Annotated in this window: 196 protein-coding genes, 5 tRNA genes and 1 pseudogene; 85 read left to right on the top strand and 117 right to left on the bottom strand. The window is 33.1% G+C overall.

Going from position 1 to position 230,686, the window contains the following annotated elements:
• Both H526_RS0108970 and H526_RS31725 read right to left on the bottom strand, forming a co-directional pair.
• On the bottom strand, positions 1-357 hold a 357-nt coding region (locus H526_RS0108970; protein ID WP_027392696.1), incomplete at its 3' end, for a hypothetical protein.
• A 344-nt stretch (positions 358-701) separates the two neighbouring features.
• Positions 702-860 carry a hypothetical protein gene (locus tag H526_RS31725; RefSeq protein WP_155839646.1) on the bottom strand — a complete coding sequence of 53 codons (159 nt, stop codon included), beginning with the start codon at positions 858-860 and terminating at the stop codon, positions 702-704.
• Positions 861-1,088: 228 nt separating this feature from the next.
• Between H526_RS31725 and H526_RS0108980 the strand changes: the two genes are divergently transcribed.
• From H526_RS0108980 to H526_RS0109015, 8 genes are all read left to right on the top strand, one after another.
• On the top strand, positions 1,089-1,703 hold the full coding sequence (locus H526_RS0108980) for a hypothetical protein (RefSeq protein ID WP_027392697.1): 615 nt from the start codon (positions 1,089-1,091) through the stop codon (positions 1,701-1,703).
• Positions 1,704-2,070: 367 nt separating this feature from the next.
• On the top strand, positions 2,071-2,805 hold the full coding sequence (locus H526_RS0108985) for a hypothetical protein (RefSeq protein WP_211237834.1): 735 nt from the start codon (positions 2,071-2,073) through the stop codon (positions 2,803-2,805).
• A 74-nt stretch (positions 2,806-2,879) separates the two neighbouring features.
• Entirely contained in the window at positions 2,880-3,809 is a 930-nt protein-coding gene (locus H526_RS0108990) for a fibronectin type III domain-containing protein (RefSeq protein WP_027392699.1), read from the top strand.
• Between the two features lie 4 nt (positions 3,810-3,813).
• A complete protein-coding gene (locus tag H526_RS0108995; protein WP_027392700.1) occupies positions 3,814-4,284 on the top strand; it encodes a hypothetical protein in 471 nt (156 codons plus the stop codon).
• Positions 4,281-5,552 (top strand): hypothetical protein, encoded by a 1,272-nt coding sequence (locus H526_RS0109000; protein ID WP_027392701.1) that lies wholly within the window; start codon positions 4,281-4,283, stop codon positions 5,550-5,552. The genes H526_RS0108995 and H526_RS0109000 overlap by 4 nt, the downstream gene beginning before the upstream one ends.
• Positions 5,540-5,857, top strand: coding sequence for a hypothetical protein (locus tag H526_RS0109005; RefSeq protein ID WP_027392702.1), 318 nt, complete (start codon positions 5,540-5,542; stop codon positions 5,855-5,857). The genes H526_RS0109000 and H526_RS0109005 overlap by 13 nt, the downstream gene beginning before the upstream one ends.
• Entirely contained in the window at positions 5,850-6,314 is a 465-nt protein-coding gene (locus H526_RS0109010; protein WP_027392703.1) for a prepilin-type N-terminal cleavage/methylation domain-containing protein, read from the top strand. The genes H526_RS0109005 and H526_RS0109010 overlap by 8 nt, the downstream gene beginning before the upstream one ends.
• Positions 6,315-6,316: 2 nt before the next feature.
• The gene (locus tag H526_RS0109015; RefSeq protein WP_027392704.1) at positions 6,317-7,447 is read left to right on the top strand and encodes a type II secretion system F family protein; all 1,131 of its coding nucleotides are present in this window, start codon (positions 6,317-6,319) and stop codon (positions 7,445-7,447) included.
• A gap of 15 nt (positions 7,448-7,462) precedes the next feature.
• Here H526_RS0109015 and H526_RS0109020 read toward each other — a convergent pair whose 3' ends face one another.
• The 9 genes from H526_RS0109020 to H526_RS0109065 form a co-directional block, all read right to left on the bottom strand.
• Positions 7,463-7,915, bottom strand: coding sequence for a hypothetical protein (locus tag H526_RS0109020; RefSeq protein WP_027392705.1), 453 nt, complete (start codon positions 7,913-7,915; stop codon positions 7,463-7,465).
• Between the two features lie 675 nt (positions 7,916-8,590).
• Positions 8,591-9,493: an aldo/keto reductase gene (locus H526_RS0109025; protein ID WP_035085067.1), complete on the bottom strand. Its 903-nt coding sequence runs from the start codon at positions 9,491-9,493 to the stop codon at positions 8,591-8,593.
• Between the two features lie 24 nt (positions 9,494-9,517).
• Complete coding sequence (locus H526_RS28725; RefSeq protein ID WP_245591201.1) at positions 9,518-12,421, bottom strand: serine hydrolase domain-containing protein; 2,904 nt, start codon at positions 12,419-12,421, stop codon at positions 9,518-9,520.
• A gap of 113 nt (positions 12,422-12,534) precedes the next feature.
• Positions 12,535-13,020, bottom strand: coding sequence for an ABC transporter ATPase (locus H526_RS0109035; RefSeq protein WP_027392707.1), 486 nt, complete (start codon positions 13,018-13,020; stop codon positions 12,535-12,537).
• A gap of 121 nt (positions 13,021-13,141) precedes the next feature.
• Positions 13,142-13,933 (bottom strand): (Fe-S)-binding protein, encoded by a 792-nt coding sequence (locus H526_RS0109045; protein WP_027392708.1) that lies wholly within the window; start codon positions 13,931-13,933, stop codon positions 13,142-13,144.
• Between the two features lie 59 nt (positions 13,934-13,992).
• Entirely contained in the window at positions 13,993-14,439 is a 447-nt protein-coding gene (locus H526_RS0109050; protein ID WP_027392709.1) for an LNS2 domain-containing protein, read from the bottom strand.
• A gap of 65 nt (positions 14,440-14,504) precedes the next feature.
• Positions 14,505-15,824 carry a 4Fe-4S dicluster domain-containing protein gene (locus H526_RS0109055; RefSeq protein ID WP_027392710.1) on the bottom strand — a complete coding sequence of 440 codons (1,320 nt, stop codon included), beginning with the start codon at positions 15,822-15,824 and terminating at the stop codon, positions 14,505-14,507.
• A gap of 12 nt (positions 15,825-15,836) precedes the next feature.
• The gene (locus H526_RS0109060; protein ID WP_027392711.1) at positions 15,837-16,787 is read right to left on the bottom strand and encodes an MlaD family protein; all 951 of its coding nucleotides are present in this window, start codon (positions 16,785-16,787) and stop codon (positions 15,837-15,839) included.
• Between the two features lie 86 nt (positions 16,788-16,873).
• Positions 16,874-18,016: an N-acetylmuramoyl-L-alanine amidase family protein gene (locus H526_RS0109065; RefSeq protein ID WP_027392712.1), complete on the bottom strand. Its 1,143-nt coding sequence runs from the start codon at positions 18,014-18,016 to the stop codon at positions 16,874-16,876.
• 199 nt (positions 18,017-18,215) lie between these two features.
• On the opposite strand from H526_RS0109065, the gene H526_RS0109070 reads away from it, so the two are divergent.
• From H526_RS0109070 to H526_RS0109080, 3 genes are all read left to right on the top strand, one after another.
• Positions 18,216-20,996: a putative LPS assembly protein LptD gene (locus tag H526_RS0109070; protein WP_027392713.1), complete on the top strand. Its 2,781-nt coding sequence runs from the start codon at positions 18,216-18,218 to the stop codon at positions 20,994-20,996.
• 76 nt (positions 20,997-21,072) lie between these two features.
• Entirely contained in the window at positions 21,073-21,453 is a 381-nt protein-coding gene (locus tag H526_RS0109075) for a RidA family protein (protein WP_027392714.1), read from the top strand.
• 65 nt (positions 21,454-21,518) lie between these two features.
• Positions 21,519-22,079 carry a hypothetical protein gene (locus tag H526_RS0109080; protein ID WP_027392715.1) on the top strand — a complete coding sequence of 187 codons (561 nt, stop codon included), beginning with the start codon at positions 21,519-21,521 and terminating at the stop codon, positions 22,077-22,079.
• A gap of 1 nt (position 22,080) precedes the next feature.
• Here the strand turns inward: H526_RS0109080 and H526_RS0109085 are convergent, their stop codons facing one another.
• The 3 genes from H526_RS0109085 to H526_RS0109095 are packed head-to-tail and all read right to left on the bottom strand — an operon-like array spanning position 22,081 to position 27,890.
• Positions 22,081-22,443: a methylglyoxal synthase gene (locus H526_RS0109085; RefSeq protein ID WP_027392716.1), complete on the bottom strand. Its 363-nt coding sequence runs from the start codon at positions 22,441-22,443 to the stop codon at positions 22,081-22,083.
• An 8-nt stretch (positions 22,444-22,451) separates the two neighbouring features.
• Positions 22,452-23,438: a 6-phosphofructokinase gene (pfkA, locus tag H526_RS0109090; RefSeq protein WP_027392717.1), complete on the bottom strand. Its 987-nt coding sequence runs from the start codon at positions 23,436-23,438 to the stop codon at positions 22,452-22,454.
• Between the two features lie 24 nt (positions 23,439-23,462).
• A complete protein-coding gene (locus H526_RS0109095; protein ID WP_245591197.1) occupies positions 23,463-27,890 on the bottom strand; it encodes a translocation/assembly module TamB domain-containing protein in 4,428 nt (1,475 codons plus the stop codon).
• An 81-nt stretch (positions 27,891-27,971) separates the two neighbouring features.
• On the opposite strand from H526_RS0109095, the gene tsaD reads away from it, so the two are divergent.
• From tsaD to H526_RS30745, 4 genes are all read left to right on the top strand, one after another.
• Positions 27,972-28,994 carry a tRNA (adenosine(37)-N6)-threonylcarbamoyltransferase complex transferase subunit TsaD gene (gene tsaD / locus H526_RS0109100; protein ID WP_027392719.1) on the top strand — a complete coding sequence of 341 codons (1,023 nt, stop codon included), beginning with the start codon at positions 27,972-27,974 and terminating at the stop codon, positions 28,992-28,994.
• 10 nt (positions 28,995-29,004) lie between these two features.
• The gene (locus H526_RS0109105) at positions 29,005-29,709 is read left to right on the top strand and encodes a 16S rRNA (uracil(1498)-N(3))-methyltransferase (RefSeq protein ID WP_027392720.1); all 705 of its coding nucleotides are present in this window, start codon (positions 29,005-29,007) and stop codon (positions 29,707-29,709) included.
• A gap of 42 nt (positions 29,710-29,751) precedes the next feature.
• Positions 29,752-30,894: an esterase-like activity of phytase family protein gene (locus H526_RS28730; protein WP_051336072.1), complete on the top strand. Its 1,143-nt coding sequence runs from the start codon at positions 29,752-29,754 to the stop codon at positions 30,892-30,894.
• Between the two features lie 157 nt (positions 30,895-31,051).
• Entirely contained in the window at positions 31,052-33,163 is a 2,112-nt protein-coding gene (locus tag H526_RS30745) for a T9SS type A sorting domain-containing protein (RefSeq protein ID WP_051336073.1), read from the top strand.
• 89 nt (positions 33,164-33,252) lie between these two features.
• Here the strand turns inward: H526_RS30745 and H526_RS28740 are convergent, their stop codons facing one another.
• The 5 genes from H526_RS28740 to H526_RS0109140 form a co-directional block, all read right to left on the bottom strand.
• Positions 33,253-33,990, bottom strand: coding sequence for a hypothetical protein (locus H526_RS28740; protein WP_051336074.1), 738 nt, complete (start codon positions 33,988-33,990; stop codon positions 33,253-33,255).
• 26 nt (positions 33,991-34,016) lie between these two features.
• Positions 34,017-34,394: a nuclear transport factor 2 family protein gene (locus tag H526_RS0109125; RefSeq protein ID WP_027392721.1), complete on the bottom strand. Its 378-nt coding sequence runs from the start codon at positions 34,392-34,394 to the stop codon at positions 34,017-34,019.
• 49 nt (positions 34,395-34,443) lie between these two features.
• Entirely contained in the window at positions 34,444-36,285 is a 1,842-nt protein-coding gene (locus H526_RS0109130) for a DUF885 domain-containing protein (RefSeq protein WP_027392722.1), read from the bottom strand.
• Positions 36,286-36,443: 158 nt separating this feature from the next.
• On the bottom strand, positions 36,444-37,673 hold the full coding sequence (locus H526_RS30750) for a DUF1028 domain-containing protein (protein WP_051336075.1): 1,230 nt from the start codon (positions 37,671-37,673) through the stop codon (positions 36,444-36,446).
• Between the two features lie 104 nt (positions 37,674-37,777).
• Positions 37,778-38,497, bottom strand: coding sequence for a DUF1223 domain-containing protein (locus H526_RS0109140; protein ID WP_027392723.1), 720 nt, complete (start codon positions 38,495-38,497; stop codon positions 37,778-37,780).
• Positions 38,498-38,540: 43 nt separating this feature from the next.
• Here H526_RS0109140 and H526_RS0109145 point away from each other — a divergent pair, with 43 nt between their 5' ends.
• From H526_RS0109145 to H526_RS0109160, 4 genes are read left to right on the top strand one after another with little or no spacing between them, the layout of a single operon-like run.
• A complete protein-coding gene (locus tag H526_RS0109145) occupies positions 38,541-39,188 on the top strand; it encodes a DUF4159 domain-containing protein (RefSeq protein ID WP_027392724.1) in 648 nt (215 codons plus the stop codon).
• A gap of 4 nt (positions 39,189-39,192) precedes the next feature.
• Entirely contained in the window at positions 39,193-39,714 is a 522-nt protein-coding gene (locus H526_RS0109150; protein ID WP_027392725.1) for a TrmH family RNA methyltransferase, read from the top strand.
• 54 nt (positions 39,715-39,768) lie between these two features.
• Positions 39,769-40,857, top strand: a complete 1,089-nt coding sequence (locus H526_RS0109155; protein ID WP_027392726.1) for an AI-2E family transporter — start codon at positions 39,769-39,771, stop codon at positions 40,855-40,857.
• Between the two features lie 3 nt (positions 40,858-40,860).
• Entirely contained in the window at positions 40,861-42,042 is a 1,182-nt protein-coding gene (locus tag H526_RS0109160) for a THUMP-like domain-containing protein (protein ID WP_027392727.1), read from the top strand.
• Positions 42,043-42,114: 72 nt separating this feature from the next.
• Here H526_RS0109160 and H526_RS0109165 read toward each other — a convergent pair whose 3' ends face one another.
• From H526_RS0109165 to flxA, 35 genes are all read right to left on the bottom strand, one after another.
• Complete coding sequence (locus H526_RS0109165; protein WP_027392728.1) at positions 42,115-42,588, bottom strand: hypothetical protein; 474 nt, start codon at positions 42,586-42,588, stop codon at positions 42,115-42,117.
• Positions 42,589-42,665: 77 nt separating this feature from the next.
• Positions 42,666-42,995: a YtxH domain-containing protein gene (locus tag H526_RS0109170; protein ID WP_027392729.1), complete on the bottom strand. Its 330-nt coding sequence runs from the start codon at positions 42,993-42,995 to the stop codon at positions 42,666-42,668.
• A 442-nt stretch (positions 42,996-43,437) separates the two neighbouring features.
• On the bottom strand, positions 43,438-44,106 hold the full coding sequence (locus H526_RS0109175; protein WP_027392730.1) for a response regulator transcription factor: 669 nt from the start codon (positions 44,104-44,106) through the stop codon (positions 43,438-43,440).
• Positions 44,103-44,909: a sensor histidine kinase gene (locus tag H526_RS0109180; protein WP_027392731.1), complete on the bottom strand. Its 807-nt coding sequence runs from the start codon at positions 44,907-44,909 to the stop codon at positions 44,103-44,105. Before H526_RS0109180 ends, H526_RS0109175 begins: the two co-directional genes overlap by 4 nt.
• A gap of 611 nt (positions 44,910-45,520) precedes the next feature.
• The gene (locus H526_RS0109190) at positions 45,521-45,943 is read right to left on the bottom strand and encodes a hypothetical protein (RefSeq protein ID WP_027392733.1); all 423 of its coding nucleotides are present in this window, start codon (positions 45,941-45,943) and stop codon (positions 45,521-45,523) included.
• Between the two features lie 30 nt (positions 45,944-45,973).
• On the bottom strand, positions 45,974-46,435 hold the full coding sequence (locus H526_RS0109195; RefSeq protein WP_027392734.1) for a hypothetical protein: 462 nt from the start codon (positions 46,433-46,435) through the stop codon (positions 45,974-45,976).
• A gap of 244 nt (positions 46,436-46,679) precedes the next feature.
• Positions 46,680-47,981: a flexirubin biosynthesis putative acyl-CoA ligase FlxY gene (gene flxY, locus H526_RS0109200; RefSeq protein ID WP_027392735.1), complete on the bottom strand. Its 1,302-nt coding sequence runs from the start codon at positions 47,979-47,981 to the stop codon at positions 46,680-46,682.
• A 4-nt stretch (positions 47,982-47,985) separates the two neighbouring features.
• The gene (locus H526_RS0109205; RefSeq protein WP_027392736.1) at positions 47,986-49,653 is read right to left on the bottom strand and encodes an acyl-CoA--6-aminopenicillanic acid acyl-transferase; all 1,668 of its coding nucleotides are present in this window, start codon (positions 49,651-49,653) and stop codon (positions 47,986-47,988) included.
• On the bottom strand, positions 49,653-51,194 hold the full coding sequence (locus H526_RS0109210) for a phytoene desaturase family protein (RefSeq protein ID WP_027392737.1): 1,542 nt from the start codon (positions 51,192-51,194) through the stop codon (positions 49,653-49,655). Before H526_RS0109210 ends, H526_RS0109205 begins: the two co-directional genes overlap by 1 nt.
• 3 nt (positions 51,195-51,197) lie before the next feature.
• Positions 51,198-54,875: an MMPL family transporter gene (locus H526_RS0109215; RefSeq protein WP_027392738.1), complete on the bottom strand. Its 3,678-nt coding sequence runs from the start codon at positions 54,873-54,875 to the stop codon at positions 51,198-51,200.
• A complete protein-coding gene (locus H526_RS28750; RefSeq protein WP_035085068.1) occupies positions 54,868-56,076 on the bottom strand; it encodes a DUF2062 domain-containing protein in 1,209 nt (402 codons plus the stop codon). The genes H526_RS0109215 and H526_RS28750 overlap by 8 nt, the downstream gene beginning before the upstream one ends.
• Positions 56,077-56,159: 83 nt before the next feature.
• Positions 56,160-56,630 carry a hypothetical protein gene (locus H526_RS0109225; protein WP_027392739.1) on the bottom strand — a complete coding sequence of 157 codons (471 nt, stop codon included), beginning with the start codon at positions 56,628-56,630 and terminating at the stop codon, positions 56,160-56,162.
• Positions 56,631-56,640: 10 nt separating this feature from the next.
• Positions 56,641-57,006: an ApeI family dehydratase gene (locus H526_RS0109230; protein WP_027392740.1), complete on the bottom strand. Its 366-nt coding sequence runs from the start codon at positions 57,004-57,006 to the stop codon at positions 56,641-56,643.
• 1 nt (position 57,007) lies between these two features.
• Entirely contained in the window at positions 57,008-57,631 is a 624-nt protein-coding gene (gene lolB2 / locus H526_RS0109235; RefSeq protein ID WP_035085071.1) for a flexirubin biosynthesis protein LolB2, read from the bottom strand.
• A complete protein-coding gene (gene lolA2 / locus H526_RS0109240) occupies positions 57,612-58,241 on the bottom strand; it encodes a flexirubin biosynthesis/transport protein LolA2 (RefSeq protein ID WP_027392742.1) in 630 nt (209 codons plus the stop codon). Before lolA2 ends, lolB2 begins: the two co-directional genes overlap by 20 nt.
• Complete coding sequence (locus H526_RS0109245; protein WP_027392743.1) at positions 58,234-59,007, bottom strand: polysaccharide deacetylase family protein; 774 nt, start codon at positions 59,005-59,007, stop codon at positions 58,234-58,236. The genes lolA2 and H526_RS0109245 overlap by 8 nt, the downstream gene beginning before the upstream one ends.
• A complete protein-coding gene (locus H526_RS0109250; protein ID WP_027392744.1) occupies positions 59,001-60,065 on the bottom strand; it encodes a beta-ketoacyl synthase N-terminal-like domain-containing protein in 1,065 nt (354 codons plus the stop codon). Before H526_RS0109250 ends, H526_RS0109245 begins: the two co-directional genes overlap by 7 nt.
• Positions 60,065-61,261 carry a beta-ketoacyl-[acyl-carrier-protein] synthase family protein gene (locus H526_RS0109255; protein WP_027392745.1) on the bottom strand — a complete coding sequence of 399 codons (1,197 nt, stop codon included), beginning with the start codon at positions 61,259-61,261 and terminating at the stop codon, positions 60,065-60,067. Before H526_RS0109255 ends, H526_RS0109250 begins: the two co-directional genes overlap by 1 nt.
• Before the next feature lies 1 nt (position 61,262).
• Positions 61,263-61,520 (bottom strand): phosphopantetheine-binding protein, encoded by a 258-nt coding sequence (locus tag H526_RS0109260; protein WP_027392746.1) that lies wholly within the window; start codon positions 61,518-61,520, stop codon positions 61,263-61,265.
• Positions 61,521-61,522: 2 nt separating this feature from the next.
• Positions 61,523-62,137 carry a hypothetical protein gene (locus H526_RS0109265; RefSeq protein WP_027392747.1) on the bottom strand — a complete coding sequence of 205 codons (615 nt, stop codon included), beginning with the start codon at positions 62,135-62,137 and terminating at the stop codon, positions 61,523-61,525.
• Entirely contained in the window at positions 62,134-63,273 is a 1,140-nt protein-coding gene (locus tag H526_RS0109270) for a beta-ketoacyl-[acyl-carrier-protein] synthase family protein (RefSeq protein ID WP_027392748.1), read from the bottom strand. Before H526_RS0109270 ends, H526_RS0109265 begins: the two co-directional genes overlap by 4 nt.
• The gene (locus tag H526_RS0109275; protein WP_027392749.1) at positions 63,270-63,716 is read right to left on the bottom strand and encodes an acyl-CoA thioesterase; all 447 of its coding nucleotides are present in this window, start codon (positions 63,714-63,716) and stop codon (positions 63,270-63,272) included. The genes H526_RS0109270 and H526_RS0109275 overlap by 4 nt, the downstream gene beginning before the upstream one ends.
• Positions 63,694-64,986, bottom strand: a complete 1,293-nt coding sequence (locus H526_RS0109280; protein WP_027392750.1) for an ABC transporter permease — start codon at positions 64,984-64,986, stop codon at positions 63,694-63,696. Before H526_RS0109280 ends, H526_RS0109275 begins: the two co-directional genes overlap by 23 nt.
• Positions 64,979-65,737, bottom strand: a complete 759-nt coding sequence (locus H526_RS0109285; RefSeq protein ID WP_027392751.1) for an ABC transporter ATP-binding protein — start codon at positions 65,735-65,737, stop codon at positions 64,979-64,981. Before H526_RS0109285 ends, H526_RS0109280 begins: the two co-directional genes overlap by 8 nt.
• Before the next feature lie 6 nt (positions 65,738-65,743).
• The gene (gene darH / locus H526_RS0109290) at positions 65,744-66,742 is read right to left on the bottom strand and encodes a BtrH-related acyltransferase DarH (RefSeq protein WP_027392752.1); all 999 of its coding nucleotides are present in this window, start codon (positions 66,740-66,742) and stop codon (positions 65,744-65,746) included.
• Positions 66,739-67,140, bottom strand: coding sequence for a flexirubin biosynthesis protein DarG (DarG, locus tag H526_RS0109295; protein WP_027392753.1), 402 nt, complete (start codon positions 67,138-67,140; stop codon positions 66,739-66,741). Before DarG ends, darH begins: the two co-directional genes overlap by 4 nt.
• A 35-nt stretch (positions 67,141-67,175) precedes the next feature.
• Entirely contained in the window at positions 67,176-67,631 is a 456-nt protein-coding gene (locus tag H526_RS0109300) for a hotdog family protein (protein ID WP_035085073.1), read from the bottom strand.
• Complete coding sequence (darB, locus tag H526_RS0109305; RefSeq protein WP_027392755.1) at positions 67,631-68,767, bottom strand: dialkylresorcinol biosynthesis protein DarB; 1,137 nt, start codon at positions 68,765-68,767, stop codon at positions 67,631-67,633. Before darB ends, H526_RS0109300 begins: the two co-directional genes overlap by 1 nt.
• A 13-nt stretch (positions 68,768-68,780) precedes the next feature.
• On the bottom strand, positions 68,781-69,704 hold the full coding sequence (locus H526_RS0109310) for a flavodoxin (protein WP_027392756.1): 924 nt from the start codon (positions 69,702-69,704) through the stop codon (positions 68,781-68,783).
• Positions 69,705-69,707: 3 nt separating this feature from the next.
• Positions 69,708-70,598 (bottom strand): lysophospholipid acyltransferase family protein, encoded by an 891-nt coding sequence (locus H526_RS0109315; protein ID WP_027392757.1) that lies wholly within the window; start codon positions 70,596-70,598, stop codon positions 69,708-69,710.
• Between the two features lie 8 nt (positions 70,599-70,606).
• Entirely contained in the window at positions 70,607-70,852 is a 246-nt protein-coding gene (locus H526_RS0109320; RefSeq protein ID WP_027392758.1) for a phosphopantetheine-binding protein, read from the bottom strand.
• Between the two features lie 26 nt (positions 70,853-70,878).
• Positions 70,879-72,096: a beta-ketoacyl-[acyl-carrier-protein] synthase family protein gene (locus H526_RS0109325; protein ID WP_027392759.1), complete on the bottom strand. Its 1,218-nt coding sequence runs from the start codon at positions 72,094-72,096 to the stop codon at positions 70,879-70,881.
• Positions 72,097-72,105: 9 nt separating this feature from the next.
• A complete protein-coding gene (gene flxB / locus H526_RS0109330) occupies positions 72,106-72,837 on the bottom strand; it encodes a flexirubin biosynthesis SDR family reductase FlxB (RefSeq protein WP_027392760.1) in 732 nt (243 codons plus the stop codon).
• Between the two features lie 140 nt (positions 72,838-72,977).
• Positions 72,978-74,117: a WG repeat-containing protein gene (locus H526_RS0109335; protein WP_027392761.1), complete on the bottom strand. Its 1,140-nt coding sequence runs from the start codon at positions 74,115-74,117 to the stop codon at positions 72,978-72,980.
• Between the two features lie 98 nt (positions 74,118-74,215).
• Positions 74,216-75,745: a flexirubin biosynthesis tyrosine ammonia-lyase FlxA gene (flxA, locus tag H526_RS0109340; RefSeq protein ID WP_027392762.1), complete on the bottom strand. Its 1,530-nt coding sequence runs from the start codon at positions 75,743-75,745 to the stop codon at positions 74,216-74,218.
• A gap of 103 nt (positions 75,746-75,848) precedes the next feature.
• Between flxA and H526_RS0109345 the strand changes: the two genes are divergently transcribed.
• Positions 75,849-77,090 (top strand): NAD(P)/FAD-dependent oxidoreductase, encoded by a 1,242-nt coding sequence (locus tag H526_RS0109345; protein ID WP_027392763.1) that lies wholly within the window; start codon positions 75,849-75,851, stop codon positions 77,088-77,090.
• 81 nt (positions 77,091-77,171) lie between these two features.
• Here H526_RS0109345 and H526_RS0109350 read toward each other — a convergent pair whose 3' ends face one another.
• The gene (locus tag H526_RS0109350; RefSeq protein ID WP_155839647.1) at positions 77,172-78,794 is read right to left on the bottom strand and encodes a hypothetical protein; all 1,623 of its coding nucleotides are present in this window, start codon (positions 78,792-78,794) and stop codon (positions 77,172-77,174) included.
• Positions 78,795-79,050: 256 nt separating this feature from the next.
• Here H526_RS0109350 and H526_RS0109355 point away from each other — a divergent pair.
• From H526_RS0109355 to H526_RS0109505, 33 genes and pseudogenes are all read left to right on the top strand, one after another.
• Positions 79,051-79,134 (top strand) — tRNA-Ser (locus tag H526_RS0109355).
• Between the two features lie 31 nt (positions 79,135-79,165).
• Positions 79,166-79,240 (top strand) — tRNA-Pro (locus H526_RS0109360).
• A 125-nt stretch (positions 79,241-79,365) separates the two neighbouring features.
• A complete protein-coding gene (locus tag H526_RS31450) occupies positions 79,366-80,532 on the top strand; it encodes a tyrosine-type recombinase/integrase (protein ID WP_027392765.1) in 1,167 nt (388 codons plus the stop codon).
• 245 nt (positions 80,533-80,777) lie between these two features.
• The gene (locus tag H526_RS0109370) at positions 80,778-81,197 is read left to right on the top strand and encodes an HYC_CC_PP family protein (RefSeq protein WP_027392766.1); all 420 of its coding nucleotides are present in this window, start codon (positions 80,778-80,780) and stop codon (positions 81,195-81,197) included.
• Between the two features lie 142 nt (positions 81,198-81,339).
• Positions 81,340-85,125 carry an efflux RND transporter permease subunit gene (locus H526_RS0109375; RefSeq protein ID WP_027392767.1) on the top strand — a complete coding sequence of 1,262 codons (3,786 nt, stop codon included), beginning with the start codon at positions 81,340-81,342 and terminating at the stop codon, positions 85,123-85,125.
• Positions 85,122-86,339 carry a TolC family protein gene (locus H526_RS0109380; protein WP_027392768.1) on the top strand — a complete coding sequence of 406 codons (1,218 nt, stop codon included), beginning with the start codon at positions 85,122-85,124 and terminating at the stop codon, positions 86,337-86,339. Before H526_RS0109375 ends, H526_RS0109380 begins: the two co-directional genes overlap by 4 nt.
• Positions 86,340-86,341: 2 nt before the next feature.
• Positions 86,342-86,908, top strand: a complete 567-nt coding sequence (locus H526_RS0109385) for a helix-turn-helix domain-containing protein (RefSeq protein ID WP_027392769.1) — start codon at positions 86,342-86,344, stop codon at positions 86,906-86,908.
• A gap of 74 nt (positions 86,909-86,982) precedes the next feature.
• The gene (locus H526_RS0109390; RefSeq protein ID WP_027392770.1) at positions 86,983-89,412 is read left to right on the top strand and encodes a multicopper oxidase domain-containing protein; all 2,430 of its coding nucleotides are present in this window, start codon (positions 86,983-86,985) and stop codon (positions 89,410-89,412) included.
• A 24-nt stretch (positions 89,413-89,436) separates the two neighbouring features.
• Positions 89,437-90,027, top strand: coding sequence for a DUF3347 domain-containing protein (locus H526_RS0109395; protein WP_027392771.1), 591 nt, complete (start codon positions 89,437-89,439; stop codon positions 90,025-90,027).
• Positions 90,028-90,483 carry a heme-binding domain-containing protein gene (locus H526_RS0109400; protein ID WP_027392772.1) on the top strand — a complete coding sequence of 152 codons (456 nt, stop codon included), beginning with the start codon at positions 90,028-90,030 and terminating at the stop codon, positions 90,481-90,483.
• Positions 90,484-90,764: 281 nt separating this feature from the next.
• Positions 90,765-93,275: a heavy metal translocating P-type ATPase gene (locus H526_RS0109405; protein ID WP_027392773.1), complete on the top strand. Its 2,511-nt coding sequence runs from the start codon at positions 90,765-90,767 to the stop codon at positions 93,273-93,275.
• Positions 93,276-93,298: 23 nt separating this feature from the next.
• A complete protein-coding gene (locus H526_RS0109410; protein ID WP_027392774.1) occupies positions 93,299-93,787 on the top strand; it encodes a DUF305 domain-containing protein in 489 nt (162 codons plus the stop codon).
• Between the two features lie 4 nt (positions 93,788-93,791).
• Complete coding sequence (locus H526_RS0109415; protein WP_027392775.1) at positions 93,792-95,534, top strand: efflux RND transporter periplasmic adaptor subunit; 1,743 nt, start codon at positions 93,792-93,794, stop codon at positions 95,532-95,534.
• Positions 95,534-97,138 carry an OLD family protein gene (locus H526_RS31730; protein WP_051336077.1) on the top strand — a complete coding sequence of 535 codons (1,605 nt, stop codon included), beginning with the start codon at positions 95,534-95,536 and terminating at the stop codon, positions 97,136-97,138. Before H526_RS0109415 ends, H526_RS31730 begins: the two co-directional genes overlap by 1 nt.
• Positions 97,139-97,193: 55 nt before the next feature.
• Positions 97,194-97,511 (top strand): DUF6660 family protein, encoded by a 318-nt coding sequence (locus tag H526_RS32625; protein ID WP_425387470.1) that lies wholly within the window; start codon positions 97,194-97,196, stop codon positions 97,509-97,511.
• Between the two features lie 117 nt (positions 97,512-97,628).
• Positions 97,629-102,032: a CusA/CzcA family heavy metal efflux RND transporter gene (locus H526_RS0109425; protein WP_027392776.1), complete on the top strand. Its 4,404-nt coding sequence runs from the start codon at positions 97,629-97,631 to the stop codon at positions 102,030-102,032.
• Positions 102,033-102,052: 20 nt separating this feature from the next.
• Positions 102,053-103,312, top strand: coding sequence for an efflux RND transporter periplasmic adaptor subunit (locus H526_RS0109430; RefSeq protein ID WP_027392777.1), 1,260 nt, complete (start codon positions 102,053-102,055; stop codon positions 103,310-103,312).
• Between the two features lie 115 nt (positions 103,313-103,427).
• Complete coding sequence (locus tag H526_RS0109435) at positions 103,428-103,766, top strand: P-II family nitrogen regulator (protein ID WP_027392778.1); 339 nt, start codon at positions 103,428-103,430, stop codon at positions 103,764-103,766.
• 15 nt (positions 103,767-103,781) lie between these two features.
• Positions 103,782-104,204 (top strand): annotated as a pseudogene (locus H526_RS28760) (Fur family transcriptional regulator).
• A 37-nt stretch (positions 104,205-104,241) separates the two neighbouring features.
• Positions 104,242-104,592, top strand: a complete 351-nt coding sequence (locus H526_RS0109445; RefSeq protein ID WP_027392779.1) for a SpoIIAA family protein — start codon at positions 104,242-104,244, stop codon at positions 104,590-104,592.
• Positions 104,593-104,700: 108 nt separating this feature from the next.
• Entirely contained in the window at positions 104,701-105,474 is a 774-nt protein-coding gene (locus H526_RS0109450; protein WP_027392780.1) for an AlbA family DNA-binding domain-containing protein, read from the top strand.
• Positions 105,475-105,543: 69 nt separating this feature from the next.
• Complete coding sequence (locus H526_RS0109455) at positions 105,544-105,903, top strand: SpoIIAA family protein (RefSeq protein WP_027392781.1); 360 nt, start codon at positions 105,544-105,546, stop codon at positions 105,901-105,903.
• Between the two features lie 164 nt (positions 105,904-106,067).
• Entirely contained in the window at positions 106,068-106,226 is a 159-nt protein-coding gene (locus H526_RS32630; RefSeq protein WP_425387471.1) for a zinc-ribbon domain-containing protein, read from the top strand.
• A gap of 151 nt (positions 106,227-106,377) precedes the next feature.
• A complete protein-coding gene (locus tag H526_RS0109460; protein WP_027392782.1) occupies positions 106,378-106,926 on the top strand; it encodes a hypothetical protein in 549 nt (182 codons plus the stop codon).
• A 14-nt stretch (positions 106,927-106,940) separates the two neighbouring features.
• Entirely contained in the window at positions 106,941-107,267 is a 327-nt protein-coding gene (locus H526_RS0109465; RefSeq protein ID WP_027392783.1) for a hypothetical protein, read from the top strand.
• 58 nt (positions 107,268-107,325) lie between these two features.
• The gene (locus H526_RS0109470) at positions 107,326-108,216 is read left to right on the top strand and encodes a bestrophin family protein (protein ID WP_027392784.1); all 891 of its coding nucleotides are present in this window, start codon (positions 107,326-107,328) and stop codon (positions 108,214-108,216) included.
• Position 108,217: 1 nt separating this feature from the next.
• Positions 108,218-108,664, top strand: coding sequence for an MgtC/SapB family protein (locus H526_RS0109475; RefSeq protein WP_027392785.1), 447 nt, complete (start codon positions 108,218-108,220; stop codon positions 108,662-108,664).
• A 105-nt stretch (positions 108,665-108,769) separates the two neighbouring features.
• Positions 108,770-109,126: a SpoIIAA family protein gene (locus H526_RS0109480; protein ID WP_027392786.1), complete on the top strand. Its 357-nt coding sequence runs from the start codon at positions 108,770-108,772 to the stop codon at positions 109,124-109,126.
• Positions 109,127-109,152: 26 nt separating this feature from the next.
• Positions 109,153-111,141, top strand: a complete 1,989-nt coding sequence (locus H526_RS0109485; RefSeq protein ID WP_027392787.1) for a heavy metal translocating P-type ATPase — start codon at positions 109,153-109,155, stop codon at positions 111,139-111,141.
• A gap of 39 nt (positions 111,142-111,180) precedes the next feature.
• A complete protein-coding gene (locus tag H526_RS0109490) occupies positions 111,181-111,618 on the top strand; it encodes a Fur family transcriptional regulator (RefSeq protein WP_027392788.1) in 438 nt (145 codons plus the stop codon).
• A gap of 57 nt (positions 111,619-111,675) precedes the next feature.
• Positions 111,676-112,032 (top strand): SpoIIAA family protein, encoded by a 357-nt coding sequence (locus H526_RS0109495; RefSeq protein ID WP_027392789.1) that lies wholly within the window; start codon positions 111,676-111,678, stop codon positions 112,030-112,032.
• 11 nt (positions 112,033-112,043) lie between these two features.
• A complete protein-coding gene (locus H526_RS0109500; protein WP_027392790.1) occupies positions 112,044-112,418 on the top strand; it encodes a DUF3703 domain-containing protein in 375 nt (124 codons plus the stop codon).
• Positions 112,415-114,382, top strand: a complete 1,968-nt coding sequence (locus tag H526_RS0109505) for a heavy metal translocating P-type ATPase (protein ID WP_027392791.1) — start codon at positions 112,415-112,417, stop codon at positions 114,380-114,382. Before H526_RS0109500 ends, H526_RS0109505 begins: the two co-directional genes overlap by 4 nt.
• Positions 114,383-114,897: 515 nt before the next feature.
• Here the strand turns inward: H526_RS0109505 and H526_RS0109510 are convergent.
• The 5 genes from H526_RS0109510 to H526_RS28770 are packed head-to-tail and all read right to left on the bottom strand — an operon-like array spanning position 114,898 to position 119,192.
• Positions 114,898-115,785 carry a cation diffusion facilitator family transporter gene (locus tag H526_RS0109510; RefSeq protein ID WP_027392792.1) on the bottom strand — a complete coding sequence of 296 codons (888 nt, stop codon included), beginning with the start codon at positions 115,783-115,785 and terminating at the stop codon, positions 114,898-114,900.
• Entirely contained in the window at positions 115,785-116,156 is a 372-nt protein-coding gene (locus H526_RS0109515) for a DUF3703 domain-containing protein (RefSeq protein WP_027392793.1), read from the bottom strand. The genes H526_RS0109510 and H526_RS0109515 overlap by 1 nt, the downstream gene beginning before the upstream one ends.
• Positions 116,157-116,212: 56 nt before the next feature.
• Positions 116,213-116,629: a Fur family transcriptional regulator gene (locus tag H526_RS0109520; protein ID WP_027392794.1), complete on the bottom strand. Its 417-nt coding sequence runs from the start codon at positions 116,627-116,629 to the stop codon at positions 116,213-116,215.
• A 10-nt stretch (positions 116,630-116,639) separates the two neighbouring features.
• Positions 116,640-118,820, bottom strand: a complete 2,181-nt coding sequence (locus tag H526_RS0109525; protein WP_035085094.1) for a TonB-dependent receptor — start codon at positions 118,818-118,820, stop codon at positions 116,640-116,642.
• Between the two features lie 57 nt (positions 118,821-118,877).
• Entirely contained in the window at positions 118,878-119,192 is a 315-nt protein-coding gene (locus H526_RS28770; protein WP_155839648.1) for a DUF6660 family protein, read from the bottom strand.
• Positions 119,193-119,315: 123 nt separating this feature from the next.
• Between H526_RS28770 and H526_RS0109535 the strand changes: the two genes are divergently transcribed.
• Together H526_RS0109535 and H526_RS0109540 are read left to right on the top strand one after the other, a co-directional pair.
• On the top strand, positions 119,316-119,990 hold the full coding sequence (locus tag H526_RS0109535) for a response regulator transcription factor (RefSeq protein ID WP_027392796.1): 675 nt from the start codon (positions 119,316-119,318) through the stop codon (positions 119,988-119,990).
• Positions 119,991-119,992: 2 nt separating this feature from the next.
• The gene (locus H526_RS0109540) at positions 119,993-121,255 is read left to right on the top strand and encodes a sensor histidine kinase (protein WP_027392797.1); all 1,263 of its coding nucleotides are present in this window, start codon (positions 119,993-119,995) and stop codon (positions 121,253-121,255) included.
• Here the strand turns inward: H526_RS0109540 and H526_RS0109545 are convergent.
• Together H526_RS0109545 and H526_RS0109550 are read right to left on the bottom strand one after the other, a co-directional pair.
• Positions 121,230-122,189: an NAD-dependent epimerase/dehydratase family protein gene (locus H526_RS0109545; RefSeq protein WP_027392798.1), complete on the bottom strand. Its 960-nt coding sequence runs from the start codon at positions 122,187-122,189 to the stop codon at positions 121,230-121,232. The genes H526_RS0109540 and H526_RS0109545 overlap by 26 nt on opposite strands.
• A 130-nt stretch (positions 122,190-122,319) precedes the next feature.
• Positions 122,320-123,351 carry a glycosyltransferase family 9 protein gene (locus tag H526_RS0109550; protein WP_162144484.1) on the bottom strand — a complete coding sequence of 344 codons (1,032 nt, stop codon included), beginning with the start codon at positions 123,349-123,351 and terminating at the stop codon, positions 122,320-122,322.
• A 234-nt stretch (positions 123,352-123,585) separates the two neighbouring features.
• On the opposite strand from H526_RS0109550, the gene H526_RS0109555 reads away from it, so the two are divergent.
• Positions 123,586-124,029 (top strand): PepSY-like domain-containing protein, encoded by a 444-nt coding sequence (locus H526_RS0109555; RefSeq protein ID WP_027392800.1) that lies wholly within the window; start codon positions 123,586-123,588, stop codon positions 124,027-124,029.
• A gap of 4 nt (positions 124,030-124,033) precedes the next feature.
• Here H526_RS0109555 and H526_RS0109560 read toward each other — a convergent pair whose 3' ends face one another.
• Together H526_RS0109560 and H526_RS0109565 are read right to left on the bottom strand one after the other, a co-directional pair.
• Positions 124,034-124,696 carry a hypothetical protein gene (locus H526_RS0109560; protein ID WP_027392801.1) on the bottom strand — a complete coding sequence of 221 codons (663 nt, stop codon included), beginning with the start codon at positions 124,694-124,696 and terminating at the stop codon, positions 124,034-124,036.
• Between the two features lie 15 nt (positions 124,697-124,711).
• Entirely contained in the window at positions 124,712-125,455 is a 744-nt protein-coding gene (locus tag H526_RS0109565) for a phosphatase PAP2 family protein (RefSeq protein WP_027392802.1), read from the bottom strand.
• 222 nt (positions 125,456-125,677) lie between these two features.
• Here H526_RS0109565 and H526_RS0109570 point away from each other — a divergent pair, with 222 nt between their 5' ends.
• The 6 genes from H526_RS0109570 to H526_RS28780 all read left to right on the top strand — a co-directional run bounded on the left by H526_RS0109570 (position 125,678) and on the right by H526_RS28780 (position 131,470).
• The gene (locus H526_RS0109570; protein ID WP_027392803.1) at positions 125,678-126,754 is read left to right on the top strand and encodes an LptF/LptG family permease; all 1,077 of its coding nucleotides are present in this window, start codon (positions 125,678-125,680) and stop codon (positions 126,752-126,754) included.
• Between the two features lie 174 nt (positions 126,755-126,928).
• A complete protein-coding gene (locus H526_RS0109575; RefSeq protein ID WP_027392804.1) occupies positions 126,929-127,807 on the top strand; it encodes a phosphatase PAP2 family protein in 879 nt (292 codons plus the stop codon).
• Entirely contained in the window at positions 127,764-129,284 is a 1,521-nt protein-coding gene (eptA, locus tag H526_RS0109580) for a phosphoethanolamine--lipid A transferase EptA (RefSeq protein ID WP_035085096.1), read from the top strand. Before H526_RS0109575 ends, eptA begins: the two co-directional genes overlap by 44 nt.
• Before the next feature lie 127 nt (positions 129,285-129,411).
• The gene (locus H526_RS0109585) at positions 129,412-129,993 is read left to right on the top strand and encodes an HD domain-containing protein (protein WP_051336079.1); all 582 of its coding nucleotides are present in this window, start codon (positions 129,412-129,414) and stop codon (positions 129,991-129,993) included.
• Positions 129,994-130,045: 52 nt separating this feature from the next.
• Complete coding sequence (locus tag H526_RS28775; RefSeq protein WP_051336080.1) at positions 130,046-130,639, top strand: phosphatase PAP2 family protein; 594 nt, start codon at positions 130,046-130,048, stop codon at positions 130,637-130,639.
• A 57-nt stretch (positions 130,640-130,696) separates the two neighbouring features.
• Entirely contained in the window at positions 130,697-131,470 is a 774-nt protein-coding gene (locus H526_RS28780) for a phosphatase PAP2 family protein (RefSeq protein WP_051336081.1), read from the top strand.
• A 20-nt stretch (positions 131,471-131,490) separates the two neighbouring features.
• On the opposite strand, the gene H526_RS0109600 is transcribed toward H526_RS28780, so the two are convergent.
• Both H526_RS0109600 and H526_RS0109605 read right to left on the bottom strand, forming a co-directional pair.
• Positions 131,491-134,304 carry a TonB-dependent receptor gene (locus tag H526_RS0109600; protein WP_035085098.1) on the bottom strand — a complete coding sequence of 938 codons (2,814 nt, stop codon included), beginning with the start codon at positions 134,302-134,304 and terminating at the stop codon, positions 131,491-131,493.
• 335 nt (positions 134,305-134,639) lie between these two features.
• Positions 134,640-135,515, bottom strand: a complete 876-nt coding sequence (locus H526_RS0109605) for a hypothetical protein (RefSeq protein WP_027392808.1) — start codon at positions 135,513-135,515, stop codon at positions 134,640-134,642.
• A 2,530-nt stretch (positions 135,516-138,045) separates the two neighbouring features.
• Here H526_RS0109605 and H526_RS0109610 point away from each other — a divergent pair.
• Positions 138,046-138,339, top strand: a complete 294-nt coding sequence (locus tag H526_RS0109610; protein WP_027392809.1) for a hypothetical protein — start codon at positions 138,046-138,048, stop codon at positions 138,337-138,339.
• 34 nt (positions 138,340-138,373) lie between these two features.
• Positions 138,374-138,541: a hypothetical protein gene (locus tag H526_RS31735; protein ID WP_155839649.1), complete on the top strand. Its 168-nt coding sequence runs from the start codon at positions 138,374-138,376 to the stop codon at positions 138,539-138,541.
• Between the two features lie 270 nt (positions 138,542-138,811).
• Here the strand turns inward: H526_RS31735 and H526_RS0109625 are convergent, their stop codons facing one another.
• From H526_RS0109625 to H526_RS0109665, 8 genes are all read right to left on the bottom strand, one after another.
• Positions 138,812-139,693, bottom strand: coding sequence for a hypothetical protein (locus tag H526_RS0109625; protein WP_155839650.1), 882 nt, complete (start codon positions 139,691-139,693; stop codon positions 138,812-138,814).
• Between the two features lie 213 nt (positions 139,694-139,906).
• Positions 139,907-140,398 carry a hypothetical protein gene (locus H526_RS0109630; protein WP_027392811.1) on the bottom strand — a complete coding sequence of 164 codons (492 nt, stop codon included), beginning with the start codon at positions 140,396-140,398 and terminating at the stop codon, positions 139,907-139,909.
• Positions 140,391-140,984, bottom strand: coding sequence for a hypothetical protein (locus H526_RS0109635; RefSeq protein ID WP_027392812.1), 594 nt, complete (start codon positions 140,982-140,984; stop codon positions 140,391-140,393). Before H526_RS0109635 ends, H526_RS0109630 begins: the two co-directional genes overlap by 8 nt.
• 7 nt (positions 140,985-140,991) lie before the next feature.
• Positions 140,992-142,911: a type VI secretion system tube protein TssD gene (tssD, locus tag H526_RS0109640; RefSeq protein WP_027392813.1), complete on the bottom strand. Its 1,920-nt coding sequence runs from the start codon at positions 142,909-142,911 to the stop codon at positions 140,992-140,994.
• Between the two features lie 573 nt (positions 142,912-143,484).
• Positions 143,485-143,961, bottom strand: coding sequence for a hypothetical protein (locus tag H526_RS0109650; RefSeq protein WP_027392814.1), 477 nt, complete (start codon positions 143,959-143,961; stop codon positions 143,485-143,487).
• A gap of 146 nt (positions 143,962-144,107) precedes the next feature.
• Positions 144,108-144,395, bottom strand: a complete 288-nt coding sequence (locus H526_RS0109655; protein WP_027392815.1) for a hypothetical protein — start codon at positions 144,393-144,395, stop codon at positions 144,108-144,110.
• Positions 144,396-144,604: 209 nt separating this feature from the next.
• Entirely contained in the window at positions 144,605-145,177 is a 573-nt protein-coding gene (locus tag H526_RS0109660) for a hypothetical protein (protein WP_027392816.1), read from the bottom strand.
• A gap of 22 nt (positions 145,178-145,199) precedes the next feature.
• Positions 145,200-145,433, bottom strand: a complete 234-nt coding sequence (locus H526_RS0109665) for a hypothetical protein (RefSeq protein WP_027392817.1) — start codon at positions 145,431-145,433, stop codon at positions 145,200-145,202.
• A 251-nt stretch (positions 145,434-145,684) separates the two neighbouring features.
• Between H526_RS0109665 and H526_RS28785 the strand changes: the two genes are divergently transcribed.
• The gene (locus H526_RS28785; protein WP_035085104.1) at positions 145,685-146,086 is read left to right on the top strand and encodes a helix-turn-helix domain-containing protein; all 402 of its coding nucleotides are present in this window, start codon (positions 145,685-145,687) and stop codon (positions 146,084-146,086) included.
• A gap of 6 nt (positions 146,087-146,092) precedes the next feature.
• Here H526_RS28785 and H526_RS0109675 read toward each other — a convergent pair whose 3' ends face one another.
• The 7 genes from H526_RS0109675 to H526_RS0109705 form a co-directional block, all read right to left on the bottom strand.
• The gene (locus tag H526_RS0109675) at positions 146,093-146,389 is read right to left on the bottom strand and encodes a hypothetical protein (protein ID WP_027392818.1); all 297 of its coding nucleotides are present in this window, start codon (positions 146,387-146,389) and stop codon (positions 146,093-146,095) included.
• Between the two features lie 2 nt (positions 146,390-146,391).
• Positions 146,392-146,913 (bottom strand): hypothetical protein, encoded by a 522-nt coding sequence (locus H526_RS0109680; protein ID WP_162144485.1) that lies wholly within the window; start codon positions 146,911-146,913, stop codon positions 146,392-146,394.
• The gene (locus H526_RS31740; protein WP_155839651.1) at positions 146,870-147,031 is read right to left on the bottom strand and encodes a hypothetical protein; all 162 of its coding nucleotides are present in this window, start codon (positions 147,029-147,031) and stop codon (positions 146,870-146,872) included. The genes H526_RS0109680 and H526_RS31740 overlap by 44 nt, the downstream gene beginning before the upstream one ends.
• 730 nt (positions 147,032-147,761) lie before the next feature.
• Positions 147,762-149,051: a VapE domain-containing protein gene (locus tag H526_RS0109690; RefSeq protein WP_027392820.1), complete on the bottom strand. Its 1,290-nt coding sequence runs from the start codon at positions 149,049-149,051 to the stop codon at positions 147,762-147,764.
• On the bottom strand, positions 148,987-149,541 hold the full coding sequence (locus H526_RS0109695) for a hypothetical protein (protein WP_027392821.1): 555 nt from the start codon (positions 149,539-149,541) through the stop codon (positions 148,987-148,989). The genes H526_RS0109690 and H526_RS0109695 overlap by 65 nt, the downstream gene beginning before the upstream one ends.
• Positions 149,528-149,764 carry a hypothetical protein gene (locus H526_RS0109700; RefSeq protein ID WP_027392822.1) on the bottom strand — a complete coding sequence of 79 codons (237 nt, stop codon included), beginning with the start codon at positions 149,762-149,764 and terminating at the stop codon, positions 149,528-149,530. The genes H526_RS0109695 and H526_RS0109700 overlap by 14 nt, the downstream gene beginning before the upstream one ends.
• Positions 149,761-150,081 (bottom strand): hypothetical protein, encoded by a 321-nt coding sequence (locus tag H526_RS0109705; RefSeq protein ID WP_027392823.1) that lies wholly within the window; start codon positions 150,079-150,081, stop codon positions 149,761-149,763. The genes H526_RS0109700 and H526_RS0109705 overlap by 4 nt, the downstream gene beginning before the upstream one ends.
• Before the next feature lie 375 nt (positions 150,082-150,456).
• Here H526_RS0109705 and H526_RS0109710 point away from each other — a divergent pair, with 375 nt between their 5' ends.
• The 4 genes from H526_RS0109710 to H526_RS0109725 all read left to right on the top strand — a co-directional run bounded on the left by H526_RS0109710 (position 150,457) and on the right by H526_RS0109725 (position 158,144).
• A complete protein-coding gene (locus tag H526_RS0109710; RefSeq protein ID WP_035085109.1) occupies positions 150,457-151,158 on the top strand; it encodes a LexA family transcriptional regulator in 702 nt (233 codons plus the stop codon).
• A 241-nt stretch (positions 151,159-151,399) separates the two neighbouring features.
• Positions 151,400-151,473 (top strand) — tRNA-Arg (locus H526_RS0109715).
• A 307-nt stretch (positions 151,474-151,780) separates the two neighbouring features.
• The gene (locus H526_RS0109720) at positions 151,781-154,702 is read left to right on the top strand and encodes a triple tyrosine motif-containing protein (RefSeq protein WP_027392825.1); all 2,922 of its coding nucleotides are present in this window, start codon (positions 151,781-151,783) and stop codon (positions 154,700-154,702) included.
• A gap of 184 nt (positions 154,703-154,886) precedes the next feature.
• The gene (locus H526_RS0109725) at positions 154,887-158,144 is read left to right on the top strand and encodes a glycosyl hydrolase (RefSeq protein WP_081415586.1); all 3,258 of its coding nucleotides are present in this window, start codon (positions 154,887-154,889) and stop codon (positions 158,142-158,144) included.
• 20 nt (positions 158,145-158,164) lie between these two features.
• On the opposite strand, the gene H526_RS28790 is transcribed toward H526_RS0109725, so the two are convergent.
• A complete protein-coding gene (locus H526_RS28790) occupies positions 158,165-159,619 on the bottom strand; it encodes a hypothetical protein (RefSeq protein ID WP_051336082.1) in 1,455 nt (484 codons plus the stop codon).
• Between the two features lie 224 nt (positions 159,620-159,843).
• On the opposite strand from H526_RS28790, the gene H526_RS28795 reads away from it, so the two are divergent.
• Together H526_RS28795 and H526_RS0109740 are read left to right on the top strand one after the other, a co-directional pair.
• The gene (locus tag H526_RS28795; RefSeq protein ID WP_051336083.1) at positions 159,844-160,881 is read left to right on the top strand and encodes a hypothetical protein; all 1,038 of its coding nucleotides are present in this window, start codon (positions 159,844-159,846) and stop codon (positions 160,879-160,881) included.
• A 135-nt stretch (positions 160,882-161,016) separates the two neighbouring features.
• Positions 161,017-162,051 (top strand): LacI family DNA-binding transcriptional regulator, encoded by a 1,035-nt coding sequence (locus H526_RS0109740; RefSeq protein WP_035085110.1) that lies wholly within the window; start codon positions 161,017-161,019, stop codon positions 162,049-162,051.
• A gap of 29 nt (positions 162,052-162,080) precedes the next feature.
• Here H526_RS0109740 and H526_RS28800 read toward each other — a convergent pair whose 3' ends face one another.
• The 10 genes from H526_RS28800 to H526_RS0109790 all read right to left on the bottom strand — a co-directional run bounded on the left by H526_RS28800 (position 162,081) and on the right by H526_RS0109790 (position 176,267).
• Positions 162,081-163,118: an aldose epimerase family protein gene (locus H526_RS28800; protein WP_051336084.1), complete on the bottom strand. Its 1,038-nt coding sequence runs from the start codon at positions 163,116-163,118 to the stop codon at positions 162,081-162,083.
• 9 nt (positions 163,119-163,127) lie between these two features.
• The gene (locus H526_RS28805) at positions 163,128-164,288 is read right to left on the bottom strand and encodes a glycoside hydrolase family 26 protein (protein ID WP_035085117.1); all 1,161 of its coding nucleotides are present in this window, start codon (positions 164,286-164,288) and stop codon (positions 163,128-163,130) included.
• Between the two features lie 12 nt (positions 164,289-164,300).
• A complete protein-coding gene (locus tag H526_RS0109755) occupies positions 164,301-165,896 on the bottom strand; it encodes a glycoside hydrolase family 43 protein (RefSeq protein WP_027392828.1) in 1,596 nt (531 codons plus the stop codon).
• Between the two features lie 10 nt (positions 165,897-165,906).
• On the bottom strand, positions 165,907-167,454 hold the full coding sequence (locus H526_RS0109760) for a sugar porter family MFS transporter (protein WP_027392829.1): 1,548 nt from the start codon (positions 167,452-167,454) through the stop codon (positions 165,907-165,909).
• Positions 167,455-167,466: 12 nt separating this feature from the next.
• Positions 167,467-168,447, bottom strand: coding sequence for a Gfo/Idh/MocA family protein (locus H526_RS0109765; RefSeq protein ID WP_027392830.1), 981 nt, complete (start codon positions 168,445-168,447; stop codon positions 167,467-167,469).
• 8 nt (positions 168,448-168,455) lie between these two features.
• A complete protein-coding gene (locus H526_RS0109770) occupies positions 168,456-169,787 on the bottom strand; it encodes a glycoside hydrolase family 2 TIM barrel-domain containing protein (protein WP_155839652.1) in 1,332 nt (443 codons plus the stop codon).
• Positions 169,788-170,489: a phytanoyl-CoA dioxygenase family protein gene (locus H526_RS0109775; RefSeq protein WP_027392832.1), complete on the bottom strand. Its 702-nt coding sequence runs from the start codon at positions 170,487-170,489 to the stop codon at positions 169,788-169,790.
• A gap of 18 nt (positions 170,490-170,507) precedes the next feature.
• Positions 170,508-171,164 (bottom strand): fructose-6-phosphate aldolase, encoded by a 657-nt coding sequence (fsa, locus tag H526_RS0109780; RefSeq protein WP_027392833.1) that lies wholly within the window; start codon positions 171,162-171,164, stop codon positions 170,508-170,510.
• 394 nt (positions 171,165-171,558) lie between these two features.
• Entirely contained in the window at positions 171,559-173,250 is a 1,692-nt protein-coding gene (locus tag H526_RS0109785) for a RagB/SusD family nutrient uptake outer membrane protein (RefSeq protein WP_027392834.1), read from the bottom strand.
• Between the two features lie 11 nt (positions 173,251-173,261).
• Positions 173,262-176,267 (bottom strand): SusC/RagA family TonB-linked outer membrane protein, encoded by a 3,006-nt coding sequence (locus tag H526_RS0109790; protein ID WP_035085121.1) that lies wholly within the window; start codon positions 176,265-176,267, stop codon positions 173,262-173,264.
• 560 nt (positions 176,268-176,827) lie between these two features.
• Here H526_RS0109790 and H526_RS0109795 point away from each other — a divergent pair.
• A complete protein-coding gene (locus H526_RS0109795) occupies positions 176,828-177,436 on the top strand; it encodes a hypothetical protein (protein WP_027392836.1) in 609 nt (202 codons plus the stop codon).
• Positions 177,437-177,533: 97 nt separating this feature from the next.
• Here H526_RS0109795 and H526_RS0109800 read toward each other — a convergent pair whose 3' ends face one another.
• The 11 genes from H526_RS0109800 to H526_RS0109855 all read right to left on the bottom strand — a co-directional run bounded on the left by H526_RS0109800 (position 177,534) and on the right by H526_RS0109855 (position 204,923).
• Positions 177,534-181,001 (bottom strand): glycosyl hydrolase, encoded by a 3,468-nt coding sequence (locus H526_RS0109800; protein ID WP_027392837.1) that lies wholly within the window; start codon positions 180,999-181,001, stop codon positions 177,534-177,536.
• 205 nt (positions 181,002-181,206) lie between these two features.
• Complete coding sequence (locus H526_RS30760) at positions 181,207-185,121, bottom strand: family 16 glycosylhydrolase (RefSeq protein ID WP_051336085.1); 3,915 nt, start codon at positions 185,119-185,121, stop codon at positions 181,207-181,209.
• Between the two features lie 319 nt (positions 185,122-185,440).
• On the bottom strand, positions 185,441-186,199 hold the full coding sequence (locus H526_RS0109815) for a glycoside hydrolase family 16 protein (RefSeq protein ID WP_027392838.1): 759 nt from the start codon (positions 186,197-186,199) through the stop codon (positions 185,441-185,443).
• 1 nt (position 186,200) lies between these two features.
• Positions 186,201-188,525 (bottom strand): beta-glucosidase BglX, encoded by a 2,325-nt coding sequence (bglX, locus tag H526_RS0109820; RefSeq protein WP_027392839.1) that lies wholly within the window; start codon positions 188,523-188,525, stop codon positions 186,201-186,203.
• Between the two features lie 106 nt (positions 188,526-188,631).
• Positions 188,632-190,248 (bottom strand): glycoside hydrolase family 16 protein, encoded by a 1,617-nt coding sequence (locus H526_RS0109825; protein ID WP_035085127.1) that lies wholly within the window; start codon positions 190,246-190,248, stop codon positions 188,632-188,634.
• Between the two features lie 46 nt (positions 190,249-190,294).
• Entirely contained in the window at positions 190,295-192,352 is a 2,058-nt protein-coding gene (locus tag H526_RS30765) for a hypothetical protein (RefSeq protein ID WP_027392841.1), read from the bottom strand.
• A 20-nt stretch (positions 192,353-192,372) separates the two neighbouring features.
• On the bottom strand, positions 192,373-193,833 hold the full coding sequence (locus H526_RS0109835; RefSeq protein WP_027392842.1) for a RagB/SusD family nutrient uptake outer membrane protein: 1,461 nt from the start codon (positions 193,831-193,833) through the stop codon (positions 192,373-192,375).
• Positions 193,834-193,847: 14 nt separating this feature from the next.
• On the bottom strand, positions 193,848-196,886 hold the full coding sequence (locus tag H526_RS0109840) for a SusC/RagA family TonB-linked outer membrane protein (RefSeq protein ID WP_027392843.1): 3,039 nt from the start codon (positions 196,884-196,886) through the stop codon (positions 193,848-193,850).
• A gap of 254 nt (positions 196,887-197,140) precedes the next feature.
• Positions 197,141-199,948: a helix-turn-helix and ligand-binding sensor domain-containing protein gene (locus tag H526_RS0109845; protein WP_027392844.1), complete on the bottom strand. Its 2,808-nt coding sequence runs from the start codon at positions 199,946-199,948 to the stop codon at positions 197,141-197,143.
• Positions 199,949-201,595, bottom strand: coding sequence for a solute:sodium symporter family transporter (locus H526_RS0109850; RefSeq protein ID WP_027392845.1), 1,647 nt, complete (start codon positions 201,593-201,595; stop codon positions 199,949-199,951). It lies immediately after the preceding gene.
• Between the two features lie 148 nt (positions 201,596-201,743).
• The gene (locus H526_RS0109855; RefSeq protein ID WP_027392846.1) at positions 201,744-204,923 is read right to left on the bottom strand and encodes a cytochrome c biogenesis protein CcsA; all 3,180 of its coding nucleotides are present in this window, start codon (positions 204,921-204,923) and stop codon (positions 201,744-201,746) included.
• A 132-nt stretch (positions 204,924-205,055) separates the two neighbouring features.
• Here H526_RS0109855 and H526_RS0109860 point away from each other — a divergent pair, with 132 nt between their 5' ends.
• From H526_RS0109860 to H526_RS0109870, 3 genes are read left to right on the top strand one after another with little or no spacing between them, the layout of a single operon-like run.
• Positions 205,056-205,820, top strand: a complete 765-nt coding sequence (locus H526_RS0109860) for a Rossmann-like and DUF2520 domain-containing protein (RefSeq protein WP_027392847.1) — start codon at positions 205,056-205,058, stop codon at positions 205,818-205,820.
• Entirely contained in the window at positions 205,804-206,328 is a 525-nt protein-coding gene (locus H526_RS0109865) for a KdsC family phosphatase (protein ID WP_027392848.1), read from the top strand. Before H526_RS0109860 ends, H526_RS0109865 begins: the two co-directional genes overlap by 17 nt.
• A 29-nt stretch (positions 206,329-206,357) precedes the next feature.
• Complete coding sequence (locus H526_RS0109870) at positions 206,358-206,930, top strand: non-canonical purine NTP diphosphatase (RefSeq protein WP_027392849.1); 573 nt, start codon at positions 206,358-206,360, stop codon at positions 206,928-206,930.
• On the opposite strand, the gene H526_RS0109875 is transcribed toward H526_RS0109870, so the two are convergent.
• A complete protein-coding gene (locus tag H526_RS0109875) occupies positions 206,927-207,607 on the bottom strand; it encodes a CPBP family glutamic-type intramembrane protease (protein WP_233557438.1) in 681 nt (226 codons plus the stop codon). The two genes, H526_RS0109870 and H526_RS0109875, sit on opposite strands and share 4 nt — an antisense overlap.
• A 964-nt stretch (positions 207,608-208,571) precedes the next feature.
• On the opposite strand from H526_RS0109875, the gene nhaC reads away from it, so the two are divergent.
• Complete coding sequence (nhaC, locus tag H526_RS0109880; protein ID WP_027392851.1) at positions 208,572-210,056, top strand: Na+/H+ antiporter NhaC; 1,485 nt, start codon at positions 208,572-208,574, stop codon at positions 210,054-210,056.
• A gap of 56 nt (positions 210,057-210,112) precedes the next feature.
• Here nhaC and H526_RS0109885 read toward each other — a convergent pair whose 3' ends face one another.
• Positions 210,113-210,508: an acyl-CoA thioesterase gene (locus H526_RS0109885; protein WP_027392852.1), complete on the bottom strand. Its 396-nt coding sequence runs from the start codon at positions 210,506-210,508 to the stop codon at positions 210,113-210,115.
• Positions 210,509-210,599: 91 nt separating this feature from the next.
• Between H526_RS0109885 and H526_RS0109890 the strand changes: the two genes are divergently transcribed.
• From H526_RS0109890 to H526_RS0109900, 3 genes are all read left to right on the top strand, one after another.
• Entirely contained in the window at positions 210,600-211,229 is a 630-nt protein-coding gene (locus tag H526_RS0109890) for an NAD(P)H-dependent oxidoreductase (protein ID WP_027392853.1), read from the top strand.
• A 71-nt stretch (positions 211,230-211,300) separates the two neighbouring features.
• Positions 211,301-211,756 (top strand): thioredoxin family protein, encoded by a 456-nt coding sequence (locus tag H526_RS0109895; RefSeq protein WP_027392854.1) that lies wholly within the window; start codon positions 211,301-211,303, stop codon positions 211,754-211,756.
• 84 nt (positions 211,757-211,840) lie between these two features.
• The gene (locus H526_RS0109900; RefSeq protein WP_027392855.1) at positions 211,841-213,031 is read left to right on the top strand and encodes a DegT/DnrJ/EryC1/StrS family aminotransferase; all 1,191 of its coding nucleotides are present in this window, start codon (positions 211,841-211,843) and stop codon (positions 213,029-213,031) included.
• Between the two features lie 14 nt (positions 213,032-213,045).
• On the opposite strand, the gene ribB is transcribed toward H526_RS0109900, so the two are convergent.
• The 6 genes from ribB to tpx all read right to left on the bottom strand — a co-directional run bounded on the left by ribB (position 213,046) and on the right by tpx (position 220,284).
• Positions 213,046-214,197, bottom strand: a complete 1,152-nt coding sequence (gene ribB / locus H526_RS0109905; RefSeq protein ID WP_027392856.1) for a 3,4-dihydroxy-2-butanone-4-phosphate synthase — start codon at positions 214,195-214,197, stop codon at positions 213,046-213,048.
• 69 nt (positions 214,198-214,266) lie between these two features.
• On the bottom strand, positions 214,267-216,039 hold the full coding sequence (locus H526_RS0109910; RefSeq protein ID WP_027392857.1) for an LptF/LptG family permease: 1,773 nt from the start codon (positions 216,037-216,039) through the stop codon (positions 214,267-214,269).
• Positions 216,040-216,182: 143 nt separating this feature from the next.
• On the bottom strand, positions 216,183-216,818 hold the full coding sequence (lolA1, locus tag H526_RS0109915) for an outer membrane lipoprotein periplasmic chaperone LolA1 (RefSeq protein ID WP_035085131.1): 636 nt from the start codon (positions 216,816-216,818) through the stop codon (positions 216,183-216,185).
• A 45-nt stretch (positions 216,819-216,863) separates the two neighbouring features.
• A complete protein-coding gene (locus H526_RS0109920; RefSeq protein WP_027392859.1) occupies positions 216,864-219,338 on the bottom strand; it encodes an FtsK/SpoIIIE family DNA translocase in 2,475 nt (824 codons plus the stop codon).
• Positions 219,339-219,405: 67 nt separating this feature from the next.
• Positions 219,406-219,774, bottom strand: coding sequence for a diacylglycerol kinase (locus H526_RS0109925; protein WP_027392860.1), 369 nt, complete (start codon positions 219,772-219,774; stop codon positions 219,406-219,408).
• 9 nt (positions 219,775-219,783) lie between these two features.
• A complete protein-coding gene (tpx, locus tag H526_RS0109930; protein ID WP_027392861.1) occupies positions 219,784-220,284 on the bottom strand; it encodes a thiol peroxidase in 501 nt (166 codons plus the stop codon).
• A gap of 135 nt (positions 220,285-220,419) precedes the next feature.
• Between tpx and H526_RS28820 the strand changes: the two genes are divergently transcribed.
• Positions 220,420-222,519, top strand: a complete 2,100-nt coding sequence (locus tag H526_RS28820; protein WP_051336086.1) for a T9SS type A sorting domain-containing protein — start codon at positions 220,420-220,422, stop codon at positions 222,517-222,519.
• 69 nt (positions 222,520-222,588) lie between these two features.
• Here the strand turns inward: H526_RS28820 and H526_RS0109940 are convergent, their stop codons facing one another.
• The 3 genes from H526_RS0109940 to H526_RS0109950 form a co-directional block, all read right to left on the bottom strand.
• On the bottom strand, positions 222,589-222,846 hold the full coding sequence (locus H526_RS0109940) for a DUF6952 family protein (protein WP_027392862.1): 258 nt from the start codon (positions 222,844-222,846) through the stop codon (positions 222,589-222,591).
• A complete protein-coding gene (locus H526_RS0109945; protein WP_027392863.1) occupies positions 222,827-223,141 on the bottom strand; it encodes a thioredoxin family protein in 315 nt (104 codons plus the stop codon). The genes H526_RS0109940 and H526_RS0109945 overlap by 20 nt, the downstream gene beginning before the upstream one ends.
• A gap of 69 nt (positions 223,142-223,210) precedes the next feature.
• The gene (locus H526_RS0109950; protein WP_027392864.1) at positions 223,211-223,849 is read right to left on the bottom strand and encodes a peroxiredoxin; all 639 of its coding nucleotides are present in this window, start codon (positions 223,847-223,849) and stop codon (positions 223,211-223,213) included.
• A 275-nt stretch (positions 223,850-224,124) separates the two neighbouring features.
• Between H526_RS0109950 and H526_RS0109955 the strand changes: the two genes are divergently transcribed.
• The 4 genes from H526_RS0109955 (at position 224,125) to H526_RS0109970 (ending at position 228,494) form a co-directional block, all read left to right on the top strand.
• Positions 224,125-226,374, top strand: coding sequence for a response regulator (locus H526_RS0109955; RefSeq protein WP_027392865.1), 2,250 nt, complete (start codon positions 224,125-224,127; stop codon positions 226,372-226,374).
• 97 nt (positions 226,375-226,471) lie between these two features.
• Positions 226,472-227,641: a trans-sulfuration enzyme family protein gene (locus H526_RS0109960; RefSeq protein WP_027392866.1), complete on the top strand. Its 1,170-nt coding sequence runs from the start codon at positions 226,472-226,474 to the stop codon at positions 227,639-227,641.
• A 1-nt stretch (position 227,642) separates the two neighbouring features.
• Complete coding sequence (gene bshB1 / locus H526_RS0109965; protein ID WP_027392867.1) at positions 227,643-228,359, top strand: bacillithiol biosynthesis deacetylase BshB1; 717 nt, start codon at positions 227,643-227,645, stop codon at positions 228,357-228,359.
• A 59-nt stretch (positions 228,360-228,418) separates the two neighbouring features.
• Positions 228,419-228,494, top strand: a tRNA-His gene (locus H526_RS0109970).
• A gap of 69 nt (positions 228,495-228,563) precedes the next feature.
• Here the strand turns inward: H526_RS0109970 and H526_RS0109975 are convergent.
• Positions 228,564-229,610, bottom strand: a complete 1,047-nt coding sequence (locus H526_RS0109975) for a M28 family metallopeptidase (RefSeq protein ID WP_027392868.1) — start codon at positions 229,608-229,610, stop codon at positions 228,564-228,566.
• 170 nt (positions 229,611-229,780) lie between these two features.
• Between H526_RS0109975 and H526_RS0109980 the strand changes: the two genes are divergently transcribed.
• A tRNA-Ser gene (locus tag H526_RS0109980) sits at positions 229,781-229,865 on the top strand.
• Between the two features lie 138 nt (positions 229,866-230,003).
• On the opposite strand, the gene H526_RS0109985 is transcribed toward H526_RS0109980, so the two are convergent.
• Together H526_RS0109985 and H526_RS0109990 are read right to left on the bottom strand one after the other, a co-directional pair.
• The gene (locus tag H526_RS0109985; protein ID WP_027392869.1) at positions 230,004-230,405 is read right to left on the bottom strand and encodes a DUF2452 domain-containing protein; all 402 of its coding nucleotides are present in this window, start codon (positions 230,403-230,405) and stop codon (positions 230,004-230,006) included.
• Positions 230,405-230,686, bottom strand: coding sequence for a TIGR03643 family protein (locus H526_RS0109990; RefSeq protein ID WP_027392870.1), 282 nt, complete (start codon positions 230,684-230,686; stop codon positions 230,405-230,407). Before H526_RS0109990 ends, H526_RS0109985 begins: the two co-directional genes overlap by 1 nt.

Raw genomic sequence — 230,686 nt, forward strand, 5'->3', positions numbered from 1 at the left:
TACAATTCTTATTTTAAATTCTTGTTCTGCAACCTCAATCATTTTTCTGTAAGTTTCGGCCAATAATCGAGCTTCTTGTAGTTCCCTCTTTAATTGAGATACAGATTCGTTTTTGTTGTCTGAAGTTTTATTTGATTGATTTGCCATTACTGGTAAAGATACTATACTTGGGTTTGTATAATCATATCCTTTGTCTTTTAACCAGCTTGTTAATGTTCCGTGACCCAGATTATATTTATCTTCAATTGTTTTTCGCTTTAAAGTTCCTGTTAAAAATTCGTTGCAAACGAAATCTTTAAACTCTTCACTATACCTATTTTGCCATTTTGTTGTTGATGTTTTTGAATATCTTTCCATATTTTCACACTTTTTGTGTAAACCTATTTCAGGACAAGACAATGGCAGCGTATAAGTAAGCGATAAGAATAAGGAAATATAGTAACAAAAGCCACAATCTATTTTTGTAATAGGTTGTGGCTGTCTATTTTTGCGGAGTATGCTTTTTTGGTTTTAGTACTCCCTCGTCGCTTCAACACCCCCGCTCACGCTAGTTTGTAACTAGTGGCGGTAAAGATTGGCAGCGTATGAGTAAGCGATAACACAACAGCTATAAGCTTGATGATTTATAGCTGTTGTGTTCCATATCGTAAAGCAACTTTTTATTTCGAACTAATAACAGTAGAAAGAAAGAATAAATAAATCTAACCACCTATAGCCGATCTGCGATCGATCATACCATCTTCGATATTTTTTCTCCATTTGGCTAGATCATCAGTAGCAGTTCCTCCTTTTATTTTTCGTGTAGCGCCAATTTCCATTTGATACTTCTTATATACAGTAATACTATTTATTTTTCCCATAATTATTATTTATATATTGAATTCTTCTAAATTTACTAAAAATAATTAGCCCAATCAGCTTTATACATCATCTAATCAGTAAGCTATTCCTAGTTATATCTTTACATTCATTAAAACAATTGCTTTCCATCAATAAGTATCGCCTGTTTAAAAAAAAACCAAAAGTATACAGTAACATTCCATCTCATTATGACACTTATATCTATAACAAAAAACGAAAATATAAAAATGAAATATACGACTCACCTACTCTTACTACTATTTGCTTTTTCTACGGTACAGTTGCAAGCACAAAAAACTAAAGCAATTCTTACTTTTAAGGACGGAACAGTTTTAGAGGGATTAGGAAAAATAAAAAGTTTTGGCAAAGTAAAATTCAGAAAAGCTAGAAAAGAAAAGGCTATAAAATACAGTTTTGAAGAACTAGAAAAAGTAAAAATCTATGAAGGTGGTGAAATAAATACATATGTATATCGACCAGTAAAAGAAAGTGAATTCTCAAAAGTTTTACAACTTATAGAAAAGGGGAAAGTTACGCTCTACAGAATACATAGCGAAGGGTACGTTGCAAATGCAAATATGGGTACAGGTGGTTTTGGCGGTGCGGGTGTAGGTTTTGGCGCGGGTAATTATTATTCTATTAATAACTATTATGTACAAAGAGGTAATGAAGAAGAAGTTACCCATTTAGGATCTAATCAACTATTCAGTAAGAACTTTAAAAAAGCGGCATCTGCCTATTTTGAAGATTGTGCTTCGTTAGTAGAAAAAATACAAAATAAAGAGTTTAAAAAAAGACATATCAGAGAAGTGGTTGAGTATTATAATAATGATTGTAATTGAAACGAAGCTAAAGGTTAGAAAAAGGCATACTTCGGGCCTAGAGTACCCGACAACGAAAACCCGACCTCAGTCATCAAACATCAAACACCCGACATCAAACACCCGACATCAAACATCCGACATCCGACACCTGACATCAAACATCCGACATCAAACACCCGACATCAAACATCCGACACCTGACTCTTGACACCCAACCAAAAAAAATACCAAAATCGTGGTAACAAATCTCTTCTAACCGACACTATACTATAAGAAACCATAAGTAGGTGCATAACAGTCATAATAATCAGCAGCTCATTAGTTTAATTTGCTGGCTTCTATTATCTTTGGCGGCTCATTTTGTGGTAGATACAAAACATAATTTATGCAGTTTAAAAAATATTTTTTAGTAGTATGTAGCTTTACATGTTTCCTTGGCTGTCGTAGTATATCGGTCAACAAATCAGCAATGCATACAGCAACTACAACACCAGTAGCTTTAGGGGTTATTGGTATACACGAAAATCATATGCTCAATACCGATTTTCAGGTAACTACCATACCAACCTATAAAAAAGGAATTCGTATGGGGATTACTCCTACCACTTTTGATAAAACTACATTTAAAGCATATATAAATTCATCACCTAATAATCCGCAACAAATTACCTATATAGATTCTCTAGATACCAAACCACAATTTCTAAAAATAGAATTGATTGATTGGGTATCGATTATTTCGGAACTAGAACAAGGATACAATCAGCAAACCATTGAATACCTAAAACGACAACAAGATGCAGAAATGATATCTTCTGTTTCGATGTCGGTATCTCCACAAATCATTAAAGAAATTCAATCCGCAGAGGCTGTATTTTTAGTAAATAAAAATTACAAGCAATATGAATTATCATTAGTAACAGACGGAAAAAACTATAAAACCATAGATTTTTCAGATACCACCATATTCGGCTATCGATTGTCTTATTTCTGTTGGGGAGAAAATGATAAAAGAAGAGTTTCTCTTTTTGACATCGTCGATGAAAATGACAGTTGCCCAAAAAACACTTATAAAAATGCTGAAAAAGCAAAAGAAAAAATAAATTATTTAAAATTATAAAAGCAACTACAGAATACTAGTTGGAGTTGCATTTTCTTATCACGACTTAAGAAAATAAGCAAGAAATGATTCCTATGAAAAAACAATTCTTATATATAACCATCTTCCTACTTACCTTATTTAGTTGCGAAGAAATTCTGTTTGAAGAAGATATTACAGATGACCTAGTCTCTATCATTGCTCCTTCTGATGGATCGCAAGTAGAAAACACGTCCGTTTCTTTTAGTTGGAATGCTGTCGATCAAGCTACATCCTATAGACTTCAGATAGCACGGCCCACCTTCGAAAATGCCTCACAAATTGTAGAAGACACTACCGTTACACTTACGAACTTTAGTACGACATTAGTAAAAAATGATTATCAATGGAGGGTACGTGCTCAGAACTCTGGATCAGAAACTATATATACTACAGCTAGTTTTAGTATTATCGAAAGTGAGGATTTTTCTGCTAGAGAAGTACTGTTATCATCCCCAGAAGACAATGCGATTGTTAATAATACAGCTGTTACATTACAATGGCAATCTGTTACTGACGCTACTGCTTATAGAATTCAATTATTAGACGAAAGTGATCAAGTTATTGATGAAAATACCAGCACAAATAATTCTATCCAACTCACATTTCCTGAAGGCGTAACTACTTGGCAAGTTCGTGCGGAGAATGATACGCAAAATACCTTGTATTTTAGTAGGACTCTTACTGTAGATAGTATGAATCCGCTAAAACCAATTGCCACTACACCTGCAAATCAAGCAATACTAACAGATGCCATGGTTTCTTTTTCTTGGACTAGAGAAGCTGTAGAAGGAAGTACCGAATTTGACAGTATATATGTTTATCATAATGATCAATTAACAGATCTAGTTACAAAAGACCGTGTAACTTCTCCTGCAGATATTACTTTAGATACTGGAGAAACTTATTATTGGTTTATAAAAGCTTTTGATGAAGCTGGTAATCAAAGTGAAGCTAGCGACACCTTTAGTTTTACCATAAATTAATACGATGTTAAAAGGAAAAAAAGGATTATATATATTATTACCATTAGTAGTCTTTATCTGGGGTGCTATTATTTTTCAGGTGGTAGATGCCTTTTCTGATGAAGATCCTGTAATGTCTACTATTACTAATGTTTCTTTTGCTACAATAAAAACTAAGGAACGAGAAAAATTCTCTATTAGTGATGTGGATAGAGATCCGTTTTTAGGAACTATATATCGTCCTAAAAAAACGACTCCTAAAAGCATCAAACCAAAAAGTAAAAAACAAGAAACGATTTGGCCTTCGATTCGTTATAAAGGCTTGGTTTCTGCTCAAAATAATTCTTCTGCAATATTTTTAGTAGAAATTAACGGAACTGATCAATTAATGAAAATCAAAGATTCTTTTTCCGAGGTGCAACTTGTAAAAGGTTCTTCTAGCGCAATAAAGCTAAAATATAAAGGCAGCACTAAGCAATTTCAGATTTTGAATTGAAGATAGTATATAAAATAAAAGCACAAGCCATGCAGTTTGCATTGCTAATCTCAGTTATTATTGCGATACTACTCAGCACTTTCTTATTACTTACTCATGTTCAGTCGTTTTTTAGAATTAAATCTAAAGAAATAATAGAGGCTTCTGATATAGCAAATAATCAAATATTCGGATCCTTACTAGCTACTACAGCATCAAAAGATACTACTAATAGTTCGATAGACACAAAAACCATAAAACTAGCTACCAATTATCATGGTGCCTGGACAAAAACATTTTCTGAAGTTGCTGTAAAGGAAAGTAAGATCCGTAAAATCGCTTTTACTGGAGCTGCTTTAGCTCTAAAAACACCAAATTTATATCTTGCTAATAAAAATGCTCCTTTGGTGGTTGTAGGTAATACAAGACTAGAAGGCAACAGCTATCTTCCGGAGCAAGGCATTAAAGCTGGTAATATATCAGGTAATTATTATCAAGGTAGCAGTCTATACTATGGTAGTGTTATAGAAAGTAAGGCAACAATTCCTGAATTAGATAATCAATGGATTTCCTATATAGAATCTATTATTAAAGGAGGTTATATTGATGAAGCACTTACAATTCCTATTGCTAAAGAGGTAAAAAACTCATTTTATGATACCGCAAAAATTATTTATACAAATGAATCAATAGTTCTTGGGAACGAAAAAATATCTGGGAACGTTGTTATACAATCATCATCAAAAATTACAATTACTTCTGCTTCTCAATTAACCGATGTGGTGGTTATTGCACCAATAATAATTGTTGAAGATTATGTAAAGGGTAGATTTCAGCTTATTGCTAGCAAAAAAATTGAAATTGGAAAAAGTTGTCATCTATTTTACCCTTCGTCTGCTACACTTTTAGATAAAAAAAATATCTCTAAATCAAATACAGGAAATACATCACAAAACAGAAATCCAGATTTTAGCATAGATAAAAATACTGTTATCCAAGGTTCTGTAGTGTATTTAAAAAACAAGTCAGCTACTAAAAACCGTATAAAAACGAACTTAAACATAGCAATTGGAACAGAGATCATTGGAGAAATATATTGCCAAGGGAATATTGAATTTATGGGAACTATAAAAGGTTCATTATATACACAACAATTCATTGCTAATCAATCAGGGTCCGTATATATGAATCATTTGTATAATGGTAAAATCCTTGTGAACCCTATTCCTAAATATGCTGGATTACCTTTTAAGAATGTAAAAAAAAATATAGCGACATGGTTATATTAAAAAAAATACGTGCTGCTACATTAATCGAAACGCTAACAGCTTCGGTACTGATCATAATCGTATTTATGATCGCCAGCTTAAGTTTTAATAACATTTTTACAAATCATATCAAAAGAGATCAAGGTGCAATAGAAAACAGAGTAAAAGAACTAGAATATCTTGTAATTCATGCTAAGCTGAAGACACCATATGCTGAAGATTTTGATTCTTGGGAAATTGAAATCATTACTAAAAACGACCGCAATATCATTATGTATAATAATGGTAATATCAGTCATGAAAAACAACTAAGTATACATGAATAATGTTTCTCATAGAATAAAAGCGTTTACGCTGACCGAGATGATGGTGGTAATAGTAATTTCTGCTATAGTTGTTGGTTTAGCATTTACAATTCTTGGTATTGTCCAAAAAAACATGAGAGGTATCGAGGCTAATTATAATCACCAATCTCAAATACAATCTTTAGAGGTTGCTTTGACGATAGATTTTAATAGATATCCAAAACTACAGTGGAACCCAAAAGACAATACTTTACTGTGCTCTTCTCCGAATGAAGAAAAAATCTATAATTTCAATTCTGATAGTATCTCTACTAGTATTAATTCATTTATATTAAAAACCAAAGCTATAAAATATTATTTCGAAGGTAAAGAAGTAACCTCCGGAACTATTGATGCTATCAAACTCACCTTTGATAACACTACCGATTTACATCGTATTTTTGTTTATAAACATAATGATCCGACAATCTATTTCTGAATATGGGAATCAAAATTGAAAATACTAAAAAAACTAAGCAAGAGAATACTTCTTTTGATATTTCAGAAATCCTAACAAAAGAAATCACCTTGTTCGGAAATGCTTTTAATAGCAAAAAAAAGGAACAGTGGTATGCGGAACTTAGTGTTTTATTAAAATCTGGAATTGATTTAAAAAGCGGTTTAGAACTTTTATCTGAAACACAGAAAAAAGAAAAAGATCAAAAGTTAATGAACAGCATGTTATTAAAATTAATCGATGGTAATGCTTTTTCTGAAATTCTAAAAGCAGATAAAAATTTTACTGATTACGAGTATTATGCAGTTAGAATTGGTGAACAAACGGGTCAATTAGCCCAGATCACACTAGAACTCAGTGAATTTTATAAAAGAAAAAATGATCTAAAGAGAGAAATCGTTTCTGCACTTACATATCCTATTATAGTATTACTCACTGCTCTAATTGTTATCTTTTTTATGCTACGGTACGTAGTGCCCATGTTTGTGGATATATTTAAGCAAAATAAAGTAGATCTTCCAGATATTACGGAAGCTATTATTAGCTTTTCTAATTTCACAGGAGAACATGGCTTTCTTATTTTAGGATGCATCATTTTAACAATAATAGGTGTTTCTTTAGTGTCCAAAAAGAAATGGTACCGAAAATTTTTAGGGAAGCTACAACTTAAGATTCCTATACTTGGTAATTACTTTAGAAGAATTTACATGGCGCAGTTTACGCAGGCACTTTCTTTATTAACGTATGCTAAAGTTCCTATGGTAGATAGTATCGACTTGGTAAAAAATATGATTAATTTTTATCCACTTCAACAAGGTCTACAAAAAACTAACGAAGCCGTTATTGCTGGAGATAAATTAAGTACTTCATTTGCAAAAAGCTCTATTTTTGATAAAAAATTAATAGCAATGATTCGAGTAGCAGAAGAGACCAATCAAACAGAATTTATATTCCAAAAGCTTAATGAGCAATACAATCAACAGGTAAAACATCAATCACAAGTTATATCCAATGTGCTTAACCCTTTACTTACAATTCTTGTTGGTATTATTGTTGGAGTTATACTTATAGCAATGTATTTACCAATGTTTAGATTAAGTAGTGTTATTGGGTAAATAACATATCATAAATCATCCAGTCATTACCGAAGTTCTGATAGAATACTCATCAATACTAGAGAGATTACTAAGTGAATGAATCTGACTAGAGGTATTACTTATAATATCTTCATAATAAGCCAATGTTCTTGCATCAAAACCAGGTGTATCCTCTGCCGTAATTTTAAAGATATCCATCTGATAAATAAAATTATTTAGGATATGATGACTAGAAGACAACATAGCTTTGTAAATCTTTAATTTTGCATTTTCTAATTTAATTTTCTTAACACGCCTACGCATATCAAAAATTAAAAAGATTGAAAATATGATGAGTGGTAGAATAAATTCGCCAAAATTAAATTTCTCAATACTCGCTAAAAAAGCTAATACCAGTTCGAAAAGATCAAGTTCTAAAAAAATCGATGAAAAATACAGGAATGCGGATATTGCAAATCCGATAATAGTGAGTTTGTAGTTGTTCATTATAGGGGGTAATGAGTTTTAATATTCGCGTGATTTGATATGTTTTCTTTATACATTATGACCAATTTCTAATTATTATGTGAAATAAATCATATTAGGGTCCAATCGTTAAGCCTGCTAAATGTACATAAAAATTTAATACAAAAACAGTTTAGCAATAATTTATTAACAATGCACGCATAGTTATTCACAATTTATAAAGAACCAAAGAATATAAAAAGATTAGAAAACAATAACTTTACTAACATTATTAAACTTTAGCTATGCACTAAAATCTAATTGCGAAGTTTTTAAATACAATAAAGCATTTGGAGCATAGTTGGAAGATAGAATAGATTCTAATATATATATATATAAAGCCACCTCTTATGAAGTAGCTTTTATGTTTTTAAATGTACAAAATCTGACTACGGTACACATACCCCTATGAAACCGTAGCCATTGATTTCTCAGTAATTGTTTGTTTAATTAAGTGCCTACCTTATTTAATAAACCAAACTTTCACTATACATAAGTGTCATTAGAAGGAAATATGTTACCCCACTTTCTTGTATTTTTTTATTTTTTTTGAAAGAAAACTTAACTAGAATCGAAAAACAAATACTATAACTAAGACTAATCTTTTGTTTATTTGACACTTAGAAATATATACTATTAGAATATTTAAATAAAAAATTATGCAACTTCCGTTCCCGTAGAAGCCTCCCATACTCTAAACCACTCTTCATCTGTAATTTCGATGGATAAAGAATTTACTGCAGATTGAATACGAGTAATTTTTGTAGAACCCATTATCGGTAATATTCCAGAAGGATGTTTTAGTAACCAAGCGGTTAATATTTGATCAGCAGGAACTTCATATTTTTGGATTAAAGGATTTATTACTTCGTTAATTCTAACAACTTTTTCATTTGGTTGCTTTGAAAAAAACTTTCCTCCAGCAAGAGTAGAATAAGCCATAGGTTTGATAGCACGTTTTATGCACTGATCTAAAGAACCATCAATAAATGGTGTTAATCGTAATGGTGAAATTTCTATTTGATTGGTTTGTAGAGGAAAAACATCATTCAACATATCAAATTGAGAAGGAGTAAAATTAGAAACTCCGAAATGCAACACTTTACCACTAGATTTTAAGGTTTCAAAAGCTTCTGCAATCTCCAAAGGATTCATTAACGGACTAGGTCTATGAATTAATAGCATATCGATAAAATCTGTTTGTAAATTCACTAGTGATTGCTCTACAGATTCTATAATATACTTTTTGGTAGTTTTATAAGATTTAATTTGATTATCCGGTCGATTAGGAGTTATTAATCGAATGCCACACTTGGTAACCAATTGCATTTGTTCTCTTAATGAACTCTTACCTTTTATAGCATTACCAAACAATGATTCTGTTGTATAATGTCCATAAATATCAGCATGATCAAACGTCGTTACTCCAATCTCTAAACAGTCTTCAATTAATTTCTGTGACTCATCAGTTGTTAGATTTGCACCCCATTCGCCCCAATTCATACATCCAGCAACTATTCTAGAAAACAAAGGTCCCTTTTCTGATATTTTGATGTTCATTTAATTTAAATTTTTAAACCAATATTAATAATTTATTGCTTCATATATTAATCTCTGAATCTCTGATCGAATATCATTAGAAATCAATTTTCGATTCGCAGAATCGGGAAACGTCCGATTACTTAAGAAAACATAAATAATCTCTTCATCAGGATCTGCCCAAGTAAATGTTCCCGTAAAACCACTATGCCCATAGCTGTTCATAGATATACAACCACAGGTAGGTCCAACATCTCCAAGTTGAGGTTTATCAAAACCTACTCCTCTTCTAACCCTCTTATTGCAATATGTACACGTATTAAATTCATCAATTGTTTGACTACTTATAAATTGTTTACCTCCATAATATCCTCCATTAAGATACATCTGCATCATCTTAGCAACATCATTTGCATTAGCAAATAAACCTGCATGCCCGCCAATACCTCCAAACATAGCTGCACCTTGATCATGAACATATCCATGAATTATCTCTTTTCTATAAGCCTGGTCATTTTCTGTAGGTACAATACGTTTCTTATCAAATTTATTTAAAGGCAAATACCCCATATTGCTCGCTCCCATGGCTTTGTAAATATGCTGCTGGGTCAATGCATCTAAATCATTCCCATAATGCCCTTCGATAAAAGATTTCATCAAATAATAAGGTAAATCACTGTATTTATAACTAAGTCTACTTCTTAATTCACTATCCTTAATTCGTAACATCAACGAATCTTTCATATCACTTCGCAGATATAAATTGCCCGTTACCCTAATATTGAAATCATCAGTACGTTTAGTTCTATAATATTTTTTATCTGGCCTAGATGTTACAGTATCTAAAGTCTTTAAATAAAATGGAATCCAAGCTCTTAATCGAGCATAATGAGAGAGCATAGATCTAATTGTAATATCTTTCTTGTTAGATTCCTTAAATGATGGTAACATCTCTCCTACTCGAGTATCTAATGATAAAATCCCTTTATCTTTTAGCTCCATAGTTAAAGGCAAAGTTGAAAGAATTTTTGTCAACGATGCTAGATCATAAATATCAGAACCTTTTACTTTCCTTGATTTAGCATAGGTGTGATATCCATAATTCTTATTGTAGACTACTTTCCCTTTTCTTGCTACAATTAATTGTAGGCCAGGAGTCATATTTTCTCTTATTGCTATATTAACAATAGAATCAATCCTTTCTAGTTTATGAGAATTCATACCAACTGTTTCTGGTATTCCATAAGCTAATCGTTTTAAAGATCTTGTTTCTTGACCTGTTCCTAAAGGAAAATCAACTCCTAGGCTTACCGGAAGTTTTCCTTTTGCCTCAATAGCACCAAATAATAATTGAGCAGCTTTTTGCTGCGCAACAGGACTGTTTTGATAAGCCATTAAGATTCCCTCGAAATTGGTAGTCGTTTGAAGATCCAGCATAGCATAAGGTCTAGAAAAAACACTTAAAACTGTATTATTAAGTCTAGCTATCTCATATAACCAAACTAATTCTTTATCCTTAAACTTATAATCTTTCCAAGGATTGTCATTTGATTTATGCAATCCTACGATTACATAATTATAGTTCCTTAATTGATCTAATATTTCAGGAAGTTGGTTTCCTTTTACCCAATCCACCTTCGTATATTTATTTAGTTCTTCTAAAAACACTTCTCCAGAATCATCTCCCAATGACACATAAGCTACTTTTTTAAGATCTAAGTTTTTAACAGGTAGAATTGCTCTATCATTTTTAACTAACGTAAGTGAATTTTCTACTAGTTTATGATGTAACACTTCATTAGCAGTACTATTAAGCTCTTCAAAAAGATATTCTGTCTTTACAGGTTCATATTTATGAAGACCTGCTTTATATTTAGCGAATAATATTTTTTTAACCGAATGTGCTAAACGTTGTTCTGTGATCTCACCGGAGTAATAAGCAGAAACAATTTTCTGGGATGCTAAGGGAACATCTTCTGAAATTAAAAGAATATCATTACCCGCTTTTAATGCTGCAAGATCAATGTCTCCAGGAGCTTTAAAATCTGATGCACCTTTCATGTTTAAAGCATCAGTAATAACCAACCCTTCAAAACCTAAACTATCTTGTAATATATTCGTGACAACATTTTTTGATATTGAAGAAGGGTATCCGGATCTCGGTTCTAAACTAGGGATATTAAGATGAGCCACCATAACACTAGATAATCCATCAGCTATTAACCTACGATAAGGATATAACTCTATACTATCAATTCTCTTTTGATCAAAATTAATGGTAGGCAAGGTTTTATGAGAATCACTATCTGTATCACCATGTCCTGGAAAATGTTTCGCACTTGCTAAAACACCTTCTTTCTGCATTCCTTTCATAAAAGCTAATGCCTTTTCCGTAACATTATCTTTATCTTCTCCAAAAGAACGATTTCCTATAATTGGATTTTTGGGATTGGTATTCATATCCACAACTGGAGCGAAATTAATATGTACACCTAGTCGTTTACAATGTTTTGCTATTTGTCGTCCCGTTTCTTCTATTAGGTCATTATTCTGAATAGCTCCTAGCGTCATATTCCAAGGAAATGCTTTCGTAGAATCTAATCGCATAGCTAATCCCCATTCTGCATCCATACCGATTAATAACGGTATTTTAGAAATTTCTTGATATTCGTTATTAAGCTTTGCCTGACGTTGCGGTCCTCCCTTAGAAAAAATAATTCCTCCTATATGATATTCTTCTATAAGTTTTTTTATTTTATCCGTTTCTTTCTTTGGTTTAGAAGAGAAAACATCTACCATAAATAACTGTCCGACTTTTTCTTTTAAAGTCATTTTGTTATAAATACTATCTACCCATAACCTTTGAACATCATACTCATCTTTAACAATCAGTGGACGTAATGGTACTTTATTTTCGGCTAACTGCCCTACAAGAGAATCAACCTGAATTCCAACAATAGAATCTTTAATATTTAAAGTACCAGACTCTTGAGAAAGACCTGATAGCGTAAAAACAAAAATTATATAAGAAAAGTATTTAGAAAAAATATATCGCACAAAAACTAATTTAAAAAACGGTTATGCCAACTATCCTTAGCAGGAACTTCCCAATCAGTTTTATACTCAGCAATATTAGTAACCAAATTATTAAACACTATCGTGTTTGGAGAAACAGATCTATTCTTGGCCATTTTTCTAAAATCCGTAAGTGTTTTATACGCAACAAATTCCCCTTGTTTATAGGAAACATTCATTTTATCCATTAAATCAACCTTATAATCTGTTTCTAACTGCTGTATAAAATGGACAGAAGCATCTATAGAACAGCCAGTTGCTTGATTCATATCTTGATCTAATGCAATTGTTATAAATCTTTTATACTTTATATCATACCCTGCCTTTAGATCCGATCCATGTGCAGTCCATTGTGTTATAAAAGTTTCTAATTTATTTTTTATCTCATCTAACTCCTCTAAAGTAAATGATCTATTGGCTTGATAGATCCAAATTCTTGACGTATCCGGGAGTTCTTTAAAATCTACTAACATCCTCTTTCTTTTTATTTTCTAAAATAACAAAAAGTATTCCTAATTGTTGCAACAAAAAAGAGTTAATATGAACAAACATATCAACTCTTTTATTAGTCTGCTTAATCTTTAAAATCTTTTTTTACAAATCTTGAGCATTTGCAATCAGTTCTGCTACATCCATCACATCAATACTATCTTCTTTTTCCTTATTTTTCACGCCATCAGTCATCATTGTATTACAAAATGGACAACCCGCAGCAATAATATCTGGTTTTGTTTCTAAAGCATCTTCCGTTCGCTCAATATTTACATCTTTATTACCTGGTTCTGGTTCCTTAAACATCTGTGCTCCACCAGCTCCACAACATAACCCATTACGTTTACTACGTTTCATTTCTGTAAGTTCTACTTCTAATTTTCTAAGAAGATCTCTTGGGGCTTCATATACATTATTAGCTCTACCTAGATAACAAGGATCGTGAAAAGTAATTCTCTTACCTTTAAACTTACCACCTTCTACTGTTAATCTTCCTTCATCTAAAAGTGATTTAAGGAATTGTGTATGATGCATTACTTCATAATTCCCTCCCAAAGCAGGATATTCATTTTTTAATGTATTGAAACAATGAGGACAGGCGGTAACAACTTTTTTAATCTCGTATGCATTCATTACCTCAATATTGGTAACTGCTTGCATCTGAAACAAAAATTCATTCCCAGATCTTTTAGCTGGATCTCCTGTACAACTTTCTTCGGTTCCCAATACAGCAAAGTCTACTTTAGAACTATGAAGAAGCTTCACAAAGGCTTTTGTGATTTTCTTAGCTCTATCATCAAAACTTCCAGCACATCCTACCCAAAATAATATTTCTGGCATCTTACCTTCAGCCATATACTCTGCCATTGTAGGCACCTTTATTGCTTCACTCATATGTTTATACTATTTATATCCTTGGTTTTTGTTAGAAAAAATCTCGAACAAAAACTTATTTAATCGTGTTTACCGTCATCAAAAACTTCGATAGTTACAACTCTCTCTACTAATTCTGTAAATTTACCAGTATAACGAGTTGCTTTTACTAAGTGATTATCTATCCAATGATAATTTCCTCCTCTTGGTTTTCCCATTAAAAGACTATGATAATTGAATCCATGGGTTTTTAACCAAGTTTCAGTAACTTCTCTATGTTCCTCTGTTCTTGATGTAAAGAAGCATATAATATGTCCTTCATCGTACCATTTATTTAATGTAACTAAAGCATCTGGAAATGGTTCACATGTAACCATTCTTTCTGGCTCTTCATTAGGAACATCTTCTGTAATCGTACCATCAATATCAATAAGGTAATTCTTAATACCTTCTGGTAATACTGGACTAATGTGTTCCCCTTCTTCTACCTTATCATGCAATAATTTCTCTACTTCTTCCTTCTTCATAATTTCTAAATTCTCTTAATTTTTAAAAGTTTATGGTTAATAGTTATGGTTAATATTATCAAATTTTATTCTTTATTCCAGTTTAGTCTGTCCATCTGGTTAAATGGCCAAGGAGCTCCGTTATTCTCTATGTTAGACATCATATTATTTAGATCTGTTGGTGCAGCACTTTGCTCCATTACTAAATATCTTCTCATATCTAAAATAATAGACAACGGACTTATACTAACTGGACAAGCTTCTACACAGGCATTACAACTTGTACAAGCCCATAATTCTTCTTGTGTTATATAATCATTTAACAATTGCTTTCCATCATCTACGAAACTACCATTCTTATCTATATTATCTCCCACTTCCTGAAGACGATCTCTGGTATCCATCATTATCTTTCGAGGGGATAACTTCTTGCCTGTCTGGTTTGCAGGACATTCACTGGTACAACGCCCACATTCTGTACAAGTATAAGAATTAAGCAATTGCACCCAATTTAAATCAGTAACGTCAGAAGCCCCAAACTTTTCTGGTTCTCCTTCGGTTTCGTCTTCTGCTGGTGCAGCAAATGGATCAGCATTAGGATCCATCATCAACATTACTTCCTTAGTAACAGATTCTAGGTTATCCATCTGTCCTTTAGGCCTTAAATCTCCGTAATAAGTGTTTGGAAAAGCTAATAGGATATGTAAATGTTTTGAAAAATATAAGTAATTCAAGAATATTAAAATCCCAATAATGTGCATCCACCAAGCGCTACGCTCAAGAATAATTAGTGTTCCTTCCGACATCCCATTAAACAAAGGAGTTATAAACTGACTAACAGGATAAGATCCCGCTTTTATATAGTGTTCAGCTCCTAAATTTTGTAATTGTAAATCGGCAGCATTCATAGTAAGGAATAGTGTCATCAACACAACCTCAAAATAAAGAATAATATTACCATCATTTTTAGGCCAACCTTTTAAGGTTTTAAAACGTCTAATATTAACAATATTTCTTCTTATCCAGAAGATAAACACACTTACCAAAACTAAAAGTGCAAGAATCTCAAAAGAACCAATTAAGAAATCATATAACCCTCCTAAGAATGCAAAAATTCTATGCGTTCCGAAAATACCATCAATAATAATCTCTAGCACTTCGATATTAATAATAACAAAACCTATATATACGACCACGTGTAATATCCCTGCAATAGGTCTTCTTACCATTTTTGATTGCCCAAAAGCAATCATCATCATATTATTAAAACGTTCTTTTTTGTTATCCGTTCGATCTACATCTTTACCCAATCGAATATTTCGAATGACTTTACGAATGTTTTTTGTGAAATATCCAATTCCTGCTATTAAAGCAATTATAAATATGATATTAGGAATATATTGCATCATTTGAAGTAGTTAGTTTATTGAATCTGTAGGCTTTATGTATGGCTTGTTCTTTTTTCCAAAAACCGAAATATTTACATATCTCGTAGGATTTAATCTAAGATCCTGAAGTAGTAATTCTAATTCTTTACTAGCATCCTCTAGATTATTATAAAGCTTATCATCTTTTAATAATTTACCTGCCGTTCCTTTTCCTACTTCTAAATCTTTAGAGATTTTCTCAAAATTAGCCAAAACCCCATCTAGGTCTTTTACTAGTTTACCTATATTAACCTTTGATAATGAATCCAAAAACTGATTAAGATTCGTAGACATTTCATCAAGGTTAGAAAGCGTAGTATTTAATTTTTTTTCATTACCCGATAAAATATTATTTAAAGACCCTGATGCACCTTTAAAGTTTCGAACAGTAACACTAAGATCTGCAAAAATGGAATTTAAATTATTTTTGTTATCAACTGACAAAATTCCATTTACAGAAGTCAATAAAGTATCAGCATCTTTAATAGCAGATTCTAATTTTAACTGCAGCGGAGTTAATTGTTCATTTACTAATTCTAATAAACCAGCTTTAACTCTCCCCGGCAATGTATCTTTGTCCTTTGCTTCTAAACCAGCTTCATATATTGGATTAATTGCCAATGACTTTCCTCCAATTAAATCTCCACCATATACCATGGCTTCGCTGTTTTTAGAAAAAGTAAAATCACTACTAACATTAAATTCCACTACAAGATTTCCTTTAGAGTCAGCAAACTTGATCGAAACTACCTTTCCTACTACCAAACCATTTATAGTAACTGGTGATGAAGGTATCAAACCTTCTACGTTATCATACACAGCATAAAAAGTTCGGTCACTTTCTAAAAGATTTTTACCTTTTAGAAAACTATATCCAAAAATTAAAAGTGCTATAGCAGACAGTGCTAAAATTCCTGTTTTAACTTCGCGAGTAAATTTCAAAATAGCATATGTTTAGGACACAAATTTAGAATAAAAAATATACTTCCAAAGATTATTAACGAACGATTTATTAGTATTTATTTAGATTAGTTCGATGTAGCATCAGTTTTTAAAGCCTCTGTAAGAGGAATTAATTCATTATCCTTAAATGCTACAACGAAACATGAAGCATATCCTTTATCAACAGCTACACCTCTCAACTCCTTGATTAAATTATAATTAGAAGTACTTCCAAAATAATACTTATACAATCCTTCAAACTGAATCTTTGATAATTGATCTAATCCATTAAAGTTTTTCGGCTCAAGTTCTATGTCATTAGATCCTGCTGCTATTTGTACCTTGAACGTTATTCCATCATACATTTTTTGTCCTACAACCTTTGTTATAGAATCGCTATCTACCACTTCCGGAACTTCTGGTTCAGGAGCATCAGGAACATAATATATCGCATCTAGACTCTCTTTATAATCTATAATAGAAGAAATAATAGATTTTGCCATCTCATCCTGACCCTTTCTAGAATTGAGGTATTTACCTTCTTTATTATTGGTAAGAAATCCTAGTTCTATTAACACACTAGGCATATAGGTTTGATGTAAAACAACAAAACCGGCTTGTTTTACTCCTCTACTTTTTCGTTTTAAGCTTTTATTAAATCCATTCTGAACGAAACTAGCCAAAGTAAGACTTTGATCTAGATATTCTTCTTGCATTAAAGTTAATCCTATTATTGATTCTGGAGAATTTGGATCAAACCCATCATAGTTCGCTTCATAATTATCTTCTAATAAAATAACTGAGTTTTCATTTTTAGCAACATTAAAATTCTCATTATTCGCATGTAATCCCAACACAAAAGTCTCAGTTCCATATGCTTGTGAACGGTGAGAATTACAGTGTACGGACACAAATAAATCCGCTTTAGCTTTATTTGCTATTTTCCCTCTTTCATGTAATTCTATAAACTTATCCGTACTTCTGGTATAAACCACTTTAAAACGATCATCTTTCTCTAAGGCCGTACCAACTGCTAAAACTACTTTAAGAGCAATATCTTTTTCCTTGTAACCATTTCCCCTATTTCCAGGATCATGCCCGCCATGCCCGGCATCTAAAACCACCACAAACTTCTCTTTATTACTCTCACTCACAACAGATAATGTAAATGCTGATAGGATAAAAACCGATGCAATTAAAAGTGAACTGTATATTATTTTCTTTTTCATAATTATGCAAAATTATCACTTAGCTTGAAACATTACCAAATTGTTTCCGTATTTAGTATAATAATTCTAAAATCATATGGTTATGACCTTAGAAATTAGAATACAGGTTTCATTTAAAAATAACGTTAGAGCAAAGTATTTGATATAAATATTTATTTTTTTACCAATTACAATCTCTACATAAAAAATATATGTAATTTTGGCACTTCAAAAACTAAGCCATAGTTTTACAAAAATAGGATATAAACCATTGCAAACAACGGTACGTAACATACTTTATTCACTAAGTTTTTCACTATTTTGTATTTGTTATACAACTGCACAAGAGTTCGATAAAACGACCAAAAAACCTATTCCAGCGCAAAAGGATTCTATTTCTTTACCAAAAAAAGGTTCCGAATCTAAAACTGAGTTACTGGAAAACGAAAAAGATCAAGACACAACAAAGAAGGATACCACAGTTGCTCCGCCACAATTATTAACTGATAAGGTCAAATATAAGTCTAAAGACTATATGAGACTAAGCCGTAGAGAAAATAAAATGTATCTCTATAATGAAGCTGAAATTATATATGGCGAAATGCAAATAAACGCAGGACTTATCATAGTAGACAATGCTAAAAATGAAGTGTATGCCTACGGTATTAAAGATTCTGTGGGAGATTATACTCAAACACCTGTTTTTAAACAAGCTCAAAATGTAGTGGAGCCAGATTCTATTAGATTTAATTTTGATACAGAAAAAGCTTTAATATATAATTCCCGAACGAAACAAGGGGAAATGAATGTTAAAGGAGAAGTCTCTAAAAGGGTAAATGACTCTGTAATCTATATGAGTAATGTAAAATTTACAACTGCAGAAGATGTAGATAACGCTGATTACTATTTTTACGCTCGTAGAATAAAACTAGTACCTAAGAAAAAAATTGTCACTGGTTTGGTAAATATGTTTATCGCAGATGTACCAACTCCTCTTGGATTACCATTTGGTTATTTCCCTTTGCAAGATAAAAGAACTTCTGGTTTTATTATCCCTAGTTATGGAGAAGAAAATAACAGAGGATACTTTTTACAAAATGGTGGTTATTACTTTGCAGTAAGTGATTATGCCGATTTAACAATTACAGGGGATTACTATACCAATGGTAGTTATACCCTTCTTACTGAATCCGCATATGCCGTAAGATATCGATATAGAGGAAATCTCCGTTTTAGATTCGAAAATAATTTAACTAGTGAAAGAGGATTCCCTGATTTTGCTCAGAGAACTACTTACAACATACAATGGACTCATTCTCAGGATGCAAAAGCAAATCCTAATTCAAGATTTTCTGCTTCTGTGAATTTTGGTAGTAGTGATTTTTTCCAGCAGTCAACAAATCAACTTAATACTGGTAACTTCTTAAATAATCAACTTAGTTCTTCAATTTCTTATTCGAAAACTTTTCAAGGAGATCCACAAGTAAACCTAAATGTAGCTGCCAATCACAACTCCAATACCAATACGCAAGAAGTGAATTTATCGCTTCCTAATGTAAATGCTAGTGTTTCTAGAATATTTCCTTTTGCTCCAAAAGTAGGTGTTAAGAAAGGAATCATACAAAATATTAATACGCAGTACAACTTTAGAGGAGAAAACAGAATTACTACTACCGATGATGATCTTTTTACAGGAGATATGTTCAACGATGCAAGAATCGGTATGCAGCATTCCATACCTATTAGCACGAACTTTAAAATCTTTAAATACTTAAGTGCCACTATGGGTACAAGTTTTCAGGAAAATTGGGTATTTGAAACTATTGATCAGAGTTATGACCCAGATGCTAACGACGGTGCGGGAGAAGTTGTTAGAGATACCATTGCTGGTTTTGATGCTTATAGAACTTATAATTTTTCAACAAGTTTAGGAACTACTATATATGGAACTTTTAACTTTAAGAAAGATAAGAAAATCCAGGCAATACGTCATACGATGAGACCATCGATTAGTTATAGTATCAATCCGGCTTTTGATCAATTCTATGATGAATATACAATAACCGATGACCCGAATACATTAGATATTGATGAAACAGAAGTAGTTGAATACTCTAGATTCGAAGGTGGGTTCTTCGGTGCCCCAAGTAATACTTTTTCTAGTAGCATTGGCTTTTCTTTAAGCAATAACCTTGAAGCTAAGGTAAAGAGTAAGGATACCACTGATTTAGAACCCCGAAAGGTGGTTTTATTAAATAACTTAAATTTTAGAACCGCATATAATATTGCTGGTGATTCTCTGCAATTGAGCCCACTATCTATTACCGGAAATATTCCTATAATAGAGAACAAACTAGACATTAACTTTAGTGCAGAGTTAGATCCTTATGCATTAGATAACAACAATCGCAAAATAGATGTTTGGAACATTGATAACGGAGGTAGTCTATTTAGATTAACTAGAGCCAGTGCTAATTTTGGGTATTCCTTTTCTAGTAAAGATTTTGAAAAAGGCCAGTCTAATGAAGATCCTTTATCCAATCAAACTTTACAAAATGGTGGACGACCCGATAATTTATTTGGTGGTGGAACAGATTTTAGAGATGACCAGTCAAATCGTCCAACTAATGACAATAAAGAAAAAAGGGATATCAAGAACTATAATTACAAAATCCCTTGGTCCTTACGCCTATCATATACCGTCAATTACAGTAATAACGCTAGGCAAAACGAAATTTCATCACACTCAATTATGTTCTCTGGAGATGTAGAACTAGCTCCTAAATGGTCCGTTGGAGTATCCTCTGGGTATGATCTTAAAAACCCTGGATTCACATATACCAATTTAAGGTTCCAAAGAGACTTAGACAGTTGGAATTTGAGTTTTAATTGGATTCCTTTTAGTGAAAGAACATCATGGAACTTCTTTATAGGTATCAAATCCTCTGTTCTTAGTGATATTAAGTATGATAAAAGACGTGAACCGGACAGACAATTATAAGTTAGTATCTTAAATATGTATACTTAAGTTATACTAGGTTTATAAAATCAAAACAAACAATAACACAACACACATTATGAAAAAAATAATAACTACTACTAATGCTCCTGCTCCGATAGGCCCTTACAGCCAAGCTATTCTTAATGGTAATACACTTTACACTTCCGGTCAAATAGCTATCAATCCTGAAACTGGAGAACTGGTTATGGATGATATTAAAACTGAGGCAAAAATGGTAATGAAAAACCTTAAAGGAATTCTAGATGAAGTAGGTATGACATTTGAACACGTTATAAAAACTACTATTTTCTTAAGTGATATGAATAATTTTTCTCAGGTAAACGAAGTTTATGGAAGCTATTTTAATGAAGATACTGCTCCAGCCAGAGAAACTGTAGCTGTTGCTGCGTTACCAAAATTTGTAAATGTAGAAATTTCGGTAATTGCGGTGAAATAATATCCATTTCAAAAAATATATTAAAAGCTCAAGCAAAATTTGTTTGAGTTTTTTTATTTTTAAATATGACCGATTTCGAAATTACCTCTAATGATGAATTATCTAATCTTATTATAAGAAAAGGTATTAGCTCTTGGGTTCAACTAATCCAATTTATCAAAGATCTCCCCTATGGTCGAAATGCCAATAGAATAGACTCTAAATTGGTTATCTTAGAACAAAAGGGTACTTGTAGTTCTAAACACGCATTATTGAAACGAGTAGCTAATTTAAATGGAAGAAATGATATAGATCTTATTATTGGCATTTATAGAATGAATAGTATAAATACTCCCAATATTGGAAACATCCTTTTAGAAAATAACTTAAACTACATTCCAGAAGCTCACACCTATTTACGGTACAAAAATCAAACTATAGATGCGACATCTAGTATATCGGATTTTTACAAAATCGAAAATGACGTAATAGTTGAAAAAAACATAAAACCTCTTCAAGTAGGAGATTTTAAAATCCATTATCACCAAGAGTATATCAAATCTTGGATTATTGAAGAAGAATTAAATTTTTCATTTGATAAAATCTGGGGAATTAGAGAGCAATGTATCCGAAATTTATCCCAATAATTTATAGCCCCTTTAGTAATAACTGTGCAGTAGCAGGATTTGTAGCCAACGGAACGTCATACACATCGCATAACCTCATCAACATAAAAATATCAGGCTCATGAGGATGTTTTGCCAAAGGGTCTCTAAAGAAAATAACCATATCCACTCTTTTTTCTGCAACACCAGCGGCAATTTGTGCATCACCTCCAAGAGGACCGGATAATAATGCTTCTACATCAAAACCTGCGCGCTTTGCTTTCTCTCCAGTGGTACCCGTAGATATAAGCGATACATTTTTAGATTGTAAGATTTCTTGATGTTCATTCAGAAATTGAACCATTTCTGCTTTTTTACCATCGTGTGCTATAATTGCTATTGTAATCATTGTAATTATACTGAAAGGATATCCGAAATACGAAGGAGTTCTTTATTAATACTATGATCTTCTTTTAATCCTTCATCAAAATTAGTTGCCACTATCTTATTATTAAGCACCCCAACCATTACGTTTTGTTCTCCATCCAACAACAACTCCACTGCTTTAACACAAAGTCTACTAGCTAAAGTTCTATCGAAACAAGAGGGAGAACCTCCTCGCTGCATATGCCCCAAAACCGTAACCCTTACATCGTAATCTGGCATGTTTTCCGTTACATAATCTGCAAGTTCATACACATTTTTTCCGATCTTATCACCTTCACAAACTACTACAATACTTGAAGATTTTCCGGATCTTTTACTTCTTTTTAATGATTCTAGCATTCTATCCAACCCTAAATTTTCTTCAGGGATTAGGATTTCTTCTGCTCCAGCTCCTACTCCACTATTTAACGCTATAAAACCTGCATCCCGTCCCATTACTTCAATAAAAAATAATCGATCATGCGAACTTGCTGTATCTCTAATTTTATCGATCGCATCAACTACAGTATTTAATGCCGTATCATATCCTATTGTAAAGTTAGTTCCTGCAATATCATTATCAATAGTTCCTGGAACTCCGATAACAGGTATATCGTGTTCTTCGCTAAAAATCTTTCCTCCTTTAAAAGTTCCATCTCCTCCTATCAATATCATTGCATCCACACCCGCTTTTTTAAGATTATCAGCTGCTTTTTTTCTTCCTTCGGGTGTTTTAAATTCTGCGGAGCGAGCAGATTTAAGAATGGTTCCTCCCGTACTGATAATATTACGAACACTTCGAGCATTCATCTCACAATAATCATTTTCTATCATTCCTTGATAGCCTCTATAAAAACCAATACATTTTACATTATAATAGGAGCAAGCACGAGCTACTGCTCTAATAGCAGCATTCATTCCAGGAGAATCTCCTCCTGATGTCATTACCCCAATAGTTTTAATTTGTTTAGCCATTTATTGTGTATAAATTAGATCCGATTACTTGTTCTTATCTGTAAAATTAATAAATTCTGGTTTCTCTATATCAATAGTATCTTTTGTTTTTTGAGACAAAGAATCCTTTACTTTTTTAGACTTAAACACCTTATCCCATAGTTCTCCAAAATTATTAAAATCTACTGAATAAGAAAGTCCCAATCCTTGTTTATAACCTTGGGATTCTCCTATGTACTGAATTTCATTTTGTCGATTGAATATCTTTCCTTTTAAAGTTCCATCTTCATTAAAAAGGTATTCTACTTCTACATCACCCGTTACTACTGATTCACTTACACCACCAATTGGAACCCCTACTCTTCCATTGATTAATATTCTATTATTAATCTGAGTAGAAACTGTAACTCCGAATTGATCAGCAGCCTCTTGATCGACATTTCTATTTCCTTGAACATAATTTACACCCACTGTAAATTTATCATCATCTCCAGAAAAGATACCATTTACCAGTCCAGCTGCACGTTCTACCAAATTCCCTGTAATAAAGGTTGGATCTAAGTTTCCACTATAAAATTGTCCTTGTGTTACTAAGGACAGTGCTTGTAATTCTTTTGTCGCTTGATCTTCTAATTGATATTCTAACTCACTTTTTGCAACGGAACTTAAATTAGGCAATTCTATATTAAAATTAAGATCAGGTTGTATTAATTCTCCATTAAGATCTACTACTACCTCTACTGGTATTTTACGATTAATGGTTGCATTCTCTAATAGCACCGCTGGATTTGCTTCCGTTTTATATACTGCACTAAGATTAAGTTTAGCTCGTGTTGGGCTACCATCCCAGTTTATACTACCTCCAGATCTTACAGTAAAATCTTTACCAACTAAAGCTCCATATCTAAAATTATAACTTCCTTCATAAGCCACAAAATCCCCCCACATATTAAACTTTCCATTTGTATTAATTTCTATAAGTAAGGTTCCGGCTCCTCTCCCCTTTAAAGAACTTCCTGTTTTTTTATCGACAACAACTTCTACTAATGCATTATTATTAACATCAAGATCAAAATTAAGTTCTAAACCTTTTATCTCTTCTAATATAATTTCTTTCCCGGCTAAACGTGCTTGTTTTTCTTCTGGGCTCAAGAAATGAATATATGAGTTATCCCCGATCGATTCGGATTCATTTAAGGGTATTTTAAATATCGTTCCCTCTTCTGTAGTTGCATTCACATTAATGACCAAACCATCCGTAGGACCTTCAATGGTTGCGTCTCCACTGATAAAACCAGTTCCGTAATACAAAGATTCTTCATCCTCTTCGGTATCCAAAACCAACAATCGCTCACTTGCATTTAACGTAAGACCCAAATCCCATTTAGAAAAACGTTGATGACCAATATACCCTCCTAAGACACCTTTGGTTTTATATTTAGTATCTGTAATAGAGACATCATCAAAATTAAAACGTTGCTTACTGAGTACAATTCTAGAATCATCATCAAAATCAAGATCAACATTTAAATACGGTACTTTTAAACCTGCTTCGTTAAGCCTTAGTAAACCATCAATCGATGGATTCACATAATCCCCAGTAACCTTAGCACTACCACTTACGAAACCTCTAAGATCAGATATTACAATTCCTCCTAATTGACTAAACCCAGACATATTGAATCGCTCTAAATCTACATCTATATTCATATCCGGATCCTTACCAGAAACATCAATTGATCCTATTGCAGAAAGTATTTTTACATTTTCTTCATTTACCAACCTCGTATTTACAGTAAACTCGGTCAACGATTCGTTTCCAGAAGCATTCATTCGGAGTTCCCCTAATTTTGAATCATTTACTGCTAACTTATCAATTATTACAGTAGAACTTGGAAAATACACTCCTTTGTCTTGAAACACCTTAAGATCGCCATCTACTACTCCTGATAGCTTTAAATTTTCTATATAAGGCGTAATTTTATTAAGATCTACATCTTTAAAAGTAGCTTTAATATCCTTATTATCCTTACCGGTAACAGTTCCAGAAACATTTATCTCCTCCCCTTCGTGACTTAACCGAATAGCTCTAATGTCTATATTCTGAAAATTATTATCAAAAATTATTTTATTACTACTTTTACTCTTATTTCGATTAGCATACCAAGTATATCCCTTAAAGGTAAAATCAGATTTCTTAAATCCTAAAACCGAATTATTATCTTCATTTATAGTATGATAAAATTCTAAGTTATAATCATCTACATTATTTTCACCTCCTTTAAATTCTGAGCGCATAAACAATGTATCATTAAGTGTTACATTAATCAAACTAAACTTAGATACATCATAATACTTCGTATCTATACTATCGATAGCTACATAAGTGTTAAATAATGGGTTTTTATTATCTACCTGAATATCCACTTCTTTCATTAAATTATCAAACGCCTTAATAGATGGTGACTTAAATGTTAATTTAAATTCGGAATCATTACTTTCTACTTTTCCTTTTATCGAGGTATTTGGAGCAAATTCAATTTCCGGAAAAAAGACATCTACAATTTTATTATAAATTTTAAAATTGAATTCCATAAATTCATTGTCCGTAATCTCTGTAGGTTCAAAATTAGCATATAGACTTCCTATAGAATTTCTAAATAAGTCATATACATTTTCAAATCTAAATATCCCTTTTACATTACCTTCTATAATATCAGGACTATTTACGGTAATTGTTCGTACATTCTTATCATCAAAACTTGAAGTAATATCAAAATCATCAAAGTAATAACTAGCATTTTGATTTTTATATAATGTCTTCTCAAATGAAATGGTACCAAAAGCATCGTTAATACCCGTTCCTTTCATTTTCATTTTTACATCTCCGTTGAAAACAGAAATACTATCTCTGGTAAAAAAGTTCAAGCGATGTAAATCTATATGATCCACATTGGCAGTAAAATCATAATTATTAATTTCCTTAGATATATCCGCTACACCATTAAAACTAAACTTCATATTTGGATCGTCGGAAACTAATTTTCCGTCGAAAACAGGATCTTTTAGGTTCCCAAATACATTCAAATCGGTATATGTATACCCGTTAAATTCGAATTTCCTGATATCTCCTTCTAATTTAGTATCAAGATTATCTAATGTAAAACCTCTTCCGTCTACATGTATATCAAATGCTGCATTTCCAAGATTTTTCTTACTTAATAATTGACCTACATTAAAATTATTAGAAATTACATTTCCATTATAAGTGGCGTTTTTTACATTATCTAGATCACCTAATAAAACAAAAACATTAATTTTTCCTAACTGAGAAAAGAAGTCCATATCGACATCAACATCTTTAATCGTTACTATTGTTTGACCCACACCTTTTACACTTCCTAATTGATAAAGTTGCTTTGGTAATGATTCTCCCAAGATGTTAGGCAATAAATTGACCAAGTCATAATAGTTCGTAGTCAAATTCTTTAGATCACCATCTAATCTAAACTTAGAAACATTTGTTACCGCATTTCTAATTCTAATATCTCCTTGAATGATCGACCGATCTAATCCTGAAATATCTGAATCTAGTATTTCGAAATCGTTTAGCGTACCCTTTAGTTTGGTGTTTTTTAAAATCAAATCTTCGTCATTACCAAACTCCTTATAAAAAGGTATTAAATCATTCGTAGAAACAGTAGCCTTATCAAAATTAGCAGTAATATTAACGCTGTTTTCAAAATCAACCAATCCACCACGTTCATATGAGAATACTATCTCTCCCTCTACTTTAGAATCAATAGTTTCCAATAATAACTCTCGAAAACGCATTTCTGTAGGAGTAATGGAAAAACCCGTTTTTAAATTAGAAACATTTAATCCTCTATGATCTTTAAATGACAACAAATCTGTGGTTATATAAAAATCTTCTCCGTCAACTTTCAAACTTTCTGCATCTAATAAAATATCCCTTATCACAACTATTCTTGGAGAACTAAGATTTTCATCAATGTAACTATATTTACTATTCTCCATAGTCACATTTCCTGTAGTGAGTAAAAACTTAGTATTAGATGTGGAAGTCTTACCTGTATTAAATTTTCTAATAAAAGTCATAAGGTTGTCGCTACGCTCACCTTTATACATTTTCATTCTAAAGGTTAAATCATCAATAGAAACACTTCCTAATTCCGGTTGTCCTTTGGAAATCTCTCTTATATTCAGAATTGAAGTGGCGATATTTTTAGCATATATTAATGTATCCTTATGATGATCTTTTACAAAAACTTCTTTTAAATTTACATCTCCTGAATAAGTCAAACCTACTCTACCCACATTGATATCTACATCATACTCATCATTAAGATAATTAGTGATTTTTTTACCTAAAAAAGTTTGAACTGCAGGAATGGAAAATAGTATCACTAATAGCACAAATAGCGAAATAAGGATAAGGAATATCCTTTTCAATATTTTCCCGAATTTTTTGATACGTTTTATTGTTTTAACTTTGCTGACAATATTAACAATTTCTATGCCCTTTTCCTCATAATGAGCTCACAAAATGTATACATCCTAGGTATTGAGTCTTCTTGCGATGACACCTCTGCTTCTATATTATGCAACGGTCGCGTGCTATCAAATGTTGTAGCATCACAAAAAATTCACGAACAATATGGTGGTGTTGTCCCAGAATTAGCTTCTAGGGCGCACCAGCAAAATATTGTTCCTGTTGTTGATCAAGCCATAAAACAGGCGAACATTAATAAATCCGATCTTAGTGCAATTGCTTTTACCAGAGGTCCTGGTCTAATGGGATCATTATTGGTAGGCACTTCTTTTGCTAAGTCATTAGCACTTTCGCTAGAAATTCCACTTATTGATGTTAATCATATGCAAGCTCATATACTAGCACATTTTATTGATGAAGAGGATTTTGATAAACCAGAGTTTCCATTTCTTGCTTTAACTATTAGTGGAGGGCACACACAGATTGTAAAAGTTACTGATCATTTTGATATGAAAATTATTGGTGAAACAATCGATGATGCAGTTGGAGAAGCTTTTGATAAAAGTGCAAAAATATTAGGACTTCCTTATCCAGGAGGCCCTTTAATTGATAAAAAAGCGCAGTCTGGAAATCCAAAAGCGTTTCCTTTTACAAAACCTAGAGTCGATGGTTTAAACTTTAGTTTTAGCGGTCTCAAAACTGCTGTATTATACTTTGTTCAAAAAAAAGTTAAAGAGAACCCTGATTTCATAAAAGAGAATCTTGAAGATGTTTGTGCTTCAATTCAATATACAATTATTAATATTCTTATTGACAAATTAAAGAAAGCTTCTAAGGAAACAGGAATAAAGGCCATTGCCATTGGTGGAGGAGTTTCTGCGAACTCTGGAATACGAAAAGCATTAAAAGAAGGGGAACATAAATACGGATGGAAAACTTTTGTCCCAAAATTTGAATACACTACAGATAATGCAGCCATGATCGGTATTGTTGGTTATCTAAAATATTTAAAAAAGGATTTTACTGATATGAGTATTGTTGCTAAAGCCCGAATTAAGTTTTAATTTTTCACTTATGCAGTTATTCTATAATAAGGATATTACAGAAACCACTCAAGAATTTCAATTTTCAAGAGAAGAAAGCAAACACATCACTAAAGTTTTACGAAAAAAAGAAGGTGATTTAGTACAAATCACCAATGGGTTAGGTCTATTATGTAAAGGGGTTATTACATTTTCAAGCCCTAATAAATGTATTATTCAATTAGAAGAAAGACATCATCAACCGTCTAAGGATTATAGATTACATCTTGCAGTTGCTCCTACTAAAATGAATGATCGCTATGAATGGTTTTTAGAAAAAGCTACAGAAATTGGCGTTGATGAAATTACTCCAATTATTTGTGATCACAGTGAACGAAAAATAATCAAACCAGAACGATTTGAACGTATATTACAAAGTGCTATGAAACAATCACTTCAATTGTATTTGCCTATATTAAACAAAGCTATTTCTTTTAAGGAATTTTTAAAAAAAGATACTTCGGACCAGTTACTTATTGCACATTGTGAAGAAACTAAGAAACAATCTTTAAAGGATATTCTTAAATTACATAGTGCCACTACATTATTAATAGGTCCCGAAGGAGATTTTTCTACCAAAGAAATTGAGAGCGCTTTAAAAAAAGGAGTTATCCCTGTTACTTTAGGAGAAACAAGATTAAGAACAGAAACCGCTGCTATTGTTGCAACGCATAGTGTCGCTTTTTTAAATTCGTAGTTTAAATAATTAATATCTTTACAAAATCTAATAACCAAGATTATGATTGTAAAAATTAGAATATCCATCTGTGTTATTGTTTTTTTTGCAAGTTGTTCATCGAATGACAATTCCAGTACAAGTTCTGATTCTCCGGATCCCTCACTCAATACAATTAGTAGTTTAGAATATATCGATGAAATAATAATTACTAATGACCCTATTGATCATGTTCCTACAGGAGGCTTTTCTGGTATTGATTATAAAAACGATACTTGGTACATAATAAGTGACGGATCAAACCCTATCAGATATTACATAGCCCACATTGCCTTTAACCAAGAAGGTTTCTCAAATGCCTCCATCGGTTCGCTAATAGAAATTAAGGATGAAATAGGAACTTCCATTCCAGAAAATGAAATAAACCCTGAGGCTATTAGATTCGATATTGACACAGGTAATATCATTTATACCAGTGAAGGTTCTATTAGCAACAACGTTGATCCAGCCCTATTAGAGATAGAACCTAATGGCACTCAATTACGCAGTTTCGTACTACCAGAAAATTTAAATGCCAATACAACAAATGATCAATCCGGACCAAGACATAATGGTACATTAGAATCATTGTGTATTAGTTTTGATTCCAATGCATATTGGATTGGCATGGAACTTCCATTAATTGAGGATGGACCAGAACCAACAACTACAGAAACAGAATCTCCAGTTCGTATTACTCGAATTAATAAAACAAATGGCACACCAGAAAGACAGTTTGTATATGAGCTGGATGCTGTTGATCGCGAACCTGCTTTAGGAACAACATTTAGCATTAACGGACTGGTTGAAATTTTAGAATATGATGAAAATCAATTTCTTTTTCTAGAAAGATCTTTTTCTTCAGGATATTTGGATGGAGGTAACACTATAAAAATTTATAATGTTGATGCTACCAATGCAAGCAATACACTAAACACTAGCTCTATTTCATCAGAAACAGTAATCAAAGCTGCTAAAACACTTTTGTTTGAATTTAACAGTATCCGTAGTGAATTGACTAATAATACTGTGGATAATATTGAAGGAATAACTTTTGGCCCTCTATTTTCTGATGGAAGTAAATCTCTGATTGTTATTTCTGATAACAATTTCAATGCCTTTTTACCGCAACTAAATCAGGTAATCCTTTTTAAAATAATTCCTTAATAACATAAACTTAAAATATTTTTACTTTTAACTATCAGTATTCAATAGTAGTGTTAAGTTATAATTAAGAATGCATAGTTTGTTCCAAACGATGGTTTTACGATACTCATTTCTTTGTATATTGCTAAACTATTTTCACTCAATTATAATTACTATTATGAAAAAACTTTATTTTTTATTTTTTACTATTTCATTATCAATAAGCTCTTTTGCGCAATCTACAGGGGATATAGCATTTGTCGCTTATAATGCAGATGGAGATGACGATTTTGCAATTGTTGCGTTGGCCGATATAGCTGCAAACACTACTATTTATTTTTCAGATGATGAACTTGATGGAATGGCAGCGTTTGTTGATTCTAATGAAGGAAACATCCAATGGGACACTCCTAACTCTGTAATAGCTGCTGGTACTATTGTTGTTTTTACTGACACTGATAGTGATGGGAATGCTTCTTATGGAGCTTCTTTAGGAACTCTTACTCAAGTAGGAAGTGGAACCATAAATCTCGCAGGTGGTGGAGATTCTTTATTAGCGTACCTTGGTACTGACGAAAACACTCCTACTACATTTTTAGCAGGTATTCAGTATGCAAATAGTGTTGGGGATTTAACAGGTTCTGGATTAACTGATGGATCTACATTCATTACAATTGCTACTTCAGGAAGCCCTGATGGAGGTCAATATAGTGGATCTAGAAATTCTGAAACTTCATTTGCCAACTACATTCCTTTAATAGCTAACCCAGCGAATTGGACAACCGAATCATCGGATGGGGAATTGATATTACCAATAAACACTAATAACTTTGTCGAATCAGCTACAGGTACTTCAACAATTTCTATAAGCGGAGCTATATCAGGTCTTGATTATTTTGAAAACAATGGTCCTTCTTCTGAAGATACATTTACAGTTTCAGGAACTAATCTAACTTCTGACATTACCGTAACAGCTCCGATGAACTTTGAAATTTCTACAACTACAGGTACAGGATTTGGATCTTCTGCTACATTAACGCCCACAACAGGAACTGTTTCTACAACTACAATTTATGTTCGTTTAGCTGCTAACTTGGTATCTAACTCTTATATGGGAGACGCTACAGCTTCTTCAGCAGGTGCTACTGACCAAACAGTAATGTTAAGCGGTACAGTATCACCCGACGATCCTCAATTTACTATATCAGGTTTTATCGGAGACTTTTCGTATTTTGAAGGTGAGGGTCCTTCTACAGAAGATAGCTTTAATGTAGAAGGTTTATTTCTTACTGGAAATATAACAATAACCGCTCCTGCCAATTTTGAAGTATCTCTTACTACAGGAACAGGCTTTGGTTCTTCTGTTAGTATTACTCCTACTATGGGAACTATTAACAATACGGAAGTTTTTGTAAGATTGATAACAGGTTTAGCCCCTAATTCATTTACTGGAGATATTACCGTATCTACTACTGGCACTACAGACCAAACTATTTCTTTAACTGGAATTGTATATCAAACACCGGTTTGCGCAAATGTTGGCGATATCATCATTACTGAAATTATGCAAAACCCTGTTTCTGATGGGGATGATCCTAATGGAGAATATTTTGAATTATACAATACTACTTCAAGTCCAATAGATATTGCTAGTTGGACTATCAAAGATGATGATGGCGTTAATGATTTTCATGTAATAGCAAATTCGTTAGTCATACCGGCAAATGGATATATAGTTATTGGAGACCCTAACGGTAGCATTGTATTAGATTATGCTTATGAAGCACGTGATGTATTTTTAGGAAATAGTACGGATGGTATTATTATAGAATGTGGTTCTACAGTTATTGATCAGGTAATCTGGGATAATGGAGCTACCTTCCCTGATCCTACTGGAGCTAGTATGGAATTATCAATCAATGACCTAAATAGCGTTGCTAATGATGATGGAGCTAACTGGGCAGAGGCGGTTACAGCTTTTGGTAGTGGTGACCTCGGTACACCAGGTGATGCTAATGATAATGCTAGTACTTTATCTGTTGATGATTTTGATGAAAAATTAGAAAACTTTAATATGTTTCCTAATCCAACAAATACAGGTTTTGTTAATATCACAACTACATCAAATTCAGCTACTACTGTTAGCGTATTTGATATGTTAGGTAAGCAAGTTATTTCTGAAACTTTAAATAACAATCTTCTTAACGTATCTAATCTCAATGCTGGCATTTATCTAATTAGATTGGATCAAACCAGTGGTTCTGTTACGAAAAAGCTTGTGATAGAATAGTATAATACATATAACTGATATAATATAAAGGGCATTATCTATCCGGATAATGCCCTTTATATTTTTAAATTTTATTAATAAAACCAATACTAATCATAATATATCCAAATATTTTCCTCTCTATATTCTCCATAGTTCTCTTCTAGATCTACCGCTACCAAATTTAGAGCTCCATCTATTTTATAACTACCTGATTCAGTAATTTTTTTACCTAATAATTCTTCCCAGAAACTTATATTACCTCTAACATTCATAGAGTTTTCACAAACCTTAATAAGAGTTGCTCCACTTTCTAAATGAGTTCTTATCCAAGGATCATAGACTTTATTGTTCTTCTTTAAGTCGATATAATCTTTCATCAATAATTGTGGATGATTATGCTTTAAAATTGGTCGTATCGGAATTATGAGTTTATCTAACCCAAGACTCTTTCTAATTTCTTTTCCTTTAGATATTAATAACTTACTATATCCTTGACCTTGGTATTTTTTTGTTACAATAATCTGCAGACCTCCTAAAATATTGGGTAGTACATTATCCTCAAAATCTGAAATCCCTTTTCTAAGAAGCCAATCCCATCCTTCCTGAGGTAAATCTTCCAACATTTGGTCCCAAAATATGGGGATTGCATTCATAAAACCCAAAAGATCATTATTAGAATCAACCATGAAAACCTGAGTGTGAGGAAAATAATTTTCCAGCCTACTCCAATACTCTTCTGTAACCCTAGATCTTAAAATAATTTCTGGAAAGGCTTCGGTGATAGCAGATTTATACTGTTTTATAAGAGAGCTATCTAAATCAGAATACTTAAGGTATGTTATCAAATTAATTCTATTGTTATTGAAAATTCTTAATACATTGTATTTGGATTCGCTGACTTTTTTGGAATTTGCTGTATTGAGTCCCAATGTTCACATATTTTTCCATTTTTGTCAAAACGAAAAAAGTCCATCGTTACATATTCATCATTTCCCGGCCAAGTTTGGTGTGTATGAAGCGATACTAGATCTCCTTCAGCAATACATCTTACAAACTCTATGGATTTATTCGGATATTCTTGTTGCATTCTTTCAAAATAAGATATAAACCCTTCTGTTCCATCTGCCACATCAGGATTATGCTGAATATATTCATTACCAAGATATTTCTCCACGGCTTCTTTAGGTTTACCTTCATAAGCCATTTTATAAAAAGCAATAGCATTTTTTTTATTTTCCTCTAGATTCATACTCTATAATTATACTTGTCTTTTTAAACAAAATCAATTACGATTTCTTTTATTTAGCATCCTTTATATAGCTATCTATTATCTCTTCTAAAACATCTAAAGGAACTGCTCCATTTTTTAAAACTGCATTATGAAAATCTCTTAAATCAAATTTGTCTCCTAATTGTTGTTTAGCTTTTTCTCTTAGCTCAAGAATTTTAAGCATTCCTATTTTATATGCACAAGCTTGTCCTGGCCAAACAATGTAACGTTCTATTTCTGTTGTTACCTCTGTAGTAGTCATTCCTGTGTTTTGTACCATGTAATCAATAGCTTGTTCTCTAGTCCATTTTTTATGATGAATACCAGTATCTACTACCAAACGAACGGCTCTAAACATTTCTGCTTGTAATCTACCTAAATTTCCAAAAGGATCATTTTCATAAAAACCTAACTCCCAAGCTAATTGTTCTGAGTATAATGCCCAACCTTCAATATATGATGTAAAAAGACCAATAGTCCTAAAAATTGGAACTCCTTCTAACTCTGATTGAATAGCGATCTGAAAATGATGTCCAGGCACCCCTTCATGATAGGCTAACGTTTTCATTCCGAACTTAACAGATTCATGGACATTTCTAAGGTTTGCATAAAAAACACCTCCACGTGAGCCATCCATAGCTGGTCTTGTATAATAAGCTCCTGCTGATCCTTCTTCCTTAAATTCTGGAACTCTCTTAACCTCTAAACCTGCTTTTGGTCTCACATCAAAAGCATCATCTAAACCTGCACTGATCTCAGATAATATGCGATCATACTCATCTATTACCATTTTTCTTCCTTCATCATTATTTGGAAAAAGAAAACGCTCTTCCTTATTTAATTCTTGAATAATCGCTCCTAATGTTTTTGTAGAATCTACATATCCTTCTGCAGAAAGAATTTGATGCATTTCATCTTTTATTCTAGCGACCTCTGACAATCCAATTTTATGTACCTCTTCTGGATCTAAATCTGTGGTGGTTCTTTGCTTTAACTGATATCTATAAAAAGCTTCTCCATTTGGTAGTTTCCAAACCCCATCATCTGTAGTTGCTTTATTTTTTAATTGTTTAAAATATTCTATTAATTTTTTATATGCTCCAAAAACACTAGTTTGTACTTTATCTTCAACTTGTTTCTTTAAATCATCTTTTTCTTCATCAGATAAATCTTCTAACTCATCTATTTTAGTTTGAAAATTAGTGTAAAGAATATTTGATTTTACTGCAGAGTCTTCATTCGAATTTGCTCCTACAAAACCATTCATTTCATCGATAACACGATCCATTACGAATTTAGGAGGTATAATTCCCTTATCTTCCCTTATTTTGAGATTTTCAATTAACTGATCAAACTTAGTTTCAAATTTAGTTAAACGAGTAATGTAAGCTTCTGCATCGCTCTTATCCCTAAGTTTATGAGAGTTTTCCATTAGACTTGGCAAAGAACTTTGTATTCCTCCCATTTGATTTACTGGATAGTCATGATAGAAAAACTGTTCCCCTTCCATTAAACTTTCCAAATAAAAACCTAATATCTTGGTATTTAGTTTGTTTGCGTCGGATTGATTCTCAAAATTATAACTCTGTAAAGTTTCATAATCTTCTTTCATTTTATTAAAAGATTCCCACTGTTTTTTATCAGAGATATCGTCTAACTCATCTTTTGACCAGTCATAGATTACAGGAATTCCCATCGAAGTTGTTAATTCAGGGCTTTCTAAAGCTAATTCTACAAATACTTTGTCATAAAAATGATTAATGTTAAATGGTTTAAACCAGATAAGATTAACTAACCAGAGTACCCCTAAAACTAAAATGATTAATAAGGTTCTAGAAGTCCAAAATTTCCAAGTGCGTTTCTTTGCCATGATGAGTGATTTATGTGAATTTGATTGATTGATATTCTATTATTGATGCTAAGGTAGTAAATGTTAGAGTAAGAAATTACCTGTTAATACAAACATTCAATATTTACTATACATCCTTTTCCGCGAGTGATTGGTAATGGTAATTAATTTATAAAATTTTACTTGATTTTACTAAGTAAAATTCTTGCTTCGATATTTTCTTTATCTAAGATTAACGCCTTTTCTAAAAACTCAATTGCTCTATCCTCTTCTTTCTCATAGAAATAACTTCTTCCTAACAAAAAGTTTAAATATGAGGATTCTATTTTTTTATCCAACAGTTCCTGAGCCAAGGTAATAACTTCTAGTTCTCTCCCTAAACTACTAAGCATCTGTATCGCATTCTCCCAATCATTTATATTAAATGAATCTGGTTTAATAATTGATTTCATTTCTGGTTTATTACGTAGAAAATAAAATACAGGAATATTTACTGACCATTTTGGATTTTCTGACAGCCCCTTTTTGATCCATTTGATCGTTTTGTCTTCATCGCCTAAAATAAAATTAGTTTTTGCTATTCGAGTATAAATACCATCCCATCCGTCAAGCATTGATTCTGCTTCTAATAATTTTTGTTTAGCTCTTTTTATATTTCCTTCTCTATGTGCATATAATGCCTGATTAAGCCTAATTCGTCCATAATGATACTTCATTAATATTTGTAATTCTTTAATAGGTTTTTTAGAATTATCTACTCGCAAATCAATTTGGTTATACCACGCATTATCAACTCCCTTTACAACAATTGCAGCAGATTGTTTTCCAGAAATTTGTCCGCCAGCATTTTGTCCAACAATTAAGCTTTGTAAAAGTCGTTCTGCCAATGTTCCTTCGGTATTTTTAAATGCTTTAGACATTTGCGAAAGTACTTCTCTATCTAATTGATTACCTATAACTACAAAATTCTCACCTAACACCTCTGATGCTTCTCCATTCCAATACTTTAAGGATTCTCCTGTAAAAGCATAGACATTTCCTTCTACATCCATACCAGATACTTGTCTATAGTGCGACCCTTTATCGTTTTCTTTAACCTCTAGAATGGCTTGTTTTATTGATTTACCAGCTTTTAAGTTTTTAAAACCTTCTATGGCGTACAGAGGTTCAGTTTCGGCAATAACTGAAAAAGCTCCAATCGCTGGGTCAATATAAACCGTAGAGTTTCCAACATATATATTATTGGTTGCAACAGCAATTCCATATTCTTTAGCTTTCTTGTCATAAGCTAGAATAGAAAAAGTAGCATTGATATTCTTATCAGTTAATAGACTTGGTAAATTTTGACTGTATCCGGATATAGCTAATAACACTATAAAAGCTAACAATGAGGCATCTCGTGTTTTCATTTGGCTGTTTTAAAACAGACGTTTACGAAACAACTTTGTTACAGTATACAGTAAAAGCTATAACATTCATTGTTATAGCTTTTAAATATTATGCTCGTAAATTATTAAATATTTATCCTAGCTGCACCAGTAGTCGCCAATTTATTATCCTGAGTATATGCTATAACCGATAACTCATCTTTATCTGCTATCCAATCCGGAATCGACAATGTAACAGATCCAGAGATATCCTGTTTCACCAAACGACTAGCAACTATATTTGTGTTTTTTAAACTTCTATTTCGATTCTCTCCTCTACCAATCTCAGTGGTTCTCTCGGATACAACCAATGCAAATGTTACCTGATCAAATGAATCACCTTGGACTCCATAATCAATTTTTAGCGTATTAGTATCTCGTTCTACATTAGTAAACTTAATTACATTAGTTGTTTTTGATTTAGAATAATTACGTATTGCAGCCAACGCCTTGGAGCTATTAGATCCAGTGAAATGTTCACTACCATTAACAACTAATTGAGGAGTATATATAGATCTACTATTAAACTGTTGTGCATAATCCCTTTGATAATCACTAAACGCTTCTGTACTAAAAGGATCTTTCCATCCTAATCGATTCCAATAATCCACATGATAAGAAAGAACAAATACATTATCATTCTCGTATTTTTCATTAATCATATCTAATAATTCATCTGCAGGAGGACAGCTGCTGCATCCTTGAGAAGTAAACAGTTCCATAACCACAATTGAGTTGTTATCACTCTGTGCCTGAACCACTGTAGTAATTATGAGCGTTAATAGTATCAAAAGGTTTCTCTTCATCTTGTTTATTTTAGTACTTTTAGATTCTATTATTTAGACGATGATGACCAAAAAACTTACAAGTTTTCTTTTTCTAGTGGCATTCTCTGGAGTTGTTTTAGCACAGGATATTGCTGTATTACAATACAATGGAGGTGGTGACTGGTACAGTAACCCTACCGCATTACCGAATTTGATTAATTTTTGTAATCAGAATATTCAAACCGCAATGAGTGCCAAACCTAAAACGGTAAAACCAGAAAGTGTTGATATTTATCAATATCCATATATCCATATGACTGGTCATGGAAATGTTTTCTTTACAGAACAAGATGCGGAAAATATAAGAAACTATTTATTGAGTGGTGGCTTTTTACATATTGATGATAATTATGGAATGGAGCCTTACATAAGGAAAGAACTTATTAAAGTTTTTCCGGATCAAGAATTAGCAGAATTACCTGTATCACATCCGATATTTTCTGCTAAATATAAATTTCCACAAGGACTTCCTAAAATACACGAACACGATGGAGAAAGGCCTCAAGCATTGGGAATTACCTATGAAGGTAGACTTGTATTATTATTTACCTTTGAAAGTGATCTTGGAGATGGTTGGGAAAATCCAGAAATTCACAATGACTCCGAAGAAGTTCGCCAGAAAGCACTAAAAATGGGTGCTAATATTATCAAATATGCTTTTGAAAATTAATTAAATGCCAACGCAACTAACTCACGAAACCACAGTTTTTGTCAAAAAACAATTCCCAATTACTTTGATCTGCGATAGCGTAAATTCTCCTGCTAATATCGGCAGTATTTTTAGAATTGCAGATAGTTTTGGTGTGGAACAAATTTACTTCTGTGGCCAAAACATAACTATTGTTAGTAAAAGAATGGAACGAACTGCAAGATCAACGCACAAAACAATTCCTTACCAACATCACGAGCATATTCTACCGCTCATAGACAACTTAAAATTAGAAGGATACAAAGTTGTTGGTTTAGAAATTACAGAAAACAGTGTGCCGGTTTCGACAAAATTATTTTCTGTGAATGATAAAATTGCACTTGTTATTGGCGAAGAGAAATCAGGAATTTCTAAAGATGTACTAACAAAATTGATGAAAAGTATACATATCAATATGTATGGTACTAACAGCAGTATGAACGTTGCTACAGCTACCGGTATTGCACTGTATGAAATTACAAAACAATTGATGATTGATGATCAATAGTTATAAATGATCATATGTTTATCAATTAACTAAAGTTTGTTTAAAAATATAATTATGAATTCAAAAACAATCGCATATGGGATTTTAAGAGCCCTAGGAATCGTTGTCGGAGTAGTCATTTTACTTTGGTTTTTATATAAAATACAATCTATTCTTCTCTATGTTACTTTTGCTGCGGTAATTTCTTTAATGGGAAGACCGCTTGTGTTATTCCTAAAAAGACGATTAAAATTCAATAACTCACTTGCCGTAATATTTACACTTTTTATCACCATTGGTCTCTTTCTTAGTTTATTTCTCTTGTTTGTGCCTATCATTACAGAACAAGGACAATTGATCGGAGAAATTGATATAAACGAAGTTGGAGATGACCTAGATCGTTTAAACCAAGAGATCAGCGATTATTTTAACGTAGAAAAACTGAACTTTATAGAATTAATTAAGCAAACTGATTTAATGGAGTTCTTTGACTTAAAAGCGATTCCTGATGCTATCAATACCTTTTTAAGTGGTTTCGGAGCCTTATTAATCGGGTTGTTTTCTGTCTTATTTATTTCTTTTTTTCTATTAAAAGACAGTAAGTTATTGGAAAAAAGTTTGATGGTTTTTGCCAAAAAAGAAGATGAAACTAGGTTTATGCGTGCGTTTAATAAAATCAAAGATTTATTATCTAGATACTTCGTTGGCTTGCTACTACAAATATTTATACTATTCGTTTTATATACTATTTTATTATTGATTTTTGGGGTTCACAATGCCATTGCCGTTGCTTTAATTGCGGCTATTTTTAACTTAATACCTTACGTAGGCCCATTATTTGGTGGAGCTTTGGTATTAATCTTGGCCGCGACAAGTAATTTGGGGTACGATTTTCAATCTGTTATTCTTCCTAAATTAACCTATATTTTAATAGGATATATTATAATACAGCTAATTGATAATTTCTTAAATCAGCCTTTGATTTTCGGGAACAGTGTAAAATCACATCCTTTAGAGATTTTCCTTGCTATACTTATTTTTGGTGCATTATTTGGAATTGGAGGTTTAATTGTAGCTGTGCCTTTTTATACAGCTATTAAGGTAATTGCAAAAGAATTTTTATCTGAGTATAAAATTGTTAAGCAATTAACTAAAGAATTGTAACGATTGAATAACAACGTATTACATAAGGAAGTACAGGATTTTATCTATAAAAAATCCAACGAACCAATAGATCTGACTAAGTTTATATTATCCGGTAGTCCTTATGATACTATAAGCGTACAAGAATTAGCCCAGCAGATTAATGGTAGACAAAAGGCAAAAGGCAAGTTACCACTATGGTATAAAACAAAGGATATCTATTATCCTCCTACCCTTAATTTAGAACAAACTTCATCCGAAGCTACGGCACTTTATAAAAGCAATTTAGTTACCGGCAATAGCTTAATAGATCTTACTGGAGGTTTTGGAATCGATGACTATTATTTCTCTAAAAAGGTAAAGCAAGTTATTCATTGCGAATTAAATACAGATTTAAGCGAAATAGCAGCTCATAACTTTAGAGCTCTGAATGCTCACAATATAGAAACTCACTCTGGTGATGGGTTAGAAATTTTAAAAAAACTAGAGTTTGTAGATTGGATTTACATTGATCCATCTAGAAGACATGATAGCAAAGGAAAAGTATTTTTCTTAGAAGATTGTTTACCAGATGTTCCATTTAATTTAAACCTATTATTTTCTAAAAGTGATCGCATACTAATCAAAACATCTCCTCTACTCGATATTCATTCTGGATTAAAATCATTACAATTTGTAAAGGAAATTCATGTTATTGCGGTACACAATGAAGTAAAAGAGTTGCTTTGGGTATTAGAGAAAAACATCGAAACTGACACCCAAATTAAAACTATCCAAATCAATAAGAATGAAAATCAGGTATTCGAATTTTCATTAAAAGAAGGAAATAATACTATACCCAAATTTTCTGTTCCAAAAAAATACGTGTATGAGCCTAATGCTGCCATTATGAAATCAGGAGGGTTTTATCATATTTCAAAAAGTTTTGACCTAGAAAAACTCCATCAACATTCGCATTTATATACTTCTGATAATCTTATTAATTTTCCTGGAAGGAGTTTTGAAATACTTTCTGTGTTCCCCTATCAAAAAAAAATACTGAAGAAGGAAAAAATTACAAAAGCTAATATTACTACACGTAACTTTCCAGAAACTGTTTCCGAAATTCGTAAAAAATTTAAAATTAAAGATGGTGGAGACATCTATCTATTTTTTACAACGAATTGTAATGAAGAAAAAATAGTTTTAAAATGTAAAAAAACCTAAGTCAGCATTTAAAACTAACTTAAATGCTGACTTAGGGTTTTTTAATCTATATTACAAACATATAGGCTAATCCTATTTAGAATCAGATAATTTTTCTATCATAAAGAAATTTTCATCTGATGTTTTTTTAATCTTGTAACTCTTATTTTCTAAAGAATACTTTAATTCTTCTCCTCTTACCATAATTACGAATCCATCATCTAATGGCATTATCTTAAAATCTTTATCTGCCTCTTTTAAATATGATATCTGAATTCTATTATCAAATGAATTGTCGTATTGATCATCTATGTTAATAACCTTTGTAATTCTTTCTTGAGCGTCTACACGTTCTTGATTTAACTTATATTGATCTTCTTTAGCTAATTTAATTGGATCTAACTCTTTATTCCATATAGTTACCTCATAAGGAATCGTCATATCACCTTTTTCATACTCGTATGTCTTTACGGTAGTTTCTTTGGTAATCTCCATATTGTGTTCTTGCGCAGTTGTGATTGCAAAGGTGAATAATAATAAAAATGGTATTTTATTTAAAATTTTCATGTTTCTGTTTTTGAAATTATTAATTACTAACTCTTTTCTTTCTTTTTATTTAGATATAAACGACATTAAATAAGCCGTTAGTTAGCATTAATCTTTTCATTTCTTTTTCTCAATGTTTCTAATTTCTTTTCGAGCGTTAGAATTACGTCGTCTGCTTTTAAACTCATATCACCTACTAACTCGTCGATTTCTTTTGAAAATTCAGTTTTTTGCGAATTAAATTTTGATGTTATTTCTTCAGAAATTTTATTAGCACGTTCCGTTAAATCATCTTTAGTATCTTTTACTTTTACTTTTATTCTCTTTCTTGTATTTTTACCTGTATCGGGTGCAAATAAAAGTGCGGTCACTGCTCCTAGTGCTACTCCTGTTGCTAATCCGATAATGGTGTTGTTGTTACTTGACATAAATAAGTTTTAAACGTTAAAATTAGTTTTAAACGAATTTGAAAAATTTATACTAAATCATATATCACTATAATAAATAGCTCATATCAAAGTATTTTAAAATGTTGTCTGAAAAAAGTTAATCTGTAATAGAACTTACTAAGAAAGTGACTAACGTATTCTGTTAGTAACTGGAATATATTGCTACACGCAAAATATTCAATAACTTTTTAAGATTTCAAATTCTAAAGAATAAAAGTTCACTACTTTCTATCCTTGTATGCTGATTAATTAATCAACACTTTTAATATATGCCCTGTAGCGATTTTGTCAAGTGCTTTAACGGGTTTTAACCTTTAACAGGTCTTATTAACAAAAAAATATGTTAAAATAAAATTTAAATGTTATTTAATTTGGCAATATTTTCGATTGTTTTTATAAAATTGATATCAAAAAAACATTTTTAGATTTGTTGATTTCTCACAAATATTTGATTCTCTATTGCATGAATTACCAAACCAGCAATATTCTTAGATCCTGTTTTTACTAATAAATTATTACGATGTCCTTCTACCGTTCGTGGGCTAATAAACAACTGTTCTGCAATTTCTGTAGTTGTTTTCTGCTCACATATCAACTTTAGAACTTCCCTTTCTCTGCTGGTCAAATACTCACTATCTCTGGTTTTCTTTTTTGATTTTAAAGAAGCTTCTTCTAAAATGCTCATTACATTATCATCATAATAGAATCCTTTAATAGCCACTTGATTTATAGTATTTATAACTTCTGTAGGTGTTGCATTTTTGGCAAGGTAAGCAACAGCTCCCTGTTGTATCATGTTAATGATAAATGGCTTGCTATAATAACTTGTTAGCGCGATGATCTTAATTTCCGGGAATTTCTTTTTAACAATTTTAGTTGTTTCTACTCCATTAAGATCGGGCATTTTTAAATCCATCAAAATGACCTCTGGTAATTCTTTGGAAAGATTTAATTGTTTTACTAAATCATTACCATTTTCTGCTTGTATGCAAATTTCTATATTATTCTCTTTATCCAGAATAAAAGTAATCCCTTGTCTAAATAATGTTTCGTCATCAGCAATAGCCAATTTTATAATGTCTTTCTTCATTTCTTAGGTTTTTTAGTGCTAATAGTAAACATTGCTCCATTACCGATTTCACTCTGGTAAGAAAGTATCCCATTGAGTATTTCTACTCTACTTTCTATATTCTTAAGTCCAATTCCCTTGTTTATATTTATGGATTGTATATCAAATCCTTTCCCATCATCAGAGTATTCTATAATTAGTTCTTTATCGTCTTCATTAATATTTAAAACTACATTAGCCGCCTCACCGTGTCGAACTGAATTATTTAATAACTCCTGAATAATCCTGAAAATATGCAATTCATTGTTTTTAGAAAAAAAATCATGGTATACAACAGTGTAATTTACTTTTAATTTTTTGCTGCTGATAAATTCATCACAAAGTTCTTCTATAGCAGCTTGCAATCCAAAATTTTCTAAGATTGGAGGTAATAAATTATGCGCCAATCTTCTTGAACTTTCTAAAGTTTTTGTAGTAACTGATAATATATGTTGTAATGTTTGCTCCTGTTCTTCTTTATTTAATTTACCATCTATTAAGACATTGGTACTAAGGCTAACCACATTTAGTTTGGCACTAATAGCGTCATGCAAGTCCTGTGCAATGCGCTTACGTTCTTCTTCTTGGGTTTCTATAGTACCGTGGATTAAATCTCTTTGATAAGAGATTGCCATATTGGCTTTTTCTAGCTCTGCAGCAACGATTTTTTTACGAGAAAAGAAAAAGAAAAGCACTAATGACACCGCCATTAATAATAATACCATAATCGCTATCAAAATAACCACTATAATCTGTGAATCTTCTTGTAGTAATTCTTTCTCCATTCAATAAAGATTAGGATTTGAAATAAAAAGTATAATATACGATTTGTATTAATCAATAAATAGTTCATTGACTCAGAAATATCCAAATTAAAAATCAAATTACCCGATGCAAATATTAAAGTACTGGAAATCAAATACAAAAACAATCCTACATTTATAATTAAAAATAGGTTTTGTCCCTGTAAACATCTATATAAATAGATTATGGAATATATAATTAACACACCCTGAGTTATGGAAATACCAATCGCATTATACCTAAAAAAAAGACTCGGATCCTCTATATATTGATAAGTTAAAAAACCAAGAAACGGTATTATTAAATAAGTTATCCACTTATTTTTTAAAAGTTCTTTATAAAAAATAGAAAGAAAAATAAATTGTACAACTAAATAAAAATGTGATAGAAATAAATTGGGTTTATGCAAAAATTTACCAACATAAAGTGTTATTAGTTGAATAACACAAGTTAAAAACAAATAAATAGTAAATATTTTAAAGGCTTTATTGTTTTCAATAAAGCCTTTAAAATAAAAATATGCGTTCAATATCAATAGAAATATTGTCGCTACGCTAAAATATAAAAAATAATTAGTATTCAATTTATAACATTAATTCAAAGGACTATTAGAATCGCATTCAGGAGGACAAGGATTTGTGAAATCATACACTCCACTCGTCGAGGGATCTGATGCCGATGATTTTAACGTAGTCGGAGTAATACCATCAATAGTACCATCAATAATATCTCTGTTAACTCCATCTACATTTTCTGTTCCTACAAAAATTATTTTTTCTGTATTACTATCATCAATCGCTAAATATCCTCTTATTTTAGAATTCAGATTATTAGCATTCGCTTGAGCTTGAGTAGCCGTAGCATCATCTAATACACCAATTTCATTTAATACTTCTACAAAATCTACAGCAGGTATCAAAAAAGCATTTACAGTATTAGGATGTTGAGATCTCCAATTTGCTGTCCATTGCGCACCAGTATCTTTAGGGATTGTGTTTTCGTTATTTGAATTCATTTTTTATTTAATTTAAATTAGTAATAACAATTAGTTAAGTGGGCTATTAACATCACATTCTGGAGGGCAAGGATTCGTGAAATCATATATTCCACTGCTAATAATAGGATCTCCAAAAAAGTTTAATTTCACTTTATCCCCATCAATTTCTTCATTAATGATATCTTGATATACTCTTGTTTTTCGATTGTACTTAGTTCCCACTACTAATAACTTTTCTTCAGGAGTTTCATCTGGACTATCATTACCAATTGCCATATATGCTCTTACTTTCTTACCGTTAAGACAAGCCTTTTGCTGCGCTTTTTTTGCTACTTTATCACTTAGCAATCCCATTTCGTTTAGAACCTCTATCAAATCGACTGCAGGCATTAAAAAAGCATTACACGGGTTTACTTGTGGATTTTTAGGATCTTGGTATTTTTCTCTCCAAGCGGTTGTCCATTCTTTTGCAGTTTCAAGTGTTACTGTGTTTTGTAAATCAGGATTCATTTTTGTTTTCCTTTTAAATTAGTAATATGATTAAAATAAGCTTACAAAATATGGAGTATGGGTATGTAAATAAACATCTAACAAAAATCTTTTAGCAGATAATTCTAATAAAATAGATTTAAATTAAATGTCCCTAAATTTATAATAAATACAACTTAAATCGTGTAGTAAATATGAAAAAATTATTTACTTCATATAACAAAACCCTTCTTTTAACTGAAAATCAAATAAATAACAATAACTTTCAGGAACTATGGGTAGTTTCTCTAGAATCTATAAAAGAAATTGGTTTACGACTCATCTCTGGGAATTTTTTAGCTTTTAATGCTTCTTTAGAGTTCAATACCAGATCTGGTACTACTCTAAGGTTTGCTCGTAAATGTTCTTTTAACTCTTTTTGTCGTAAAGCACTTAGAGAATCTGAAATATGAATCAATAATTTATCGGTTCCTAAGTCGCCAATAACTACTTCAATTATATACATTCCCAATCCTTCAAAACTTGTGAGTACCTCGATCACACTTTGCGGATATAAAGTAGTCCCTTTATACTTAATCATATGCTTCTTTCTACCCAAAACTGGACTTAAACGCATGGTTGTTCTACCACATTTACAAGGCTCATGATGTGCTTGTACCATATCACCAGTAGTATATCGTAATAAAGGCATCGCTTCAATACCTAAGGTAGTAATCGCTAACTCTCCTACTTCACCTTCTTCTACTGCATTACCATCTTCATCTAAAATCTCTGCGATAATCAATTCTGGGCGATGATGTCCTCCTCTATGTTCTGCACATTCTGTAAATGCAGTACTCATTTCTGTAGATGCATAAGTAGAATATAGATCTATATCCCACTTCTCCTTAATCTTACTGCCTAAAGTATTTAAATTAAAATCCTGATCTCTTAAAGGTTCTCCGATACAAATCGCAGCTTTAACCGAAGAATTTTGATAATCAATCCCGTGGGCTTCCGCATAGGAAATTAACTTTAGTAAAAAAGAAGGTACTACCACTAAATAGGTAGACTGAAAACGCTCTATAGAATCCCATTGTAATTCTGGAATTCCTGATCCCACACGAACCATTGCTGCTCCTAACTTTCTGGTTCCCAAAAAGTATGCAAGACCCGCCATAAATCTTCTGTCCAAAGTAGTAGTCAACTGCACCACATCTGTTTTGGTTACTCCTGCTGTTTCGAAAGAAGTTGCTTCATTATACGCTAATCTTTGTAGATCTTTCTCCGTTAGTGCAAACGTAACCGGCTTCCCTAAGGTTCCAGAAGTAGTCACATAATCTACAATTTCTGATTTAGGAACACATAAAAAATCATCGTTATATGCCTGTAAATCGTCCTTGGTAGTAATAGGAAGTTTTTTAAGATCATCAACGGTTTGGATATCTTCTTTAGAAATACCCAGATTAGCAAACAATCTTTTATAATACGGAGAATATTGAATAACAAAATCGATTAACTCTAGAAGTTTTTCATTCTGAAGATTCGATATTTCCGCTGGTGTAGATTGTTCTATATGTTGAGTCATTAACTTATATTTTTCGTTCACACTTCCTAATGTATTTCTCTATATTCTTTACATCAGGAACTGTAGTTACCTCTCTTTTCTGTGCTTGTTTAAAAGCTATCAAAGCTTTCTTATATTCTTTTTGCACATAATAATATTCTCCTAGTATATAATACGTCGCCCAATAATTAGAGTTTAAACTTTGAAATTTTAAAAGTTCGTCCTCTGAAATCTTTTCTTCATTATTAATAGCGCTTTCAATTTTTCTACTTAATATTCTAAAAGCTTCATAATTGGCATATGTTTTAGTATAAATAAACTGATCTTCGGGAACATTTAAAGATTCTGTAGCAATCACTATTTCTTCTTTTTGTTGTTTCATTCTTCCAAAAACATCATCAAGATCATAGGCTACAAATTCTCCCATCTGATATGGATTAGTAGAAACCCATACTTTACGTTCTTCAGGTTGAAAAACAATACCGTGGTGTGCTAGCATCTGGTTCAATGCTTTTTCATTACCGTATCCTATCAATTTGTCATCGAGACCATCTCTATTTCTCAATATTGCTACTGCTTTTTCTGGAGTTAACTTATCATTTTCGAATAGTAACTCTGTCATTCGCTGATATCTATAAAAAGAATGGCTCTCTTCTATAGCTTTTTGATTGCGTTTATCTTGTGTATAAGAATCACTCTGAAAATGATTAGAACAAATCAATTGGTTTGTATTTGGTACCTTATACACTCCAAAATTATCAGGAGAAACTTCTATCAGTGCGGCCCTTTTATCCTTAGCACTACCAATCATAATAGATTCTGAAACAAACACTTCTCTTTTCTTTGCTATTTCGATAGCTTCATCGATAGTAGACGCATATTGTAAAATCTCTCTTGTTAGAATCGATATTGGGGTCTTTGCTATCAATGGAATTTTAGATTTACCTGCATTAATAGTAACCGTTAGTCCTTCTTCATTCATTCCTGATAGTGCTCCCATCATTCCGGCCCATCCATAAGTCATAAATTTATAACCCTCAGAAGGGTTCATAAAAGTCACTAATTTTTCTTTAGAAAAGTCATCTCCCGCATAGAAATCAAAATTACGTCCTATTAACAATTTTCCATCAACTGTTTTGTCATCCCAAGCGGCAAAAGACGTACAACCGACTAACATCAAATCTTGTAATGCGTGCCCAATATCATGTGCTCCGTGCGCATATAACATTCTTACATAAGGTTCCGCAAAATCATTATAATCATTCGATGCATATCTGGAAACTCCATAAATTTCTGTTTTGTACTCTTCTGGAACATTTAAATGTAACTTTCGATTATACCAAGCTACAATTTTACTCAAGAATTTAAGGTAACTTTCTGAAGGAATCAATTCCGTTATTTTTCCAATAAAAGCATCTTCTTGAATTTTAATCAATTCTCGACTCAAACTTCCAGCTGCCACTCCTCGTTCGAGTGGCTTACCTTCTAAATACATTTCCCATAATCCTTGTTTATTCTTTCTAAGCAGATTATTGTTTAATGTAAAAAAAGTTTCACTGTGTTTTATCCGAGTAGTATCTACATTTTCTATTCCAGAAATATCTGGTTTTGCAGCCAATGATTTCTTAACACCACAGGAAGAAAACAAGATGACAATAGATATAAAGAAAATATGATAACAAATATTTTTCATTATGACTCGGATAGTTCTTTTTCTGCCAAAGTATCTTTTATTCTTTGTAATAAATGTTCTTTACCCACTAATTCTCCACAAGTAACTACTGCGCTTATCGTTACTCCTAGTACTCCGTGCATATTTAATCCTTGACCAGTAAATAACAAATTAGGAATCCTAGTTCTTGGTGATAAAAATGATTTCATTGGATTATCTGCATCCTTTACAAAACCATACATAGAACCCTCATAACAGCCTATATAATCTCTATAAGAAAGTGGTGTAGAAGTATGAACAGATTTAATACAAGATCTAATATTTGGATATTTTTTTTCTATTTCTTTTAAATAAGCTTCAATTTTACGTTGCTTAAATGCTTCATAATCTTCTCCTCTATCATTCTTTTCTGCAACTGTATTAAAGGTATGACTCCAAGGTTCCATTTCATCGAATCGCATATAAGCAATTGAAGTCAAATTTTCTGCATAACCTGGGTTTTTGAGATCTTCATTGGTCGTAAACATATATGCTTCTGGCCAATTCTCTTCGGCATAATCCTGAGTGGTCCATACTTGATCAAATGTTTTAGTATGGTAGTAGTTTTTATTGATATAAGGAAATGTTCCTTTTTCGAAAACTATATATAAACTGAAAGAAGAAATTATACTTTCTGTATTCTGAATTCTCTTATAATATAATTTTCTAAATCTTTCTTTACCAACAATCTGTAATGTAAGTTTTGGATCTACATTAGAGACAAAATTATCTGCATAAAAAGTATCTCCTTTGGTAGTGGATACAGAAACTAATTGATCTTCTTCGAAATTAAATTTATTTACTTCTTGGTATTTGTAAATTTTACCTCCAAGTGCTCTAAATCTTTTTACTAATAACTTAGCAATCTGACTTCCTCCCTGAATACATCTCCAAGCACTTTCCATATATGAATTAACGGATAATGCATGAACATAAAATGGTGTTTTTTCTGGGTTTCCTGCATATAGCAAATTAGAACCAGCGAGTACAGCTCTTAATTTAGGATCTTTAATAATACTATTTATATAATCCTTGGCCTTTAGTGTTAATAGGTCCTCTCCATAATATCGATCTCCTTCATTTAAATTATACAATGGAAATCTATAACAAGTATCTTTTACCTTATCTACATACTCTTGAATCCCTTTTTCTTCTTCTGGAAAAAACTTTACTAGCTGTTTTACAAAATTATCATATCCCTGTGCATGTGGGTATTCAAATTCGTCATCATCAAAAGTAATGACGTCATACGCATCGATATCCATTCTTTTAAGTTTTAGATCATCCATAATATCTAAATACTTAAAATACTGATATAGATTCTGGCCTTTATCTAAACCGCCTATATAATGAATTCCTGTATCGAAAATACTTTTATCTCTAACAAAAGTCTGTAAGTTTCCTCCGAATTGATTGTTCTTTTCTAATACACATACTTTCTTACCTTCTTTAGCAAGAATGTTTGCAGAAACCAATCCACCTAATCCACTCCCAATGATAATGACATCAAATTTTTCTTGCATGTGCTATATTCTATTCAAAACTGTTAATCCAAACTCTTGAACAACTACCTTAAATGTAGTTTTCAATGATTCGAAAAACAAATTATCTTCAGAGGTAACAATAATTCTTGTAATATCCTCTGACACTAAATTCTTTAAATGTTGTGGTTGTAATGGTGTAGTTGTATGTAACAAAAGTACATCAAATTTTGTCGATGTCAAATCTTCATCAGCCACAAATTCTATTTTATTCCTAACCGTTGTATAACAGTTTTTTGCCACACTCAATTTCTGAGGTTTAGTTAAAATTCCTTCTAATTTAGCATACGGCCTTTTAAAAGCTAGGTGTAAAAGAAATTGACCATAATCATCACTATAACAAATCACACGATCTTTTTGCTCTATAAAACTCGCTGTTTTATAATATTGTTCCTTATTTGCTAAGTAATCAATTTTTACTTCTCCAAAACAACTCTTGTATCTATAGTTATTTAATAATGCTTTTTTATAATAGTCGATTCCTTCCAGATCATTTTGTAAAGTGGCATATTGCTCTTTAAAATACGAACTTATTTTTTTAGTTCTGTCTGTATACCCATCTCCAAACTCTTTATTATCTAATTGAATTCTTGGTAATATTTTTAATTGAATAGCTCCATCGTGAATAATAAAATCACCCTTAGGAGAAACCTGTGAATTGCCATGAATAACAACTGGTAGTATATCTAAATTTAGCTCTTGAGCTAGATAGAAGGATCCTTTATGAAATCTACTCATTTTAGCGGTTTCTGTTCTGCTTCCTTCGGGAAATGCAATTAAAGAATATCCTTGTTTGACTTTTTCTCTTAAGTGTTCAACCCCTCCTTCTATACCAGAAGAAACTGGGTAAAATCCAGCTAATTTTGCAGCCCTACCAAAAACTGGATTATCATAAACCCAATCTTTCACTAAATAGATCAACTTAGGGTATAACATCCCAATAGAAATGATATCTAAGAAAGATGAATGGTTTGCTATAATAATACATTGCTTACTAAAATCTTCGTTTTCCGGGTTATATATACGTTTTTTTACAAAAGGATTAGAATATAATACAGATCCCATTAACTTAGAAACCACTTTATGAAAAACAGCCATTTTCTTTTTCTTGCTCACCGGAAACCACGGAATAATAAGGCTACTCACTACAGAAACTATAAATCCGCCAATAATAAAATACCCAAAACTAAATATTGACCATAATGTTTGACGAATTCTAAGCGGAGTTAATCCTTTTCTTGCTCGATTAGTAATAAACGCTCTAAATAACATTGGCTGGATAGTAAATGAAACCAACACTGCCGATAGAATACCAATTAAGGATACCGTAGATATAGAACGTAAAGCAGGATGTTTTGCAAAGATCAAAACCCCAACTCCTAAAATAGTAGTAATTACGGATAACAAAATAGAGGTTTTATAGGTCGAAAGTTCCTTAACCCCATACGTATATTCCTTTATAAGTCCGTTCGTTATAAAAATGCTGTAATCTACACCCAATCCAAAAATAAATGTAGAAATGATTACATTAAAAATATTAAAATCAATTCCTAGCATTTTCATTACTCCCAATGTGATTACCCATGTAATAGCAATAGGTAATGCAGTAACCAAAGTAAGCATTGGGTCTTTATAAAACAACAACAGTAATAGGACTACAGCTATTAAGGAATACCCAATCAATGAATTAAAATCATTCTTTAGATTCCCTAACAAATTCTCATTCAACTGTTTCCTATCAATAACTACGGTGTTGGGAATCTTATTAAGTGAGGCATTAATCTCATCAGCTTTTTGATGATCAACTTTAATTGCCGAAACAACAGTAGAAAAATCCTTTTCACTAGTTACAAATTCATCGAGGTACAGTTCTTTAATATTTTGATATTCGTTAAAACCAATTGGGTTAATTTCTTTATTTAATGCTGTATAAAATTGAGTGAATGTCTCTGGTTTAAAACCAAGAACCTTCCCTTTTTCTATTAATAAATTGGTTAAAGAATCTTTACGTTTTTTTGTCCAAAATTCATTCCAAAGAGCTATTTTCTCTATTTGAGCTTCCTTAGATAACACAATTCCTCCAACGGAGCTAAAGTTTATTAATTCATTATTTGATTTCTTTTGATCAAGAGTTTCAAATAATTTATTATTTGCGTTTAAAGCTTCATTTAATGAAGAACCATAAGAAACTAGATAAATTGATTTTGCTTTGTTATTGTTTATTCTATCCAGGTCTTCCTCTGCAGCCACCAACTCTTCCGGTTGATAATTCATGGTGCTCAAATCTGTATTAAAACCAACTTTATGAAAAAGAAATAATCCGACAATAAACACAATACTTATAATGGAAATTAAAACTTTATTTTTATGAAAATCTATTTGAGATATTTTATCTATAAAAGTTTTTCTATTTGTCTTTTTACTTTCTGAAAAACGATATACCTGTGGTATAAAAATTAATGCAAAAACAGATGCCCCAACTACACTTATTGCTGCAAAAATCCCAAGATCATTTAACGCTTCGGATTTTACAAAAATTAAACATAAAAATGCAACTGCTGTAGTAAGACTGCTCATTATTACGGGCATAGAAACATCTTTATACAATTCTTTCACATTATTATTATTCCTAAAATGTGTAAGAATATGCAAGGAATAATCCAGTGTAATTCCCAACAAAACAGAACCTATACCTAAGGATATGGCGGAAATTTTTCCTTTGATCAAGTATAATAAAGCAATAGCTACAGTAGCACCAAATATAGTAGGTGCAAAAATAATAAGTGGTACTGCTAACTTACGATAAAAGAAAATTAGTATCAACAACAATATCGTCATAGCAATACTAACTGTGAGTTGTATGTCGCCTTTTATCTGTTTAGCATTAGCTACTGCATACAACGTAGCTCCAAATAAAGTAGCATTGGTTGTTTCGGAATGCTTCTCATTAAGGTTGTTAGTGATTTTTTTTAACTTCTCTACAAAAATAGTATTCTCTCCTGTCTCATTTGTTGCTAAAGCAGGAGTAAGAAATAACAACAAATTTTTCCTGTCTTTAGTAATTAAAAAACCATTGTATAGATCATAATTATCTCCTAACTGAAGTTGTGCAAGCTTTTGGAGTCCTATAGGTGTTAACGATAAAGGATCTTTCACAATATACTTCCTAGTAACAACACCTGCTGGAGAAATCACAGATTTATAATTACTCTCTATAACCCTAGCAATAGAATCTGGGTTAACCTTTTTATCTAAATTGTCATAATCATCTTTAGTAAGAAAAAAGGGAAGGTGATCGTATACAAAATCGTATAATTCCATCACATTATCATCCCCTACTTTGCCTTGTATTTTTTTTACATATTTAGAAAGATGCGTGTTTATAGAATCAATAAAGGTAGTAGCGTATTCTGTAAGATCATCAGGATTATCCCCTTTGTTAGCAATATTGACTACAATTTTATCGGAGAACGAGACCGTTTTTAAAACTTTTTGTGTAACCTCTGATTTATCACTGTTAGGAATTAATCTAGTAATATCTTCCTCAAAACCTATACGGCTTGCCAGAAAGGCAAATATTGTAATACAGCCTATAATTATTGGCCAAGCAACTAATCTATTCTGTTTTATATATTGATATAATGAGAGAAATAATTTATGCATCTATTGCATTGCTTTTAGATTTCCGAGAGCTAAAATACAAATACGCAATGACTCCTGAAATTGATGAAACTAATGTTGCCAAAATAAAACTTCCTAAGACATATTGACCTAAACTTTTAAAAACATCGGTTCCTGATTTTATATCTTCAATATTTAAAGTTGCATCCATTTCTTTACCCATTGCAACTGCCCCTATCTGATAACTACCATAGATAATAAAAGGAATCAATGGAGGAATACTAATATTAGAAAACAAAAAGGCAATAGTTCTATTTAATTTAAGAGCGATAGCAAGCGATATGACTAAAATCGTTTGAAAACCCCATAAAGGTGCTATCCCAATAAAAAGACCCAAAGCTATTGCACTTGCTTTTTTTATTGGCGGATCATTACTCCTTAATACATTTTCTCTCCAATATTGTTTAAATCCTTTTTTTTTTACTCTATTAATAAGTCGTTTTGGTAAATAAAAAAATAAGGTCAAAGTAACCAACCATGTATTAAGAACACTAATACGTGTAAAATCTTTAAATGGTCTAAAGTGAGATACTCTTTCGGTTTCATCGTATAACACCTGCACTGGTATATTACGAACTTCTACATTTCTCCAAGCCAACTTAACGATTACTTCTATCTCTAATTCGAATTTTGTAGTGAAAAGTTTAAGCTTAGCAATCTCTTTAATTGGATACAATCGATATCCAGACTGTGTATCTTTCAGTTTAATACCCGTCTCTATATAATACCAAAAATTAGAAAATTTATTCCCAAAACTGCTTTTCCCTGGCACTGAAGGATCATCCATATTTCTTGATCCTATTAACAGCAAAGAACTGTTTTTATCCTGTTTCTCTAATTGATCTAAAAACAGTGGTAAATCGCTAGGAAAATGTTGTCCATCACTATCTATAGTAATCATATAATCATACCCCGATTTACTCGCTTGCTTAAACCCTTCTCTAAGCGCCATCCCCTTTCCTTTATTTTCTGGAAAAGTTATAATAGTAAATTGATTCTGGTAATTTTCTAAAATACGAGAAGTATTATCTGTAGCACCATCATTAATTATAATGATACGATCCGTGTATTTCATTACTCCTTGGATAACTCTATCCAAAGTATTCTGATTGTTATATGTGGGTATGAAAACACAACAATTTAGTGTCTCGAAACGAGTATCATATAAAGTAGTTTCAGTCACAGTGCTATTTTTTCAGTTGCAAAAATAGTATAATTATATTTTGAATTATTACTGTACTGAAAATAATAAAAGAACTATAATGATTATTTGTTAAAAGCTTTAGAAGTAGACATAAAGCCCTTGATGAATTTTTTTAATTTAGGAGATGATATTTTTTCCACATTATTAGTCAAAAAATCCTTGTCTTCATCTATATCTTTATAATATCTAGTGATCTTGGGAGCACTGGTTTGCACGCTCAATCTTATCATTCTGAGCTCAATATTATTGGGTTCGGCCTCAATAGCAGTTTCGATTAACTTTTTACCTTTTCTAAAAAAGGAAATTTTATCCAGTTTTCTGTCTGCATAAGATGCTTTTAAAGTTAAAGCACATCCGTGATACGCGGATAAAACAGGTTTATTTTCGAAATTTATTTTCTGTGTAGTTTCAAAAAACTTATCTGTATTCTCTTTTGTATCTTTAGCATGTCTATATAAATTTCTTACTTCTGTAATATCCACCGTACTGGTATTTACAAAAAACAGACTCATAAACAATACTAAAAATTTCATACTCTATATATTATAATTTAACAAAAGTCAACACCACTTTTAGCGCTGTGGTATCATCATATTTTACGGTACTCTTTACCTTAATCTCTTCTTCAGAATCCTTAAAATCATTCACTATTACTAAATCAGGAGTTTTTTCTGGATTAATCACTGCCATAAACTTCACATTAGAAGTCTTTTTCATAAACAAGCGACAATCCAGTCTATTTTCTGTTAACTCCTTAATGATTTGCAAAGTACAAACTCCTGGCGTAATTGGATTGCCCGGAAAATGACCTTTAAAGATCTTATTTTTTGGATTTAAAGTAATGGTCGTAGTTTGTATACCATCCCTTACAGAATCTTCGTTAATTTTATATAAATCAGCTATTAGCATGTTATTTTTTTAAGAAATTTAATTCAATATTCAATCTAATATTTTTATGATCAATAGATATATTATTAGCTAAATGATCCTCTGCGATATCATTAAACAGTACGATCACTTTTTCTTTTCTCTTTGTGGTATTAACTATCTTATCTAATTTCTGATCCGATAGATTGTAAAAATAATAATTACTGTACTTCCCTTTCTCATTTTTCAGAACATTATATGTATCATTATGATATCTTTGGACAGCCATACCTTTTTCTTTTACCAATAATGTAAAATCTTTTATTAAGGTATTTAAGATAATTTTTCTATCAAGTTGTTCTATAATTGAATGAATTTTATAGGATTCACTATCTATTTCAATATCAAAAAATGTACTCCCAAATTGTGATGTAAATACAATACGATGCTTTTGGGGAGCAATCTTTTTTAAAATAAGAATACCACTAAATTCATTTCCATAAACTGATATATCTGATTTATAAACATAATCAATTGTTTCGCTCGAAAAATATGGATTAACGACTTGATCTCCTGATTTTACCTCTGATTCTGTAAAATTTTCTACAGTTGCAACCTTGCAGCTAAAAACAGATATACATAATATACTAATGAGCAAATATCGCATCTGGTATAGGTTTATTTACAGATGTGTTCTCGAAATTGATAAGAGTATAATCTCCTGAAGGTTCTATTAGTTTAACACTAGAAACTAAATACTTATTTGATTCAAAATTTAAAACAATCTCCTTAAACATATTTTTTAAAGTTTGATCAATTGGAGATAATTTTGCGATAAAAAGTTCTTTGTTTTTAAAAAAACGTATGGAAAATTGAGTGTCATCTAGCATATCGCCACTAACACTCTTTGCTATCAAGTCATTTAATTTTTTAAAAACTTTATTAGACGCCAAATTAATATCGCTTTTCTTTCCTGCATCATTGATAAACAACTTTTTATCTTTAAAAATTACACTATATTCATACGGACTTGTATATGACCATTTAATAATATTTGGTGATTTAAAATACAGATCACCACTACTTTCTATATCGTTAGAAAGAAAATCTATATGTTTTAATTGTGTGAATGTGTTAACAATGGTTTTTGATTGCTTAGCACTTTTACTTACAGAGTTTTTAAAAGATGTAATCTCTGATGTCGAAAGCTCTACCTCTTGAGCTTGCAGGTAAGAACCACTTAGCAAAATAAAACCAAATAATAAAAATCTAAGCATATGCCTGTATTGAAAATAATTCATCTATCGTAACGGTTGTATAATTATTACTCTGCAAAAATAGCAACAATTGTTCCAATACTGTTAAAGTGATCAATTTTGTATCATGTAGAAGTATAACATCACCATTTTTAAGGTTTTTGGTTATTCTTTTTAATATGACTTTTTCAGAAGGAATTGTTGTATCAAAAGACCTCTTATTCCAACCAATAACAGCATGTCCAGTCTTTTTAACAGCTCTAGCTATATTGGGGTTTGTTATTCCATAAGGAGGCCTAAAAAGTAATGGTTTTTTTTTAGAAATCTTTTCTATCGCAGTATCCGCCTCTACTATTTCACCAATAAATTTATCCGTACTATATACATCAATAAACTTCCCGTGGGTAAAAGTATGGTTGCCTACAATATGTCCTTCATTAATAATTTTTTTAACAATATCGGGGTGTTTTTCTACTTGCTGTCCAATACAAAAAAAAGTTCCTTTGATATTGTACTTGCCTAGTATTTCTAAGATTTTAATTGTATTAATATCTGGGCCATCATCAAAGGTAATAGCAATCTTTTTTCCTTTTGTAGTTGGATTATTGTTTAAACTTTTAAGAAAATATCCTGCCTTTATATTAAGTACTCCGTAAGTGGTTATTACTACCCAAAGCAATATTAAGACAACAAAGGACCAAATCGGTAACTTATTGAAACTGATCGCCGTTATTATTAAAATACCAACGACTATAGATATAATATTAACTAAATTTCTTATTAGCATCGTTGTAACAACGCAATACTATGATTTTTCCCAAGATATTGATTATAAAGAAGTACAGTATCATATTTATTAGCAACAACTTCATTTACCTTTAAAACATTTGGCACTTGATTGTTTTCAAATATTTTACAACCAAGCCAAAATCCAAAACTAGAAGCTACTGGATAATCTCCTATTAAGTGTTTATAACACAACTGCTCTTTATCAGAAAAAATCGAAGTTTGCAAATTTTCGTAATAATGATCAAAATTAATATCCCCATTATTTCCTAATACCACAGCATCGATATCTTCGATACTTATATCATGTCGAGAAATGAATGATATTATTGATTTTTTAATATCATCTGGAGAACCTTTACTAAGGGTTTCTACATCAATAATTTTTGCAAGACTTTTTTCAGTTTTATCAGAACCCAAAACCATAAATGTAGATCCTTCACTATTTACTGTTCCAGTCGTTTTAGAATTTAACAAGTTAATTACATCAATATTATCGTCTTTAATCTGACCATCCAATTTATGTAATAATGTTGAATTTTTAGCTACTTCATCAATACCTCCAACAAGAATTTGTTTTTCCGGCTTTTCTGACAACATCAATTGCGCATCCATAACAGAGATCTCAAAAGAAGCAGAACCTTGTACATAGGTAACATTATATGCTTTGCAACCTAACCCTAAAGCTACTTGTCCTCCCACTGTATTATGTGTAGACTGTATAAATAATGTTGGAGTTAAAAACTGCTCATCATTATTTAAGACATTTTCTAAAAACTTTTCAGAATCTTGTTTACATCCCATTCCTGTACCTGTAATAATAGCATCAGGCATTTCTATTCCAGAATTGTGTAACGCCATAGAAGCGGCTGTAACTCCCATCTTTACCGACTTAGACATACGTCTCATTGCCGCTGGCTTAATATATTCTTTATAATTAGGATCATGAGATCTAAATATAGACTCTTTATGAGAGATTATATCCTCTAAAAATGTTTCTGGATCTGTTGTTGGCTGTGCCGAAATACTGGCTATTCCATTAATATAGCAATCGCTCATTATTTTGTAAATATTAAAGTGGAACAATTACCTCCAAAACCAAAAGAATTTGATAATATGGTTTTCATTTCTTTGGATGCTAATTCTGTTTGTGGAACCAATGAAAACTCTTTCATTTTATTTTTAAAATTCAAATTCGGGAAAATTAAGTTTTCACGAAGAGATAGAAGTGAATACACAGCTTCTACAGATCCTGCTGCTGCTAATGTATGTCCTGTAAATGCCTTTGTAGAACTAAATACAGGGGGTTTTTCTTCTCCAAATATTCTGGTCATAGCTACTCCTTCTGATAAATCATTATTAGGAGTTGCCGTACCATGAGCATTTACATAATCAATTTCATTTGCAGTTATATCCGCTACTTTTAGCGCCTCATTCATTGCTAAAAAAGCTCCTTCTCCATCAGAAGAAGATGCAGTTTGGTGATAAGCATCATTTGCATTAGCCCATCCCGCTACACGTCCTAAAACCTTCTTATTTTCTTTTTCTACAATCGAATCACTCTCTAGCACCAAAAATGCTGCAGCTTCTCCTAGATTTAATCCTTTTCTGTTATCATCAAAAGGTGTACATTCTGAATCCGACAAGATCATTAAAGTACCAAAACCATTGATTGTGAACTTAGATAACGCATCAGTTCCTCCCACAATCATTCGATCTATTTTGCCCGCTTGAATCATTCTTGCTCCGAGCATAATTGCATTTGCCGCAGAGGAACAAGCAGTACTTATAGTAGAAACATATCCATTGATTCCTAAATGATTAGAAATAGATTGGGTAGTAAAACCTGCATGTTGCGCCTGTATAAATCTTCGATTATCTTCAATTTCTGTATAGCCAAGGTAGTGCTTTTCTGTGGTATCCATACCACCTACACTGGTTCCTGAAACAAAACCAGTTCTATATTCGTTAACATCAGAAATCTGTGCATCTCGCAACGCTTCTTTTGCCGCAATAGCACCTATCATAGCAGTTCTAGAAAAACTATGTAACGGTTTTAACCCTAATTGTTTCTCTAGATCTTCATTGGTTTGTTTAATTTCACCAACCATGATTTGATCCTTATGACGAGTTTTCAACATCTCAATTCTGGAAATTCCAGGAGATACTGATTTCAAAGCATTCAAATTTTCTTCTACCGTATTTCCGATAGAAGAAATAATCCCCATACCAGTTATGGCAATGCCTTTATTCATATTATTTTGTACGGTGTTTTGAAATGTAATCAGCCATTACACTAATCGATTCAAATATAGCTTTACCTTCTTTTGGATCTTTTAGCTTAATTCCATAGTCTTTTTCTAATAATACAATTAGCTCAAGAGCATCAATAGAATCTAATCCTAAACCATCACCAAAAAGAGGATCATCATCTCCTATTTCGCTTACTTCTACATCTTCAAGACTTAATTGCTCTATTAATTTTTCTTTTAGCTCTTCTCTTAATTCAGCCATAACTATTGCTTATATAATTTATTTAATTCTTCTTTTGTTAGCTCTTTTTTACCTTTTTTTGAAAGAAAAGCCAAAAATACGTCATATTTATCATTATCCAAATCTACCCAACCACAAATAACGTCACTTGCCTTTCCTGTATTCATTAAAATTTTAGAATATGAAGTTATAAAATCAGCATCAAAACTATCTGTTACAAAAAAAGCATTTTCACTTTTCATTTTATGCTTAATACTGATTTCTCCCATAATAATATTGGGCAATGTATATACAAAAATAGCAGGAGAAGGATAAAAATCTTCTCTATTTTGAATACTTAATTGATGTTTCCTATCCGTATCAAGACTAGAAGCCCTATTTGATAAAACTAAAGCGGTATCCTGATCTACTTCTTCTTTCTCATTTAATAAAACCTCTGAAGCTAAAAAACCAAGCTTACATAATTCGTCCATTTTGTGAAACTTCGGATATTTTAACTCTAGAAATTTATAAACCCCTTTTGCAAAATCCTTTAAACTTGTAGATTCTAAATCGGTATATAACTCGCGCCCATTTTTGAATACTTTTTTATCTCTAATCAAACAAAAATCTGATATGTAATACTTTTCTTCTATCACAGCACTTCCTTTTCAATAATCAATGCAACATTACAACCACCAAAACCAGAAGCTGTTTTCAAAACTTTATTCAGTTCTCTCTTTTCATTTTTAGCAAGCACGTTTATCGGTTGAGAAACACCTAACTCTTCATAACCTAAAGAAGCGAATAATTCATTATTAATCAAACAATGTTTAGCTATAATACTCTCTATCAAAGCAGAAGCACCTAATGTATGTCCATAGTACCCCTTTAAGCTATTTAATGGTACCTTTTGCAACCCAGCTCTATTAAATGCAATAGCTTCCATTTCATCATTATATGGAGTCGCTGTACCATGTGCGGTAATATGATCTATTTGACCACTGTCTAAATTAGCTTCTTTTAAAGCTTTACTAATGCTTATAAATAATCCTTCGCCAGTTCTTGAAGGTCCAGAAATATGATTAGCGTCATTAGCAGAAGCCTCTCCGGTAATACTAATTACGGTATCCGTATTGTTTTCTTTGTTAGCACTAAGCCAGGCGCAGGCTGCAGCTTCTCCCAAACTAATACCCGTTCTATTTTTACAAAATGGTTTACACGGTGCAGAACTTACCGCTTGAAAAGAAAAGAAACCAGAAAGTGTAAACTCCGAGAGTAAATCACCTCCTATTACAACTACATCTTCAAAAAGTCCTGATTGAATCATTCTCTTACCAACAGCCAAAGCTAATCCTCCAGAAATACAAGCATTGGATAAAACTTTAGGCGTATGATCCAACTTAAAATACTCCTGAATCGTTCTCGAAATGCTACTTAAATATGCCTTTTCATCTTTATCTCTTCGCAGATTATTAATATTTCCTTTAGTTGTAGAAATTACAATTCCACTTTTAGTAATATTTAATCCAGGATTCTCTTTTAGCAGTTTAGAAACAGATAATAACATCATTTTTTCCAACTTTGTATAGCTAGAGTTTCCTGATATTACACTCCAAGCTTTAGAAAGCTTTTCATTATCAACTACGGCGCCATAAAATGCGTCAGACCATATCAAATCATCCTCAACTTTCTGAATTCCAGTATGATTATTACGGAGATTCACTATATTTTCTTCTGTAGAAAAACCAAGTGGCGAAACTATATTATCAGCAACTATGTAGACTTTTTTCATAACAAACCTACTTTACGTTTCCAATCAAGAAAAAATTCCGGAATACTTAAAGACATATTTCCATCCAGATCTAAAAATACTTGCGTAGTTTCTCCAACACAAACCAAATCTTTATTCTGGTTATACACATTGTACCTAAAAATCATTTTTGCAGCTGGGCTATCTACATATATAGTCTCTACAGTAGCAATATCCCCATACTTTAATGGTAACTTATGATCGCAATTGGAATTAACAATCGGAGTAACATAATTATTATCCTTTACGTGTAAATACGAAATACCATGAGTTCTACCGAAAGCTTCTCTACCTTCTTCAAAATAGGTAATATAAATACCATGCCAAACAATGCTAAGAGGATCACAGTCATTAAACCTGACTCTTACCTCGTGAACATATTTAATATCGGTTACAACTTCTTTAGACCGCTTTTTTCTTTTCATAATATAGTATAGCGATTACGATAGTACTAATAAAAAACCCAATAAGCAAACCTATTTCGGGAAGAATATCTATCAGACTACCTTTTCTTAAAAAACAATCATAAAAAGCTTCTAATCCCCAATTCATCGGAGATATTTTGGCTATAATCTGCATCGTATCTGGCATTGCAAACACAGGAACCCATACTCCACCAATCGCTGCAAGTAATACAACCAAAACAGCACCAAATGGTGCTGCCTGTTCGTGTGAGTTAAATACCGTACCCAACAACACTCCTAATCCTATTGCCGCCAATCCAGAAGATAGAGCTACCACGTATAGTAAACCTAGATTATTCCCTAAATCCAAAACCGGAAGACCTAATTTAGGAAACACATAAAGCCCTAATAACAAAACTAATGTAAATTGCAAAAGACTAACCAATAAAAACAGAAATGCCTTTCCTCCAATAATAGTTGCGTAATTAATCGGTGTTGTTTGCAATCGAACAAATGTTCCTTGTCCTTTTTCATGAACAAGGTTTAATGATAAAGGTAAAATCATGAAAAATATTGCGAACAAGGTCCAAGCTGGGATATTATGTTGAACAGAATTTGGAATAATCAACTCTCCGGATAAAGATGGATTTATCTGATCATATTTAACAAAAGTATCTCTATTAAAAGACTTAAGACTTTCTGACTCTCCTAATTCTTTTTCAAAAGCTTCGTAAATTGATTTAGTTTCTATACTCGCCACCAACTTATCAACCGCAAATATCACAGAACTTCTAAAGGTTTCTTGAGTAATAGGATCGAAATAAAGCTTTACGACTTTATTATCCGGTAACGTTTCTGTAACGTCAGCTGTTTTCAAAGAATCTACAGAACCTTCGAACTCTTCGAGTATTTTAGAAATATTTTTATCTATTTGGTTTTGGAGTTCTTTACTTAACCCCTCTGGTATCACAACAGCTAACTGATAATCTCCAGAAGCTACCAAAAGTCTTGCTTTTTCTTCTGTTAATGATATATTATCTATCTTAGAAACAGGTTCCAAAAATTCTATTTCAGAAAAACTCTTTTGGATTTCAGCCGATAACTTCCCATTATCTTTATCAACCAGTAGTATTTCTATTGAACTACTGGATACAGATTTAAATGTCGCATCTTGAATTAATGTAACAGTAACTACTAAAACAATCGGCATTAAGAACAGAATAATTAATCCTCCAGGATCTCTTAGGAGCAACAAAAATTCTTTTTTTATGGATGCTAAAAATCTATGCATAGTCACGAAGTTCTCTACCTGTAAGTTCTATAAATACATCTTCTAAGTTCCTAGCCTCCTTAGTATTCTTAATCAATTTAGGCGGTGTATCTTCTGCAATAATTTTTCCTGAATCAATAATCCCAACCATAGAACACAAATCTTGCGCTTCTCTTAAATGATGGGATGTATAAATTATAGTTGTTCCTGACTGATTGAGTTCTATAAGTTTAGTAGTAATCGCTTGTTTAGATTGAACATCTACTCCAACGGTAGGTTCATCTAAAAACAACAACATCGGGTTATGTAGTATCCCTGCAATCAGATTCACCCTTCTTTTCATACCTCCTGAAAACGTTTTAATTTTTTTATCCGCAAAAGGCAACAACCCTAATTGATCTAAATGAGATTTGATTATTGGTGTAAGTTCGGATTTTTTTATTCCAAACATACTTCCAAAATAAAACAAATTCTCCTTAGCAGTTAACTTGGGATATAATGCATATTCTTGAGGTACAACCCCTATAGATTTTTGAATATCTTTTGCGTGTGTTTTAAAGCTATTTCCAGAAATCAGCACTTCTCCTGAAGTGGGTTTAATCAATCCACATAAAATGGATATTAATGTAGTTTTTCCTGCTCCATTAGGTCCAAGAAGTCCATATACTTCTCCGGATTTTATTTGTAAGTTCACCTTATCTAATGAAAGAAATGCAGCTCCTTTATATTGTTTAGAGATATTTTTTATGTCAATAAGAGGAGTTTTATCCATTCGCAGTTATTTAATTGCTTTCTTAAGATCCAAAAAGAATGCTCTTTCAGCTAATGCAATAGCATCTAGTTTATCAGCAATTTTATTATAAGCATCCGTTTCTCTACTTCTATTTTTATAAAGTCTAGAAGCATCAATTGCAAAATCTCTCCATTGATCTCCTATTACCGTCATTTCTTTAGATAATTCAGCTAAACGAGGGTTTTCCATAATCACCGATGCTTCCTGTAAAAAAGCAGCAAAAATAAATCGAAAACCTCCACCTCCAGTTCCTATTTCTTCTTGCATTCGGACCAATTGACCCAAGTAATGATTTGTCTTTTTTATACCAATTTTATCCGGCCATTTTCGAATTCTTTTGGCCACAAACCTAATTCCTCTAAATCCAACAATAGGAACTGGTGCTAACATATGTCTATATGCTTGTTTTATTCCTTTAGTAATTGCTTTTTTAAGATCTATATCGTTTGGTAATTCTGTCGGATAATAAATATGTCCATTTGGTGCAAAAGGACCTTTAGCGAAACGTACTTTTTCTAATTCCTTAGAAGATAATGTAGTTACTTCCTGCATTACAGGATCACTAATAAGGTAATTATCTCCATCCTTACCATACACCACTAAATTGTGTGCATTAAAGTGAAAACGATATTCATCAGGGAAATAAGTCAAATTATACACTCCAACCTGTAGTCCTACCGGATTATTTTTTGATAATTCTGCATCTAATGTCTGCTGAGCTTTCTCCTTTGACTTAAATTTATGCCTTTTTATCTTAAATCCTAATCTTTTACTTACTCTAGAGAAAATAAAGCCTGGAACAGGTCTAAAACTAAACATTGGAGCGAAATTCACCTTGATAAAAGGTATATATATAAAGAAGACTCCTGAAGCAATTCCAAATACCATCGGTTCACTTACCTTAAGCCCATTATAATTTAACAAGTTAGAAACTACTCCATTTTCGCAATGGGCAGATTGATTGTGTTCAAAGTTTATTTTCAAATCTTAGGATTTTTAAGTTCTTCTAAAGATATTTCGAAAGCTTCTGCATATTTACTTAATGTCTTTTCATTTAGCTTTCTAAATGTTTTGGCCTTAAGGTGTCTTTTTACTTTCCACTGCCACAACCCTACATATCCAGATAAAACGACAACGTCCATTCGCTGTAATTCCATATAATACGCAATAGGGCTAAGCTCTCCACTTTTTATTTTTTTGATTGTATCTTGAAGTTGCTCTTCTATCAATTCTAATGATTCGTTTAATGCAATTGTCTTTGCATCCCAACCAGAACTAAGGGCTTTTCCGTATTTACCATCCTTATCGACAGCATACACAACCTCTTTTATATTTGCTTTAGAAAGGCTACTTTCATCCTGAGGTACGTCTTCTTTCTTCATACTATCAATAAATTAAAATTTAAAAGTTTCCAGAACTAAGAATCTACTATAATAGTTTTCATCTCTGAAGAGGCTATTAAATTCCCTTCCGGGTCATTAACCTCGATCTGAACAAGCGAAACTTGCATAATTTCTGCTACAATTTCTACTGTAGTTATAAGCTCAGTGCCAATTTTTGGTAATGAATTAATGGTGGCATGTTTTATAGAGCCTATAAAACCTGTTTTAGGTTTATCATCTTTACCTCTATTTATATATCCTCTATAACCTCTATGCAAGGCAATACTTTGTGCCATATTTTCTATAAGCCCACCTTCTGTTAGATAATCTCCTGAGGTTAATATATTATCAGATGTAACTTTTAATCCTGAAATAACCTTTTCAGTATCAAAGTATAATAACTTATCAATCATAACAAAAGGATCCTTTTGTGGAATCAACTTTTTTATAAAATCAGTATCTGTAATATTTTCTTCTAGTTGATTACTCATTAGCAAACAGTAAATAAAATATGAAAGTACGAAAAACGTCCACTTTCTGGAACCATTGCAACTACCTTATCTCCCTTTTTTAACTTTCCAGAGTTTTTCAATTCATTTATCATTAAATAAATAGATGCAGAACCAACATTTCCAACCTTTTCTAGATTCGTAAACCATTTACTCTTAGGAATTGAAATTCCTTGATTTATCATTTCATTACTTAACCTTTCTTCAAAATAAAATGAAGAAATATGAGGTAAGAAGTAATCTATCTCTTCCTCGTTTAGATTGTTTTTCTCAAAAGCATCTTTCATACTAGAAACTGCTTTTGGAACAACATGTTTATCTAAGATTTTTACATCTTGTTTTAACGAAAAAACAGATTCTGACAACCACTCTGCCGGCTCATATTCGCTCCAAGGCTTAAGGCTTCCATCCTCATTTTTATCTCCTCCAGCATACATACAAGCCTCTAATTCATGCGCAAATGAATAAGCTTGCATCCAATCAATTCGCAAAGAATTTTCTCCTCTTGGTTTATCTTCTAATAAAAAAGCTCCTCCTCCATCAGATAACATCCATCTAAGAAAGTCTTTTTTAAATCCAATAATTGGTTGTTCCTCTAAAGATTTTAAATTCTCTACTTCTTTATCAAATTTTCTAGATTGCATCCAAGTAGAAACTCTTTCTGTTCCTGTACAAATAGCATTTTTAGTACTATCAGATTTAACAGACAGAAAACCATACTTTAACGCACTCATTCCAGAACAACATACACCTGAAGCTGTATTTAATTCAATACTATCCTGAGTATCTAACAATCCATGAACCATCGATGCGTGAGAAGGCAACAAATTATCCGGAGTAGAAGTTCCACAAGAAAGCAACTCTATTTCCTTTTCTGAAAAATCAGAATCGCATAGATTTTTGATCGTTTCTCTTGTAAGTTGAGCATTATTATGAGTAATGTTTCCATGACTATCTACAGCATAATACCGTTCTTTAATCCCATTATTTCTCAAAACAATTCTTCTAGCTCTCGAAGGCTGATCATCAATCATCCCTAGTCTCTTTTCCATTTCATCATTCGAGACTGGCTCATTCGGCAAGAAGTGCCCTGTTTTTGTTATGTAAACGTTTTTCATAAATAATGATTACTTATCGTAATCTTGTTGATTGATAATATTTAATATCTTTTTTTATGCGTGCATAAAAAGGTACATAAGTCAACAAAAATATAATAAAAACTATAGGTACAAAAACCCAAATAGCAAATTGTAGATAATACTCAAAAAAGTTTAACCACTTTGCTCTCCTTTTTTGTGATTTAAGTCCCACTTTATATATATGTGCTGACCACTTACTAAAGATATGATTTCCAGATTTATCTGACCTAATTAAGAAAGGTTTTATTCGAACTGCTCCATCTTTAACCAACTCTTCTTGTAATTGTTCATAATTTTCTTTAAAAAGATATTTTTTTATAATTGTCCCAAACTTTCCGGCACCGTTAATATCTTCTTCTGAAACTCCAGGTTTTGGGAAAATCCCTAAATATTTAGTTTTCTCACCTCCCATCATCCAATGAACAATCGTAATAACACTAATATGATTCCAATGCCTATCTACAAAAGCAATATTACCAACTAATTGTGCTTTACAATCCACCAATAACTTCTTAACTTTTTCCTGAGTTAAGATCCACATGTTTCTGGAACCATTTACGGTAATAACAGGAGCATCTTTCAACAATACTTTAGCGTCATCACTTTTCAAAAAAGAATTAATAGGAATCGAGGGTGAAAGATACCAAACTGTATAGCCCAGTATAATCAGATCATATTTTTTTTTCTTTATTTCTTCCGGAATAGGAATATTAGGGCTTGGGATTTGCAAATAGGATTCTGGAAAAGCTTGTATAAAGTCTTTTTTATTCCAAGGAAATTGATAAGGCTCTTCCGGTTTTATTTGATGTATTGTTAAATCACATTCTTCATCAATCATCAACGGCTCTACCAGATTCGTTAATATCTCACCTAATTGACCACTTTGACTATAATACAAAACAAGTACATTCTTCATACATTAGGTTTTAAGATCATCCCAATAGTCGTAGTAATTAAACCATTGCAAGGGATATTTATTAACCATAATCTCAGTATTTCTAACATACTCTTTTAAAACATGGCTAGGTTTGATAGATTGCTCTGTAAATTCTGGTTCACGAGCGTACAAATTATATTGTTTTTTAGCTCCTTTCATTATATACATAAAAAGAATAGGCTTCTTTTTTCTCGCAGCTAACTTATACGGACCTGATGGAAACTTTACTGACTTACCAAAAAACTCATGTTCCAGAAATTGAATCCCTTCTACATATCTATCTGCAGCAAAAATTATCACCTCACCATTTGCTAGAACATCATTCATCTGAAAGATATGAGACATATCCTCCTTAATTACAATAAATTTCATACTAGTATCGTTAGACACAGCTCCAACATACTCCTTGATTTGTTCATTTTCTTGATCGGTAACCATTAGATTGACACCGGTATTAGTCATATCAAAATCATCAAAAAAATAACGTGCTATATTAAAACTTCCTACGTGAGCACTGAAGATAATTCCACCCTCACCTTTACTTAAGAGTGCTTGCATTTTTTCCCGACCATCGTGGGTGAAAGTGAATTTATTTTTTAGTCCAAAAGATATAGCTGTCCTATCGATAAGTGTTTGACCAAAAACTATATAATTTTTATACACACTGACAAAAGACTTAAAGCGAGATTGCTTTAGTCTTTTATTATAGAAATAATAACTAGCTTTTGTAGTTGAATAGGAAAATATAACATAATACGCTGCTACAAATATTAGAATTGAGTAAGCAGCATTTAATCCTAAATTCTTTATAAAGAAAATGAATATTTTATATCCTAAAGGCGTTCCTTTAGCTTTACCTTCCCATTGGGCCATTACTTCTTCTAAATATTGACTTTACGTTCTATCAAATCATAAAAATCTTGAAAACTTTCTACTCCAACAAAATCATCACCAACCAATTTCACTCCAAAAGTGGCTTCAATAGCTACAACAAGATCTACGTAATCTAAACTATCTAAATCTAATGTTTCTTTAAGGTTTGCTTCGGGAGCAATTTCATCCGCTTCTACCTCGAATTCTTCTATCAAAAAGTCATCAACTTTTTCAACAATTACACTTGTTTCCATCATCTTTCTTGTAATTTTTTTCTATTCTAAATCTTTTTTATGACGATTGCAGAATTTGTGCCCCCAAACCCAAATGAATTCGACAAAAATACATCAATTTTTTTATCTACAGTTTCTTTTACCAAATTTAACTTTGACGAATCTTCATCAGGAGACTCAAGGTTAATATTAGGCGCTATAAATGAATTGTTTAACATTATTAAAGAATAAACAATCTCACTTGCACCTGCCATCCAACACTCATGCCCAGTCATTGATTTTGTAGAACTCACATAAGGTCTTGATTCTCCAAAAACTTCATTAATCGCCTTTGCCTCATTTGCATCTCCTATAGGAGTAGATGTAGCATGCGCATTAACATAATCAACATCTTCAGGTTTTACATTCGCCTGATCCACTGCTCGTTTCATAGCTCTAGCAGGTCCCTCTTGGTTTGGTGTAGAAATATGATCTCCATTAGATGAAAAACCATAACCTACAACTTCTCCCAAAATAGTTGCCCCTCTTTTAACCGCACTTTCATAAGACTCCATAAACAAGGCAGCACCACCGCCACTAGGCACTAATCCATCTCTTCCGCTATCAAAGGGTCTCGATGCTTTTGTTGGGTTTTCTTCATTCACAGAAAAAACTCCTAATCCATCAAAACTACCAAAGGCGTAATCATTAATTTCTTGAGCACCTCCACACAACACATAATCCTGAAGCCCTTGCTTAATCAACAAATATCCCATTCCAACCGAGTGTGATCCACTTGCGCAAGCAGCACTTATTGTAAAATTAACACCTTTCAGTTTAAAAACAGTTGAAAGATTCATTGTTACCGTAGAGTTCATAGACTTAAAAACACCTCCGGAACCTACTAAAGTAGTATCTTTCTTAATTCTTATCTTATCGATTGCTTGCATTACCGACTCTGCAGTGCTATCATTTCCAAATAGCACACCTATTTCTTCATTGTCTAAGAACTCTTGATCTACACCTGCTTGATCAAATGCCTGTTTCGTAGCTATATAAGCATACTCAGACTCAGAACCAAAACTTACTCTTTGCCTTCTACTTAGCTCCTTTTTTAAATTAGGTTTAGGAACGGTTCCTGTCAAAGCTGATCTATAACCAAACTCTTTTCGAGATGGTTCATAAACAATGCCAGACTTCCCTTGGTATAATGATTCTTTTACTTCTTCTACATTAGAACCAATACAAGAATATATTCCCATTCCAGTAATAACTACTCTACGCATACTAATTTCTTATGAATAAATTCCTCCATTAATATTCACAACTTCTCCAGTTATATATGAAGCCTTTTTGGAGGCTAAAAAAGATACTAAATCAGCGACCTCTTCTGCTTCCCCAAAACGATTCACCGGAATCATACGCTTTAATTCTTTTTCATCCATCTCCGCTGTCATATCCGTTTTTATAAAACCTGGTGCAACCGCATTTACCGTAATTTTCCTTTTTGCTACTTCTTGAGCCAACGCTTTTGTAGCGGCTACCAAAGCACCCTTGGCAGCAGAATAATTAGCTTGTCCAGGTGTTCCTTTTACTCCAGAAACAGATACAACATTTACAATACGACCATACCTATTAGTTAACATCTTTTGAATCAAGTGATTGGTTACATTATAAAAACCATTCAAACTAATATTAAGAACATCATGCCAATCTTCTGGTTTCATCCACATAAATAATCCATCTCTTGTAATTCCCGCATTATTGATAATAATTTCAACAGTAGCATCTGGATTTTCAGCCATCCAATTATCTAAAACTTTATGTGTATCCTCCCTATCAGCTACATTAAATTTTAATAATGTACACTGCCCTCCTTCATCTTCAATAATTTTTTTAGTTTCATTAGCAGCTGTATCATTAGACTGATAATTAATTAAAACAGGGTACTCCAAATCTTTAGCTAACTTAACAGCAATTGCTCTTCCTATTCCTCTGGATCCACCAGTTACAAGGGCGTATTTCATTTACATCTTTTTTTTAAGATCAAATAATTATTGAACAATGTTTAAAACAACAATTATTCCAAATTAAGATTTAATTAACAATATTAAAAGATTCCTTACAACTTTAACAATCGTCTAATGTTGTAAGGAATACAAAATATTTATTTAACGTTAACAAAAGGCTCTGCATTATCAAACCATGTATCACCTAAAAGCTTCCCGTCCGGAGTTAGAAATCCCCACTTTTTTTCATACTTTACACGAGCTAAACCATCCACAAATCCTTTCTCTGCCGCTCTACCTGACAAAAACCCAAAACTACCTGCAGTGATACCATATTTAGCCTCTATAACTAATTCTCCTTTCAGATTTACAAATCCCCAATCTTCAATTTTGACAGGAGCCATTCCATTATTATCGAAATAATCAACATCTGCATATTTGTAATCAATAACCACTTTACCATTAGTATCAATAAAGCCCCATTTGTTACCGTCAAAAACACCTGCGTATCCATTTTTAAAAGGTTTCGCTTTCACAAACTGCGGCTCTATAACCCATTTGCCTTCTTTATCAACAAAACCTATTTTCTCATCCTTTCTTGCAATAGTATAGGTTCCGCCTGTTCTAAAATCCCATATTTTAGTAGCCCCATCAACTTTATTAAAACTGTTGGAAGATGCTATTCCAAAAACTTCTTCTCCTTTTTCAGCTCTAGCTACTCCATTCACATAATTACCTATAGATGTATATTCTGGTTTAATTACTATAGCTCCTTTATTATCTATAATACCCCACTGACCAGATTGGCTTGCAAATCTGGCATAACCATTCTGAAATCCTTTGATAGTCTTATATTGTGGTTTTACAATGACTTCTCCCTTTGGATTCATTAATCCAACCATCTTGCCTTCTCTAACAAAAGCAACTCCTTCTTTAAAAGGATATATTTTTTCGGCATTAGAGTACGTCAACTCTTTACCTTCTTTATCAATGTATTGCCATTTCTTATTTTTCAATACCATAGCAACTCCATTATTAAAATCCTTTGCTTTATCAAATTGGGCTTCTAACAACCATTTTCCATCTGGGTTGATGTATCCCCATTTTTTACCCTCCAAAACCAATGCAACTCCATCAGCAAAACTATTTGCTTTCTTGAATTGAGGTTGGATAACAAACTCGGCTTTTTTATTAATGTACCCAAACTTTCCATCCTTCCTAGCTTTTGCTAGTTGTTGAGAAAACAAGGTTTGTAAACCAAATACTAATGCTAGTGTAATTAAAAGTGCTTTTTTCATCATATCTATATTTAAGGTTTATTTTTAGTACAAATAAAAAAGCATAGGTTAACATGCTTTCTTATATTAATAAATAAATTAAATCTTAATCAAATAATCTAATAGGCATCATTTTCTTTAAGGTAGTCTTTAACCTCCTGAACAAATGGATAAGTAACATAATCCTTCGTAAACGGAGGAACAATTTTTTTAATATCCTTAACTAACTTTTGAGTTCTACTAGATAACTTATCTCCAAAATCAAGATATTCTAACGCCTGAACTATTGTCATTAACTCAATAGCTAACACCTCGAATGTATTCTCTATTACTGTTTTGGTCATATTCGCTGCATTGGTTCCCATACTAACAATATCTTGATTATCATTATTATTAGGAATACTGTGCACATACATTGGGTTGGAAAGAGTCTGGTTTTCTGCAGTTGTAGAAACCGCTGTAAACTGTATCCCTTGCATCCCAAAATTGAATCCTAGTTTACCTAAATTAGCAAATGGTGGTAGTATATCATTTAGCTTAGAGTTCAACAGATAATTTAACTGACGCTCTGCAAGCATTGATAATTTAGTGACAACAAGTTTTAGCTTATCCATCTCTAAAGAAACATAATCTCCATGAAAATTACCTCCGTGATATACATGCTTAGTTTCTACATCTATTATTGGATTGTCATTCGCTGAATTTAATTCTTCAATCAAAATCCTACCCACATGTTTAATCGTATCACAAACAGGCCCTAAAATTTGTGGAACACAACGTAAAGAATAATATTCCTGAACTTTTTCCTTGAAATAAGTATCTCCGTTTTGACCAGAATACAAATGCTTTGTTCTATCTCTTGTTAACTTACTATCTGATAAATGTTCACGCATTTTACGCGCAATATTCTGTTGTCCTAAATGTAATTTACTGTGATTCAATTCTTCAGAAAGGTGATCATCATACGCTTCAACAATCTCATTTATAGCTGAAGAACAAGCTATAGACCAATCTAGCAATTTTTGAGCATTAATAACATTAACGATACCGATTCCAGTCATCGCCGACGTACCATTCATTAAAGCTAATCCTTCTCGAATCTTTACCTCAATTGGTTTAAGTCCTAATTCTTTAAAAACTTCTGCAGTTTCTCTTCTTTCTCCTTTATAAAAAACTTCTCCTTCACCAATTAGTACCAATGCTAAATGCGCTAATTGAACTAAATCACCACTTGCACCCACTCCTCCATGTTCGAAAATCAATGGTGTTACATCATGATTTATCAAATCTTTCAAGCCATTAACAACTGTTGTATTAACTCCTGATTTCCCTAAAGACAAGGTGTTTAATCTCGCTAACATTAATGCTTTCACATAATCAGGCTCCATCGCTTTACCCGTTCCAGATGAGTGGCTTCTAATTAAATTGAATTGCAATTCAATCCTATCCTTATCATCTATTTTATATTGGGCCATTGGTCCAAATCCGGTATTTACACCGTAGATTACTTTGTTTTCAGAAAATTTCTCCAGAAATTTAAAGCTATCATCAACTCTATTGATTATAGAATCATCTATCGTTAGCTCTTCTTGATTAAAAATAACACTTAGGAAATCTTTAATTTCCAACCTTTCTTTTAGTATTAGCATTCGCGAATTAGTAAGTTTTTTCCAATATTTGTAAAAAAATTCAAGTTTACTCTCTATTTTTACAGAGGGCAAATGTAATGTATTTAAAGTACCTTTGAAAATTATGAAAAAAGAAAATGTAGATGTGCTAGTAATCGGTGCCGGTCCTTCTGGTAGCGTTAGCGCGGCTTATCTTAACAAACATGGAATTAACGTTAAGGTGGTTGAAAAAACAAAATTCCCTCGATTTCAGGTAGGAGAAAGTCTGATTCCTAGATGTATGGATAATTTTGAAGAAGCTGGTCTTCTAGATTGCCTTATGAAACAAGGGTATGAGAAAAAATATGGTGCTAGATTTATTAAGGATGGAGTCACTGGGAGTTTCGATTTTAGTAAAAAGTATGGAGATGGTTGGGATTGGACTTGGCAAGTTCCAAGAGATCATTTTGACAAAACTCTGATCGATGAAGCAATTCGACAAGGAGTAAGTGTAGATTTTGAAACTGAAGTAACTAATGTAGAATTTAACGGAACAGATTCGTTAACCACAGTAAAACACAAAGACGGTTCTGAAAGTCAGATAGAAGCAAAATTCATTATAGATTCTAGTGGTTTTGGACGTGTTGTTGCAAGACAACTTGGCCTTGAAGCTCCCTCTAAATTAGCAGAACACGGATCCATTTTTACACAAGTAAAAGACATCAAAAGACCTGAGGGAATAGAAGGTACAACTATTACATTTGAAATTATCGAAACTGAAGTATGGTTTTGGTATATCCCTTTTTCTAATGGTAATACCAGTATTGGATTTGTTGGACCGATGGAATGGATTAATAAATTCGAAGGAAATAAAACAGAAGTTTTACAAGAAATGATGAAAACTTCTCCTTATTACTATGAGCAGTTTAAAGACGTTCCTTATTTGTTCGAACCTTATAAAGTAGAAAATATTGCAAAAAATGTAACAAAATTATTTGGTAATGGCTTCGTCTTAACTGGTAATAGTGCTGAGTTTCTTGACCCTGTATTTTCATCAGGGGTATCTTTTGCAACAGAAACAGGTCTTTTATCTGCTAAATTAGCTATCAAACAACTGAACAATGAAGAAGTTGATTGGCAAACTGATTTTGTAGATTATATGAGACAAGGAGTTGATGTATTTACAACTTATGTAAAAGAATGGTACACAGGAAATTTGCAAAAAATTATTTTTCATGATAAACCAAATGAAGATTTTAAAGAACAAATCTGCGCAGTGCTTGCTGGTTATGTTTGGGATAAAACAAACCCATTTGTTAAAAAGCATAATCACATTGTAAGAAATGTAGCAAAGCTTGTAGAAATGGAAGAAAATATGTCAGAATAGTTTTTCTGACAACAATAATAAAAAAGGAGGCAATTGCCTCCTTTTTTATTATGTACCTATATTATTAATTCTTAGCAGTTATTATTTAGCCAAAGAAACTTTTAGCAACAAGTTATTCTTTTTACCATCATAAGCTTCAAAAATCATGTCTTGATTAGGTAAAATCGCGGCTTTGTACACTTCTAAATTATCTAAACGTGAATTTCTAATGTCACTACCTGTAAGAATAGGTTCTTTAATAACTTCTCCAGTAGCATCATCAATAGTGTATGATGTTAGATAAAGAAACTCTTTTTTACCATCAAAATACCTCGTTGGGTACTCATCAAAAGATCTTTTAAGATTGGTAAAATCATCTATATAGAATAAATAATGTTTACCTAGGTTTTTAAAATTAATATAAGACATACTCTTTTTACCTCTAGCTCCTGTTTGATACTTAGGCAATCTATGAAACCATTTCACATCACCTTCAGAAGAAATTTTAGAAGCAATTACATCTCTGTAATAATATTTATATGTTGTTCTAGAACCAGAAGAACTTGATGTAGTAAATGATTCAACATATCGTTGTTCTCCCAAAATCACAAAACTGGCATCATCGTTATAAACAACATTATTCACCTTTAAACTTTCAAAATCAAGCTTATCTTTTTCATCCTGGGTACCTTCATTAATCCTTGTCTCTCTTTTTAAAGCATAGTCCTGAACAATAGTTGTAGGAATATCACTTTTAATAACAGAAGAAACAACTCCAGAGACATCTAACTTTGCAGAAAACAAGCCAGTAGCTTCTACCTTATTATCATTTTTAGCATAAAAACCTGAAACACTCATTTTACCTTGCTTGTCTAGACCAATCACAGCATCCATTATAGATCTTCCAGGTAATTCTATTTTGCTTTTAATGATTTCTTTAGGGTCTTCCTTTATTTTAAAAACTTCAGTTCTATAAGAATACTCTAATTTATTTTTTTCTTCAGCATTAGAACTAAAAACAGAAGCTGTCATATAGAAACTCCCTTCATTATCAATAGCAAAATCCTCATTTTCCAACCACTTATTAGCATAAGGTAATTTTACTTTTCGACTCCAAATAAGCTTCAAACTAGAATCATATACACTAATTCCTATTTTATCAGCTTTATCATTTGCTGTTTTAACTCTAAACAACACTAATAATTTAGTTCCATCAAATGATTTCTTAAAAACAAACTTGTTAATTCTTCCTCCAGCATCAAAACCATAGGTACTTTTAAAACCTACATCATTATTAATATTTTCTTTATCACTCCCTACCAAAATTGGTTTCTCTGCTATAATACCTGTAAGAGATATTTTTTGAGCATAAACTTTATCTTTAATAGTATAGAAAGCCACAGCCTTCCCATTAAGATCCATAACAGTCTGAAAATCTCCTTTATCCTCTATAACCTGTCTTTTCTTTACTTCTTCTTTTAAATCTTCTAAAGAAAAGCGTTGAATTGTCATATCCTTTCTTCCTTTTTTAATAGCAACCATTCTATTTCCTGAAGCCACATAATAAGAATTAGCACTTTTAATTCTTTTATACTTCTCTCCTATTTTAAAATCAAAATCCTTAGAAAGAACAGGTTTTTGAGCATAAGAATACCCGCATAGAAAAATTGTTAAAAATAATAGGTGTTTCATATTAAGTACTGAAAGGGTTTTGTCTAAATTCATAACATCTAACATTAGGTCAAGTATCACAAATATATGATTCTTGATTGAAACTACTGTTTTTGGAAATTTTTAAACTAAAATTAGATGTTTCAGAAAAATATTTCAGCCAAAGAAAACTGATTTTCAACTTTTTAAAAAAGCGTCATTAATAAATTAAAAATAATGCAAAAAAAATGTTGCATTGTAGATTCATAAAAGCTACATTTGCATCCGCATTTGAAATATTAATGTGTAGTTCTTAATCAATTTTGATTTCGGAGAGGTGCCAGAGTGGTAATGGAGCAGATTGCTAATCTGTCAACGCGTAAGTGTTGCCAGGGTTCGAATCCCTGTCTCTCCGCAATAACTTTTGAGTATTATTTTTCAAAATTCGGGGTGTAGCGTAGCCCGGTTATCGCGCCGCGTTTGGGACGCGGAGGTCGCAGGTTCGAATCCTGCCACCCCGACAAAAGTAAACCGTTCATTTTCAGTAGTTAATGAACGGTTTTTTGTTTCTACACGACAGGGGTCGGCAGTAAAGTCGTCAGTTTATAGTATATTTGGTCTAGTACCAAAGGATATATACGAAGATATGCATAAATTCAAAAAAGCGCGTCTAGTTAAGTCAAAAGCTGCAAAAGGCAACTACATCATGTTTTATGTGTGGGATGTACAAAAGAATGATCTAGTCAGACAAAGGCGTTATATTCCAAAGAAATACAAAACCGAAGCCGAACAGAAAGCCTATGCAAAAGATATCATAAAACAAATCAATGGGCTGCTAGCTGATGGATTTCATATTGACCGAAAAAAAGCATCCAAAAGCAAGGTAGAGCAACAAACTGCTGTATCAGAAAAGATATATTCTGTTAGAGAAGCGGTAACAGCATTTATTGAAATTAAGAAAGCCAAAAAACTTTACAAAAGAGGAATAGAGTTTTACACCAATACACTAGAACGCTTTATAAAGTGGTTGGAGGATAAAGGTTTGGATAGTATTTGGATTGGAAATTTAGACAATAGGTTGATTCAGGAGTATTTCAATTATTTACTCACCAAAAGAAAGAATAGTGCAAAAACTTATAACAATACTCTTGGAGTTCTTAAAACGTTCTATAATATCTGTTTAAAGCAAGAATGGGTAGAAGGTAAAAATCCATTTGACAAGGTTGATAAACTTCCTGAAGAATACGGCACGAAAAACAAACCTTTCACCAATGAACAAATAGCTGATATCAAAGAATATGTTTTGGAACGCGATCCATATCTCTGGAAGATTATCTCTTTTGTATATTACTCCTTTATGCGCCTTTCGGAAATCAGACGGTTAAAGGTAGGAGATATTGATTTAGAAAAAGACCTTATTTGGGTATCTGGACGGACGAGTAAAACTAAAAAAAGAGATGTAATACCTATTGTTCCTGCTTTGAGAAAAATTGTTTCAGAAATGAAACTGGAACAGTATCACCCAGATGATTTTTTATTTGGCTCGAATCAAACTCCTTCTGCGACCAAAATGGGAGAAAACTATATGGGCAAGCATTTTAGAAAAGTAAAAGAATATTTTGAATTAGATGATGATTATACACTTTATGGTTTTAAACATACAGCTGTAGTGAATTGGTATAAAAAGGAAAAAGATATTCGTAAAATTCAGAAAATGTGCAGGCATTCCAGTATGTTAATGACTGAACGTTATTTAAAGTCACTTGGTCTCTTAGATGATAAAGATGCTGTTTCTGAGTTGCCAGAGATTTGATCTTCTCCATTGAGTTTGAATCCTGCCGAGGTCACAAATTTTATGTAAAGCTATTTAAACCAATTGTTTAAATAGCTTTTTTATTTTACCTAAAATTCATTAAATCAAGACAAATTGTTGATTACCATACAAATAAAAGTTTGAACTATTTATAAGTTTTTTAAGGCGATAAATTAGTAATGCGAAAAAACAACATTTCGTTAAAACAAACATTTATGTTAAAATATTTGCTAATTTTGCAATAAATGAAACAAATTATCCACAAATCAATGGCAATTGTAATGGCTGTTGTGGTTCTACTGACCACAATGTCATTTGCTGTGGATATGCATTATTGTGGAGATACGTTAGTAGATTTTTCATTCATCCAAGATGTTAAGACTTGCGGAATGGAAAAAGCTGAACCTGCTAAGAGTTGTTCTAACTCAATGATTTCTAAAAAATCTTGTTGCTCAGATGAACAATTAATTATTGAAGGTCAGGACGATTTAAAACAGGATTTTTCACAACTTACGTTTGAGCAACAAATATTCGTTACCTCTTTTGCTTACTCATATATTAGTCTCTTTGAAGGAACTGAATCTGAAGAGATCTCTTTCTCAGATCACTCGCCCCCATTTATTAGGCGGGACTTGCAGGTATTGCACCAGACATTCTTAATTTGATTTATTAAACAGTACCAGTAGCAATTTAATTGCGACTGGAAAAGCCCAGCGATACATTCGTTTTGGGCACGCTTTATTGTTTCTCATTTGTACTGTGAGCAAACCAAAGCATATTTCTATAACTGTTTAATAATCATATCGTATGCTAAATAAAAGCATAAAATTTCTCATAGAAAACAAACTTGTTGCCGTTATACTACTCGCCCTATTCGTAGGTTGGGGCATTGTCAACGCACCCTTCAATTGGGAAACAGGCATTTTACCAACTGATCCTGTGGCTGTTGATGCCATTCCAGACATCGGCGAAAACCAGCAAATCGTTTTCACAAAATGGCAAGGGCGTTCGCCACAGGATATTGAAGACCAGATTACCTATCCACTTACAACTTCATTGTTGGGAATTCCTGGTGTTAAAACCATCCGAAGCTCTTCAATGTTCGGTTTTTCCAGTATCTACATCATTTTTGAAGAAGATGTAGAATTCTATTGGTCGCGAAGCCGTATTCTCGAAAAACTCAATTCGCTTCCCGCTAACTTATTGCCCGATGGTGTAAACCCTGCATTGGGTCCAGATGCTACAGGCTTGGGACAAATTTTTTGGTACACCTTGGAAGGTCGTGACAGAAATGGCAACGTAACTGGCGGTTGGGATTTACAGGAATTGCGTAGCATACAGGATTATTATGTGAAATACGGATTGTCTTCGGCAAGCGGTGTTTCTGAAGTGGCCTCAATTGGTGGGTACGTCCAAGAATACCAAGTGGATGTTGACCCTGAAAAAATGCGGCAGTACAATATCGGCTTGACCGATATCGTAAAAGCGGTTAAGGAAAGTAATCAAGACATCGGTGCGCAGACGTTGGAAATCAATCAAGCGGAATACCTTGTTCGTGGTCTGGGGTATGTGAAATCTGCTTCAGATATTGAAAATGCGGTGGTCGCTTCTGAAAATTTCACATCTATCCGAATTAAAGACATCGCAAATGTTCATTTAGGACCACAAACGCGACGTGGTATTTTGGATAAGGAAGGTGCCGAAGTGGTAGGCGGTGTCGTGGTAGCTCGCTATGGCGCAAACCCAATGGAAGTTATCAATAATGTTAAAGACCAAATAACCGAATTATCATCAGGACTACCCACAAAAACCTTGGCAGATGGTCGTACTTCACAAGTAACTATCGTTCCCTTTTACGACCGCACACAACTTATTCAGGAAACACTTCACACGCTCAATGAAGCCCTCACGCTTGAAATACTGATTACTATTTTGGTCATCATCGTAATGGTGTTCAACCTACGTGCATCCATTTTAATTTCTGGCTTGTTGCCTGTTGCCGTTTTAATGGTTTTCATAACAATGAAGCTCTTTAATGTAGATGCCAACATTGTTGCCTTGTCAGGAATTGCCATTGCTATCGGTACAATGGTGGACGTGGGCGTCATACTTGCCGAAAATATGATTCGGCATCTGGAAGATGAAAAACTTAGACTTAAGGTAAATGGACAGGCATACACTACAAACGAAATTATTTACAATGCAACTGCCGAAGTCTCTGGTGCAATTTTAACTGCGGTGCTCACTACGATTATCAGTTTTCTACCCGTGTTCACAATGATAGGTGCTGAAGGGAAACTCTTCAGACCATTGGCTTTTACAAAGACAATGGCACTTTCTGCATCGCTTGTAATCGCGCTGTTTTTAATACCGCCATTTGCCGCTTTCCTTTTCAGAAAAACAAACGTTCGCCAGCGATCTAAACTGCTTTTGAATGGTCTTTTAATCGCACTCGGCATCACTACACTTGTATTTGGTTATTGGCTTGGGTTGATTTTGATAGCTTTTGGATGTAGTGGTTTATTCTTTTCGCTTAAAGCGAAAAAGGAATACCACCATACCATTGCTGGCTACAGGCTCAACATCAATCAAAATGTAGTAAATATCATCATTTCCTGTATTGCTATCGTCGTGCTGTTAGCCGAATACTGGCGACCACTTGGTTTTGACCGCAGTATTCTAATGAATTTGATTTTTGTAGCGATTATCTGCTTTGGACTGCTTGGTGTGTTTACTGTTTTCCGAAGATACTATGACAGCATTTTACGCTGGGCACTGCAAAACCGATACCTGTTTTTAATTGTTCCAACCACGGTGCTGATTTTAGGTGTGGTCATAATGCGTAACACTGGGAAGGAATTTATGCCAGCACTTAATGAAGGTTCATTCTTATTAATGCCTACATCCTTACCACACGCCGGTGTGGAAGAAAACAAGAGGGTTCTACAACAGCTCGATATGGCTGTGGCAAGCATCCCTGAAATTGAAACTGTGGTTGGAAAAGCGGGTAGAACGGAATCTGCTCTCGACCCTGCGCCACTCTCGATGTATGAAAATGTCATTCAGTACAAATCTGAATATATGAGAAATGAAAATGGCGAGAGACAACGCTATCGTGTAAATGAGGATGGTCTATTTGTGCTGAAAAATGACAAGTTCATTATTAACCCCAATAATGAAATCGATGATGATGCAAACTATGAAGCGTCACAACTCAAAACAAGTGTAACACGCAATGATTTAATTGAAGATAACGATGGGGAATATTATCGAAACTGGCGACCAGAAATAAGCAGTCCTGATGATATTTGGAATGAAATTGTAAAAGTGACCAAGTTTCCAGGCGTGACTTCTGCGCCCAAGTTGCAGCCCATCGAGACACGACTCGTGATGCTACAAACAGGTATGCGAGCACCTATGGGAATTAAGGTCAAAGGACCAGATTTAAAAACCATAGAAAACTTTGGATTGCAATTGGAAGACATCCTAAAACAAGCCGAAGGTGTTAAAGAACAAGCCGTTTTTGCAGACCGCATCGTGGGTAAACCCTATTTGCTAATTGACATTAAACGAGACCAGTTGGCACGCTATGGGATTTCAATAATGGATGTTCAGGAAGTGCTTCAAGTAGCTGTGGGCGGTATGCAGCTTACCCAAACGGTAGAAGGCCGTGAGCGGTATGGTGTAAGAGTACGCTATCCACGGGAATTGCGTGCAAATCCAGAAGATTTAAAAAGTATCTATGTACCTGTATCAACTGGAAGTCCGGTTCCTTTGGGTGAACTGGTAGATATACGATATGAGCAAGGTCCACAAATCATTAAAAGTGAAGACACCTTCTTGATTGGCTACGTGCTGTTTGATAAGCTCGATGGCTTTGCCGAAGTCGATGTGGTGGAAAATGCACAAGCACTCATTCAACAGAAAATCGATAATGGCGATTTGGTCGTGCCACAAGGCATCAGTTACCGATTTACAGGAACCTATGAAAATCAATTACGAGCAGAAAAAACGTTATCGGTAGTTGTGCCACTTTGTTTGCTGGTCATTTTCTTGATTTTATATTTCCAATTCAGGTCGGTTTCTACGTCGCTTATGGTTTTTACTGCCATCGCCGTAGCATTTGCAGGTGGCTTTATAATGATTTGGTTTTACGGTCAGGATTGGTTTTTCAATTTCAGCTTTTTTGGCGAGAACCTACGGGACTTGTTCAATATGAAAACCATCAATTTAAGTGTGGCAGTGTGGGTCGGTTTTATTGCCCTTTTCGGTATTGCGACTGATGATGGTGTCGTAATGGCAACCTATTTAGACCAATCTTTTAAAAGCAACGAGCCAGACAGTAAAAAAGGCATACGTCTCGCCACATTGGAAGCGGCAGGAAAACGCATACGCCCGTGTTTAATGACTACCGTTACCACGGTTTTGGCATTGCTGCCAGTACTCACATCTACAGGAAAGGGAAGCGACATTATGATACCGATGGCAATACCCATTTTTGGCGGAATGATTATCGACGTTACATCCTATTTCCTCTTACCAGTATTATATAGCTGGAAAAAAGAATACCAACTTAAAAGAGCAAACAAATGAAAAATATAAAAATCATAATCTGTCTTTTGTTTGTTTCCGCATTAGCAAAAGCGCAACAACTACAAAGCTATATTGAAGAAGCTGAAGCTAATAACCCAGAGATTCAGGCTTTTGAACTGCGTTACAATATTGCCGAAGAAAAAGTCAATGAAGCAAACTGGCTACCTAATACGGAAGTCAGCGCAGGTTATTTTGTGAGTGAGCCAGAAACCAGAGTGGGCGCGCAACGAGCACGGATAGGCGTAAAACAGATGTTGCCTTGGTTTGGCACCATTAGCGCACGTGAAAACTATGCGACATCAATGGCCGAAGCTGAATATGTGGAAATCACAATCGCCAAACGAAAATTGGCGCTTTCAGTAGCGCAATCCTATTACAGATTGTATGAAACAAGAGCAAAGAAAAAGGTACTTGACGAGAACATCCAACTATTAAAAACCTATGAGCAACTTGCCCTGACCTCGGTGGAAGTGGGCAAGGCATCTGCGGTAGATGTATTGCGATTGCAGATTCGTCAAAATGAATTGCAACAGCAAAAAGAGGTATTGGAAGAAGAATTCAATTCAGAACAAACAATCTTTAATAATCTTCTCAATCGGGATGAAAATAGCACGGTTGATGTGGTTGCAATAATGGAAATCCCAGAGGATGACCCTATATACGGAACAGATGCACTATCGCTCAATCCTGAACTACTCAAATACGACAAACTTTATGAATCCGTAGCACAATCAGAATTGCTCAATCAACGTGAAAGTCTACCTATGATTGGCTTTGGTGTGGATTACCTGCCAGTTACAGAACGTGGCGATGTCAATTTTAGCGACAACGGCAAAGATGTGTTGATGCCTATGGTTTCGGTTTCCATACCCATTTTTAACAATAGGTACAAGTCCATTTCAAGGCAAAATGAGCTACGCCAACAGGAAATCGAAACCCAAAAAGAGCAACGATTGAATGTTCTGGAATCCGCTTTCGCAAAAGCGATATCACAGCGCAACCAAGCTCGAATTAAATTTAACACCCAGACTAAGAATTTAAAGCAAGCCAAAGATGCCGAGCAAATTCTTATCAAGAATTATGAAACGGGAACCATAGACTTTAATGACGTACTCGATATACAGGAACTGCAATTAAAATTTCAGATGAATCAGATAGAATCGGTTCAGATGTATTACGTGCAACAATCTATAATCAATTATTTAATTCAATAGCAATGGTAAAAGATTTTTACATAAAAAATATGGTGTGCGACCGTTGCATCAAAGTCTTGAAAGATGAACTGTTTAAGGCTCACATTAGTCTTTTGGATATTGAGTTGGGTAGGCTTCGATTAGATATCAATGAAAAAGAACAATTGAACACACTAATCGAAATTTTAGACAGAAATGGATTTGCACTCATCGCTTCTACCGAGGATAAATTGACCGAGCAAGTAAAAATTGAATTGATAAAGTTATTGAATGTAAAGCCGCTTGAAATTGATGGAAAGTTATCAGACTTCCTTGCGGATAAATTACAAAAGGACTATTCAAAAATCAGCAAGGTGTTTTCCATTACCGATGGCATCACTATTGAAAAATATTTTATCAAACTGAAGATAGAAAAGGTCAAGGAACTTATCCAAACACCCGATTATAATTTCACAGAAATAAGCCAATTGCTCAATTACAGCAATGTCAATCATCTAAGCAAACAGTTTAAAAGTGAATCCGGGATGAGCCTTAGCGATTATAAGGATGGGCATAAAAATTTTAGAAATCCTTTAGACAAGATTATATAGATATGAACCAGAATTATAACACAACAAACTGAATATCAATAATATTTTTGTTAAACAAAAACATTAAGAAAACTATGAAAATGCTAAGAATTATTACACTACTGCTATTTTCTTCAACAGTATTTGCCCAAGTGGGAACTAACGGACAAGACAGAAAAGAAGAAGGAAGACCAGTTAAGGAATACAATCTTACGATTGAAGAAAATGAAGTGACGCTCGCTGGTGTAACCGCTAAGGGAATGACCATCAATGGTGGTATCCCTGGACCAGTTTTGGAATTTAACGAAGGCGACCTTGCCATCATTAATGTAACCAATAAAATGGATGAAGAAACCTCAGTACACTGGCACGGGTTGATACTTCCCAACTTTTATGATGGCGTACCGTATTTAACAACACCGCCAATAAAGCCCGGTACAACATTTCAATATAGAATTCCTATTAATCAATCAGGAACCTATTGGTACCATTCCCATACGATGCTACAGGAGCAAAGCGGTGTTTATGGTTCAATAGTCATTCAACCTAAAGAAAAAACATTGGATTATGACAAAGATTTAGTAGTTGTTCTATCTGATTGGACTAACGAGGACCCAATGAATGTATTGCGAAACCTTAAAAGGGGAAATGAGTGGTATCAAGTTAAAAAAGGAACAGCAGTACCATTAAGTAGAGTCATAAAAGAAGGTGCCTTGGGAGCACAATTTAAGTTCTGGAGAGATAGAATGGAAGGTGCAGATATAGCAGATATTTATTATCCCGCATTCTTGAGCAATGGTAAATCACTTGCCGAATATCCAGAATTTAAACCAAGGGAAAAAGTACGTCTTCGCTTTATCAATGCCTCGGCTTCTACTTACTACTGGGTGGATTTCGGTGGTGGTAATCCATTGTTAGTTGCAAGTGACGGTGTTGATGTGCAGCCCGTTTCTAAAAACAGATTTCTCTTTGGTATAGCTGAGACGTATGATGTTATCGTTACTATTCCCGAAGGTGCTATAGAGGTTACCGCTACTGCACAAGATGGCTCTGGTCATACCTCTATACAATTAGGGAGCGGGACTCTCTATCCAGCTAAAAGAATTGACAGACCTGATAAAGTGGAGATGATGAAGCAAATGGCTAAAATGGATATGAAAATGGGCGCACCTGCAATGGTAGGTAACAAAAAGAAGAAAACACCAGAATATTTGAAGGAGAATTATGGAATGAAGATGGATATGAAGGACGGCGAGATGAAAATGGGAATGCACGATAAGATGTCGATGAATAAGGGTCAAATGGATGATAAAATGAAAATGGAAGACCAAAAACCTATGGATATGAATAAAAATCATATGCAAATGGAGACGGATAAAAAGATGGACGGTATGGCAGGAATGAAAAAAGATACAATGTCAATGAAATCCACTCAACCGTCGCATAAGATGGACGGTCATATGGGTCACGATATGTCTATGATGCAGAAGGATACTTCTTCATTTGATTACAGCACACGTAAAACCTATTTTAACTATGATTTCTTAAAAGCGAAGGAAAATACCACCTACAATGCTGATTTGCCAGTAAATGACATCCTGTTGAACCTGACCGGCAATATGCAACGATATGTTTGGAGTATGAATGGTGTGCCATTATCAGAAACTGACAAGATAAATATAAAAGGAGGTGAAGTAACCAGAATTACACTTAATAACCTCACAATGATGCACCACCCAATGCACTTGCACGGCCATTACTTTAGGGTCATCAACGAAAATGGTGAACGTTCCCCATTAAAACATACTGTCAATGTACCACCAATGCAGAAAGTGGTCATAGAATTTTATAACGAAGAATATGGCGATTGGTTCTTTCATTGCCACGTATTATACCATATGATGGGTGGTATGGCGCGAGTGTTTAGTTACGATACGCCAAGGGACGAAAGAATGAAAGATTATCCAGTTCAAAAGCTTATCAATGAGACAGACCATTACTATTCTTGGGGATTGGCTCGTTTAGGCTCAAATTTTAACGAACTCTTTTTGATGTCAAGCAATATCAGAAATGGATTTGGTTTAAGAGCAGAGTTCGACTATGACAAGAACCTTGAGGCCGAAGTGAACTATGATAGATATCTTAATGATTGGGTGCGTCTCTATGTAGGGATAAATACCGAAACTTCCACACCCGATTCATATGAAACCTTCAATACCGTAGGATTGGTCGGTGTAAAGTATTTTACGCCATATAGATTTAATGTAGATGTGAGTATGGACCATCAACTGCGCCCAAGAATTCGTCTGGACAGGGAAATCTTGATTTTTCCAAGAATTTTTCTGGAAGGCGAATATGAATATAGGGCAGACTTTGGATGGGTGAACGATATAGGAGACACATCTTATCAGGGGGAAACCCAATGGCTGGTGGGAGCTTCATATATCCTATCCCGAAATTTTTCGTTACAGGCAAATTACAATAACCGATATGGCTGGGGTGGCGGCTTATTAGCCCGATTCTAAAAATAATAATTTAAAACAAAGAAAATGAAAACAGTAAAAAGAACAATGAGTACAATGGCACTGGCTGCCACAATGATTTTAACAGTTTCCTGTAAAGACGGAAACAAAGAAGAGGCTGCTGCGCCGATGAGCAATGAGATGCACCAAGAATCTATGGATGACAAGGACGATATGGCGATGAGTGACAACCAAGATACAAAAGCAGAAGCAATCCTGAATGATTATTTCAACTTAAAAGATGCGCTTGTAAGCGATGACAATGGTAAAGCAAAGGAATTGGGGAATACAATGGCTCAATCCCTAAAAGCATTTGATGCATCCAACTATTCGGACAATGAAAAATCAGAATTAAATGACATAATCGAAGATGCAACAGAACACGCAGAGCACATTTCAGAAAGCGACATCAAACATCAACGCGAGCATTTCAAAGTGTTAAGTAAAGACATTACAGATATGGTAGCAATAACAGGAACAGCAACAAAACTGTACGAGCAATATTGCCCTATGTATGATGGTGGTACCGCTTGGTTGAGCAAAGAAGAAAATGTTTTAAATCCGTATTACGGTAGTTCAATGTTGAGATGTGGTAAAGTACAGCGAGAAATAAACTAAATGAAATTTCTAAAAATCATAGCTTGGGTAGCGCTTATTGCGTTAATCGTTATTCAATTTTTTCCGGTGGATAAAAATGAAAGCTATACAACACTTGAAACTGATTTTATGATGGTTAATAAAGTACCGTTAGATATTGAGAATCAACTCAAGGTGTCCTGCTATGATTGTCACAGTAATAACACTGCTTATCCTTGGTATAGTAAAATTCAGCCCGCAGCTTGGTTTTTAGAAAACCATATTAAAGAAGGAAAAGCAGAGCTGAATTTTAATGAGTGGAGTAATTATTCTGATAGGCGAAAGAGAAGTAAGTTACGGTCTATTATTAAACAGATAGAAAATGGCGAGATGCCTATGGATAGTTACACGCTTATTCACAAGGATGCTATACTATCAGAAAACGATAAAAAGGTCGTCATAGATTTTATTGCCAAATTGAAGGATAGTTTAAACTAAAGCCCTGATTAGGAAAAGATGTTTTTTTAACATTGATTATGGAACTTTTCCTTTTCAGGCACAAATTAAAGTCCTGATAAGAGAAAGGAACGCTTTTTTCATTGGTTGGATCAGTAAACCCTTTCTCTTTATTTTGGCAAAATAACATTATGAAACAATGCTGTAAAACAGGAAATAATAATTCATCAAACGCTTTTAGTAGATGGTTGAACTACATTTTATATGGAGTCCTTCTAATCATCTTACTGGGTGTGCTTTTACTGCAATTAAAATAATATACTATGAAACACACCTATCAAATACAAGGAATGACCTGCAACGGTTGTCGAAATCACGTAGAGCAGACACTTTCAAAAGTGAAAGGTGTGATTAACGCTTCAGTTAATTTAGAAAAAGAAGAGGCGACTATCGAAATGGAATCTCATATTCCCATCGAAACATTTCAGAAAGCATTGAAAGAAGATGGCGATTCGTACAGTATTCATAAATCAGGCGAGCATCATCATAAAGATGATTCCGCTTCCGCGAAAAAGCAAAAACCTAAAGGCAAAGGAACAGGAACCTTCTACTGCCCAATGCATTGTGAAGGCGATAAAACCTACGACAAGCCGGGCGACTGCCCAGTCTGCGGAATGGATTTAGTCGAAGAACAAAATTTGTCAGCAACGACTTCAGAACAATGGACGTGCCCAATGCACCCAGAAATTGTCAAAGAAGAACCTGGAGCTTGTCCAATTTGCGGAATGGATTTAGTGCCGATGGAACCTGATTTATCTGCCGAAGAAAAAACATATAACAAGCTGATTAAGAAATTCTGGATAGCAGTAGGCTTTACGCTTCCTATTTTCCTAATCGCTATGAGCGAAATGATTCCCAACAATCCGCTATACGATGTAATGGAACAGAAATGGTGGAACTGGATTCAATTTGGGCTATCGATTCCTGTGGTGTTTTATGCCACTTGGATGTTCTTTGAACGTGCCTACCGAAGCATCAAAACGTGGAATCTCAATATGTTCACGCTAATCGGTATAGGTGCGGGCGTAGCTTGGTTATTCAGTGTTTTTGGGATGTTGTTTCCAGACTTTTTTCCCGAACAGTTTAAAACAGAATCTGGTGCGGTTCATGTGTATTTTGAAGCCGCTACCGTAATTCTCACGCTGGTTTTGATGGGTCAAGTTTTGGAAGCGCGTGCGCATAGTAAAACCAATTCAGCAGTCAAAGAATTATTAAAACTTGCACCTAACAAAGCAGTACGCGTAGTGGATGGAAACGAAGAAGAAGTTTCCATAGACCAGATTGAAAAAGGAGATATCCTACGAGTGAAGCCAGGAGATAAAATCCCTGTGGATGGCAAAATTACCGAAGGCAAAACTACCGTAGATGAATCAATGATTTCGGGAGAGCCTATTCCAGTTAATAAAACTATTGATGATAAAGTAAAAAGCGGTACCATTAATGGGAACCAGTCTTTCTTGATGGAAGCCGAAAAAGTAGGTAGCGATACCTTGCTTTCCCAAATCATACATATGGTTAACGATGCCAGTCGCAGTCGCGCCCCTATTCAGAAATTGGCAGATACCGTTTCAGGCTATTTTGTGCCTGTCGTGGTTATCATTGCGGTCATCACTTTTATTGTTTGGGCGATTTGGGGACCAGAACCAGCTTATGTCTATGCGTTGGTAAATGCCATTGCCGTTTTGATTATTGCCTGTCCGTGTGCTTTAGGATTGGCAACGCCTATGTCCGTTATGGTAGGTGTTGGTAAAGGTGCACAAAATGGTGTGTTGATTAAAAATGCTGAAGCCTTAGAGAAAATGGACAAAGTGGACACGCTTATCGTGGATAAGACCGGAACTATTACGGAGGGAAGACCTACTGTTGAGAAAATCGGCGCTTTTGGAGAACGCTTTCGCGAAAGCGAAATTCTACATCTTATCGCATCCCTAAACAGTTCAAGCGAGCATCCTCTTGCCGAAGCTACCGTAAAATATGGAAAGGAGCAGAATGTCGAAATATCAAAAACCGAAAACTTTAGCGCAGTAACTGGAAAAGGTGTAGAAGGAACAGTTGATGGCAAGAAGCTCGATTTAGGAAATGCCAAAATGATGGAGTATGCAAATGCCAAGTTATCACCTAAAATGGAGAGCGAAGCACAATCTTTTCAGAAACAGGGAAAAACAGTTTCTTACTTATCCATTGATAGCGAAGTTTCAGGCTATGTAGTTATTGGCGATAAAATAAAAGAAACGAGTGCAAAGGCAATCAAAGAATTACAGGATAAAGGCATCGAAGTAATTATGCTTACGGGCGATAATCACGATACCGCCCGAGCAGTAGCCAGCGAACTAAATCTCGCCGACTTCAAAGCGGGTATGCTACCTGAAAACAAACTGGACGAGGTTAAGAAACTACAAGAACAAGGTCACGTAGTTGCAATGGCAGGCGATGGTATCAACGATGCACCTGCTCTGGCTAAAAGTGATGTGGGTATCGCAATGGGTACAGGAACAGATGTCGCAATAGAAAGCGCGATGATAACCTTGGTAAAGGGAGATTTGCACGGTATTGTAAAAGCAAGAAATTTAAGCCACAAAGTAATGCGGAACATCAAGCAGAATCTGTTTTTCGCGATGATATACAACACGCTGGGCGTACCGATTGCGGCAGGAGTGTTATTCCCATTTTTCGGAATTCTATTATCGCCTATGATTGCAGCCTTGGCAATGAGCTTTAGTTCAGTTTCTGTAATAGCAAACGCACTTAGATTAAGAACAAAATCGATAAATTAAATATAACTTAAAAACCAAAAATTATGAATTCAAACGAACATAGCAACAAAGAAGGAATGAGCCAGTACACTAAGTTTTTCTTGATGCTGGGAGCATCATTTATAGCAATGTACATTACAATGTATTTAAATACTTATGAATTTGATCACGTAAGATTTAGTCTTACTCGATTTTATATGGTCTGTTTAGGTATTTCTACTATGGCTGTAATTATGCTATTATTTATGCTTAATATGTATAAAAATAAGAAGAAGAATATAGCTATTCTAGTAGGTAGTGTTGTATTGTTTCTAGGAGCTTTAGGATTAGTGCGTGAGCAAAAATCTACTGTAGGCGATATACTCTGGATGAAAGCAATGATACCACACCATTCAATAGCAATTTTAACAAGTGAGCGTGCAGATATACAAGATCCTGAAGTAAAAAAACTTGCAGAAGAAATCATCAAAGCACAACGTAAAGAGATTGAAGAGATGAATGCAATGATAGAACGTTTGCAAAACGAGAAATAATAGTATGAAAAAGAACATTTTATATATAGCAATTGCACTAATCGTGGGACTACTAGGTGGATGGCTTATTTTTGGAAATTCTGGAAATGATGTAAATCCAAACAAGGATGTTTCTGAAATGTCAGATACCCACGACCATTCTGGCGGATCTGCAAACCAAATGTGGACCTGCTCAATGCACCCATCAATTATGCAGCCCGAACCAGGCGACTGCCCTATATGTGGAATGGACTTGATACCTGCTGAATCTGGTGTCGATGGCCTTGCAATGAATGAGATTAAAATGACAGAGAACGCAATGGCGCTGGCAAACATTCAAACTACTATTGTGGGTAAAGGCAGTATGTCAGAAGATGATGGAATGATTACGCTTTCGGGCAAAATCGCCACCAACGAAGAAAACAATGCCGTACAAGCAAGCTATTTTGATGGGCGTATCGAGCGTCTGAATGTTAATTATGAAGGTCAGAAGGTAAATCGAGGTCAATTACTGGCGACTATTTATGCGCCAAATCTGGTCGCTGCACAGCAAGAATTACTAACAACAGCTTCACTTAAAGAATCACAGCCTGAACTGTATAAAGCAGTGCGCAATAAATTAAAGCTCTGGAAACTTTCAGAAACCCAAATTAATGCGATTGAAACTTCAGGAAAAGTGCGAGATAATTTCCCCATTTATGCCACCGTTTCAGGTACTGTTTCAGAAGTGATGGCACGAGAAGGTGACTATGTAAAGCAAGGTGAGCCCATTTTGAAAGTGAGCAATTTGAATTCGGTTTGGGCAGAATTTGATGCCTATGAAAATCAGATTTCAGATTTAAAAGTAGGTCAGAAAATAAAGGTAGAAACTAATGCCTATGCCAATAAAGAATTTGACGCCACGGTTTCTTTCATTGACCCCATCTTGAACAACGCAACGAGAACGGTTACCGTAAGAGCAACACTAAAAAATACAGAAAACATCTTTAAACCAGGAATGTTTGTAACGGGCAAACTCAAAGGGGAAATGATGATGACTAACGAAGTGATAACAGTTCCTGCAAGTGCTGTTATGTGGACAGGGGAACGTTCATTGGTCTATATAAAAACCAATCCCAACGAACCCGTTTTTGAAATGCGTGAAGTAACCATCGGAAACCGAAATGGCGAAAATTATGCTGTAACAGAGGGCTTACAAAATGGCGATGAGATTGTGACCAACGGAACTTTTACAGTAGATGCGGCGGCACAGTTACAAGGCAAAAATTCTATGATGAATCAAGGAAAGAAAGAGGATGCTATGATGCCAATGTCTGAAATGAAAATGGATTTTTCAGAGAATTTTCAGAAGCAATTTAAAAAGGCGCTCAAGCCTTATTTACAGATCAAAGATGCTTTGGTAGCGAGCGATGCAAATCAGGTTTCCGCTTTCGCGAAAGCGACATCAGTATCCTTAAAATCCGCAGATATTAAGAGTCTCGGTAGTATGGAACAATCACATATCAAGAAAAGTATCGAAATGCTTGACGCCATTGCAACGAATGACGATCTTGAAAATCAACGCGACCATTTTGTGATATTAAATGAAAATATGGTGCCCATTGCGATGAGTATAAATGGAACCGATGAGATGCTATACGTTCAGAAGTGTCCAATGGCAAATAATAATAAAGGCGCGGTCTGGCTAAGCGCTGAAAAGGACATCAAAAATCCGTACTATGGTGAGCAAATGTTAACTTGCGGGAGCACAATAGATGAGATAAAGTGATGGGTAAAGAAGTTGAAACTGAGAATAGAGATAACGATTGGAGAAAAATCGTAGAAGGTGGTTATATGGGAATCATCAAAGGTTCTTTAAATAGAATTGCTGTCTTTGGACACGATACAATTTTAAACAATGTCATTAGATTACTCGTTAATGTTAATACAGATGGTGAAGAGCAAAATCAAAATGCAGATGAAGTTTTAGTAGCTTCAGACAAGTTTTTCATATTTAAAAATATGTGGAAACCAACTCTTGAGATTCTTTATGAAAAGTACTTGCCAGGAGTTGATTATGAATTCAATTGGATTATAGAAGCAACACCATATACTCTAACAATCTGTAAACTTACAGAAGAGCATTTTGAGGACGTTGAATTAAAGTACCTTATGGATCTTGCTAAACTTGATGATAATGACATAGAACATAATTTTTCTAAGGTTGTTGAAGATTTAGGCTTAAAAAATATGAATCTCGATAGCCACTTAGAAAAAAGATTGAGTCAATCTACGCTACCGTCAACTAACAAAGAAAAATTAGAGCTACTTTTTAGATTAATGAATTTTCCACCATTACAGGAATTAACTCTTTTTTATAGACGTTATGTTGAAAAAGTAAATAGAGAGCATAGAGAATTAGGCGTAGGGTTTACAACCATTGCAGAAGTGGAAATGCCCAAAATTGGTATGAGTGAAGCTCTTCACTACTCGTATTTTCAAATAGATCACGAAGTATTTAAAAAACACGGATTAAAAGGTTTTTCTATAAATCCTGAGCTTAAACAATTTTCCAAGCAATTTGAAAATATCAGAGCAAAAGCGCATTCCAGAAAAGATGAGCTTAAAGATGATATGATTTGTCCTTGTTGTGGTGAAAAACAAACTATTACTTTACCAGAAGAACTTCTTCAATACAAGTTGTTGTTAGAAAACACTAAGATAGCAGAAAAAATAGGATTTGTATATTTTAATGAGTTTATTGACGATTTTAAAAATTCTATGGCTGATAGACTTGGAAATTTCTTGCCAAATCTCAATAAAGTTAATAATCCTAAAATCATCATTTTAGTTGAGGGAGAAAGTGAGGAAATTGCTATACCAATCTTAGCATTCAGAAAACGATTTGTATTATCTCATAATGACATACAAGTCTATAATTCAAAGTCAAAGCAAAAATTGAAAGAAGACTTTTTCAATTTCCGAAGCAAATACCCTAAAAGAAAAATGGTGTGCTTTTTAGATTCCGATGCAACTAAAGAAAGAGATGATATTAATCGCGTCATACAGAATGAACAGAATAAATATAGAATGATCTTTATTGAGAATGGAACGTTTGAAGACTTATTTGATATTAAGTATTCTGTGGAAATTTTAAACTATTTATATCCAGAAGAACCCAAGATTTTAGTTACAGATTTTGACCCTACTAAGGACTTTCTATCAAATATCAATAGAATTTTATATCAAAAGAAAAAAGCGTCTTTTGATAAAGTACTCTTTGCACGAACCATTGCCCTACGTATAAATATTGATAGTGTCCCAGAACCTATAAATCAGATTCTGGATATTGTAAAGGATTTCTCAGAGCCATCTAAATTTATTCGTAAATAATTTGAATAAAAACCTTTGCACACCAGTTGCATTATAATTCTGTTATCTTTGTATTGTGAAAATTTTTACGCTCATATTCTCATTTTATCTACTCGCGCTTAATTTTGCGCCTTGTAGTGATGCAAATGTTGACTCTTCTGAGGATAGCACGCAAATAGAATTGTCACAAAATGATACTGGCGATCACGACCACAACCTACTTGATATGTGTTCTCCTTTTTGTTATTGTCATTGCTGTCACGTTCACACGTTGGATTTTGGGTTAAATGTCTTAGACCTATACCATCCTGCAGACTATAAACTTTCTACAGTTTATTTTGACAGTATAGGTAAGGATATTTCCCTTTCCCTATTCCAACCACCACGGGCATAATTTAGTTTTTATAGGATAGCTATATCCTTACGTGATGCTTTTTAAAGTAAGCATCGCATTATAAACGCATTGCATCTATTTGCATTGCGAGGTTTAAACTGAATTAATACTTTTTCTATGATTAACAAAATCATTTCATTTTCCATTAATAACAAGTTTATTATTGGCCTATTTATAGTAGCGCTTGTGGGTACGGGCATTTGGTCTATGGCTACTATAAACCTGGGTTCTGTACCCGATATTACCAACAACCAAGTACAGGTTATTACCGTTGCCCCAAATTTAGGTACTGAAGATATTGAGCAATTTGTTACCTATCCAGTAGAATTGGCAATGGCCAACCTTCCTGACGTTATCGAGCTACGTTCCGTATCCCGATTTGGGCTGTCTGTGGTTACCATTGTCTTTGAGGATGAAGCGGGTACCTACCTGCCCCGGCAATTGGTGCAAGAAAAATTAACCGAAGTTTCAGGGGAAATCCCCGAAGGCTTCGGCGAGCCATTTATGGCACCCATAACTACAGGTTTGGGCGAAATATTCCAATATACCTTAAAAGTAAAGGAAGGCTACGAAGAAAAATACGATGCTATGGAGCTTCGTACCATTCAGGATTGGATTGTAAAGCGCCAAATGGCATTAGTTCCTGGAGTAGTTGAAGTGAATGCTTTTGGAGGCTACGTAAAGCAGTACGAAGTGGCCATAAACCCTGACAAACTAAAAAGTTTTGGCATTACAATGAATCAGGTTTTTGAAGCCCTTGAAATGAACAACGCCAATACGGGAGGCGCTTATATTGAAAAAAACCACCAAGCCAATTTTATTCGTGGCGAGGGTTTAGCGCGTAGCCTTGAAGACTTGGAAAACACCGTTGTAACCACTCAAAACGGAAGCCCAGTTTTGGTAAGGGACGTTGCCGAAAAAGTAGGCTTTGGCAATCAAGTGCGCTATGGTGCGTTTACCCAAGATGGACACGAAACTGTTGGTGGCCAAATTTTAATGCTTAAAGGCGAAAGCCCTGGCACTGTCATAGAAAATGTACAAGAGCGCATCAACGAAATTCAAAAATCGCTTCCAGAAGGTGTTTACATAGAACCGTTTTTAAGCCGAAGTGAACTCATTGGAAGAACCACAAGTACCGTAGAAACAAATCTTATTGAAGGTTCGCTTATCGTGATTTTTGTACTGGTATTACTCTTGGGAAGTTTCCGTGGCGGATTGATAACAGCCTCTGTAATTCCGCTATCATTACTCTTTGCATTTATCCTGATGAAGCAATTTGGTGTATGGGCCAATTTAATGTCCTTGGGAGCAATCGATTTTGGAATCATTGTGGATGGCGCAGTTATTATTGTAGAAGGAATGGTATTTCACATCCATCAACGGATGAAAAAATCAAAAGCAGCGATAGGTCAGGCCGAAATGGACGAAATCGCCTACGACTCGGCAAGTACAATGATGAATTCTGCATTTTTCGGACAGCTAATTATCCTTATTGTATTTACACCGATTCTCTTTTTGACCGGTGTTGAAGGAAAAATGTTCCGTCCAATGGCATTTACTTTCGGATTTGCAGTTCTGGGAGCGATTATCCTTTGTCTTACCTACGTGCCAATGATTTCGTCAATGTTCCTAAAACCTGCCAAAAATCAGAACAGTTGGTTCGCCAAATTTGAAAACAAGATTGATAGGTTCAGTGATAAAATAATGTCCGGTTTAAACAGGGCGTATGTACCCTTGCTCAATTTTGCACTTCGATTTAGAGCAGGTGTTGTTTTAGGTGCAGTCGCCTTATTATTGATTGCGGGATATATTTTCAGCAATATGGGTGGCGAATTCATACCCAAATTTGATGAGGGCGATATTGCATTTCAGGCCTTGATAAAACCGGGTAGTAGTCTTACAGAATCTATAGAGGCATCAAAAAAACTTCAGAATTTAATCAATGAATTTCCTGAAGTAAAAACAGTGGTTTCAAGGATTGGTGTTGCCGAAATACCAACCGACCCAATGCCAATGGACATTGCCGATAGCTATATCATTCTTGAAAAGGATAAGAGTAAATGGACTTCCGCAGAGAGCAAAGAAGAACTTATAGAAAAAATACAGGAAAAAATTTCTGTAGTACCAGGTGTAAATTTCGTGTTTACGCAACCTGTAGAACTTCGTTTTAATGAATTATTGACAGGTGTTCGTGAGGACGTGGCCATTAAATTATATGGAGAAGATTTGGACGTGTTGGCAGACAAGGTTCAGGAAATCGCAGCGGTTATCAGAAGTGTTCCCGGAGCGGCCGACCTCAATGTGGAAGCTACGAGCGGTTTACCACAGATGACGGTAGAATACAATCGCGCAAAAATGGCACAATACGGAGTAACCGTCGATAAACTAAATGATTATGTAAGTGCTGCCTTTGCAGGAGAAGCGGCAGGTGTGATTTTTGAGGGTGAAAAACGCTTTGATGTGGTTATTCGTTTGGCAAAGGAGTTTAGACAAGACATCAACAATCTTAAAAATCTGTATATCGATTTACCCAGTGGTGCACAAGTACCGTTGAAAGAGGTTGCAAATATTAGTTACAAACCAGGGCCGATGCAAATTTCAAGGGATAACACCTCGCGTCGTATTTCGGTAGGGGTCAATGTTCGTGGACGTGATGTAAAATCGATGGTCGAGGAAATTCAGCAAAAATTGGAAACTGATGTAAAACTGCCACCTGGTTATTTTGTAACCTACGGAGGCTCGTTCGAGAACTTACAGCGTGCATCAGACCGATTAATGATTGTAGTGCCTATCGCACTTTTCCTAATATTCATATTGCTCTACTTTGCGTTGAGCTCGTTCTCGCAATCGCTTATGATTTATATGGCAGTACCTCTGGCAGCCATTGGCGGTGTGTTTGCCCTTTGGATAAGGGGAATGCCATTCAGTATTTCAGCAGGAGTCGGTTTTATTGTACTGTTTGGGGTAGCGGTATTAAATGGATTGGTACTGATAAACAAATTCAACGAATTAAAAGAAAGTGGAATGACAGACTTAAAGAAACGAATATACGAAGCAACACACGAGCGCCTACGCCCTATTTTATTAACTGCAACGGCGGCCATTATGGGCTTTATCCCAATGGCGATTTCTACCTCGGGCGGTGCAGAAGTGCAGCGACCATTGGCAACAGTAGTTATTGGTGGATTGCTTACTGCCACGTTTTTAACCCTTGTAGTCCTTCCAGTATTATATTATTGGTTGGAAGCTCGTAAGCAGCGAAAGGATAACGGTAATGACCCAAGTTATATTAACAAGAGCACTACTGTTTTGGTTGTGTTATTGAGCTTGGGAGGATTTTTAACTTCGAATTCAGTAAATGCACAAGACCGTGGTATCGCACAGACTATTACTTTAAAGGAAGCTATTTCTTTGGCAAAAGAAAACTACCCTTCCCTTAAGGAAAGTCAGTCTTTTATAGACCGTGAGCGGGCGATGAAAGGAACAAGTTTCGACCTTGGTAGTACACAAATTTTTACGGGTAAGGAAGAATTCGGTAATGACCTGCCCGGTGTGCAAACTACCATTGGGGTGCAGCAGGGAAATATCGATTTGTTATCTGGTTTCTCAAAATCCAAGTTCTATAAGCAACGTGTTCAATTGGGCGAGAAGTTTTATGCCCTTAGCGAGCAACAATTGGTGCGTAATGTGATGCAGGCCTATGACCAGATAAATTATAATAAAGCCCAGTTGCGCTTCGCGGAACAGTTGGATAGTGTGTATAACAACTTCAAGACAGCTGCAGAACTGCGTTTTGATACAGGTGAAACGGGGAAGCTGGAATTTATCGCGGCTTCTTCTGAATATCAACAGATACAGGTCTTGAGACAACAGGCCTATGACGATATCGAGATTGCCAAAAGGGCGTTGAAACAGTATTTGGGGATTGACCAAGAAATTGAAACCGTTGGAGGTACTTATGAACCGTTGAATTATATGAACGTTTTAGATTCAACATCCATAGATAACAATCCATTGTTGCAATATTCTATGCAAAATGCCGAGGTGAGCAAAGCCAACGTTGGCGTCGAAAAATCACAGTTTTTGCCAAAGTTCAACCTTACCTATGGAAGACAAATCGTTGACGATGTTTCAGGGTTCAACACCTATCAAGCAGGTATAAGTATCCCGTTGTGGTTCTTCCCTCAAAAAGCAAGGGTCAAGGCTGCTAAGGCAGATGCAATGGTAGCCGAGAACCAATATTTGGAACAAAAGGCAATAACCGAAAGCAGGGTATCACAATTGTTAAAATCATTGGAAAAAACCCAAAAAACACTGAATTATTACCAAGAAGGTGCACTGGTTTTGGCCGAAGAGCAAATTACAACAGCAGAACTTGCTTCCAAAGAAGGCGAGATAGACTATGTAAACTATATCACGATTTTAAACAGTGCCATTCGCATAAAGCAGAACCACTTACAATTTATTAACCAATATAATCAACAAGCCATTGAGTTACAGTATCAATTGGGCAATCTATAAACCTAAAAAAGGAGAATATAATGAAAAATATAGCAATAATTACAACAGTACTATTAACCTTCTTATTGGTAGGCTGTAACAATAAGCCCGATTCTGAATTGGGTCAAAATGAAACAGAAGGCGTGTCAAAAACCGAAGCTATTGGAGAAGATACGCACGGCGAAGATGGTCACGACGATGAAGAAGGTGGCCACGAGGAAGAAGGAGAAGAAGGCGTGGTAGAACTTACCACACAACAAATAGAGACCATTGGCTTGGAGACCAAGACCTTGGAAAAAAGAAACCTCGGTAACAATATTAAAGTTACAGGTAACCTGGAGCTATTTCCTCAAGATATGGCCAACATTAGTCCTTTTGTAGGCGGTAATGTCCGTTCCATCAAAGTAATAGAAGGAGATAAAGTACGAAAGGGTGAGGTTTTGGCCTATTTGGAACATCCAGATATCATTTCTATGCAACAGGAATATCAGGAAAAGAACGATGAACTTGTGTTTCTCAAGCAAGATTTTGAGCGAAAACAGACCCTTTATGATAAAGGAGTTTCCTCTGGAAAAGAATTTCAAATGGCGCAATCCAAATTTCGTTCTACAACATCGAGTGTAAATGGATTAAGGTCAAAACTACGCCTGTTGGGAATCAATACGGCTAAGGTTGAACAAGGTGAAATATTTTCAGCCGTACCCATTACTACGCCAATTTCTGGCTATGTCGATGATGTAATGGTAAGCTTGGGCGATTACGTGGCACCACAATCCAAGATGTTTACAGTAAGTGATAATTCAAAAATTCACTTGGACCTTAAGGTATATGAAAAAGACATACCAAAAGTTAAGGTGGGTCAAAAAATACAATTTACGGTAGCGTCAAGACCAGATGAGCTGTTAAGTGCCGAAGTACATTCCATTGGAAAAACATTTGAGGAAGACCCAAAAGCCCTGCACGTTCACGCAGATATAGACAATAAAAACGGCGACCTCTTACCAGGTATGTATGTAGAGGGACGAATTATACAGGGTAAAAAGTCAGGGTTTGCTGTTCCTGAGGAAGCAATCATCAAGGAAGGAGAACAGTCCTACGTGTTTATCGTGGATGAAGACGAAGCACCAGAAGAAAATAAAATGAAGTTTAAGAGAATACCTGTAAGCATTGGCGTGCACGATTTAGGGTTTGTAGAAGTAAACCTTCCAGCTGAGATTACCAATGACATAAAAATAGTAACAAAAGGAGCCTATACCCTTTCTTCGGAAATGGTCAAGGGCGAATTGGAGCACGGGCATTAATTCAACAATAATTAAAGGTTTTGATTCCGAGTTTGTTTATCGACTTAATTTAGTTAGTTAAAAATTAAAGAACAGGCTCGGTTCAAAATCAATTAAAAATGTAAATAGCATCGATATGAAAGAAATAAAAGCATTTGTAAAACCAAACCGCATACAAAGAGTCATCGAAGCCCTAAGCGACAATGGTTTTAAAAGTATGACCCTTTCACAAGCAGAGGGTACAGGCGCATTCAAAGCAAAAGGAGCAAGACCTTCCCTTGATTTTAATATAACCGATAGCCCAGTTGTTAAAGTGGAATTGGTATGTCAAAATGAAGAAGCGCAATCAGCAATCGACATCATCTTAGAAAATGGTAAAACGCCCGAACCTGGCGACGGAATTATTTATCTATCTGATATTGAGGATGCCTTCCAAATCAAAACAGGTGAATCCCTAAAACGGTACGACCTCTAAAACCCAGTGATAGAAATGGAAAAAATAGTCCAACTTCTGGAAAGCAAAGGCATACGACCTACGGCTATGCGGCTAATGACCTATAAGCGCTAGGCAGAATTAGAGGTGGCAATTAGCCTTGGCGATTTGGAAAAGGATTTTAAAATATCCGAAAGGAGCACCCTATTTAGAACAATGAAAACCTTTGAAGATAAAGGCATTGTCCACCAAATTGAAGATGGCACAGGAGTATTAAAGTACGCGCTATGCGAAGAGAATTGTGAATGTGAGGTGGGCAATGACCTGCACCTGCATTTTCATTGCAGCAACTGCGATGAAACCGTTTGCCTCACAGAACATAAAATACCACAAATCAATCTACCGGAGGGTTATATCACAGAAGATATCAATCTGGTTGTAAAAGGTGTGTGTGAGAAATGCAGTAGGCAATCAGACTAATTAATATCAAGAAATATAAACCATAAAAAATCCTATTATGTTAGCGATTTATAAAAAAGATAATATCCTATACGCATTGGCAGAAAATGGTATGGACAAAGATGATGCCACAATGTTATTAACGGCTGTTAGTGAGCATCTTGAAAAATACAAAAGTGCTGCTTGGGATATAGAAGTCAGTGAAGTCAAAAATACAAGGCATCAAACTGTAGAAAATGAAATGGAATTCAAAATTCCAAAACAAGACCATTTAAAAAAAGTGGCACTTGTAGGTAGTATAGAATGGCAGGAAGAATTTACCAAAAATCTTTTGCCATTCTCTGAGGCACATATTAAATATTTTCATTCGGAAGATAAAGAACTTGCTAAAAGCTGGATTGAAAAATAACGATGGCGAAATAAAATATTGAATTTTTTAAAATGAAAAGCGTGTAATTAGGAATTCCGAAGAAAAATGTAAGAATCCCAGGATTTAGATAGTCAAGGTTAAAAAAAAATGGTTTACAGGAAAAAAATAGCGTTTATAATAATAATTGGCTTTCTCTTTGGACTGTTCATCATTCAGCCCTTGGGACTATCACTTTACTTATATGATGAAACAGGAGATACTGGTAACTGGTACGCACTTTTTTTAGCAACCATTAAAAACACGATACGTTTTGGTGATATAGACCAAATATTTAAAAATGTTTTGTTCGGGATTATGGGCAGTAGCCTTACCCTTATGGTTTTTCTAAGAAATAAAATTTTCATTTTAACAAAGAAAAGAAATGACGGCAATGCAATTATAGCGCTTATCAAAGACGGCGAAAATCAGTTTGTAGAGTTCAAGGCTACCTTGAGGTGGGATTTACGTCAATCCAAAGTGAATAAACAATTGGAATTTGTTGTTGCCAAGACCATTGCGGGCTTTATGAACACCAACGGTGGTAAATTGCTTATAGGAGTAGATGATAACGGCAACATCCTCGGTTTAAATCAGGATTTTGAAACTTTGAAAAAACCTGATATAGATGGTTTTGAACAATACCTGATGCAGTTGATATCTCTAAAATTGGGCACCCATTTATGTACGGCTGTAAATGTATCTTTTTACAGATATGGAGAAAATGATGTGTGCTACATAGAAATAGACCCGGCCAAAACACCGGTCTATCTAAGTCAAGACGGGAGGTCACGGTTTTATATTAGAACGGGCAATGGAACGCGCGAACTCGATTTGCCCGAAGCCATCTTGCACTTAGGAAAAAAGAAGGCGCTTTATAATTAAGAAAAGCAAGTGTAAAGCCAATGGATATTTGCACATACAATGCACTAATAATAATATTAATTTTAAAAGATGTTACAGATTACAGACATAAAGAGCGAAAATGTGGTTACCACAAAGGCTAGCGGTAAACTCAACCAGTACGACTTTGAAAAAATACATCCGCTTATCCATAGTATTCTCGATAAGGGCTTAAAGGTTCGGTGGTATTTCGAAATGAACGATTTTCAAGGCTGGCATATAGATAGGCTATGGAAAGATTTCTCTAAAGATGTTGAGCACGAAAAGGAGTATGAAAAAATAGCATTGGTCGGCGAAAAAAAGTGGCGACAGTGGGCCACCCAATTTATGAAACCATTTTGCAATGCCGAAATTAAATATTTTGGTCCAGACCAAAAACAGGAAGCCAAAATATGGATTGAAAGTGACTGATGGCAGGTATTGGCTGGTTAATAAAAGAATAAACTAAAAGATATATTGATATGGGGTTTTTAAAACATTTATTTCGAGGCTTTCAAAACGGAGGCCATCATTCTCGCGGACATCATAATAAGCGCGGTTATGATTATAGGGAAAATAATCCAGATGCAAAGGTTATGATTCGTTGCACGGCCTGTGGTGAGAAAAATGAAGAGAGCGCAGCCTTTTGTAAAAAGTGCGGTTCACCTTTAGGCAAGTCCAAGTGTAGTAACTGTAACGAGAGTGTGCCAGTCGAGGCAAAATTTTGCCCCAATTGTGGCACTGAAAGAAAATAATGATAGTGCAATACAGTAAAGAATTGAAGTTCAATAGTTGTATTAATAGCAGGCAGCTTTTATGATGCTTTTTTAAAGCAAAATGATTGATAGCATTAAAAGCTAAAGTAGAAGCTGCTTTTTTTTAATTATACAATTAAAGATAGATATTATGAATGTTAAACACTTTATTTTAATAATCTTGTTGGTTAGCTATTTTAATGGTAGTGCCCAAAAAATTTACAGTACAAAAGAAGGCCACATTGAGATAATGGCAATGCTTGATAGTGTCCCCTTTAAGGCAGAAAGCCATAACTTGGCATTATACCTTGACTATGATTCCAAAGTGGTCAGTGGTGTCCTCGACCTTAAAACGCTATCGACCAACAACCCTGAAATTAAAGCTATGCTGGCAGGGGAGGAAGACCCCTTAATGCTTCGGTTTACCGGTACGGTGCCTTCTGCTGATTTTTTGTCAAAACGGCACGACCCTATCGACTTTAATTGGCTGATAGATGTTACTTATCAAGGAAAAGCCTTTAAATCACAATTTAAAGCAACCATTACACATATTGAACAAGGTGTAAGTATGTCGTGTTTGATAAGTGCCAGAGGACAGGTTTTGGTGGCTGATACAGGCTTGGATTCCATCATAAAAGGTATCGATGATGCCATAGAAGTGCAGTTTGCACAAATGGTTTTAAAATTGGACAACCAGTAATTTAATAAAAAAATATGGGAACTTGGAACGATAGGCTATATCATAAAATATTCAATAGTACGGTAATAATGATGGTAATCGTTACAGCCTCTTTGGGTATAGGAATGATGGGGTATCATTTTTTGTTGGGCTTAAGTTGGATAGATAGTTTTTTAAATGCCGCAATGATTCTTACGGGAATGGGACCATTAGACGAAGCAAATACCAATGCCGGCAAACTTTTTTCTGGGATTTATGCAATGTATTCTGGAATCGTCTTCCTTTCTGCCATTGCTATTTTCATCTATCCAATTATACAAAAAATAGGAAAGAAGTTTGAGCACCAGCATAAACAAGAATGAAAAGTATAAACGGAAATTACAAGCAAACAATTTTAAAACATAAAAATAAACAAACAAAATGCTCTTAAACAAACGTATATCCATCTGGTCCTTTCTTAAATATATTAAATATGATATTTTATTTATTGTATTTTATGCTATAGCAATTGGTGTTTTGGACCAATTTGGTTTTCTGAGTAAAATTTCGATACCTATTGCCGTTACAGGGGTTTTTGGTACTGCTGTGGCACTATTGTTAGGTTTCAGAACCAATCAAGCCTATGAACGCTGGTGGGAAGCCCGTATTATTTGGGGCGCCATTGTCAACGATTCTCGTACTTTGGTACGACAGAGTATAACCTTTTATGACCGACAGGATAGTCAGTATGAATTTAGGATTAAAGAAATAGTTTTACGACAAATTGTGTGGTGCTATGCACTGGGTGAGTCCTTGAGAAAATTATCCTTTTCAGATAAAGTCCAACCCTACCTTGAAATGCAAGGCATTACCGATAGCAATGTTCCCAATGCTATACTATTAAAGCATTCAGAAGCATTGGCAATTGCAAAAAAGGAAAACCAAGTGAACGACTATCAGCAAGTACAGATAGATAGTACAATCGCTAGGTTATGCGATTCAATGGGCAAATGCGAAAGGATTAAAAACACGGTATTCCCCAAGGCACATAGCCTGTTGATCCACCTCATCATTTATGTTTTTGCCACAATGCTTCCGTTTGGTTTGTCCGATAATTACCTCTCTGTGGAAATTGGCCTTACCATCGCTATCCCTATCATCTTTATAGCCATTGAGAAAACATCAATTTTAATGCAGGATCCCTTTGAAAACAACCCAATGGACACACCAATGACCGATTTGGCCCAAACTATAGAAATTAATCTAAAGCAGATGACAGGTGATGATGACATCCCACAGAAAAAGAAACCTGAAATGTTTTACATTCTATAATATGGATTTACAAACTGAAATAACGCTGATTCCCAGATTATTGGTTGCCTTGTTACTGGGCATCTTGATTGGGCTTGACCGTGAAATTCACGGTCACGATGCAGGTATAAGAACCTATGCTTCCGTTTGTTTGGGAGCTGCACTTTTAACCATCATCAATACACATACTGAGATGGCAGACCAAACCAGGATTGTCGCCAATATTGTCTCTGGTATTGGTTTTTTGGGAGCGGGTATCATTTTTAGGGACAGTTCAAAGAATACCATATCAGGGTTAACAACGGCCGCTACTATATGGGCCAGTGCTGGTGTTGGCATTGCCATAGGATATGGGATGTATTTAATTGGTATAACCAGTACACTATTGATTATACTATTGCTGGTTTCGCATCATTTCCCATTTTTTAAGGCTAAGTACGGTAAAGAAACAAGGGGTAACAATGAATAAACAAAGTGTAATTGAAATAAGAAAATTAGTGTGACGTGTAGAGCGTATCATTTGCACATACAACGCACTAATATTTTAAATAGATGAATATAAAGATATACAAATATGTTACAGATAATAAATTTGGAAAAAGAACATCTTATTGCCGCTAAAATCAGCGGGAAACTTACGGAAAAGGATATGGAAAAGATGCATCCGCTTATCCACAACATCATAGAAAAAGGCCATAAAGTGGACTTCTATTTTGAAATGGAAGATTTTAAAGGCCATACCCTTAAAGGCTTTTGGGAAGACCTAAAGATTGATTCGGCTCATTTGGGAGATTATGGCAAGATGGCCTTTGTCGGCAACAAAAAATGGCAGGAATGGGCCGCGAAGGCAACTGATTTTTTCATAAAGTCTGAAGTTAAATTTTTTGATATTTCTGAGAAACAACAGGCTCAAAACTGGATTAAATCTTAATTAACGATAACAAAACCATTAATAATATGAAAGACAAGGAAAAACACAGCAAAGACGATGGCCACAATCACGACCACGGCGGCATCTTCGGCAAAAACACGGAGCTCTATTTTGCAATTTTAAGTGGGGTCACACTAATTACAGGTTTCCTGTTGGAAAAATATACAGGGGTTTCAGCTAACATCCCTTTTGGGCTCTATATTGCAGCCTATTTTTTTGGAGGTTATTTTACCCTAAAGGAGGCCATTACCAAAGTGTCCAAAGGCGAATTTGAAATCGATTTCCTGATGCTGGTCGCAGCTGCAGGAGCCGCCTATTTGGGCGAATGGGCAGAAGGTGCCTTGCTGCTGTTCCTTTTCAGTCTGGGTCACGCACTGGAAAACTACGCAATGGGCAAGGCAAAAAAGTCCATTGCAGCATTAACAGACCTTGCGCCTAAAACCGCACTATTAAAGAAGGATGACGATACCGTTGAAGTTGGTATAGAAGAGTTACAGATAGGTGATACTATCGTGGTACGCCCAAACAGTAAAATATCTGCTGATGGTGTTATTGTAAAGGGCAATAGTAGTATAGACCAGTCACCCATTACCGGGGAAAGCGTTCCGGTGGACAAAACACCAATAGAAAATCCCGATAAGGAGTACAACTCAAAAAGCGATATCCCGGACGAGAACCGTGTTTTTTCAGGAACCATCAATGGCAACAATACCCTTGAAATAAAGGTGATTAAAGAGGCAAAAGATTCTACCCTCAACCGCTTGGTCACTATGGTTCAAGAGGCTCAGGACCAAAAATCGCCCACACAATTATTGACCGACAAGTTTGAGCGGTACTACGTGCCATCGGTAATCTTATTGGTCATACTATTGAATTTTGCTTTTCTGGTCATCGATGAAACGTGGAGCGAAAGTCTCTATCGTTCCTTGGCTGTACTTGTGGCTGCAAGTCCGTGCGCGCTCGCCATCTCTACACCTTCTGCGGTATTGAGTGGCGTTGCAAGGGCTGCGCGTGGCGGCGTTTTGATAAAAGGCGGTCGCCCCTTGGAAGACTTAGGGGTACTTACCGCTCTCGCTTTTGACAAAACGGGAACACTTACCGAAGGAAAACCAAAGCTTACCGACGTCGAAAGTTTTGGCAACATAGATAAAAAGGAACTGTTGGAAATCACGATTGCTGTTGAGGAACTGAGCGACCATCCCCTGGCAAAGGCTGTTGTACGTGACGGAATGGAACGGCTTGGGGAGGACACCAAGATTCCAGATGCCGATGATTTAGAAGCCGTACAGGGCAAGGGAATAAAGGCAAACTATCAAGGGAATTCCATTTACATAGGCAACCTGGAGCTTTTCGAGGATATCGATAAAGGCGTTCCCAACGACGTATCAGAAAAGGTAAGAGCACTTGAAGGGGAAGGAAAGACCACGATGCTAATAAAAAGGGGCGATGAATTTATAGGGATGCTCGGGCTGATGGACACCCCACGGGAAAAAGCTAAGGAAACCCTGGCCCAACTTAAGGAAATAGGCATCAAGAAAATGATAATGCTTACGGGCGACAACCAGAAAGTGGCCGACGCTGTAGCCGAGGAAATCGGTTTGACCGAAGCACGCGGAAGCCTGCTTCCCGAAGAAAAAGTGGAGGCCATCAAAAAACTTGCGGAACAGGAAAATAAACTGGCAATGGTGGGAGATGGGGTCAATGATGCCCCTGCAATGGCAAACAGTACCGTTGGTATTGCAATGGGTGCAGCAGGAAGCGACGTGGCCTTGGAGACCGCAGATATAGCGCTGATGGCCGATAAACTGGAAACCTTGCCTTTTGCCATTGGTTTGAGCAGAAAAGCAAAAGCGATTATCAGGCAAAACTTATGGGTAAGTTTGGGGGTTGTTGCCTTTCTAATCCCTGCGACCATAATGAGTTGGGCAAGTATCGGCATAGCCGTTGCGGTTCACGAAGGCTCTACGTTGGTAGTGGTGGTCAATGCATTGCGTTTGCTCGCCTACAAAAAGTAAATTCAATAAAGGAGATTGCTTTTGAATCAAGATTAAAAAATGAACAAAACGGAAAAAATATTGTCAAATCACGTTATTCGCCCTACTCAAATGAGGTCCAAGATATACAGGTATCTGAGAAGGAAGCAAAGTGCCGTGTCCTTTTCCGATTTGAAAAAGGTCTTTGCTGAAAAGAGCGAAACCAATAAGACAGCAAACAGAACGACCTTTTACCGCACCCTTAAAACCTTTGAGGATAAAGGTGTGGTACACCAAATAGACGCCGGCACGGGAATACAGAAATACGCCTTATGCGAACCGGGATGCAATTGCGACCTGAATCAGAAACTGCACTTACATTTTCATTGCCATAATTGCGATGAGACCGTATGTCTGACAGAGCATAAAATACCATATATCAATTTGCCCGATGGGTATGTGGCTGAGGATGCTAACTTGGTTATAAAAGGAATTTGCGAAAAGTGTAGCGGGCAATAAATGCACTTCCGTTGCACGGTTTAAACCTGTACTTTGAACGCTGAAAAATAAGAACTTATGATACAGTTTATAGATACGAAAAAAGAGAGCCTGATTGCCGCAAAGCTTTCGGGTAAATTGAACGAAGAAAATTTAAAAACCATTCACAAACAAATCCATCGAATCATCGACAAGGGTCACAAAGTGGACTTCTATTTTGAAATGGAAGATTTTGAAGGCTATACTATTAAAGGATTTTGGGAAGACATCAAGACTGATGTAGCCCATATCAAGGATTACGGGAAAATAGCATTCGTTGGAAATGAAAAATGGCAGGAATGGGCAGCAAAGGCAACCGATTTCTTTACCGGAAGCGAGTCCAAATATTTTGAAGCCAAAAAAAAGGAACAGGCTATGGCTTGGGTCAATTCATAAAAACTTGTTAGATGAAATTGAATACCACCATCCCTAAAGGTTTAAAAGAACACTATGATAAGGAAGTGAATCTATATCGTAACGCATTGAATCGGAAAGATTATGGAATTGCTTGGAAGCATCTTGAACGTTCACACATTCTCGGGCAGTCCTATCCTTACGAACATACCTATTCCCATTGGCTGATGCTCAAATTTGGCTTTAGACAAAAAAACATAAAAGAGATTTTAGGTCAAGTTGTTCGATTGGTCGTTGGCGGGTGGAAATCATTTATTGACCACGTGCCCGTAGGAAATACGGGTGGTGCTAACGTTCCACCTCTTATGAGAATGGAACTTCCTCACGACTTGGAAATAATTATAAAAAAATACATACCAACCTTATGAAAAAGAAAAAAGTAAATGTACGCGACATAGACCCTAAAGAACATCAGGGCGAGCACAGCCACGATGACGGACACAATCACAGCAGTCCGGAAGAATTGTCAAACTTCAGAACTTATTTACCTGCCATTTTTAGCTTTGTGATGCTGATAGTTGGCATTGCCATTGATTATTTTGATGCCTTCCCCTTCTTTAAAGGTTGGATTCGTGTTGTCTGGCACACTGTGGCTTATATCCCAGTTGGATTTCCTGTCATACGGGAAGGCTGGAACAGTATCTTAAAAGGCGACTTTTTCACGGAATTTTTCTTGATGTCCATTGCCACATTGGGGGCTTTTGCCATAGGCGAATATCCCGAAGGTGTGGCGGTAATGCTTTTCTACGCCGTAGGCGAACTGTTTCAAAACGCAGCGGTCAATCGCGCCAAAAGAAATATTAAAGCGTTACTCGACGTGCGCCCTAACGAAGCATTGGTCTACCGAGATAATGATTTTGTCTCTGTCAATCCTGAAACCGTCGAGATTGGCGAGAAAATTCAGGTTCGGGTGGGTGAAAAAGTACCACTCGATGGTATTTTACTTTCAGATAAAGGGTCGTTTAATACGGCAGCTTTGACAGGTGAAAGCAAGCCCGATACCATTGCGAAAGGCGAAAAGGTTTTTGCGGGAAGCATCAATCTCGATGGTGTCATCGAAGTTGAAACCACTAAAGAATTTAAGGACAGTTCCATAGCGCGAATTCTGGATATGGTGCAGAATGCCACCGCCCGTAAATCAAAGACTGAACTGTTCATCAGAAAGTTTGCACGGATTTACACACCTATCGTTGTATTTCTGGCTATTGGTCTGACTTTTCTTCCTTATTTCTTTGTTGATGATTACGTGTTTCGTGATTGGTTGTACAGAGCATTAATTTTCTTAGTTATTTCCTGTCCCTGTGCATTGGTTATTTCTATACCATTGGGCTATTTCGGTGGTCTGGGTGCAGCATCACGTAACGGTATTTTATTCAAAGGCGCATCCTTTTTGGATGCAATGACCAAAGTGAATACCGTGGTAATGGACAAAACGGGAACTGTTACCAAAGGGGTTTTTAAGATTAAGGAAGTGGTCAATACATCCGCTTTCGCGGAGGCGGAATTTATGCAATACCTGATGGCGATGGAAGAACAATCCACCCATCCCATTGCAAAAGCAATTTTGGAATATAAGGCAGATGGTGCCGACTATGACGCAACCGACGTAACTGAAATCGCGGGAAAAGGATTGAAAGGAACCATAAACGGAAAAACCGTGCTGGTAGGAAACAAAGCTTTAATGACTTCAAATAGCATTGATGTCCCTTCAGAAACTGATATTATTGTGGAATCTATAGTAATGGTAGGAATAGATGGCAAATTTGCAGGTTACGTAACGATTGCAGATGAACTGAAGGAAGATGCCCATCAGGCGATTAAGCAAATTCGCGAGGCTGGTATTTCAAAAATCATAATGCTGTCTGGGGATAAAGATTCCATTACGCAAAAAGTCGCTAAAGAATTAGGTATTGATTGGGCAAAAGGTGGTTTGTTGCCAGAAGATAAGCTTAACGAAGTAGAAAAACTCAAAGCACAACCAGATACAACAGTCGCTTTTATAGGCGATGGTATTAATGACGCACCAGTTTTGGCAGCAAGTGATGTTGGTATGGCAATGGGTGGTTTAGGAAGTGATGTTGCCATAGAAACGGCAGATGTTATCATTCAAAACGACCAACCTTCAAAAATTGCCCGTTCTATAAAAATAGGACGTTCTACCAGAAGTATTGTTTGGCAAAATATTGTTTTAGCCTTTGGCGTAAAAATTATAGTTCTCATTTTAGGAGCCGGTGGACTAGCCACAATGTGGGAAGCTGTTTTTGCAGATGTAGGTGTTGCCTTGCTTGCAATTTTAAATGCTGTCAGGTTGCAAAAGATGAAGTGGGATTAAATCTTTGCGAGGAAGCATTATTCATAATCATTGATTTTGAGAGAATTAAGTTAATATCATCATTCAAAAAGTTTGAACTCTGTCTCTTCGAGGTCATTGAATATTGCAAATCCCTTGTAAACATAGAGGTTTATAAGGGGTTTGCAATGTTTAATAAAATTTATAAAAACACACAACATATTGATTTTTAGTGTTAAAAAGTTTGAACTACCCATTTAGTGTTCGCAGGAAAATATTTACAGAATATTGTGCCGGATGCAGGATTCGAACTCAATGAAGACAGATCAAAAAAAATAACAATCTGTATTAGATAGTTTTATATTTTTGGAACAGGTATATCAATGAATTTAACAACGATTCAGAACTCAAAAAAAACCTTGCTCAAAATCTGCATATTTTTATAATCAGATTTACACATTTATTATCCATTAAATTATATTAGTTTATAAACTCTAATAAAAATCGTAAAAAAGTAAAGAGTTATTCAAGAATATATTATTCAAACATTGGGGATATTAAAAGGAGTTTTTATTCAAATCGCAGGATTCTTCTTCAAGTTCAGTTTCAATAGTATAATGATCAAAATGATATTCTTTCAAGATTCCCTTGACCTGTTTTTTAATCTCAATTATTTGGTCAAGATTTTCTATGTTTTTGAGCGTAATATGAGTGGTAAATACATGATGCTCACCTTCTAATGACCATAGATGAGTATGGTGTAAAGAAGCGACGTTTTCTATTGTAGATATTTTTGACTTTATTTCCTCTAAATTTAATCCCTTGGGAACCCCTTGCAAAAATAGGTAGAGTGTATCTCTCAAACGTTTTATTGCACCATAAAGAATGTAAAGTGAAATTAACAAAGAAAGTGCAGGATCGAGATAGTGTATATCTCTAATAGATAATATAATTGCTACAATCAAAACTGCAACCCATCCAAGTACATCTTCAAGTAAATGCCAAGAGACTACTTTTTCATTTAATGATTTACCCTTACTGACTTTCCAAGCAGCGTATCCGTTTACCGTAATACCAATAATGGCAAAAATGATCATACCTTGCGCATCTGAATGTTCAGGTTTTAGAATTCTGCCTATTGCCTCATATATAACATAAACCGACCCAACTATTAATACTACACTATTAATCAATGCCCCTAATAGTGAAAAGCGTTTATAGCCAAACGAGAACTTAGAGTCAGCATCCTTTTTTGATTTTATGTCCAAATACCAAGATGTACCCAATGATAAGCTATCACCTAAGTCATGTATGGCATCAGATACAATCGCAATGCTATTTACATATAGTCCACCTATAAATTCTAAAATTGTAAATCCAAGATTTAAGAAAAAGGCAATTTTTAAGTTTTTAGTAGATGTATGATGTTGATGATTATGCCCCACTATCCTCTTTTATTTTTTTCTAAAATCAACTGTAAATCTTTCGGTAGTTCCATTTTTCTTAATGGAAGTACATTGCTTCCTCCTGTGTTTCCTAGTGGTACATGATCAATAAATGATTTCCATCCGCCAACTAAAAGTCGAAGTATTTGCCCTAAAACTTCTTTAACATCCTTTTGGCGAAACCCAAACTTTAACATTAGCCAATGAGAATAACAATGTTGTAAAGGATAAGATTGACCGAGAATATGAGAACGTTCCAAATGATACCAGGCCATTGACAAGTTTCCTTTTTGTAAATATGTCTGATAGTGTTCAAGTTCTATTAAATAACTTTCCTTAAGTACTGAGGGTATGATAGTATTGAATTTCATAATGCTTTTATTTATGGATCTAAACTAGGTATTAAAAACGTGCAACGGAAGTGCATTTAATTTCCACTACATTTATCGCATATCCCTTTTAAAACCAAATTAGCGTTTTCTGTAATAAAACCTTCCGGTAAGTTAATATGTGGAATTTTATGAGATGTCAAACAAACAGTTTCATTACAGTTATTACAATGAAAATGTAAGTGCAAATCTCTCTCTAGCTCGCAATTACACCCTTCTTCACACAATGCATATTTGGTAACGCCCGAACCGTCATCTATTTGATGAACCACTCCTTTTTGCTCAAAGGTTTTAAGAGTTCTATAGAGTGTTGTCCTATCTGCTTTTACGAAAGCATTTTCTACGTCCGTGAGAGTTTTGGCCACTTTTTCATTGGCGAGGTATTGAAAGACCAAAAGACGCATTGCAGTAGGTCGAACTCCTTTATCTTCTAAAAACTTGTCTGATGATATCATTTCTTTCGTTTTAATGATTGTCTTCGTTTCCGAATGGTTTTAAAATAATTCCTAAACTAAAAATAAACCCATCTGTTGGAGCATAGATTTCAGGAAACGTTGGACTCTCATGTGGAGGAAGTACCAATGGTGAAAAGCGACTTTGCCGTCTGTCTGTAAAATTCTCGAAATTTACAAAAACACTTCCCCACTTAAAATTACGCATTCCAAGTAAACCCATAGTTACAAAATCGGTAGTCTCAACTCCATTGGAGAGAATTTGTTTTCCTGTATAATAAGTTTCATACCCTATACGCCATTTTTCAGATTCATACATCAAGACACTACCAACGTTGTGTCGGGCTGTTAAAGGTTTCTGAGGATTACCAGGTAGATAATTTAGTCTTGTATCAATGAATGCATAATTCAAAAACCATCTAAAATCTTTATAGGTAAATTTTATATTGGTTTCTGTTCCTTTACTTAGAATTTCACCTGATGCATTTTCGAACTGAAAAAATTCATTGTCTACAGGATTTAAAAGTAATCCTTTATTAATGGCTGTTAGATAGAACAATTGATTGATTGAGAAGTTTACATTGTCAAATAATCGAGTTTGAAAGTTGAAATCCAAATTAAGACCATAAGAACGTTCCGCTTCAAGGGAATCTCTGTCTATCGGTAGTATATTTCTAAAATTGATAAATTCTGCTTCTTCAGTAAAGATATCTGGGATTTTATATCCCAAACCACCACCTAGCCTGCTTGAAAAACTACTATCGGATTTTAATAATATTGAAACTCTTGGCAACGCAAAAAAGCCCCAATCCCTTGCATAATCCGTACGCAAACCTGTTTCTAGAATCCATTGATCGGAAATGTCATAAATATTGTTTGCAAACAATCCTACGGTAAGATCCTTCTGATCTCGATTTAACGGATTCTCCAGTTCATCAAATGATGTAGTATATAAGTTTGCTCCTAAAACCCAATCAGTCTTTATTCCCTCCTTTTGATAAGTTGTTTCTGTAAATGTATTCCATTGTTTTCCTTTAAATAACAAATCTGGTATTTCTAAACTTCTATCAAAAAAAGCAATACTATTTTTTATGGAAACAGATCGAGTAGAATCAATTTGAGTATCATAAACAGCTTGAGTACTTACTCGTTTAGATAGGTTCTCTTCAGAATACTGATGAATACCATTTTCGCCATCTTCTATTTTGGTAATATCTCCACCTATTCTATCATCATAAGTACCATTAATTCCAAACCAAATAGTAGTATTTTCTGAAGGGTAATAAAACAATTTAGGATTGAAACTTATGGACTGAGTTTGTGGTAAATTACTGAAACCATCATCTTCTGGATCATAAGCATTTTGATAATGTCCTGAACCATAAAGTGTCCATCCCCAATTATTTTTTCGCTCTGCATAAAAGATATTGGCAGTGCTACCAAGTGCCTGTGTTTGATTAAGCATTATATCAAGTTGTGGATCTTCTTCTGGGTTTTTAGAGACCATATTTACAAGTCCTGCTATGGCACCACCACCATAGAGGGTTGATGAACTTCCATTTATAATCTCGAATTGTTTCAAGTCTAGTGGAGGAATTTGTAAAATGCTTAAACCACTGGAAAATCCACCATATAGAGGAAAACCATCTCGTAATAACTGTGTATAACGACCGTCTAAACCTTGTATTCGAATATTGGTATTGGCACTACTCAATGAAGTTTGTTGCATTTGAATACCCGTACTCTCGCGCAATACCATCGATATATTAGTAGGATTCATTATGGCTTTTTCACTCAGTTCTTCAGCTCCGATAAATTCAATTCGGGTTGGTATTTTCTTTACGGTACGAGTGCTTCTGGTGGATTGTAAGAAAACTTGATCTAAAGAATTCGCACTTTCTTTCAGATAGAACATTAGATTACCATTCATTGGAACTTTGATAGATGTTTTCAATGTCTGAAAACCTAAGAAGGATATTTGTACATTATATTCACCATCTGGTAAATCTGTAAACTCAGCAATCCCATCAAAATTTGTGATCGAACCTCTATCTAAAGATTCAATATACACGGTCGCTCCCAACAAGGGTTCTTTTTCTTTTTCGGTTAAAATTTTTATTTCCAAGGTGTTTTGCGCAAAAGTGAATGCACCAAACAATAGTATAAACCAAAGGCTTATATAGTATTTGTTCATAATTAAGTTTGATAAATTGACTAAATGATATTGTGGGTGATATTATATCACTTGAAATTAGCCAACTATCTTGGGGGGTTGAAAGAAACGAAAGGATACATCTTGCAAAAACCCTTGTTCTCTTGAAGAAACTTTTTTACTGATTACTACATAATCAATTTCATACCAAAAATGTTGCTCATTGATAACATGTGTATGACAACAATGGCAATTACAGAATGGAGAACAAAACTCACAAGCATGATCGTGATTAGCATCAAAACTTTCTATGGACACATTTCCAGTTTCGTGATTGGTAAAGTCGATATCTCCACAAGGCACAAAATTAAGTGCCACAAAATACACAGACAATATGATCGCTAAATATTTCACTTGGCAAAGATAAAAAAATAGATGTGCAACTGAATTGCAAATGTTCATTCTATTTACAGATAACTTTAGATTTCGTTTAGATTTATAACATAATTTTATAAATTAAGGTTTTAACTATTTTCTATGAAAATTCTAGTAGCAGAAGATGAAATCGCACTTCAGGAGTCTATTGTCAAGTTTTTGAAACGTGACGGGAATGTATGTGAGACGGCATCAGATTTTGATCAGGCAATGTATAAAGTATCACTGTACGAATACGATATCATACTTTTAGATATCAATTTGATTACAGGCAGTGGTATTGATGTCTTAAAAGAAGTCAAAGGTAATGGCAAGAAAACTGGAGTTATTATTATTTCAGCAAATAACTCTTTGGATGACAAGCTTGAAGGACTTGATTTAGGTGCAGATGATTATCTTACCAAACCTTTTCACTTACCGGAGTTAAATGCTAGAATAAAAGCAGTTTTGCGACGAGGAAAATACGATGGAGATTCGTATCTTACGTACAATGAAATAAAGGTAGATACAGAGGCAAAACAAGCCTATGTCAACGGAAGTACTATGCAGTTAACCAAAAAGGAATATGATCTATTAGTTTATTTTATGGTTAACAAAAATCGGGTATTATCCAAAGAGATCATAGCCGAACATCTCTGGGGTGATCATATTGATTTAGTTGATAATTTTGATTTCATATATGTACATATCAATAACCTTAGAAAAAAACTAACTAAAGTTGCTGCAGACTATATAAAAACAGTCTATGGTATTGGGTATAGATTTACTGATGAATAATAATGAGTACTGAGAAAAAAAAGATTAAATTAATTACCAAGACATCCAAAAGCTTCCTGATCTCAGGAATAGTTTTAATGTCTTTAAGCATGGTGGCATTATATTTTGTAACCAATTTCTTTATTCGAGATGAAACTGATGAAGGGCTGGAGTCTACATTATACCGTATTGAACAAGCATTGGAAAAAGATCAAAATATCAATTCGCTTGAGCCATTAATCACCGTACAGAATACAGAAGAATTAGGCAAAACCGTTTTAAAGGATACTTTGATTTTTGATCCTGCCCAAAATGAAGAGGAATTATTTCGTGAAATTTCATCCTACAAAAAGGTACACAATAAAAATTATAAAATATCTGTAAGAACTCTAGTTGTGGAATCTGATGATATTATTCTGGCGATTTTGATAGCATACCTCAGTATTATCTTTCTGGTTTTTTTAACCCAATTTTATTATAACCGGATCAATTCAAAAATTATCTGGAAACCTTTCTTTAAAAACATCAAGAAAATACAGCAATTCTCGCTCCAATCAGATCAAGAAATTGTGTTAGAAGACACTGATATACTAGAGTTTTCTGAATTGAATAATGAAATAAAATCACTTACCACTAAAGTAGTTACGGACTATAGAAACTTAAAACAATTTACAGAAGATGTTTCTCACGAGATTCAAACACCTTTGGCTATTGCGCAGGCCAAGGTAGGAAATCTTATAGATGAAGATGGGATAAGTGATAAACAGTTTCAGTTGCTTACCGAAGTGCAACAAAACATACAACGATTGGCTAATCTAAACAAAAGACTCGTATTACTTACTAAAATTGAAAATCAGCAATTTGATTACAACCAAAAAATAAATATAACCGAAAGTCTAAAGTCATCTATTAGCAATTTAAAAGAGATTAGCGATATCCCTATTGAAAGTAATGGATTAAAGGATCTAAACATTTTATTAGACGAAAATTTGGCGGGAATTCTTACCGATAATCTTCTTTCTAACGCTATTAAATACACTCCAAAAACTGGAAAGATTTTTATACGCACAGACAAAAAGTCTTTTACTGTTTCAAATAGTGGAAAAGATGCTATTAAGGAACCCCATAAATTATACAACAGATTTTATACTGAAAACAAATCGAAAAAATCTTTGGGCTTGGGATTAGCTATTGTTAAAAAGATATGTGACGAATATGATTTTAATATAGAGTACTCATTTAAAGATCAGCATCATAATTTTACGATACACTTTCCAGCTGCTTAGCATTTTTTTTGAACCATAGAATTTGTTCAGAAACGCCTTCTTCTAAAGTAATTGAAGGATTATACCCTAAAAGTTTCCTAGCCTTATCAATATTGGCATTAGTCCTTTTTTGATCTCCTATTCGCTTAGGCAGCATATCAAACTGGATCTTGGTTTTTAGTAATCGTTCAACAGTCTGTATACCTTCTTTGGTAGTATATTCTGCTTCTGTTCCAATATTAAAAATTTCACCATTACAAATATCTTCTTTACCAATAACAGAAACTACTCCATCCACTATGTCTTTAATATGAGTAAAACTTCTTAAATGCTGTAAACTACCATCAAAAAGAGGGAATTTCTTATTGTGCATACCACAATCAATTAATTTGGTAAACAATTTATCTGGCCGTTCTCTTGATCCATAAACGGAAAACAGGCGTAATGAGCAAGCATTTAATAAACTTGTTCTTTGTTTAGACATCACTAGTTGTTCTGCTGCTAATTTAGTCACTCCATAATACGAAAACGGCTGGGGAATTTTGTTTTCAGTGCATGTTATCATCTTACCATACACAGAAGAGGAACTAATATTAACGAACATTTTTGGTTTTGTAAACTGTAATACATACTCTAATAGATTTTGTGTTCCCGTGATGTTATTAGTTAGGTAATCATCAAAGGTTGATGTTTTAGATATACCAGATTGTGCGGCAAAATGGAACACATAATCGATATCTACAGGCAATGAATTTACAATATGACCAATACGTAAATCCTGTTCAACGATTTGAATTCCCTTAAGGGATAATTCATCGGCATTTTTCCTTTTTAAAGAAGCATCATAATAATTAGAGAAATTATCAATACCAATAACATCATGATTAAGTTCATTAAGTCTTTCTGCTACATGAGACCCTATAAACCCTGCAATTCCTGTAACCAAAATCTTCATTTATTTTAGGTATTTATGCTTTTTCATTAAATATAAACCTTTATCAGATAGGAAGATTCGTTAATAGTCGAATATATGACTAACATATAAGGCTTCTAGTAAATGTTCGCTTTTTCTATAAAAATTAATTCTAAACTTGAACTGGGTATTCTTTTCCCGAAACTAAAATAAGATTGATTTTATCATAATAAGTATCCATGTTCTTTTTATTTGTAACGAATCCAAAGCTTTTTAATGTATTATAAGGTTCGTATTTTTCTTTTGCTGTTCCAGAAAACAAACCAATTGTTGGAGTATTGGTAGCACTCGCTAAATGCATAACTCCGCAATCCGCACTAATATGTAAATCTGTGTTTTCTATAACAGCTGCCATTTCCCTTATATCTTTGCTATAATACGTTGGAGCCGTGAAATTAATTTGCGATGTGTTCTCTATAGGAAGAATTTCTACAATATTATGATCAGGATATTTATGGAGTAATTCTGTATATCTCTCTTTCCACCATGCAACTGAGTATTTTTTATCGCCTGTAGCATTGGTAAATATGGCAATAGTTTTTCTATTAACATCTATAATTTGGTTAAGAACTTCTTTCCCTTTTTTAATTTCTTGTTCTGTGAGCTTTATATCTAAACCAGGAATCTTCTTTTTTGATTTTGTATCACTTGTCTTTGTGAAATAATATCTAAAAAGATATACTGGTGTTTTACCAAGATGCTTAAAATCTTCTGGAAAAGATTCTATTTTTTCTGGAGCATCAAATATCTTATATTTTCCGTTAGCGAGAAGGGTTAGAATTTTTCCCGAGGAAGATCCAATTTCTGCGTTAATCACCAAATCATATTTTCTAAAGCTTACCGATAAAAATATTTTTATATAAGTAAACAAGTTTTTAAATGGTTTTCTAGGAAGTTTAATAATTGTATTTACATTATTATAATTTTTAAATATTTTATCGGCCATATTCCCCTTAACTACCAAATCTATTTCACAATTCGGATAAACATCAATAACTTCCTGAACTATCGGTGTAACCAATAAAAGATTTCCTAATCGACTGTTAGGTCTGCATATAAGAACCTTGTTGATATTAATATTTTCAGGATTTACTAATAGTTTTTTTTGATATTTCCTCCCTATTTGCCTTGTTAGTAATGGCATGAGTTTTTTTCTTAATTTGTTTAGGAATGGTAATATGTTCATGATTAAATTAATTTATATAACCACAAACTAGTAAGTGATTCTAAAGAGAATCTAAAGGAAATCTTAAGATGTTCATAGAATCAAAAACACCTTAAAATTAATTCATTACATTTAAAAGAATTTAGATTTACTTTAAAATGCCTTAAGATTTCCCCTTTAGTTTTGAGGTATTAATTTAAACACTTGTCATAAATGAAAAAAATAGTACTTATTACATCATTAGTAACAGCTATCAGTTCGGTAAGCTGCCATACTAAAGTAGTTGTTCCTGCTAAAGTGAAAGACACATTTGCTCAAAGGTTTCCTGACGTTAAACCAATATTATGGGAAAAAGAAGATGAAAAAGAATGGGAAGTTAATTTCAAAATAGATGGAGTTAAACATTCTGCCAATTTTCTAGAGGATGGAACCTGGAAAGAAACTGAATATGAAATTTCTAAAAAGGATCTTCCAGAATTTATTCTACAATCATTGAAAGCAAACTTCGAGGATTTTGAAATTGAAGAAGTTGAAATCTCAGAAACCAAAACGGGCAAAGCTTACGAAATCGAAATCGAAGTTGGAGAAGAGAAATTAGAAGTTTTATTGGATATGAAGGGTACTATTATTAAAAAAGAAGTGAAAGAAGATGATTAATAAATTACTCCCTATAAATGCGATAGTTTTTGGGATTTATAAAAATGAGGAAAAAAATTAAAGCAAAACAAAATTCATATACTTCCCACTTTCTATCCGCCTGTATGATAACTATGGTAAGAGTTGCTATCACAAATGCCAAGGTATGGTGATATCTTGGTAAAGGAATCGCAAATAAGTTAATTTTATCTTTAATCCATAAAGACTTCTTATACAAAAAAGGAAAAATCAATAGATAAATAGTTAGTATCAATATAATAAGTTTGCCAAAAATATGCTTATTAACACTCACATCACCAACCATAAGATTATGCAAATTTGTTTCTTTTTGCTTATTGTTTTGATTGAAAAAATCTCCCGACTTTAAATCAAATAATCGTTGCCCCCAAGAAATTTCTTCTCCTGCAGCGAATAAAAATAAAATTGCTAGTCCAACAACTCCTAAAAACCAATATATCCTTTTGTTCTTATATTCCTTTAAGAAGACAAACCATAAATATATAGAGGAACAGCCCAATAAAATAGTTGTTCCCCATTCTATAAATCCGTCTTCGGCGGCGAAAACACCATTAAAGTACATTTTATCACTTATCGACAGGTATAAGCTTATAGATAGAATTACTACCAAAAAAAGGTACCCAATATATTCCTTACGTTTTAAATTCATAGTAATGATGTTAATTTAGAATTTCATTGCAAAATATACTCCATAATTCCCGTTTTCAATTCTAGGAATTAGGCTGATTCTATCCTTAGAATTCTTAAATGGATTCCATTTAATTATAGGATCAAAATAATAAATTAATTCTGTGATCAATATTCCTATTCCCGCACTCATCATTACATCAGATAACCAATGGGCATTGTTCACCATTCTAAATGTACCTGTAGTAATGGCAAAACCAAAACCACTGTAAGCCAATAATGGACTTGTGTCTTTAAATTCTTGGTATAATAATCCTGCTCCGGTAAAAGGAAGAGATGTGTGCCCGGATGGAAATGATTCGTAATCATCACTGCCATTCGGTCTTCTTTTCTTTATCAGTCTTTTGAGTCTAGTTGTAACGAAATCATTTACTACTACGGCAATGGCAAGATTTTTTGTTTGATCAAACCAATGATTTTTAGCTTTGACTCCAAAAATATCAGCTCCATACATTTGAACAAAGGGTACATATCTTGTATAATCATCTATATTATTGTAATAATCGTTTCCAACTTGATTTCTTAAATCTCTTTGTAAATCCTTTTCAAAATCACTACCACTTATTAAAGCGCTCCAGAGCATAATAGATGCTGGTAATGTTAAACGTTTAACAAGTTTGTTCTCTGTTTTCTTCTTTTTAGGTATGCTAAAATTCTGAGAATTTCCGAAGGTGAATGACAACAATAAAACTATACCTACCAATACTTTTTTATAATCCATAATGTTTTTTGTTTCAAACTATTATGGAATTCTAAAGTTGATCTTTAGAAAATCTAAAGGAAATCTTAATTTCAGAAATTAGGTGGGTCTAAATATTATAATTTCTTATTGATTACATTCTTTAAAATTGCTTTAGATTTCATTGATATTTTTAGTTTTTATTAGACATTAACAGTTAGTGATCCAGTTTGGTTTTAATACTAGCATCTTTATCAGGTAAGAATGAAAATATTAGATTGGTATATCTTAAAAAGGTATTTAGGAACATTTCTAGTTATGTTGTCACTATTCATTCCCATTGGTATTATAGTTGATCTTGCGGATCATATTGATAATATTATTAAAAATAAGGCACCTCTTTCTGCGGTAATACAATTCTATTTGGATTTCATAATTTACTTTGCAAATCTTTTATTTCCCTTATTTCTATTTTTATCTGTTATATGGTTTACTTCTAAGCTTGCCAATAAAACTGAAATAATAGCCATATTATCTTCAGGAGTTTCCTTTTGGCGTTTTCTAAGACCATACATTATTGGTGCAACAATTATTTGTTTTGGAGCTTTATTACTAACCCTTTTTTTGGCACCCAAAGCCAGTAAAGGTTTTAATGAGTTCACAGAAAAATATATTAGACCAAATAGAAAAACAAAAGACACAAGAAATGTTTACAGAAAGATCAATGATAATGAATATATCTATGCCCAAAACTTTGCGCCAATATCCAAGTCTGCAAGTAATTTTACTCTCGAGCATTTTAAAGGAAATGATATGGTATTTAAAATTTCGGCAAGAAAGATCACATTTATTGAAAAGGATAGTATTTTCGAATTACGTGATTATGTAAAACGAACAATTACACCCTCAATTGATTATATCAGAAAAGAACGCAAATTTGATACTATATTACCTTTTAATATTGAAGAATTAACTCCTTCTGATTATAAGGCAGAAACGCTAAGTGTGTTTGAATTGAGTGATTTTATTGAAAAGGAAAATCAAAGAGGGTCTTCTGATCTTAATCGTTATAAAATAGTAGCCTACAAAAGATGGAGTATTCCTATTTCTGCTTATATCCTTACAATCATTGGTGTGGCCGTCTCTTCTATGAAACGTCGTGGGGGAATGGGAATAAATTTAGCTTTGGGTATTGTATTAGCCTTTAGTTTTATATTTATGGATAAGGTGTTGGGTACAATCTCCTCCAAATCTAGTTTGGAACCATGGATCGCCGTATGGACACCTAATATTTTGTTTTCAATTTTAGCGGCTTACTTACTTTTTTCGGCAAAAAGATAAGTTTTATATCAAAATACATTATTTAGCATAATGCACACGCATTATCTTACTAATCAAACCTCTTAAGGATTTCTTTAGAATTACTTAAGACTTCCTTAGGAATTACATTCTAAAATTGTAACAGAATTTGATAATCCGGATTTAATTAAATCCATTAACAAATCAGGTTTCAATATGTTAAGCCCTAATCTAGATAAAATAGTACATAGTAATTTTACGAAAGTAAGATTAACACCTCTTATACCTATAAGTATATTTTTTATTTTGTTACTTATATATTTCAGCTGGAGTACTAATGAATTAAGTTTTATTGAAAATTATATTTTAATTCAAAAAAATGTATTCTTTGTCATAAATGAGAACCTATCACATGCCTCTGGTCTTCAAAATAATTTGACAGAACTGGGAGATATTCTAATTCTTTTTCCATTTTTGAGCATCTTCATTATCTATGCTCCCAAATTTTGGGAGAAACTAATAGTATCTTCCATATTAGCACTATTGATGTCTGTATTTCTGAAAAAAGTGTTTGCTGTCCCAAGGCCAGCCGCTGTATTTGATAATAATGATTTTACTATTGTTGGGAACGCTTTATGCGGTTCTTCATCTCTACCCTCTGGACATTCTATAGCTACTTTTGTAGTGATTAGTACAGTACTATTTGCTTTTCTACCCAAACAGAAGTCAGCAAAACTTATATGGTCTTTATCTCTTATATTATTGGGGCTGCTTATTTCTTTCTCCCGTGTAGCAGTTGGAGCTCATTATCCTCTAGACGTGGTAATTGGATGTTTAATAGGTTTTTCGGCTGCAATTATTGGAATTAAAATAAGTAATACGTTTTCTTGGCTTATTTGGTTTGAAAATAAAAACACTTTCCCCGTTCTCTTTACAATTACTGCTATTTGGGGTCTTTTGATTGTAAAAAAAATGCTACTAAAAGATTTAGCTATTTATAATTTATCACTGTTATCATTAATGATTAGCCAGTATATAATAATCCTCCCGTATGTCAAGAAGTATAAAATTAAGCCACTTTACGTTAATAGTTAGTTTTGTTAATTTAGTTCTATTCCATTATCCCTTTTTCAAATTTGTTATTAATAATGCTGATATATCAAGTTTGAATGGCATTTTACTTTTTGTAAGTTTAATTACCGCTGCGATATTGTTAAATGCTTTGGTATTTTATATTGGATTATATCTTCTATGTTCTATTGGAAAATGGTTATTAGTCTTATTTTTTGTTATTAATTCCATCTCAGTTTATTTTGTAAGTTCTTACGGTATTATCATCGACAAATCGATGATTGGCAATGTTTTTAATACAAATTATGAAGAGTCTACCAGTTTCCTATCGTTTGGTTTATTCTATTATATAGTTTTATTAGGTGTTTTACCTGGTATACTCATTTTTAAAGTAGAACTTGTTAGAACAAAACTTAAAAAGTTTCTGGGTACAGTTGGGGTAGTATTAATTTTCCTTCTGGCCCTAGTCTATATCAATGCACCAAATTGGCTATGGATCGACAAAAATTCTAAAACTTTGGGCGGGTTAGTCATGCCTTGGTCCTATGTTATTAATACAAATAGATATTTCTTGCATAAGAGTAAAGAAAACAAAAAACAGATTTTACTACCAAACGCTAAGGTGAAAGATGATAAAAAATCTGTATTCGTCTTAGTCATAGGGGAATCAGCCAGAAGTAGTAATTTTTCGCTGTACGGTTATGCCAAAAATACAAATCCACTTCTATCAAAAATAACAAACCTTCATCACTACAAAGCAGAGTCTTGCGCAACCTATACCACCGCCGGAACCAAATGTATACTAGAACACAAAAACACTGGCAAATTATTTGAGATTTTGCCTAATTATTTATTCAGGAATGACGTTGAAGTTTTTTGGAGAACAACCAACTGGGGAGAACCCAAGGTAACTATTAAAAATTTCCAAAAAAAAGATGATTTACAAAAAATATGTAGTAAAGACGAAAATTGTAATTATGACGAAGTTCTACTTAGTGGATTAAAAGAACAAATACAAACTAGTAAAAAAGATAAAATATTAGTTGTCTTACACACAAGTACCAGTCATGGTCCCACCTATTATAAAAAATACCCTGATCAGTTCAATAAATTCAAACCCGTTTGTAAAAGTGTAGAATTATCAAATTGTTCGGAAGAAGAGCTGATCAATGCCTACGACAATACTATAGTATACACTGATTATATTTTGAATTCTTTGATTCAAGAGTTAAAGCAATTAGAAGCTTATAACTCTTCTATGATTTATATTTCTGATCATGGCGAATCTTTAGGAGAAAACAATCTTTATATGCACGGAATACCAGCTAGTATCGCTCCGAAAGAACAATTAGAAATTCCATTTATTGTTTGGCTATCTGATGACTCAAAAAAAATCAAGAAGAATGAAGTTATGTCACAACATCATATATTTCATAGCGTTTTAGATTTTTTATCAATTAATAGTCCTATCTACGATCAAGATATGAGCATATTTAAGTAATTCCATAAACTAATTATTGTATCAGTCTATCAATTTTAAAAGAATTAGATGGTTATAAGAAATGAAGAATCTAATATTAAGATTGTCTTAAGATTCTGGTTATATCTTAGAATAAAAAATGAATAATATGGTTTCACTAGCCAGAGAGTTTTGTGTTAAAATCCTAAAAAAAAGCAGATGTAAAGGTTTACCCTTTCATGATGTTTGGCATACTTTGGATGTATATGAAAAGGTAAACAAAATTGGTAAATATTATGCTTTAGATCAAAAGATAATGGAACCTTTACTAATCGCTGCTCTTTTTCATGATACAGGAATGTCAGAAGTTTTTGAAGGTCATGAAGATGTGAGTAGCCTTTTAGCTCTAAACTTTTTGCAATCAGAGAAATATCCCAAAACCAAGATAGATAAGGTTTTAAAATATATCAATGCGACCAAAATGCCGCAAAATCCTAATTCCGAATTGGAAGCTATTCTTTGTGATGCTGATTTGTTCCATTTAAGTAGTGATCTCTTTTTTAAACGTAATCAATTATTAAGAAAAGAATGGAAGAAACATTTGGGATTATCATACACTGACGGAGAATGGCGAGAATTAAACATAAAATTTCTTCAGCAACATACATACCATACCAGTTACGGTGCAACTATTCTAGAAAAAGGAAAACAAAGAAATATCGAAAAACTTTTCACAATCAATTGTAAATAGGCTCTAAGACCAACTCCATTTTAATTTTTTAGTAACCCCAAATTTATCAAATATGTATCATTGTAAAAATGTGTACAGGGCAATACTATTTTGTCTTGTTTTAAGCCTAAGTGTCAATTTATCAAGTCAAGAAACTATTATCAATTCTCCTCCGGAAGTAAGGACAAAAAAGACTATAGAGGAAGTTGGAGATATACTACAAATAGCTCTTCCAACAACCGCAGGTCTAGTAACGGTCTTATCAGGTGATTATGATGGTAGTTGGCAATTCTTAAAATCTTTTAGTGCAAATTTGGCAGTTACCTATTTTTTAAAATTTACCATCGATAAAGACAGACCAGCAGGAGCTACCGATGGACATGCTTTTCCTTCAGGACATACTTCATCTGCGTTTCAAGGTGCTTCTTTTATTCAAAGACGTTATGGATGGAAGTATGGAGTACCCGCCTATCTTCTTGCAACGTTTACCGCCTATAGCCGAGTTGAAGGTATTAATAAAAGACATGATGTTTATGATGTAATTGGTGGAGCAACATTAGGAATTTTGTCTTCTTATTTATTTACAAAACCCAAAAAAGATAATTTAGATATCACATTTTCGAGTTCTAAGAATTTTACAGGAATATCATTGGTGCTAAAATTCTAGAGGATAGAATCTTAAGATTTTCTTCAGATTTCATTTGTAATATAGCTTTAAAAAATCATGAAAAGCCCCTTTTTACAAAAAACACAACAAACTCTAATCAGTGTTTTTTTAATATTTAATTCTGCGCTAATGTTTGGACAAGGACATAATCTTTTGATTAAAAAAGAAAAAGTTAAGGAGAAAAAAGAAAAGACATTTTTACAGAAAAGTATTTTACCATCTAGTTTAATAGCATTAGGATTTGTTTTATCGGAAAGTGATTTTGAAAATAATTTACAAAGAGATTTGAGAAATCAAGTTGGAAACGATTACTACAATAATATAGATGATTACACCCGATATGTTCCCATAGTTCAAATGTATGCTGCTGATATATTAGGTATTAAAGCTAAAAATCACTGGTTTGATCAAACAAAAAACCTGTTTATTTCTTCTCTAGTAACAGCTGGTGTAACAGGTATACTTAAGGAGAGTATTGGTAAACAACGTCCAGGAAACTCTGATAATTTTAATTCTTTCCCGTCAGGACATACTTCGGTTGCATTTTCTAATGCCTCAGTACTTTATGAAGAATTTAAAGATACCAGTCCGGTACTCGCTTACAGTGGATATTTATTTGCTGTTACTACAGGAACATTTAGAATGGTTAATAATGCACATTATCTATCTGATGTTATAGCGGGAGCAGGTATAGGAATTCTTATAACTAAATTAGTTTATCATTTAGATCCAATAATTAAATGGAATCCATTTAAAAAGAAAGAAGGGGTTACTTTTGTACCTCAATTCAACGGAGAAAAAGTAGGAATGTACTTCTCGTTAAGGTTTTAGTTCGTTATTTATAAAAAATATTATTTGCTAGATAGGTCATACTTTAAACCAAAGGTTAATCTTTTTTCATAAAACTCTAATTGATTGATTTGAGAAGTAAATCCCTGATATAATCGCAATGGTTGATTGGTAATATTGTTAAGACCGAAATATACACTTAACTGTTTGGTGAAGTTATAACTGGCATTTAAATCCAAAAATAATTGCTTGTCATAATAAATATCCTGAAATCCATCTTGACCAATTTCATCAAGATAAGCATCCGAAAAATTCAAAGATAGCCGTGCAGAAAATCTATTGTCTTTGTAGCCCAACGAAGTATTAAAAAGATGTGGAGAAGTGCGTGGAAGATCCAATTCTGTTCTTTCTTCTCCATTTTGATTTTGAATTCCTTGAGTACTCGAAGAAATGAATGTATAATTCATATCTAAATTGAAGTTTTTAGCGAATCCAGGCAAGAAGTTTAATTGACGTTGAAAAGCAAGTTCTACCCCAAAAATAGTAGCTCCTCTACCATTAAGAGGTTGAAACAAATTAAAACCGGTAGTTCCTTCTCCAAATCGATCATCTATAGTTTGACTTCTAAACGTGTAAATAAAATCCTTAATGTCTTTATAAAAAACACCTCCGGAGAGTATCCCTGCATTTTTAAAATAATGTTCTGCCATAATATCAAAATTCATTGATGTGGTAGGCTTCAGACCAGGGTTTCCAACAACAATGTCTCTATCTTCCAGCACAATATCTTGTGTAGGAACAAGATCAACATAATTTGGTCTAGCCAGTGTATTACTCCAGGCAAATCTTAATATAGTAAGGGAGGTAACCGCATATCTCAAGTGTAATCCCGGTAGTATATTCGCATAGGATTGACTTTCAGTAATCTCTCCAACAAAATTTTCCTGACCCTCAACACGATTACCGGTTGCCTTTACATCAGTAATCTCGGTTCTTATACCTGTAAGTAAAGTAGTTTTTTCGTTTATTTTTTGCTGTGTTTGAATGTAAGCAGCAAATACATCCTCTTTTACTTTGAAGTTTTCTCCCAAAAACTGACTTGGAACAGGTTCTCCGCCTTCTAATATTAAAGAACCTAACCAACTTTGCTGAGGAAAAAATCCTGCTTGATATTGACTCCCGACCAAAAAATCAGGATCCGAATAATCTCGAAAAGGAACATCTGCTAGAGTTGGAAACTGACCACTCAAATCGTGGGTCAAAAAATCATTTTCCAAAAATTTATTCTTGAATCTACCTCTAAAACCAAATTTCAAATTACCATCACTTTTTTCCCAAAAGTTTAAGGGTATTTCCGTATTGATAAAGAAATTAACATCTTCCTCCTCTGAATAGTTACTCTCTTGTTCTAATTCATCATAAAGAAAACTAGAAAGGTCATTTTCACTTCCGGCTATTACAGGGCGAAACAATGGAAGTTCTGGATCTGAATTATCATTAATGATAAAATATTGGGATTTAAACTCCAAAACTCTTTCATCTGTATTATCTTCAGAGGATTTTGAATACGATACCAGCCAATTTATTTTAGTACTGCCTAGAAGATGATCACCACCTAAGGTGTAATTTTGCATCCTTTGATCTTCTAATCTAGCGTTCTTATTTCTATTGTTTTCGATTCCTCCTCTAATTTGTCGACTCACTTCAACCGGAAAACGGGTTAACCTCTGATTAACAATAGTAAAGTCATCTTCTTCAATATCTTCACCACTAAGTATTTCACTTTCTAAAAGAACTCTATTTTCTCTATCATCTCTCCAATTGTATATAGATTTAAAGTAGAGTGTGTGATCAGTAGAAAATTGGTAATCAAAATTAAGGGCAAAACTTCTTCTTACCCGTTGTATAAAATGTGTTTGTTGTTCGAGTACTTTAGTGTATGGAAGCACATTATCTTCTACAAGAATAGGATCTCCATTACCATCTATGGTACCTGTATTATAAATTAGTCTATTGGACCACTCTGCTTCAATATTTTGAGATCCAAACTCATTGTCATTTATAGAGCTTGAAATCATCCAACCAAATTTGCCATTTTTAGAACGATCACCTACAAAAAAGGAAGCATTCCATATCCTTTTGTTATAAATTAAATTTAGTCCAGATCCTAAGGTTGCAGAAAGTCTAAATTTTTGTGGTGATGTTCGTGTTACCAGGTTAACAGATCCTCCCAAAGCATCTGCGTCCATCTCAGGAGTTAGGGCTTTACTCACTTCTATAGATTGTATCATATCCGAAGGAATCAGATCCATCTGAACATTACGATTATCTCCTTCGGCAGAAGGTATTCTACTCCCATTAATAGTAACAGAATTCAATTCTGGAGATAATCCGCGAACTATAATATCCCTAGCTTCCCCTTGATCCACTTGAATGGTTATACCCGATACCCTTTTTATAGCATCACCTATATTTGAATCAGGATATTTACCAATTTGATCTGTAGAAATTACATTAGATACGTTGATATTATTCTTTTGTTTATTTAGTGCTAAAATTTGGTTGTTATTTTGTGGAGCAACAATGGTAACTCCATCCAATTCTATAGTCCTTGGCTCTAACACAATAGCAATTGAGACTGTTTTATCTGAAATAACCTGAATCTCTTTTTTTAGTGTTTCAAAACCTAAATAATTAATTTGAAGTGTATAATCTCCAGTTGGAATATTAACCAAAGTAAATTTACCATCAAAATCACTAACTACTCCTTTATTAATTTTTTCGATTATAACTGAAGCACCGGAAATGGCAATACCATTGTTGTCATTTATTACACCTTTTACATTACCATTTTGAGCATATGTTATCGCAAACATGAAAAAGAAAAAAAGTGAATTCGCAATCCTTTTTTTATTATAATTTGTTGCGAGTATTTTGGGGGAAATTTTCAGAACTTTCTTTGAGTTTAATAATTATTCTATAAAATTAAGAAATTTGAATTACTCTTGATATATCTTCTCGAAAAGAAGAAAAATTGATTTTTATTAAAAAAGCAATAAGTGTTTGAATTCATAATTTTTTGTTAAGACGTCTTAAGCGATTTTGCTAATCCGCTTATTTTCAAAACTTTTTGATCAAAAGAGTTCGACATTTGTCTCATCGAGGTCACTAAACACAATAAATCCTTTGTAAACACTTATTACATACTGTTTTATTTTAGTTTTTTAACTGCTTTTTTAAAGTATTTTTCTTTGATGTACAGATAATGTTTTTCCCAATATTCGTTTTTTTCATTGTTTAAATTAAAGTTGGGTCTTATTTTGTTCCCATCATCGTCTTCTTCATCGAGATAATGACCAATTTGATTTTTGTTTTCATAGAAAAATCCGTTATCAATATATTGGGTACATCTTATTGCCAAGTTTTTATTATCATCAACACTTATATTATTCCACCAGTAATTGTAGCTTTTCCTTTCTGATGCATCCTCTGATATATATATTAAAATACAGATAGTGAAATTAATTTCAGAGTCATTACATATCCATTTGAATATTGGAGGTTTTGGAAAAGAACTTAAAATAACCTCAAAAATGAAATTAGGTTTTGCTGATGTTGGATAAGGAACATCTTTTGAATAACCTGCAATATCAAACAAAGTGTATTCATCTTTACTTATTCGTTTAAATACTTCCGATTGCCATTCATAATTCGATAAAGTAGTTTCGTTTAGATAGAACAATGCTGTTTCTATTTTTTTTGTTTTTTCTTCTAATTCATTGTCCTCTTTATATTTAACAAATTCATTTGTAAAAACTCTCAGGGAGTTAGCTTCTGTTAAAAAATTTAGAAGATCATTTTTAATTTTATGATGGCCTGGATTGGTTTCGTTTCTGGTCAAGTCTTTACCAGGAGAGTGTTTGAATCTGAAGTATTTTTTATCCTTGGCATTTACAGCAACTAATTCAAATTGTTGTCTAACATCTGTCAATCCATAATATCTCATATCGACTAACTTTTTAATATCATTTATATCCTCTGGTGTGAATATCTCACCATTCTTACATAGTGCTTGTTTGTGTTTCATAATAGTAAGTAACAATTATATAAAGGACATATGTCCTTTGCATTCTATATATTTTCAATTAGTTTTTAATAAACGAAATGCCATATACCGAAGAAATTTTAAGAAATGAGATCGTTTATAATCGTTTGTTCCTTCCAAATTAACAAAATAAAACTATAAGACTATTTTTTCCCTCATTTTTTATGTAATAGATCTTTTGAATATGAAATATCGACAAGAATTCAAGCAGTGAGTATTTCCTGATAGTAAAAAGGTTCATTTAAGTGTTAAATCGTATGTAAACTTATAAAATGAACAGATTTATTGAACTTGATAAGTTTTACGCCTTGGCTTATAACCTAAAATACATTCAAATCACTACAATAGTAAAACTACCTCGAGAGGTATAATTAATAGAGTATCTCAATTATAGTAATTTAATAAGTCATCTTATCCGTCTTTGCTAACTCACCCTAATGACTAAAGGTTATTTAAAATCACTTGGTCTCTTAGATGATAAAGATGCTGTTTCTGAGTTGCCAGAGATTTAACAACAAACACAACCAAAATCAAATTGCTATCGATACAAAGTAATTCACAATAAGTATTGAGAACATAAATATTATGGATTTTCCAATATTCAATTTACATTAAAACAATTTTTTCCTATTAAAATTCAAATAAATGTAAATTAATTTAGATTTTGATAGATGAAAAGTGATTTAGACTCTATTATTATAGATATTAAATAATTTGGTAAGAATCTTTTTTAAATATAGCATAACTGGCATTTATTAGAAATATACGATACATACAGGTAGCTACTTATTAAATTTCTACGTACCGATATAGAATTAAAAATACACAGCCCGATGTCGTGTGTATTCGGCACAAAATACATAGCCCGATTAAGTAAATTTAATATCGCTTATTTACAGGTAAGAATACACAGCACAATCAAGAATCTTATTAAAAAATAGCAAGCACTAATAAACACTGGTCTTGCCATGGTTTTTGGAGTGTCTATTTGGTGCAAAATACACAGCCCGTTTAAGAATCGAATACATAGCCCGATGTCGTGTGTATCTGGTACAAAATACACAGCCCGATTGACAATCTAGTTTTTAAAGTTTTACAAGAATTTTTTTGTTGGTGTTTCGTACCGATTTCTCATTTTATAGAACTTAAGAAAGTTTAACTTCTTATTTCGTAAAGGCAAAAATTAGAATGATAGTCGGACGGATACTTAGGAGGCAGTAATTTTCATATTCTTTATATACATCTTAAAGCTAATTTTTGTTATCTAAAATGTAGTAAATGTAAATTATTATGGGTTATTAACGCATTATTCATAATCATAATAGACACTATCTAATACGTAGATTTTCTTAACAAAATATGACAACCTAATAATTGTAAAAAGGATATTATATAGCTACCAACAGAAATTCACAGAGCTTCTACGTACCGATATAGAATTAAAAATACACAGCCCGATGTCGTGTGTATTCGGCGCAAAATACATAGCCCGATCAAGAAATTTTAATATTGCTAATTTACAGATAAGAATACACAGCCCGTTTAAGAATCGAATACATAGCCCGATGTCGTGTGTATCTGGTGCAAAATACACAGCCCGATTGACAATCTAGTTTTTAGAGTTTTACAAGATTTTTTTTGTTGATGTTTCGTACCGATTTCTGATTAGATAGAAATGAAAAAAGTTTAACTTTTTATTTAGTAACAGTCAAAACTAGAATGAAAGTTGGCAGAATGCAATAATTATTCATGTGAATCTTTTCTATTAAGAATGACATGAAAATTTTCTTTTATAGGAGTGAGCTGTATCTTTTCCTTATAGGAAGGAGCTGTATCTTTCCCTTATAGGAAGGAGCTGTATCTTTCCCTTATAGGAGTGAGCTGTATCTTTCCCTTATAGGAAGGAGCTGTATCTTTCCCTTATAGGAGTGAGCTGTATCTTTCCCTTATAGGAGTGAGCTGTATCTTTCCCTTATAGGAGTGAGCTGTATCTTTCCCTTATAGGAAGGAGCTGTATCTTTTCTTTAAAAAGAAAAGATACATACTTGAAATAGCAAAAATTAATATTAAAAGCCCTCATAAGTCAAAACAACTTAATGTAAACATTGTCTATTAAGTAAACAAAAAGCTCTTAAAAGTCCTTAAAATAAGTTTTTATGATGATTAGATTATGTTTGGCATAGTTTCATAAATGTTTACTTAATTCATGAAAATCAAGTAAACATTTAAGTCTAAATTATCTTCAGTTTATTTTCGTACCGTTTTTTACTACAGTTTTCCATAATTGAATTAATGGGGGTAATAAATTGGAACTTCCTATCATTAAAGAGACGACGCATAATTTGTGTTTTTTTTAACATTGTTTTTACACAACGATAGCGTACCGATTACCAATATTCATATTGCATTTGCGCTTGGATATATGAATTGTTTTTCTGAAATTCCCAAAATCTTCATCATCACAGCCCAACTTTACCACGTCCTTATTTGAGTATTATTCCATGATAAATTAATGGAGATATCCGTAGTGGTCGATAATGTAAAATATCAAAAACTTTGTAACGATAAAAATATGAGAAGAGAAACAATAATTAGAAGGAAAAGGTCTCAAGAGAAATCATTTTCAGAAAAAGGAACTAACACTCTAACGAAACATTCCAAGGAGCTTTTAAAAAACCCTGTTATAAAAGGTGTTGTAGTTGTAGTGGCTTTATATGGAGTATTATTCGTATCTAAATATATAATTAAGGAATATGCCGAAGTAGTAGCTGCAACAAAAAAACTACGAGACGCACATAGACTATAAAGGAAACTATATTCCATTAAAAAAATCAAATATTATGAATAGAAATAATTTAAATAGAATAATAGAAAGTACTCCTAAAAAAGATACTGTAAATACTGTATTAAAAGTTCTTTCCGCAGTTCTTTTAGTGATGAATATTATTAAGCTGGGAAAAGAATTAACAAAAAAAGATGAAAAGAAGAAGAACTTACCTTATAAATAAATTTGCAAGCACCTTTTGGATAGATGAAAATGTTACTAGGTATCCATATTTAGCAGGTCTCTTAGGATTGATAATAGTCTTTACTTTCAAGAAAAGATTCTATGCCACAATAAGAAAAGACCAAAAAGAAGGATAGACCAAGGCAGTATAAAAAAAACCATAAGAACCGTGGCAGCATATCAATAAAAAAATATCCCTTACAGTTATTCAGATGTTTTTAAATAAAAAAGACTGTCTTTCTATGGACAGTCTTTTAGTTTATAATTAAGATTATAATGTGGGATCGTCCCCTGGAAAGTAAATCGCTTGAACTGAACAAACATTAGCACAACCTCCACCATCGGTACACAAAATTACCGCTGCTCCAGCATCATTTCTACTATCATAAGTTCCTGACCACTGTAATTGTCCATCTCCATTATAACAATCAACTTGCCAACCTCCTGCTAATTGTGGGTCATCACCAGTGACTCCATCACTTAATTGAATTGATTTTTCGTCAAGTTCTTGAAGTTGCTTTAACCAGAACTTATCTCCATCAAAATTGATCGTAACTGCAATTGCTTTTGATTTTGATTTTTTTGCAATAGTGTTTTGTTCCACTTGCTTAAGGACTTCATCTATAGATTTTTCTTTTGAAGTTTTCTCAGCAGTGATTTTATTCCAAGCAGGGGTATATGATATTCTAGCATTACAAACAGTAGCACACCCCCCGTTATCGATGCAAGCCCAAGTAGCAGCTCCCGCACAACGAACACTTGCACCGCATTCTGTGGTTTCTGTTGATCCATCACCATAGGTACATGTTACCGTGTAATTATCTCCTGATTTAGCAAGAAAAGATTCTGGTTTATCTGCATTATTAAATATCATAATTTTTTGAGTCAATTCTTGAATCTTAAAATACTTATGATAGTCTGGTTTAGTAAGATGTTTTAACTCAAACTCAATTGTTTTCCCTTGTGAATCACCTATTGATTTCATTTCAGCAACAATATCATCAATAGTTTTTTGGCTTATTTCATTGCCCTCCAAAAGAACAACATTGTTATCCGGATTTGTGGTAGTGTCTTCTTCTTTGGTACAGCTAATAATAATCAACATTAAGCAAAAAATGCTAATTAATTTTTTTGTTCTAAAAAAGTTTTTCATTGTGTAATAATTAATTTGGTTAATATTGTTACTCGTATAATATAGGGAATTTTATTCTTTATTAATGTTAAAAATTCCCCTTTATTTTTTTTAAAATTGTTATTTGATCATAAAAGCAGTAGAAAGATTAAAAATTAAATTCTTTTCGATCAGCTCAAAATCAACTGGTAGTATTTTAGTTATTATTAAAAATAACTTCTTCTGTCTTACATACTAATTCTCTATTCTTTCAAAAGGTAAAAATTCAAGATTATTAAATCCGAAAAACCTCAAATCCAATAATAACACATCTGGTAATACATATATTTTGGTTTCTTTTTTCTTATAAATCCTCATTCGTAAAGAAGTGTGTTCAAGAGGCAAGTCTATCTCAGCTGTGTAGGTGTGCTTTTCGTGGTCAAACGAAATAAAGAAGGTTGTTTTAAATGTAGTTCCCATTTTATAATCGACAGCCGTTCCTCCATAACCATCATAAGTAGGAACTAGAATTTCATGTTCTTCTGCATAATGAAAATTTTCTATCTCAATATTGTCTAAGTTATAGATGAAAGATGGGTATTTCGTAAGGTCTATTACCTCTGCGTTTTTTTTCTTTTCTTCTATTATTTCTCTTTTTTTCTTTTTTCTAAATAACCCCCAAATAGAAGTAATTGTAGTTAACACTATTGCAATTACCACTTCTATCAATCCTATATCCTCATTCATATTTTATATTTGTTTTTACTAATTTACACGAAGAGGGTTCTAATACATTTGGGTCACAAATTAACACATCAATGGTCTTATTATATTTTTGAATAAAATCGATTATATCAGGGTATTGTCTTTTAAAATCCACATAATTAGCTAATACAAGGGTGTCAGAGTCTTTTTCTTTTCTCATTTTATACTTATTCCAAAAAGAGGATACATCATTTTCTCGATAAACCTTCATGTGAGAATAATGAACAAACTCGGAAATCGAATTTCTATCTAATATAATGGTGTCATTTCTTGTTTGACTCATTCTATTCAAATCACCTTCACTTAATTTATAGAGAACATTGTCGTGATAACCTAATGTTGAATAGTAGATTGCCCCAAAAGCTATTGGCTTTCTTGAATGATTTGTTATTTTCAATTTATGAGGGATTATCAATACTGACTCAGTAGAATCTTCTGTGTCATAGTATAATTTAACAGGTAAGTCATTGTATACACAGGATTTAAACTCCACATCTGGGTTAAAACGACAGCTATTAATTATTAAAACACTTGCAAGAAACGATATTGTAATTATATAATTTTTCATATTAGTTTTATTGTTGCATAACGCAATCTAGTACATACATATCTTTTTTTCTATCAGAATCATGAACTATCTTAAAAAAATAAGTAAAGAAAACTTCTGAATTTCCTTCATCTGCATAACTATCGAATTCTTCAAAAGTTGTAATTTCCCCATTCATAATCTTACAATGCAGGTTTTCCGAAACGTCCTCGTGGTATTTGTACCCACTTATTTTCCCTCCTTGACTTTGTACAAATAATTTTGTGGCAGTCAATCCTTTAGTTTTGATAAGATTGAACTTTTGATCCATATCTTCATTAAAATCATTAAGCAAATTATTAACTGTTTCTGTCGCAATTACATCCGCAACAAACATAAGAGAACCGAGACCAGTTAAAGCTTCGGAGGCTAAAACTGTAGGTTTTTTTGATAATCCGTTTTTTGTTGCGTTTTTCATAGCTTCCGTTATTACTTGCTTTTCGGCTGCTTTTGCTATCATTTTATTAGCATTTTGTTGGACTACGTCTTTAGAAAGGTGTGACCATATTTTTGTTTTAGAAAAAGCAGAAAAAATACTGACAACAGAAGAAGGTTTTGGTACGCCCGAATTATTATCTTGAGGGAATACACTATACATTGTTTTGGTTACATTCATAAAATCCAAGAATTTAAGGGCTTTTTTTGCTTGCTTAAAAACCCTTACTGTTCCTCTTTTAGCGTCCTGAATATTAAAGTATTGACTAAAAGTTTTTCTAGTCATTTCTTCTGATTCATTAACAAGGGCATAAGAAGTATCATTTTTTATAACCATACTTGCAGCTTCTTCGACAACATAATTTTTAGAGGAAACTGTTTGGTTGGTGGTAATATCAATTACTTCCTCATAAATGCTTCTTTTAACGGTGTTTAGCTCTGAGGACAAGGCAATAGTTTCGCGAATTCTAGTCTTTAATACTATAAAATTTTCAATAGCGCCCTCTATGCCTGTGGCATCTAACATATTACCTATTCTCTTTATAGCAAACACAATAAGCTTTCCTTTCTTATCATAATACTCTGGTAAACTAGTTCCTTTTGTACAGGGAGTAATATATAAATCACGTATGTAGTTAACTCTTAAACGCTTGCTTGAATCCTCTGGTAAGTCTTTTGATTTACCTTTGTAAGAAACTTTCCAGTATAACTCAATTCTTTTATCTAATTCAGCCATAATTACGGACTTAAAATTTTCTGAAAGTTCTAACCGTACAGTAGCAATACCATTTTCATTAGTCCAAGCATAATCTTTTATTGGGTCATTTGGGAATTTATCATCATCAAACAAAAGCCCATCATCATCATATAATTGAAATTCAATTTCGTCAGAATCTATATCTTTAGTTTCAGCGTGAAAATACATTATATGACCTACAGGAATTATTGTTGAATTATCTTCTTTGGAATATTTATATGGTTCGTTTCCTTCTTCATCGTACGACCACCAACCATCAATTATTCTTGGTTCTTTTTCTTCTTTTTCCACAGGCGCAACTTGCGGTGTGAAAGGGTCTTTGATTCTCCACCAATGAGACATCAAAACTTGTCCATTATGGAGAATTGTCGCGGGAGATAAGCTAAAAGTTATCATAAAAGCTTCGCTACTTTCATGATTGTAATGTAACCTGTAGTGACTACAGTGCGCTTCCCATAATTCTACAACTCTGGTTTTTGTGTTTCCATGAACAGACGCAAATTCGATTTTGCAGTCTTTTTGCATTGAAGGATGTGATGCCCATTCATAAAACAAGATTGTATCTTTACTTCCGTAAACGCTAAAATCAAAAGAATTATTTATTGGTTTTTTGGAAGGTCTGCCCGTATGATCTGATGATTGTATAAAACCAAATGTATGATGCTCTACGTTAAAGATGTATCCATCCACGTGGAGTTTTATTTGTACTGCACTCATTAAATATTGTCAGTTAATAAATTTAAAATTAGTTATATTTCTAGTTACTACATAATTTTTCCCCGTACCTTTTTAAAAAGGTAATAGGCGCTTGAAAAAGGTTTCTAAATTTATTTACCCAAAATAAAACACTTTAAAATATCCTGATCGATCAAGCGCCCAATAACCTATTACATAAACTCAACTTTTGTTTTTTCTTGGTTGTGGGGCTACCTGATCTGGCAGCTCTAATAAAAGCAATCTTTTGGTTTTAGAGCTTCTTTTTTTCATGTTGTTATCTTTTAAAAATTGTTGGATAATATATTTTAGATGTGTTCAGCAAAGTTTTGAAATTAATCAGTTTATGTAATTGGATGATCACCTGACCCCCGTATTGTAGGTGATTGTTTTATAGTACATTGTTCTATACATACAACTTCTGATTTTATACCAAAAGGCAAAATTACTTGATATACATATTAGTTGGTTACGGAATTCCGTAAGCAAGCTTGTTTATTTTTCATATTCTTTGAAAATATTCATGGTTATAATATGACAAACACTTGATAGTATGATTTGCTTTGTGTCTTTTTTTTAAAATTGATCTACCATATCCAGTAATTCTAACAGCAGTAATCTTTTGGTTTTAGAATTCTTCTTCTTTACTCTATTTTCTTCTAAAAACTGTCTTATGATATAACGTAAATTAGTTCGGTCGAAGGTGTTTTTTATATTTTTATTGGTAAATGGAAGTAGCTTGTGATCATCTGTAGAGGTGTAATACAGCGTATTTCCTAAAAACCCAAAAGAGAACAATGATCTAAACTCATATATTTTAAGTCGATGACTGGAATCTATTAAATAACAGTACCCACTATTCCCAATGGGCACTACAGCATTTTGAATAAAATTCTTATCCATTTTCATTTTTAAATGTTCGTATCGGATGGGTGAAGATTGACCATGTAACAATACTTCTATTTTTTGCAGAAGATCAAAAGCATCTATTTTACTCATGCCATCCAACTGCTTTAATACCTTTTGTAATATTTTATGCTCGTATGAGATCATTCTGTGATATAGTTGTAAAATGTCATTTATTAATAATTTAATGGCTATAGACTATTGCCAAGAAGAGCCTTTTTTTCTGTGGCACTAAGCTTTATGAATTCTTTTTGGGTGATTTTATGGTATCCTTTGGATGATACCTTTTCAAACTAATGATAAATTGATAACCCTTTATCTTTTTCCATTATCTCTGTAGCAATGATCATTTCGGTCAGTATAGTATCGGAACTTTTGCCAGCATCCATAATAGTTAGCACTGTTTCTATAGCTTTTTGTTTATCTATATGAATCCCAAAAACACAGTCATAAGTATCAGTAAATCCACATAATCGAATAATCTCTATAGTATCTTTAGAGGATTCTTTTTCTACTTGAGCATGAGCCTTAAAGAGGGTTAGGATAACACATATCCCTGTGATTAGAATGTTGTTTTTCATGATTAGTTAGTTTGATTTGTTTTGAAATTGTCGAGTATATTAATTAGCAACGGATAATGAAGATATCAAGGTGCTTCAAGTATAGGGAATACTGCACAAAGTAAGCGCTCTTACAAAAAAGGAAATCAAGAGCTAGGTAAAGTATACCAAAAAAAAAGCACCCTTCTATCTTCTGGGTTGGGGATATTAATCACAAACCTAATTTGCAATTATGACGATCGTAATATTGTTTCATTTAGGTTAGTTTTAGAGATTAATAAGTTTTTGAATTCCAAAAAGAACTCCGAACTGTTATCCTTGGATTGGTTTTTATCTATAATTGTTGTTTTATATTTCTTCTGCTCTTCTTCTGTTTTGATACTATTCTTTATGATTTTTACAATAAACTCAACCACTTCAGAGATACTCCATAATCGGGTTTCTATAAGCGCAATGGCTTTTCTTCTAATACTTTGTTTCTCTTTTTCTTTGAGATCATCATACGCGGAGATTGTTTGTAATTTGGTTAGTACTTTTTGATATTTCCTATCAGTTACCATAGTATCTTCTAGCATTATATTTCCATTAATGGAATAAAGAATTTGTACTCGTTTCTCAAGAATAATTCTAAAAGCTTCATCGCAACTTTTTCCTTCTTGATATAAATTCACTGCCCAATTATATAAGATAGTTTCATAAGCTGCTCCATCTATTCGGTTTTGTTCAAATTCAATCGGATTCAATTGAAGCGCTTTGATAATATTAAAGATATATTCATCTTTATCAGGTTTAGAATGATGCATAAGTTTTATAGTTTAAAGAGATTTAGTTATCTCGAAATTCTTTTTCATAGCTTTCAATTAATTTTAAGATTAACTGATCAATTTCATGTATCCTTTCATCACTTAATCTTCTTTCATATCTTAGGAACTTATGAATTGTACCTTTCGGAAATTTTGCCTTCTTTTCAAGTCCTAGTATATTGAAAATTGAATTGTAATTTTTTAATAAACTTTCTACCTTTTCCCTTTTTGTTCTTCTCTTTTTTTTCTTTACCATAAGATTAAGTTTCCTGATTCACATAAAGAATAAATCGAAATAAGAAACCGTAGGGGTATGCTCTAATACATAGTTTTGGTTTTAACAATTCTATTCTTTTGTTGAAACACGCAATTTTATCGTATAGATTATAGTTTCTTTGTATTTAAAACTTGTATATTTAAACGTTGAGCATAAATATACGCAATATTTTCGTATTAATAACAATAAAATAAAAATTATACGAAATATTTGCGTTCACAATAAAGTGAATGAATAAAGATCAATTAAAAGCAAAAAGGAAAAAACTTAGCCTGACTCAAGCTGAATTAGGTAAGTTAGTTGGTGTTTCTGCAAGAACTATTCAGGGATGGGAATATGGAACGCAAAGGATTCCAAAAACTTTAGAAGACTTTTTAGATGGAAAAATATCCAAGCTTACTCTGGAAAATGATGAAAGTGAAATTGCTATGGATGTTTCAAGCCTAGAATCTTTAACTATGAGGGAAATGGTAGAATTTTGTTTTAGAAAAGAAAACAAAGAAAAATTTCTCGATATTCCCTCAATTAAACTATTAATTGATCTGAACCGAAATGAAGCGAAAGCTGAATTAATGGAAAAGCATATTATTTTAAAAAGCAGTAGTAGTGTTTCTAAAACAAAAGAAGAATAAATTTGGTTACTTGGAAAGTAAACTATTAATTTCTTCTTGATCAAATTTTATACCTAATTCTTGCAATACGATGATACGATTAAGGCTTTTAATCCTTTCTTTTATTTTATTATTTTTTTCTATTAATTCCCTGTTGATAGATGACATTTCAACATTAAACAAAACGATATCCTCATGTTGATTTTTTTGGAAATTCTCAATTAGAAAAATGAATTGATCTATCGCGTCGTACAAAGATATTTGATCTTTTGATAAGAGCTCTTTTAAGTCTTTTATTTCAGAGTTTAAATCCTTTTCCACCATGATTAAATGCTATTACTTTCTAAAACTTTGACTTTTAACATTTCCAGAACATCTTTAGCCTCCATAACAAATTCTTCTTCTTTAGTTTTTTTACGTCCGAAGCTATTTATTAAACTCTTGATTATAAAAACAATGATCATAAATAGCACACAAATTCCTATGGCAAACATATGTCCTAGGAAATCGTCAGAATGTTCTGCACTAAAAATCCAAATCAGCTGCAATCCATAGCAATAAATTGCTATCAAAAAAGATGCTTTATATGGTTTTAAATAAACACCTAATATCATAAAAATGGGCGCAATACTTTGCGTAAACGCCCATATAAAATTACTGAATTTCGAATATCCAAAGGTATACTCACTTTCTATGTTTAGTACTGCTAAAAACTTATCTAAATATAAAAGTAAGCCAGAAAGCACTATAAATACAGTGCCTAATATTCTTATTTTAAAAGGTACTTTTTCATCTGACAATACATTAGTTCCCGCCTTGAGAACCTGGTCTTTCAATATCTTTATCAACTCCTTTTTTTTCAATTTGGATCTCGTTTATTTCATCTTCTGGTGTTTCGCAGCTAAGACATACTGCTAGTGCTAAAAATAAAAAAAGAACTCTTACGATTAATGATTTTTTTTTCATAATAAAATAATTGCATTCTAATTTGATTAGAATAGATTAAAAAAAACGTTTTAAATATCTGATTTACAACACAAAACTATGTTAATATTTAAAAAAATGCGATAGTGATTTTTAAGTTTTTTGGCAGTACTTTTGCCTTTTTTTTAACCAAAATGGACTTTTTTTTAGGGGAAATCTTATCCTAAAATCAGGCTAAAACGTTAGATTTGGTTGTTTTGTTTGAAATTATTGAGTTGTTTTTTAGCTTAATACGCTTATAATTAGAATATTACACTGTATTTTAACAGTATTTTTAGTACGGTATAACCGTATTTAATATTGATAAAAAACCCTGTTATAAGTTTAATTTTCAAAATTGATCCAAAATAAGTCCATGCTAAGTGTGATCATACCTAAAAAAACAAAGACTTCTTTTTGTCTTAATTTTTTTACAAAAATCTGGTTACTACACTACTACATTACTACAATTACTACGGCTACTACGTCAGTAACTTTTCTTTATTATACAATTAATTGATTATTAATTATTTATAACAATAATTGTATTGTAGTAGTTGTAGTAGCTGTAGTTTACAGAATGTAAAAAGTTTTGTTAAAAACGGCTTCAATGTAATAAACAATTGATTAACAATGGTTTAATTGGTAATGACTTTTGTAGTAGGATTTTATAAAAAAAACCAATGTTGTAGTAACATTGGTTTTTGAATTCTTCAAATTACCTTTCTAAAAGCTATGTCTTGTAAGTATCTTTAAGTTCCTTTTGCAAGTTTTGTTCATGCTGGTCTGTTAAAAACTTTACGGGAAATACTTTTCTTGGACCAACATTTTTAATTCTCTTGTTAATAGCAGTTCCAAACCCTTGCTTATCCATTGCCTGCGATAATTTCTTTATGGATAATCGCAATCCTGAATGCGCATTCATTTGGGAAAGCATCTCTGATGCCATTATAAAATGAGCTTTCGGATCATTTGCAGTACACGGCATATATAGCTTAGATAACCATTCCTCTTCAAGTGTATGTTGTCTGTAAATTTCATTCACTTTATTTAAGGTATCTATTTCTTTGCTGCTAAACCAATAAGGATATGCTTTTTCTTTTAGTAAATGAGCAGCTTGTGCCCATACCTTATCCATATCAACCTCATGCTGATAATTCAAATCTTTTACACTAAACACTAAATACCTTCTATTTTCGGTATCTGATAGGAATTTTGGATTGTTTACCGACCCCATAAAAGAACATATTCTCGGTCTGGTTTTAGTGATTCTTGCATACACTTTTCTGTTGGTTACCTGAGGAGTGGTAATAATTGCTTTCATAGAATTAAAATCTTTTCCAAAGATGGTTTCGAGTTGATCGTCAATATTTACAAACCACTTTTCCGCCAAATAATTATTCGTGTTTTGATCTGTAAGTGTGGGATTAATATGTGAACAAACTAAATAATCTTTTAATACGAAAGGACACAACTTGTTTAACCAGGTTGTTTTCCCTTTCCCCTGAGCTCCCACTAAAATCAAACAACTATGATTATTTCCCCTCCCCAAGATTGTAGCAACACTTGCTACTAACCATTTTTTAAGATACGGCAACCATAAATCCTTTAACTCGATATCTTCTGAACTCAAATTGTCGATGGTTACAGTAGCTGCCAAATCCTTAATATAATCGTACCCATCATAAGGTGGAAGCTCATCAAAATATTCCTTAATTGGATTATAAGGTTTTGAATAACTGGATTTTAACACCCGTTCCAGCATAGGTGGACTGCATTTATATCCCTTTTCTATTAAGTCAATGTATATGTCGTTAAACATAAAATCATCTAGAATTTTAAACTCCGTACTATCAAAGGAACGAGCCTCAATATTATAGGTTAATGTATTAAGTCTGATTTCATAATACATTCTCAAATAATCTTTAATCTGAGTAACCTTATTATAAGGAGCGGCTTTATCTTTTGATGGTTGCTTTTTTTTCCTCTTTTTTCGCTTTATTTCTTTGTGTTCTAACGCCATAAACAAAATTGGTTTTGTTTTTTCTAATATTCCCCAATAGTTCTCTTAATTGACAATTCACTTCTTTGAATAAAATAGTATCAATAGTATGTTGTTCTTCCTTAGAGTAACTCCTTAACTTTTCATTAAACATAGCTGGTAATCTAAATTTCCCTTCTTGTTGTAGTTCATTTGCTCTACAAACCAATAACGGTTTGCCCCATTCCAGAAATCTGGGAAAATCCACAATACCATGCATCACACAAATAGCTTTTAAACTGGTAATCACTTTTTGCAAAAACAAATGATCTTTTTCCATTTCTGAAATAAATTTTTCTATATAATTATGATAAGCAATGATATAAGAATGAATTTTGTTTCTACGCTCCAAAAAACGATCACTTACTTTTGAATGTTCTGCTAGATACTCTAAATCTTTTTGTAATGATACAACGGATTGCTTAAAAGCTACTGTATGTTTCTTTAACTCTTCCTCTTTAGTACTTCTCATATATAATATGTTCTAATTTAGATGGTGCCCCTAAATGCTTTACAATCATTTCTACCTGCCAAGGAGCATATAATCCTCCTTTATAAAGACCAATATGCGCTTCTATCTTTTTAACACATTTCCTAAAGGCATATGGAGAACATCCGTAAGCCTTATGAAAATCAGATTTAGATACAGCCCTATATCGTTGATTAGTGTTTTTAATGAATGAATACTTTTTCATTTGGTAAGATTTAATTGTTTTATAAGCTTCTGATCATGTAGTCTTTTTAATGTATGTGTATTGTGTTTTGGAATTTTATTATTCAATAGTTCCTCAATAGCACAATCAAAGAAATTGGCAACAATCGCCAACTTATCGGCTGATATCTCTAGTCGTTCTTCTTTGGTGACATATAACCACCTCTCAAACGTTCGTTTGCTTACTTTACAAGCGACTGGTAGTTTACGTTTCGCTATTGTGTATTCCTGATACGGTAATTTCTTAAGGTATTTTAAGATATTATATTTACGTTTATTAAAATTCATCTCTACTGTCATTCTTCTTTATTTTTAATTAATAAACACTGATCCTCAGATTTTTACTTTTTTAATCTTTCCTTGTTTCTTTTTGTGATGTTATACCTGATTATTAGTTGTTTTACATTGAGTTCACATTATTTTATCAACTTTTTGTTGATATTTTTTGAAATTTTCATTTATTTTGTGATATAAATTTTGATTATTACTTGATAAAATCAATTTAACGACATTTTTATACATATTGTTACTGTTTTAAACGTTTATTAACGACATAATTTCAAATATAAAGATAATAATATATACTTAATGTATGTTTTGATTTGCATTTTTTTTACGAATTTTTATTTTTTAGATATGGGACAACATATAGTTAGCAAACGAATATTAGATATCATGGAATTACTTGTCAGAGAAAAAAAAGTAAAATCCATGAGCGCCATAGCGCGTAGCTTAGATTATTCTCCACAATCATTAGACAAGATAAAGAACGACGAAAGGAACTTTCCTTTAGAGGTTATCTATAAATTCTTTGATAAGTACGGCATCAACCCTAGTCTGGTGTTTATTGATGATTTATGGAAAAGACATAATGAAGCAAGCGAAAAGCATCGCTATTACGACCCAAAAACTTTTGGTGTTGCTGAATTAGCAGTGTATGTTGACATAGAATATACGCTGCAAGTAGCAATGGTGAGTAATGAGAATGCCAAAGACTACACATATAATCACGAAAAAGAGGAGTATATAGAAAAATTAGCTTTTATGACCTTTTCAAATAACGATAATGATTTTAGAAGTATCAGAGGTTTTCAAGTTAACGGAGATGATATGGAACCTAATTTTTTTCATGGAGATTGGGTGTTTGGTATCAGAAAAAGAAAATTAAATAACTTTAATATAAATAGGATATACATTATAGTTCTTATGCATGAGATTATTGTTAGAAGAATAAAAGCACATGATAAAGAGAATAAACTTATAACAGTTTCTATGGATAATTATGCATATCCAGATCATGATATCTCCTTAGAGAGCGTATTTGAGATTTGGGAATTTGAAAATGCTTTAAAAACCCGATTTCCTATGCCAAAGTAGTCATATTTTAGTGTAAATTACTTGTTTTCAATGAATTACAAAGTAGTCAGTAGTAGTCAGTAAAAATTAGAAAATGAGCTATAAAAAATAATCAAAAAAAAATCCTTGATATACTTGCAGAAATCGCGATGTGTTGTATATTTGCGGCGCTGAAAACGTCAAATAACAGTATAAATATATGGGTAAAGTAGCAGGTTCGAATCCTGCCACCCCGACAATTTGAAAAATATACAATTTATCCGGTCGCGTAGCTCAGCTGGATAGAGCATCTGCCTTCTAAGCAGACGGTCACAGGTTCGAATCCTGTCGCGATCACAAGAAGCCTTACTTTAAAGTAAGGCTTTTTTGTTAAAATATATTGTAACATTTAATATGTAATACGTTCAATTAACCACTTAAACGTTTTCGTAAGTAGTTGCATATTTCCAAAACTATATAAAAGTATACACGTAAGGCACTTACCTATTCTTTTTGACATTATCTAAATACAATATATTACTATTCCTTCTTTTGCTTGATCATAATATTTTAATAAATTTAAAGAATTAACAATTCGAAGGCATTATTTGGAGTTTATACCTCTAAAAAGATAATTATCCCAAAACGAAACCCCTGAACACATATGTCCTCAATAAAAATATACCTTGTAATTACCGCCCTATTTTTTTTCTTTTCGAAAGGAATTGCTCAAAGTAAATGGAAAGAGATTACGCAAATCAGAAACTACTCTAACCGAAACATCGGCCAAGCAGCTCCTAAAACTTATGATATTACGCAAACAAAAAATGGGTTGTTATACTTTGCGAATGAATATGGATTATTAGAGTTTAATGGTTTAGATTGGAACATCCTATTACAACCTAACAACAGATCTCACATAAGTTCTTTGCTCTCTCATAATGACAGAATTTATATTGGAAGCAATAATGAAATAGGAATTGCTCAAAAAAACCAATTTGAACAGATTCATTACAAATCACTAAATCATCTTTTACCAAAGAATTTTATTGATTTTAGTTTGGTCTGGGATATTTTTGAAATTCAGAACTATATCTATTTTTGCACCAATAATTATTTTATAAAGTATGATATCAACGAAAATTCAATTCATTATATCTACAACTCTTTTGGGGCTAGAAGTGCTACTAAAATAAATAATTTAATATACTTTGTAGATAATAACAATAACATTAAAAAAATTGAGAACGGTCAAATTTTAGAGGTTTTTTCTAACAATCAATTTGAGAACTATTCAATTGAACAAATTCTCCCACATACTGATCAATCACTTCTGGTTTTTACACGAAAAAAAGGAGGTTTCATTCTAAAAAACAACAAACTTTTTTCTTGGTCGAAGGAACACAAGACATCTATCTCAAAAGAGGTACACATATCTAAAGCTATACTTCTAGAGAACGGAATATATTGTATTGGAACTACAAATGATGGTGTTATCTTTTATAACAAAAATGGTCAACTACTTCAAAAACTTAATCGAAAAAACAAATTACTAAGCAATAACGTACTTGATCTTTTTATAGATAAATCTAAAAACCTTTGGGTCACATTAGACGGCAGTATAAGCTATATAGAATTAAAATCCCCATTTTATGCAATATCCGAAGATAATGGTGTTTTTGGAACTACCTATGATGTAAAAAAAAATAATGATACTTTATACATTGCTACCTCAGATGGTGTATACTTCAGAGAGTGGATTACATCTCATACTAACAAAAAATTTAAAAAATTATCAGGAATAGAAGGGCAAGTATGGAATTTCACCAAAATCGATAATGATTTATTAGTAGGAGCTCATAATGGCTCTTATCAAATAAAAAATACCAAAGCAAAATTGATTAGTGAAATCAAAGGAGGTTGGAATTTTATTCCAATTCCTGATCAACCAAATCTTGTTTTACAAGGAACATACTCTGGCATATATGTGTTTGAAAAAGACAAAGAAATATGGCGTGTCAGAAATAAGATTGAAGGATTTGATGATACTGGAAGAGAAATTTCTTTCAGTAACAAAAATACTATTTGGATATCTCAAGGTTATAAAGGAATCTACAAACTACAACTATCTTCTGACTATAAGAATGTACAAAAGACGCAACTATATGACCAATCAAAGGGATTTCCCAGTAATCTATTTAATAATCTTTTAGAAACTGGTTCTAAGCAACTCTTTGGTACACAATTAGGCGTATATGAATATCATAAAGAAAAAGACTCTATGGTTGTAAATGATAAATACACTAGCATTTTGACCAATCACAAAATTATTAGACGGTTGAAAAAACTATCACAAAATAAAGATCTTTTCATACAAGGGTATGATAGAAATGATGATATCGGAGTAATTGAATTTGGTCCTACAGGAGATTATAATATAAAAAAAACACCCTTTCAAAGGTTAAAGAATAAATTAATACCTGCTTTTGAAAAAGTGATAGAATTTAATAATGGTGATCTTGGGTTTACATCCAAAAATGGTCTAATCATCTATAATAAGCATCTTCAAATTGACTATGACACAAAATTCAATACTATATTAAATCAGGTAAAAAATAAAGATTCTATTATATTCGGAAATGTTGAAGATTATAAAAATCAAATACGGAAAGACACAATAACAAGACCAATTCCTTTTAACGCTAATAAATTAAAATTTTCCTTCGTTGCTCCGTTCTATGAACAACCTAATTCGGTAGAATACCAGACCTATTTGGAAGGGCTAGATGAAGATTGGTCAGATTGGACCTCAAAATCCATTAAAGAATATAATTTCCTTCCTTCAGGAGACTATATCTTCAAAGTAAGGGCAAAAAATATCTATGGAAAAATTAGTCCAGAAACCAATTACAAATTCTCTATTAACCCACCTTGGTACTTATCCTCACAAATGTATATTGTATACATTCTTCTATTCATTCTCGGTATCTACACAATTTTAAAAATTAAAGATAAACAAAGAAAAAAAGGAATTGAAAAAATAAAGATCTCCCATCAAAAAGAAATTGAGTTACAGAAAATCAAATTTGAAGAAAAACGACTTAAGGATAAGAATAACGAAATAAAAAAAGATAACAAAGCACTTAAACAAAACTTAGAGATACAAAACAAAGAACTTGCTTCTTCCGCAATGCAGATGGTTCAGATTGAAAATCAATTATCGCAGCTTAAGAAAAATCTAGATGAAGTCTATTCTACGTCAGAGAATGAAAATAAGAAGAAGCTTCGTAAGATTATAAAATCACTAGAAGATCAAATTAAAGGAGGTAATAACTGGAAACATTTTGAAACACATTTCAATCAAATTCATGATAATTCATTACAAAGATTAAGGGAACAATATCCTGATCTTAATCACAGAGAAATAAGATTATGTGCCTATTTAAAACTTAATTTATCAAGTAAAGAGATTGCACCTTTAATGGGCATTTCATATCGAGGAATAGAATCTTTACGTTTTAGAATCAGAAAAAAAATGGAATTGGATACAACGACTAATTTAACTGATTACATCATTAGATTCTAGATTATAACTGTAATTGATAAATGGTTTCACCTTTCGAAATAAAGTTTGCGTAGTAAAACTGTAGTGCTTTTGTATTTCCAAAGTAGTAACGTTTTCGATTTTATAACAAACTCATAATAATTTTGATAAAAAGTCAATAAAATCATTCGATTATTACATTGACCTTAATTAAAACACAATTATTATGCTCACATTTAACACAAACCGAATACTACTATTGCTTTTAACATGCATAGGGTATTTATCTATGTTTTCACAAAACACAATTCCAGGAAAATTTGCTCCTGTTGATGACAAAACTATGCTGATTATCGGTCAAGATTTAACCTCAGTTGAGGGGTATGTAAATTCTGGCAATTTTCCCACACCAGCAGGAGTAACTATGTACACCGATTTATATACAATGGCCGGTCTAAATGATATTACCAACTATGGTGCTGGTGATATTGGACTTCAAGAAGCTATGAATCGATATCCTAATTCCGCTCTTTCTATTGGTTTTTGGATGCGAGAAGAGGCAGATGGCCAAGGGGAAGATCATCCTAATGGTCTTACAGAACTAGTCAATGGATTGCATAATGACGAATTAGATAAATTCGCAGATTTCGCAATAAGAAATAGTCCTCGACCAATCTATTTTAGAATTGGATATGAATTTGATGGTCCTTGGAACAATTACGATCCTAATAGATACAAAGCTGGTTATAGATATATTGTTGATTATCTTAATGAGAAAGGCGTAACTAATATAGCTTATGTATGGCAATCAGCAACTTGGGGCGAAAACACCCCTAATATTATCGATAGTTATTATCCTGGTGATACTTATGTTGACTATGTCGGGTTATCCTTTTTCTTCTATTCACAAGATTTTAATGCAGCTAACTTAGACTACATATTACAATATTCAAGAGATAAAAATAAACCCATAATGGTAGCAGAAGCTTCTGCTCAATACTATGAATTTGACCAAGGAACTTATCATTTTAATGGTATTACACAAATGGGGAGTCAACAAATATGGGATCAGTTTTTTAGAGATCAATTAATCCCATTTATTGATAACAATAATGATGTAATTAGAGCACTAGCTTGGATTAATTCCGATTGGCAATCACAACCATTGTGGAGAAATTCTGGTGTACACTGGGGTGATACAAGAATTGAAACAGATGCTTTAATTACCTCCAACTGGAATAATTACATTAATAACGGAAATTTCCTTCATGGTGGTACCAACTTATTAAATGACTTAGGCGTTACAAATACTCCCCCAAACCCAAACTGCAATGATGGTATGCAAAACGGTGATGAAACCGGTGTTGATTGCGGAGGAACTTGTACTCCTTGTGACACTGGAGATGGAGAGACAAATACCAAGATAGAAGCTGAAACAGCAAGTCTTTCTGGACAAGCACAATATTACAATGATACATCCGCCAGTGGAGGACAAGGAGTTGCTTTTCTTGATCAGAACGGAAATGGATTCACCATAAATAATGCTCCTCAAGCTCAAAAAGTAGAAGTTATTTATGCTTCTCAAAATACTGGAGGCATATCGGTATTAATAAATGGAGAAAATACTGAAACATTAAACTTTAATTCGAATGGTACTTGGGTTGGATTATATACAACATCATCAATAGATATAGAAGTGCCAGCTGGAGCTTCTTTTCAGATCGTAAATCAAGGAGGTGAAGATCAAGCATTAAATATAGATTACTTAAATTTTATCAATAATGATAGTGGAACAGGAAATGAACCGTGTACGGGTAATGATATCCCTAATGCAACTACAAGTTTTTCAAATGAAACTGCTCAAGGAGCGAATGATGGTAGCATTACTTTTAATTTTAATGACACTAATGGGCGTACTAATATAGAGTTTAGTATTGATGGCGGAGCTACTTATCCATACAACGTGAGGGATAACACTGGATCTACCACAATATCTAATCTCTCTCCAGGAAATTATAACACTTTTGTTAGATGGGGTAATAATGAGTGCGCCAGAAGCTTAAATACAGTTGTTATAAATGAAGGAGAACCTGATAACCCTGGTAATACTACAGGTAGTTACTTAGAACCAAGTACTGGCGAAAAAATGATTTTTATAGGACAAGATTTGTTATCTACGTCAGATTATATAACCGATTGTGAAAGTTGCCCTACGCCTACAGGAGTAGCAACTTATGTAAATTTAGCAAATGTCTTGTTACCAGGAGATAACGGTGCTCTAGGTTGGGCTCAAAACGATCAACCATTGGGAATCGATATTGATTGGGGAGGTGGACCTCTGAATGCTCATAGTGCCGCTGTTGGGTTTCCTAACTCAGCTGTACAAATAGGTTTATATCTAGTAGGTGAAACCGGCAATATCTCCTCGGGAGGAAGAGATGCAGAAATAAGGCAAATGGCGGATTTCTTTAAATCATTAAGCAATACAGCTTTTTACCTTCGTATTGGATATGAATTCGATGGACAATGGAATGGATATTCTGGACAAAGTTATATCAATGCATATAGAAGAATAGTAGATCTTCTAAAACAAGAAGGGGTAATAAATGTAGCATATGTTTGGCAATCAAGCACCTCTCCTATTGATGATATATTAGATGGCGGAAGAGAAGATCTACTGAACTTTTATCCTGGAGACGATTATGTAGATTGGTTTGGAATGTCCTGGTTTTTAAATCCAAATGAAAACGCCACAGTAAATAATAACACCCCTTCTACTCAATTATTTTTGGCGAATGAACTAGTTAGTTTAGCAAGACAAAGAGGTAAAGCTGTCATGATTGCAGAATCAGCTAACCAAGGATATGATAATCAACAGCTAACTAATTCCAATATTAGTAGTGTTTGGGATGGTACTGAAGCTCAAGGAACACTTAATAAATCTGGAAACCAAATCTGGAACGAGTGGTTTGTTCCTTATTTCAATTTCATTAACAATAATGATGATATCATCAAAGCAATCACCTATATTAATGCTGACTGGGACTCTCAAGGTCTTTGGGATGCTCCATATGAACAGGGGTATTGGGGAGATACTAGAATTCAAGTAAATAACATTATTGAAAATAACTGGGCTAATCAAATTAATCAATCTGGATGGATCCACGGAAGTAACAACTTAAATGCTATCCTAGGTTTGAACACATCCAGAAGCTCTGATATTGATCAAAATAATCCAGATATTAATAGTATCAAAATATACCCTAACCCGAGTAACGGAATTATTCAAATACAAAACAAGGGTTTAGTAAAAATTAAAGTGACCGATCTTAATGGAAGACTTATTAAACTAATTAATGTAGATACAAAAACAAATAATTCACAAATTACAATGGACCTTCGAGGATTTGAAAAAGGAATATATTTAATTACATTCTGGGATAAGAACAAGTCTAAAAAACATAAAAAAATTATAATTAACTAATTTTATATATAATTTAGAGCCTAGGTTTTCAACCTAGGCTCTAAATTATTATCTTTTTTAAACGCTTTATTTTTAAGGTAAGGCACTAACTTTTCATATAACGGAATAAAAACTTTCTCCTTTATATTTTCTACATCCTGGGGATAGTAAACTTCATTAACCTTATATCTCGCATTCCCAGAGAGATAGAACATATGCAACATTTTAAAATCAATAACATCTTTAATGGTTTCTCCTAAATTATCACAACCAAAAATACCCGATTCATTAGATACAGAACTAACAATATCCATAACCTCCTTATCATCATTTATTAAATCATTTAATATCTGAAGTAGTACCAATTCATATAGATCTCCTGCTCCAAGACTCCAATCCGTTTTCGGTTTTTCTTCTTCGGCTAAGGTTCCCAAAGAAAAAGCTTCCTTAGTATCTATTCCTAACATCATAAAAAATGCATCAATCTGATTTCTATATTTATTTTGTTTTTTATGGATAGATCTTAATAGATTTTTATCAATATCACTTAAAATTCCAGAAACCATATGTTCATATCCAGCAATCAAAAATACTTCTCTTAATCGATCATATTTCTCTGAGTTTTGATCTTTCATTCTCAAAAAAACACCTCTTGCTGTTGCCGTTCCCATTGCCATATTGGAAATTAACAGTTCTGCTCCAAAGGCATTATTAGCTATTAAACGAACTCCTCCTGAAGTTAGTTCTTGATCAGACCACGAAAGAAAGTCAAACCGATCAGAATATGTTTTACCCAATCTAATCTCATTCATTCTTCTAGCATGTCTTAGAGATAAGGCTTCTCCATTAGGACCAGCTGCTTCATTATCCCCAAAAACTCCGGGCCAGTCCATATTAGATCCCCAAACTGGTCTAGGGTTTTTACCATGACATCGGACACAAGAGATAGGATTAGAATGTAATCTTGGTTTATTTTTAGTAAAATCAAATTGAGAGAATTCCCAAATACCTGTTTTTCTATTTAATTCTGCTACATCCAACAAATCATATTTTGGATCATCTGCCATCGTGCTAATATTGGCTAAAAAACTACCATCTGATCCAAATAAAACGATTCTAGGATATTTTAAATTTGATTGCCCTTCTCCTTTGGTTTTTTCAACTAAAGAGAAGTTATTCTTATAGTGATCTGGTAATCTATTTAATAATTCAGTAATAGTAACGATCTTATTTTTATTAATAAAATCAAGTACTCCTTGAACAGTCATTTTAGGTTCTCCTGCTTTTGGAAGAGGGTCTAACGAATCTAAATTTACTATAACATCATTTACAACATTGGGACAAATCAATCCCCCTTTAATTACACCTCCTGTACTAACATATTCTTTATTCGACACTACAATATCTTGGTACTTATTACTGCTATTTTTTGAACTGCATCCTACTACAAAAACAGACAGTAATGATCCAAAAAGAAGATTACGCAAATACTTCATAAATTCTATTTTTTAACAAAAAAAGCAGTTTTTAATAAAAAAAAATAATCCAAAACCCATAATTAGTCAAAATGCGTGGTAAAAGTGTAGTCACGAAGCACTAATAAAGTAGATCTAAGAGGTTAGCTAAAATTAGTTTTACCGAAATTAGCTCAAACGTTTGAAATCAAGGTTTATCAATACAAACTCGACAAACCTTATTAACTTAATTAAAACCTAGAATAATGAAAATCTTTTTAAAATTATTTACCCTTTTGACACTACTAATAGCTCTAAATGCTTCCTGTGAAAATGAAGCATTAGAAGTATCTAATTCAGTCTCAAAAATTATCAACCAAGAAGGGAAAGCGGTTTGTCCGCCTTCTCACTCTTATGAAGCTTGTGGACTTTGTTGGGTAGACGCAAATCAGGCACAATCGGGTGGTTGTAATGAAATAGGAGATGGCAATGGTAATAGTGATGACGATAGTAATAATAATCAAAATAGTAATTGTGAATCTGCTTCTCATCCATATTATGCTTGTGGACAATGTTGGGAAAATTCGGCTCAAGCACAATCCGCAGGCTGTAATGATAACGGAGACGGTAATAGTGGAGATGGAGATAATGGAGACGGCAATGATGGTGGAGGAACATCTTGCGGTAACTTTATCTACAACCCTAACAATACTAACTGTGTTACAACAGTAGCTAATGGAAGCGGTTGTATGAACAGTGATGGTTTATTTGTTAGTGTTCGAGGAATTGTAAGTAATCCTTGTAATACAGTAGAAGCAGTATTAGATATCGAACGTAATTTAGGTATCAATATTGACAACCAATTTATAGCACAATGCGGATATCAAGGAAATGTACCATCCATTAACCCTACAATGACTAAAAGTGATTTTCTTATTTACATGAAAGAATTGTTAAAAGGAATCAATATTAATGGTACAACGGGTGATCAATTTGCTATAGAATTCACTAACTTATTAGACACTAATAACGATGGTATTCTAACAAGGAATGAAGCAAGTCAGGCAAAAGGATCTGATCCTCGTCAAGTATTAAATTTGGAACCAATTTTTACAATAAATGGTGGGTTAGCTACGGATGATGTATTGGCTTATGTAGGGTTATATTTAGGTGACGGTGCTTTGGATAAATATGCTGGTGATTTACCTCAGTTAGTACAGGATAATATGGCCAAATTTACTAGAACTTGGCAACCTGGTGTTAATGCTGCTTCTAGCAGATATAACGCTAGTCAAAGTAAATAAAATAGGTTAATAATAAACTTATTTCATAAACTAAAAAAGGATTGATGACTCAAAACCATCAAGCCTTTTTTAGTTATTTTGTTTTTAACAGTTTCATGATTTTGTAATAAAATCATGTTTTAATAATTTCTTATAATGGGGAAAAAGAAAAGAATAACTCTTAAGGATATTGCTAAAGAATTTAATGTATCAATTGCCACCGTTTCTAAGGCATTAAGCGATAGCTATGAAATTAGTTCCAAAACTAAAACTAAGATCCAGGAATATGCAAGAGAACATCATTATAAACCTAATAGTATTGCACTAAATTTACAGAATAGAAAAACTAAAACTATTGGAGTAATTATTCCCAATATGTTGAATCACTTTTTTACTAAAGTATTTGTTGGTATCGAAAAAGTAGCAACAGAAAAAGGATATAACCTAATCACTTGTATTTCTAATGAATCTTTTGATAAAGAAGTAAGTGCCATGGAATTACTTAAAAATTCTGTTCTAGATGGCTTCATACTTTCAATTGCAGAAGAAACACAAATAAAAAAGAATTTCGATCATTTTCAAAATACTATAAATCAAGGCATACCAATTGTAATGTTTGATAGAGTAACTAACGAAATAGAATGTGATAAAGTAATTGTTAATGATAAAGAAGGAGCCTACAGTGCAACTAAATATTTTATTGAAACTGGTTGTAAGAATATTGCAGTAGTTTCTACCATACATCACACTAGTGTCGGTGAATTGCGATTAGAAGGCTACAAAAAAGCACTTGAAAAGGCTGGGATTCCAGTAGAAGAATCATTAATCCTCAAAGTTGACGAGTTTAATGATATAGATACATTGTTAAAAACTTCATTAGGATCCAGAAAAATTGATGCTGTGCTTTGTCTAGAAGAAGATTCTGCGGTAAGTACCTTAAGAATTGTTCAATCAAAAGGATATAAGATTCCCGATGATATCTCAATTATAGGTTTCACAAATGGTGTATTACCCAGGCATGTTACCCCTGCAATTACAACTATTAGTCAACACGGAATATACCTAGGAGAAACTGCTACCAGAATGTTAATTGATAAATTAGAAAATGAAAATTCTGAAACGTCACACATTACAAAAGTGATCAAAACTAATTTAATAGAACGAGATAGCACCAGAAATATTCAATATTAATTAACACTAACATATCATCAAAAGAATAATTAATCGAAACTATCAAATTTAAAACACATATTATTCTCATATAATTCCCCCTCTTTTAAATAGGCTGATGGGAAATTCCAATTATTCGGAGCATCCGGATAATTTTGCATTTCAAAACATATGGCAGCAAATTGTTCATATACTCCTCCTCTATAAGTTCCTTCTGGCATTTTTTTTGGAGTAAATACTACCATCCCAGGTTGATCACTAAATAGTTCCATTTTGATTTTAGTTTGTGGAGATTTCAGAATTCCCTTTGAACCTGAATTCTTATTAAAAATAAGAGTATCATCGATACCTCCTTTAAATTCTAAAACTTCTAAACATTTTGAATTCGTAAAATCAAATTTGGTATTGTCAACTGCTTTTAAAATACCAGTAGGAAACAGTTTATCATCAACTTCTAAATAATGACCGCATTGTAATTGTAAATCATGATCCAAAATACTACCAGAACCATTTAAATTGTAATACGCATGATTTGTAAGATTTACAAAAGTATCTTGATCAGATATTGCTTCATATTTTATCTTCAATTCATTTGCATCGGTAAGTTGATATTTAACTTTAGCTCTTAAATCACCGGGATATCCTTCTTCAAGGTGTTCACTATCATATGATAGTGAAATAGATAACGCATCTTCATCTATATAATCAATATCCCAAACTTTTTCATCAAAACCCTGTTTTCCTCCGTGTAAATGCACTCCATCTTCTTGATATAATGGATAATTTAAATAATTTAATGTAACCTTCCCTCCTGAGATTCTACCGGCACACCTTCCTATAGAGGCTCCCAAAAACCTAGATTCTTTATTTTTTGATTTCTCTAGATATTGTTCTATAGAATCAAAACCTACTACTACATTTACTAACTTACCAGTATTATCCGCCACCTCTAAACTCATAATAGTAGCACCAAAATTGGTAATTCGTAACCGCATTCCATTACGGTTCTTAAGAGACAATATAAAAAGTTCTTTATTTGCCCGAAACCCTACGGATTTCTGTTTTATTTTTCTTTTATAAACTTCCAAAAGCAGTTGTTATTTAGTATCCCTCCATAATTTATCATAAAGATTGGGAGATGATTTTATATACTTTGGATCCGAGGTGATCTCGACCCATCTTTTACTAATCGAATCACTTAATTGCAATCGAGCATCTACTCTTTTAAAAGTAGGATTATCTAACCACATAGGATGAGAATCCCAATGACAGTTTATATAATGAACAGCTTTTACTATATCCGAATTTTCGTCAATTATTGAAAAGAATGGAACGAACCATTCTTTCCAAGCTTCTTCAGCTTGCTCTGGATTACTAAGTTGAATTTCTTTAGTATTACCTGTGTTTTTATCAAAATTAGGATGCGTAATTGTCGGTGATGCCTCTGCTATAAAAACTGGCTTTCCTTTTTTCCTTGCAAAATCTATCATCTTTTGTTCTGCCCATCGATTAAAAAACGAAAAACCTAACCAATCTACATATTCATCTCCAGGATACCAAGATTCTAAATCTCCTTCATTAGGAGACATAAAACCAGTTGATTGCCATACAAAAGCTGTATTTTTAACGCCTCTTTCTCTTAACACCCTTACGATCCTTACGTATGCCTTTTTTGTATTTTCTTTATCGTAATGATTCCAAGGTTCTCCATCAAACTCATAGGCTATTCGCAAAAAAACTGGTCTCCTATCAAGAGATAATAAAAAGTCAGCTAATTTATTAATGTATGCATCATGTGTTCCATCAGCTATTTTTTCCTCGTGATTTACAAATTGTAAACCAATAGCTAAAGCCATGTCTTTGTAATTATTATCCTCGAGTTGTAGACTTACATTATAATCATTGTCTCCCCAGTCGTGAGTTTCCCATATTCCATCCAGTCCTTCTTGTATCCTCCCAAAAGAGTCTTCTCCAGGATTTATATTGGTATATGTAGTCCATCCAGCTGGTTTTTCGAAATGATCCAGATATCCATCATTATATTTTTCTAAACCACCAACAGCTTCCAGTTCTTGCCCTACAAATAATAATACCTCTCCATCTTGTGGTTCAAATTTAGCCAATGACCTTTTCTTTTCAACTTCTTTCTTATCAACTTTGCTTTCAATAACTTCTTCTTTATTGGAAGTATTCCTATTTTCTTTACATCCCCATGTAAAAATTAGAATACATATTACAATTAGAATTTTTCTATACATCTTTTTATCTTTTTAATGAATTTCTTTATAATCAAACCAATCGAAATCGGCATGTTTCCTATTATATCCTAAATCCTGACAACACATACCTACAAACATACCTGTAAAGGCAGGTCTATAGCGTTCATCGCGATCTCTTATATAATCATCTGATAAAATACTTGCATCCAAAGCTTCTCCTATAGGTAAAAAAGTATTTTCCTGATCCAAACTATAATAAAATTGAAGTACTTCGTGATTCAAAATTCCTTTTAAAACAATATTTGATTGATCAGTGATATCTATTTCTTGTTTTTGTTCTACCATTGAAAAATGATCAGAAGAAATCACTCTTAGTATTTTTTTAGTCCCTCCGTAGTTTGAAGTTACGTGTAGATAGTGATAATGTCCTGTATTATAATAAAAAACCAATCCTGCCATCTCATGAATACTACTCGGATCATATTCTAGCAATGTACTTGCTTCGATTATAAAATGCTGAACTCGCCTTGCAATCAATGCTTGAGTATGTGTAGATGAGAGACTTTCTTTTCCTTTCAACCTTAAGTACCCTTTTCTTTCGGTCAGTGAAAACCAATCTTTAGTTCTTGGAATTCGTAATGACTGAAAATCTAAACTTAAATCATCATATTCAAAATCATTTCTGGGATTACTTTTTTCTCTCTTGACCTCTTTAATATCTAATCCAGAAATTTCTAATCTGGGCAATCTAGAATTACTTCTTAAATAAGGCCAATCATTATCCCATAAAAGTTCTTCAATCGCAGTTTCTCTGCCCAGAATACATCTTCCCCTTTCTTTTAAAGGTCGACCGACTAAAAATGTTACGAACCATCTTCCATCTTCTGTTTCTATAATATCGCCATGTCCAGCTTTTTGAAGCTTATAGGGTCTACAATGTGCAGAAGAAATAATAGAAGTATTAGGATGATTTTGATAAGGACCAAAAACCGATTTAGAACGCGCTATAGATACTGCATGTCCATATTCTGTGCCTCCTTCTGCTAAAATTAAATAATAATAATCGTCTTTTTTAAAGATATGTGGCCCTTCCGTACACCCTAAATAAGATCCATCATGCAAGTATTGAACATCTCCTACCAATTGTTTTTGTAATGGATCATATTCCTGTAATTCTATTCCTCCAAACATTTTATTAGCTCTATGGTCTAACAGCATATTTAAAAAATACTTTTTCCCATCACTATCATGGAATAATGACCCATCAAACCCCCTAGAAGACAAATAAATAGGTTCTGACCATTCTCCACTTATATCTTCTGCGGTAATCAAATAATTTGGAGTATCTTTCCATATTCCATCAAAAGATTTCACATTAGAATATACCAAATAAAAAATCCCATTGTCATAAGACAAACACGGAGCCCATACACCACAAGAATCCGGAACACCCTTCATATCTAATTGAGATATTCGATTAATGGGCTGTGCAATTACTTTCCAATTTTTAAGATCTTTGGAATGATGTATTTGTACTCCAGGAAACCATTCAAAAGTTGATGTTGCAATATAATAATCATCTCCTACCCTAATAATAGAGGGATCTGGATTAAAACCTTTTAATATTGGATTTTGAATTAAATTCATATACTATTTCCTATGCTTTTACTAGTTCTTTTTCTATTTGTTCAAGCGATTTACCTTTAGTTTCTGGCAAATATTTTAAAAGGACAACAAAACCAACTAACGCTAGAGCGCCAAAAATAAAGTACGATGTACTGCTACCTAGAGTATCTATTTCCCAATTAAATGTTCTTTGCACCACCCAACTAGTGCAAGAATTTACAAATCCTACAAATGCTATCATTAAGCTTCTAACTCTATTTGGAAATAATTCTGACAACAAAACCCACATTACTGGACCAAGAGAAAAAGCAAATGAAGCCACAAATGTTAATATTCCGATTAGGATTAATATTGCATCCAGATCACCAGCTGCTTCAATAATTTCCCCTTGTCTGTCTGCAAATATTTGTTCTCCCAATAATTCTTTTAAAGCTCTCTTAAACTCTACATCATTTTCAAAAAGAATATTCTCAACTTTATTAAATTTCGAAGAATCTACGCCTTGTATATTAGAAACATCCTCTTTGGTAAGCTTATATGTTGCTTTACTAAAACCGTAAGATGTAAGAAACATACCTATTGCAGCCCCGATTAAGCCTATCAACATTAAAGGCCTTCTACCCATTCTATCTATTAAAATCATTGCCAATATTGTAAAAACAATATTAATAACGCCTACCAAAACCGATGAGGCAAAAGCTGCATTGGTGCCAATACCTGATTGTTTAAAAATAGAAGTAGAATAGAAAAAAATAGCATTAATCCCTGTAATCATTTGTATAATGCCAATAAATAAGCCTAAGAAGAGAACAAACCTTAGCGATTTTTTAAACATTTTCGAAATAGTAATTTTTTCTTTTTTACTATTTTCTTTAAAACTTTCTTTAATTAATTCTTCTTCTTCTGTAGCTTTATTATTTCCATGAAGTTTCTTAAGTACTTCAAATGCTTCCACATCTCTACCTTTTACATATAACCATCTAGGGCTTTTAGGTACAAAAAAAAGTAAAAAGAAATAAATTACTGCCGGGATTAATTCTAAACCAAACATCCAACGCCAAACGTTCTGCTTGGTTAAATTCTCACTAACTTGAGCTACATCGGAAATAGATTGTTGTAAAAAATATCCTGTGAAATAAGCTACAGAAAGACCAATTACAATGTTTAATTGTTGTACTGAAACTAGTTTCCCTCTATTTTTTGCTGTAGAAACTTCCGCGATATACATAGGTGCTAATATCAATGCCGCACCAAAAGCAGCACCTCCTATAAACCTTGCCCACCAAAGTACCCAATAAGATATTGCATATGCTGACAAAAATGCTGAGAGAGCATATACAAATGCAACCGCTATTAACACTTTTTTTCTACCAATCTTATCACTTATCAATCCTGCAATAAGCATAGAAAACATTGCGGCAAAGGTTGGAGCTGCATTAATACTTGCAATCTGGTCACCCGAAAAGCCGAAATAGGGACCAAAAAATTCCTGAGCTCCAGATATTATTGCAGCATCAAAACCGAACAAAAAACCTCCTAAAGAAACTACAAAGGCTATAAAAATAGATTTTCTTGACATGTTTTATGTATTCTAATTATCAGGAAATTCTAATCCTGTATGTTTTCTTACTTCGTCTACAATTTGTATTAAACTCAAACTATCTTTATGAGACCATAGATCACTCTCGATTTTATTATCCCAAATGCAACGATGAGATTCTTCTATTTCATACGAAAATCCTTTTCCTTTAGTTGGTAAATGGTAATCTATCGTATGATTATTTTTAATAACTGAATACGATTGAGCTTCATGCCATATTGCATTAATCTGTATTCTTCCATTCTCCCCACTTATTAAAGCGTTCATATCAGAGGAAGAAACAAAACTACTATGTAAAATAGCTTGTGCTTTATCATACTGTAAGAGCATTGAAGTTTGCTGATCTGCTCCTGATTCATAAAAATTAGCCGACGCCAATACCTTTCTTGGTATACCCAATATTAGATAACACAGAAACAATGGATAGACTCCCATATCCATTAAAGATCCACCTCCCATATTAGGATTAATCATCCTACCTTCGGCAACTCCTATATTAAAAGCGAAGTCCGCATTAATATATTTAACCTCTCCTATTTCTCCGTTTCTCACTTTTGATAAGACTTCTCTTATTGAAGGGTTAAATCGAGTCCAAAAAGCTTCCATAAAAAACTTATTATTAGCTCTTGAGGCTTCTATCATTCGTAATGTTTGATCTTTATTAAGTGCTACTGGCTTTTCACATAGCACATGCTTACCAGCATTAATCGATTTAATTGTTAAATCTGCATGAGAATCATGCGGAGTAGCAATGTAGATAATATCTACTTCACTATCATTAATTACTTGATCATAATTATTATATGCTCTTTTAGCATTATGTTTTTGAGAAAATTCTACAGCTTTTTCCATATTCCTGGAACCTACTGCTTCTAATTCTGCATTAGAAACTAAACTCAAGTCTTTTACAAATTGATTTGCAATATTTCCTAGACCAATAATCCCCCATTTTATCTTTTTAAGCTCTCTCATTAATTGATTTATTTTTTTACTATAAATGGAATATTACCGCCTCCAACTTTTCCTTTGCCATCATATATATAAGCAAAGATTCTATACTCGCCTTCTTTCGGAGTAATGAAAGTGAACTCACCCCTTTTATCAGAAATAATTTCAAGATCAATATCTGGGGGCTCTAATTCTTTCTCACCACCTTGACTTCTTATACCTACTTCTTTTTTAATTATCCATTTATAAATTAAAGTATCATTATCAGGTTCTGACGCAAATACTTGCGCTGTGTACTGCTGTTTAGCTTTCAAACACACATTATCTGTAGCTTCCTTTCCATTCAACAATATAGAATCCACTCTAGGAGCACGATTTTTAGGATATTTACCTCTCCATAACTTAGTTAAGTTATCAATAGTCTCTGTCTGACTTCCATCTTTATGAAACATTCCATACCACGTTGGCGTGCGTTCCTGTTTTTGACCCCATTCGAAAGCGAAACCTCCTAGACACTTACCCGAAGTATTATCAATTAATCCTTTTTGCATTCTATTAATAATGCCATCAGCTTTTAGTCCACTAACTTCTTCAATTTCCCTATTCCAAATTGTTTTTGGCATTTCCCAGAATCCTTTAGGTCCAAATTCGGTAACCATGTATGGTTTAGTTATACCTGTATTATACATTCTTTGTTCTAGTGTTTCTAAATCCCCATAAACTTGAACTGAAACAATATCTAATTGAGGACAACGCTGTAGAGCAACTTCCAAATGTTCATTAATTACCCCTGCAAAAGTCATTGTAACTGGATGGTTAGGATCTTCTTGATGGATATAGTCTATGATATCGGACATCGCATCATAAACCTTTGGGTTTACTCTTTTTAGAGATCCATCTTTATTAAAAAGTAAATTAAGTTCATTTCCAACTACCCAACATAGAACATTAGGGTGATTTTTATATGTATTAATTATTTCTTTTACTCTTTTAAACTGTTGTTCTATAGCTTGGTTATCATTATAATCAAAACCCCATAATTCTTTACCTATATTAATCCCAACAGCAACCATAAAACCATACTTTTCAGCTGCTTCTAGCTCTTTTTTAGCATTTTTAGTTCCCCAAGTTCGAAATGCATTTCCTCCTGCCTTATATAAAGCATCAAAGTCATGCCCATCGGTATAATTTATACCCACACCTTTTATTTCAAACTTTTCTTTATTAACATAAAAATTATATTGTTTATCTACTTCCTTAACCTCTACCAATGAAGGTTTATTAGTGTTTTCATTCTGAGTTATCACAAAATCAGAAAACAAAACTGTACAAATAAGAATTAAAATAACATCAGGTTTCATCATCTAGATACGTTCTTTTAATACCTCACTAGTCGAAAATCGATATAACATATTTCTATACACACAGATATCTGTTATATCCTCAGGAGTTCCTTTAGGCACTGCTCTAAAATTAGAAGAAATCCTATCTTCTTTTACCGTCATTACTCTATGCCAACAATGTCCATGAAGAAAAATAACCGTTCCTTTTTTTGGTTTAAACACCAATTGCCCTTCTAAATCCTCGTTAGGAATTCCAGACGGTAACATTCCCGCTTTATGCGTTTTAGGAAAAATAACTATTTCTCCTCCTGTTTTTTCAGTAATGTCATGGGTATAGACCAACCTATTAAGGTTATATATCTTCCTGTCATCTGGAGAGCAATCCTGATGCCACGCTTGACCTATGCTTCCTGCCTTAGAAAACATCATCATACAATAAAGATTCTCCCATCCTTTATCTAAAATATGATCTGTAATAACATTAAAGGATTCATTTTTATCAATATCATCAAAATGTGGTGTTCCTTCTCTATAAGGAAACCAAGGGATTACCTCTACAGCTGATTTTGTGATAAACTCATCGGTATGTTCCCAGTTAGGATCTACACCATAATGATCTAAAATTACATTATTGTATTTATCCATTAATTCTGGATCAAAGAAGTTTTCTAAAATCACAAAACCATTTTCCCAAAATTGAGTTACTATTTTTTTATAATCCATACCATTTTATTTATACGATTAAACGTTCATAGATTGTGCGTCCTCAAGAAACTTTTTTAATCCATTATCAGTAAGCGGATGTTTTAAAAGTCCTTCTATCGCAGATAGAGGGCCTGTCATGACATCTGCACCTATTTTTGCGCAATTGATAACGTGCATGGTATGTCTAACTGAAGCAGCAAGAATCTCTGTTTTAATACTATAATTATTGTAAATTGTACGAATCTCTTCAATTAGAACTAAGCCATCAGTTGAAATATCATCAAGTCTTCCAATAAAAGGAGATACATAAGTGGCTCCGGCTTTTGCCGCTAAAAGAGCCTGTCCGCAAGAAAAAACAAGCGTACAATTAGTTTTGATTCCTTTATTCGTAAAATGTTTTATTGCTTTTACTCCATCTTTTATCATGGGTATTTTAACTACTATTTGAGGATGTAAAGCTGCCAGCTCTTCCCCTTCTCTTATCATATCATCTACAGTGATTCCAATAACCTCTGCAGAGACATCTCCGTCAACAATTTCACAAATATTGCGATAATGATTTAATATATTCTCTTTACCATTAATCCCTTCTTTTGCCATTAGTGATGGGTTTGTAGTAACTCCATCTAGCACTCCTAATGCTTGTGCTTCTTTTATTTGATCTAAATTTGCTGTATCTATAAAAAATTTCATTTATTTATTTTTTTATCCTATGCAATAGGATAATATGGTTATTATAATAAGTACTACTAAGACGGATAAGATAATATCTGTTAATCCAACATCCTCTTTATAATCATTACATAATTTCATTAACAAATCCTTTCATTCAAATTGTATAACTCCTTTGGATCTAAAACCAAAAACTACAGTTATTTTTTTAAGGATATAAAAATTAGATTTGTTTACCTAAAACAAAACTTCTATTTAAACTATCGTCGAAAATTGAAAAGAAAATTTTCGTAAATAAGTATAAATAGGCTAAAACTAACCCCTTAAAAAAAATAGTAAAAAGGAGTCTATTATGATTAATAAAATAAACTCCCTTGTTTGTAGTAATACAATTACAAATTATATTAATGGCTAATTAATTATATCCTGGATTTTGTGTTAATATATCCGGGCCAATTTGATCTCTTTCTGATTGTGGAATTGGTAATAATTCATCTCTTCCTTCTACAAATACTTTTCCAACAGCCAGTAATGCTCTTCTAGCATCTCCCCATCGAACTAAATCTGTATATCTATCCCATCCTTCAGTAGCAAGTTCTCTACGTCTTTCGTCTTTTACTCCTTGTAGATCATAGGCAGGTGCTGCTGGATTACCAGCTCCATAAGCTCTGTCAGTTACTTGTTGGAATGAAGATGCACCATCTCCTCCTCCTCCTAAAATAGAGGCTTCAGCATGCATCAATAATACGTCTGCATATCTCATCATTTTTTCATTTAAAGGAGAGTCTGCAAAATTTAATGTATTCTCTTGTACCGAAGCTGGTATGTGATATTTTCTCATCGTTGCCTTAGAAGTCCAAGATGGAAGAGTATTTCCATCCGAATCACATACTAACCAGAAGAAACCATAGGTATCGGTACCAAATATCCAATCACCAGAATTACTTTGATCTGGTAGTAAACATTGATCAGATTGGTCAATTTGACAATCACAACTAATAGGCCCTCGCAAATTACCCTCAAGATCTGTAGGTAAATCTGTTGTTTCTGGTGTTATAAAAGTCGCATTCTTTCTTTGATCTGAATCATCATAAAAATCAATTAAATCTTGTCTTGGTATAGCATTTCCGAATGCACTATTACCAACACTGCTATTAAACAAAAAACCAAACATTTGATGTGTTGCAGATCCTTGATTAAATATAGAACCTGGTGATTCAAAATTATTATAAATAATATTAGATTGATAACCAACTTCGAAAATTGACTCTTTACCGTATTCATTTAATAAACTAAAATTATCTGCAAAATTCTCTTCTAACGAATATCCCAAAGACATTACTTCCTCTGTATATAGAACTGTTTCTTGATATTCTTCTTGATACAAATGTGCTTTTGCTAAAAAACTATAAGCAGCTCCACTAGTTGCTCTACCTTGTTGAGGTGCCGATGCGGCTAATGTTTGTGCAGCTGATAACAAATCTGGTTCAATAACCTGATCATATACCTCTTGAGGGGTACTTCTTGGGATTTTAAAATCAAAATTAGCATCCGTAATTCTTTCTACTATTATTGGCACTCCTCCAAAGTTTTTAACCAATTCGAAATACGCTAACCCTCTTAAAAATCTTGCTTCTGCAATTAAATTAGCTTTTGTAGTTACTGGATCTTCATAAAGATCATCATTTGACTCTTCTATGATACCTATTGCCGTATTGGCTCTAGAAATTACCACATACCATTTTCTCCACCATCCTAATACACCAGGATTATTAGGAGGAATAGGGTTTTGATCAAAAACTCTTCCTGCAACCCAAAAATTTGCCCATTGTGAGAATACATTATCCGATCTTATATCTTGAAACATTAATGGAAAATGGTGTCCTAAATTATTATTCAAAACTTGCCATCTTAATGGATCATAAGCAGCAATCACTAACGATTCTATATCCTCTTCAGATTGAATTGCATCAGCAGTCAAAGAAGTAATTGGTTCTTTCTCTAAGAAATCATTCTCACAGGAAGCACACATTAAAAGACCAAACGCAATTATCAGGTGAAAACTAACTTTAATTCTTTTTATATGATAAAATATGTTGTTTTTCATTTTAATTATTTTTAAAAGTTTAATTGGAATCCAAAAATGAATGTTCTTGGTTGTGGATTAAATCCTCTATCAATTCCTAAGTCTAAAGAGTTTCCTGAAAATTGTTCTCCTATCTCAGGATCAGCACCGTCATAATCAGTTATTACAAACAAATTTTGTGCAGTACCATAAACTCTAAAACCATCTAATTTCAGCGGGCTCAATAAACTATCTCCAAAACTATAACCTAAGGTTAAACTTCTCATTCTTAAAAACGAACCATCTTGAACGTAAAAATCAGAAACCACTGGGCTCGCTGATGATCCCAATTGATTAACTACACCATTAGTAAGAAATGATTCCTTTCGATTAGTATATACTCCATCGGGACGGAATGTAGCATCAAAAACATCATTGCCTTGAGAGCCATATAAAAATGTACTCAGATCAAAACCTTTATATTCTAAATCCAACGTAATTCCATAAGTATAATCAGGAAATGGACTTCCAATAAATGTTTTATCTGCATTTCCATCACCATCAAAATCTCTATAAACTAAATTTCCATCTGCATCTATATTCTCTACTTCAAAACCAAAGAAACTAGAAATTGGTTCTCCGACTGTAGTTAAGGTAATTGGGTCATTAAAAATGAAAGTATTCCCTCCTTGCAATGGTTGACCATTTCTACCAATTCCAGTAACCTCATTTTGATTAAATGCTAAATTTGCTCCGATCTCCCATTTAAATCCACTAGCATATTTTTGTTTATATGAAATCAAAAATTCAAAACCTCTATTTTCAATATCAGCGATATTAGTAGCTGGTGCAGGGAATCCAGAAAGTACTGGAATACCTATAGGAATTAATACATCTGAAGTTTCTTTAATATAATAATCGATAGTTATACCTAATGCATTTTTTAATGCATTAATATCCAAACCTATATTAGTTTGTGTAACTTCTTCCCATTTAACATCTGGATTTTGCAAAAATGCCGGAGTAAGACCTGGGCTTAAAGTTCCTCCAAAATTGGTTCCAGATCCTGCATTAAGTATTGCAGAAAACTGATACGGTGCAATGAAATCACTACCATTTATACCCCAACTAGCTCTTAACTTTAATAAGTCAATAAAATCTGAATCCTCTAAAAAACTCTCTTCTGACAATACCCAACCCGCGGATATAGATGGAAAGTACCCTGTTCGATTATCATCTCCAAAATTAGATGATGAATCTGCTCTTAATGTAGCCTCGAAATTATATTTATCTGCATACCCATATTTTAATTTCCCATAAATACCGAGTAAGTTATTTTCATTTTGAATAGGTGCTCTTACTGTAACATTTGAAGGATTTGTTATTAAAGCAAAATTTACATCATCCAATGAATTTGTAAAAAAACCTACACCAGACATTGAAGTATTTAAAAAATCTACCTCGTATGAAGAAAACCCAGCCAAAACATCTAAACTATGATCTGAATTTTTAATAAAATCATATGCAATGTTCGCATCAAATTGTGCTAATTTAGTCTCTGTATTAGACTCTATTAATGTTCCATTTGGTGAATTCAAATTTTGTGTTGGAAAATCAAATGCAGGAAAAAATTGTTTTACAAAAGAGTTTGATTTATAATGATAATAAGTACTAGTCAACTTAAAATCTTTAAATACCTCCCATTGTCCTTTTATACTTGCAGAAGTAACATCTGTTTGATCATTATTATTATTTAATAACAATGCTAACCTAGGATTAGCAACGGCTCCAATAGAAGGTAAGGTTACTCCATTTACTACTACTGGAGCTGTTTGGTTACCAACGTTAAAAGGTACAGAAGAGTCGTTAGGATCCGTCACAGGATAAATAGCTGGAATAGCATTAATAAAATTAACTATTGATGTTCCTGTTACTCCTGCATTTTCTAGTAAAAAATTACGATCAAGATCAGCTAGATTAGCATTTATTTCAATATTAATATTTTCTCTAAGATCGGTTTCAAAATTAAGTCTAACATTTTTTCTAGTAAAATTAGATTTATTCTCTCTACCACCAAGTATACCATCTTGGTTAAAAATACCTCCAGAAATAGCGTAAGAATATTTTTCTCCTCCTCCACTTACGGTAGCTCCTAAATTACTAATCGGAGTAGTACTGTATAGTTCATCATACCAATCAGTATCTGGTAATAAAGCTGCTTCTGCTTCTGTAAAAGGAGTTCCACCATTCTCCACCTGAAATTCATTGTAATATTGGATATATTGATCTTTATTCATTAATTCCGGTGCTCGTAATAATGATTGAAAACCAGTATAACCGTCAATAGATACTTTAGGAGAAGAGGAGTTTCTTTTTCCCGTTTTAGTTTCTAATAAGACAACACCATTTCCTCCTCTTGCTCCAAAAATTGAAGCAGAAGCGGCATCTTTTAATAATGTAAAACTTTCAATATCATTTGCATTGATAAAATTAATATTAGGTACTTGCTGACCATCTACCAAAAATAATGGTGTGGATGATCCTGTAGATGCTGTACCCCTTAACCTAATTGTCAAAGGTGCACCTGGGGACCCAGATGTTTGTGAAACAGTTACTCCTGGTGCGGCTCCTTGTAATGCTGCTTCTGGCAATGCTACAGGCACTCTAGCAATTTGTTCATTGGATATTGTACTAACGGAAGTAGTCAATTCCTTTTTATTTTGTACTTGACCATATCCTAAAACTACTACTTCTCCTAATTGTTGAGCATCAGCAATTAATAGTACATTAACATTGGTTCTTCCATTAACGATAACTTCTTGCGTAATAAAACCCAAATAACTAAATATTAATGTTGTATTTTCACTTACATCATTTATAGTATAATTACCATCAAAATCTGTTGTAGTTCCGTTTGTAGTTCCCTTTGCTATGATATTTACCCCTGGAATTGCTATTCCATCTTGTCCTGTCACAATCCCTGTGACACTCTGTGCATAACTGTAACTAACCATCATGAAGATTCCCATGTAAAAAATCTTCAAAAAGTTATTTTTCATACGATTGCTTTTAAAATGTTAAAAAATTAAGTTGTTCTAGTGAATATTATGTAAAATTTCAAAGGTCTAAGTTAATTTCTCTTAATTCCTGTTCAAAAAAAGACAATTGTTAAGGTTAAAAAAGAAGAAACAAAACTGGCTAAAAAAACAGCAATAAAAAACACTTCAAAAACACTATAACCACCTGAAAAACAATTAGATAAAAAACAATTAAATACTTTTAAAAGCTATTTCCTCAAACGTTTAAGTAAATTATTCTATTTTAGAATTATAAAATTTAAGAAAATGAATAATCTCAAATAAAAACATCTTTTGTTAATCATATTGATAATATTTTCCTTGGACTAACATCTAAATCAATATTTTTTTTCTTAAACACTCGTTAAACTAGAATATCGTACTTGCCAAAATCTAAGTGGAAAACAATAATTTATTCTAACAAGAATCAAATAATCTTGGCATACTAGTTGATATTTTCGGTTGGAATTATTAATTATATAACGTTATACATTTATAATTTTAAAAATAAATATCTTTGCTAGCGTTAAAAAAACCTAATTATGAAAAAACTATTATTTGTAGCTATTGTTATGGCGACTACAGTTGCTTTTGCTCAAAAAAGAAAAGATCAAGAAGGAAGTGTAAAAAACCTTAAGGGAATTACTGAGTATAATCTTGTATTTGATTATGAAAATATTAAAGTTCATAAATTTGATACTGAGGAAGAGTTTCTAAAAGATAAAATGGAAAAAAGAGAAAAGAAACATCCAGGAGAAGGAAGAGGAGAAAAATTTAAGAAATCTTGGTTTGCGGATAGAGAAGAAAGATATGAACCAAAATTTATCGAATCTTTTAACAAACGTTTTGATGAAGGGGCTGTAAAAGTTGGTAAAGACCTTGCTAATGCTACACACACTATGAAAGTTAAAACTACTTGGATATATCCTGGATATAATGTTGGTGTTTCTAGACAGCCTGCTAAAATTAATGCTACGATTACAGTTTATGAAACTGCTAATCCAGACAAGATATTATATTCTACTAATTACATAAAAGTTCCAGGAGGAGGAGCATTTGGAAATGATTATAATACTGGTTACAGAATTTCTGAAGGATATGCAAAACTTTCTAAAGAGCTTGCAAAATATATTAAGAAAAAGGCCAAATAATCCTTTTTAACTTTTGGAATAAAAAAAGCGGTAATAGTATTACCGCTTTTTTTATGATTCTTAATATTTTAGATTCCATATTAGGTCTAAATTACTTCTACTTTTTGAGTAATTTATAAAGTTGTGTAGACGAATTACCATATAATTTCAGAAAATATATCCCAGTTTCTTTTTCTGATAAATCAAGGTCTATTCTTTCTTGTTTTTGACTAATCATATTATCTTCTATTGTTTTTCCTGATATATCTATTATTCTATATCCAATGTATTTATGATTTCTTGATAATACAACTTGCCCAATATCCGATATAGGATTGGGATATACGTAAGCATCTAAAGTACCATCATCGACACGTTGTAATTGATTATTACAAGATCCAACTATGAAATCATGTTTAGAACCTGCCGTATTATTTTCTCCTCCGGTTGGCAAGCTATAGGTATAATAAAAATAAATCTGATCTCCAGAATTTGCATTAATCTGAAATGGAATATTTGGAGTTACAATATATCCCGGATATGGGCCAGAAGTAGAGGTCCCGTAATAAAGAATACAGATATTTTCACCCATTCCAGTAATTTCCGGAACAAAAGTTACTGTTGGGTTTGTAGTATCTGAGGAGATTTCATAACTATATTGACCATTCACTGCTAATCCTACACAATTAGTAGTATTGGTATCTTCTGAAGCTCTAAACTCTATAAAATTAAGATTTAAACCATTGGAATCAAAAACAATTCTTAACTCATGATTTCCCCTATTTATCGGAATTCCGGTTACAGAAATTGTTTCGTACTGTTGCCAATTTCCAGTATTAGGTACAGATATCACTTCCGTAATGACAACTCCATCCAGCTCTAAATGAAATTTGCCATTGCCATTAGGGGAGGCTACACGGAAGTCGATATCATAACTATTATTAGAATCCGTAGCGTTTATATCAAAAGCTAACCACTCATTAGCATCAATCCAACCAACATTATATACTCCACCAATAACATCTCCTGTGTTTTCGATATCTACATTATCCTGTCTGTAAGCACCTCCAGTATTTCCTGTACTTAAATCATGATAACCAACTCCTTCTCCACCTTCTTTATAATCTTCGGCTTCTATGATTCCGGGAATTGTAAAACTATTATTAGGAGGTGTAACAATTTCGTTTCCATCAGTTGTTATCAATGTATTGGCCGGTACCATAAATGAATCTACCTCAACACCATCTTTATAAACAATACAAGTATGATCTATATTTTTAGAATTATAAACTACATACATTACGGTTCCATCTTTTTGAAACACACTGCTCATTGGTAAACTCAATCTATAGCTCGATTGTCTTAATCCAAGATTTTGAGAATTATGAGCATAGTAATATGTTAATGCACTTTCATTAGAATTATGAACAACATTATACTCTTGAGATCCCACAGCGCTATTCCAAAAATCATCAAAATTACTGGTCACTCCTTCTGGATCAAAAAATAGCTTAAAACCCCAAGAAACATTCATCCAATCACCACTTAGACCTCCTAAATCGGCTTCCATATTATTTATTATTGGATCAACAATAGCATTTACTTCATTTGTGGTCAAAAATTCATTCCAAAAACCATATGCCGGAGTAATTGGCAACCATTGTATTCCATGAATATAAGTATCTTGTGCTCCAAAAAAAGTTCCATAAACATATCTATTTATTTCTAAGATCCCTACAATCGGTTTATCATATCCTATTTCTTCAAATACTCCACTCTCATTATACCAATAATCTGCTATCGCTCTTCCTTCCATTACATAACCATACGCAGCGGCATCTCTCATATCAATGTTTTCAGTTATTTCACCAGTCATAAACATTCCTGCCCAGGATTGCATTGCTTCTGAAGTGGATTCTTGATTATTCCCAATAGCATTTCCTAAACCATTAGCGAAAGAATGTCCCATCCAAGGACTAAAAGTTCTCATATATGGGAAATCTTCATCATTTCTATCCCAATTTGCATAGGTTTTTATAACCTTTGTAAGCATTGGCCAATACTCATCCATTGCCCCTGGTTCTGCTATTTCTAATAATGCACCAGCATGAGCTAGATATCCATAATGAAAATGATGATCTGTAAAAAATCCTGAGAAAAACTCCTCATTAAATCCTACTAATGCTTTCCAAGCAGGATAATATGCATAATAAAAAGAGGTCTCTCCAGGTGTATAAGTAAGCCAATCATATGTTCTTTCCTTTGCAAAACTTAATAGATCCTGATAATCCGGATGTCCTATTTCTTTTGCGATGAGAACATACTTAATTAATTGGACTAAATATTTTCCTCCCCAATAAGTGCCGTTTGCAAAGTTATCTCGATCTAAACGAGCATTATAATCATCCACCATTTCTATCAATTTTGCTCTTTCATAAGGATTTATATCAGAGTTTTTAGTTATAGGTTCATTAAAATGAGGTAAAAGATTTGCATTAAATTCGTAGTCAAAAGAGAAGGTAGTTCCTTCAGCTATTTTTAACGTTCCTCTTGGGGTAGCCTTATATTCTCTATTGTTGAGAAAAGAAAAGTTATTCGTGTTTCCTCGATAATGATGAGGAATAAATCCCTGTAAAACGTTAGGTTGATCACCAATGATATTTGTTTTTTCTATCTGATAAGTAACATTTACTAAACCATTATCTGGTTGGTAATCATACAAAGCTTTTGTATCTGTAGGTTTTGTAAAAGCATAATCATGTAAAAAATTTAAATCTGATATTTCTGTTAATGCTGAAAATACTATGTATTTACCTTCGCTATTTATTAATTCTAGATCTCCATCTACTCCGTCTTTTGGTATAATGTTAGTGTTTTCCGTAAGATGAATTCCATATAAATTACCATCATATTCTATAATAAAGCGATCTACTGTAGCAGGAAAACTAAGTATATCACCATTGGCATCGTAATAAGTTCTAACTCCTGTATGAATAGATTGTATAATCGCATCAAATCCATTCGGTTTTGTCCAAACAAAAGGCATTCCTTGAGCTAATGTAACATCAATAGTTTGATTACTACTTTGATGCTGTACCTCTAAATCTACATGCCAATCTGACCAATTCGTCGCTATTGTTTTATTAGCTGTAAAGCCATCTCCTGTTAGCGTCACTAGATAATCAACACTTATCCCAACACTCTCATCTCCTCCCCAATCTTTTGCTGTTCTGTGACCTATTTGATAACCATCTGCATTAGCTCTAGACAATAAAGGGTACGTCCATAGGTTTCCGCCATTACGAGAACCATCTGCATTTTCATTATACAAAACACTTGTCCACCAATCATTTGTAGGTATTGGTTTTCCTGTCATATTAGAACCAACATCTAAAGTAGGATTTAACGCCACACTTTGAAATGTTCCTTGTGTAGGATCATTGCCAATATATTCATGTGAGGGAGGATATTCTGCATAGGAACCACCTCCAACAGAAATTACATTTTGTGACCAGGTAGACACACTAAAAATTAATAGAAATAGTAATATACTTGTTACTTTTCTAAACATTATGGTTTTTTTCATGAGTACGATATTTATTTGAATTTTCAATACATCTTATAGATTTGGATATTAAATATGGTTTTTGAAAAGATTAAATGCGATATATACTCCTCGATTTTCAAACGAGAAATTTTAATACCTAAAGAATAAGAAGTAATATGAAAACTTGGTTTTATACTTATATAAGTAAGGAGCAGCTTTAAGAAAAGCTACTCCTTACTTAAAATTAGTTTTTAAGTATTTTATGGATGGAAGATTCTGTGTTTTGCCCATATGTTTTAATCATATATAAACCTTTGAACAATGAACTTAAATCAAGTGCTAACTCAGTCTCTTCTACGTTTACCGCCCTTTGGAGCACTAACATCCCATTTGTATTATACACGTTAACTTGATATATTCCTTTCATTTTTGATAATGTAAGAATATTATTAACTGGATTTGGATACATCTCTATTTTCAAAGGATTCTTTTCTATTTCTAACCCTAAGCGATTACCACAGGAACCTACTACAACATCATGTTTAGATCCAGCTGTATTATTCTCACCTCCAGTTGGTAAACTGTACGTATAATAAAAACTAATCTGATCTCCAGAATTTGCATTAATCTGAAATGGAACATTTGGAGTAACTAAATATCCAGGATATGGTCCTGTAGAAGAAGTACTATAATATAGGATACAAATGTTGTCTCCTACTCCTTCAATTTCTGGAATAAAAGTTATTGTAGGGTTGGTATTGTCTAATGAGACTTCATAACTATATTGATTATTAACCGCCAATCCTGTACAATTAGTAGTATTAGTATCTTCTGAAGATCTAAACTCTATAAAATTAAGATTCAAACCATTAGAATCAAAAACAACTCGTAATTCGTGATTTCCACTACTTATTGAGATTCCGGTTACAGAAACTGTTTCATACTGTTGCCAATTTCCAGTATTAGGTACGGATATCACTTCTGTAATAGCAGCACCATCCAGCTCTAAATGAAATTTACCATTACCATTAGGAGAGGCTACACGGAAGTCCACATCATAACTATTATTAGAATCCGTAGCATTTATGTCAAATGCTAACCATTCATTAGCATCAATCCAACCCACATTATATGCACCACCAAGAATATCTCCTGTGTTTTCTATATCTACATTATCTTGTCGATATGCACCTCCCGTATTTCCGGTACTTAAATCATGATAACCAATACCTTCTCCTCCTTCTTTATAATCTTCGGCCTGTAGTATTCCGGGTATCACTATATAGTTTCCAGTATTTCCATTTACAGTCACAGAAGCTGAACCTGTAACAGATCCACTTGAGGCAGTAATAGTATAGGTTCCAATATCTGAAGCAGTATATAAACCATTAGAATCTATAATACCGTTAGTAACTGTCCAATTAAAATTGGTCTCATATGAATCGCCGCTTTGATCAAAACCTTGCGCACTAAACTGCATTGTTTCTCCTTGGTTAATTTCAACATTATTAGGAGAAATAATTATTGATGATAAAACCGGAGTTTGTATAACATCTTCTTTTGTTAAAGATCTTAGATTATCTATATAAAATGTATCTCCACTACTACTATTAGGATCAAATAGAAATACAATATTATCTATTTGAGCATCATTAACCACTAAATCTGGTGTTCCTGTAAGAATAAACTCTAATGTATGCCAATTATTTTGTTCTTTTACCGCTGCCTGATACACACTGTGTCTTCCGGTTGGATAATTTGAAGGGTTCGATAACGAGCTAGCTTCTAATTGCCAACTAATAATCGTTCCAACAGGTGCACTGGTATAGACATCCATTGCAAATCTTTTATCTTCAGAAACGTAAGCACTGGCATCTGCTATAAAGTTAGTATCAAAAAATAAAACATCATATAATTCTGCATTATCCCTTATGTAACTTCCAGCTTGTGATGAGTTATTTACTTCATTCCCTCCTGGGTTTCCAACATTTTCTACATAGATCCCAGTAGTTGTATTATTCAACGAAATATTATTTACTCCGTTATAGTTATGAATCATCTCAGAAAACTCATACGTAGGTGGATATTCAGTAATTCCATATCTGAAATTATCAAAATAAAATGTTTCTGAAACATTAGAATTAGGATCAAAAAGAATTGAAATTTCATCTACCGATAAATTTGATGTTCCGGCGTCAGGTGCTGTAGTATAACTAAATGCAATGGTATGCCATTGACTCTGTTCTTTAACAACACTGGTATATTGACTATTTCTTCCTGCAGGAAAATCACTATTCGATCCAACACTGTTTTCTAAACTCAAAGAAATTTCAGTTCCTACAGGTGCAGATGTAAAAACATCCATAAAAAAGATATTATCTCCTTCTATAAATGGGCTTGAATCCTTTATCGCATCTGTATTAAAACTTACGACATCATATAATTCAAAAGTTCCTCTATCATATTGCGCTGCATTAGTACTATTGTTAACGCTATTGGGACTTGGATTGGCAACATTTGCTGTATATTCTCCATTTTCAAAAAATAATTCCAATTGATTTATTCCATCATAATTAGCTATGATAATTTCTTCTAATAAAGTAGGATCAGGAGCATCCATTTTTCTCATATTATCAATATACACTGTATGCCCTGTAAAACTATCTGGATCAATCAACAAAACAAATTGATCCACATCTAAAGCTCCTACGCTCGCATCTGGTCTATCTAATAACTCAAATTCTAACGTTTCCCATTGATTCTGAGAAATTGTTTTCGCACTGTATCGACTATGACGACCAGCTGGCCAATCACCTGCCGAGAGTGAACTGTTTTCTATCTGTAGTATAAACTCTGTACCGATCGGTGCATCACTATACACATCCAACCAAATAGATTTTTCTCCTGATGTATACTCCAAAGCATTTCCTATATTAGAAGTGGCCATGTACAAACCATCATATTGTGCTCCAGTAGCCCTAACATACCTACCTACTATTGAAGAATTATTAACATTACTTACTCCTGGATTTGAAATAGATTCTGTTAAGGTCCCATCTGTGGTTGATGTATAGGTTAAATTTCTATTTCCCTCAAAATCCTCAAAAACATATTCTAAGGTTTTTATAGGATTTACAGAAACGCTCATTTTAAATTCATTAGTACCACATTGTGGAACATTTACAACAACTTTTACATCTCCTTCAGTCGTTCCCCAATCAACTAAAATAGTGTTAGTTCCTTGGCCAGAAGTTATCGTAGCACCAGTAGGAACTGTCCAACTGTAAGATGCTCCAACTGTCTCTGTTATTGTATACGGTTTATCTGTTTCACCTTCATAGACACTATTATCTCCAATAAGTTGTGTGTTAAAAGTTCCGCTATACACCCTAACATAATCAACCTCCATCTGTGTAGGGTAATCTGCTGGCGTAGGTGGAATATTTCCGGTATAAGGAGTTCCAGGACCTCCAACTGCTACATTAAGTATTAAATACCAATCTCCTTCACTAAAAGGCCAAGGATCTACAGTGTTACCCGGAGTAACAGTATGATATAATTGATCATCAACATACCATCTTATTTCGTTAGGTTCCCATTCTACAGCATACTCATGGAAACCTGAAGACAAATCTAATCCTGCATTAAATTCTCTACCATTATACTGCCAACCTCCATTAGAATAATGTACAGTACCTCCTATACTCTCTGGATTTTTATGTTGAGATTCCATAATATCAATTTCTCCTGTAAAGGGCCAACTTCCATTCTCTGGCAACATCCAGAAAGCAGGCCAAATTCCTCCCGCAGAAGGCAATTTAATACTGGCTTCATATCGTCCATATCTAGAATTAAATTTTCCCGCAGTGATCAACTTTGAAGAAGTAAATTGTTTTCCTCCTGCAGCTTCATTTCTAGTTGTAATCACTAAATTTCCATTTTGTACAGTAGTGTTTTCTGGTTGATACCATTGTTCCTCTGCATTACCCCAACCACAGAGAGTGGGGCATCCGTCTCCATTATCAAAACTCCACTTAGTGAGATCGACAGATGAACCATCAAATTCATCATTAAATATAAGTTCTGAGCATTGGGATTGTACTACATTACAGAACAATGTAAATACAATAAAGGTTTTAAAGAATAAGTGTGTTTTCATAATTAAAATCAATTTGTGTAATTAAGTTTGTGTTAAAAATTTTATATACGTAATTCCTAACCATATGCATTTTATACATACAGCATTACTTTTCTTTGATATTTAGATTATTCTATTAAATAATCAGAATATCAATTATGTTTTTTCCCAAGTAATTCCGATAAACTGAAATACTTTATATATTTCAATTATCTATTTCCGTATTTGATATTAAAAAATATCATCATCTTAAATCTGATTTCAGTTGTATATTGAATATATACGATGCCGAAATCAAGGGTAGAGCTGAATTAAATATTCCTTGTTATTATAATGGTTTTTATTTCCAGATTTTGATATAATCAATCACAAATTGCTTTGGAAAGATAGTATCATCAACTTCTGGACCCCCAAAATTACCACCAATGGCAAGGTTAATAATTATATAAAATGGCTTATTAAAAGGCCACGTTTTATCATTTTTTTCCTCTGGAGAAAATGTATAAACCAGTTTGTTATCTATATAAAAATCAATTTTTTCTTTAGTCCAAGCGGATTTATAAACATGAAAACCTTCTTCTATTGCATAATCAATAGTTTTCTTAGAGTTCTCAGTATCACCAAAGCTTTGTCTTGTGTGCAAGGATGTGTATATCGTATGAGGTTCTTTTCCCACATATTCCATAATATCTATTTCTCCACAATCTGGCCAACCTATTTCATCAATATCACCACCTAACATCCAGATAGCAGGCCATAAACCATGTCCTGTGGGAAGTTTAGCTCGTACCTCTATAGAACCGTATTGAAACTCCATTTTGCCTTTTGTAGTTATCCTACTAGACCCATAGATATCGCCTTTTTTAGTCGCAGTAATAATCAAATTACCGTTTTCTAATTTGGCATTTTCTTTAGTATAAATTTGTCTTTCATTATTACCCCAACCACATAAGTTAGGGCATCCATCTCCTAATTGATAATTCCAATAAGACTCATTTAACTGAGGTTCATCAAAATTTTCTTCCCAAATAATTGAATTCGATTCTTGACAAGAATAAAAGAATGATAAAAGAATAAAATAGGTTAAGAGTTTTTTCATTTTACTTTAATTCAAAAGTTGATTTAATAGTTTTATCAGAGCTTCCTCCTATATAGACTTCAAACCCTCCTTTTTCTACAATCCAATTATTATCATTATCATAAAACCCCAAGGTCTCAGCGTTCAATTCAAAATTAATTGTTTTAGTTTCCCCTGGTTTTAAAGAAGTCATTTCGAAACCTTTCAATTCTTTTATTGGTCTTGTAACGCTTGCAAAAAGATCTTTAATATATAATTGCACCACTTCTTTTCCTTCATAATCACCTGAATTAGTTACATCAATAGACACTTTAATTTTTGGAGTGTTAACCGAAATGTCTTGTGCGTCTATCTTAAAATTACTATACTCAAAACTAGTATAACTTAATCCGTGACCAAATGCATATAACGGAGTGTTCTCTTGATCCGAATAATGTGACCAAAAAACAATATCAGGAGCTGGTTCTACGGGTCGACCTGTACTTTTATGATTATAATAAATCGGTACTTGACCTACATTTCGAGGAAATGACATCGGTAATTTTCCGCTAGGATTATACTCTCCATATAAAACCTGAGCTATCGCGTTTCCGCTCTGTGATCCAAGGTGCCAAGCCTCGACGATAGCGGGAATATGTTCGTCTGCCCAAGTAATAGCCAATGGTCTCCCGTTGTTTAAAACTAAAACGATATTCTTATTGACTTTATAAATTTCTTCTAAAAGATCTTGTTGTACGCCAGGTAGATCAAGTTCTGTTCTACTTCTGCCTTCTCCACTTTGGAAACCAACTTCACCTAAAACCATTACCACTACGTCAGACTGCGCTGCAACCTTAATTGCTTTTCCAAACTCACTTTTGTCTGTAGTATTAATTTTAGTTTCCGTTACAAATGCCGTATTTCCTAAAGAAACATCAGCTCCTTTGGCATACACTAATGTATTGCCTTTATATTGTCTCATTCCTTCTAAAACAGAAACAGCTGTATTATCATCTGCGGCAATTCTCCAACTTCCTAATGGGCTATTTTTATCTTCTGCTAAAGCTCCAATTAAAGCTATTTTCTGTCCTTCCTTTTTTAGTGGAAGTAATTTATTATCATTTTTAAGTAATACAATGGATTTTTTAGCAACATCAAGTACTGCCTCATGATTTTCTTTACTTCCTAAAATTGTTTTCTCTCTATTCGCATCACAATATTTATAGGGATCATCAAATAAACCAAGTTCATATTTTACTCTAAGAATTCTTCTTGCCGAATCCTCTATCAAATGTTCTTTTACTTTTCCTTCTTTAACTAAGTCAGCTAAATGTTCTACATATAAATAGGATTCCATATCCATATCTGATCCCGCATTAACTGCCATTTCTGCGGCACTTTTACCGTCTTTTGCATATCCGTGAGCTATCATTTCCGTAATCGAACCCCAATCTGAAACTATAAAACCATTAAAATTCCAATCCCCTTTAAGAATATCTCTCTGTAACATTTTATTCCCTGTTGCGGGTATACCATTAAGCACGTTAAACGAATTCATAAACGTTTTTACTCCTACTTTATTTGCAGCTACAAAGGGAGGAAAAATCATATTGTTTAAGGTAGAAGTTCCCACATCTACAGTATTATAATCTCTTCCAGATTCAGAAAAACCATATCCTGCAAAATGTTTTGCACAAGCTGCAATTGTATAATTCTCTGATAAATCTTCACCTTGAAAGCCTTTTATTCTAGCTACCCCAATTTTAGAACCTAAAAAAGGATCTTCTCCTCCACCTTCCATAACTCTTCCCCATCTGGCATCTCTAGATATATCCAACATTGGTGCAAAAGTCCAATTAATTCCAGCTGCAGAAGCTTCCAAAGCTGCTACCTCAGCAGATTTTCTAATCGCTTCCATATCCCAGCTTGCTGATTCTGCCAAGGGAATCGGACTCATTGTTTTATATCCGTGTATAACATCAAACCCTATAATAAGAGGAATTCCTAATCTTGATTCTTCTACGGCTATTTTTTGTACTTTCCTTACATCTTCAACTCCTCTAACATTTAACATAGAGCCTACCCAACCTTTTCGTAAGTGTTCATATTTTTTAGCAGCTACTCCTTCCTTAGGTTGTGGTCCCGTTAAATCCCAAAAACCGTTATATTGATTCATCTGACCAATCTTTTCTTCTAAGGTCATAATAGCAAGAAGTGAATCTACTTTTGCTTCTATTTTACTATCTAAACCGTCCGAAACGATTGTTGTATTAGTAGTAATACCTTCGGGTTTCTCTGAGGAAGAATTGCAACTCACTAAAAACAAACTACAAAGGATACTAACAAATATGAAATCACTCTTTTTCATTATAAACAATCTAAAAATTTTATTTAAGCATTATTAATGTTAATGAGGAAGGCTATCTGTGGTAAATAACCTTCCTGCTAAAAACAATTTAAAACTAAGTGTATATCTATTGATAAACTCTTACATAATCAATTTCCATAGTAGACTCTGTAAATGCAGGATCTATGGCTCCTCCAAAAGTTCCTCCCATTGCTACATTAAGTATCATAAAGAAGTCATTATTATAAAATGGCAAATTATTAGCATAAGGAAACGTGTGATATGGATTACCATCAATAGAAAACACAATTTCCGATGATGACCATTCTACACTATATACATGAAAATCTGTAGAAGCACCTGCAATATTGGTTTCTTCAAAAATTGCATTACCTCCACTATTTCCGGGGAAATGAAGTGCACTGGATACTACGTCTTGATTGTTACCAACATGTTCCATTATATCAATTTCTCCACAATTAGGCCATCCAACTTCTGTAATATTTGAGCCTAACATCCATATAGCTGGCCAAGTACCTCCTCCTGTTGGTAATTTAGCACGAACATCTACTTTACCATAAGTAAATGAAAATAAACCCTGAGTTTTAATTCGTGCAGAAGTATATCCTCCATTTTCTGCTCTTGCCGTTATTTTAAGTAATCCATCTTCTACAATTACATTACTAGCATCATTTGTATACGATTGCGATTCTCCATTACCCCAGCCATTATCTCCAGTGCCTAGATCATATGTCCAATTTGCTGTATTTGGAGCACCATTTGTATCGAATTCATCCGCCCAAACTAATGTATCAAAAGGAGGTTCTGCTATATCATCTGTCCCAGAATCTTCTGGTACAAATGTATGATACCAAGCTAATTGACCTCCTCCAAAATCACTTGAAACTTCCTGAATACCTCTAACACTAAGTTTATCCGCAGTAAGTTCTAACACTTGATATTCCATAGCGCCAGACCAGTAAGATAATGTACTATTCTCTACACTAATTATTCTTGTTCCTTCTTCGTTTTCAAAAATCACAAAACTAGTATTTGTTGCAATCTGATCTGTAATATCTCTACACTCATCTACAAACTGCGTTGGTGTATCATTTGGAAAAAATCTAGTTACTTCTGCCCAGTTCATAAAAGTTTGATTGGCGTCACCCGTGATTAGCTCAAAACTATAATTATCATTAGCATCATAACTAAAAACAAGTACATCATCATATATGCAAGGGTCTAATTGATTAGGAGAAGCACTAAAGAATTCTGGAAAATCATTGGTAGTCGGTCCAACACCGAAATGTCCACCAACACTACTATCCCAAATCCATCTTTTACTACCATCCCCACCAATCATCTGGAGTGTTGCTTGATCTATAAACAATCGCACATCTAAATCTAGTTCAATTGTTTGAGAAGAAGATGTACCTCCTGTACCAAAAGCAACTACCGTAATAAAAACCGAATATTGTCCAGATTGTGTATATCTAAACGTTTGCGATTCTCCTGGTTGTGCCACTAATGGGTCTCCATTTTGAGTAAAGAAAACATGAAAATTAAGTGCATCGTCTGCTTGTGGAGTAATTGTAACATTACCCGTTTGCCCATCCTCTATAACCGCATCAATCTGTAGATTTGATGGCGGTAGAATTGTTCCTAATTCTGCATCATCATCCTGACAACCGAAAAATGTTGCTAAAATTATAAATAGCAATGTTTTTTTATATATCTGTATCATTTAAATCATTTTTAGTCTTCAACTTTACCTTTTAGTCTTATAAATTCTAAAGACGTATTAGTCTATACTGCCAGAATACTCCAGAACCCGCTTCGACAATAACTGATATCGTATTTGTGTCTATAAAAGTTATACTATATGTAATAGTGCTTGGTACTGCTACATTAGGTAACTCTCCTTGGTTATTTGCTTTTGCCAAACCAATATACGCTCCATCTCCATTTACTGTTAATGTTCCTGCTGTTTCGTCATAAATATAGCTTGCTGCATTGGATCCATCGTGAGGAGCAACTGGTGTACCACATGCATCACTTCCTCCTTGCCATCCTTCAATCCAAGATTCACCATTTAACACGTTGCTAAAAGTACCATCAGAACTGAAAACGTAGAGATCATTATAATAACAAGCTCTTTCTGCAACACAGGCATCATCGCAAGCAAACCAACTGGTATCTCCTGGTGTTGGACCTACACCTAAAGCTCCTGCTTCTGGGGCAAGTTTCCAAACTCCTTCAATTGGCGTTGAGTATGTTTCTCTAACTAATCTATACTGCCAAAATACTCCTGAACCAGACTCTACAATAACACTAATCGTATTATTATCAATAAATGAAACGTCATAAGTAATTGAACTAGGAACTGCAACATTAGGAAGTTCTCCCTGATTATTTGCTTTTGGCAATCCTACATAAGCTCCTTCTCCATTAATTGTTAATGTACCTGCTGCTTGATCATAGTTATATGTAGCAATGGCATTCCCGTCATATGGTGCAACCGGAGTACCACAAGCATCACTTCCTCCTTGCCATCCTTCAATCCAAGTTTCGCCTGTAAGTACATTGCTAAAACTACCATCTGTATCGAAAACATATAAATCATCATAATAACACGCTCTTTCTGTAACGCATGCATCGTCGCAAGCAAACCAACTAGTATCACCAGGTGCTGGTCCTACACCTAAAGCTCCAGCTTCTGGGGCTAATTTCCATACTCCTTCAATACTAGCCATAACAGAACTTGTTAATTCTATATCATCAAATAAGTATTCTGAATCGTCTCCTGCAACATCAAAATCAAAAAAGATTACTACTTTTTGATACTCATTATTAGTATCTATTGCACTGAAATCAAACTCTAATTCTTCCCAATCATTGGCTACGGTATTAGTTACATCTACTTCGTGCGCTATATTTCCATCAGAAATATTTTCAACTTTCAATTTTATTGTTATTCCGCTTTTTGGAGAAAACACTTTTACCTTAAACAATTTATTACTGGAGAAATCTATTGGGTTTTCTAACTGTAAAAAAGAACCTGCAAATACTTGCGCTCCAGAAGGTTTTATAGTTTGTCCAACTCTTGCACTTGTATTTAAACCTGCTTGATTTGGATTATCTATCACTTGTGAAGAAGCATCTCCAAAACTGGTAAACCCATAATTTACTGTAAATGACTCGAAATCTACTGGCAATGTAACTGGATCATTTGCTTCTGTAATAGTCACTACTTGTGTAGCTTCTGTTGTTGCAACACCTGCTCCTCGAGCAACCACTCTAACTGTATAATCACCAGGACTTTCATAAGTATGCTCCAATATTTCACCAGGCATTATAATTGTTGGTTCTTCATTTTCTACATCTCCAAAATACACATCAAACAACATTGCAAAATCGGCGTTCGCACTCACCCTAACTATGGCAGGGTTTACTGTATCTTGATCTAATGTTATTTCTAAGTTTTCTGGTGCTCTAAATGAGATTGTTAAAAGCTGAGAGAACTCACTAGTAAGTCCGGTCGCTCCAACGGCAACAACTCTTGCCGTAAAAGTACCTTCTCCATAAATATGTTCTGCGGTACTTCCTGGAGATATTATGGTTGGTTCTTCATTATCAACGTCTCCAAAATAGATCTCAAATGACGAAGTAGCTTCACCACTTGGTGTTACGGAAACGAGTCCCGTATCATCTTGCGTAATATCAAAAACTGCATTTACCTCTGTTGGTGCTGATATACCTTCAAAGGCATATGAAACATCATCTTCTTTACAACTGTTAAAACCAGCCGCTAGAATAATTATAATTAATAATGATTTTAAAAATTTCATCTTCTTCTAATTTTTTATTTTTAGTATCCTGGATTTTGTTCCCATCTATTTCCGGCCAATTGAATTTCTATTAAAGGAATAGGAAATATTTCGTGTTTTCCTATAACGAAACCATCTATTTCGGCTGCAGCTCTACCTGTTCTTACTAAATCGAAAAAATGATGTCCTTCTCCTACCAATTCTACTCGTCGTTCTTGATAAATTGCATCTGCTAAGGCAGTTCCTGTTACAGTAACATCAGGTAATTGAGCTCTAGTTCTTACTCTATTAAGGTATGTTTGCGCCTGACCATCATTACTAGGTGATTTTCGATTGTGTGCTTCTGCTGCCATCAGCAAAACATCTGCAAATCTAATTGCCCGATAATTATTAGGATTAGTAAGGTTAGCATCTCCGGTATTAAGATCTCCTTGACGAGCAATATATTTTCTATTAAAATATCCAGTATGTTCAAAACCTATAGAAAAAGTTGCTCCTTGAGCTGCAGCCCAAGCATCTATATCCAAAATAGCTACATCTAGTCTAATATCTCCAACTTCAAATGCATCTACAACTTCTTGAGTAGGTACATTAAAGCTAAAACCTGAATCAAATAATGGTCCCGAATAATTTCTGATTCCATTAAAACCAACAGCTACATTACCTTCACTACATTGTAAACAACCAAAACCAGCACCTTCTACATCTGTATATTGTACTTCGAAAACGGATTCAATATTATTTTCTCCTTCTTGCTCAAAAATTGTATTGTAATCAGTCACTAAATCGTAAGGTCCTGCAATCACAAGATCTAACACATCTGCAGCTTCCGTAAATTTATCTTGAAATAAATATACCTTACCTAAAAGCGCTCTTGCTGCTCCTTGAGTTACTCTTCCAGTTTCTGCTTGTGTTACTGGTAAATTATCAGCTGCGAATTGTAAATCTTCCTCTATCAGTGCATATACATCTTCTTTAGCAGATCTATCTATACCGGTTTCTTCTCCAAATAAAATTCTTTTATCTATTGCCAATGGCACATCTCCAAACCATTTAACTAATTCAAAATAATAGTAAGCTCTTAAAAATCTGGTCTGAGCGATCACTTCATCTTTTCCAGAAAAATCGGTTTTATCCTGAAACTCCATAATATAATTCGCTCGATTAACTCCAGCATACATCCAACTCCATATATCTCTAAGTTGTGCATTAACAGGCGTATGCATCATGTCATCTATTTCCTGTATACCAGGTGTATCTGATGCGCTTTCTCCACCAGCCAATGTGTTATCAGATGCAATCTCTCCTAACATTACATTGATATAGGTAGACTGCAATAGATCGTAAGCTCCTATCAATGCGTTTTGATAATCTTCTTCGCTATTAAAAAAGTCTTCTGAATTTTCATCCTCTGAAGCTACATCTACAAAATCGTCACTACAGGAAAAAATTATAGTAAATAGTGCTAAAAAGACTACTACCAATTTGATATTATTTTTCATCTTTTTCATCTTGATTAAAATTTAAGATTTACACCTAATAAATATGTTCTTGGTACAGGATAAAACCCTTGATCAATACCTGCTCCTATTGGACTTGCAGTGTTTGGATCTGGATTAGATTGATACGCTGATGGATCATATCCTTGATACTCCGTAAATGTGTATAAATTATTTACGGATGCATAAATTCTAAATTTGTCCACACCAATTGGTTTCATAAATTGATCCGAAAAGGTATATCCCAATTGTATATTTTGAATTCTTAGATAAGAACCATCTTCTACATAAAAACTAGAAAACAAACTATTAGAATTAGCACCTGTCGTTACTCTTGGAAATGAATTCGTAGTTCCTTCGCCTGTCCAGCGATTTAAAAATGCATTACTTCTATTTACTAACGGCTGATTTCGCTCATAATTCCTAACAATATCATTCCCTACCGAAGCGAATGCATATGTTGTAAAGTCAAAATTCTTGTATTCAAAACCAACATTTAGACCCATAGTAGCATCTGGAATAGGATTTCCAATATCCGTTCTATCATCAGAATTAATTTCTCCATCTCCATTTACATCAACGTATCTAAGATCACCTGGAGCAGCATTTGCTTGCGTTGCGTGAGCATCTACTTCTGATTGATTCTGAAAAATTCCATCTGTTTGGAGTCCATAAAAATAACCAATCGGTTTACCCGCTTCCATTCTTGAAGGAGGATCTTGACCTACTCCAAAAGAACCACCAGCAATAAAACTATTTTCGCTATTTACTGATACTACTTCATTATCTAAAGTCGTAAGATTAAAACTTATGTTGAACTTAAAATCTTCTGAAAATTGATCATTATAACTTATTAAAAACTCATACCCTTTATTTTCTACAATACCAGCATTAATAATTGGTGGAGCTGATCCTGGTGCCGAAACCCCCAAAATTCCTGAAACAGGTGCAACAACTAGTAAATCTTCTGTTCTTTTTTTGAAATAATCAAATGTGATATCTATTTTATTATTAAACAGCCTTGTATCAAACCCTATATCCAAAGTCTTTTGTTGTTCCCATTTAATTTCTGGATTTGATAATTGCCCAATGGCAGTACCTATTATTAATTCATCATCAATTACATAAGCTCCTTCTCCGTTTAATAATGAAACAAATCCAAAATCACCTATTCTATCATTTCCAATAACCCCATAACTTCCTCTAAGTTTCAAGAAATTTAGCCAACTACTATTATTCAAGAATGACTCGTCTGATACTACCCAACCGACTGAAGCAGAAGGAAAATATCCAAACTTGTTTTTGGGTCCAAATTTTGTAGATCCATCTCTTCTAATTACAGCAGAAAGTAGGTACTTCCCCTTATAACCATATTGTAATCTTGTGAAATACGATAGTAACCTACTATCGAAAGTGTTTCCTCCATTCTGAAAATTATCGACTACGTCCGATGCTTGCGAAATATTAGCATTATCATATGAATTATCAATAATATCGAAACCGGTAAAACCCGTAAATGTTCCCGTTGTTTTAAAAACAGACATTCCTAATAATACTTTTACATCGTGATCATCAGCAAATACTTTTTCATATTTTAGAAAATTATCCCAAGTAAAATCTCTAAAGAAATTTTTAAACTCTGTAACACTACTTCTATCTACATTAAACACTTTTCCTGATCCGTAAAACACTTCTGGAGAAAAGACTTTACCATCAACTTCTGAATAATTAAACTGAAACCTTGATTCTGCTGTAAAATTGCTTAGAAAATTATATCTCAATCCAAAAGTTGCTCCAACTCGATTAACTCTTGTATTATTAAACGTATTTTCTATTTGCGCTATTGGATTAATCACTTCATTTCCTAAACCTTCTGCCAAAGTAAAATCTCCATTTTCATCTCTAACTGATAATGTAGGAGCCATATTTAAAGCATTAAACAAAACAGATCCTAACGTATTTTCTAATAATGTTTCCCTATTAGTCTGTGTAAAAATCCCTGAAGTTGTGAACTTAAAGTTTTTAGCAAAATCTAAACTGTAATTTAATCTCCCTGTAAAACGTTCGAAATTAGCATCTGATCCACCTACAATTCCATCCTGTGTCAAATAAGAAGCTCCTCCTGAATATGTGGAGTTTTCACCACCACCAGAAACATTAAGATTTATATTAGAAATTGCTGCTGTTCTAAAAATTTCATCTTGCCAATCTGTTCCCTCACCTAATACGGTAAAATTAGGAAATGGCGGAGTTTGCCCACCAGCAGCAAACGACTCATTAATAATAACACCGTATTCTGTGGCGTTAAGTACCGGTAATCTTCTTGTAGTTTCCTGAAAACCAGCATAAGAGTCTACTTCGAATTTTAAATCTGTATTGCGAACTCCTGACTTCGTTGTAATAAGAATTACACCATTTGCCGCTCGCACACCATAAATACCAGCGGTAGCATCTTTAAGTACATTAATACTTTCTATATCATTTGGATTTAGTACACTAAGATCCTCTATTACATTTCCATCTACCAAGATCAATGGTCTACTATCTCCATTTGTAGATATTCCACGGATGGATATCGTAGAACTACTTCCGGGAGATCCAGATTGTGATGTGACATTTACACCTGCTACCTGCCCTTGCAGTGCTTGTTCTATTCGTACCGGATTTAATTCTTCAATAGTTTCAGCTCCCACAACAGAAACTGCTCCAGTAATTTCTTTTTTAGTCTGTGTTCCATATCCTATTACAATGACCTGTTCTAGAGATTCACTATCCTCCTCCATTATAATATTAATAACAGGATTCTGACCAACTGTAATTTCTTGAGTAGTAAAGCCTACATATGAAAAGGATACAACACTTCCAACAGATACACTGTTTAAACTGTAGTTTCCATTAAAATCTGTCACTGCTCCGTTAGAAGTATTTTTAACAATGACATTCACTCCTGGTAACTCTAGTCCATTGGCATCTTTTACGTTTCCTCTGATCTGAATTTCCTGAGCATTAATAACTGTTGTTAAAAACACAGCCATTAAGAAATAAGCAATTTTCATAAATGTTTTCGTTTGATTTACTCAAATTTACCGACGAACATTAAGAAATCGTTAATAACCAACCACAACAAAAAACATACAGTATTTTAGAATACTTAAAAAATTAATAACTTTTTTACGGAAAAACCCAATAAAAACAGGAAGTAATAAAAGTTTCTTAATTATTAAAAAAATGTAAAGAAAGTATTACTGTAATAGCACTACAACGTTGGAGTATAGGTAATGTTGTGGTGATAAAAAGACATGTTGTAGTCCTAAATTTCAAGGATGTAGTTCACTAAACTATCTGAATGCTCTAATTCTAGTTTTTTTCTTAAACGATATCGCTTAATTTCCACACTTCTTACAGAAATGTTTAACAATGGTGCTATTTCCTTAGAAGATAAATTAAGTCGTAAATAGGTACAGAATCTTAAATCATGAGGAGTTAAATTATCGTGCTTTGCTTTAAGTTTTTTCAGAAAATCTTTATCTACACTATTAAAAGCTTCTACAAAATGATTCCAATCGTCCTTATTATTTAAGTTTCTATCAATGATTCGTTCTACATTTTTTAATCCACCTCGCTCAGACTCCGATTTCTGAAGTTCTTTTTTAATAGTATTAAGAATTTCGTTCTTTTTAATAATATTCATTGTAGAAGAAGCTAACTCTCGATTTTTACTATCTATATCCTGAGTTAATTTTTCATTATTAAGTTTCATTATTTCTCTTTCACTCTCTAATTGCTTAAGCTCAAGTTGTTTTTTGTTTTCTTCAACCAACTTTTCTCTTTGCTTTGAATAATAACGTTTGTATGCTCTGTGCATTATCAACAATAAAACCAAAAATAAAACAGAATATATGATAATAGCTAAAACAGAAAAATACCAAGGCCTATCAATAGTAAATTTATACTGTAAGACATTATCGCTCAGATCATTCCCAATTTTAGCTCGAACCTTAAAAGTGTACTCTCCGAATGGTAAATTCTCGAATACAATGTTGGTTTTTGTACTCCAACTACTCCAGTCTTCATAAAAGCCATCTAACTTATACTGAAACTTTGAAATAAGGTATTTATCATATTCGGGAATTGCATATGAAAAAGAAACTGTATTTAAATTAGATTCGAAAACAGGAGATGTATCTAGAAAATCGATTTCTTTGAATTCTGTAGTCTTTTTCTTTGCAAAAACTTTTTCTAAAATAATCTGATGCTCTCTAGACTGAACTCTAGATAAATCCAAAATCATATATCCATAAGTAGTTCCTAAAAGGTATTTATCATCTATTAAATGAAGGATATTTTCAAAACCTATCATTTCCTTTCTCAAGACATACGGTACAGGCACTTTTATTACATCTAAATTATCCGAAAATTGACTTTGAAAAATATAATCCAATTCATCTTCAGCAAAACTCCAAAGTCCTCCTCTATTATCTTTTACAAGTTTTCCAATACCTTTTTTTTCTATATCAAAAGCTTTGCTAATTAAATTGTTTTCTTCAAACTTTCTCTTTTCTTTATTATAAGAAAACACTCCTTTCTGATGTGCATAGAAAATATTGTTTTTATACTTGGCAATACTAGAGTTTTTACCTTTTGGGGCCGTTGTATCCTTTACAACTTTTTCCACTTTTGTAAAGTTCTTATCCAGTGTTAAATTAAAAAGTCCTTTGTATTCATGATTGATCCATAATTGATCTTCATATATTTCTAAAAACCTTGCAGAATAATCAAACCCTTCTATTTTATGTCTCAATCCCCATGTATCATTTTGTTTTTGTAATATACTAAGGCCTCCATAATGCCCTTGCAATAACCAATCAGGATGTCCTGGAACTACTCGAAAAATCCAAGTCCCACCAATAGCACAGATTAAACGAGAACTATCTTCTTCTATTTGAAAAGTTCCCGAATCATGACCACAGAACAATGTATCATCATAGCTAAAAAGATTCCAGACTTGTCCGTTCGTACCTTCGACAAATTTAAATTGCTCATCCTTACCTAATCTCTTGTAAAACAACCCTTGATTAGTTCCTAGATACAATAAGTCATTAAAAACTATGGTAGTATATACGGTACCAATTGTCCCTTTATCATCATTAAAACTCTGTATAGGTGATTTTAAATTCAGACAATTAATTCCATTGTCCAAAGCGAGCCAAATATTTCCATCCATATCTTCAAAAGAAGATAATACCGTATTGTTATTTAACCCTTTGTTCTGATTAACCTGATAAATAACCTCACCTTTATCAGATAGGTAAATAAGTCCATTAGATATTGTGCCTACGACTATACTGCCATCTTTAAGTGTTGTACTACTATAAACCGTAGCGTCGTTTAATAGATCATCTGATTCTGTATTCCATTTACTAACTTCTCCATTAGAAAACTCAAAAAAACCTTTTGTGGTTGTAAGTACAAAAATCTTGTTATTAGATTTCCAAATGTTTACAATCTTATCACTTATTACCTTAGCACTATCTATTACTAATATTGGCTGTCCTTTTTCGATTTTATAGATCCCATTATTTAAATCATGATAATAGATTGTACCATTAACATTAAAAATATTGGTAAGAGTTAATTTAGACTCTATTATTGAAATTTCTTCTGTAATAATATTGTATAAGTAAATCCTATCTAAGGACTGAAATAGTATCCAATCACCCTGATTTACTATATGCCAAAACTGCTCATCTTCTATAAGCTTTTCTTTTATAGTATCACTAAGTGAGTTGTATTCAAGTTTGCCAAAATTATTCTTTTTCCAATATCCAAAGTTCATATAGAAACCTGTATAAACACGCTGATCTACAACTTTTACAGATCGTATTACGGTTTCATTTGGTGTTGGGTACAATTCCCAGTTGGCACCATTAAACTCTAAAAGACCTTTATTATTCGCTACATAAATATATTTATTCTCAGCTTGAGATATAGACCAGTTTTGTGTTTCTCCTCCATAAGCATCTGGAGAATAAACTTCTATCGGCGGTAATTCTTGGGCAATAATTATCGCCGAAAAAAATAGAGATAAAAATAAAAATGTCTTTTTAATATATTTCAATTATTTAAAATAGATATAGGTAGATATAACAATTAAACATACTATAGCACCTACAATTTTTGTGTATTTCCAAGGAGTAATATCTACTTCCTTAGTATATTGCTGTTCATATGCTTCTTCTCTTGGATACAATTTACCAATAATTAACATGATAATTATGTTAACTACAAAAAGAATTGCCATTACATGTAAAAAATGAGGATAGGCAGATGCTTCTACTCTACTTAATTCAGATAAATCAGTAATACCATTAGCCTTTGCAGCATCTACTGCGTTACCCTGAAGTATTGGTTTTATAACAAATTGACTCAAAATATATAATACAGATCCGGAGATAATACCAATTTTACCAGCTATAGCAGGTACTTTTTTCGTAAGGTACCCTACAACTATGATGGTCAAAATAGGAATACTATAAATTCCATTCACCTCCTGTAAATAATCAAAAAGACTCCCAGCATTTGCTATAAATGGAGCCACAGCCATAGCTAATACTGCTAATAAAACACCAAAACTTTTTCCTGCTTTTACTACTTGCTTTTCACTTGCTTCCTTATTGATATATTCTTTGTAGATATCAAGACCAAAAAGAGTAACCGAACTGTTTAATGCACTATTAAATGAACTTAAAATTGCTCCAAACAATACTGCCGCAAAGAAACCAACTAAAGATACTGGTAATACTCTACTAACTAAAGTTGGATATGCCTCATCTGCAACCTCTAACTCTCCATTAAAAAGATGAAATGCTATAATACCTGGTAATACAACTATAATAGGACCCAATATTTTTAGAAATGAACCTAATAATAGACCTTTTTGACCTTCTTTAAGATTTTTAGCACCTAACGCTCTTTGTATAATAGCTTGATTTGTACCCCAATAAAACAATTGAACCAACATCATTCCGGTAAATATTGTTGCAAAAGGGATAGAAGATTCACTATCTCCAATTACCTTAAATTTTTCTGGGTTTGTAGTCATCAATGTATTAATACCTTCAGAAATACTACCATCTCCAATTTCTAATAAACCAAAAACCGGAATCATAATACCTCCTATTAGTAAACCAACAGCATTTATTGTATCAGATACTGCTACAGCCTTTAATCCCCCGAAGATTGCATAAATTGATCCTATCACACCAATACCGATAACACAAATCCAGATAGAAGTTTCTTTAGAAACCCCTAATAATCCTGGGACATCAAACATAGTACTAATTGCTAAAGAACCAGAATACAATACAATCGGTAGAAAAACTACAACATAACCAGTTAAAAACAAACCTGATGTAATTGCTTTCGTTGTAGTATCATATCTTCTTTCTAAAAATTGTGGTACAGTTGTGATTCCTCCTTTTAAATATCTGGGTAATAAAAAAATTGCAGTGATTACCATAGCAATGGCGGCCAATGTCTCCCAAGCCATTACTAAAATACCTTCTGTATATGAAGAACCATTTAACCCAACAATCTGCTCTGTGGATAAATTAGTAAGTAGTAAAGAACCCGCAATTACTACAGCAGTCAAACTACGTCCTCCCAAAAAATAACCATCTGAAGAAGTTTCATCGGTTTTTCTTGTAGCCAAATAAGATATAATAGCAACTAAAAGTGTGAATCCTACGAAAGAAATAATACCCATATTAAAATTTTAATGATTTGTTAAAAATCATAAAAATATCAGATATTATTCAATACCATTAAGAATTATATTAAAAAAATAAGGATGTAAAGTTTTTGTATAGGTCTTATTAACAATAAAACAATGAAAAACAATTATTTAGAAAATATCACTTCTTGTAATGTATACTATATCTCCAATAAGAAAAAGCTCCTAAAATAGCCCAAACAACGAAACTATAATAGACTGCAGTCGGCGTCACTACCTGATCCCCGCTAGCATAAGAATGCAACCCTTTTAAGTAGAAATTTACTCCGAAATATGTCATCAAAATAGACGAAACTGCAAATACAGACATCAGATTAAAAAACCATCGACCACGCAAACCAGGAACTAATCGCATATGTATTACTAGAGCATATACCATAATACTAACTAAAGCCCAAGTTTCCTTTGGATCCCAGCCCCAATATCGCCCCCAACTTTCATTAGCCCACATACCACCAAGGAAATTACCAATGGTTAACATCACCAAACCTATAGTCAATGCCATTTCATTAATAATAGTAATCTCTTTGATATTTAGCGCCATTCTCTTTTTGTTAGACTTAGTGGTCAATATCATTAATAATAAAGAAAGGATTCCTAGAATAGCACCAACAAAGAAAGGCCCATAGCTGGCTACTATAATGGAAACGTGAATTAAAACCCAATATGAATCTAAAACAGGTTGTAAATTTGCAATTGCTGGGTCTGTCCAATTCTCATGTGCAAAAAATAATATAATAGCAGCAACAAAGCCCGTGGCCGCAACAGTAAGGTTACTCTTTTTACCAAACGCCAACCCTAACGCCATTGTTGCCCAAGCTACATAGATCATAGATTCGTATGCATCACTCCAAGGAGCGTGACCAGATACATACCATCTAATTATTAATCCAGATGTATGTACCATAAAAATCAATACAGTAATTCCCATAAAGATTTTTACCAACACTTTTACAAACTTATTTTTATAATAAAATATACCAAAAATGATAATTAGAATAAATAGCAAACTAATAATTCCATAGTACCTATATAATGTTCTAAAAATATCATACTTATTAAGAGCTATCTCAGCTTGTATTTTTTCATCTGTTGGCATTACCTCGCTTCCAAACTTTGTTTGAAATGCTTTGATACTTTCTAGATACTGATCAGGCTTACTATAATCACCCGTAGTTCTTGCTTCCTGTAATGACTGTATGTAAATAGGAATAATTTGTCTAGTATAAACGGAATCCATTCCAGTAAATTTGTGTTCATTTAACTGCGGGACTGACACCCATTTATTTCCTTTGTCATTAGGAACCGGAAAAATTCTAAGAATTCCTCCTCCCAGAGCCTGATTTAACAAATAGAATTTTTCGTGCGTTTTTAAGAAATCCTTTTCAAAACTACTTGGTGTACTTGTACTACTTGCTTTTTCTAAATAAGGATCTAACTTATAAGAACCATCTTGTTCTACTAAATCTATAAGAGAAACTCTTCTCTCTGATTTCGAAACCCCTAAAATCTTACGAATACTATCATTTTCTCTTTGTATCTCAATAATAGGAATGCTATACCATATAAAAGGGTTCTCAACCATAGATACAAATACCTGATCTGCAGTTAAACCCTCATACGTATCTTTTTTACTTAACTTACGAAGTAATTCTGAAGAGAATGTATTTACAGGTTTCATTCTACCTCGCTCATCTTGGATAATAATACTACCAAATTTCGCAGCGTGCTCTTTGCCAACAGCATTGGCTTTTATAATAGAATCTAACTTAGCTTTACTTGGTAAAGTCTGAAGATGATTTACATGGTTCGGTTCTTCCTGTTGTGGTTGTTTTTGTTGTTGTGCAAAAGAAAATGTTGAAACAAACAATGTTAATAAAAGAGTCAATTCTTTCTTTTTTGACTTTACTTTATTTAACATCTGTTCTAAATCCTTAAATCTTGATCCTTTTGTGAAGAGTATAAGCATTAATCCTAAGTATAATAACATATATCCAGCATAGGTAACCATAGTTCCCCAATAATCATGATTTACAGATAATACCGTTCCTTTTTCATCTGGATCAAAAGATGCTTGAAAAAAACGATATCCTTTATGATCTAAGACATGATTCATAAAAATATCATATGGTTGAGGCGCCGCATTCTCTTCTACAATATCTACTTTACTCATAAAAGATTTATATACCTTTTCTGTTCCTGGCTGCTTCTCTGCAATAAAATCATTTAATTTTAACGCAAAAGGAAGCTCTAGTCGCTTAGAACCATAGCTAAAATACATATCAAGTCCGCCTAAAGAAATTTTCTGCATATCATTTGCATACCCTTTCCCTCCTAACAACTTTACTTCTTTGGTTTCACCGTTAGTAGTAACATCGACAATAAGTGCATCTTGCTGTCCTTTATCTTTTATCTCAATTGGAACCACATCATATGTTCCAGTTAATACTGGATCCGGAATTACAAATTGCATTCCAGCGGTTTGATATAAAGATCGTAACATAAGAGGTTGAACGCTATCTTTAATTACTAAACCTTGCTGTTGATCAGCCATTCGTAAATAAGATCCCTCAAAAGGAGATTCTATATAGTACTCATCATTCTTATAAGTGATATTAATAGCACCTTTTGTAGGTATATTAAAAGCAACCAAAATATTATGAATATTTGATACTTCACCTTCCTTTAAATAATGGTCGTGTCTATTGCCATCACCTGCTTCTACGATCTTAAGATAATTCTCTCCATCTTCCTTCTCGACTAAGCCCATTTCTGCACCGGTAATATAATCTCTATATTGTATTGTTACAGGCTGACTATTATAATCCGTATTAATTGTAAAATCATTATTGGTAGCCTCAGTCAACTCTAATTGTTCCGAAATTGGTCTTCTACGAGGTTCTCCGTTAATTTCTCCATCAAGAAAAACCGTTAAATATGTGCGTTCGGATAAAAACTCTGAAGTAGTTTCTCCTTCTCGTATTGGCATTACGCCCTCATAACTTATATATCTAGTTATAAAAGCACCAAGAAGAATTAAAATGAAAGAAAGGTGCAAAAGTAATGTTGCCCATTTTTCTTTTTTGTACAATTTATATCGAACGATATTTCCGCAAAAATTGATCATAAAAAAAGCCATAATAGCTTCAAACCACCAGGTATTATAGATCCAAATTCTTGCTGCTGTTGTTCCATAGCCATCTTCTAAAAATGTTCCTACCGCCATCGAAGCAGCAAAAACTAAAAATAGAACAGCCATTAATCTCGTAGAAAATAAAATACTTGCTAACCTCTTTTGCATTGTAATTTTTTTAGCTCGGCAAATTTAGTGTTTTTGGCAGGATAATCAGACATTCTAATTATCCTATTTATTGGTTTTAACAGAACTATAAAACTTGTCTAATTTTTAAAGTATGTTCCTTATTTTAGCCAAATGATTACAGTAGTTATTCTTGGTGCCGGAAATGTAGCACAACATCTATATACTGCTTTTCGAAATCAAAAATCGACAGAAGTAGTACAATGTTACAATCGAAAAGGAATTTTAATTCATAAAGATCAAAAAAAAGCATCTATTACTGATTCTCTAAATAATTTAAAAAAAGCCGATCTATACATCTTAGCGATAAGTGATGATGCTATAGAAGAGGTTTCAAAAAAATTACCTTTTAAGAATAGATTAGTTGTTCATACATCAGGTAGCGTTCCGATAGCTGCTATTAATGATAAAAATGCTCGAGGCGTTTTCTACCCTTTACAAACATTCAGTGCTACAAAAAAAGTAGATTTTAGCAATATCCCTTTTTGTATTGAAGCAGATAATGAAAAAGACAAACAAATTTTAAGAAACATCGCCTCTCAATTATCAAAAAGAATCTATGATATTAATTCTGATCAAAGAAATGTATTACACGTCGCAGCTGTATTTGTAAATAATTTCACAAATTATATGTTTTCCGTGGGAGATGAAATTTGTAAAGAAAATGAAGTTCCTTTTGAAATCTTACATCCATTAATACAGGAAACTGCAAAAAAAATAACTGAGATAGAACCTCAAAACGCTCAAACGGGACCAGCTATTCGTAAAGATTACCAAACGATTGAGCGACACCTTAAAATACTTAAAAATAATTCACAAAAAGAACTATACAAAACACTTACCAAAGCAATACAATCTAAATATGGAAAAGAGCTATAAAGAGTACCTACAACATATCACCACCTTTATTTTTGATATAGATGGGGTTCTAACCGATGGGACAGTATTAATTAATACCGATGGAGAGTTATTAAGAACTATGAATATTAAAGATGGATATGCATTAAAAACTGCAGTTCAACAAGGATTTAATGTATGTATTATATCTGGAGGAAAAAATGAAGGCGTAAGAAAAAGGTTAGAAGGTCTTGAAATAAAGGACATTTATTTAGGAGCTCATCATAAAGTGGAGCAACTTAATGAATATACGGATAACAAAAACATAAAACTGGAAAATGTCTTGTATATGGGTGACGATATCCCAGATTTACCGGTTATGAATATGGTAGGATTACCAACCTGTCCTCAAGACGCAGTGGCAGAAGTAAAAGAAGCCTCAAAATATGTTTCATTTAAAAAAGGTGGGAAGGGTTGTGTAAGAGATGTTATTGAACAAGTCTTAAAAGTACAAGGAAAGTGGGTTGCTAACTATAATGCCAAAGCGTAAACTCTTTTATCATTTATAAAAAAGATACTATGAAATTAGTCTTTGCTACTAACAACCTAAATAAACTAAAAGAGGTACAAGAGCTTATCCCCTCTCGCATTCAACTACTAAGCCTGTCCGATATCGGTTGTACTGAAGATATTCCGGAAACTTCTCCAACTATTGAAGGCAATGCTATTCAAAAAGTTCAATATATCAAAGAACATTATGGATATGATTGCTTTGCTGATGATACGGGATTACAAGTTGATAGTCTAGATGGTGAACCTGGTGTATATTCTGCTAGGTATGCAGGAAAAGCAAAGGATTCTAATGCTAATATGCTGAAACTTCTAACAAACTTAGAAGAAAAGGAAAATCGAAATGCACAATTTAAAACAGTCATTGCACTTTGCATTAATGATAGGCTACATACGTTTACTGGCATCTGTAAAGGAACCATAACTAAGGAAAAAAGAGGAGATCAAGGTTTTGGATATGATCCGGTTTTTCTACCTAATGGATTTGATGAAACTTTCGCAGAACTATCTCTTGAAGAAAAAAATAATATAAGTCATAGGGCGATAGCCATTAAAAAACTGATTATATTTTTAAATAATTAACCTGCATCTGGAAATGCCAACATATCACCCATTCCAACTGTAAAGAGCCAGTTTCCATAAATAGCGTGTTCGATAGAAACTAATGTGGTTGATTTTGTTCTTTGATATGTAAATGCAAATAAAAGTCCTCCTAAAAAAGTAAGCAACTGAACAAGAAAGCTTCTTAAAAAAATATGCGCTAATGAAAAAAGAATTGCATTTAAAAAAATAAATAGCCATTTATTCTTTATCAAATTTTCATATCTATCATAAAAAAATGTTCTATAAATAACCTCCTGTGGCCATACAGATAGAAAGGTATATACAATTAAAATGACACCCCATAACATAGGTTTCTTTATTAAAACCGAAAATAACTTATCGGGAGCAACCCAAAAAACATACAAACTAGTAACCACCACAATAATAGCTAGTTTAACGACCGTTTCTTTCCAAAACGGCTTCCAAAAAGTTTTATCTGGGAATTTTATTTTAAGAAGTTTAGATTTTCTTAAATGAATAAGAATGTATACAAATCCAGCAACAGTTAAACCAACTTTTATAGGAGTTGGATAGGTAAATAAAAAACTAACCGGAAGTAAAACGAATAAAAAGAACAGCTCAATTCCTCTAGTAAAAGTAGGTTGCATCAATATTAATTTTTCACTAATTTCTGGATAAAAAATGAAACAAATCATTTTTTAACAAATAAAAAAAGCCTCTGGGCAAGAGGCTTTTGTTTAGGGAAATCAAATTTTGGGGTCTATTCGATTTACAATTTTGGGGTAATCAAACTTCGGTATTCCAAGAATACCTTAAAACTAATTCATGTTATATCAATCATTAACAACACTTCAAAGATACATGCTATATCAGAAAAAGGCGATAAAGTTATTTTACAAAAATTAAATAATATCGATAAAAAGCATTTTTAATCGATAAAACGCAAGATCACTAATTACTACTCACCTTATACTTTGATATGAAACATTTTATCACTGCAAAACACTACAAGGAAGATACATGTAAACTTAAATAATAAAAAAGCCTCCTGAGGTTAGAGGCTTATTAGCATTGGGGGCGAAATAAATTTTGGGGCAAAAAAAGGTACTTAAACATAGAGGTAACATTAAAACTAATTCTATTCAGTAATTACTCTTTTTTTACATTTCAAAAATACTATTAACATTTAATTTTCATAGATAACAATAGATAAACAAACAATAAAACATCGATTAAAAGCAAAAAAATTCGATAAAAACATAGATTCTTTAAATCAAGAATTAACAGAAAGTAATACGCACAAAAAAGCCTCATTAATGAGGCTTATAATTTGTCAAATTCAATCTTGGGGGAAATTAAATTTGTTGGGGCAAAAAAACGTAAACAAATAATTCCAATTTTTCTCTCTCGTTATATATTCAATTCCTTTATATCTTTTCTTCTGATGATTCAAAAGTACTTTATAAATACTTTTTTTATAAATATCCTTATACAAATATAACATATTTAATCGACAAAAAACAAATATAATCGACAAAAAACACAAAATGTTTTTAAATAGCCGAAAACCAAAGTGTTTTTATAACCAAACAAAAAAATACATTGCATAAATTTTATTAATATCGTAACATTACATCCTTAAAATTTCGAATACAACGTATGGAAAGTCAAAATATCAATCCCACTGGTCCCCAAAGTGAAGAAATTATTGAGAATAGAGAATTAAATATTTGGGAAGCATTAATTCCGATTATTGCCTTAGTAGGAATGTTATTTTACAATGTTTATTTTGCTTTTGGTGATGATGCCTTAAGTGGAAGTAATCAATTTATTTTACTTCTAGGAGCAGCGGTTGCTGCCATCGTTGGTTTTTTTAATAAAGTCTCTTACAAACAGATGATGGAGGAAGTTGCTCGAAATGTTAAATCAACTACTGGTGCTTTGTTAATACTTCTTATGGTGGGTTCGTTAGCAGGAACTTGGTTAATTAGTGGTATTATCCCTACAATGATTTATTATGGTTTACAAATTCTTAATCCTACCATTTTTCTGGCTGCTTGTGTAATTATCTGTGCCATTATTTCTATTGCTACCGGTAGTTCTTGGACTACATCAGCTACTGTGGGTATTGCACTTATAGGAATTGGCGATACCTTAGGTATTTCACTTGGTATGACTGCAGGTGCTGTTATTTCTGGAGCATATTTTGGTGATAAAATGTCTCCATTATCAGATACTACTAATCTAGCTCCTGCAATGGCAGGAGGAGAATTATTTTCGCATATAAAATATATGACCTATACCACAGTGCCTACTGTAATAGTTACCCTTATTATTTTTATTATAATAGGACTTACATTGGATACTTCTGGAACTCCAGAAATTGGGCAACAATTAGAAGCAATAAAAAGCGCATTTACAATTTCGCCTTGGTTGTTTATTGTACCAATTATTGTTATTGGTCTTATTATAAAAAAGACGCCTCCTTTAATTGCCTTATTAGCTGGTACATTATTAGGAGCTATTGCTGCTATTATTGCCCAACCCGACATCGTTATAAATATCGCTGGATCCGAAAAACTTGATTTCAATTCTGCATATATAGGTGTAATGAAAGCAATGACAGTAGATACAGCTGTTGAGACTTCTAGTAAAGAATTAAATGATCTATTTACAGCCGGTGGAATGTCCGGAATGCTCGGTACCATTTGGCTAATTGTTTGCGCTATGGTTTTTGGCGGTGTTATGGATGCTATTGGTGCTTTAGCCAGAATTAGCAAAGCTTTATTAAGTTTATTTGACTCTGTATTTGGATTATTTGCCAGTACTGTAGCTAGTTGTTTAGCATTAAATCTTACTGCTTCTGACCAATATTTAGCAATTGTAGTACCAGGAAGAATGTATGCCAAAGCATTTAAAGATAAAGGGCTTGCCCCAGAAAATTTGAGTAGAACTTTAGAAGACTCCGGAACAGTGACTTCAGTATTAGTTCCATGGAATACCTGCGGAGCTTATCAAAGTGGTGTTTTAGGTGTTCCTGTCGTAGATTATTTCTTTTTTGCAATCTTCAATTGGCTTAGTCCATTTACAACATTACTTTTTGCTGCTTTCAGAATAAAAATTAAACAATTAGGGGATAAATAACAATATATATCATAATAAAAAAGCGCATTCATTAAAGAGTGCGCTTTTTTAATTTTTCAATTTTTATCAATAATAGGGATCGGCTTTTTATCATTATCAATTGCTACAAATTTAAACAACCCCGAAACTGCTATCTCACGATCATAGTTATACATCTCTTCTTTATAAATATCAACTTTTACCATACAACTAGTTCTACCTACTTCTTGAACCTTAGCTACAAGCTCTATAATAGTGCCCTCTGGAATAGGTTTTTCAAAATCAATTTTCCCTGTAGAAATCGTCACGACTTTTTTCCTACTAAAACGGGTAGCACAAATGAAAGAAACCTCATCCATTAATTGTAACGCAGTTCCACCGAATAAAGTTTCATAATGATTGGTTGTATTAGGAAAAACAGCCTTAAAGATTCTGGTTTCTGATTTTTTGATTAATTCATCAATAGTATTCATACAATAGTTATATAGTTTTTTCTTATCATTTTAATGAATAAAGATACTTGTTATACCTTTATCTTTGTCCTATATTTTTTAAAATTCTAGGATGGAAATTATTGAAAGCCTTCAATGGCGATATGCAACAAAAAAGTTTGACAATACTCGTAAACTGCCACAAGAGAAAATTGATATACTTACTACAGCTTTTAACCTGACTGCCACTTCTTATGGATTGCAGCCTTTAAAACTAGTAGTTTTAAATGATAAGGAAATCCAAAAAGAACTTACCGCACATTCTTGGAACCAACAACAAGTAGCGGATGCATCCCATATCTTAATTTTTTGTATTGAAAACACAGTAGGTGAAGCATATATCACAAAATATTTTGATAATGTAAAAGCAATAAGAGATACTCCCGAGGAAATATTAAAACCTTTTAAAGAACAACTGATAGATTCTTTTGAAAATAAAAGTGCAGATGAAATTTCTAATTGGGCAGCTAAACAAGCATACTTAGCTATGGGAAATCTGTTAACCGTATGCGCAACAGAAAAAATAGATGCCTGTCCTATGGAAGGTTTTATTTCTGAAAAATATGACGAAATTCTGAATCTTACTCAATTGGGGTTAACTTCTGTTTTAGTTCTACCTGTTGGATATCGATCTAAAAATGATATGTTTGCTGATTTAAAAAAAGTAAGACGTTCTATTAATGAAACCGTCATTACATTGTAATCAAATACTTGGCAGGATATTTGGTGTCTTAAAAATGTTATATTTTTGTTGCACCTAAAACTTAATAAAAAATGAAAAAAATAGTTCTTTTTTTATCATTAATCGCTACAACGTCTGTATTTGCTCAAAATAGTGAGTTGTACTGGTTAAATGATTTTGAAACTGCTAAAGAAATTTCTAAAGATGCTAAGAAACCAATTCTTATGTATTTTACAGGTAGTGATTGGTGTGCTCCTTGTATTATGCTTGAAGAAGATTTTTTTAGTACCATTAGATTTAAGGAACTATCAAAAAGATTAATTTTATTAAAAGTAGATATTCCGAGAAGAATGGATGTAATTTCTGAGGAACAATTAAAAGCAAATAAAAAACTACTAGCTAAATATAATAAGGAAGGTGGGTTTCCTAATATAATTGCACTAAATCATAAAGGGAAACTACTTGGTAAACAAGGCTCCTATAGTGCTTCTCTTAGAGATCCTGCTAGATACTTTAGTTTTGTTACCATGATTATTGAGAATTACTAAATAAAAAGATAAAACATACACTATATAATCAAAACTCTTTTCGGTATTTTTGCCGAAAAGAGTTTTTAATTTAACACCTCACCTATGCCTGGATTCGAGCTATTTGGAGCTGAAGAAAAAAAAGAAGTTCAAGATGTATTAGACAATGGAGTTTTAATGCGTTATGGTTTTGACGGGAATCGTAATGGACACTATAAAGCTTTAGAACTTGAAAGAGATTTAGCTGCAAAAATGCAAACGAAATATGCTCAAGTAGTATCTAGTGGTACTGCAGCTCTTACAGTGGCTTTAGCCTCTGCTGGTATTGGATCAGGTGATGAAGTAATCATGCCTACCTTTACTTTTGTAGCTAGTTTTGAAGCAATCCTTTCTGTTGGAGCTACTCCTATCTTGTGTGATATTGATGATACATTAACTTTAAATCCTGAGGCGGTAAAGGCTGCAATTACATCAAAAACTAAGGCGGTCATGCCCGTTCATATGTGTGGTTCTATGGCTGATTTAAAGGCCTTAAAAGTAATCTGCGAAGAGAATAATTTAATCCTTTTAGAAGATGCATGCCAAGCAATTGGAGGTAGTTATGATAGTAAACCATTAGGTAGTTATGGTGATTTAGGATGTTTTTCTTTTGATTATGTAAAAACTGTTACCTGTGGAGAGGGTGGTGGATTGATCACCAATTCTAAAACATACGCTGATAATGCTCATAAATATCAAGATCATGGACATGATCACGTTGGTAACGATCGTGGAGCAGAAACACACCCCTTTTTGGGATACAATTACAGGCTTTCTGAATTGAATGCTGCAGTTGGTATTGCTCAATTAAGAAAATTAGATCAAACTATAGCTATTCAAGAAAAAAATTATTCAATTCTTCGAGAGGCTTTATCAGAGATGCCACAAGTAAGCTTTAGACGAGTTCCCGAGACTGGAATTGAAAGTTATGCTTTTTTAAATATATTCTTACCTTCTGAAGAATTAGCAAGAAAAGGACACAAAGCCCTTGGCAGTCATGGTGTAGATGCCTGTTTTTATTGGTTCGATAATAACTGGCACTATTATAAAAAGTGGGAACATCTATTACAGCCTACATCGTTAAATGCGTTATCGCAAGCACAACTAGATGGTCTACAAAGAAATAATCAATCTTTTGATGCTAGTGATGCTTGGATGGGTAGAACAATTTCTTGTTTAATAAAAGTAGGTTGGTCCGAAGCAGAGGTAAAAGAAAGAGCTTCAAAAATGATTGAAGCTCTACAAAGTATATTATAAAAAAGGACTGTTTCCTAGTAGTTCACATATTCTACTATTTCTAATCCGTACCCTATCATTCCAACACGTTTTTGTTGAACAGAGTTAGACACTAATCTAAGTTTATGAATATTTAGGTCGTGTAAGATTTGAGCACCTATACCAAAATCCTTGCTATCCATTGCTATTTTCGGTGCTTTAACGATATCGCTTCCATTCTGCGCTTCATTTAACGCTTTTAATCTGTTTAATAAATTAAACGACTGACTTTCTTGATTAATAAAAACAATTGCACCTTTACCTTCTTTATTAATACGAGTGAACATAGCGTCTAAACGCTTATCAGCATTGTTGGTCAAAGTACCAAGAATATCATTATTAAATAATGTAGAATTGATGCGAGTAAGTACGGGTTCATTATCTGACCAACTTCCTTTTGTTAATGCTATATGAATCTGACTATTAGTAGTCTGCTTATAAGCTCTTAATCTAAAACTCCCAAAACGTGTTACAATATCAAAATCTTCTTTCTTTTCTATTAGCGAATCGTGCTGCATGCGATACGCAACTAAATCCTCAATAGAAACTAACTTAAGATCATACTTTTTAGCAACTTCTACTAATTCTGGAAGTCTTGCCATTGTGCCATCCTCATTCATAATCTCTACAATAACACCAGCAGGTTCCAATCCTGCTAATCTTGCAAAATCAATTGCCGCTTCTGTATGTCCTGTTCGTCGTAAAACACCACCTTCTTTTGCTTTTAATGGAAAAATATGTCCAGGTCTTGCTAAATCATAAGATTTAGTGTCCGGGTCAATCAAAGCTTTTACGGTTTTAGCTCGATCACTCGCAGAAATTCCTGTAGTAACACCATTACCTTTAAGATCCACAGAAATTGTAAAAGCAGTTTCCATAGGATCCGTATTATTATCGACCATCATATTTAGTTTGAGGTCTTCACAACGCTGTTCTGTTATTGGAGTACAAATTAACCCTCTCCCATGAGTTGCCATAAAATTGATCATTTCTGGAGTAACTTTTTCCGCTGCTGCAAGAAAATCTCCTTCATTCTCTCTATCTTCATCATCAACCACAATAATCACCTTTCCTTGGCGAATATCCTCTATAGCTTCTTGGATAGTATTCAGTTTTAACTTGTTTTTAGTCTCAGTAACTTGTGACATAGCAATACAATTCTTAATTTAAAAGCAAAGGTACTTTATATAATTATCAAATGGAATAGTATCCACTAATTATCTGATTTTCTTAAGATCTTTATTTAATCTTTTATTATAGAAAAAATATAGTATTGGAAATAATGGAATACCAATAATTAGAAAAATAATCAAGGATGGTTTCTCTATTAACCCTTCAAGTTTTGTATAAAAACTTTTCAGATTAACATATGATTTAACCAAAAAGACGATATACGAGATTACACCTAGACCATTAAAAATTAATAGCATTGTTTTATTGCCACCAGCATCCTTTGAGATCAACATAATTACAATATTTACTATTAACAATAGTAAAAACAATGCAAATACTAACGAAGAATTTTCTTGAAAATTTATTTTATTTTTCTCAACCTCAATAAGAGTATTTTGATCTATCTCTACATCAATTTCTTGATTAATCGATAAACTTTTATTTTTATTCTTTTTATCGGATCTCTTTTCAAAAAAATCTCGAATAGGTTGTACTAACATATCAAAACTCGCTAATCCCCTATCTCTAGTAGCTCTATACGTAAGGAAAATACTAAGTGGAAAAATAATAAACGTAGACAACCAAGATCCAACAAATGGAGGAATCCCTCCTTCTTCTGCCCCGTTCTTAGCAAAGATTCCAATAAAATGATATGTTAGAAACAAGACCACTCCAATAACAATTGGCAACCCTAATCCTCCTTTTCTTATAATCGCACCTAATGGAGCTCCTACAAAAAACAGTAAAATACAAGCTATGCCTAGAGCGTACTTATCATGTAATGACATTTCATACTTATTAAGTGCTCTCTTTTTAACATCTAATGTTCTTTTAGCTGTTTGAAGTCTTCTTATGACTCCATCAACGTTAGAAAATGCCAGATTATAGATTTGAGACTTTTGCTTGACACTAAATCGATCATTTATTAAATCTATAGTATCCTTTGTTGCTTTTTTTAAGGTATCTATTTTTAGATTCCTATTTAACTCTTTAAAACCGTTTCTTCGATTTACATCATCCTCGGTAGCAATATTCTCTTGATTTACCTGAATAGATAACGTATCTATTTGTTGTCTTAGTCCATTTACATTTAACATATTATACCCTTTACTATATTGCTGGGCATCCATATCAACATTATCCAAAGACGATAAATCTATATTTAATATATATTGTTTAAAATGGGTTTTAGCGAATGGTAGTTTTTTTCTTTTCTTGGGAGATTTTGGTTGCACCTCTTCATAATAATTCCCATCATTTAAGATAAGTGTAATCAAATCAGAATCAATACTTCCTTGCAATTCACCATCGGTAGCTTTTATTACAGTAAAATTACCAAGTCTTGCACCTTTTTTATGAATGATCACATCTTTTAAAAATTGATCATTATCCCCATATTTTTCTGATACACGTATATTAATATCTCCCAAATCATTAAACTGATTGGGAGTAATCACCATAGCGGGTTTGACTTTTACTATATTTTTACGCAGGTTAACAAACTTACGTTCGGAATTAGGAATTACAGTATTGGAAAATAAAAACGCTCCAATACCCACAAAAAATATAAAAACAGCTAATGTTCTCATAGCTCTCTGCAATGATATCCCAGATGATTTCATTGCGGCAAACTCATAGTTTTCTGCAAAATTACCAAATATCATTATCGATGTAAGAAGAATAGTCAATGGCAATACCATTGGTATTAATCTAGGAGTAGCATATGTTAAAAACTTTATTATTACTGCAAAATCTAAATCCTTTCCCGCTAACTCCGATATAAATAACCAGATTGTTTGCAATAAAAGAATAAACATAATGATAATAAAGAGTGGGAAAAAAGTCTTTAAAAAAGTCGTTAGAATATATCTGTCAAGTATTTTCACCTATTCGTCTATAAAATAAATCCCGAAATCTTCGGGATGTAAATTGTTTTTAATATTAGCCTATAAATATATCACTAATCTAAACGATTGATATAATAATTAGCATATTTTGATTCATCAAAAACAAATAATGTTTTTGATAATGGTTGATTTGTTTTAAAACTATTTACTGTAATTGTAATATTAGTCCCATTATTTTGCATCAAAATTAATTTATAAATATGTTTTGTTTGCTTATCTACACCTAATAAAATCTCTTTTAATTCACTATTAGAATCAATAGGGATCAATTTCACAAATTGAATCTTTCTTCCTTGTACATCTTGTACAATATCTAACTTAGAAGTATAACCATCTTCATAAAAAGTAAGCATTTTTGAAGGTGTTACACTGGATTCATCTTCGGCACTCTGAGAAGAAATATTTATTTCTTCATCCTCAGGAACTATCATATGCAATTTCTTACCATCATACATTTGCTCCGTTCCCATTAAATTTAATAAGTACTTTTCTCCCAAAAGAGTTACATCACCTCTTGTTTCTTGAGAAACATTTTCTGCTGGGTTATTAAGTGCATATTTAAACCCAATAACTATATTATCATAACTCTTTACTTTAGCGGACACCTCATCCAAAAGTTTTTTAGCATCTTGTGCTTGAGTATTTGCTATAAAAAGTGTTACTACTAAAAAAAATATTCTATGTATCATCTATGTATTTCTATTGTATTTAAAAAACTCTTTTATCTAATTTAATTACTTTTCAGCGTCTAACAATTGTTTTAAAGCAATTAAATCTGTTACTAAAACTTGCCTCGCTTTGCTCCCTTCAAAAGGGCCAACAATACCAGCTGCTTCTAATTGATCAATTAATCTTCCTGCTCGATTATAACCTAATTTAAGTTTTCTTTGTAATAAAGACGCCGAACCTTGCTGTGCTGTGACAATAACTTCTGCTGCTTCATTAAAAAGTTTATCTCTATCTTTTACATCTATATCAAGACTTGTGCCACTTTCTTCTCCAGAATATTCGGGTAATAAGTGAGCATCTGGATACGCTTTTTGGCTTCCTATGTACTCTGTAATCCTTTCTACTTCTGGCGTATCTACAAAGGCACATTGAATCCTAACCAAGTCATTACCTTGTGTATATAACATATCCCCTCGACCAATTAATTGATCTGCACCACCGGTATCTAAAATAGTACGAGAATCAATTTTGGATGTTACCCTAAAAGCAATTCTTGCAGGAAAATTTGCTTTAATCATACCTGTAATTACATTTACAGAAGGTCTTTGAGTTGCAATAATTAAATGTATCCCAATAGCCCTTGCCAATTGTGCTAATCTAGCAATTGGTGTTTCTACCTCTTTACCTGCGGTCATAATAAGATCCGCAAACTCATCTACTACAAGCACTATATAAGGTAAAAACTTATGTCCATTTTCTGGATTTAATTTCCTAGCCCTAAACTTAGTATTGTACTCCTTAATATTACGTACCATTGCATTTTTAAGCAAATCGTACCGAGTATCCATTTCTATACAAAGAGAATTCAATGTATTAATCACCTTATTATTATCGGTAATAATAGCTTCTTCTGCATCTGGTAGTTTAGCCAAATAATGTCGTTCTATTTTATTGAATAAGGTAAGTTCTACTTTTTTAGGATCTACTAGAACAAACTTAACTTCTGCTGGGTGTTTTTTATACAACAGAGATGTTAAGATAGCATTTAAACCTACTGATTTACCTTGTCCAGTTGCTCCTGCCATTAATAAGTGAGGCATTTTGGCTAAATCAACAACAAACGTCTCATTAGAAATTGTTTTCCCTAAAGATAAAGGAAGCTCCATCTCTGCTCCCTGAAACTTAGAGGATGCGATCGCAGATCTCATAGAAACAATTGTCGATTTTTTATTAGGTACTTCAATACCAATAGTTCCTTTACCAGGAATCGGAGCAATAATTCTGATTCCTAAAGCTGCTAAAGAAAGAGCAATATCATCTTCTAAATTTTTAATTTTAGAAATACGGATTCCAGCTTCTGGTACTATTTCATAAAGCGTAACTGTAGGACCAACTGTAGCCTTAATCTGAGCAATTTCTATTTTGTAGTTTTTTAATGTTTCTACAATACGATTTTTATTTTCTTCTAACTCCCCTTGATCAATAGTTATCCCTCCATTTTGAATTGAATAATCTTTTAACAATTCAATAGTTGGGAACTTAAAATTACCTAGTTCTAATTTTGGATCAAACTCACCAAAATCTTTCACCAATTTTGCACTTAAGTTCTCAACTTCCTCTTCTTCCACCACAGTCTCGACTTCCATAGCAATGTCTTCGGGGTTATCCTCTGATTTGATAATTAATTTTTCCGGAATTTCATCAGATTGGTTTTCTGGATTACCGAAAAACTCGTTTACAGTTGTTTTGGTAGAATTGGTAGCCGTCTTAGTTTCTGTCGAAGTTTTAACTTTTTCTAATACAGGTGTATCTACTGAGAGTTCTTTAATATCGCCTGCAGATATATTCTCTGTCTTAGATACTACTTCTTTATTTTCTTTTCTTTTAGCCCTAGAACCATTTATCTTTTTAGCAGACTCATAATCCTTTGTAATCTCCGTTTGGGTTTTCCTTAAAGAAGCAGAAATTTTTTCTGGAGTATAACGCAAGCGGACAACTATATATACAATTGCAAAAAACGCTAAAACCAATACGGTTCCTATAAAACCAATATAGTCCTGCATCAAATCATTAATTTCGAACCCAATTACTCCTGCAAATAATCCACTTTCTTTTTGCACAAAACCAAAAATCACAGAAATCCATAGCATCACCAGCGTTCCCCAGAACCAAAATCCTGCAAGCTTCTTTTTGTTTAAATCAAAAAACAAATAAACTCCGGATAAAGAAATTAATACTGGAATTATTATCGCAGAAATACCGAACCCTCTAAAAATAAAAAAGTCACTAACTTTTGCTCCAGATATACTTAGCCAGTTTTTAGCAGAAGAAGTCCTATTTGGAAATTGAGATATTTCGCTTTGATCTATTTTCCAATTAAAGAAAAATGATACAAATGCAAAGAATAATGCAATCCCCAAAAAAAACAAGAAACTACCCAAAATAACTTTTTGTTGTCTGGATAAGGTTAGTTTTTCTTTTAAAGGAGTTTTGGTTTTTTTTGAAGTTTTCCTTTTTGTTGTTACCTTTTTTTTTGCCATTTTTTGGATGTGTTATCGCAAAAATACGAATATCTATATTGGAACGTAAAAATGGAAAAAAAATTTTCTAGAATAAATATGGAAAGTATATAATACAACCAATAACAACTGCTGTTATTGCAGCTATAAATACTGCTCCGGCCGCAATATCCTTAATAAATCCAATTTTATTATGAAAATCAGGATGTATAAAATCTGCAATTGCTTCTATAGCTGTATTTACTCCTTCTACACTCATAACAAGGCCAATAGCAAAGGTTTGTAATATCCATTCTATTCCTGTGATATTATTATAAAAGCCAAGGGCTGTCATCACAATTGCAATAACAGCCTGTACTTGTATACTCGGTTCTGTTTTTAAGAGTATTAGTGCACCCTTTATCGCATATCCACAACCACGTAATCTACCAACAATGAACGTTGAGAATTTACTCATAGATACTTTTTATGTTAATGTTTTTATAGCCTCGGTGTAATTAGGTTCTTGTGCAATTTCTGGCACTTGTTCTGCGTGCACAACAACACCTTCTTGATCAACAACAATTACAGCTCTCGAGTGAAGTCCTTTCATTGGCCCATCAACTATTTCTAATCCATAGTCTTTTCCAAACTTACCGTCTCTAAAATCAGAATGATTAACTACATTTTCTAACCCTTCTGCTCCGCAAAATCTAGCTTGCGCAAATGGTAAATCTCTAGAGACACAAAGAACTTTGGTATTCGATAAATTACTAGCCTCTTTATTAAATTGTCTAACCGAAGCTGCACAAACTCCTGTATCAATTGATGGAAAAATATTCAAAACAACTCTTGAGCCTTTATAATCGGAAAGTTTGGATACTGATAAATCTGTATTTACCAGTTCAAAATCTGGAGCTGTTTCACCTACTTTAGGTAATTCTCCATTTGTATGTATTGCGTTTCCACCTAGTGTTATTGCTGCCATTTTGTGTGTTTTTATACCTAAAAATTAGGTAGGTTTATTTTTACTTCAAGTTTACACATAACAAGAGAAATAAAAAAATTTTTAGGGTTTTAAACAGAATAATTGTTTTTATAATAACACAAAACTTTATTCACTATGAGAAAAACCAATATCTTAACGCTATTTACATTCACACTATTTTCCATAGTTAATGCACAAAAGACACCCGACGAAATAGCACGGGAATGGATCAATGAGAATAAAGCAAATCTGAAAATTGCTATAGATGACAATCTTATGCTTAGAGCTTCTAGAGCGAGCTTATCTGGTCATACATTAAGATACCAACAAACCATCAATAATATTCCGGTTTATGATACCGAGTTAACCATACATGTTTCTAAAAAAAACAAAGTTACCCATGTAGCGAACAATTATGATATAAACGTAGCAAAAGTAAATACTACTCCGGCTGTTTTTAAAACATCTGCGTTAGATATAGCCAAGGCATATATAGATGCTAAAGGGTATTTTTCGAGAGAAGAATCCAAATTATATGTGTACAATAAAATGGGTGACACTAAATTAGTTTATGTTAATAAAATTAGAGCAACCACTCCTATTGGGTATTGGGAAGTAATTGTAGATGCACAAACCGGAGAAGTGTTAAATTCACAAAACATAGATATTGAGCATAATTTTAAATTTATAAATAAGAAAAAAACGACTCTTTATAGTAAAGAGGATCATAAAAATATAGTAAAAGGTCATCAGAATCAAAAGAAAAATGAAGCCGCTTCGTTTCTGGTAGAAGGATCAGGAATGATATTTGACCCAGACCCTTTATCTGCAACCGGCCAAACCTATGGTGGGAATTATGCAGACAATAATGATGCAACTAACGCTCAGCTAGATGCAGCTCGCACCTCTGTTGTACTTAAAGATATTACTTTAACTAATGGCGTCTACAGACTAAAAGGGCCATATGTGGAAATTGCAGATCTTCAAGCACCTTCCAAAGGGCTATTCACTCAAGCAAATTCAAATTTTAATTTTAACAGAAGTGAAGATGGTTTTGAGGCCGTAAACTGTTATTACCATTTAGATAAAAGTCTACGGTATATTAATGAAACACTAGGTATTGATTTAGTATCATTATTTAATAATGGAGTTTTAGAATATGACCCTAGTAGCTTTAATGGAGCTGACAATTCATCATATGGTGGTGGTCAATTAAATTTTGGAGAAGGAGGAGTTGATGATGCAGAGGATGCTGATGTTATTCTTCATGAATTAGGACATGGATTACACGATTGGATTACCAACGGTTCTTTATCACAAGTAGAAGCTTTAAGTGAAGGATGTGGAGACTATTGGGCACAATCGTATAAAAGAAGTTTAGAACAATGGCAATCGACTGACGCTTCCTATCATTTCGTTTTTGGATGGGACGGTCATAATCAATTCTGGGGCGGAAGATCAACTAATTATTCTGCTCAATATCCTAATGATCTTATTACAGGTTTTAATCACAATAATGGACAAATTTGGGCAACTAGTTTGATGAGAATTTTTGATATTATTGGTAGAGAGAAAACAGACAAGGCTTTTTTAGAAGGGTTAGGAATGACAAATAGCGCTACTAATCAAGAAAATGCTGCTATAGCCGTAAGACAAGCCGCAATAGACATGGGATATAGCTGTGCAGACGTTGATGTATTTACAACCGAATTTACAGCTACTGGATATACAATGCCTACAATTGATCTTGTAGTTAATTGTCCGCAGGATCAATCTGTCTCTCTAGACGCTGGAAGCTCTTCTTATACAGTCCAAGATTATAGGCTAATGGCCAATGCTATTAATACAGGATGTAATACTAGCATTACTCAAAACCCAATAGCAGGTACATCATTACCCGAAGGTGTTCACATAATAACAATAACAGCAACCGGAAACACTTCGGTCTCTTGTACTTTTAATATAACCGTAGATAACAACACGCTGGACACTGAAGATTTCATTGAGAAAACTGGTGTAACGCTCTATCCGGTTCCAGCCAAGGATAATATTATTTTAGATGGAAAATTTGACAATAGAGAAACACTTCAAATTTATAATCTTGTAGGTCAACAATTAATGGAAATCTCGATTATAGAGAACATAACAAGAATAAACATTTCTAAATTACCTAAAGGAGTTTATTTTGGGTCTTTCAAAAACAAAAAAGGAACTTTAAAATTTGTTAAAGATTAATTCTTATATCATAAAAAAACCACTCATTATCAATGAGTGGTTTTTTTATATTTTAATAACAATCTTTTTTTAGGAATCTATCGATCCCATAACTCGTTGCATGAAATTGTTTAGCGCCTCTTTTTTAGAAGTGCCATCCTTAATCATTTTATTCACTTCGATAGCTCCATACATGTTAGAAATCAACTCTCCAATTACATCTAACTCTTCGTCTTTTAGGGAAGGAACTTCTGTAAGTGCTTCTAAGGTTTCAATCGTTTCCACCACAAAATCCTCATCGTTTTCTTCAATGAAAGAAGTAAGGTGTTTAATTATTGGCAACTTCATCTACTAATTCTTTTAGAATATCAAATTTATTTGTCTGAACCTGATTTACAAAAACTCCATTTTTAAAAGTGGCAAACGTCGGAAGATTATCCACAGTAGCCATTTTTCTAGATTCAGGATTTTTTTCAGCATCCACTATAACAAATGCAGTATCATTTTTTTCTGAAGCTAATTTTTTAAATTTAGGCTTCATAATTCTACAGTTTCCGCACCAAGTTGCAGAGTACTGAACTACTACTGTATTGTTATCTTTTATTACCTCAGAAAGGTTATCCGTTGTTAATTCTTGAACCATAATTTATAAAACTATAAAAGAAACTTCTCCAAAACCTCAATTTTGAAGAAGTTTTTAAACGATTATTTCTTAGTGAGAAGCTAAGTAAGAAGCTACTCCATCTCTATTAGCCGACATAGCATCTTTTCCTTCTTCCCAATTTGCAGGACATACTTCGCCATTTTTCTGAACGTGAGCATAAGCATCAATTAATCTCAAAAACTCAGCTACGTTTCTACCAACTGGCATATGGTTAACTCCTTCATGAAAAACAGTACCTTCTTCATCAATAAGGTAAGTAGCTCTATAAGTAACATTGTCACCTTCTACAGTAACTACTCCAGTTTCTTCATTATAAGTTTCGTTAGTAATATCTAAAATTCCTAATGTATTAGAAAGATTACGGTTAGAATCTGCTAATATTGGATACGTAACACCTTCAATTCCTCCATTATCCTTAGAGGTGTTTAACCACGCGAAATGAACTTCTGGAGTGTCACAAGAAGCTCCAATAACAATTGTATTTCTTTTTTCAAATTCAGCAAGTGCTTCTTGAAAAGCATGTAATTCAGTTGGACAAACAAAAGTAAAATCCTTTGGATACCAGAACAATAAAACTTTTTTGTTATTATTTTTAGCCTCTTCCAATACGTTAAGTTTGAAAGTATCTCCCATATCGTTCATTGCATCAACGTTTAAATTCGGGAATTTTTTACCTACAAATGCCATTTTTTGTTTTTTAAAATGTGATTAATTATTTTTTTGAAGTGGCAAATATACATCTCATTACTCAACATATATTAAGAGATAATTTTAATTTTCTATATGTTGATAGTTTTTTCTAATACACATCAATTCCTTCATGTATTTATATAAATTCTTACAAAAAAAGAAAATACCTTACATAAATTACGGATAAATTGTCCTTTTTACACGATGATTTACACTTTGTTAGATCTATTTTTGTATTTTCGCTAAACAAACTTAGCCTAGAGATTTAAAAGTTGAGGAACTTTATTAAACATACTATATTAGCCTTTTTAGTGTTTTCTTCAATAAACACTTTTGCTCAATCTATTCTTGATACTGATAGTATCCAATTATATATTGAAAGGGCCGAAGAATTCTTAGAAGAATATAAATACCAGCAAGCTTTAGAAAAAGCAAATGCAGCTCTTAAAAGTGCCAAATACAACAATGATGATAAAAGCTTAGCTAAAATTTACGATTTAATCGCTCAAATACATGAGTTAAACGAACAAGAAAGTGAAGCTATTACCAATTATATTACTGCACTAACTTATGCTGCTAGTGCTAAAAGTAGCAAACTAAAAGCCAAATTATTAAATAGTTTAGGAACCCTCTATATCAAAAATGATAAAACGAGGCATAAAGGTGTAGAACGTTTTCAACAAAGTCACGATATCGCCAGAGGAATAAAGGATACTGTAAAAATGGTAAAACCTTTATTAAATCTAGCAGAACATTATATAGATAATAATGACTATAAAACTAGTGATAAATACCTAACAAAAGTAAGAGCTATAATTGGTTCTGAATTAAACATAGAAAGTACACAAAAAATTAAGTTAAGTAATTTACTTGGAAAATACTTCTTACGCGTTAGAAGGTATGAGCGAGCAAGTGAACATGTAGATAACGCTATAAGTTTTGCAGAAGAAGAAATTGATGTTCATAAATCTGATAAGAATCTAAGATTGATATCCACATTTCACGTAAAACTTGCAACAGCTTACCTGACAAAATATAAAATTTTTAAAGCACAAAAAGAATTTGAACTAGCAAACCCTTTTTTAGAAAAGCATTATGAACATCTTTCTAAATCAGAAGATTTAATAAAAGAAATAGAATTACTTAGAGCCATCATAGAGAATGATGTTGATCAGATGCGAGATCAAGTTGAGCAGGCTAATAAAAAAGATGCTAAAAACTATTCTAAAGAAATAAAATGGCATATTATTACAATTCTTGGCGTTGTTCTCATATTAATATCTCTTGCTTTTTTAATTAGCGCATACAAGAACAATCTACAAAAGAAAAAGCTAAACAATGACCTTATTGAGAAAAATAAGGAACTAGTAAATGCTAAAGAAACCGCTGAACAAGTTTCTACATTAAAGTCTCAATTTATATCCACAGTAAGTCATGAATTAAGAACTCCTCTTTATGGTGTTATTGGTCTTACTTCATTGTTAATGGAGCATCCTGAAGAGAAAAAGAAAAACGAATATCTTGAATCTCTTAAATTCTCGGGAGACTATTTACTGGCATTAATAAATGATGTTTTACAATTAAGTAAAATAGAAACAAATGAAGTAAAATTAGAGAAAGTTTCTTTTGACATAAGATCTCTAATCGAAGGAATTGTAAATTCATTACACTCCAAACAAAAGCACAATAGTAATACTGTTCATATAGACATTGATAAAAATATCAAAACCACACTTCTTGGAGATTCGGTTAGATTATCACAAATATTAATAAACTTAATTGGTAACGCACTTAAATTCACGAATAATGGAAACATCTGGATTAAAGTAAAAAGTCAAGGTTTAGAAGGTGATATTCATAAACTTCGTTTTATAATAAAAGATGATGGTATAGGAATTCCTAAAAGTAAGCAGGAGACTATTTTTGATAATTTTGCTCAAGTAAAAAATCAAAACCAAGAATACGAAGGAACAGGATTAGGTTTAGCGATTGTAAAAAAATTAATCCATCTGCATAAAAGCGAGATTTTTATTAATAGTGAAGAAGGAGTTGGGTCAGAATTTACATTTGATTTAAGCTACGAAAAAGCTGTTAAAGAACAAAATAACACTTCCCAAACTGGTGAAAGCATTAGCATCGGAACTACTAATTTTAATATCTTAATTGTAGATGATAATAAAATTAATCAAATTGTTACTCAAAACATCTTAAAAAAGAAAGGCTATACCTGTAACTTAGCTAGTAACGGTATGGATGCTATAGAGATGGTAAAAAGTGAAAGTTTTGATTTAATCTTGATGGATATTAATATGCCAGAAATGAATGGACTAGATGCAACAACAGTTATTAGAACTTTTAACTCTCATATCCCTATAATTGCACTTACGGCAGTAGAAGAAGGGGAAATTAGAGACCAAGCATTATCTGTAGGCATGAATGACGTTATCATAAAACCATATGATACGCAACAATTCTTCCAAACTATTATGAAGAATATTTCTAAAGTGAAATACATAAGTTAGATTTCAATTAGTATACATAATTTATTCTGTTAAAGCTTATTCTTATTATTCTCGAATATATTATTTTAGAGCAATAATTCAAGCTTACTAAACAGACATGAACTCAAAAAACAAAGGTTTTAATACCATCTGCACTCACGTTGGAGAAATTGAAGATAAACAATTTAAGGGCGCAATATCTCCTATTTATTTATCCACTTCCTATGCTTTTGAAGACGTTGATATCAAAAGATATCCTCGTTACTTTAATACTCCTAATCAGGAAGCATTATGTAAAAAAATAGCACAGCTAGAAAAAGGAGAAGCATCTTTAATTTTTGGGAGTGGTATGGCTGCAATTAGCACTACTTTATTTGCATTTTTACAAAAAGGAGATCATATTGTATTACAAAGAACACTATATGGAGGAACTGTTAATTTAGTAAATGAGGAATTCAGTAAGTATGGAATAGAATATTCTTTTGTCGATTCTCAAGATGCGAATGGGTTTGAAGAAAAAATAAAGGAAAACACTAAAGTTATCTATATTGAAACTCCTTCTAACCCTCTTTTAACTATAACAGATATCAGAGCAATATCCGAATTAGCAAAAGAAAAAGGAATAACAACTATGATAGACAATACTTTTGCTTCTCCTGTAAATCAAAACCCCATAGAACTAGGAATCGATATTGTAATACATTCCGCTACAAAATATTTAGGCGGTCATAGTGATATTTTAGCTGGCGCAGTTGTTTCCTCTGAAAAAAATATGGAGCAAATTTTTCATCTGGCTAAAAATTTTGGAGGTAGCTTAAGTGACTTTACAGTTTGGATGTTAGAGCGAAGTATTAAAACACTAGGTTTACGAGTAAAACAACAAAATAAGAATGCCAAAAAGATGGCAAAATGGCTAGAAAAGCATGATGATATACAAGCTGTCTATTATCCTGGTTTAAAATCTCATCCAGACTATAAATTAGCCAAAAGTCAAATGAAAGGATTTGGAGGAATGTTATCTTTTGAATTAAATCAAGGACTTGACGCTAGTAAATTCCAAAAAGAATTAAAACTAATTAAAAGTTCAATGAGTCTTGCCGGAGTAGAAAGTACAATCCTATCTCCTACCCTAACATCCCACGCATTATTAACGGAAGAAGAAAGAAAACACCAGGGAATCAATGACGGTTTACTTCGATTTAGTGTAGGTATTGAAGAAACAGAAGACCTCATTGCAGATATCGAACAAGCATTACAAAAAATAAAGATCTTAGAATTTGAACACTAAAATGAAATTAGACATTCTAGCTATTGGAGCTCATCCCGATGATGTGGAATTAAGTTGCTCTGGAACAGTTGCAAAAGAAGTAGACAATGGAAAAAAAGTTGGAATACTTGACCTTACAAGAGGTGAACTTGGTACCCGAGGTACTGCAGAAACAAGAGATCAAGAAGCAAAAGATGCTGCTACTATTTTAGGCGTATCAGTTCGAGAGAATTTAGGTTTTAGAGATGGTTTTTTTAGGAATGACGAAGCTCATCAGCTAGCAATTATCGAAATATTAAGAAAATATCGTCCCGAAATAGTTCTTTGCAATGCTATTAAGGATCGACATATTGATCATGAAAAAGGAAGTCAACTAGTTAGCGATGCCTGTTTCTTATCAGGTTTGCGAAAAATAGAAACTTCTATTGATGGTAAGAAACAAGAAGCCTGGAGACCAAAAAAAGTATATCACTATATTCAATGGGAAATTCTAGAACCAGATTTTGTTGTAGATATTAGTGGATATATGGATAAAAAAATGGATAGTGTACTAGCATATAAGACACAGTTTTATGATGCTACAAGTGATGCTCCATCCACTCCAATCTCTAGTAAGAATTTTAAAGAAAGTGTTCGCTATCGTGCGGCAGATTTAGGAAGAATAATAGGAGTTGAATATGCTGAAGGGTATACCGTAGAACGCTATCCTGCAGTGAATTCCATTTTTGATTTAATATAATTTCATTTTTTCTTTTGCAGAAAGCAAGAAATACCTTATTTTTGCAGCCGAAATTAAATGGTGGTTGTAGCTCAGCTGGTTAGAGCGCCTGATTGTGGTTCAGGAGGTCGTCGGTTCGAAACCGATCTTCCACCCTTTTAAAAAAAAGACTCTGTATTTATATACAGAGTCTTTTGTTTTCAGACAGTTTCATTTAGAAATAAATCATTCTTTTCCTATACCATCGACTATAAGTCTTTTTTCTCTATTTGCTACTTCCCAAGCTGTATAAAAAACTAATTGTGCTCTTTTGGTCATAAGTTCATATTCAATTTTATCTGGTGTATCTGTAGGCTTATGATAATCCTCGTGAACCCCATTAAAGTAAAATATTATAGGAATATTGTTTTTTGCAAAATTATAGTGATCACTCCTATAATAGAATCTATTAGGATCATCTTTTGCATTATACGTATAATCCAAATTCAACTTAGTATATTTTTGGTTTACTTCTTCACTTACATTGTGCAATTCAGTACTTAACCTATCACTTCCGATTAAATAGATATAATCATTCTTATCCTTCTCATCATGATCTTTATCAATCCTTCCTATCATATCGATATTGAGGTTTGTAACCGTATTTTCTAAAGGAAAAATTGGATTTTCTGTATAAAACTTTGACCCATATAAACCTTTCTCTTCTCCCGTTACATGCAAAAACAATATAGATCTTTTAGGTCCTTGTCCGTTTTTAGCAGCTTTAGCAAATGCCTCAGCAATCTCTAATATACTTACAGTTCCCGAGCCATCATCATCCGCTCCATTATATACATTCCCATCACTATCAACACCAACGTGATCATAATGAGCAGATATTACCACTATTTCATTCGGCTTCTCTTCTCCTTTTATATATGCTAATACATTTTCTGAAGATTTGATACCTCCTCTAAAATAACTTTCAGGTATTTCTTGATAATAATTATCGTCACCCAATGGAGAAGAAATACCCATTCGTTTATATTGTTCTTTTAAGAATTCTGCTGCTTTCTTTTGTCCTGGTTCTCCAGTATCCCTTCCTTCAAACTTATCGTCGGCAAACGTAAATAAATAATCTTTAAGTTCCCCTGAAGTAATAGTCTCTGCATATGATGTTACATCCAACTTAGCATCTTTAGAATTGGAGCTATCTGTATTTGATGATTTTTGTGAACTGCCACACGAATATAGCAGTAGTAGCAAACCAAATACAACTATAATATTTTTCATTTAATTCTTTTTTATAACTCCATGCAATATACAGATTTAGAGAGAGATCGAATAGTGAATATTTTCTTAAAAGAAATATCCTGAAATTATTTTACATTTTTTTTTTAGAATTGAAAAAAGGTACTATATTTGCACCCGCATTCAGGGAATACCTGATGAGACTAAACACTGGAGAAATGGCAGAGTGGTCGAATGCGGCAGTCTTGAAAACTGTTGAGGGTCACACCTCCGGGGGTTCGAATCCCTCTTTCTCCGCAAAAAGCCTTGTAATCTTTTGATTCACAAGGCTTTTATTTTTTAGTTGACAAAATCGTTGACAGAAAGATGTTTTTCATTAGTAGGTATTCATAAAAAACTATGAAATTCTTTCTTTAAATACCCTTGACCTGACAATTACTGCAACTGTTCCCACATTTTATCAGCGTTTAGCCTAAATGTTCCTAAGTGATCAAAACTACATTCTGATGGCGCTATTATTGATAAAAACGATTCTTCTTTTATATTTCTATATAAATGATAAACCTCTCCAACTATCGGCTCAAAAGTAAACTTAGCATTATAAATTAAATTATTGTATTCGAATTGCTCCATCAAAACATCATACTGCGCCTTTAATTCATCATATTTTGCTTTCACTTGCTTATTTACCTTATGAACATTTGTGTTTTTCCAAGCTACAGTATCCGGAATTGTAATAACAGGAGCGCCTACACCTGTTGCATAAGGTTTTAATGCCGCATCATACCTTTTCTCATCTTCATTATAAACTACCTGATCTGGTTTTTTATCGCTCATTAGTATCGTTTTGAAATTTTATTATGTGTAATCTGTTTTTGTCTTGAACATTTAAATCTTCCATCTTCAAAAGTACGTTTTTTAAGATGTTTTGTTTTTCTCCCTTGCACTCTTTTACGCCACATCCTAAAACTAGATGGTTTCATTTCATTTCGCATTAAAGTAATGACTTCTTGCTCCTTTAACCCAAACTGAATAAGAATTGCGTCAAAAGGAGTTCTATCCTCCCAAGCCATCTCTATAATTCTATCGACATCACGTATTGTTAAATCTTTTTGCAT

The organism is Aquimarina latercula DSM 2041, from assembly GCF_000430645.1.
In the GTDB taxonomy this organism is placed as follows: Bacteria; Bacteroidota; Bacteroidia; order Flavobacteriales; family Flavobacteriaceae; genus Aquimarina; species Aquimarina latercula.

Bases quoted from the DNA above. Each gene is read 5' to 3' on its own strand.
- H526_RS31725 (WP_155839646.1), bottom strand. From the start codon at position 860: ATGGGAAAAATAAATAGTATTACTGTATATAAGAAGTATCAAATGGAA.
- H526_RS0108980 (WP_027392697.1), top strand. From the start codon at position 1,089: ATGAAATATACGACTCACCTACTCTTACTACTATTTGCTTTTTCTACG.
- H526_RS0108985 (WP_211237834.1), top strand. From the start codon at position 2,071: ATGCAGTTTAAAAAATATTTTTTAGTAGTATGTAGCTTTACATGTTTC.
- H526_RS0108990 (WP_027392699.1), top strand. From the start codon at position 2,880: ATGAAAAAACAATTCTTATATATAACCATCTTCCTACTTACCTTATTT.
- H526_RS0108995 (WP_027392700.1), top strand. From the start codon at position 3,814: ATGTTAAAAGGAAAAAAAGGATTATATATATTATTACCATTAGTAGTC.
- H526_RS0109005 (WP_027392702.1), top strand. From the start codon at position 5,540: ATGGTTATATTAAAAAAAATACGTGCTGCTACATTAATCGAAACGCTA.
- H526_RS0109010 (WP_027392703.1), top strand. From the start codon at position 5,850: ATGAATAATGTTTCTCATAGAATAAAAGCGTTTACGCTGACCGAGATG.
- H526_RS0109015 (WP_027392704.1), top strand. From the start codon at position 6,317: ATGGGAATCAAAATTGAAAATACTAAAAAAACTAAGCAAGAGAATACT.
- H526_RS0109020 (WP_027392705.1), bottom strand. From the start codon at position 7,915: ATGAACAACTACAAACTCACTATTATCGGATTTGCAATATCCGCATTC.
- H526_RS0109025 (WP_035085067.1), bottom strand. From the start codon at position 9,493: ATGAACATCAAAATATCAGAAAAGGGACCTTTGTTTTCTAGAATAGTT.
- H526_RS0109035 (WP_027392707.1), bottom strand. From the start codon at position 13,020: ATGTTAGTAGATTTTAAAGAACTCCCGGATACGTCAAGAATTTGGATC.
- H526_RS0109045 (WP_027392708.1), bottom strand. From the start codon at position 13,933: ATGAGTGAAGCAATAAAGGTGCCTACAATGGCAGAGTATATGGCTGAA.
- H526_RS0109050 (WP_027392709.1), bottom strand. From the start codon at position 14,439: ATGAAGAAGGAAGAAGTAGAGAAATTATTGCATGATAAGGTAGAAGAA.
- H526_RS0109055 (WP_027392710.1), bottom strand. From the start codon at position 15,824: ATGCAATATATTCCTAATATCATATTTATAATTGCTTTAATAGCAGGA.
- H526_RS0109065 (WP_027392712.1), bottom strand. From the start codon at position 18,016: ATGAAAAAGAAAATAATATACAGTTCACTTTTAATTGCATCGGTTTTT.
- H526_RS0109075 (WP_027392714.1), top strand. From the start codon at position 21,073: ATGAAAAAAATAATAACTACTACTAATGCTCCTGCTCCGATAGGCCCT.
- H526_RS0109080 (WP_027392715.1), top strand. From the start codon at position 21,519: ATGACCGATTTCGAAATTACCTCTAATGATGAATTATCTAATCTTATT.
- pfkA (WP_027392717.1), bottom strand. From the start codon at position 23,438: ATGGCTAAACAAATTAAAACTATTGGGGTAATGACATCAGGAGGAGAT.
- tsaD (WP_027392719.1), top strand. From the start codon at position 27,972: ATGAGCTCACAAAATGTATACATCCTAGGTATTGAGTCTTCTTGCGAT.
- H526_RS0109105 (WP_027392720.1), top strand. From the start codon at position 29,005: ATGCAGTTATTCTATAATAAGGATATTACAGAAACCACTCAAGAATTT.
- H526_RS28730 (WP_051336072.1), top strand. From the start codon at position 29,752: ATGATTGTAAAAATTAGAATATCCATCTGTGTTATTGTTTTTTTTGCA.
- H526_RS30745 (WP_051336073.1), top strand. From the start codon at position 31,052: ATGAAAAAACTTTATTTTTTATTTTTTACTATTTCATTATCAATAAGC.
- H526_RS0109125 (WP_027392721.1), bottom strand. From the start codon at position 34,394: ATGAATCTAGAGGAAAATAAAAAAAATGCTATTGCTTTTTATAAAATG.
- H526_RS0109130 (WP_027392722.1), bottom strand. From the start codon at position 36,285: ATGGCAAAGAAACGCACTTGGAAATTTTGGACTTCTAGAACCTTATTA.
- H526_RS30750 (WP_051336075.1), bottom strand. From the start codon at position 37,673: ATGAAAACACGAGATGCCTCATTGTTAGCTTTTATAGTGTTATTAGCT.
- H526_RS0109140 (WP_027392723.1), bottom strand. From the start codon at position 38,497: ATGAAGAGAAACCTTTTGATACTATTAACGCTCATAATTACTACAGTG.
- H526_RS0109145 (WP_027392724.1), top strand. From the start codon at position 38,541: ATGACCAAAAAACTTACAAGTTTTCTTTTTCTAGTGGCATTCTCTGGA.
- H526_RS0109150 (WP_027392725.1), top strand. From the start codon at position 39,193: ATGCCAACGCAACTAACTCACGAAACCACAGTTTTTGTCAAAAAACAA.
- H526_RS0109155 (WP_027392726.1), top strand. From the start codon at position 39,769: ATGAATTCAAAAACAATCGCATATGGGATTTTAAGAGCCCTAGGAATC.
- H526_RS0109165 (WP_027392728.1), bottom strand. From the start codon at position 42,588: ATGAAAATTTTAAATAAAATACCATTTTTATTATTATTCACCTTTGCA.
- H526_RS0109170 (WP_027392729.1), bottom strand. From the start codon at position 42,995: ATGTCAAGTAACAACAACACCATTATCGGATTAGCAACAGGAGTAGCA.
- H526_RS0109175 (WP_027392730.1), bottom strand. From the start codon at position 44,106: ATGAAGAAAGACATTATAAAATTGGCTATTGCTGATGACGAAACATTA.
- H526_RS0109180 (WP_027392731.1), bottom strand. From the start codon at position 44,909: ATGGAGAAAGAATTACTACAAGAAGATTCACAGATTATAGTGGTTATT.
- H526_RS0109190 (WP_027392733.1), bottom strand. From the start codon at position 45,943: ATGAATTCAAATAACGAAAACACAATCCCTAAAGATACTGGTGCGCAA.
- H526_RS0109195 (WP_027392734.1), bottom strand. From the start codon at position 46,435: ATGAATCCTGATTTACAAAACACAGTAACACTTGAAACTGCAAAAGAA.
- flxY (WP_027392735.1), bottom strand. From the start codon at position 47,981: ATGACTCAACATATAGAACAATCTACACCAGCGGAAATATCGAATCTT.
- H526_RS0109205 (WP_027392736.1), bottom strand. From the start codon at position 49,653: ATGAAAAATATTTGTTATCATATTTTCTTTATATCTATTGTCATCTTG.
- H526_RS0109210 (WP_027392737.1), bottom strand. From the start codon at position 51,194: ATGCAAGAAAAATTTGATGTCATTATCATTGGGAGTGGATTAGGTGGA.
- H526_RS0109215 (WP_027392738.1), bottom strand. From the start codon at position 54,875: ATGCATAAATTATTTCTCTCATTATATCAATATATAAAACAGAATAGA.
- H526_RS0109225 (WP_027392739.1), bottom strand. From the start codon at position 56,630: ATGAAATTTTTAGTATTGTTTATGAGTCTGTTTTTTGTAAATACCAGT.
- H526_RS0109230 (WP_027392740.1), bottom strand. From the start codon at position 57,006: ATGCTAATAGCTGATTTATATAAAATTAACGAAGATTCTGTAAGGGAT.
- lolB2 (WP_035085071.1), bottom strand. From the start codon at position 57,631: ATGCGATATTTGCTCATTAGTATATTATGTATATCTGTTTTTAGCTGC.
- lolA2 (WP_027392742.1), bottom strand. From the start codon at position 58,241: ATGCTTAGATTTTTATTATTTGGTTTTATTTTGCTAAGTGGTTCTTAC.
- H526_RS0109245 (WP_027392743.1), bottom strand. From the start codon at position 59,007: ATGCTAATAAGAAATTTAGTTAATATTATATCTATAGTCGTTGGTATT.
- H526_RS0109250 (WP_027392744.1), bottom strand. From the start codon at position 60,065: ATGAGCGATTGCTATATTAATGGAATAGCCAGTATTTCGGCACAGCCA.
- H526_RS0109255 (WP_027392745.1), bottom strand. From the start codon at position 61,261: ATGAATAAAGGCATTGCCATAACTGGTATGGGGATTATTTCTTCTATC.
- H526_RS0109260 (WP_027392746.1), bottom strand. From the start codon at position 61,520: ATGGCTGAATTAAGAGAAGAGCTAAAAGAAAAATTAATAGAGCAATTA.
- H526_RS0109270 (WP_027392748.1), bottom strand. From the start codon at position 63,273: ATGAAAAAAGTCTACATAGTTGCTGATAATATAGTTTCGCCACTTGGT.
- H526_RS0109275 (WP_027392749.1), bottom strand. From the start codon at position 63,716: ATGAAAAGAAAAAAGCGGTCTAAAGAAGTTGTAACCGATATTAAATAT.
- H526_RS0109280 (WP_027392750.1), bottom strand. From the start codon at position 64,986: ATGCATAGATTTTTAGCATCCATAAAAAAAGAATTTTTGTTGCTCCTA.
- H526_RS0109285 (WP_027392751.1), bottom strand. From the start codon at position 65,737: ATGGATAAAACTCCTCTTATTGACATAAAAAATATCTCTAAACAATAT.
- DarG (WP_027392753.1), bottom strand. From the start codon at position 67,140: ATGAAGAAAGAAGACGTACCTCAGGATGAAAGTAGCCTTTCTAAAGCA.
- H526_RS0109300 (WP_035085073.1), bottom strand. From the start codon at position 67,631: ATGAGTAATCAACTAGAAGAAAATATTACAGATACTGATTTTATAAAA.
- darB (WP_027392755.1), bottom strand. From the start codon at position 68,767: ATGAAAAACGTTTACATAACAAAAACAGGGCACTTCTTGCCGAATGAG.
- H526_RS0109310 (WP_027392756.1), bottom strand. From the start codon at position 69,704: ATGAAGAATGTACTTGTTTTGTATTATAGTCAAAGTGGTCAATTAGGT.
- H526_RS0109315 (WP_027392757.1), bottom strand. From the start codon at position 70,598: ATGGCCCAATGGGAAGGTAAAGCTAAAGGAACGCCTTTAGGATATAAA.
- H526_RS0109320 (WP_027392758.1), bottom strand. From the start codon at position 70,852: ATGGAAACAAGTGTAATTGTTGAAAAAGTTGATGACTTTTTGATAGAA.
- H526_RS0109325 (WP_027392759.1), bottom strand. From the start codon at position 72,096: ATGCGTAGAGTAGTTATTACTGGAATGGGAATATATTCTTGTATTGGT.
- flxB (WP_027392760.1), bottom strand. From the start codon at position 72,837: ATGAAATACGCCCTTGTAACTGGTGGATCCAGAGGAATAGGAAGAGCA.
- H526_RS0109335 (WP_027392761.1), bottom strand. From the start codon at position 74,117: ATGAAAAAAGCACTTTTAATTACACTAGCATTAGTATTTGGTTTACAA.
- flxA (WP_027392762.1), bottom strand. From the start codon at position 75,745: ATGCTAATACTAAAAGAAAGGTTGGAAATTAAAGATTTCCTAAGTGTT.
- H526_RS0109345 (WP_027392763.1), top strand. From the start codon at position 75,849: ATGAAAAAAGAAAATGTAGATGTGCTAGTAATCGGTGCCGGTCCTTCT.
- H526_RS0109350 (WP_155839647.1), bottom strand. From the start codon at position 78,794: ATGAATTTAGACAAAACCCTTTCAGTACTTAATATGAAACACCTATTA.
- H526_RS31450 (WP_027392765.1), top strand. From the start codon at position 79,366: ATGCATAAATTCAAAAAAGCGCGTCTAGTTAAGTCAAAAGCTGCAAAA.
- H526_RS0109370 (WP_027392766.1), top strand. From the start codon at position 80,778: ATGAAACAAATTATCCACAAATCAATGGCAATTGTAATGGCTGTTGTG.
- H526_RS0109375 (WP_027392767.1), top strand. From the start codon at position 81,340: ATGCTAAATAAAAGCATAAAATTTCTCATAGAAAACAAACTTGTTGCC.
- H526_RS0109380 (WP_027392768.1), top strand. From the start codon at position 85,122: ATGAAAAATATAAAAATCATAATCTGTCTTTTGTTTGTTTCCGCATTA.
- H526_RS0109385 (WP_027392769.1), top strand. From the start codon at position 86,342: ATGGTAAAAGATTTTTACATAAAAAATATGGTGTGCGACCGTTGCATC.
- H526_RS0109390 (WP_027392770.1), top strand. From the start codon at position 86,983: ATGAAAATGCTAAGAATTATTACACTACTGCTATTTTCTTCAACAGTA.
- H526_RS0109395 (WP_027392771.1), top strand. From the start codon at position 89,437: ATGAAAACAGTAAAAAGAACAATGAGTACAATGGCACTGGCTGCCACA.
- H526_RS0109400 (WP_027392772.1), top strand. From the start codon at position 90,028: ATGAAATTTCTAAAAATCATAGCTTGGGTAGCGCTTATTGCGTTAATC.
- H526_RS0109405 (WP_027392773.1), top strand. From the start codon at position 90,765: ATGAAACACACCTATCAAATACAAGGAATGACCTGCAACGGTTGTCGA.
- H526_RS0109410 (WP_027392774.1), top strand. From the start codon at position 93,299: ATGAATTCAAACGAACATAGCAACAAAGAAGGAATGAGCCAGTACACT.
- H526_RS0109415 (WP_027392775.1), top strand. From the start codon at position 93,792: ATGAAAAAGAACATTTTATATATAGCAATTGCACTAATCGTGGGACTA.
- H526_RS31730 (WP_051336077.1), top strand. From the start codon at position 95,534: ATGGGTAAAGAAGTTGAAACTGAGAATAGAGATAACGATTGGAGAAAA.
- H526_RS0109425 (WP_027392776.1), top strand. From the start codon at position 97,629: ATGATTAACAAAATCATTTCATTTTCCATTAATAACAAGTTTATTATT.
- H526_RS0109430 (WP_027392777.1), top strand. From the start codon at position 102,053: ATGAAAAATATAGCAATAATTACAACAGTACTATTAACCTTCTTATTG.
- H526_RS0109435 (WP_027392778.1), top strand. From the start codon at position 103,428: ATGAAAGAAATAAAAGCATTTGTAAAACCAAACCGCATACAAAGAGTC.
- H526_RS0109445 (WP_027392779.1), top strand. From the start codon at position 104,242: ATGTTAGCGATTTATAAAAAAGATAATATCCTATACGCATTGGCAGAA.
- H526_RS0109450 (WP_027392780.1), top strand. From the start codon at position 104,701: ATGGTTTACAGGAAAAAAATAGCGTTTATAATAATAATTGGCTTTCTC.
- H526_RS0109455 (WP_027392781.1), top strand. From the start codon at position 105,544: ATGTTACAGATTACAGACATAAAGAGCGAAAATGTGGTTACCACAAAG.
- H526_RS32630 (WP_425387471.1), top strand. From the start codon at position 106,068: ATGATTCGTTGCACGGCCTGTGGTGAGAAAAATGAAGAGAGCGCAGCC.
- H526_RS0109460 (WP_027392782.1), top strand. From the start codon at position 106,378: ATGAATGTTAAACACTTTATTTTAATAATCTTGTTGGTTAGCTATTTT.
- H526_RS0109465 (WP_027392783.1), top strand. From the start codon at position 106,941: ATGGGAACTTGGAACGATAGGCTATATCATAAAATATTCAATAGTACG.
- H526_RS0109470 (WP_027392784.1), top strand. From the start codon at position 107,326: ATGCTCTTAAACAAACGTATATCCATCTGGTCCTTTCTTAAATATATT.
- H526_RS0109475 (WP_027392785.1), top strand. From the start codon at position 108,218: ATGGATTTACAAACTGAAATAACGCTGATTCCCAGATTATTGGTTGCC.
- H526_RS0109480 (WP_027392786.1), top strand. From the start codon at position 108,770: ATGTTACAGATAATAAATTTGGAAAAAGAACATCTTATTGCCGCTAAA.
- H526_RS0109485 (WP_027392787.1), top strand. From the start codon at position 109,153: ATGAAAGACAAGGAAAAACACAGCAAAGACGATGGCCACAATCACGAC.
- H526_RS0109490 (WP_027392788.1), top strand. From the start codon at position 111,181: ATGAACAAAACGGAAAAAATATTGTCAAATCACGTTATTCGCCCTACT.
- H526_RS0109495 (WP_027392789.1), top strand. From the start codon at position 111,676: ATGATACAGTTTATAGATACGAAAAAAGAGAGCCTGATTGCCGCAAAG.
- H526_RS0109500 (WP_027392790.1), top strand. From the start codon at position 112,044: ATGAAATTGAATACCACCATCCCTAAAGGTTTAAAAGAACACTATGAT.
- H526_RS0109505 (WP_027392791.1), top strand. From the start codon at position 112,415: ATGAAAAAGAAAAAAGTAAATGTACGCGACATAGACCCTAAAGAACAT.
- H526_RS0109515 (WP_027392793.1), bottom strand. From the start codon at position 116,156: ATGAAATTCAATACTATCATACCCTCAGTACTTAAGGAAAGTTATTTA.
- H526_RS0109520 (WP_027392794.1), bottom strand. From the start codon at position 116,629: ATGATATCATCAGACAAGTTTTTAGAAGATAAAGGAGTTCGACCTACT.
- H526_RS0109525 (WP_035085094.1), bottom strand. From the start codon at position 118,820: ATGAACAAATACTATATAAGCCTTTGGTTTATACTATTGTTTGGTGCA.
- H526_RS0109535 (WP_027392796.1), top strand. From the start codon at position 119,316: ATGAAAATTCTAGTAGCAGAAGATGAAATCGCACTTCAGGAGTCTATT.
- H526_RS0109540 (WP_027392797.1), top strand. From the start codon at position 119,993: ATGAGTACTGAGAAAAAAAAGATTAAATTAATTACCAAGACATCCAAA.
- H526_RS0109545 (WP_027392798.1), bottom strand. From the start codon at position 122,189: ATGAAGATTTTGGTTACAGGAATTGCAGGGTTTATAGGGTCTCATGTA.
- H526_RS0109550 (WP_162144484.1), bottom strand. From the start codon at position 123,351: ATGCCATTACTAACAAGGCAAATAGGGAGGAAATATCAAAAAAAACTA.
- H526_RS0109555 (WP_027392800.1), top strand. From the start codon at position 123,586: ATGAAAAAAATAGTACTTATTACATCATTAGTAACAGCTATCAGTTCG.
- H526_RS0109560 (WP_027392801.1), bottom strand. From the start codon at position 124,696: ATGAATTTAAAACGTAAGGAATATATTGGGTACCTTTTTTTGGTAGTA.
- H526_RS0109565 (WP_027392802.1), bottom strand. From the start codon at position 125,455: ATGGATTATAAAAAAGTATTGGTAGGTATAGTTTTATTGTTGTCATTC.
- H526_RS0109570 (WP_027392803.1), top strand. From the start codon at position 125,678: ATGAAAATATTAGATTGGTATATCTTAAAAAGGTATTTAGGAACATTT.
- H526_RS0109575 (WP_027392804.1), top strand. From the start codon at position 126,929: ATGTTAAGCCCTAATCTAGATAAAATAGTACATAGTAATTTTACGAAA.
- eptA (WP_035085096.1), top strand. From the start codon at position 127,764: ATGTCAAGAAGTATAAAATTAAGCCACTTTACGTTAATAGTTAGTTTT.
- H526_RS0109585 (WP_051336079.1), top strand. From the start codon at position 129,412: ATGGTTTCACTAGCCAGAGAGTTTTGTGTTAAAATCCTAAAAAAAAGC.
- H526_RS28775 (WP_051336080.1), top strand. From the start codon at position 130,046: ATGTATCATTGTAAAAATGTGTACAGGGCAATACTATTTTGTCTTGTT.
- H526_RS28780 (WP_051336081.1), top strand. From the start codon at position 130,697: ATGAAAAGCCCCTTTTTACAAAAAACACAACAAACTCTAATCAGTGTT.
- H526_RS0109600 (WP_035085098.1), bottom strand. From the start codon at position 134,304: ATGTTTGCGATAACATATGCTCAAAATGGTAATGTAAAAGGTGTAATA.
- H526_RS0109605 (WP_027392808.1), bottom strand. From the start codon at position 135,515: ATGAAACACAAACAAGCACTATGTAAGAATGGTGAGATATTCACACCA.
- H526_RS0109610 (WP_027392809.1), top strand. From the start codon at position 138,046: ATGGAGATATCCGTAGTGGTCGATAATGTAAAATATCAAAAACTTTGT.
- H526_RS31735 (WP_155839649.1), top strand. From the start codon at position 138,374: ATGAATAGAAATAATTTAAATAGAATAATAGAAAGTACTCCTAAAAAA.
- H526_RS0109625 (WP_155839650.1), bottom strand. From the start codon at position 139,693: ATGAAAAACTTTTTTAGAACAAAAAAATTAATTAGCATTTTTTGCTTA.
- H526_RS0109630 (WP_027392811.1), bottom strand. From the start codon at position 140,398: ATGAATGAGGATATAGGATTGATAGAAGTGGTAATTGCAATAGTGTTA.
- H526_RS0109635 (WP_027392812.1), bottom strand. From the start codon at position 140,984: ATGAAAAATTATATAATTACAATATCGTTTCTTGCAAGTGTTTTAATA.
- tssD (WP_027392813.1), bottom strand. From the start codon at position 142,911: ATGAGTGCAGTACAAATAAAACTCCACGTGGATGGATACATCTTTAAC.
- H526_RS0109650 (WP_027392814.1), bottom strand. From the start codon at position 143,961: ATGATCTCATACGAGCATAAAATATTACAAAAGGTATTAAAGCAGTTG.
- H526_RS0109655 (WP_027392815.1), bottom strand. From the start codon at position 144,395: ATGAAAAACAACATTCTAATCACAGGGATATGTGTTATCCTAACCCTC.
- H526_RS0109660 (WP_027392816.1), bottom strand. From the start codon at position 145,177: ATGCATCATTCTAAACCTGATAAAGATGAATATATCTTTAATATTATC.
- H526_RS0109665 (WP_027392817.1), bottom strand. From the start codon at position 145,433: ATGGTAAAGAAAAAAAAGAGAAGAACAAAAAGGGAAAAGGTAGAAAGT.
- H526_RS28785 (WP_035085104.1), top strand. From the start codon at position 145,685: ATGAATAAAGATCAATTAAAAGCAAAAAGGAAAAAACTTAGCCTGACT.
- H526_RS0109675 (WP_027392818.1), bottom strand. From the start codon at position 146,389: ATGGTGGAAAAGGATTTAAACTCTGAAATAAAAGACTTAAAAGAGCTC.
- H526_RS31740 (WP_155839651.1), bottom strand. From the start codon at position 147,031: ATGAAAAAAAAATCATTAATCGTAAGAGTTCTTTTTTTATTTTTAGCA.
- H526_RS0109690 (WP_027392820.1), bottom strand. From the start codon at position 149,051: ATGGCGTTAGAACACAAAGAAATAAAGCGAAAAAAGAGGAAAAAAAAG.
- H526_RS0109695 (WP_027392821.1), bottom strand. From the start codon at position 149,541: ATGAGAAGTACTAAAGAGGAAGAGTTAAAGAAACATACAGTAGCTTTT.
- H526_RS0109700 (WP_027392822.1), bottom strand. From the start codon at position 149,764: ATGAAAAAGTATTCATTCATTAAAAACACTAATCAACGATATAGGGCT.
- H526_RS0109705 (WP_027392823.1), bottom strand. From the start codon at position 150,081: ATGACAGTAGAGATGAATTTTAATAAACGTAAATATAATATCTTAAAA.
- H526_RS0109710 (WP_035085109.1), top strand. From the start codon at position 150,457: ATGGAATTACTTGTCAGAGAAAAAAAAGTAAAATCCATGAGCGCCATA.
- H526_RS0109720 (WP_027392825.1), top strand. From the start codon at position 151,781: ATGTCCTCAATAAAAATATACCTTGTAATTACCGCCCTATTTTTTTTC.
- H526_RS0109725 (WP_081415586.1), top strand. From the start codon at position 154,887: ATGCTCACATTTAACACAAACCGAATACTACTATTGCTTTTAACATGC.
- H526_RS28790 (WP_051336082.1), bottom strand. From the start codon at position 159,619: ATGAAGTATTTGCGTAATCTTCTTTTTGGATCATTACTGTCTGTTTTT.
- H526_RS28795 (WP_051336083.1), top strand. From the start codon at position 159,844: ATGAAAATCTTTTTAAAATTATTTACCCTTTTGACACTACTAATAGCT.
- H526_RS0109740 (WP_035085110.1), top strand. From the start codon at position 161,017: ATGGGGAAAAAGAAAAGAATAACTCTTAAGGATATTGCTAAAGAATTT.
- H526_RS28805 (WP_035085117.1), bottom strand. From the start codon at position 164,288: ATGTATAGAAAAATTCTAATTGTAATATGTATTCTAATTTTTACATGG.
- H526_RS0109755 (WP_027392828.1), bottom strand. From the start codon at position 165,896: ATGAATTTAATTCAAAATCCAATATTAAAAGGTTTTAATCCAGATCCC.
- H526_RS0109760 (WP_027392829.1), bottom strand. From the start codon at position 167,454: ATGTCAAGAAAATCTATTTTTATAGCCTTTGTAGTTTCTTTAGGAGGT.
- H526_RS0109765 (WP_027392830.1), bottom strand. From the start codon at position 168,447: ATGAGAGAGCTTAAAAAGATAAAATGGGGGATTATTGGTCTAGGAAAT.
- H526_RS0109770 (WP_155839652.1), bottom strand. From the start codon at position 169,787: ATGATGAAACCTGATGTTATTTTAATTCTTATTTGTACAGTTTTGTTT.
- H526_RS0109775 (WP_027392832.1), bottom strand. From the start codon at position 170,489: ATGGATTATAAAAAAATAGTAACTCAATTTTGGGAAAATGGTTTTGTG.
- fsa (WP_027392833.1), bottom strand. From the start codon at position 171,164: ATGAAATTTTTTATAGATACAGCAAATTTAGATCAAATAAAAGAAGCA.
- H526_RS0109785 (WP_027392834.1), bottom strand. From the start codon at position 173,250: ATGAAAAACAACATATTTTATCATATAAAAAGAATTAAAGTTAGTTTT.
- H526_RS0109790 (WP_035085121.1), bottom strand. From the start codon at position 176,267: ATGAAAAATAACTTTTTGAAGATTTTTTACATGGGAATCTTCATGATG.
- H526_RS0109795 (WP_027392836.1), top strand. From the start codon at position 176,828: ATGAAAAAACTATTATTTGTAGCTATTGTTATGGCGACTACAGTTGCT.
- H526_RS0109800 (WP_027392837.1), bottom strand. From the start codon at position 181,001: ATGAAAAAAACCATAATGTTTAGAAAAGTAACAAGTATATTACTATTT.
- H526_RS30760 (WP_051336085.1), bottom strand. From the start codon at position 185,121: ATGAAAACACACTTATTCTTTAAAACCTTTATTGTATTTACATTGTTC.
- H526_RS0109815 (WP_027392838.1), bottom strand. From the start codon at position 186,199: ATGAAAAAACTCTTAACCTATTTTATTCTTTTATCATTCTTTTATTCT.
- bglX (WP_027392839.1), bottom strand. From the start codon at position 188,525: ATGAAAAAGAGTGATTTCATATTTGTTAGTATCCTTTGTAGTTTGTTT.
- H526_RS0109825 (WP_035085127.1), bottom strand. From the start codon at position 190,248: ATGATACAGATATATAAAAAAACATTGCTATTTATAATTTTAGCAACA.
- H526_RS30765 (WP_027392841.1), bottom strand. From the start codon at position 192,352: ATGAAATTTTTAAAATCATTATTAATTATAATTATTCTAGCGGCTGGT.
- H526_RS0109835 (WP_027392842.1), bottom strand. From the start codon at position 193,833: ATGAAAAATAATATCAAATTGGTAGTAGTCTTTTTAGCACTATTTACT.
- H526_RS0109840 (WP_027392843.1), bottom strand. From the start codon at position 196,886: ATGAAAATTGCTTATTTCTTAATGGCTGTGTTTTTAACAACAGTTATT.
- H526_RS0109850 (WP_027392845.1), bottom strand. From the start codon at position 201,595: ATGGGTATTATTTCTTTCGTAGGATTCACACTTTTAGTTGCTATTATA.
- H526_RS0109855 (WP_027392846.1), bottom strand. From the start codon at position 204,923: ATGCAAAAGAGGTTAGCAAGTATTTTATTTTCTACGAGATTAATGGCT.
- H526_RS0109860 (WP_027392847.1), top strand. From the start codon at position 205,056: ATGATTACAGTAGTTATTCTTGGTGCCGGAAATGTAGCACAACATCTA.
- H526_RS0109865 (WP_027392848.1), top strand. From the start codon at position 205,804: ATGGAAAAGAGCTATAAAGAGTACCTACAACATATCACCACCTTTATT.
- H526_RS0109870 (WP_027392849.1), top strand. From the start codon at position 206,358: ATGAAATTAGTCTTTGCTACTAACAACCTAAATAAACTAAAAGAGGTA.
- H526_RS0109875 (WP_233557438.1), bottom strand. From the start codon at position 207,607: ATGATTTGTTTCATTTTTTATCCAGAAATTAGTGAAAAATTAATATTG.
- nhaC (WP_027392851.1), top strand. From the start codon at position 208,572: ATGGAAAGTCAAAATATCAATCCCACTGGTCCCCAAAGTGAAGAAATT.
- H526_RS0109885 (WP_027392852.1), bottom strand. From the start codon at position 210,508: ATGAATACTATTGATGAATTAATCAAAAAATCAGAAACCAGAATCTTT.
- H526_RS0109890 (WP_027392853.1), top strand. From the start codon at position 210,600: ATGGAAATTATTGAAAGCCTTCAATGGCGATATGCAACAAAAAAGTTT.
- H526_RS0109895 (WP_027392854.1), top strand. From the start codon at position 211,301: ATGAAAAAAATAGTTCTTTTTTTATCATTAATCGCTACAACGTCTGTA.
- H526_RS0109900 (WP_027392855.1), top strand. From the start codon at position 211,841: ATGCCTGGATTCGAGCTATTTGGAGCTGAAGAAAAAAAAGAAGTTCAA.
- ribB (WP_027392856.1), bottom strand. From the start codon at position 214,197: ATGTCACAAGTTACTGAGACTAAAAACAAGTTAAAACTGAATACTATC.
- H526_RS0109910 (WP_027392857.1), bottom strand. From the start codon at position 216,039: ATGTTTATTCTTTTATTGCAAACAATCTGGTTATTTATATCGGAGTTA.
- lolA1 (WP_035085131.1), bottom strand. From the start codon at position 216,818: ATGATACATAGAATATTTTTTTTAGTAGTAACACTTTTTATAGCAAAT.
- H526_RS0109920 (WP_027392859.1), bottom strand. From the start codon at position 219,338: ATGGCAAAAAAAAAGGTAACAACAAAAAGGAAAACTTCAAAAAAAACC.
- H526_RS0109925 (WP_027392860.1), bottom strand. From the start codon at position 219,774: ATGAGTAAATTCTCAACGTTCATTGTTGGTAGATTACGTGGTTGTGGA.
- tpx (WP_027392861.1), bottom strand. From the start codon at position 220,284: ATGGCAGCAATAACACTAGGTGGAAACGCAATACATACAAATGGAGAA.
- H526_RS28820 (WP_051336086.1), top strand. From the start codon at position 220,420: ATGAGAAAAACCAATATCTTAACGCTATTTACATTCACACTATTTTCC.
- H526_RS0109940 (WP_027392862.1), bottom strand. From the start codon at position 222,846: ATGAAGTTGCCAATAATTAAACACCTTACTTCTTTCATTGAAGAAAAC.
- H526_RS0109945 (WP_027392863.1), bottom strand. From the start codon at position 223,141: ATGGTTCAAGAATTAACAACGGATAACCTTTCTGAGGTAATAAAAGAT.
- H526_RS0109950 (WP_027392864.1), bottom strand. From the start codon at position 223,849: ATGGCATTTGTAGGTAAAAAATTCCCGAATTTAAACGTTGATGCAATG.
- H526_RS0109960 (WP_027392866.1), top strand. From the start codon at position 226,472: ATGAACTCAAAAAACAAAGGTTTTAATACCATCTGCACTCACGTTGGA.
- bshB1 (WP_027392867.1), top strand. From the start codon at position 227,643: ATGAAATTAGACATTCTAGCTATTGGAGCTCATCCCGATGATGTGGAA.
- H526_RS0109975 (WP_027392868.1), bottom strand. From the start codon at position 229,610: ATGAAAAATATTATAGTTGTATTTGGTTTGCTACTACTGCTATATTCG.
- H526_RS0109985 (WP_027392869.1), bottom strand. From the start codon at position 230,405: ATGAGCGATAAAAAACCAGATCAGGTAGTTTATAATGAAGATGAGAAA.
- H526_RS0109990 (WP_027392870.1), bottom strand. From the start codon at position 230,686: ATGCAAAAAGATTTAACAATACGTGATGTCGATAGAATTATAGAGATG.